This window comes from Pseudomonas sp. W2Oct36, from assembly GCF_041060465.1.
Taxonomy (GTDB): Bacteria; Pseudomonadota; Gammaproteobacteria; order Pseudomonadales; family Pseudomonadaceae; genus Aquipseudomonas; species Aquipseudomonas graminis_B.
In genome coordinates, this window is sequence record NZ_JAUERW010000003.1 from 115,343 (window position 1) to 345,160 (window position 229,818).

General features: G+C 60.7%; 213 protein-coding genes, 1 tRNA gene, 1 other RNA gene and 1 pseudogene (2 of these 216 only partly in view). 100 read left to right on the forward strand and 116 right to left on the reverse strand.

Annotation, left to right across the window (positions count from 1 at the left end; translation table 11 throughout):
* The 9 genes from QWI18_RS05870 to QWI18_RS05910 form a co-directional block, all read left to right on the forward strand.
* Positions 1-184: the final stretch of an ABC transporter ATP-binding protein gene (locus QWI18_RS05870; protein WP_296313878.1), read on the forward strand. It extends 581 nt beyond the left edge of the window; the window shows 184 of its 765 coding nt (coding positions 582-765); its start codon lies beyond the left edge, outside the window; its stop codon occupies positions 182-184.
* 12 nt (positions 185-196) lie between these two features.
* Positions 197-922, forward strand: a complete 726-nt coding sequence (locus QWI18_RS05875; RefSeq protein ID WP_369318399.1) for an urea amidolyase associated protein UAAP1 — start codon at positions 197-199, stop codon at positions 920-922.
* Between the two features lie 11 nt (positions 923-933).
* Positions 934-1,569: an urea amidolyase associated protein UAAP2 gene (locus tag QWI18_RS05880; RefSeq protein WP_369318400.1), complete on the forward strand. Its 636-nt coding sequence runs from the start codon at positions 934-936 to the stop codon at positions 1,567-1,569.
* A 129-nt stretch (positions 1,570-1,698) separates the two neighbouring features.
* Positions 1,699-5,337: an urea carboxylase gene (gene uca, locus QWI18_RS05885; protein ID WP_369318401.1), complete on the forward strand. Its 3,639-nt coding sequence runs from the start codon at positions 1,699-1,701 to the stop codon at positions 5,335-5,337.
* A gap of 183 nt (positions 5,338-5,520) precedes the next feature.
* Complete coding sequence (locus QWI18_RS05890; protein ID WP_369318402.1) at positions 5,521-8,937, forward strand: DUF6543 domain-containing protein; 3,417 nt, start codon at positions 5,521-5,523, stop codon at positions 8,935-8,937.
* Positions 8,938-9,019: 82 nt separating this feature from the next.
* Positions 9,020-9,238 (forward strand): cysteine-rich CWC family protein, encoded by a 219-nt coding sequence (locus tag QWI18_RS05895; protein ID WP_108122281.1) that lies wholly within the window; start codon positions 9,020-9,022, stop codon positions 9,236-9,238.
* Complete coding sequence (locus QWI18_RS05900; protein ID WP_192135249.1) at positions 9,228-9,920, forward strand: pseudouridine synthase; 693 nt, start codon at positions 9,228-9,230, stop codon at positions 9,918-9,920. The genes QWI18_RS05895 and QWI18_RS05900 overlap by 11 nt, the downstream gene beginning before the upstream one ends.
* Before the next feature lie 83 nt (positions 9,921-10,003).
* Positions 10,004-10,888, forward strand: coding sequence for an alpha/beta fold hydrolase (locus tag QWI18_RS05905; RefSeq protein WP_369318403.1), 885 nt, complete (start codon positions 10,004-10,006; stop codon positions 10,886-10,888).
* Between the two features lie 184 nt (positions 10,889-11,072).
* A tRNA-Gly gene (locus tag QWI18_RS05910) sits at positions 11,073-11,146 on the forward strand.
* Between the two features lie 99 nt (positions 11,147-11,245).
* Here QWI18_RS05910 and QWI18_RS05915 read toward each other — a convergent pair.
* Positions 11,246-11,386: a hypothetical protein gene (locus tag QWI18_RS05915; protein WP_167355829.1), complete on the reverse strand. Its 141-nt coding sequence runs from the start codon at positions 11,384-11,386 to the stop codon at positions 11,246-11,248.
* On the opposite strand from QWI18_RS05915, the gene QWI18_RS05920 reads away from it, so the two are divergent.
* Positions 11,381-12,190 carry an EAL domain-containing protein gene (locus QWI18_RS05920; RefSeq protein WP_192135253.1) on the forward strand — a complete coding sequence of 270 codons (810 nt, stop codon included), beginning with the start codon at positions 11,381-11,383 and terminating at the stop codon, positions 12,188-12,190. The two genes, QWI18_RS05915 and QWI18_RS05920, sit on opposite strands and share 6 nt — an antisense overlap.
* A gap of 57 nt (positions 12,191-12,247) precedes the next feature.
* On the opposite strand, the gene QWI18_RS05925 is transcribed toward QWI18_RS05920, so the two are convergent.
* Both QWI18_RS05925 and QWI18_RS05930 read right to left on the reverse strand, forming a co-directional pair.
* On the reverse strand, positions 12,248-13,018 hold the full coding sequence (locus QWI18_RS05925) for an alpha/beta fold hydrolase (RefSeq protein ID WP_369318404.1): 771 nt from the start codon (positions 13,016-13,018) through the stop codon (positions 12,248-12,250).
* 635 nt (positions 13,019-13,653) lie between these two features.
* Complete coding sequence (locus QWI18_RS05930; protein WP_369318405.1) at positions 13,654-14,130, reverse strand: hemerythrin domain-containing protein; 477 nt, start codon at positions 14,128-14,130, stop codon at positions 13,654-13,656.
* Positions 14,131-14,169: 39 nt separating this feature from the next.
* Here QWI18_RS05930 and QWI18_RS05935 point away from each other — a divergent pair, with 39 nt between their 5' ends.
* The gene (locus QWI18_RS05935; protein ID WP_274605157.1) at positions 14,170-14,295 is read left to right on the forward strand and encodes a hypothetical protein; all 126 of its coding nucleotides are present in this window, start codon (positions 14,170-14,172) and stop codon (positions 14,293-14,295) included.
* 92 nt (positions 14,296-14,387) lie between these two features.
* Here QWI18_RS05935 and QWI18_RS05940 read toward each other — a convergent pair whose 3' ends face one another.
* Positions 14,388-14,585: an SPOR domain-containing protein gene (locus QWI18_RS05940; RefSeq protein ID WP_369318406.1), complete on the reverse strand. Its 198-nt coding sequence runs from the start codon at positions 14,583-14,585 to the stop codon at positions 14,388-14,390.
* Positions 14,586-14,798: 213 nt separating this feature from the next.
* Here QWI18_RS05940 and QWI18_RS05945 point away from each other — a divergent pair, with 213 nt between their 5' ends.
* Positions 14,799-15,830: a DUF4917 family protein gene (locus QWI18_RS05945; RefSeq protein WP_369318559.1), complete on the forward strand. Its 1,032-nt coding sequence runs from the start codon at positions 14,799-14,801 to the stop codon at positions 15,828-15,830.
* A 3-nt stretch (positions 15,831-15,833) separates the two neighbouring features.
* Here the strand turns inward: QWI18_RS05945 and QWI18_RS05950 are convergent, their stop codons facing one another.
* From QWI18_RS05950 to QWI18_RS05960, 3 genes are all read right to left on the reverse strand, one after another.
* Complete coding sequence (locus tag QWI18_RS05950) at positions 15,834-16,277, reverse strand: DUF2442 domain-containing protein (protein WP_369318407.1); 444 nt, start codon at positions 16,275-16,277, stop codon at positions 15,834-15,836.
* Positions 16,278-16,280: 3 nt separating this feature from the next.
* On the reverse strand, positions 16,281-16,520 hold the full coding sequence (locus QWI18_RS05955) for a DUF4160 domain-containing protein (RefSeq protein ID WP_369318408.1): 240 nt from the start codon (positions 16,518-16,520) through the stop codon (positions 16,281-16,283).
* Between the two features lie 119 nt (positions 16,521-16,639).
* A complete protein-coding gene (locus tag QWI18_RS05960) occupies positions 16,640-16,870 on the reverse strand; it encodes a hypothetical protein (protein ID WP_369318409.1) in 231 nt (76 codons plus the stop codon).
* Positions 16,871-17,280: 410 nt separating this feature from the next.
* Between QWI18_RS05960 and QWI18_RS05965 the strand changes: the two genes are divergently transcribed.
* Positions 17,281-18,180, forward strand: a complete 900-nt coding sequence (locus QWI18_RS05965; protein WP_369318410.1) for a DMT family transporter — start codon at positions 17,281-17,283, stop codon at positions 18,178-18,180.
* Here the strand turns inward: QWI18_RS05965 and QWI18_RS05970 are convergent.
* The 4 genes from QWI18_RS05970 to QWI18_RS05985 form a co-directional block, all read right to left on the reverse strand.
* Positions 18,177-19,394 (reverse strand): SAM-dependent methyltransferase, encoded by a 1,218-nt coding sequence (locus QWI18_RS05970; RefSeq protein WP_369318411.1) that lies wholly within the window; start codon positions 19,392-19,394, stop codon positions 18,177-18,179. The two genes, QWI18_RS05965 and QWI18_RS05970, sit on opposite strands and share 4 nt — an antisense overlap.
* A gap of 141 nt (positions 19,395-19,535) precedes the next feature.
* A complete protein-coding gene (locus QWI18_RS05975; RefSeq protein WP_369318412.1) occupies positions 19,536-20,153 on the reverse strand; it encodes a TPM domain-containing protein in 618 nt (205 codons plus the stop codon).
* Between the two features lie 27 nt (positions 20,154-20,180).
* Complete coding sequence (locus QWI18_RS05980; protein WP_369318413.1) at positions 20,181-20,957, reverse strand: YgcG family protein; 777 nt, start codon at positions 20,955-20,957, stop codon at positions 20,181-20,183.
* Positions 20,957-21,580, reverse strand: a complete 624-nt coding sequence (locus tag QWI18_RS05985; RefSeq protein ID WP_065992317.1) for a LemA family protein — start codon at positions 21,578-21,580, stop codon at positions 20,957-20,959. Before QWI18_RS05985 ends, QWI18_RS05980 begins: the two co-directional genes overlap by 1 nt.
* Before the next feature lie 281 nt (positions 21,581-21,861).
* On the opposite strand from QWI18_RS05985, the gene bglX reads away from it, so the two are divergent.
* The 7 genes from bglX (at position 21,862) to QWI18_RS06020 (ending at position 32,347) form a co-directional block, all read left to right on the forward strand.
* Positions 21,862-24,159 (forward strand): beta-glucosidase BglX, encoded by a 2,298-nt coding sequence (gene bglX, locus QWI18_RS05990; RefSeq protein ID WP_369318414.1) that lies wholly within the window; start codon positions 21,862-21,864, stop codon positions 24,157-24,159.
* Between the two features lie 43 nt (positions 24,160-24,202).
* The gene (locus QWI18_RS05995; RefSeq protein ID WP_065992315.1) at positions 24,203-25,966 is read left to right on the forward strand and encodes an ATP-binding protein; all 1,764 of its coding nucleotides are present in this window, start codon (positions 24,203-24,205) and stop codon (positions 25,964-25,966) included.
* Positions 25,960-27,306, forward strand: coding sequence for a sigma-54-dependent transcriptional regulator (locus tag QWI18_RS06000; protein WP_369318415.1), 1,347 nt, complete (start codon positions 25,960-25,962; stop codon positions 27,304-27,306). Before QWI18_RS05995 ends, QWI18_RS06000 begins: the two co-directional genes overlap by 7 nt.
* 1,473 nt (positions 27,307-28,779) lie before the next feature.
* Positions 28,780-30,102: an MFS transporter gene (locus tag QWI18_RS06005; protein WP_065992311.1), complete on the forward strand. Its 1,323-nt coding sequence runs from the start codon at positions 28,780-28,782 to the stop codon at positions 30,100-30,102.
* 248 nt (positions 30,103-30,350) lie between these two features.
* Positions 30,351-30,776 carry a hypothetical protein gene (locus QWI18_RS06010; RefSeq protein ID WP_369318416.1) on the forward strand — a complete coding sequence of 142 codons (426 nt, stop codon included), beginning with the start codon at positions 30,351-30,353 and terminating at the stop codon, positions 30,774-30,776.
* A 407-nt stretch (positions 30,777-31,183) separates the two neighbouring features.
* Positions 31,184-31,507: a hypothetical protein gene (locus QWI18_RS06015; protein WP_065992303.1), complete on the forward strand. Its 324-nt coding sequence runs from the start codon at positions 31,184-31,186 to the stop codon at positions 31,505-31,507.
* A gap of 216 nt (positions 31,508-31,723) precedes the next feature.
* Positions 31,724-32,347 (forward strand): flavin reductase family protein, encoded by a 624-nt coding sequence (locus QWI18_RS06020; RefSeq protein ID WP_065992302.1) that lies wholly within the window; start codon positions 31,724-31,726, stop codon positions 32,345-32,347.
* Here QWI18_RS06020 and QWI18_RS06025 read toward each other — a convergent pair whose 3' ends face one another.
* Together QWI18_RS06025 and QWI18_RS06030 are read right to left on the reverse strand one after the other, a co-directional pair.
* Positions 32,348-32,587, reverse strand: a complete 240-nt coding sequence (locus tag QWI18_RS06025) for a hypothetical protein (RefSeq protein ID WP_065992300.1) — start codon at positions 32,585-32,587, stop codon at positions 32,348-32,350.
* 101 nt (positions 32,588-32,688) lie between these two features.
* Positions 32,689-33,042: an antibiotic biosynthesis monooxygenase family protein gene (locus tag QWI18_RS06030; RefSeq protein WP_369318417.1), complete on the reverse strand. Its 354-nt coding sequence runs from the start codon at positions 33,040-33,042 to the stop codon at positions 32,689-32,691.
* Positions 33,043-33,476: 434 nt separating this feature from the next.
* On the opposite strand from QWI18_RS06030, the gene QWI18_RS06035 reads away from it, so the two are divergent.
* Entirely contained in the window at positions 33,477-34,364 is an 888-nt protein-coding gene (locus QWI18_RS06035) for an AraC family transcriptional regulator N-terminal domain-containing protein (RefSeq protein ID WP_369318560.1), read from the forward strand.
* 42 nt (positions 34,365-34,406) lie between these two features.
* Here the strand turns inward: QWI18_RS06035 and QWI18_RS06040 are convergent, their stop codons facing one another.
* Entirely contained in the window at positions 34,407-36,038 is a 1,632-nt protein-coding gene (locus QWI18_RS06040) for a 5-guanidino-2-oxopentanoate decarboxylase (protein WP_369318418.1), read from the reverse strand.
* A 145-nt stretch (positions 36,039-36,183) separates the two neighbouring features.
* Here QWI18_RS06040 and QWI18_RS06045 point away from each other — a divergent pair, with 145 nt between their 5' ends.
* Together QWI18_RS06045 and QWI18_RS06050 are read left to right on the forward strand one after the other, a co-directional pair.
* Entirely contained in the window at positions 36,184-37,071 is an 888-nt protein-coding gene (locus tag QWI18_RS06045; RefSeq protein ID WP_369318419.1) for a LysR substrate-binding domain-containing protein, read from the forward strand.
* Positions 37,072-37,531: 460 nt separating this feature from the next.
* Entirely contained in the window at positions 37,532-39,037 is a 1,506-nt protein-coding gene (locus QWI18_RS06050) for an MDR family MFS transporter (protein WP_296309887.1), read from the forward strand.
* 18 nt (positions 39,038-39,055) lie between these two features.
* On the opposite strand, the gene QWI18_RS06055 is transcribed toward QWI18_RS06050, so the two are convergent.
* The gene (locus QWI18_RS06055; protein WP_369318420.1) at positions 39,056-39,916 is read right to left on the reverse strand and encodes a cache domain-containing protein; all 861 of its coding nucleotides are present in this window, start codon (positions 39,914-39,916) and stop codon (positions 39,056-39,058) included.
* A 229-nt stretch (positions 39,917-40,145) separates the two neighbouring features.
* Positions 40,146-40,805 carry a TetR family transcriptional regulator gene (locus QWI18_RS06060; protein ID WP_369318421.1) on the reverse strand — a complete coding sequence of 220 codons (660 nt, stop codon included), beginning with the start codon at positions 40,803-40,805 and terminating at the stop codon, positions 40,146-40,148.
* A 254-nt stretch (positions 40,806-41,059) separates the two neighbouring features.
* Between QWI18_RS06060 and QWI18_RS06065 the strand changes: the two genes are divergently transcribed.
* Genes QWI18_RS06065 through QWI18_RS06075 form a run of 3 tightly spaced genes read left to right on the forward strand, consistent with a single transcriptional unit; the run spans position 41,060 to position 46,821 of the window.
* Positions 41,060-42,220, forward strand: a complete 1,161-nt coding sequence (locus QWI18_RS06065) for an efflux RND transporter periplasmic adaptor subunit (RefSeq protein WP_192135287.1) — start codon at positions 41,060-41,062, stop codon at positions 42,218-42,220.
* 3 nt (positions 42,221-42,223) lie between these two features.
* Entirely contained in the window at positions 42,224-45,358 is a 3,135-nt protein-coding gene (locus tag QWI18_RS06070) for an efflux RND transporter permease subunit (RefSeq protein WP_369318422.1), read from the forward strand.
* Positions 45,355-46,821, forward strand: coding sequence for an AdeC/AdeK/OprM family multidrug efflux complex outer membrane factor (locus QWI18_RS06075; RefSeq protein ID WP_065992285.1), 1,467 nt, complete (start codon positions 45,355-45,357; stop codon positions 46,819-46,821). The genes QWI18_RS06070 and QWI18_RS06075 overlap by 4 nt, the downstream gene beginning before the upstream one ends.
* 91 nt (positions 46,822-46,912) lie before the next feature.
* On the opposite strand, the gene pcaD is transcribed toward QWI18_RS06075, so the two are convergent.
* The 6 genes from pcaD to pcaR form a co-directional block, all read right to left on the reverse strand.
* On the reverse strand, positions 46,913-47,701 hold the full coding sequence (pcaD, locus tag QWI18_RS06080; protein ID WP_369318423.1) for a 3-oxoadipate enol-lactonase: 789 nt from the start codon (positions 47,699-47,701) through the stop codon (positions 46,913-46,915).
* A gap of 88 nt (positions 47,702-47,789) precedes the next feature.
* The gene (locus QWI18_RS06085) at positions 47,790-49,079 is read right to left on the reverse strand and encodes an MFS family transporter (RefSeq protein ID WP_065992283.1); all 1,290 of its coding nucleotides are present in this window, start codon (positions 49,077-49,079) and stop codon (positions 47,790-47,792) included.
* 169 nt (positions 49,080-49,248) lie between these two features.
* A complete protein-coding gene (gene pcaF, locus QWI18_RS06090; protein ID WP_369318424.1) occupies positions 49,249-50,451 on the reverse strand; it encodes a 3-oxoadipyl-CoA thiolase in 1,203 nt (400 codons plus the stop codon).
* Positions 50,448-51,227 carry a CoA-transferase subunit beta gene (locus QWI18_RS06095; protein ID WP_192132827.1) on the reverse strand — a complete coding sequence of 260 codons (780 nt, stop codon included), beginning with the start codon at positions 51,225-51,227 and terminating at the stop codon, positions 50,448-50,450. The genes pcaF and QWI18_RS06095 overlap by 4 nt, the downstream gene beginning before the upstream one ends.
* Complete coding sequence (locus QWI18_RS06100) at positions 51,224-52,084, reverse strand: CoA transferase subunit A (protein WP_369318425.1); 861 nt, start codon at positions 52,082-52,084, stop codon at positions 51,224-51,226. Before QWI18_RS06100 ends, QWI18_RS06095 begins: the two co-directional genes overlap by 4 nt.
* Positions 52,085-52,252: 168 nt before the next feature.
* A complete protein-coding gene (gene pcaR / locus QWI18_RS06105) occupies positions 52,253-53,095 on the reverse strand; it encodes a pca regulon transcriptional regulator PcaR (RefSeq protein WP_065993181.1) in 843 nt (280 codons plus the stop codon).
* An 819-nt stretch (positions 53,096-53,914) separates the two neighbouring features.
* Between pcaR and QWI18_RS06110 the strand changes: the two genes are divergently transcribed.
* On the forward strand, positions 53,915-54,112 hold the full coding sequence (locus QWI18_RS06110; RefSeq protein WP_037014498.1) for a hypothetical protein: 198 nt from the start codon (positions 53,915-53,917) through the stop codon (positions 54,110-54,112).
* A gap of 244 nt (positions 54,113-54,356) precedes the next feature.
* Positions 54,357-55,829 carry an inorganic phosphate transporter gene (locus QWI18_RS06115; RefSeq protein ID WP_065992277.1) on the forward strand — a complete coding sequence of 491 codons (1,473 nt, stop codon included), beginning with the start codon at positions 54,357-54,359 and terminating at the stop codon, positions 55,827-55,829.
* Positions 55,830-55,933: 104 nt separating this feature from the next.
* Here QWI18_RS06115 and QWI18_RS06120 read toward each other — a convergent pair whose 3' ends face one another.
* Positions 55,934-57,424, reverse strand: a complete 1,491-nt coding sequence (locus tag QWI18_RS06120; RefSeq protein ID WP_369318426.1) for a helicase HerA-like domain-containing protein — start codon at positions 57,422-57,424, stop codon at positions 55,934-55,936.
* 224 nt (positions 57,425-57,648) lie between these two features.
* Here QWI18_RS06120 and QWI18_RS06125 point away from each other — a divergent pair, with 224 nt between their 5' ends.
* Genes QWI18_RS06125 through QWI18_RS06135 form a run of 3 tightly spaced genes read left to right on the forward strand, consistent with a single transcriptional unit; the run spans position 57,649 to position 60,525 of the window.
* Positions 57,649-58,761 carry a glycosyltransferase family 4 protein gene (locus QWI18_RS06125; protein WP_369318427.1) on the forward strand — a complete coding sequence of 371 codons (1,113 nt, stop codon included), beginning with the start codon at positions 57,649-57,651 and terminating at the stop codon, positions 58,759-58,761.
* Entirely contained in the window at positions 58,754-59,533 is a 780-nt protein-coding gene (locus QWI18_RS06130; protein ID WP_369318428.1) for a DUF2334 domain-containing protein, read from the forward strand. The genes QWI18_RS06125 and QWI18_RS06130 overlap by 8 nt, the downstream gene beginning before the upstream one ends.
* On the forward strand, positions 59,530-60,525 hold the full coding sequence (locus QWI18_RS06135) for a lysylphosphatidylglycerol synthase transmembrane domain-containing protein (RefSeq protein ID WP_083233245.1): 996 nt from the start codon (positions 59,530-59,532) through the stop codon (positions 60,523-60,525). Before QWI18_RS06130 ends, QWI18_RS06135 begins: the two co-directional genes overlap by 4 nt.
* Here QWI18_RS06135 and QWI18_RS06140 read toward each other — a convergent pair.
* Both QWI18_RS06140 and purU read right to left on the reverse strand, forming a co-directional pair.
* Positions 60,502-60,690: a hypothetical protein gene (locus tag QWI18_RS06140; RefSeq protein WP_192132823.1), complete on the reverse strand. Its 189-nt coding sequence runs from the start codon at positions 60,688-60,690 to the stop codon at positions 60,502-60,504. The genes QWI18_RS06135 and QWI18_RS06140 overlap by 24 nt on opposite strands.
* Before the next feature lie 104 nt (positions 60,691-60,794).
* Positions 60,795-61,646 carry a formyltetrahydrofolate deformylase gene (gene purU / locus QWI18_RS06145; protein WP_369318429.1) on the reverse strand — a complete coding sequence of 284 codons (852 nt, stop codon included), beginning with the start codon at positions 61,644-61,646 and terminating at the stop codon, positions 60,795-60,797.
* 346 nt (positions 61,647-61,992) lie between these two features.
* Between purU and mvaT the strand changes: the two genes are divergently transcribed.
* Positions 61,993-62,370, forward strand: a complete 378-nt coding sequence (gene mvaT / locus QWI18_RS06150) for a histone-like nucleoid-structuring protein MvaT (protein ID WP_065992265.1) — start codon at positions 61,993-61,995, stop codon at positions 62,368-62,370.
* A gap of 101 nt (positions 62,371-62,471) precedes the next feature.
* On the opposite strand, the gene sbcB is transcribed toward mvaT, so the two are convergent.
* Positions 62,472-63,902, reverse strand: a complete 1,431-nt coding sequence (gene sbcB, locus QWI18_RS06155; RefSeq protein ID WP_369318430.1) for an exodeoxyribonuclease I — start codon at positions 63,900-63,902, stop codon at positions 62,472-62,474.
* 301 nt (positions 63,903-64,203) lie between these two features.
* Here sbcB and QWI18_RS06160 point away from each other — a divergent pair, with 301 nt between their 5' ends.
* From QWI18_RS06160 to QWI18_RS06175, 4 genes are read left to right on the forward strand one after another with little or no spacing between them, the layout of a single operon-like run.
* A complete protein-coding gene (locus QWI18_RS06160) occupies positions 64,204-64,875 on the forward strand; it encodes an RDD family protein (protein WP_296307915.1) in 672 nt (223 codons plus the stop codon).
* Positions 64,872-65,852, forward strand: coding sequence for a stage II sporulation protein M (locus tag QWI18_RS06165; protein ID WP_369318431.1), 981 nt, complete (start codon positions 64,872-64,874; stop codon positions 65,850-65,852). Before QWI18_RS06160 ends, QWI18_RS06165 begins: the two co-directional genes overlap by 4 nt.
* Positions 65,839-67,485, forward strand: a complete 1,647-nt coding sequence (locus tag QWI18_RS06170) for a DUF4129 domain-containing protein (RefSeq protein ID WP_369318432.1) — start codon at positions 65,839-65,841, stop codon at positions 67,483-67,485. The genes QWI18_RS06165 and QWI18_RS06170 overlap by 14 nt, the downstream gene beginning before the upstream one ends.
* Entirely contained in the window at positions 67,482-68,708 is a 1,227-nt protein-coding gene (locus QWI18_RS06175) for a DUF4350 domain-containing protein (RefSeq protein WP_369318433.1), read from the forward strand. Before QWI18_RS06170 ends, QWI18_RS06175 begins: the two co-directional genes overlap by 4 nt.
* A 51-nt stretch (positions 68,709-68,759) precedes the next feature.
* Here the strand turns inward: QWI18_RS06175 and QWI18_RS06180 are convergent, their stop codons facing one another.
* Together QWI18_RS06180 and QWI18_RS06185 are read right to left on the reverse strand one after the other, a co-directional pair.
* Positions 68,760-69,434: a zeta toxin family protein gene (locus tag QWI18_RS06180; protein WP_366927118.1), complete on the reverse strand. Its 675-nt coding sequence runs from the start codon at positions 69,432-69,434 to the stop codon at positions 68,760-68,762.
* Between the two features lie 53 nt (positions 69,435-69,487).
* On the reverse strand, positions 69,488-69,751 hold the full coding sequence (locus tag QWI18_RS06185; protein WP_192132812.1) for a hypothetical protein: 264 nt from the start codon (positions 69,749-69,751) through the stop codon (positions 69,488-69,490).
* A gap of 298 nt (positions 69,752-70,049) precedes the next feature.
* On the opposite strand from QWI18_RS06185, the gene QWI18_RS06190 reads away from it, so the two are divergent.
* Both QWI18_RS06190 and QWI18_RS06195 read left to right on the forward strand, forming a co-directional pair.
* Positions 70,050-71,171: an AAA family ATPase gene (locus tag QWI18_RS06190; protein WP_369318434.1), complete on the forward strand. Its 1,122-nt coding sequence runs from the start codon at positions 70,050-70,052 to the stop codon at positions 71,169-71,171.
* Positions 71,168-72,523: a DUF58 domain-containing protein gene (locus QWI18_RS06195; RefSeq protein ID WP_369318435.1), complete on the forward strand. Its 1,356-nt coding sequence runs from the start codon at positions 71,168-71,170 to the stop codon at positions 72,521-72,523. Before QWI18_RS06190 ends, QWI18_RS06195 begins: the two co-directional genes overlap by 4 nt.
* Before the next feature lie 11 nt (positions 72,524-72,534).
* Here QWI18_RS06195 and QWI18_RS06200 read toward each other — a convergent pair whose 3' ends face one another.
* Both QWI18_RS06200 and QWI18_RS06205 read right to left on the reverse strand, forming a co-directional pair.
* A complete protein-coding gene (locus QWI18_RS06200) occupies positions 72,535-72,894 on the reverse strand; it encodes a PilZ domain-containing protein (protein ID WP_369318436.1) in 360 nt (119 codons plus the stop codon).
* 314 nt (positions 72,895-73,208) lie between these two features.
* A complete protein-coding gene (locus QWI18_RS06205; RefSeq protein WP_369318437.1) occupies positions 73,209-73,583 on the reverse strand; it encodes a tol-pal system YbgF family protein in 375 nt (124 codons plus the stop codon).
* A gap of 179 nt (positions 73,584-73,762) precedes the next feature.
* Here QWI18_RS06205 and pyk point away from each other — a divergent pair, with 179 nt between their 5' ends.
* Both pyk and QWI18_RS06215 read left to right on the forward strand, forming a co-directional pair.
* Positions 73,763-75,214, forward strand: a complete 1,452-nt coding sequence (pyk, locus tag QWI18_RS06210) for a pyruvate kinase (RefSeq protein WP_296312849.1) — start codon at positions 73,763-73,765, stop codon at positions 75,212-75,214.
* A gap of 224 nt (positions 75,215-75,438) precedes the next feature.
* On the forward strand, positions 75,439-76,677 hold the full coding sequence (locus QWI18_RS06215; protein WP_369318438.1) for a hypothetical protein: 1,239 nt from the start codon (positions 75,439-75,441) through the stop codon (positions 76,675-76,677).
* A 36-nt stretch (positions 76,678-76,713) separates the two neighbouring features.
* Here the strand turns inward: QWI18_RS06215 and QWI18_RS06220 are convergent, their stop codons facing one another.
* Both QWI18_RS06220 and QWI18_RS06225 read right to left on the reverse strand, forming a co-directional pair.
* Positions 76,714-77,652 (reverse strand): iron-sulfur-binding ferredoxin reductase, encoded by a 939-nt coding sequence (locus QWI18_RS06220; protein ID WP_369318439.1) that lies wholly within the window; start codon positions 77,650-77,652, stop codon positions 76,714-76,716.
* The gene (locus QWI18_RS06225; RefSeq protein WP_065993172.1) at positions 77,645-78,763 is read right to left on the reverse strand and encodes a GGDEF domain-containing protein; all 1,119 of its coding nucleotides are present in this window, start codon (positions 78,761-78,763) and stop codon (positions 77,645-77,647) included. The genes QWI18_RS06220 and QWI18_RS06225 overlap by 8 nt, the downstream gene beginning before the upstream one ends.
* Positions 78,764-79,164: 401 nt before the next feature.
* Between QWI18_RS06225 and QWI18_RS06230 the strand changes: the two genes are divergently transcribed.
* Positions 79,165-80,688, forward strand: a complete 1,524-nt coding sequence (locus QWI18_RS06230) for a fumarate hydratase (RefSeq protein WP_369318440.1) — start codon at positions 79,165-79,167, stop codon at positions 80,686-80,688.
* Positions 80,689-80,762: 74 nt separating this feature from the next.
* On the opposite strand, the gene QWI18_RS06235 is transcribed toward QWI18_RS06230, so the two are convergent.
* From QWI18_RS06235 to QWI18_RS06245, 3 genes are all read right to left on the reverse strand, one after another.
* Entirely contained in the window at positions 80,763-81,920 is a 1,158-nt protein-coding gene (locus QWI18_RS06235; RefSeq protein WP_065992236.1) for a phosphatidylserine/phosphatidylglycerophosphate/cardiolipin synthase family protein, read from the reverse strand.
* A 149-nt stretch (positions 81,921-82,069) separates the two neighbouring features.
* Positions 82,070-82,408: an amidase gene (locus QWI18_RS06240; RefSeq protein ID WP_369318441.1), complete on the reverse strand. Its 339-nt coding sequence runs from the start codon at positions 82,406-82,408 to the stop codon at positions 82,070-82,072.
* Entirely contained in the window at positions 82,405-83,499 is a 1,095-nt protein-coding gene (locus QWI18_RS06245) for a serine hydrolase domain-containing protein (protein ID WP_369318442.1), read from the reverse strand. Before QWI18_RS06245 ends, QWI18_RS06240 begins: the two co-directional genes overlap by 4 nt.
* Before the next feature lie 194 nt (positions 83,500-83,693).
* On the opposite strand from QWI18_RS06245, the gene olsB reads away from it, so the two are divergent.
* Together olsB and QWI18_RS06255 are read left to right on the forward strand one after the other, a co-directional pair.
* On the forward strand, positions 83,694-84,449 hold the full coding sequence (gene olsB / locus QWI18_RS06250) for an L-ornithine N(alpha)-acyltransferase (RefSeq protein WP_192132797.1): 756 nt from the start codon (positions 83,694-83,696) through the stop codon (positions 84,447-84,449).
* On the forward strand, positions 84,449-85,237 hold the full coding sequence (locus tag QWI18_RS06255) for a lysophospholipid acyltransferase family protein (RefSeq protein ID WP_369318443.1): 789 nt from the start codon (positions 84,449-84,451) through the stop codon (positions 85,235-85,237). The genes olsB and QWI18_RS06255 overlap by 1 nt, the downstream gene beginning before the upstream one ends.
* Here the strand turns inward: QWI18_RS06255 and QWI18_RS06260 are convergent.
* On the reverse strand, positions 85,198-85,794 hold the full coding sequence (locus tag QWI18_RS06260; protein ID WP_369318444.1) for an ACP phosphodiesterase: 597 nt from the start codon (positions 85,792-85,794) through the stop codon (positions 85,198-85,200). The genes QWI18_RS06255 and QWI18_RS06260 overlap by 40 nt on opposite strands.
* Positions 85,795-86,072: 278 nt before the next feature.
* Here QWI18_RS06260 and QWI18_RS06265 point away from each other — a divergent pair, with 278 nt between their 5' ends.
* The 3 genes from QWI18_RS06265 to QWI18_RS06275 are packed head-to-tail and all read left to right on the forward strand — an operon-like array spanning position 86,073 to position 88,686.
* Positions 86,073-86,381: a helix-turn-helix transcriptional regulator gene (locus QWI18_RS06265; RefSeq protein ID WP_065992224.1), complete on the forward strand. Its 309-nt coding sequence runs from the start codon at positions 86,073-86,075 to the stop codon at positions 86,379-86,381.
* 30 nt (positions 86,382-86,411) lie between these two features.
* Positions 86,412-87,578 (forward strand): MFS transporter, encoded by a 1,167-nt coding sequence (locus QWI18_RS06270; protein WP_192132790.1) that lies wholly within the window; start codon positions 86,412-86,414, stop codon positions 87,576-87,578.
* A gap of 58 nt (positions 87,579-87,636) precedes the next feature.
* Entirely contained in the window at positions 87,637-88,686 is a 1,050-nt protein-coding gene (locus QWI18_RS06275; protein ID WP_369318445.1) for an alkene reductase, read from the forward strand.
* Between the two features lie 86 nt (positions 88,687-88,772).
* Here the strand turns inward: QWI18_RS06275 and QWI18_RS06280 are convergent, their stop codons facing one another.
* From QWI18_RS06280 to QWI18_RS06295, 4 genes are all read right to left on the reverse strand, one after another.
* Entirely contained in the window at positions 88,773-89,510 is a 738-nt protein-coding gene (locus QWI18_RS06280) for a hypothetical protein (RefSeq protein ID WP_369318446.1), read from the reverse strand.
* Between the two features lie 286 nt (positions 89,511-89,796).
* Positions 89,797-90,648 (reverse strand): ATPase, encoded by an 852-nt coding sequence (locus QWI18_RS06285; protein WP_369318447.1) that lies wholly within the window; start codon positions 90,646-90,648, stop codon positions 89,797-89,799.
* Positions 90,649-90,715: 67 nt separating this feature from the next.
* Positions 90,716-91,714, reverse strand: coding sequence for an NAD-dependent epimerase/dehydratase family protein (locus tag QWI18_RS06290; protein ID WP_369318448.1), 999 nt, complete (start codon positions 91,712-91,714; stop codon positions 90,716-90,718).
* An 88-nt stretch (positions 91,715-91,802) separates the two neighbouring features.
* Positions 91,803-92,702, reverse strand: a complete 900-nt coding sequence (locus QWI18_RS06295) for a LysR family transcriptional regulator ArgP (RefSeq protein ID WP_369318449.1) — start codon at positions 92,700-92,702, stop codon at positions 91,803-91,805.
* Between the two features lie 106 nt (positions 92,703-92,808).
* Here QWI18_RS06295 and QWI18_RS06300 point away from each other — a divergent pair, with 106 nt between their 5' ends.
* From QWI18_RS06300 to QWI18_RS06340, 9 genes are all read left to right on the forward strand, one after another.
* A complete protein-coding gene (locus QWI18_RS06300) occupies positions 92,809-93,207 on the forward strand; it encodes an ACT domain-containing protein (protein WP_369318450.1) in 399 nt (132 codons plus the stop codon).
* Between the two features lie 36 nt (positions 93,208-93,243).
* Positions 93,244-93,846, forward strand: coding sequence for a LysE/ArgO family amino acid transporter (locus QWI18_RS06305; RefSeq protein WP_192132776.1), 603 nt, complete (start codon positions 93,244-93,246; stop codon positions 93,844-93,846).
* A 202-nt stretch (positions 93,847-94,048) separates the two neighbouring features.
* Positions 94,049-94,645 carry a superoxide dismutase gene (locus QWI18_RS06310; protein ID WP_065992213.1) on the forward strand — a complete coding sequence of 199 codons (597 nt, stop codon included), beginning with the start codon at positions 94,049-94,051 and terminating at the stop codon, positions 94,643-94,645.
* Between the two features lie 312 nt (positions 94,646-94,957).
* A complete protein-coding gene (locus QWI18_RS06315) occupies positions 94,958-97,009 on the forward strand; it encodes a bifunctional diguanylate cyclase/phosphodiesterase (protein WP_065992207.1) in 2,052 nt (683 codons plus the stop codon).
* A gap of 215 nt (positions 97,010-97,224) precedes the next feature.
* Positions 97,225-98,580 carry an imelysin family protein gene (locus QWI18_RS06320; protein ID WP_369318451.1) on the forward strand — a complete coding sequence of 452 codons (1,356 nt, stop codon included), beginning with the start codon at positions 97,225-97,227 and terminating at the stop codon, positions 98,578-98,580.
* Positions 98,581-98,848: 268 nt separating this feature from the next.
* Complete coding sequence (locus tag QWI18_RS06325; protein ID WP_065992198.1) at positions 98,849-99,388, forward strand: AP2/ERF family transcription factor; 540 nt, start codon at positions 98,849-98,851, stop codon at positions 99,386-99,388.
* Positions 99,389-99,527: 139 nt separating this feature from the next.
* On the forward strand, positions 99,528-100,955 hold the full coding sequence (locus QWI18_RS06330) for a di-heme oxidoredictase family protein (RefSeq protein ID WP_369318452.1): 1,428 nt from the start codon (positions 99,528-99,530) through the stop codon (positions 100,953-100,955).
* Between the two features lie 27 nt (positions 100,956-100,982).
* The gene (locus tag QWI18_RS06335; protein WP_192132772.1) at positions 100,983-102,047 is read left to right on the forward strand and encodes an imelysin family protein; all 1,065 of its coding nucleotides are present in this window, start codon (positions 100,983-100,985) and stop codon (positions 102,045-102,047) included.
* Between the two features lies 1 nt (position 102,048).
* A complete protein-coding gene (locus tag QWI18_RS06340; protein WP_369318453.1) occupies positions 102,049-103,146 on the forward strand; it encodes a DUF1513 domain-containing protein in 1,098 nt (365 codons plus the stop codon).
* A 49-nt stretch (positions 103,147-103,195) separates the two neighbouring features.
* Here QWI18_RS06340 and QWI18_RS06345 read toward each other — a convergent pair whose 3' ends face one another.
* Positions 103,196-103,987 carry a hypothetical protein gene (locus tag QWI18_RS06345; RefSeq protein ID WP_369318454.1) on the reverse strand — a complete coding sequence of 264 codons (792 nt, stop codon included), beginning with the start codon at positions 103,985-103,987 and terminating at the stop codon, positions 103,196-103,198.
* A complete protein-coding gene (locus tag QWI18_RS06350; protein WP_369318455.1) occupies positions 103,980-106,019 on the reverse strand; it encodes a lipase family protein in 2,040 nt (679 codons plus the stop codon). Before QWI18_RS06350 ends, QWI18_RS06345 begins: the two co-directional genes overlap by 8 nt.
* Positions 106,020-106,360: 341 nt before the next feature.
* Here QWI18_RS06350 and QWI18_RS06355 point away from each other — a divergent pair, with 341 nt between their 5' ends.
* Positions 106,361-107,527, forward strand: a complete 1,167-nt coding sequence (locus QWI18_RS06355) for an efflux RND transporter periplasmic adaptor subunit (protein WP_192132770.1) — start codon at positions 106,361-106,363, stop codon at positions 107,525-107,527.
* A 14-nt stretch (positions 107,528-107,541) separates the two neighbouring features.
* The gene (locus tag QWI18_RS06360; RefSeq protein WP_369318456.1) at positions 107,542-110,616 is read left to right on the forward strand and encodes a multidrug efflux RND transporter permease subunit; all 3,075 of its coding nucleotides are present in this window, start codon (positions 107,542-107,544) and stop codon (positions 110,614-110,616) included.
* A 75-nt stretch (positions 110,617-110,691) separates the two neighbouring features.
* On the opposite strand, the gene QWI18_RS06365 is transcribed toward QWI18_RS06360, so the two are convergent.
* The 5 genes from QWI18_RS06365 to colR form a co-directional block, all read right to left on the reverse strand.
* A complete protein-coding gene (locus tag QWI18_RS06365; RefSeq protein WP_065992187.1) occupies positions 110,692-110,919 on the reverse strand; it encodes a hypothetical protein in 228 nt (75 codons plus the stop codon).
* Positions 110,916-111,635, reverse strand: coding sequence for a lipopolysaccharide kinase InaA family protein (locus QWI18_RS06370; protein WP_065992185.1), 720 nt, complete (start codon positions 111,633-111,635; stop codon positions 110,916-110,918). The genes QWI18_RS06365 and QWI18_RS06370 overlap by 4 nt, the downstream gene beginning before the upstream one ends.
* Before the next feature lie 7 nt (positions 111,636-111,642).
* A complete protein-coding gene (locus QWI18_RS06375; protein ID WP_192132767.1) occupies positions 111,643-112,311 on the reverse strand; it encodes a class I SAM-dependent methyltransferase in 669 nt (222 codons plus the stop codon).
* A gap of 162 nt (positions 112,312-112,473) precedes the next feature.
* Positions 112,474-113,796, reverse strand: coding sequence for a HAMP domain-containing sensor histidine kinase (locus tag QWI18_RS06380; protein ID WP_065992181.1), 1,323 nt, complete (start codon positions 113,794-113,796; stop codon positions 112,474-112,476).
* Positions 113,786-114,469 carry a two-component system response regulator ColR gene (gene colR / locus QWI18_RS06385; RefSeq protein WP_037014624.1) on the reverse strand — a complete coding sequence of 228 codons (684 nt, stop codon included), beginning with the start codon at positions 114,467-114,469 and terminating at the stop codon, positions 113,786-113,788. The genes QWI18_RS06380 and colR overlap by 11 nt, the downstream gene beginning before the upstream one ends.
* A gap of 235 nt (positions 114,470-114,704) precedes the next feature.
* Between colR and QWI18_RS06390 the strand changes: the two genes are divergently transcribed.
* Positions 114,705-115,445 carry a phosphatase PAP2 family protein gene (locus tag QWI18_RS06390; RefSeq protein WP_369318457.1) on the forward strand — a complete coding sequence of 247 codons (741 nt, stop codon included), beginning with the start codon at positions 114,705-114,707 and terminating at the stop codon, positions 115,443-115,445.
* Between the two features lie 821 nt (positions 115,446-116,266).
* On the opposite strand, the gene groL is transcribed toward QWI18_RS06390, so the two are convergent.
* The 5 genes from groL to QWI18_RS06415 form a co-directional block, all read right to left on the reverse strand.
* Complete coding sequence (gene groL, locus QWI18_RS06395) at positions 116,267-117,910, reverse strand: chaperonin GroEL (protein ID WP_065992179.1); 1,644 nt, start codon at positions 117,908-117,910, stop codon at positions 116,267-116,269.
* A gap of 49 nt (positions 117,911-117,959) precedes the next feature.
* Positions 117,960-118,253: a co-chaperone GroES gene (locus QWI18_RS06400; protein ID WP_065992178.1), complete on the reverse strand. Its 294-nt coding sequence runs from the start codon at positions 118,251-118,253 to the stop codon at positions 117,960-117,962.
* A gap of 253 nt (positions 118,254-118,506) precedes the next feature.
* On the reverse strand, positions 118,507-119,013 hold the full coding sequence (locus QWI18_RS06405; RefSeq protein WP_369318458.1) for an FxsA family protein: 507 nt from the start codon (positions 119,011-119,013) through the stop codon (positions 118,507-118,509).
* A gap of 66 nt (positions 119,014-119,079) precedes the next feature.
* Complete coding sequence (locus QWI18_RS06410; protein WP_296308532.1) at positions 119,080-119,811, reverse strand: HugZ family protein; 732 nt, start codon at positions 119,809-119,811, stop codon at positions 119,080-119,082.
* Between the two features lie 221 nt (positions 119,812-120,032).
* Complete coding sequence (locus QWI18_RS06415) at positions 120,033-121,040, reverse strand: DUF481 domain-containing protein (RefSeq protein ID WP_369318459.1); 1,008 nt, start codon at positions 121,038-121,040, stop codon at positions 120,033-120,035.
* Between the two features lie 160 nt (positions 121,041-121,200).
* On the opposite strand from QWI18_RS06415, the gene QWI18_RS06420 reads away from it, so the two are divergent.
* Both QWI18_RS06420 and QWI18_RS06425 read left to right on the forward strand, forming a co-directional pair.
* Positions 121,201-121,569: an MGMT family protein gene (locus QWI18_RS06420; protein ID WP_083233242.1), complete on the forward strand. Its 369-nt coding sequence runs from the start codon at positions 121,201-121,203 to the stop codon at positions 121,567-121,569.
* 42 nt (positions 121,570-121,611) lie between these two features.
* A complete protein-coding gene (locus QWI18_RS06425; RefSeq protein WP_065992167.1) occupies positions 121,612-123,168 on the forward strand; it encodes an AmpG family muropeptide MFS transporter in 1,557 nt (518 codons plus the stop codon).
* A gap of 265 nt (positions 123,169-123,433) precedes the next feature.
* On the opposite strand, the gene QWI18_RS06430 is transcribed toward QWI18_RS06425, so the two are convergent.
* Complete coding sequence (locus tag QWI18_RS06430) at positions 123,434-124,282, reverse strand: mechanosensitive ion channel family protein (RefSeq protein WP_065993168.1); 849 nt, start codon at positions 124,280-124,282, stop codon at positions 123,434-123,436.
* A gap of 150 nt (positions 124,283-124,432) precedes the next feature.
* Positions 124,433-124,918, reverse strand: coding sequence for a YajQ family cyclic di-GMP-binding protein (locus QWI18_RS06435; RefSeq protein WP_065992166.1), 486 nt, complete (start codon positions 124,916-124,918; stop codon positions 124,433-124,435).
* A 181-nt stretch (positions 124,919-125,099) separates the two neighbouring features.
* On the opposite strand from QWI18_RS06435, the gene QWI18_RS06440 reads away from it, so the two are divergent.
* The 3 genes from QWI18_RS06440 (at position 125,100) to QWI18_RS06450 (ending at position 128,705) form a co-directional block, all read left to right on the forward strand.
* Positions 125,100-126,011 (forward strand): putative 2-dehydropantoate 2-reductase, encoded by a 912-nt coding sequence (locus QWI18_RS06440; RefSeq protein WP_192132848.1) that lies wholly within the window; start codon positions 125,100-125,102, stop codon positions 126,009-126,011.
* A gap of 62 nt (positions 126,012-126,073) precedes the next feature.
* Positions 126,074-128,122, forward strand: coding sequence for an ATP-binding protein (locus QWI18_RS06445; RefSeq protein WP_369318460.1), 2,049 nt, complete (start codon positions 126,074-126,076; stop codon positions 128,120-128,122).
* A gap of 4 nt (positions 128,123-128,126) precedes the next feature.
* The gene (locus QWI18_RS06450; protein ID WP_369318461.1) at positions 128,127-128,705 is read left to right on the forward strand and encodes a cob(I)yrinic acid a,c-diamide adenosyltransferase; all 579 of its coding nucleotides are present in this window, start codon (positions 128,127-128,129) and stop codon (positions 128,703-128,705) included.
* Positions 128,706-128,956: 251 nt separating this feature from the next.
* Here QWI18_RS06450 and QWI18_RS06455 read toward each other — a convergent pair whose 3' ends face one another.
* The 4 genes from QWI18_RS06455 to secA all read right to left on the reverse strand — a co-directional run bounded on the left by QWI18_RS06455 (position 128,957) and on the right by secA (position 134,672).
* On the reverse strand, positions 128,957-129,901 hold the full coding sequence (locus QWI18_RS06455; RefSeq protein ID WP_369318462.1) for a Nudix family hydrolase: 945 nt from the start codon (positions 129,899-129,901) through the stop codon (positions 128,957-128,959).
* A gap of 2 nt (positions 129,902-129,903) precedes the next feature.
* A complete protein-coding gene (locus tag QWI18_RS06460) occupies positions 129,904-130,530 on the reverse strand; it encodes a glutathione S-transferase family protein (RefSeq protein ID WP_369318463.1) in 627 nt (208 codons plus the stop codon).
* A 38-nt stretch (positions 130,531-130,568) separates the two neighbouring features.
* On the reverse strand, positions 130,569-131,786 hold the full coding sequence (gene argJ / locus QWI18_RS06465; RefSeq protein WP_369318464.1) for a bifunctional glutamate N-acetyltransferase/amino-acid acetyltransferase ArgJ: 1,218 nt from the start codon (positions 131,784-131,786) through the stop codon (positions 130,569-130,571).
* Positions 131,787-131,921: 135 nt separating this feature from the next.
* A complete protein-coding gene (secA, locus tag QWI18_RS06470) occupies positions 131,922-134,672 on the reverse strand; it encodes a preprotein translocase subunit SecA (protein ID WP_192132759.1) in 2,751 nt (916 codons plus the stop codon).
* 319 nt (positions 134,673-134,991) lie between these two features.
* Here secA and QWI18_RS06475 point away from each other — a divergent pair, with 319 nt between their 5' ends.
* Positions 134,992-135,459, forward strand: coding sequence for a DUF721 domain-containing protein (locus QWI18_RS06475; RefSeq protein ID WP_192132758.1), 468 nt, complete (start codon positions 134,992-134,994; stop codon positions 135,457-135,459).
* Between the two features lie 521 nt (positions 135,460-135,980).
* Here QWI18_RS06475 and lpxC read toward each other — a convergent pair.
* From lpxC to rsmI, 18 genes are all read right to left on the reverse strand, one after another.
* On the reverse strand, positions 135,981-136,892 hold the full coding sequence (gene lpxC, locus QWI18_RS06480) for a UDP-3-O-acyl-N-acetylglucosamine deacetylase (protein ID WP_065992158.1): 912 nt from the start codon (positions 136,890-136,892) through the stop codon (positions 135,981-135,983).
* Between the two features lie 112 nt (positions 136,893-137,004).
* Complete coding sequence (gene ftsZ, locus QWI18_RS06485; protein ID WP_074884474.1) at positions 137,005-138,195, reverse strand: cell division protein FtsZ; 1,191 nt, start codon at positions 138,193-138,195, stop codon at positions 137,005-137,007.
* Positions 138,196-138,258: 63 nt separating this feature from the next.
* The gene (ftsA, locus tag QWI18_RS06490; protein ID WP_037014678.1) at positions 138,259-139,518 is read right to left on the reverse strand and encodes a cell division protein FtsA; all 1,260 of its coding nucleotides are present in this window, start codon (positions 139,516-139,518) and stop codon (positions 138,259-138,261) included.
* 15 nt (positions 139,519-139,533) lie between these two features.
* Positions 139,534-140,406: a cell division protein FtsQ/DivIB gene (locus QWI18_RS06495; protein WP_192132757.1), complete on the reverse strand. Its 873-nt coding sequence runs from the start codon at positions 140,404-140,406 to the stop codon at positions 139,534-139,536.
* Positions 140,407-140,409: 3 nt separating this feature from the next.
* Positions 140,410-141,369: a D-alanine--D-alanine ligase gene (locus tag QWI18_RS06500; RefSeq protein WP_192132755.1), complete on the reverse strand. Its 960-nt coding sequence runs from the start codon at positions 141,367-141,369 to the stop codon at positions 140,410-140,412.
* Entirely contained in the window at positions 141,366-142,826 is a 1,461-nt protein-coding gene (gene murC / locus QWI18_RS06505) for a UDP-N-acetylmuramate--L-alanine ligase (RefSeq protein ID WP_065992150.1), read from the reverse strand. Before murC ends, QWI18_RS06500 begins: the two co-directional genes overlap by 4 nt.
* Positions 142,819-143,892 (reverse strand): undecaprenyldiphospho-muramoylpentapeptide beta-N-acetylglucosaminyltransferase, encoded by a 1,074-nt coding sequence (gene murG, locus QWI18_RS06510; RefSeq protein WP_065992149.1) that lies wholly within the window; start codon positions 143,890-143,892, stop codon positions 142,819-142,821. Before murG ends, murC begins: the two co-directional genes overlap by 8 nt.
* A complete protein-coding gene (ftsW, locus tag QWI18_RS06515) occupies positions 143,879-145,093 on the reverse strand; it encodes a putative lipid II flippase FtsW (RefSeq protein ID WP_192132846.1) in 1,215 nt (404 codons plus the stop codon). Before ftsW ends, murG begins: the two co-directional genes overlap by 14 nt.
* On the reverse strand, positions 145,093-146,439 hold the full coding sequence (gene murD, locus QWI18_RS06520) for a UDP-N-acetylmuramoyl-L-alanine--D-glutamate ligase (RefSeq protein ID WP_192132753.1): 1,347 nt from the start codon (positions 146,437-146,439) through the stop codon (positions 145,093-145,095). Before murD ends, ftsW begins: the two co-directional genes overlap by 1 nt.
* 5 nt (positions 146,440-146,444) lie before the next feature.
* Positions 146,445-147,527: a phospho-N-acetylmuramoyl-pentapeptide-transferase gene (mraY, locus tag QWI18_RS06525; protein WP_037014691.1), complete on the reverse strand. Its 1,083-nt coding sequence runs from the start codon at positions 147,525-147,527 to the stop codon at positions 146,445-146,447.
* Positions 147,527-148,897 (reverse strand): UDP-N-acetylmuramoyl-tripeptide--D-alanyl-D-alanine ligase, encoded by a 1,371-nt coding sequence (gene murF / locus QWI18_RS06530; RefSeq protein ID WP_065992146.1) that lies wholly within the window; start codon positions 148,895-148,897, stop codon positions 147,527-147,529. The genes mraY and murF overlap by 1 nt, the downstream gene beginning before the upstream one ends.
* A complete protein-coding gene (locus QWI18_RS06535; protein ID WP_369318465.1) occupies positions 148,890-150,353 on the reverse strand; it encodes a UDP-N-acetylmuramoyl-L-alanyl-D-glutamate--2,6-diaminopimelate ligase in 1,464 nt (487 codons plus the stop codon). The genes murF and QWI18_RS06535 overlap by 8 nt, the downstream gene beginning before the upstream one ends.
* A complete protein-coding gene (locus QWI18_RS06540; RefSeq protein WP_065992143.1) occupies positions 150,353-152,101 on the reverse strand; it encodes a penicillin-binding protein 2 in 1,749 nt (582 codons plus the stop codon). The genes QWI18_RS06535 and QWI18_RS06540 overlap by 1 nt, the downstream gene beginning before the upstream one ends.
* Positions 152,098-152,391: a cell division protein FtsL gene (gene ftsL, locus QWI18_RS06545; RefSeq protein ID WP_037014701.1), complete on the reverse strand. Its 294-nt coding sequence runs from the start codon at positions 152,389-152,391 to the stop codon at positions 152,098-152,100. Before ftsL ends, QWI18_RS06540 begins: the two co-directional genes overlap by 4 nt.
* Positions 152,388-153,335, reverse strand: a complete 948-nt coding sequence (gene rsmH, locus QWI18_RS06550; protein WP_296311778.1) for a 16S rRNA (cytosine(1402)-N(4))-methyltransferase RsmH — start codon at positions 153,333-153,335, stop codon at positions 152,388-152,390. The genes ftsL and rsmH overlap by 4 nt, the downstream gene beginning before the upstream one ends.
* The gene (gene mraZ, locus QWI18_RS06555; RefSeq protein ID WP_037017349.1) at positions 153,332-153,787 is read right to left on the reverse strand and encodes a division/cell wall cluster transcriptional repressor MraZ; all 456 of its coding nucleotides are present in this window, start codon (positions 153,785-153,787) and stop codon (positions 153,332-153,334) included. Before mraZ ends, rsmH begins: the two co-directional genes overlap by 4 nt.
* Positions 153,788-154,093: 306 nt before the next feature.
* Positions 154,094-154,451: RNase P RNA component class A (rnpB, locus tag QWI18_RS06560), an RNA gene on the reverse strand.
* Positions 154,452-154,537: 86 nt separating this feature from the next.
* Complete coding sequence (gene rsmI / locus QWI18_RS06565; RefSeq protein ID WP_369318466.1) at positions 154,538-155,410, reverse strand: 16S rRNA (cytidine(1402)-2'-O)-methyltransferase; 873 nt, start codon at positions 155,408-155,410, stop codon at positions 154,538-154,540.
* A 255-nt stretch (positions 155,411-155,665) separates the two neighbouring features.
* Between rsmI and QWI18_RS06570 the strand changes: the two genes are divergently transcribed.
* The 4 genes from QWI18_RS06570 to QWI18_RS06585 all read left to right on the forward strand — a co-directional run bounded on the left by QWI18_RS06570 (position 155,666) and on the right by QWI18_RS06585 (position 159,266).
* The gene (locus QWI18_RS06570) at positions 155,666-157,480 is read left to right on the forward strand and encodes a penicillin-binding protein activator (RefSeq protein WP_065992139.1); all 1,815 of its coding nucleotides are present in this window, start codon (positions 155,666-155,668) and stop codon (positions 157,478-157,480) included.
* Positions 157,477-157,851, forward strand: coding sequence for a YraN family protein (locus QWI18_RS06575; RefSeq protein WP_192132741.1), 375 nt, complete (start codon positions 157,477-157,479; stop codon positions 157,849-157,851). The genes QWI18_RS06570 and QWI18_RS06575 overlap by 4 nt, the downstream gene beginning before the upstream one ends.
* Positions 157,852-158,097: 246 nt before the next feature.
* Positions 158,098-158,691, forward strand: a complete 594-nt coding sequence (locus QWI18_RS06580) for a phosphoheptose isomerase (protein WP_065992135.1) — start codon at positions 158,098-158,100, stop codon at positions 158,689-158,691.
* The gene (locus QWI18_RS06585; RefSeq protein WP_065992133.1) at positions 158,688-159,266 is read left to right on the forward strand and encodes a BON domain-containing protein; all 579 of its coding nucleotides are present in this window, start codon (positions 158,688-158,690) and stop codon (positions 159,264-159,266) included. Before QWI18_RS06580 ends, QWI18_RS06585 begins: the two co-directional genes overlap by 4 nt.
* 79 nt (positions 159,267-159,345) lie before the next feature.
* Here the strand turns inward: QWI18_RS06585 and QWI18_RS06590 are convergent, their stop codons facing one another.
* The 7 genes from QWI18_RS06590 to rplM all read right to left on the reverse strand — a co-directional run bounded on the left by QWI18_RS06590 (position 159,346) and on the right by rplM (position 164,174).
* Positions 159,346-159,759, reverse strand: coding sequence for a ClpXP protease specificity-enhancing factor (locus QWI18_RS06590; RefSeq protein ID WP_296312595.1), 414 nt, complete (start codon positions 159,757-159,759; stop codon positions 159,346-159,348).
* Positions 159,760-159,777: 18 nt separating this feature from the next.
* Positions 159,778-160,395, reverse strand: a complete 618-nt coding sequence (locus QWI18_RS06595) for a glutathione S-transferase N-terminal domain-containing protein (RefSeq protein ID WP_065992129.1) — start codon at positions 160,393-160,395, stop codon at positions 159,778-159,780.
* 226 nt (positions 160,396-160,621) lie between these two features.
* Entirely contained in the window at positions 160,622-161,398 is a 777-nt protein-coding gene (locus QWI18_RS06600; RefSeq protein WP_296312599.1) for a cytochrome c1, read from the reverse strand.
* Positions 161,398-162,609, reverse strand: a complete 1,212-nt coding sequence (locus QWI18_RS06605) for a cytochrome bc complex cytochrome b subunit (protein ID WP_296312602.1) — start codon at positions 162,607-162,609, stop codon at positions 161,398-161,400. The genes QWI18_RS06600 and QWI18_RS06605 overlap by 1 nt, the downstream gene beginning before the upstream one ends.
* Complete coding sequence (gene petA / locus QWI18_RS06610; protein WP_369318561.1) at positions 162,609-163,202, reverse strand: ubiquinol-cytochrome c reductase iron-sulfur subunit; 594 nt, start codon at positions 163,200-163,202, stop codon at positions 162,609-162,611. The genes QWI18_RS06605 and petA overlap by 1 nt, the downstream gene beginning before the upstream one ends.
* Positions 163,203-163,338: 136 nt before the next feature.
* Positions 163,339-163,731, reverse strand: a complete 393-nt coding sequence (gene rpsI, locus QWI18_RS06615) for a 30S ribosomal protein S9 (RefSeq protein WP_065992123.1) — start codon at positions 163,729-163,731, stop codon at positions 163,339-163,341.
* A 14-nt stretch (positions 163,732-163,745) separates the two neighbouring features.
* Positions 163,746-164,174, reverse strand: a complete 429-nt coding sequence (rplM, locus tag QWI18_RS06620; protein WP_019693576.1) for a 50S ribosomal protein L13 — start codon at positions 164,172-164,174, stop codon at positions 163,746-163,748.
* A 240-nt stretch (positions 164,175-164,414) separates the two neighbouring features.
* On the opposite strand from rplM, the gene QWI18_RS06625 reads away from it, so the two are divergent.
* Positions 164,415-165,452: an NADP(H)-dependent aldo-keto reductase gene (locus QWI18_RS06625; RefSeq protein ID WP_369318467.1), complete on the forward strand. Its 1,038-nt coding sequence runs from the start codon at positions 164,415-164,417 to the stop codon at positions 165,450-165,452.
* A 78-nt stretch (positions 165,453-165,530) separates the two neighbouring features.
* Here the strand turns inward: QWI18_RS06625 and QWI18_RS06630 are convergent, their stop codons facing one another.
* Entirely contained in the window at positions 165,531-166,667 is a 1,137-nt protein-coding gene (locus QWI18_RS06630) for an acyl-CoA dehydrogenase family protein (RefSeq protein ID WP_369318468.1), read from the reverse strand.
* A 220-nt stretch (positions 166,668-166,887) separates the two neighbouring features.
* On the opposite strand from QWI18_RS06630, the gene QWI18_RS06635 reads away from it, so the two are divergent.
* Complete coding sequence (locus QWI18_RS06635; RefSeq protein ID WP_172612965.1) at positions 166,888-167,808, forward strand: GlxA family transcriptional regulator; 921 nt, start codon at positions 166,888-166,890, stop codon at positions 167,806-167,808.
* Between the two features lie 84 nt (positions 167,809-167,892).
* On the opposite strand, the gene zapE is transcribed toward QWI18_RS06635, so the two are convergent.
* The 3 genes from zapE to QWI18_RS06650 all read right to left on the reverse strand — a co-directional run bounded on the left by zapE (position 167,893) and on the right by QWI18_RS06650 (position 171,056).
* On the reverse strand, positions 167,893-168,987 hold the full coding sequence (zapE, locus tag QWI18_RS06640; RefSeq protein WP_065992112.1) for a cell division protein ZapE: 1,095 nt from the start codon (positions 168,985-168,987) through the stop codon (positions 167,893-167,895).
* Between the two features lie 61 nt (positions 168,988-169,048).
* Positions 169,049-170,398: a tryptophan--tRNA ligase gene (locus QWI18_RS06645; protein ID WP_296308231.1), complete on the reverse strand. Its 1,350-nt coding sequence runs from the start codon at positions 170,396-170,398 to the stop codon at positions 169,049-169,051.
* 28 nt (positions 170,399-170,426) lie between these two features.
* Positions 170,427-171,056: an alpha/beta hydrolase gene (locus QWI18_RS06650; protein WP_065992108.1), complete on the reverse strand. Its 630-nt coding sequence runs from the start codon at positions 171,054-171,056 to the stop codon at positions 170,427-170,429.
* 145 nt (positions 171,057-171,201) lie between these two features.
* Between QWI18_RS06650 and QWI18_RS06655 the strand changes: the two genes are divergently transcribed.
* Entirely contained in the window at positions 171,202-171,639 is a 438-nt protein-coding gene (locus QWI18_RS06655; protein WP_065992106.1) for a YhcB family protein, read from the forward strand.
* A 138-nt stretch (positions 171,640-171,777) separates the two neighbouring features.
* On the opposite strand, the gene cysN is transcribed toward QWI18_RS06655, so the two are convergent.
* The 3 genes from cysN to QWI18_RS06670 all read right to left on the reverse strand — a co-directional run bounded on the left by cysN (position 171,778) and on the right by QWI18_RS06670 (position 175,630).
* A complete protein-coding gene (gene cysN / locus QWI18_RS06660; protein ID WP_369318469.1) occupies positions 171,778-173,676 on the reverse strand; it encodes a sulfate adenylyltransferase subunit CysN in 1,899 nt (632 codons plus the stop codon).
* Between the two features lie 131 nt (positions 173,677-173,807).
* Positions 173,808-174,725: a sulfate adenylyltransferase subunit CysD gene (gene cysD, locus QWI18_RS06665; RefSeq protein WP_065992104.1), complete on the reverse strand. Its 918-nt coding sequence runs from the start codon at positions 174,723-174,725 to the stop codon at positions 173,808-173,810.
* A gap of 146 nt (positions 174,726-174,871) precedes the next feature.
* On the reverse strand, positions 174,872-175,630 hold the full coding sequence (locus tag QWI18_RS06670) for a Nif3-like dinuclear metal center hexameric protein (RefSeq protein WP_369318470.1): 759 nt from the start codon (positions 175,628-175,630) through the stop codon (positions 174,872-174,874).
* Positions 175,631-175,728: 98 nt separating this feature from the next.
* On the opposite strand from QWI18_RS06670, the gene algW reads away from it, so the two are divergent.
* Positions 175,729-176,895 carry a Do family serine endopeptidase AlgW gene (algW, locus tag QWI18_RS06675; protein ID WP_369318471.1) on the forward strand — a complete coding sequence of 389 codons (1,167 nt, stop codon included), beginning with the start codon at positions 175,729-175,731 and terminating at the stop codon, positions 176,893-176,895.
* A 26-nt stretch (positions 176,896-176,921) separates the two neighbouring features.
* Here the strand turns inward: algW and hisC are convergent, their stop codons facing one another.
* The 10 genes from hisC to QWI18_RS06725 form a co-directional block, all read right to left on the reverse strand.
* The gene (hisC, locus tag QWI18_RS06680; protein ID WP_369318472.1) at positions 176,922-177,980 is read right to left on the reverse strand and encodes a histidinol-phosphate transaminase; all 1,059 of its coding nucleotides are present in this window, start codon (positions 177,978-177,980) and stop codon (positions 176,922-176,924) included.
* 2 nt (positions 177,981-177,982) lie between these two features.
* Positions 177,983-179,311: a histidinol dehydrogenase gene (hisD, locus tag QWI18_RS06685; RefSeq protein WP_369318473.1), complete on the reverse strand. Its 1,329-nt coding sequence runs from the start codon at positions 179,309-179,311 to the stop codon at positions 177,983-177,985.
* A gap of 156 nt (positions 179,312-179,467) precedes the next feature.
* A complete protein-coding gene (hisG, locus tag QWI18_RS06690) occupies positions 179,468-180,103 on the reverse strand; it encodes an ATP phosphoribosyltransferase (RefSeq protein WP_065992096.1) in 636 nt (211 codons plus the stop codon).
* A 164-nt stretch (positions 180,104-180,267) separates the two neighbouring features.
* The gene (gene murA / locus QWI18_RS06695; RefSeq protein ID WP_065993161.1) at positions 180,268-181,533 is read right to left on the reverse strand and encodes a UDP-N-acetylglucosamine 1-carboxyvinyltransferase; all 1,266 of its coding nucleotides are present in this window, start codon (positions 181,531-181,533) and stop codon (positions 180,268-180,270) included.
* Positions 181,534-181,556: 23 nt separating this feature from the next.
* Positions 181,557-181,796: a BolA family protein gene (locus QWI18_RS06700; RefSeq protein WP_369318474.1), complete on the reverse strand. Its 240-nt coding sequence runs from the start codon at positions 181,794-181,796 to the stop codon at positions 181,557-181,559.
* 114 nt (positions 181,797-181,910) lie between these two features.
* Complete coding sequence (locus tag QWI18_RS06705) at positions 181,911-182,216, reverse strand: lipid asymmetry maintenance protein MlaB (RefSeq protein WP_369318475.1); 306 nt, start codon at positions 182,214-182,216, stop codon at positions 181,911-181,913.
* Complete coding sequence (locus tag QWI18_RS06710; protein ID WP_065992093.1) at positions 182,213-182,869, reverse strand: phospholipid-binding protein MlaC; 657 nt, start codon at positions 182,867-182,869, stop codon at positions 182,213-182,215. The genes QWI18_RS06705 and QWI18_RS06710 overlap by 4 nt, the downstream gene beginning before the upstream one ends.
* Before the next feature lie 11 nt (positions 182,870-182,880).
* Entirely contained in the window at positions 182,881-183,348 is a 468-nt protein-coding gene (gene mlaD / locus QWI18_RS06715) for an outer membrane lipid asymmetry maintenance protein MlaD (RefSeq protein ID WP_065992091.1), read from the reverse strand.
* The gene (gene mlaE, locus QWI18_RS06720; RefSeq protein WP_192132717.1) at positions 183,348-184,145 is read right to left on the reverse strand and encodes a lipid asymmetry maintenance ABC transporter permease subunit MlaE; all 798 of its coding nucleotides are present in this window, start codon (positions 184,143-184,145) and stop codon (positions 183,348-183,350) included. The genes mlaD and mlaE overlap by 1 nt, the downstream gene beginning before the upstream one ends.
* The gene (locus QWI18_RS06725) at positions 184,145-184,954 is read right to left on the reverse strand and encodes an ATP-binding cassette domain-containing protein (protein WP_065992087.1); all 810 of its coding nucleotides are present in this window, start codon (positions 184,952-184,954) and stop codon (positions 184,145-184,147) included. Before QWI18_RS06725 ends, mlaE begins: the two co-directional genes overlap by 1 nt.
* A gap of 308 nt (positions 184,955-185,262) precedes the next feature.
* Between QWI18_RS06725 and QWI18_RS06730 the strand changes: the two genes are divergently transcribed.
* From QWI18_RS06730 to QWI18_RS06780, 11 genes are all read left to right on the forward strand, one after another.
* Positions 185,263-186,237 carry a KpsF/GutQ family sugar-phosphate isomerase gene (locus QWI18_RS06730; protein ID WP_296306121.1) on the forward strand — a complete coding sequence of 325 codons (975 nt, stop codon included), beginning with the start codon at positions 185,263-185,265 and terminating at the stop codon, positions 186,235-186,237.
* Positions 186,238-186,771 (forward strand): 3-deoxy-manno-octulosonate-8-phosphatase KdsC, encoded by a 534-nt coding sequence (gene kdsC / locus QWI18_RS06735; RefSeq protein WP_065992081.1) that lies wholly within the window; start codon positions 186,238-186,240, stop codon positions 186,769-186,771. It abuts the gene before it with no gap.
* A gap of 10 nt (positions 186,772-186,781) precedes the next feature.
* Positions 186,782-187,354: an LPS export ABC transporter periplasmic protein LptC gene (gene lptC / locus QWI18_RS06740; RefSeq protein ID WP_037014789.1), complete on the forward strand. Its 573-nt coding sequence runs from the start codon at positions 186,782-186,784 to the stop codon at positions 187,352-187,354.
* Complete coding sequence (gene lptA, locus QWI18_RS06745) at positions 187,341-187,883, forward strand: lipopolysaccharide transport periplasmic protein LptA (protein WP_037014791.1); 543 nt, start codon at positions 187,341-187,343, stop codon at positions 187,881-187,883. Before lptC ends, lptA begins: the two co-directional genes overlap by 14 nt.
* Positions 187,883-188,608, forward strand: coding sequence for an LPS export ABC transporter ATP-binding protein (gene lptB / locus QWI18_RS06750; RefSeq protein ID WP_065992079.1), 726 nt, complete (start codon positions 187,883-187,885; stop codon positions 188,606-188,608). Before lptA ends, lptB begins: the two co-directional genes overlap by 1 nt.
* Before the next feature lie 189 nt (positions 188,609-188,797).
* Positions 188,798-190,291 (forward strand): RNA polymerase factor sigma-54, encoded by a 1,494-nt coding sequence (locus QWI18_RS06755; protein WP_065992077.1) that lies wholly within the window; start codon positions 188,798-188,800, stop codon positions 190,289-190,291.
* Between the two features lie 76 nt (positions 190,292-190,367).
* Complete coding sequence (gene raiA / locus QWI18_RS06760) at positions 190,368-190,676, forward strand: ribosome-associated translation inhibitor RaiA (protein ID WP_037014798.1); 309 nt, start codon at positions 190,368-190,370, stop codon at positions 190,674-190,676.
* A gap of 12 nt (positions 190,677-190,688) precedes the next feature.
* Positions 190,689-191,153: a PTS IIA-like nitrogen regulatory protein PtsN gene (gene ptsN, locus QWI18_RS06765; protein ID WP_065992075.1), complete on the forward strand. Its 465-nt coding sequence runs from the start codon at positions 190,689-190,691 to the stop codon at positions 191,151-191,153.
* A 2-nt stretch (positions 191,154-191,155) separates the two neighbouring features.
* Positions 191,156-192,013, forward strand: a complete 858-nt coding sequence (gene rapZ / locus QWI18_RS06770; RefSeq protein ID WP_065992073.1) for an RNase adapter RapZ — start codon at positions 191,156-191,158, stop codon at positions 192,011-192,013.
* 16 nt (positions 192,014-192,029) lie between these two features.
* Complete coding sequence (locus QWI18_RS06775; protein WP_065992070.1) at positions 192,030-192,302, forward strand: HPr family phosphocarrier protein; 273 nt, start codon at positions 192,030-192,032, stop codon at positions 192,300-192,302.
* 102 nt (positions 192,303-192,404) lie between these two features.
* A complete protein-coding gene (locus QWI18_RS06780; protein WP_369318476.1) occupies positions 192,405-193,877 on the forward strand; it encodes a diguanylate cyclase in 1,473 nt (490 codons plus the stop codon).
* 42 nt (positions 193,878-193,919) lie between these two features.
* Here QWI18_RS06780 and QWI18_RS06785 read toward each other — a convergent pair whose 3' ends face one another.
* A complete protein-coding gene (locus tag QWI18_RS06785; protein WP_369318477.1) occupies positions 193,920-194,393 on the reverse strand; it encodes a PA2169 family four-helix-bundle protein in 474 nt (157 codons plus the stop codon).
* A gap of 232 nt (positions 194,394-194,625) precedes the next feature.
* Here QWI18_RS06785 and QWI18_RS06790 point away from each other — a divergent pair, with 232 nt between their 5' ends.
* Positions 194,626-194,889 carry a DUF3820 family protein gene (locus tag QWI18_RS06790; RefSeq protein WP_369318478.1) on the forward strand — a complete coding sequence of 88 codons (264 nt, stop codon included), beginning with the start codon at positions 194,626-194,628 and terminating at the stop codon, positions 194,887-194,889.
* A gap of 28 nt (positions 194,890-194,917) precedes the next feature.
* The gene (locus tag QWI18_RS06795; RefSeq protein WP_369318479.1) at positions 194,918-196,123 is read left to right on the forward strand and encodes an aminotransferase class V-fold PLP-dependent enzyme; all 1,206 of its coding nucleotides are present in this window, start codon (positions 194,918-194,920) and stop codon (positions 196,121-196,123) included.
* A 345-nt stretch (positions 196,124-196,468) separates the two neighbouring features.
* On the opposite strand, the gene QWI18_RS06800 is transcribed toward QWI18_RS06795, so the two are convergent.
* From QWI18_RS06800 to zwf, 3 genes are read right to left on the reverse strand one after another with little or no spacing between them, the layout of a single operon-like run.
* Positions 196,469-197,143 carry a bifunctional 4-hydroxy-2-oxoglutarate aldolase/2-dehydro-3-deoxy-phosphogluconate aldolase gene (locus QWI18_RS06800; RefSeq protein WP_369318480.1) on the reverse strand — a complete coding sequence of 225 codons (675 nt, stop codon included), beginning with the start codon at positions 197,141-197,143 and terminating at the stop codon, positions 196,469-196,471.
* Positions 197,144-197,160: 17 nt separating this feature from the next.
* The gene (gene pgl, locus QWI18_RS06805) at positions 197,161-197,880 is read right to left on the reverse strand and encodes a 6-phosphogluconolactonase (protein WP_369318481.1); all 720 of its coding nucleotides are present in this window, start codon (positions 197,878-197,880) and stop codon (positions 197,161-197,163) included.
* Positions 197,867-199,336 carry a glucose-6-phosphate dehydrogenase gene (zwf, locus tag QWI18_RS06810; RefSeq protein ID WP_296306117.1) on the reverse strand — a complete coding sequence of 490 codons (1,470 nt, stop codon included), beginning with the start codon at positions 199,334-199,336 and terminating at the stop codon, positions 197,867-197,869. The genes pgl and zwf overlap by 14 nt, the downstream gene beginning before the upstream one ends.
* A gap of 230 nt (positions 199,337-199,566) precedes the next feature.
* Here zwf and QWI18_RS06815 point away from each other — a divergent pair, with 230 nt between their 5' ends.
* Complete coding sequence (locus tag QWI18_RS06815; protein WP_065992054.1) at positions 199,567-200,436, forward strand: MurR/RpiR family transcriptional regulator; 870 nt, start codon at positions 199,567-199,569, stop codon at positions 200,434-200,436.
* Positions 200,437-200,476: 40 nt separating this feature from the next.
* Here the strand turns inward: QWI18_RS06815 and QWI18_RS06820 are convergent, their stop codons facing one another.
* The 10 genes from QWI18_RS06820 to edd all read right to left on the reverse strand — a co-directional run bounded on the left by QWI18_RS06820 (position 200,477) and on the right by edd (position 212,588).
* Positions 200,477-201,352: a D-hexose-6-phosphate mutarotase gene (locus tag QWI18_RS06820; protein ID WP_065992050.1), complete on the reverse strand. Its 876-nt coding sequence runs from the start codon at positions 201,350-201,352 to the stop codon at positions 200,477-200,479.
* Positions 201,353-201,520: 168 nt separating this feature from the next.
* Positions 201,521-202,876 (reverse strand): carbohydrate porin, encoded by a 1,356-nt coding sequence (locus QWI18_RS06825; protein WP_065992048.1) that lies wholly within the window; start codon positions 202,874-202,876, stop codon positions 201,521-201,523.
* A 137-nt stretch (positions 202,877-203,013) separates the two neighbouring features.
* Positions 203,014-204,177 carry an ABC transporter ATP-binding protein gene (locus tag QWI18_RS06830; protein WP_065992046.1) on the reverse strand — a complete coding sequence of 388 codons (1,164 nt, stop codon included), beginning with the start codon at positions 204,175-204,177 and terminating at the stop codon, positions 203,014-203,016.
* 2 nt (positions 204,178-204,179) lie between these two features.
* Complete coding sequence (locus tag QWI18_RS06835; protein ID WP_065992044.1) at positions 204,180-205,025, reverse strand: carbohydrate ABC transporter permease; 846 nt, start codon at positions 205,023-205,025, stop codon at positions 204,180-204,182.
* Positions 205,018-205,926 carry a carbohydrate ABC transporter permease gene (locus QWI18_RS06840; protein ID WP_037014845.1) on the reverse strand — a complete coding sequence of 303 codons (909 nt, stop codon included), beginning with the start codon at positions 205,924-205,926 and terminating at the stop codon, positions 205,018-205,020. Before QWI18_RS06840 ends, QWI18_RS06835 begins: the two co-directional genes overlap by 8 nt.
* Before the next feature lie 128 nt (positions 205,927-206,054).
* On the reverse strand, positions 206,055-207,341 hold the full coding sequence (locus QWI18_RS06845) for an ABC transporter substrate-binding protein (RefSeq protein ID WP_065992042.1): 1,287 nt from the start codon (positions 207,339-207,341) through the stop codon (positions 206,055-206,057).
* A 138-nt stretch (positions 207,342-207,479) separates the two neighbouring features.
* A complete protein-coding gene (locus QWI18_RS06850) occupies positions 207,480-208,940 on the reverse strand; it encodes an ATP-binding protein (protein WP_065993160.1) in 1,461 nt (486 codons plus the stop codon).
* Positions 208,941-208,946: 6 nt separating this feature from the next.
* Positions 208,947-209,684 (reverse strand): response regulator, encoded by a 738-nt coding sequence (locus QWI18_RS06855; protein ID WP_065992040.1) that lies wholly within the window; start codon positions 209,682-209,684, stop codon positions 208,947-208,949.
* A 106-nt stretch (positions 209,685-209,790) separates the two neighbouring features.
* The gene (locus tag QWI18_RS06860; RefSeq protein WP_065992039.1) at positions 209,791-210,765 is read right to left on the reverse strand and encodes a glucokinase; all 975 of its coding nucleotides are present in this window, start codon (positions 210,763-210,765) and stop codon (positions 209,791-209,793) included.
* The gene (gene edd, locus QWI18_RS06865; protein WP_065992037.1) at positions 210,762-212,588 is read right to left on the reverse strand and encodes a phosphogluconate dehydratase; all 1,827 of its coding nucleotides are present in this window, start codon (positions 212,586-212,588) and stop codon (positions 210,762-210,764) included. Before edd ends, QWI18_RS06860 begins: the two co-directional genes overlap by 4 nt.
* A 234-nt stretch (positions 212,589-212,822) precedes the next feature.
* Here edd and gap point away from each other — a divergent pair, with 234 nt between their 5' ends.
* The 14 genes and pseudogenes from gap to QWI18_RS06935 all read left to right on the forward strand — a co-directional run bounded on the left by gap (position 212,823) and on the right by QWI18_RS06935 (position 228,240).
* The gene (gap, locus tag QWI18_RS06870) at positions 212,823-213,824 is read left to right on the forward strand and encodes a type I glyceraldehyde-3-phosphate dehydrogenase (protein ID WP_065992035.1); all 1,002 of its coding nucleotides are present in this window, start codon (positions 212,823-212,825) and stop codon (positions 213,822-213,824) included.
* A gap of 220 nt (positions 213,825-214,044) precedes the next feature.
* Positions 214,045-214,560, forward strand: a complete 516-nt coding sequence (locus QWI18_RS06875) for an RNA polymerase sigma factor (protein ID WP_065992034.1) — start codon at positions 214,045-214,047, stop codon at positions 214,558-214,560.
* A gap of 80 nt (positions 214,561-214,640) precedes the next feature.
* A complete protein-coding gene (locus QWI18_RS06880) occupies positions 214,641-214,883 on the forward strand; it encodes a FecR/PupR family sigma factor regulator (protein ID WP_369318482.1) in 243 nt (80 codons plus the stop codon).
* 320 nt (positions 214,884-215,203) lie between these two features.
* Positions 215,204-217,405, forward strand: a pseudogene (locus tag QWI18_RS06885) (TonB-dependent hemoglobin/transferrin/lactoferrin family receptor); the annotation flags it as partial.
* A 90-nt stretch (positions 217,406-217,495) separates the two neighbouring features.
* A complete protein-coding gene (locus QWI18_RS06890) occupies positions 217,496-218,095 on the forward strand; it encodes a biliverdin-producing heme oxygenase (protein WP_369318483.1) in 600 nt (199 codons plus the stop codon).
* A gap of 93 nt (positions 218,096-218,188) precedes the next feature.
* On the forward strand, positions 218,189-218,593 hold the full coding sequence (locus QWI18_RS06895) for a YbaN family protein (protein WP_296310607.1): 405 nt from the start codon (positions 218,189-218,191) through the stop codon (positions 218,591-218,593).
* Positions 218,594-218,777: 184 nt separating this feature from the next.
* Complete coding sequence (locus QWI18_RS06900) at positions 218,778-219,128, forward strand: DUF5064 family protein (protein ID WP_369318484.1); 351 nt, start codon at positions 218,778-218,780, stop codon at positions 219,126-219,128.
* 85 nt (positions 219,129-219,213) lie between these two features.
* Entirely contained in the window at positions 219,214-220,722 is a 1,509-nt protein-coding gene (locus QWI18_RS06905) for a sigma-54-dependent transcriptional regulator (protein WP_369318485.1), read from the forward strand.
* Positions 220,723-221,119: 397 nt separating this feature from the next.
* Positions 221,120-221,503 (forward strand): glycine cleavage system protein GcvH, encoded by a 384-nt coding sequence (gene gcvH, locus QWI18_RS06910; protein WP_065992021.1) that lies wholly within the window; start codon positions 221,120-221,122, stop codon positions 221,501-221,503.
* A 10-nt stretch (positions 221,504-221,513) separates the two neighbouring features.
* Positions 221,514-224,372 carry an aminomethyl-transferring glycine dehydrogenase gene (gene gcvP / locus QWI18_RS06915; protein WP_369318486.1) on the forward strand — a complete coding sequence of 953 codons (2,859 nt, stop codon included), beginning with the start codon at positions 221,514-221,516 and terminating at the stop codon, positions 224,370-224,372.
* Positions 224,373-224,478: 106 nt separating this feature from the next.
* Positions 224,479-225,855, forward strand: coding sequence for an L-serine ammonia-lyase (locus QWI18_RS06920; RefSeq protein WP_065992017.1), 1,377 nt, complete (start codon positions 224,479-224,481; stop codon positions 225,853-225,855).
* A gap of 70 nt (positions 225,856-225,925) precedes the next feature.
* Entirely contained in the window at positions 225,926-227,047 is a 1,122-nt protein-coding gene (gene gcvT, locus QWI18_RS06925; RefSeq protein WP_369318487.1) for a glycine cleavage system aminomethyltransferase GcvT, read from the forward strand.
* A gap of 395 nt (positions 227,048-227,442) precedes the next feature.
* A complete protein-coding gene (locus QWI18_RS06930) occupies positions 227,443-227,655 on the forward strand; it encodes a cold-shock protein (protein WP_003227496.1) in 213 nt (70 codons plus the stop codon).
* A gap of 96 nt (positions 227,656-227,751) precedes the next feature.
* Positions 227,752-228,240 (forward strand): RDD family protein, encoded by a 489-nt coding sequence (locus tag QWI18_RS06935; RefSeq protein ID WP_369318488.1) that lies wholly within the window; start codon positions 227,752-227,754, stop codon positions 228,238-228,240.
* Between the two features lie 62 nt (positions 228,241-228,302).
* Here QWI18_RS06935 and lptG read toward each other — a convergent pair whose 3' ends face one another.
* Together lptG and lptF are read right to left on the reverse strand one after the other, a co-directional pair.
* Positions 228,303-229,364, reverse strand: a complete 1,062-nt coding sequence (lptG, locus tag QWI18_RS06940; RefSeq protein ID WP_065992013.1) for an LPS export ABC transporter permease LptG — start codon at positions 229,362-229,364, stop codon at positions 228,303-228,305.
* Positions 229,357-229,818, reverse strand: partial view of an LPS export ABC transporter permease LptF gene (lptF, locus tag QWI18_RS06945; protein ID WP_369318489.1) — the final stretch only. It continues 657 nt past the right edge of the window; 462 of the gene's 1,119 nt are visible here — the last part of the coding sequence; its start codon lies beyond the right edge, outside the window — the gene reads right to left on this strand; it ends in the stop codon at positions 229,357-229,359. Before lptF ends, lptG begins: the two co-directional genes overlap by 8 nt.

Here is a 229,818-nt window from a genome sequence, read left to right on the forward strand (position 1 = left end):
GTTCATGGTCACCCACGACCTGTCCGAAGGCTTCAACCTCGGCACCCGCCTGCTGGTGTTCGACAAGGTGCGCATCGACCCCCACGCCCCCGGCGCCTATGGCGCGCGCATCACTTACGACATTCCCCTGAACAGCGATCGTCGCGCCGCCCGGGTGGCGCTCGATTCGCTGAAAACGGCTTGAAGGACATTGCCCATGACTGACTCAACCACACTGTTTCCCGTCTTCGCCGAAGAGCTGCTGCCCGGCGGCGGCCACCTGTCGTTCGTGCTCAAACGCGGCGAACTGCTGCGGCTGACTGACCTGAACGGCAACGCCAACGTCAGCCTGACGATGTTCAACGCCCATGAAAAAACCGAGCGCCTGAACCTGCCCGACAGCCTCAAGTGCCAGCACACCGCCAAGCTCACGGCGGGCCATTGCCTGTATTCGGACATGGGCCGCGTGCTGGCGGCGATCACCGCCGACACCTGCGGCTGGAGCGACAGCATCGGCGGCGTGCTGTGCGCCGAAGAGGTCAGCGAGAAATACGGCCAGGGCCGCTATCAGGAACTGCGCAACGGCTTCTTCCGCAACGGCGCCGACAACCTGCTGGTGGAAATGGGCAAGTGGGGCCTGGGGCTTTCCGACCTGTTGATGACGCTGAACCTGTTCAGCCGGGTCAACGTCGACGATCACGGCGCGCTGGCCTTCGTGCCGAGCAATTCCAGAGCGGGGGACAGCATCGAGTTGTACGCGCCGATGGACACGCTGGTGGTCATGACCGCCCTGCAACACCCGATGGACCCCAACCCCGAATATGCGCCGCAACCCGTCCAGCTGAGCTGGATGAAGGCCGACCCCAGCGTCGCCGAACACTGCCGCACGTCCCGCGAAGAAAACGTGCGTGGCTTCATCAATACCGATCGCCTGTTCGCCTGAGGAGACTTGCCATGAGCACTGCACACTCTCATCACCACACGAACGCCCCCGTTTCCATCACCCACATCCCGGCCGGCGAGCCATCACTGACCGAACTCAAGGCCGGGCAAACCCTGCGCCTGCTCGATCTCGAAGGCAATCAGGCGGTCGACACGCTGTTCTACAGCCTCGCCAACCCCCGCGAACGCTACGACGTGCAACGGACGCTGCGCCGGCAGAACAACGTTTACCTGAGCAAAGGCAGCGTCCTTTATTCGAACCTGGGCAAGCCGATGCTGACCATCGTCGAAGACACCTGCGGACGCCACGATACCCTCGGCGGCGCCTGCGCCCAGGAGAGCAATACCGTGCGTTACGCGCTGGAAAAAAAGCACATGCACAGCTGCCGCGACAGCTACCTGCGGGCCTGCATCCATGACGGTCGGCTGGGCAAGCGCGACATCGGCCCGAACATCAACTTCTTCATGAACGTGCCGGTCACGGAGGACGGCGGGCTGACCTTCGAAGACGGCATTTCCGGCGCCGGCAAGTACGTCGAACTGCGCGCCGAGATGGACGTGATCGTGCTGATTTCCAACTGCCCGCAGCTCAACAACCCGTGCAACGGCTACAACCCGACCCCGGCGGAACTGCTCGTCTGGGACTGATCGCTGACCACAGTTTTAAAGGCCTCAAGGCTTCGGCGCGAGGGACGGCCTTCGTGCAACGCGTACCACAGCGGGACGGCCCGCTACCCAGTGAGGGACTGATCGCTATCAGTCCCCGGGGTCTATGCCATGTTCGACAAACTGCTGATTGCCAACCGCGGCGCCATTGCCTGCCGCATCCTGCGCACCCTCCGCGACCTGCAGGTCGAGGGCGTCGCGGTGTACGCCGAAGCGGACGCTGCCAGCCTGCACATCCTGCAAGCCGACGAAGCCCACAGCCTGGGCGACGGTGGTGCTGCTGGCACGTACCTGGCCGTGGACAAGATTCTGGCCATCGCTCAATCCACCGGCGCCAATGCGATTCACCCGGGTTACGGTTTCCTGTCAGAGAACGCGGCCTTCGCCCAGGCCTGTGAAGACGCCGGCATCGCCTTCGTCGGCCCGACGCCTGAGCAGCTGCGGGTTTTCGGCCTCAAGCATACCGCCCGCGCCCTCGCGAAACAGCACGGCGTGCCGATGCTCGAAGGCACCGAGCTGCTGGACAGCGTTGACGCTGCATTGAGCGCTGCTGAAACCATCGGCTACCCAGTGATGCTGAAAAGCACGGCGGGCGGCGGCGGCATCGGTATGCGGGTGTGCCGCAGCGCCAGTGAACTGAGCGAGTCGTTCGAGGCCGTCAAGCGCCTGGGCCAGAACAACTTCAGCGACGCCGGCGTGTTCATCGAGAAGTACATCCAGCGTGCCCGCCATCTGGAAGTGCAGGTGTTCGGCGACGGTTGTGGCGAGGTGATCGCCCTCGGCGTGCGCGATTGCTCGGTGCAGCGTCGCAATCAGAAAGTCCTCGAAGAAACCCCTGCGCCGAACCTCCCTGCCGGCATGGCCGATGAGCTGTGCGCCGCGGCGATCAAGCTGGCGAAAGCGGTGAACTATCGCAGCGCCGGCACCGTGGAGTTCGTCTTCGACAGCGACGATCAGCGCTTTTATTTTCTGGAAGTGAACACCCGATTGCAGGTCGAGCACGGCGTGACCGAGCAGGTCTGGGGCGTGGACCTGGTGAGCTGGATGATTCAGCTCGCGGCCGGTGATCTGCCGCCGCTCGTTGAATTGCGCGCGGGTCTACAGCCCGTCGGCCACGCGATTCAGGCGCGTTTGTACGCCGAAGACCCGGGCCGGGATTTCCAGCCCAGCCCGGGCTTGCTGACCTCGGTGCACTTCCCCGCCGCCGACGGCCAACACCTGCGCATCGACACGTGGGTCGAGGCCGGGTGCGAGATTCCGCCGTTTTTCGATCCGATGATCGCCAAGGTCATCAGCTGGGCGCCGGACAGAGCGTCCGCCAGCGACGGCCTGGCTCAGGCATTGAGCGAGACGCGGCTGTACGGGATCGAGACCAACCGCGACTACTTGCGGCAGATCATCGCGGACGTGCCGTTCGCCAGCGGCCAGCCGTGGACGCGGTGCCTTGAGGGGCTGACCTATCGCGCCGACACGTTCGAGGTCCTGAGCGGCGGCACCCAGACCAGCGTTCAGGATTACCCGGGGCGCCTGGGTTACTGGGCAGTGGGCGTGTCGCCGTCGGGTCCGATGGACAGCCGATCGTTGCGTCTGGGCAATGCTCTGGTGGGTAACGCTGAAGGGTGCGCCGCGCTGGAAATCACCATGAGCGGTCCGACGCTGCGCTTCAATACCGATGCGGTCATCGCCGTGACGGGCGCGGTCATTCCGCTGACGCTGGATGGCGACGCGCAGCCGATGAATCAATCGTTGCTTGTGCCTGCCGGATCGACTTTAGCGTTCGGGACCATTTCGGGCGCCGGTGCCCGCAGTTATCTGTGCGTGCGGGGCGGGCTGGACGTGCCGTGTTATCTGGGCAGCAAGAGCACGTTCACCCTGGGCCAGTTTGGCGGGCATGGCGGGCGAGCGTTGCGTGCAGGGGACGTGCTACATGTTGCGCCGTTGTCTGACCGCAGCGCAGGCGAACGGCTTGAACCGACGCAAGTCGCCGAGCTGCCGGAGGTGCGAGATATCCGGGTGATCTATGGCCCACACGCGGCTCCCGAATATTTCACCGAGCGCTACATCGAGACCTTCTTCGCCACCGATTGGGAAGTGCATTTCAACTCCAGCCGTACCGGCGTGCGCCTGATCGGGCCGAAACCGGAATGGGTGCGTGCCGACGGCGGCGAAGCGGGTCTGCACCCGTCGAACATTCATGACAATCCGTATGCCATCGGCGCAGTGGATTTCACCGGGGACATGCCGGTGATTCTTGGGCCGGACGGGCCGAGCCTGGGCGGTTTTGTCTGCCCGGTGACGATCATCGAGGCGGATCTGTGGCAGTTGGGGCAGCTCAAGGCCGGGGACAAAGTGCGGTTTTATCCGGTGAGTGTCGACGCGGCCCGCTGGCTGAAACTGAACACTGATCTGTGTGGGAAGGAGCTTGCTCGCGAAGAGGTCGGTACACCCCATGAGTCTATGGCGGCTGGGCCATCGCATTCGTGGGCAAGCGCGCTCCTACAGTCACCCATCGTTCTTGATATAGGTGAAAACGATACCCGCCTGGTCGCCCGCCTTTCCGGCGACACGCATCTGTTGCTGGAGATCGGCGCGCCGGAGCTGGATCTGGTGCTGCGCTTCCGGGGCCATGCGCTGATGCAGGCGCTGGAAAGCAAACAGCTGACCGGGGTGATTGACCTGACGCCAGGCATTCGTTCGCTACAGGTGCATTACCAGCCCGAGCAACTGCCGTTGAATACCCTGCTCGATGTGGTCGCCGGCGAGTGGGACGGGGTCTGCGCCAGCAAGAATCTGGAGGTGCCGTCACGCATCGTTCATCTGCCGTTGTCGTGGGACGACCCGGCCTGTCAGTTGGCCATCGAGAAGTACATGACCACCGTGCGCAAGGACGCGCCGTGGTGCCCGAGCAACCTGGAATTCATCCGCCGCATCAACGACCTGCCAAACCTCGACGAAGTGCACCGCACCGTCTTCGAGGCCAGCTACCTGGTGATGGGGCTGGGCGACGTCTACCTCGGTGCGCCGGTCGCCACGCCACTGGATCCCCGACATCGGCTGGTCACCACCAAATACAACCCGGCGCGGACCTGGACCGCCGAGAACTCCGTCGGCATCGGCGGCGCGTACATGTGCGTCTACGGCATGGAAGGTCCCGGCGGTTATCAGTTCGTGGGCCGCACGTTGCAGATGTGGAACCGTTATCGCGCCGTGGCGGCGTTCGATGGCAAACCGTGGCTGCTGCGGTTTTTCGATCAGATCCGTTTTTATCCGGTCAGCGCCGACGAGCTGCTGACCATCCGCCGCGATTTCCCCCTCGGTCGATACCCGCTGCAGATCGAGCACAGCACGCTCAATCTGACCGAGTACCAAGCCTTTCTGGCCGATGAAGCGCAGAGCATTGCGGCATTCCGCACTCAGCAGCAAAGCGCGTTCAACGCCGAACGCGAGCGCTGGATCGCCAACGGCCAGGCCTCGTTCGAAAGCGACGAAGCGGTGGCCGAATCCACGGAAGAAGCCCCGTTGCAAAACGGGCAGACCAGTATCGACAGCCACATTGCCGGCAATCTCTGGCAAGTGCAGGTCAGCGTCGGTCAGCGCGTCGAAGCGGGCGAAACCCTGGTGATTCTGGAGTCGATGAAGATGGAGATCCCGTTGCTGGCACCCCATGCCGGTGTCGTCAGTGACGTCCGCGTGCAACCCGGCTCGGCGGTCCGCGCTGGGCAACGGGTGGTCGTGCTGGACGTTGGCTGACTGGCACTGTTGCGGCTTGCGGCTTGCGGCTTGCGGCTTGCGGCTTGCGGCTTGCGGCTTGCGGCTGCGGCTTGCGGCTTTCATACAGGCATAAAACGCGGTGGCATACGCAATACATAGTTACCGCCATTGCAACCCGGCATCGCGCCATAGTGGGCACCTTTCCACGTGGCGCGATTTTTCATGAACGACCGCAGCAGCGCTCATTCCGCGAGCGGCCTTGATCTCATTTCCAACGACACCCTGCCCCATGGCGGGGATTTCAGCGTTTCGCCGTTCGTCGAGCCTTTGAGTCCGGTTGAATCCCTGGAGACCGCCGCCGTCGCGCCCGCTGAACCTCACTCGCTCAACCACAAACGTTTGATGCGCCAGGCCGTCAGCCCGGTCGCCGAATTGTTGTACGGATCATTCTGGGTCCTTAAAGCCTGGCAACTCGATCTGGCGTTTCCGCACTCAATCGTCCGCCATCTGGACCAGAGGCTGGAGGAAACGCTGCAGGCCCGATTCGCCACGGCAATCGACATCGATGAGCTGCACGTCAGTTTTGACACTGCGCTGGAGCCAGCCGTGGAGGTCGACGGCCGGGAGCGTTTCGAGCTGCGCCTGACGCTACGCGAGCTGGGCCGGGAGACGCTGAACCCGCTCGCACTTCTCGCCCTTCAACGCTGCGCCGAGGCTGATCGCCCGCTGTCGGCCTCGACGCCCTCGCTGACCGTCTCCGTGTTTTTCGAGCTGCTCATTGAAGCCCGATGGACACTGGAATATGAGCAGATGCAGCGTCAGTTCTGGGAGCAGCACGGCGACACATGGGCGATGCTCGCCAGGCTGGCGTTTCTCGATGGCCTGACCCGCTTGCATTCGCGCAAGCGCATCGATAACGAGGGCCATCTGCTGGCGCTCGATGCACTGGGGCTCAGCCGTTTTCCGCAACAGCTTCAGGACCTGCAGCCGATCAGGCCACCGGCACGCTCGACCGTGCGCGGGTTGGCGCTGAACGGCGAGATCATCCCCGGTATCTTCCATGTACGATCCAACACCACGGGGCATTGCTATGTGCATGTGCTGGACAGCGCGCCCCACTGCCATGAGTACATCAGCGATGACGCGCCCTGGAAGGCGGACAAGGTGCTGGAGGCGATCAACGCCTCGGCCTGGCATCGGCTCAATCTCTCCCTGGACGGCACGCGCACGGCCCTCACGCTGGGGGATCCTTCGGACGACGTGTTCGCTCAACTGCGTGTTGCCCAGCAACGCTTTTGGGCTGCGCGACTGACCGGCGGCGACACGGTTGAATCGCCCGACGCTCTCATCGACGACGACCACGCGGCGCTCATGCCCATCGAGCCAGCGTTGGCCCTGGTCAGCGCCCTCGATCACTGGCACCACCATGAGCCATTGCTGGCGCGAATCCCGACGCCCCTCGGGGTTGCAAATCGGCTCATGGGCCAGTGGCTCAGGCAGATGTCTCCCCGGCTCAAACCGGTCCCGTTGAATCAAACGCACACTTTGATCACAGACCCGCAGCAGGTGTTCATCCGCTACCTGCCCGGCACGTCGAGGACGCCTTGGGGCCACCCGCGAATCGCGGCGGCCAACGTCATCGTTGCGCCAGATGAAACGCCCGTCACGCTGAGTCAGGCACTGCTGAGCCGTTTCAGGGCGCTTCAACCTCAGGGGTACGATGACGAAGGCGGGCGCTGGGTCGTGTATGCCGACCCCAGCGGCAAAGGGACGTGGTCGGCGGAAGCGGAGCTTAATATCAGCGCAACCAGCGTCGAGGCCTACATTCAGGGCATCGATTTTCTCGGGCTCATGCAGCACCAACTCGGCCGGTTCTGGCAGCAGCAACGCGCCGACGTCGAGCGTTCACTCTGGTCGACGTTCATCGGCCAGGCGCTGCTGGCCCTGAAGAACGGCGATCTTCCAAGGGACAGCTTCCACAGGGTCACCGATGCTGTAGAGCAGGCTCAGCAGGTGCATCTGCCGGACACGCCACTTTTCGGGACAGCACTCATACGCTGGAGCGCTGCGGGCTTTTACGTGGGCAACGGCCTGCCACTCGGTGCCGACTGCCCTCCTTGCGTCGGCTTGCTGATGATCAGGGCTCCAGGCCAGGAAGGCGGCGTGCTTTATCAAGCCGGTCAGTCCAGGCCCTTCGTGCCTTTCAGCGGTCGTCAGGCGCTCATCGACCATCTGACTGCCGCCGCCGCCGACCCTGCCTGGCGCGAGACAGTGCTCAGCTACATGCCGCGCCGTCTTCACGTCAGGCTTGGTTATATCCTCGAGCTGTGGGGCGGGGTTCGTGCGCCGGCCGAACCGGTTTCGATCCTGCGTCCCTGGACCGAGCCGCTTTACAGCCCGGACACCCATGCCGCTCGGCAACATCAATGGGACGAGCAGAAACTGTCCGGCTCGCCCATGGGCTTCATCTGTGAGGGCCTGCGTCTTAACAGCCAGTACGACGCCGAGGACCGCATCGTCACCGACCGAGAGCAGGCACTCGGCAGCTGGCTTCAACACCTCAATCGCCTGCAACTGCTGCTGGCACCGATGGCGCTCTTGCTGCCGGCGGCCTCGGTTGCGGCGCTGACAGCCAGCGCGGCAAGTGTCGCGCTCGGCATTCAGGCCGCCAACCTCCCCGGCGACCGTCAGGAAGAGCGGCGCCAGGTGATGTTCGCCATTCTGTCTCTGGGACTGTTACACATGGCGCCGGCCACACCACGGCTGCTCCAGGCGTTCCGCAAACTGGCAGCGCCGACTAAAGCCCTGAGCCGAGGGCTTGGGCGGGGGCTTGGACAGGGGCTTACGCGAGGCCAGTCCGCTCCACCTGCCCATCGTTTCGGGGACTGGCTGCGGCGCTCGACCCATGCACGCAAAACGCTGATCAAGCCGTTTTTCAATGGCACTGCGCTGATGAAGACATGGCGCGTGGCGGGCAGCGCCGAATTCGGTACGTCAGCGGTTCAGGTGTGGAAACTGGGGCGCAAGTTTCTGTTGTGGACCTCGCACCGGAGCCAGGCCCGCACGCTGGTCGTCAGCAGCCATGGCTACTACCTGCCCTGGACACGCACGACAGCAATCCCCAACGGCACGGAGCTCAGAACCTTCGCGCCCCACGGCCATGAACTGGTGGACCCGATACTGCACCGGATTGCCAGCCAGTCCGTACGGCCCTACGCAATGCTGAACAGTACACAGACGCTGCCCGGCCCGGGCGTCGGGCCGTTTCATGACATGCTGGCGCGGGACACGCTGATGGCCGGCACCTTGCTGCCGGGGCGCATCAAGAACTACACCCTGGCGAAATTTCAGAGCGAGCACTATGAGAGTTATCGGGACATCAGCCAGATCGTGCGCAACAGTCATCAGCCGCCGCTGCCCAGTCCACTGCCGAAAACGCCCATGGATGTGCTGACCGTGCGCAACCGGTTCGGCATGACCAACCCGACCCTGCAGGACCTGTTCGGGGCGTTGCATCGGCAAGGAATTCATTACGACAACATCCTGCTGGTGCATTGCCGATGCCCTGCCGTGGGATCATTGCTGGGGCGCTCCCCCTCTTTTGTAGCCCCCCCGGGCCCATCGCCGATTACCCCGTAGGCGCATCGGCCGAGATCACATGCTCATGGCGCAAGACAGGGCGGCGCGCTAGCATTGGCGGCATTCAAAGGCGGCGCCCTACATGGACACTCACATCATCGACACGAGCATCTGTCCGGTTTGCGGCGCCGGTAACCGCTGCACCTTGGCTGATCCGCGCACAGTGGACCAGGCCTGCTGGTGTTTCACCGCCGAGATCGACCCGGCGGTATTGGCAGCCCTGCCCGAAGAGGTCCGTGGACTGGCATGCCTCTGCCCGCGATGTGCCGGCCTTGAAGCGGCGAGCCGCGATGCGTCTTGACCGTTTCCTCAGCAACCTGCCGCGCTTCAGCCGCAAGGACGTGCGCCTGGTGCTGATCGCAGGCCGTGTGCAGGTCGACGGGGTGCCGGTCAAAAACCCGCTGCATGAGGTGCGCGAATTCAGTCAGGTGCGGATCGATGACCAAGTCCTTCAGCTCGGCAAACCCGCCCGCTACTTCATGCTGAACAAGCCCCAGGGTTGCGTCAGCGCGACCGTCGATCCGCAGCACCCCACCGTGCTCGATCTGCTCGATGAACCGGACAAGGACGATCTGCACATCGCCGGCCGCCTGGATTTCAACACGTCCGGGCTAATGCTGATCACCAACGATGGCCAGTGGTCGCGACGCCTGACGCAGCCAACCACCAAATTGGCGAAGGTCTATTACGTCGAGACCGAAGACGAAATCGGCGCGCATTACATCGAGAAATTCGCTGAAGGGTTTTATTTCGCGTTCGAGGACCTGACGACACAGCCCGCCGCGCTGACGATTCTTGCCAGTCATCGCGCCCGGTTGAGCATCGTCGAAGGGCGTTACCATCAGGTCAAGCGCATGTTCGGCCACTTCGACAACAAGGTGACCCGGCTGCACCGCGAAAGCATGGGCCCCTTGATGCTCGACCCCACGCTGAAGCCCGGACAGTACAGAACGCTGAGTGCCGATGAAATCGCGTTGATCTGAAACCTGAGTCCTATTGCCTACCTGTCACGAAACCCGTGCAACGTGTCTGCGCGCACCCCGTTTTTTCGTCAGGAGACATGGAGATGAAAGCAGAAATCGCTGTGCTGGATATACAGGGCCAGTTCCGGGTGTATACGGAGCTGTACCGCGCAGACGCCGCCGAGCAGACCATCATTCTGGTCAATGGCTCGCTTGCCACGACCACCTCCTTCGCTCAGGCCGTGCGCAACCTTCACCCGCAATTCAACGTCGTGCTGTACGACCCGCCCTACGCCGGTAAATCTAAACCCCACAATGCCCATGAACGGCCGCTCACCAAAGAGATTGAAGGCCAGCTGCTTCTGGAGCTGATCGACCATTTCAACGCCGAACTCCTGATGTCGTTCTCATGGGGCGGCGCGGCGGCACTGGTCGCTCTGGCGCACCGGCCCAAGCGAATCGAAAAGGCAGTCATCAGCTCGTTCTCTCCCGTCATCAGCGACCCGCTGCGCGACTATCTCGAGCGCGGCCGGCAATTCTTCGGCACTTACAATCGTCACGGGGTCGGGGAGTTGCTCAACAGCACCCTGGGCAAACACCTGCCCTCGCTGTTCAAACGCTACAACCACAAGCACGTCAGCTCTCTGGATTTGCATGAGTACGCGCAGATGCACCACCACATCGATCATGTGTTGGACCCGAGCAATCATCCTCAGATGAAAGCGGCGAAGCGCATCAATGTGCCGGTGCTGTTCATGAACGGCGCGTGGGACGAATACACCTCGGCTGCCGACGCCCGGCACTTCGCTCACTACATCCGCGATTGCCACTTCAGCACCCTTCAGGATGCCGGGCACTTTCTGGACATGGAGAACAAGGCGGCATGCCTGGCATCGAAAAATGCACTGCATGGGTTTCTGACGCCCGCGCCTGAACCCCGCCGCGTTCATTACAGAACGGGGCAGTTGCAACAGGCGTTTGCGGTGTGATTGGAATGGGAAATGATAGGACAGCAGCCGGGGAAGGAAGGGTTTGCTGCAGAGCCTGATGAGTGCCATTGGACGGCGAATCAGGGGTCGACGAGGTGGCATTTGGTCGGTGCGGCATATAACGCTTCAATTAACACGCAGCATCTGGTACAAAGTCAGCCGCGCCAAAGGCGTCGATTTAAAAGCGGGTATAGTTTAGTGGTAAAACGAAAGCTTCCCAAGCTTTAGTTGAGGGTTCGATTCCCTCTACCCGCTCCATCTCCCCCAGTGTTTCCGGGCCTTTCAGCCCTCCTTCTCTCAGAATCAACCTCGCCTCTTGCCCTCGCCTTCTAAAAGCCCGAGACAGGCCGCCCCCTCTCACGCATCGACTTCGCTACCGCTGATCCCCTGCTGAAAATCCGCAGCAAAGTTTTCACCGACGCTGCCGATACAGAGAAACCAGTCGCTCGAAATCCACAGATCGACCGACCAAATCTCAAGGCAGTGACGATCATGCAACACATTCCCCTGGCAACCTTCGAATCCATTGGCTGCGCTGAATGCCGAAACCTTGAAGGGCTGGGATTCGACTTCACCATGGCTTTTCAGCCTATTTTCAACGTCACCACGGGCGCGCCCTTCGCTTACGAGGCGCTGGTAAGGGGTGTCAACGGCGAGTCCGCCGCGTTTATCCTGGGCCAGGTCAACGACGGCAACCGATACCGTTTCGATCAGGCATGCCGAGTGCGGGCCATCGAGCTCGCTACCCAGTTGGGCCTTCCCGCGATTCCAGACTGCAAGCTGAGTATCAACTTCCTGCCCAAAGCGGTGTATCGGGCGGAAACCTGCATTCGCGCAACCCTTGAAGCGTCTCGGACGTTCGACTTCCCGGTGGATCGGCTTATGTTCGAGGTCACCGAAGGCGAGCGCGTCGAAGACCCGAACCATCTCAAGTCGATTTTTGAAGAGTACGCGCGGCAAGGTTTCACCACCGCTATAGATGACTTCGGATCAGGATATTCCGGCCTCAACATGCTGGCGATGTTTCAGCCACAGGTGCTGAAAATCGACATGGCGCTCACCCGTGATATCGACCGGGACGGTGTACGTCAGGCGATTGTTGAAGGGATTGTGCTGGTTTCGAAGCGTCTGGGTATCACCGTGGTCGCCGAAGGCATCGAGACCTGCGAAGAGCGCGACGCCTTGCTGGGCCTGGGCGTCGAACTGATGCAGGGCTACCTGTTTGCCAAGCCCATGGTGGGGCAATTGCAGCCGATGCCGTCGCATCTGATAAGCGGCTCGGACGTTGTCGAAGTCGCTTGATTCCCAGAGCAATCGTTGACGATCCTGGGGTTAGGGGTCAGTTATGAAGGCGACACATCACTCCGCCGCGTGAGTGGCTGCCTGTTCGATCAACGCGGCCACTTCCTGCGGACGGGACTGGTACACCGAGTGACTGGCGCCTTTGATCTCGATGGTGTGGCTGTTGGCCCGCTTGGCGTACATGCGTTCAAGGTCCGGGTTGATGATCCGGTCCGCCCCGGCCACTGCGTACCAGCTAGGTTTGGTTTTCCACGCAGGCACCCCAGCGGGCGTGGTGAATACCGACGCAGCGGTCGGCTCTTGGGAAATGGCTTCGAACTCAGCCTGAGCCTTGGGCAGGTCAGCCGCGAAATCCGCCGGGTAGAACGCCGGGGCAAGGGACAGGAAACCGTCAGCGGTTTGCTTCACCGCCTTGGTGGCGTTAGGAAATAATTTGCCGTTCTGCGCTTCGGTTTCACCCTGATCCAGCGCGTGAGCGGCGATGTACACCAAGCCTACGACGTGCGCGTCATTGCCGACGTCCGTGATGATCGCGCCGCCATAACTGTGACCGACCAGAATCGTCGGGCCATCCTGCTGGTCAACGATGCGCTTGACCGCCGTCACGTCATCGGCGAACGACGTCAGTGGGTGTTCAGCGATCGAGACGTGGTACCCGTCCTTGCGCAGGATCTCGTAGACCGGCTTCCAGCCCGAGCCGTTCACAAAGGCGCCGTGGACCAACACGATGTTCTTCACCGGGGCAGCCTGCGCCGCACTGGCAACGCCCAGCGCCAGGGCGCCCGCCGTAAAAACGCTTAGCAGCAATGACGCGTTGATTCTGTTCATGGGGTGCTCCCTCAATGTGCATTCATGGTCGGCGGCTTGACCGGGATAGCCAAAGCCTGGCCCCGCCCTTCGTTGTGAATCATTGAATGCGCTGCACGTATCTGCAGTGTGTCGCTGAGGGGGGAGCTTTCAGTCAGCACGTATCGGCAAGGGGTCTGGATACACGGGTATACAAAGCGGGCGCTTTTTTTGTGGGACTGACGTTAGCCGGGAAGAGGCAAGTGGGTTCGTCGTCAGTTCTGCAGCGTGTCGGATGACGCTTTCCCGGCTAAAGCCGGTCCCACAATGGAGTCCGCCGCCTGTCCCACTGAATGCACGCAATTCAAATGTGGGACCGGCTTTAGCCGGGAAGATGCATGTGTGGTCGCTATCAGTTTTGCAGTGCGCCGCCTGCCCCCTTCCTGGCTAAAGCCAGTCCTACAATGGGCTCGCCGCCAGTACCGCTGAACGCACGCAATCAAATGTAGGACCGGCTTCAGCCGGGAACAGGTCGGTTGCCCATCCGCCCCATTGAAAGTGCTGCAGCAGGCTTGAGCGGAACCAGGATGCTGAACAAATCTCCACCCGGCCTATAGGCACAACCAGTCACCCACAAAAAAGCCCGGAAATTCCGGGCTTGTTCGTGCCGTCAACGCTTACGCCGCAAGGCTCGGCGACGACAGTGGCTTTTTGTATTCAGCCTTCATCGCTTCCATCTGCGCACCAAGCTCTTCCAGCTTCTTCTTGCCCAGCAACTTTTCAGCTTGCGGGAACATCTCTTCCTCTTCTTCCTCGATGTGGTGCTCCAGCAGCTCTTTGACCACTTTCACACGACCGGAGAACTCCGGGGTGGCAGGGTCAGTTTGCTTGAGGTCCGGCAGCACAAGGGCATCGACAGTGCGGTGCTCTTCCTTGGCTTCGTAGTACATGATGTCCTGCTCTTTACCGCCCGCCTCTTTGAAAGCCGGATAAAGAATTTCTTCTTCGATCTTGGTGTGGATGGTGATTTCCATTTCCAGCTTGGCCAGCAAGTCCGTGCGCTTTTTAACACCGCGCTCAGTGGACTCACTCAGTTGGGTCAAGATGGCCTTTACGCGTTCATGGTCGGCTTTCAACAGTTCGATGGCGTTCATATAGATTTCCTCTAGATCACGGTAGGCGGGTCGATCTAAGTGCCGACCCTGCTGGTTCGTGATGAGTATTGCATCGAGCGTGCCGAAAAAGCGGAGTATCAAAAAGCGCAACGAATCAGACAGTTAGCAAAAGACGTGAAATACGGAATCGTGCAGCCTGCATGAAACTTCGCGAACGGATAGTGCAGTTCACGAGTTGCCATCCGCCTGATTGAGCTCCGGCAAAGCCAGAGCTCAACTAGCGATAAATAGCGTTATTAGTGCGATTTAGTCGCAGGCGCCAACGCCGTCCGCTCTTGATAAGCCGGCAGGGAAGCCGCGAACGCCATGGCTTCTTCGCGAGTGGAGAACGAGCCTAGTTGGTCGTGATGGGTGCAGACCCGCCAAGGACCGTTGTTCACGTTGATCACATCGTAGCCGTTGAAATGCGTCTTGCTGAGCATTGCGGTATGCATGGCGATCTCCCCTCATTCAAGAGAGTGTTGTGGGTTGTCGGATAAAACCTTACACCCGCCATTCACTCTATAGACGTTACCGAGACCAGCGGTGCCCTGCCAAGAATGCTCGAAGCCGACATGCCGCGTTGACAACGCCGACCTGGGTTTCTATAAGTCCCCTCCGTTCTGGCGTCCGGTCAGTACCTGCTCACCTGAAAGCGAAGCGAGATGATGGAATTCACGGATTTTGATGCCGAACTGGCCGACTGGAACACCCTGCAAGCCGCCGCTCCCTGCTCGGGACTGCTGCTGGGCAACGGCGCCAGTCTTGCCGTATGGAAGAACTTCGCCTATGACTCGCTGTTCGAGCTGGCGCAGACCACGCGCAACAAACCCCTGAGCGCCACCGAGCTGGCGCTGTTCAAATCCATGGAAACGGAAAATTTCGAGCCGGTGCTCAGCGGCTTGAAAGTCGCCATGCGGGTCAATGCGGCGCTGACGATTGGTTCGTCATCGCCACGCAATCGCTATTTCGCGATCAAGGAAGCCCTGATTCACGGCATCCGCTCGGCGCATATTCCGTGGCGGCTGATGGAAGCGGCCACCATCGCCAGGATCAGCGACGCCCTGAGCCGCTACCAGACGGTGTATTCCACCAACTACGACCTGCTGGCGTACTGGGCGGCGATGCATGGCGCGCAGCCATTCGATGATCTGTTCGACGACGATGCGATGTTCAACCTGCACCGCACCGACAGCCACGCCACCCGCGTCTTGTATCTGCACGGCGGCATGCACCTGGTGAAGAATTTCGACGGTACGGCGCGCAAGTTGATGTCCTCGGAAAGCACCCTGTTGGGCAGCTTCGCGATCAATGCGCTGGAGGATGTGCCGCTGTTTGTCTGCGAAGGCCGCAGTGACGACAAGATGAAGATCATCCGCGGTTCGGACTATCTGTCGTTTTGCCACGCCCAACTGGCGCAGCATCAGGGCGCGCTGTGCGTCTTCGGCCACTCGCTGGGCAAGCAGGATCGACACATCCTGAACGCCATTCTCCAGGCCCGCCCCAAATCCATCGCCATCTCGGTGCTGCCGCGCAGTGACGCCTTCATCCAGCACCAGAAACGCCGCTACAGCGAACTGTTTGAAGGGCAGAACATCGAGCTGACATTCTTCAACGCCACCACCCACCCGCTGGGCGATCCGACACTGGCGGTGCCGGTGGCGCGATTGAAGGAAGCGCTGGAGTTGAAGAAGAGCTGAGGGTTAGCGCGGCGAGTGCTCATATTCCCAACCCCGACAGGCCAATGCCACGTGCTTGGGGATAAGTGCAGCACCGCTGCTGTAAACAGTAATGGTTCGACGCGTAAAGCCCAGCTCGATGGCCGCTGCCGAGAGCGAAAGGTTGTTCTTTGCCATCCACTGTTTGAAGTCCCGCGTCGGCATGACTTCACCGGCCAGCTTCAGCGCGAGCCGGTGAAGCGTCGACGCAGACAGCTCGATATCATTCCCCCACGACACGTCGAATCCCCAATCACCCACAGTCACCTGACTGAACAGCGTTTCATCCTTCAGCGGCACCAGCGCTTCAAATTGGTCGATGTAGGCGGATAAATCAACGGTATGACGCTTGCCGTTGTTCCAGTCGAGGATCAACGAGCGGCTGTTCGCGACAGGTTGCGCAGCGACGATGCGTAATTTGCTGGTCATGTCTCAAGTCCTCCGATTCTGCTCATACCAGATACGCCACAAGTCCCGGGTATGATTCCTGGCCCTTTGCAGCGCTTCTTTCAGCGCCTTCCCCTCAGCGCCCCTGCCTAAGACCCTTAAACCGTCAATCTGCGCGAGTGACTCCCCGTCAGGCGTCTGGACATGGAAATGGAAATGGGGCGGGGCATGGTCGTCCGGACAGATTTTGATCTTCCAGTTGCGATTGTTATGTACGGTAGCCATGGCGGGATACTAGAGAAATTTTTCCCCAGGACAAACTCTGCTGACAAAAACAAAAACCGGACCCTGCGAGGTCCGGTCTCCAGTCGCTCACCGCTTCGAATCTTCCCAGCCGCTGCCCTTTACTCGTTACCTTCCGACAACGCCCCCACCACCACTGCCCCACTCTGATTGTGTTTGCTGACGCTGGTGGCGACCGATTCGGTGGTCAGGCGCATGCTGCTGAGGGCGGCGAGTCGGTCGCTGCTCGTCGTGTGCACGACGCTGCCCGACCATTGAGCGGCCACCGTCGCCAGCCATGCGAAAAGGAATACCACGACACCCTGCAACGCCCATTTTCCGATAACCGACACGATGGTTCTCCTGGCTGAATTCGACGGCATCAATTTGACCTTCTAACTGTTGCAGCAACATTGCATTCAACTTCTGCACCAACATTTAGAGCGATTCAGTCCGCAGCCGCAAAATCCTCGAAAACGGCATTTCCGCCCTCGCCCCCTTCCCGGCTAAAGCCCGTCCCACTGGGTGCAGTCTCTTCCCGGCTGAAGCCGGTCCTACAAATACGGCCGTCGCCAATCCCGCTGAATGCGCGCAATTCAAATGTAGGACCGGCTTCAGCCGGGAAGAGGCCGGTTTGAGCGCCGGAGGATTAACGGGTGAAGTGTACGGACGATTCCGCACGCAGCTGTAAAAGGCCGCCACTCCGCTTCTGTGGCTGAATGAGCTCGCGTTTCGCACCCACAAGAACAAGGCAAGACCTTCTATGTCCTCTCGTGAAAACACCGGCATGGTCCTCGGACTGATCGGCGTGGTGATCTTCAGTCTGACGCTGCCCATGACCCGCATCGTGGTGCAGGAAATCCATCCCTTGCTCAACGGGCTGGGCCGCGCCTTGTTTGCGGCGGTGCCGGCGGCGGCGTTGCTGCTCTGGCGCAGAGAAAAATTGCCGACCCGCGCGCAGTTCAAGGCGCTCATGGTCGTGGCGTTGGGAGTGATCGTCGGGTTCCCGGTGCTCTCGGCCTGGGCCATGAAAACCCTGCCGGCCTCCCACGGCGCACTGGTCAATGGCCTGCAACCGCTGCTGGTCGCCATCTACGCCGCATGGCTTTCCCATGAACGACCGTCGAAAGCCTTCTGGGCCTGCGCGGCCATGGGCAGCGTTCTGGTGCTGGGTTACGCGCTGATCAGCGGCGCCGGCAATCTTCAGGCCGGTGATGTGCTGATGGTCGCCGCAGTGGCGATCGGCGGGCTGGGTTATGCCGAAGGTGGCCGTCTGGCCAAGGAGATGGGGGGCTGGCAGGTCATCTGCTGGGCGCTGGTCATTTCGATCCCGGTATTGATCGTGCCCGTCAGCTATCTGGCGTGGCAGCACCAGGGCCCGATTTCTCCCGGCACCTGGTGGGCCTTCGGGTACGTGTCGCTGTTCTCGCAATTCATCGGATTCTTCGCCTGGTACGCCGGGCTGGCCATGGGCGGCATCGCGCGGGTCAGCCAGATTCAGCTGGTGCAGCTGTTCTTCACCATGGCCTTTTCGGCGCTGTTTTTCGGTGAGCACATTGATCCGACGACCTGGATCTTCGCCGCCGGTGTCGTGGTCACACTGGCCATCGGGCGCAAAACGGCGGTGATTGCACCCAAGCCGGTTGCTGCCGCTCGCGTTTAGCCGAGCAGACCGTCGGCCTGGAGCAAGCGCTCCAGGCACTGTTCCTGAATACCGTAGAACACTTTCAGCTCCTGGATCTTTGCCAGCAATTCAGCAGGGTCCGCCGGGGTGGCGCGCTTGACCGCCAGAATCATCTTGTTCTTGTTGGTGTGCTCCAGCGAGATGAACTCGAAGACCTTGGTTTCATAACCGCAGGCCTCCAGCAGCAACGCGCGCAAAGCATCGGTGACCATCTCGGCCTGCTGGCCCATGTGCAAACCGTATTGCAGCATTGGCTTGAGCAGCGTCGGGCTCTGGATCTGCAGGCGGATCTGTTTGTGGCAGCACGGCGAGCACATGATGATCGAGGCGCCCGAGCGGATGCCGGTGTGGATGGCGTAATCGGTGGCGATGTCGCAGGCGTGCAAGGCAATCATCACGTCCAGTTCGCTGGGCGCCACCGAACGCACGTCACCGCATTTGAACACCAGACCCGGATGCTCCAGCTGCGCGGCGGCGTTGTTGCACAGCGTGACCATGTCTTCGCGCAACTCGACGCCGGTGACGTTGCCTTCGGCCTGCAAGGTGTTGCGCAGGTAATCGTGGATGGCGAAGGTCAGATAACCCTTCCCCGAGCCGAAATCTGCGACCGTCACCGGCTTGTCCAGCTTGATCGGCGACGTCGCCAGGGCGTGGGAGAACACCTCGATGAACTTGTTGATCTGCTTCCACTTGCGCGACATGGCCGGGATCAGCTCGTGCTGCTTGTTGGTCACGCCCAGGTCGGTCAGGAACGGCCGGCTGAGTTCCAGGTAGCGTTTCTTTTCGCGGTCATGCTCGGCCGTCGGGGCTTCGCGTTCCTGCTGGGCCTTGTTGCGGAACAGCGTGCTCTTGCCCTTCTTGCTGAACTCCAGCTGCACTTCATCGGTGAGCGACAGCAGATGAGCGTTCTTGAAGGACTCGGGCAGCAGGCTGGCGATCAGCGTCTGCGCTTCGGCGAGGGGGTGATTTTTGGTGATGTCGCGGGTCTTGTAGCGATAGACGAAGGACAGGCAAGGCTGATCCTTGACCGTGACGGGCTTGATGATGACCCGCTGCAACTCCGCTTCACTTCCGACGTACTTGGCCAGCACCAGTTTGATCAGCGAATTTTGCGTCAGGCAGGTGTCCAGCAGACTCAGGAACTGAGCGCGGTGGTCCTGCGCAGGAACGGTGGCGGGTGCGGTAACGGACATCGGAAAGCGCCTCGGGAGCAGAAATGCGAGGCGCTATTTTAGGCGGGTCGTAAGCAGTAGGTGCAATTAAATGACGCGGAGCATCGGAAGACGCATTCCCACGCGGGGCGCGGGAACGATCGTGTCGGCAGCCGTGAGGCCCTACTCCAACACCACCAACCGGTTTGGCAGCTCGTTGCGCGCCTGGGTCACGGGCACCTGCTCGCTCAGCACGTCGCCGCACGAACGAATGCACCCTACGAAACCTTCCAGAATCCGGCCGTCCTTCACCTGCCAGGTAAAGGTCTCGACCATCGCGCGCCAGACTTCGTTGTCCACACGTCGCGCGATACCGTCGTCGACGATGATCTCGACATAACGCTCGGCCTCGCTGACGAAAATCAGCACGCCGGTGCCATTGGCGGTGGCATGAAGATTCTGTTCGAGAAACTGCCGACGGGCGAGATTACCCGCCCGCCAATGCCGCACGCGAATAGGCACCAGCCGCGTGGTGATGCCCGGCAAGCGGCACACCAGCGCTACCACGATGAAGGTGACAACCTGCACCAGCAGCAGGTGATTGGCACTGAGCCAGCCGGTCAGCAGGTTGATCAACCCCGGCACCAATAACGCGACGACCCCGGCCCAGATGAGCGGCACGTAGGTGTAGTCATCAGCGCTGGTCGCCAGCACCGTCACCAGTTCTGCGTCGGTCTGACGCTCGACGGTTTCAATGGCGTGGGCAACCCGCTGCTGTTCGTCTTTATTGAGCAATGTCATGCAAGCAAACCCTTCCTGAGCGAACGACTACCAGCCACCGGAGGCACCGCCCCCGCCAAATCCACCACCGCCACCGCGCATACCGCCGGAGCCCGACCCTCCGGAACCGAAGCCGCCTGAGCCGCCAGAACCGAAGCCGCCAAAGCCACCGCCCCCGGAGCCGATGGACCGGCCCCGCCCGGACCGTGCGCTGATGTAACTGATGACCACGAACAGCACCAGAAACAGCAAGGTCACTTTCCAGTCGACGCCTTGATCCTCACGCGCCGCAGCACTGCCAGTGGCGCCGACTGCCGGCTCGGCGAGGGGATCGCCGCCGAGCACCTGAACCATCGCCTCGGCACCTTTGCTGATGCCACCAACGAAATCGCCCTGCCGGAACGCCGGCGTGATGATCTGATTGATGATCACCGAGGACTGCGCATCCGTCAGACGATCTTCCAGGCCGTAACCCACTTCGATGCGCACCTTGCGCTCGTCGCGGGCGACCACCAACAAGGCGCCGTTGTCTTTGCCCTTCTGCCCGATGCCCCAGTGACGACCCAGCTGATAGCCGTAGTCCTCAATGCTTGAGCCCTGTAAGTCAGGCAACGTGACCACCACCACTTGCTCGGTGGTCAGTTCTTCGTGCGCGCGCAGCATCTGTTCGAGATGCTCTTTGCTCGGGCCGTCGATCATCCCGGCGGCGTCGACAACGCGCCCGGTCAGCGGCGGAAACGTGAGGTCGGCTTGAGCCCATTGGGCAAACATACCCACCGACATCGCCAGTAACGCGACCAGCACTCCCCGGCGCGCGCGTCCCATCAGAACTTCACTTGCGGCGCTTTGTCAGCGTCAGCGGCGGTGGCTTCGAAGTTCGGACGCACCGGCAGATCGCTGTACATCACCGTATGCCACAGACGGCCCGGGAAGGTGCGGATCTCGGTGTTGTAACGCTCGACCGCCGTGATGAAATCGCGACGGGCCACCGCAATGCGGTTTTCCGTGCCTTCAAGCTGAGATTGCAGCGCCAGGAAGTTCTGGTTGGATTTGAGGTCCGGATAGCGCTCCGAAACCACCATCAAGCGGCTCAATGCGCCGGTCAGCTGACCTTGCGCGTCCTGGAACTGCTTGAGTTTGGCCGGATCGTTCAGGGTGCTGGCGTCTACCTGAATCGACGTCGCCTTGGCCCGCGCTTCGATGACTGCGGTCAGGGTGTCCTGCTCTTGTTTGGCGTAGCCCTTCACCGTTTCCACCAGGTTGGGGATCAGGTCGGCGCGGCGTTGATACTGGTTCTGCACCTGTGCCCAGGCGGCCTTGACCTGCTCGTCGTAGGTCGGAATGTTGTTGATCCCGCAGCCGGACAACAGGGTCGTCAGCAGCATCATCAACGCCAGTGACAATTTGTAACGACTGCCCCGGCTGTGGTCATAACGCTCTGTTTGCATGGCGTGCGTGCTCCCTGTACTCATCAATAATTAGTCCTGTCAGTCATGACTTTAGCCAAACCGGACGATCCCCGGCATAATCCCGCCCCATCGCGTTGTCAGGGCTCTGGATTGCCGGGCCACAATCAGATAAAACTCGTTGCGCTACTGATGCTCATATGAGGCAGGAGTTCAGCGACGTTGCCGTCCTGACGACAATAAAAACCAAAGGTTAGACACCTATAACAATGGCTGACCGGTATTACGCGCGAGTTGCCGGCGACGCCTTGAGAAAACCATTCATGAATAAGCTGTGTTTCCTGAGTCTCGTCATCGGCCTGGTCAGTCAGTCCGCCTGGGCCGAAAACGCCACCACCGGCGTCGGCACCGCTTCCACGCTGCAAGCCAAAAATGCATTCATCGCCAACCTGATGAAGCAAATGACCCTAGACGAGAAGATCGGTCAACTGCGCCTGATCAGCATCGGTCCGGAAATGCCCAAGCCGGAAATTCTCAAGGAAATCACCGCAGGCCGCATCGGCGGCACGTTCAACTCCGTCGTGCTGCCGGACAACCGCGCCATGCAGGACGCCGCCGGGCACAGCCGCAACAAGATTCCGATGTTTTTCGCCTACGACGTCGTCCACGGCCAGCGCACGGTGTTCCCGATCAGCCTGGGCCTCGCGTCGACCTGGGACATGAACGCCATCACCCGCACCGGTCGCGTGTCGGCGATCGAAGCGGCGGCCGACGGCGTGGACATGACCTTCGCGCCCATGGTCGACATTACCCGCGACGCACGCTGGGGCCGCAGCTCCGAAGGGTTCGGCGAGGACACCTATCTGGTATCGCGCATCTCCGCCACCATGACCCGTGCGTTTCAGGGCACCAGCATGCAGGCGCCCAACAGCATCATGGCGGTGGTCAAACACTTCGCCCTGTATGGCGCGGTCGAGGGCGGTCGCGACTACAACACCGTCGACATGAGCCCGGTGCGCATGCAGCAGGACTACCTGCCGCCCTATCGCGCGTCGATTGATGCTGGCGCAGGGGGCGTGATGATCGCGCTCAATTCCATCAACGGCGTGCCTTCCACCTCCAACGCCTGGCTGCTGCAGGACGTGCTGCGCAGGGACTGGGGCTTCAAAGGCGTGACCGTCAGCGACCACGGCGCGATCAAGGAATTAATCGACCACGGCGTAGCCAAGGACTTCCGCGAAGCCGCCAAGCTGGCGATCAAGGCCGGCGTCGACCTGAGCATGAACGACAAAGCCTACGGCGAAGAGCTGCCGGGGCTGGTGAAGAGCGGCGAAGTGTCGGAGAGAGAAGTCGACAATGCCGTGCGAGAAGTGCTCGGCGCCAAGTGGGAAATGGGCCTGTTCGCCAACCCGTACCTGCGCATCGGCGCGGCTGTGGATGACCCCGCCGACCGTAACGCCGAAAATCGTTTGCACCGTGCCGAAGCCCGCGACGTCGCGCGCAAGAGCATCGTGCTGCTGAAGAACCAGAACGACACCCTGCCGCTGAAGAAGCAAGGCACCATCGCCGTGATCGGCCCGCTGGCCAAGAGCTCGATGGACATGCTGGGCAGCTGGTCGGCGGCCGGTCTGGCGCGTCAGACCGTCAATGCCTACGACGGCATTGCGGCGGCGGTCGGCGACAAGGCCAAGCTGATTTATGCACTGGGCTCCAACGTCACCGACAATCAGCACGCCATTACCTACCTGAACAAAATGGACGACCAGATCGCCATCGATCCGCGTCCGGAACAGGAAATGATCGACGAAGCCGTCAAGGCCGCGCAGCAGGCTGACGTCGTGGTGGCAGTGGTCGGTGAGTCACGCAACATGTCCCACGAAGCCGCGAGCCGTGTCGACCTGGTGATCCCCGGCCGTCAACGGGAGCTGATCCGCGCGCTCAAAGCCACGGGCAAGCCGCTGGTGCTGGTGTTGATGAACGGCCGGCCGCTGGCGCTGGGCGAAGAAAACGAGCTGGCCGACGCCATGGTGGAGAGCTGGTTCCTCGGCACCGAGGGCGGCAATGCTCTGGCTGACGTGTTGTTCGGCGACTACAACCCGTCCGGCAAACTGCCGATGACCTTCCCCCGCTCCGTGGGTCAGGTGCCGGCCTACTACAATCACCTGAACACCGGTCGTCCCTACCGCCCGAATGATTCGAACTACACCTCGAACTATTTCGAAGAGCCGACCAGCCCGCTGTTCCCGTTCGGTTACGGCCTGAGCTACACCCAGTTCAGCGTCTCGGACATCACCCTGTCGATCAACAAGATGACCCGCAAGGACAAGTTGACCGCCAGCGTCATGGTCAAGAACACCGGCAAGGTCGCGGGTGAAACCGTGGTCCAGCTTTACCTGCGCGACGTCGCCGCGTCGATTAGCCGCCCGGTGAAAGAGCTGAAGAACTTTCAGAAGGTCATGCTGAACCCCGGCGAAGAGAAATCCGTGAGCTTCACCCTGACCGAAGAAGACTTGAAGTTCTTCAATCCGTCGCTGAAGTACGCGGCCGAGGCGGGCGAGTTCAAGCTGATGATCGGCCTGGATTCGGAGAACGTGAAAGAGACGACGTTTAACTTGCTATAAGGCAGGAATCCGGGGCGAATGCGCCAGCCACTGAAAGGAGGTCATGCCCATGCCCCGTTCCGTCCGCCTTGTGCTCTACGTCTTGCTGATCCTCGCCGGTGCCGCCATCGCGGCGACGCTGGCGATGCATCAGGCTCAGCGGCATGCGCTGGAAGGTGACGCTGAACAATCCAGGGATCGTCTGGCGCTCTACGCCAATACGCTGCAAACCCTGATCGAGCGCTACCGGGCACTGCCGGCCGTTCTGGCCCTTGATCCGCAACTGCGGGCGGCGCTGAGCGGACCGGTCAGCGCCGACACCACCCAGGCGCTCAATCTCAAACTGGAGCAGATCAACGGCGCTGCCCAGTCCTCCACCCTCGAACTGCTCGACCGCAACGGCCTTGCCGTAGGCGCGAGCAACTGGCGTCTGCCGAGCAGCTATGTGGGTCACAACTACGGCTTCCGCCCCTACTTCACGCAAACCCGCGCCAACGGCGTCGGGCGCTTTTATGCCGTCGGCGTGACCAGCGGCATCCCGGGTTACTTCCTGTCGAACGCGGTGCGTGACGAGGCCGGGCAGTTCATCGGTGCCATGGTGGTCAAGCTGGAGTTTCCGGACCTGGAACACACCTGGGCGCAAAACGATGACCTGCTGCTGGTCAGTGACGCCAAGGGCATCGTCTTCATTGCCAATCAGCCGGGCTGGCGCTATCGGGCCCTGCGACCGCTGAACGAGCAAGAGCGCGCCGAACTGGCGAGCACGCGTCAGTACGACAAGCAACCGTTGACGCCCTTGCATCAGGAGCCGCTGCTTGCGTTCGGCGAGAACAGCCACCTCAGCCGCGTTGACGCCCCCAACGAGCAGGCGGATTTCTTGTGGCAGTCGATGCCGCTGCCGACCGAGGGCTGGACGCTGCACCTGCTGCGTAAACCGCAGCCCGCCAGCGAAGACGCGCGCAATGCAGGTCTGGCGGCGGCAGGCATCTGGCTGACCCTGGTGTTCCTCGGGCTGTTTTTGTATCAACGCTGGCGCCTTGCCCGGGTGCGCCAGCGCAGTCGCGAAGAGCTTGAGCGTCTGGTGGAAGAGCGCACGCGCGACCTGCACACCGCGCAGGACGGTCTGGTGCAGTCGACCAAGCTGGCGGCGCTCGGCCAGATGTCCGCCGCCCTCGCCCACGAAATCAACCAGCCGCTGACGGCGCAGCGCATGCAGCTCGCGACCCTGCGTTTGTTGCTGGAGCATGGCCGTGTCGACGATGCGTACAAGGCGTTGAGCCTGCTGGATCAGCAGCTGACGCGCATGGCCGCGCTCACCGGCCACCTGAAAACCTTCGCCCGTAAAAGCCCCAGCGGCCTGCGCGAGCGCCTTGATCTGGCCACCGTGGTCGATCAGGCGCTGCTGTTGCTGGATGCGCGTATTCGCGAAGAGCGCGTCAGCTGCGTGCTCGACCTCACGCGTCCGGCCTGGGTGCGCGGTGACGCGATTCGACTGGAACAGGTGCTGATCAATCTGATGCGCAACGCCTTGGACGCGATGGGCGATAAACCGCTCAGGCGTCTGGAAATCCGCATCGATGCACAGGGCGAGCACTGGTGCGTTTCCGTCATCGACAGTGGCGGCGGGATTGCCGAAGAACACGTGGCTAACGTATTCGATCCGTTTTTCACCACCAAACCGGTGGGCGATGGCCTGGGGCTGGGGCTCGCGGTTTCGTTCGCCATCGTGCATGAACTGGGCGGCCGGCTCAGCGCCGAAAACATTAACAACGGCGCGCGGTTTTTCTTCTGTTTGACCCAGGCCCCGGAGGCCGACGCCCCATGCTGAACTCGGTAATCGTGGTGGACGACGAAGCGCCCATCCGGGAAGCGGTGGAGCAATGGCTCTCGCTGTCCGGTTTCGAGGTGCGCCTGTTCAGCCGTTCCGAGGAATGCCTGGCGCAAGTGCCCGAGCACTTTCCCGGCGTGATCCTCAGCGATGTGCGCATGCCCGGCATGGATGGCTTGCAGTTGCTGGCCGAGTTGCAACGGCGGGACCGCGATTTGCCGGTGATCTTGCTGACTGGCCACGGTGACGTGCCCATGGCCGTAGACGCCATGCGCGACGGCGCCTATGACTTTCTCGAGAAGCCGTTCACCCCTGAAACCCTGCTCGGAAGCCTGCGGCGGGCACTGGAGAAACGCGCGCTGGTGCTGGAAAACCGCGCGCTGCATGAACGGGCGGATAACCGCTCGCGGCTCGATGCCACACTGCTGGGGATGTCGCCGACGATGCAGACATTGCGGAGGCAGGTCCTGGACCTCTCGCAACTGCCGGTTAATGTGCTGATTCGCGGCGAGACCGGCAGCGGCAAGGAAATGGTCGCGCGTTGCCTCCATGACTTCGGTCCGCGGGCAGACAAGCCGTTCGTTGCGGTCAACTGCGCGGCGATCCCGGAGCAGTTGTTCGAAGCCGAGCTGTTCGGCCACGAAAGCGGCGCGTTCACCGGCGCCCAGGGCAAGCGGATCGGAAAACTGGAGTACGCCCACGGCGGCACGGTCTTCCTCGACGAAATCGAAAGCATGCCGCTGGCGCAGCAGGTCAAACTGCTGCGGGTGATCCAGGAGCGGCGGATCGAGCGACTGGGTTCGAACCAGAGCATCGACATTGATGTGCGCATCATTGCCGCGACCAAGCCCGATCTGCTGGACGAAGCCAGGGCCGGGCGTTTCCGCGAAGACCTGGCCTATCGGCTGAACATCGCGGAATTGCGCCTTCCGCCCTTGCGCGAGCGGCGAGAAGACATCCCGATGCTGTTCAGCCATTTCTCGCGGAATGCGGCGGAGCGCCTCGGCCGCGACGCGCCGGTATTGAGCGCGGAACAACTGAGCCATCTGCTCAGCCACGACTGGCCAGGGAACGTGCGCGAGCTGGCGAACGCGGCCGAGCGCCAGGTGCTGGGGCTGGACGGTCCCGCTGCGCAAGAGAACCCGATGGGGCAATCGCTGGTGGCGCAGCAGGAAGCGTTCGAAGCGCACTGCATTCGCTCGGCGTTGCGACGGCATAGGGGCGACATCAAAGCGGTCATGCACGAACTGCAACTGCCCCGCCGTACGCTGAATGAAAAAATGCAGCGACACGGACTGGTGCGCGAGGACTTTCTAGCGGGAGACAGTCCTACAGGATGACCGCGGGGGGTCCGTAGGACCGGCTTCAGCCGGGAAGAGGCCAGCGTGAACACCATCAATTTCGCGGCGTGACACCCGACGCCTTCCCGGCTAAAGCCAGTCCCACAAAGCGCACGCGGTGATCCCGTGGGACCGGCTTCAGCCGGGAAGAGGCCAGCAAGGTCACCCACGATTCCGCCGCGCGACACCCGACGCATTCCCGGCTAAAGCCAGTCCCACAAAGCGCACGCGGCGATTCCGTGGGACCGGCTCCAGCCGGGAAGAGGCCCGCGAGATCACCCACGATTCCGCGGCGCGACACCCGACGCATTCCCGGCTAAAGCCAGTCCTACATGAGCACACGGCGATTCCGTGGGACCGGCTTCAGCCGGGAAGAGGCCCGCGAGATCACCCACGATTCCGCCGCGCGACACCCGACGCATTCCTGGCTAAAGCCAGTCCCACAAAGCGCATGCGGTGATCCCGTGGGACCGGCTTCAGCCGGGAAGAGGCCAGCAAAATCACCCTCGATTCCGCGGCGCGACACACGACGCATTCCCGGCTAAAGCCAGTCCCACAAAGCGCACGCGGCGATTCCGTGGGACCGGCTTCAGCCGGGAAGAGACCCGCGAGATCACCCACGATTCGGCCGCGCGACACCCGACGCATTCCCGGCTAAAACCAGTCCCACAAAGCGCATGCGGTGATCCCGTGGGACCGGCTTCAGCCGGGAAGAGGCCCGCGAGATCACCCTCGATTCCGCGGCGCGACACCCGACGCATTCCCGGCTAAAGCCAGTCCTACATGAGCATGCGGCGATCCCGTGGGACCGGCTTCAGCCGGTAAGAGACCCGTTTGATCGCCCACGATTCCGCCGCGCAACACCCGACGCATTCCCGGCTAAAGCCAGTCCCACCAAGCGCACGCGGTGATCCCGTGGGACCGGCTTCAGCCGGGAAGAGGCCAGCAAAATCACCCTCGATTCCGCGGCGCGACACACGACGCATTACCGGCTAAAGCCAGTCCCACAAAGCGCACGCGGCGATTCCGTGGGACCGGCTTCAGCCGGGAAGAGGCCAGCGGGATCACCCTCGATTCCGCGGCGTGACAGCCGACGCATTCCCGGCTAAAGCCAGTCCTACATGAGCATGCGGTGATCCCGTGGGACCGGCTTCAGCCGGGAAGAGGCCAGCAAGATCACCCTCGATTCCGCGGCGCGACACACGACGCATTCCCGGCTAAAGCCAGTCCTACATGAGCATGCGGTGATCCCGTGGGACCGGCTTCAGCCGGGAAGAGACTTCGATCCTGTCAGATCGGGGAATGAGCGGATTTTCGCTCATGGGTTTCAGACATCAAGCGGATTTCCGCTTACCCTGACCGCGACAACCCCTCTACTCCGGGCCTTTCAGCCGTTGGCACAGCTCCTGCTATCACTGTCGTCAGACCGCCTCGATGCGTTCCTTCTAACAACAATGACTTGCAGGAAATCCCATGGCCATCCCCAATTCTGCCTCCCACGGAACGGCTGCCACGCCAGCCGCCGAAAAAACCACCGGAAGTCGCCTGAAATCCATTTTCAGCGGTTCGGTCGGCAACATGGTCGAGTGGTACGACTGGTACGTCTACGCCGCCTTCTCCCTCTACTTCGCCAAAGTCTTCTTCCCCAAGGGCGACACCACCGCCCAATTGCTCAATACCGCCGCGATCTTTGCCGTGGGCTTCCTGATGCGCCCCATCGGCGGCTGGCTTATGGGCCTCTACGCAGACCGCAAAGGCCGCAAGGCCGCGCTGATGGCGTCGGTGCTGCTGATGTGTTTCGGTTCGCTGATCATCGCCCTCACCCCTGGCTATGAAACCATCGGCGTTGGCGCCCCGATCATGCTGGTGTTCGCCCGCCTGCTACAAGGCCTGTCGGTAGGTGGCGAGTACGGCACCTCGGCGACGTACCTCAGCGAGATGGCGACCAAAGAACGCCGGGGCTTTTTCTCCAGCTTCCAGTACGTGACGCTGATCTCCGGCCAGCTCATCGCGCTGGCGGTGCTGATTGTGCTGCAACAGACGCTGACCACTGAACAGCTGCACGCATGGGGCTGGCGCATCCCGTTCGCCATTGGTGCGTTGTGCGCGGTGGTGGCACTGTTCCTGCGTCGCGGGATGGAAGAAACCGAGTCGTTCAACCGCAAGAAGGACAAACCCAAAGAAAGCCTCATGCGCACCCTGATGCGCCATCCCAAGGAGCTGATGACCGTCGTCGGCCTGACCATGGGCGGCACGCTGGCGTTCTACACCTACACCACCTACATGCAGAAGTACCTGGTGAACACGGTGGGCATGAGCATCACCGATTCGACGACGATTTCCGCCGCTACGCTGTTCCTGTTCATGCTGTTGCAACCGGTGATCGGCGCGCTGTCTGACAAGATTGGCCGTCGCCCGATCCTGATTGCCTTTGGAGTGCTGGGCACCTTGTGTACCGTGCCGATCCTCACCACCCTGCACACCATCCAGAGCTGGTGGGGCGCGTTCTTCCTGATCATGGCCGCGCTGATCATCGTCAGCGGCTATACGTCGATCAACGCCGTGGTGAAAGCCGAACTGTTCCCGACCGAGATCCGCGCCCTGGGCGTCGGCCTGCCGTACGCACTGACGGTGTCGATCTTCGGCGGCACAGCCGAATACATCGCGCTGTGGTTCAAGAGCATTGGCATGGAAACCGGCTACTACTGGTACGTCACCGCCTGCATCGCAGTGTCGCTGCTGGTGTATGTGTTCATGAAAGACACCCGCAAGCATTCGCGGATCGAGACTGACTGACCTGAAACGGCGCTGGCTAGCCGCTTCGACCAGCGCTTAAAGGCAGCAAAACGAGGGCAGCTCACGCACATGAGCTGCCCTTTTGCATTCGCAGAAGCCGCTAAGTGCATGAATAACGATCGCTTTTCGCAGTATCAATTTCAGCGATGATCGCTACTAATGCGATTGACTTCTTAATAATGTTGAGGCGAGTAAAGTTCACTCCATACCGAGTTACCCACTCATTAAATCGATCTGGAGCAACTACCATGAAAACTAACAAACTGATCTTCGGCCTCGCTTTCTCCCTTCTTGCCAGCAGCGCATTTGCACTTCCCGTTGTTGATGCCCAGCACGCAGTTAATACTGCGGTCGTTGCAGAAAACGGCTCGTCCCACACTAATATTGGTCGTGTCGCTGCCGACGGTTCGGACCATGTAGGTGCCAACCGCCTCGCTTCTGATGGCGCTGACCGTGTAGGTAACAACCGCCAGGCCGCTGATGGTTCGGATCACGTTGGTGCCAACCGCCTCGCTGCTGACGGCGCTGACCGTGTGGGTAACATCCGCCAGGCCGCTGATGGTTCGGATCACGTTGGTGCCAACCGCCTCGCTGCTGACGGCGCTGATCGTGTCGGTGCCAATCGCCAGGCAGCTGACGGCTCGGACCATGTTGGTGCAAATCGCCTGAGCTGATTCGCCCTGTCGTTCTCCCAGCCCGGCTTTATGCCGGGCTTAATTTTTCCCGCGCGTGGAAACCTGAAACCCTCGGTTTGACTGGTCTCCTGACAGATGTGGGTCGACAGCGAATCGCGTATCCATCTCGTTTTCTTTAGCTGGCATGCCCGATCCCCTCCCCGCTGCGCTCCGACTTACCAAATAAAAGCCACTCGAGTCAACAGGCAAATTCGCCTTCGCCGGTGAAAATTGCTCCATTCCAGCGCAAATGTCTCGCCGACGCTTTAAAACCGGGCGCTCCAGCCCACTATCATTTTTAGCGATGGTCGATAGCAACAGCGTTAACTTCAACTTAATCGGCACGCGCGTAACATTGGCTCCATTCCCAAGTTGAAAACATTATTGAACTTACTGGAGCAACACTCATGAAAACGTCGAATATTATTTTTGGTATTAGTTTGTCCATTCTGGCATCGAGCGCATTCGCTCTGCCTGTTTCCGAACAGCACTCTGCATTTAACGGCACTGTTGTCGCAGAAGGCGGTTCTTCCCACACCAATGCGTCGCACACCGGTTCGTATCGTCAGGCTTCCGATGGTTCCGATCACGTTGGTGCCAATCGCCTCGCCGCCGACGGCGCTGACCGCGTAGGTAACAACCGCCAGGCTGCCGATGGCGCTGACCATATCGGTGCAAACCGTCTGGCCGCTGACGGCGCCGATCGCGTCGGTGCCAATCGCGCCAGCTAAGCGTTATCCGCACCATGCCCACCGCTTCATGTTGACCGCTTCATGTTCCACCTCCTGAACTCCCTTTGTAGCCCGACACTTGTCGGGCTTTTTTTTTGCGCGGGGTTCGGAGGTCGCTGGAATCCTCATCCAATGCCTTGCACTATGTCGGCCTGCATTCCGTGAACGCACTCACCGTGGCCGGCACGCCCGCACCCCCACATTCAGGAACACACCATGTCAGACGATATTCATTTCTACGAACCGTCCAAAGGTCATGGACTGCCCCACGACCCGTTCAACGCTATCGTGGGCCCACGTCCGATCGGCTGGATCTCGTCCCAGGACGCAGAGGGAAAGCTGAACCTGGCGCCCTACAGCTTCTTCAACGCCTTCAACTATGTACCGCCCATCATCGGGTTCTGCAGCATCGGTCGCAAAGACAGCCTGAACAACATCGAACAGACCGGCGAGTTCGTCTGGAACCTCGCCACGCGCAGCCTGGCCGAGCAGATGAACATGAGTTGCGCGGCAGTGCCGGCAGACGTGAGTGAGTTCGAGCTGGCGGGCCTTACCGCAGAACCGTCGCGCATCGTTGCCGTGCCGAGGGTCAAGGAGACGCCGGTTTCGTTCGAATGCAAAGTCACGCAGATCATCCAGCTGCAACGCGCCGACAAGGAAGTGGTGCCGAGCTGGCTGATTCTGGGGGAAGTGGTGGCGGTGCATATCGCCAAGCGGCTGCTGAAGGAAGGTGTGTATGACACCGCAGCCGGCGAGCCCATCCTGCGCGGCGGCGGCCCGGCTGACTATTTCCAGCTGAGCGCAGAGTCGCTGTTCAAGATGTACCGGCCGAACGTCTGATCAATCCTGGGCGAACACCAGCTCGCCCTCTTGGGTGACGTCGGCGAGCCGCTCCAGCTCTTTTACGGCGGCGTCGTCAGCGGCGAGCGCGGTTGGGAATTTCTGTTCGGCGAGGACGCGATGAAAGGTTGGCGCCCCGCCCATGACCCGAGCCTTGACAGCGATCGCGGCACTGTAGCCGTCGTCACCGGGGACCGCTGCCGAAACGGCCTCGTGATGCTGGAATTCTTTGCGTGCCATGGTCCGACGTCCTGCCTGGAAAATGAAGGCAGGATTTTAAACGCAGGCGTTCGAACACCTGAAAGGTTTTCTTCGCAGGCATTATCGGCTACCGAAACCTGTTAGCCCGCCAGGCGAGCACCTATAGGGACATCAACCGTCTGTGCCTGAGCCGTCGATACCGTGGCGAAGGTTTGAAAGTCGAGGCTCGCCACCAGCAACTCGGTCACCAGTTCGGAAAACAGGTTGAGCTCAGGCGCGCCGAACCAGTCGTTCATTGCGGAGGGGTCGGCCCAGGAGCCGGTAATGACCCAGAGGTCGTCGTCGGTCATGGATTTCTGCAGCGCGAAGTGCAGGCAACCCGACGCGGCAGCGGACGGGCTGATCAGGCTGCTCAAGCGGGCGCCCAGCTGCGCACTGTGTCCGGGCCGTGCGCGGACGGAGACCCAATGGCTCACGACTGACGTATTTAGCATGCTCTGCGCTCCTTCTCTTTACGTGCTTGGCTTAAGCAGGCGTGCCGCGATTCGGGATCTGGCATCCGTGGAACAGGCGGCGGCGGGAAGTGAAGGTTAGGGGCAGACGCGCACCCTGCGGTAGCCAATTACTGCGCGGTTATTGCCTGATTCTGCGCTGGCAGGTTCATAGTGACGGCCGCTCTCGTCGCTGGGTCGCGTGATGCCTGTGGACTTTCGAGCAACGATCCCGGGCGAACAGGGCCCGTTCACGGTAACGCAACACATCGGCAACAGAATCAGGCAAGCATTCGGCAGGATTCGCCTAACGCTTGCGCTTGCCCAAAAATAAGCTGTGCTGCATCAACGCCCTGTCAGAGGAACTCCCCATGTCGTTATCCGCTCTTGCGCCGTCCGCTCCGGATGCTCGACCTGTTGCCGAGCTGAGCGCGCAGATGACGCAACAGCGCGCCGAGCTGGCAGAACTGATCCGCCGGCATGCTCCCGTCGACGGCAGTTTCCAGACGGTGATCAAACCGTTGTTCATGGTGCGCCACGATCGCCCGTCGCAATCGGTGCCGGGGCTAGTGCAGCCGGCGCTGTGCATCATGGCTCAGGGCCGCAAGGACGTGACGCTGGGCGGCGAGCTGTACACCTACGACCCGCTCAACTACCTGGTGCTGTCAGTGGCGCTGCCCATCAGCGGCAAGGTGATTTACGCCACCCCGGAAGAGCCGCACCTGGCCTTGCGCCTGGAAATCGATCCGGTGGAAATCAACGCGCTGATCGCCGAAGCAGGTCCGATGGGCGTACCGACGCGTCACAGCGGGCGCGGCATGTACGTCGAGCGGATCGACGCTCAGCTGCTCGACGCTGTCATCCGCCTGATCCGTCTGCTGGACACGCCGAAAGACATTGCCATGCTCGCCCCGCTGATCAATCGGGAGATCCTTTATCGACTCCTGCGTGGGAGCGAAGGGCATCGGCTGTATGAAATCGCCATCTCCAACTGCCAGACCCACCGCGTCACCCAGGCGATCAAGTGGCTCAACGACCATTTCCAGGAGCCGCTGCGCATTGAAGATCTGGCGAGAGAGGTGAACCTGAGCGTCTCGACGCTGCACCACCGTTTCAAATCCGTCACCGCCATGAGCCCGTTGCAATACCAGAAGCAACTGCGTCTGCAGGAGGCCCGACGGTTGATGCTGGCGGACGGCCTCGAAGCCTCGGCCGCTGGCTACCGGGTCGGCTACGAAAGCGCTTCGCAGTTCAGCCGCGAATACAGCCGCCTGTTCGGCGCGCCACCGTTGCGGGATCTGGCGCGCCTGCGCAGCACGGTTTGATCAGGCGGTGAATACGCCGTCTCGGTCCGCCAGATGAAACCGTCAGTCGCAGCTGCTCATCCATTGAGCCTGGTCGATCTCGATCAACGTCGGACCGCTGCGCTGGCTGGCTGAGTGCAGGGCGGCGGTCAATTGCTCAACGCTGCCCACCGCCTCCGCGGCGCACCCCAGCGCTTTGGCCACACCGATGAATTCAGGCGTGTAAATATCGACGCCGATGGGCTCAATGGCGCGGTTGACCATGTACTTCTTGATCTCTTCGTAACCCTGGTTATTCCACAGCAGCACGATAATCGGCGTTCGCGCTTCCACCGCACTCGCCAGTTCGGACAAGGTGAACTGCAAACCGCCATCACCGATCAGGCACACCACTGAATTGGACTCTCCAGCGTCGCGACTGCCCAGCCAGGCGCCCACGGCGGCGGGCAATGCGTAACCCAGGGTTCCGTAACCGGTTGATGAGTTGAACCAGCGGCGAGGCTTGTCGAGGTCCAGGGTCAGGTTGCCGGTGTAGACGGGCTGGGTGGAGTCGCCCACGATCACGGCTTCCGGCAATACTTCAAGCACCGTTTGCAAGAACAGCGTCTGCCCACGGGTGGCATCGTCCCAGCCCGCCTCAAGGCTCGTCCTCAGCGCCGCAACCGGCGCAGCGCCCCAGTCTTGGCTGCGTGGCGCCAGCACTTCGCCGACCAGCGCGTCCACCAAGGCTTCAGCGGCGTGTTGAGCGTCGGAGACCAGCGCAACCGTTGGCGGAAAGTTGCGCACAGTCTGATCGGGGTCGATGTCGATGCGCAGCAACGCGCCCGGAATCTTGAAGTGGCCCTGAAAGGTAATGTCGTAATCCGTCTCGGCCAGTTCAGTACCGATGGCCAGCACCACGTCGGCGTTTTCAATGACCTCACGGGTGGCATGGAGGGACTGCGTCGAACCGATCAGCAGCGGGTGAGCGCCCGGCAGCATTCCTTTGGCGTTAATGGTCAGCGCGACCGGCGCGCCGAGTCGTTCGGCCAGACGCGTCAATGCCGGGGCGGCGTCAATGGCGCCGCCTCCCGCGAGAATCAACGGCCGTTGCGCGGTGGCGAGCAGACTCGCCATGTGCCGGATCGCAGCGGGTGCCGGCCCCGCGCGGGTCACCGATACCGCCTGGCTGTGCAGCAGGGCGTCGGCATTTTCCACCAGCACATCCAGCGGAATCTCGATATGCACCGGACGCGGCCGCGCTGCTTGAAACACCGCAAACGCCCGGGCCAGCACCGACGGCAACTCGGCCGCTGACATCAGCGTATGAGAAAACGCCGCGACGCCCGCGACCAGCGCACTCTGGGACGGCAGTTCATGCAGCTTGCCGCGACCGCCGCCCAACTGACTGCGCGACTGCACGCTGGAGATCACCAGCATCGGGATCGAGTCCCCATAGGCCTGGCCCATCGCGGTGGTGATATTGGTCATGCCGGGGCCGGTAATGATGAAGCACACGCCCGGCTTGCCTCGCGTGCGCGCATATCCATCGGCCATGAACCCTGCGCCCTGTTCATGGCGCGGGGTGATGTGGGTGATCGACGAACCGGCCAGCCCTCGGTACAGCTCAACCGTGTGCACGCCCGGAATCCCGAACACCCGCTCGACCCCGTAGGCTTCCAGCAACCTGACCAGCACTTCCCCGCACGTCGCCATGTCTCTGTCCCTCTGTATGCCTGTCGCAACGCCGCCCGCAATGTGCCAGGCTCGATAGGCGACTATTGAAGCTGCGGGGCCGTATCGACCACAACGCAAAAAATGTCATGCTTAGCCATGTCCTCAGCTCATGGCTCACCCGCCGATGAAACGCCTTCCTCCCCTGCCCGCGCTGCATACGTTCCTGATCACGGCGAAGTGCTGCAATTTCACCCGGGCTGCGGAGGCGCTGCACCTCACCCAGGGCGCCGTCAGCCGGCAGATCGCCGGGCTGGAAGCTCACTTGGGCTATCGCCTGTTCAATCGTCAGGCCCGTGGCTTGAGCCTGACCGCCCAGGGCCGCGAGCTGCTGCCGCACATTGAGCAAGTGTTCAGCCTGATCGAGGCGGCGGTGGATCAAGTCGATGCCAGACCGAGGGCGCTGCAAATCAAGGCACCGACCTGCATCAGCCGCTGGTTGTTGCCGCGCCTGATGCAGTGGCAGAAAGAACGGCCTGACGTGCCGGTGCAACTGACCACGACGAGCGCGCACACGGTGGATTTTAGGCGTGAGGATTTCGATGCCGCCGTGGTGTTCGGCGCGAAACCGGTTGATTCCAGTCACGTGCAGCACCTGTTCGACGAACAACTGACGCCGGTGTGCTCGCCGTCCCTGGCGTCCAGCAATCCCCTCGCCCGCGCCGCCGATCTGGAACGGCACATGCTCCTGCACCCCACCCTCGACGAGCGTGACTGGACGCTGTGGCTGAAGGCCGCCGGAGCGAAGCTGAGCAATGTCGAGCACGGTCAGCACTTCGACACGATGGACCTGGCGATGACGGTCGCCTCACAAGGGACGGGGGTCGCCATTGGCGACTGGTCGCTGATCGGCGAAGACCTGAGCGCGGGGCGCCTGGTCATGCCTTTCGAGCTGAAGGTCCGGACCGGCGCGGCGTATTACTTCGTGCATCCCAAAGGCGCCAGCGTTCCTTCCACACTGCAGGATCTGCTGGACTGGCTGTCGCTGCAGGCGGCTGAGCGGCGCATCGGCTGAGCGGCGCAATGCTGGCTCTTCACCAACGGCCCGGCTGATACAAACATTCAATCCCCATCGCCCGGTCCACTCGCCGATAGCGACCTACACTGACAGTGTCCGCTTTGAAACAGTCGTCCTACCGGATCGAGGCAAATGTCATGAGAACCACAATAAAAAGACAGTGCGTTTATGTCGTCGCCGTTACTGCCGTGTTGAGCCTGTACGCCGCAGGTGCTTACCGAATCGAACAAATGCGGCAGACGCCCCGCGTGGCGGTGGTCTGCACGATGGGGCATTGCATGCCCACTGATGCGACGTTCAGCGCCCTTCGTTGACGGCAACTGCCGGTCGACGTAACGCGGGTCAACGTACTGCGAAAATCCCCACAGCCTGCTATCGATTAGCAAGCTAACGGACTAGACTTGGCGCAAATTCCTGCGGATGTTCAGCGGGTCAATCTGCCAGTCGAGTCCCTTCTGTGACGAGCCTTAATCAACCCCGTCCGGACATCCGCAGCATTCTGTTTGCGCTGATGATGGCCGTGTTTCTCAGCGCGCTGGATCAGACCATCGTCGCGGTTTCAATGCCGGCCATCTCCGCCCAATTCCAGGATTTCGACCTGCTCGCCTGGGTGATCTCGGCCTACATGGTCGCGCTCACCGTGGCCGTGCCGATTTACGGCAAGCTGGGGGATTTATATGGCCGACGCCGCTTGATGCTGTTCGGGCTGGCGACCTTTACCCTCGCCTCGCTGTTCTGCGCCATGGCCCAGAGCATGGAGCAACTGGTGCTGGCGCGGGTGCTGCAAGGCATCGGCGCCGGCGGCATGGTGTCCGTGAGCCAGGCGATCATCGGCGACATCGTTCCGCCCCGGGAGCGCGGTCGCTATCAGGGTTACTTCAGCGGCATGTACGCTGCGGCGAGCGTCGCCGGGCCGGTGCTCGGCGGCTTCATGACCGAGTACCTGTCGTGGCGCTGGGTGTTCATTATCAATCTCCCGCTGGGGCTGGCGGCCTGGTGGGTGGCGCGCAAAACGCTGGTGGGCCTGCCGATCCCCCAACGCAAACCGGTGATCGACTACCTGGGCACGGTGCTCATGATCATCGGCCTGACGTCGTTGCTGCTGGGCATTACCGAAATCGGCCAGGGTCGCAGCTGGCGCGACGAGTCGGTGGTCCTGCAACTGTCGGTGGCGCTGCTCGCACTGCTGATTTTTGTGCTGTATGAGCGGCGCACTCGCGAGCCTCTGCTGCCCATGCATCTGTTCGCCAATCGCAGCGCGGTGCTCTGCTGGTGCACGATTTTCTTCACCAGCTTTCAGGCCATTTCGCTCATCGTGCTGCTGCCGTTGCGCTTTCAGACCGTCACCGGTGCGGGGGCCGACAGCGCGGCGTTGCACCTGATGCCACTGGCCATCGGCATGCCTATCGGCGCGTACTTTGGTGGCCGCCGCACTTCGCTGACGGGCCGCTACAAACCGATCATCCTCACCGGCGCGGCGTTGATGCCGCTGGCAATCCTCGGTATCGCCTTCACGCCGCCGCAGTCGGCCCTTCTGACGAGCCTGTTCATGGTCCTCACCGGCATCGCCAGCGGCATGCAGTTTCCGACCTCGCTGGTGGGCACGCAGAACTCGGTGGAGGTTAAAGACATGGGCGTGGCGACCAGTACGACCAACCTGTTTCGGTCATTGGGCGGTGCAGTCGGTGTCGCAACGATGTCAGCACTGCTGCTGGCGATGCTCGCCGGTTCAGGGATTGCCCAGGTCGGCGGCAGTTCGATCCCGGGCGAAGGTTCGGGCAATGTGCTGATGGACAGTCTGCACGCCGCCAGCGGTCCCGCGCTTGAATTGCTGCGCGGGCAGCTGTCGATGACCTTTCAGCACCTGTTGATCACCAGCGCAGCCGTGTCGCTGCTGGGTTTGTCTGCTGCACTGGCGATGCCCAACAACCTGCTGCGCGGGCGGGACGACAAGGACCGCTAAACGAACCTGTCAGGGCGATCAGCCGCTGTAATAACCCACCGCCACCAGGAATGCACCGACCTTGCGCACGTAGGCGTGCTTGTGTTCGATTTTGCTGGTGACCGGGTTGCGCCAGCGGTATTCGTATTCGCCTTCAGACTGTTTCTTGACGAGCTCGAGCATCGGAATGCCGACCGGCTTGCCTTCAGGGTCCTTGACCTTGCTGAAGTCGGTATTCACCAGCCGCAGGTTGGTGCCATGGGCGACATAGCGTTTGGTGTCGACGTTCACCACGAAGACGTACAGATCATCTTGCAGAAATCCGCCCTTGAGGTCGTTGATGGCGCGAAGGGTGCCGTCCTTATCCTGTTCCAGCGCCTTGGACGCCTTGTCGAGCAACGCCCTCGCCTGCTCCGGCGAAGCGCGCGGCAGGTAGTAACCGACGGCCAGAACCCGATCGCCGATGCGCTGAAAATACACGCGCTTGCGCTCGACTTTACCGTCGCGCCAGTTCTGCCAGCGATACTCGGCCTGCTGAATGCCGGCGCTTTCCGGGGTTTGCAGCACCTGCTTGAAGTTTTTCTGCAGCTCAGGATCGAGCACCGACGATACGTCACGGCCGATCAGCGCCACCGATGGCCCACCACTTGCTAGCATAATCCCCTTGGTATCGGTGACGAAGACATAACGCTCGCCATCGACGAACTCGCCCTGACGGCTGAATTCGGCGAGCGCCTTGTCACCCTGGACGCGGTAACGGGCCACGGCTTTTTCCAGCAGCCCCTTGGCGGCTTCCGCTTCCTGGACTTCGTCGCCCGCTGCCCACCCGTGTCCGATGCTCAGGGCGGCAAGCGCACTAACCAGAAGTGTTCTGCATGCGTTTTTTGATACAACTGCCATCGCCTCGCCCCCACTCTTATTGGTTATGGGGAGAGCGTAGACGCCAGATTGCAATAGGGCAGCATTCGGCACTTCAATGGGCACCCCTGCCTGAATGAGGGCTGAATCACCGTAATCGCTGGGTAAAGCGAGGGTAAACCGCCTGTTCAGCGAAGGTCAGGCGCGGTATAGATACAGGCCAACCGCCACACAGCGCCGTTTTCCCAGGGACCGGCCCGGTGCTGGCAGGTCAGCTGACTGAGAATGCGGAAGACACCGGGTCGCGCAACGCCGGGCTGAAGCGGAGCATGTCGAGAATGCCATCGACCAATCGCTCCGCATCATCCTGCAGCGAGAAGCTTTCCGGCACCAGCAGCCACTGGCCGAGAATGCCGTGTATATAAGCGTGCAGGCAGATCGCCGCGCGTTGCGGATTGATGTCAGCGGGGAGCTGGCCTTGCCGGGAGGCGTTACTGAGTGCCAGTGCGATCCGCTCGTTGGCGTCAAGCCAGACAAACTGCCGTTGTTGCCGCATGTCACACATTTCGTCGGTAAATTCGAATTTATGAAACAGGATTTCATTGATGCGGCGGGTTTTAGGATCGCTGGCAACTTGTTGAAACAAATGAATGAGAAGCTTGCGCGTCCATCCCAGTGGATCAACCTCATCTTCGCTCTCACTCGCTCTTGCCATTTCCTCGAGGGGCTCGTGCAGACTGTCGAGCATCGCCTGGACCAGATCGGCCTTGTTGCTGAAATGCCAATAGATCGCGCCACGGGTCACGCCAGCCAGGGCCGCAATGTCGGCGAGCGTCGTGCGGGAAACCCCTCGATCATAGAAAGCCTGCTCGGCAGCTTCCAGAATCTGCCTGCGGGTTTCCTGAGCCTCTTCTTTCGTGCGTCGGACCATGGCAGTAAAAACCTCTATGAAAATGCGTCAAGCGCTCTGGTCGAGTGGCCTGAACAGCATGTCGGGCGGCCTTTGTAATGCCTTGTCCCGGATCTACAATCGATGCCCTCGGTGCGCTGGAGTGTCACACTCTTGGGTGTTTACAAACAACCGTGAATGTAAGTATATTCATTAGCATCCTACTTATCCAGCAGGAACCCTTTCCCGCCCCTTTCCACTTTTCATGAGTTCAGGCTCCTGACCCGAGGATCTTCATGCAATTCAAGCCAGCTGTTACCGTTCTGGTCACTGCCGTCGCCCTGGCATCGCTGCTCTCCGGATGCAGCAAGAAGGAAGAAGCGGCCGCAGCACCACCGCCCCCTCAGGTCGGCGTCGTTACTCTGAAAACCCAGGCCTACACCCTGACGTCTGAACTGCCGGGCCGGACCACCGCGTTCCGGATCGCCGAAGTACGTCCGCAAGTGAACGGCATCATCCTCAAGCGTCTGTTCACCGAAGGTGGAGACGTCAAAGCCGGTCAGCAGCTCTACCAGATCGATCCGGCGATTTACCAGGCCACCCTGGACAGCGCCAAAGCCACCTACGAATCCTCCAACTCCCTCGCTGGCCGCTACAAGCAGCTGATCAACGAGCAAGCGGTCAGCCGTCAGGAATACGACACGGCGGTCGGTTCGGCCCGCGAAGCGAAGGCGGCGGTGCAGACAGCCGAGATCAACCTGCGTTACACCAAGGTCTACGCGCCGATTTCCGGCCGCATTGGTCGTTCGCTGGTGACGGAAGGTGCGCTGGTCAGCAATGGTCAGGCCGATGCGATGGCCACCATTCAGCAGCTCGACCCGATCTACGTCGACGTGATTCAGTCTTCGGCCGACATGCTCAAGCTGCGTCGCGAGCTGGAAAGCGGCAAGCTGCAGAAAGCCGGCGACAACGCCGCCAAGGTCAAGCTGGTGCTGGAAGACGGCAGCCTCTATTCAACTGAAGGCAAGCTCGAGTTCTCCGAAGTGTCGGTCGACCAGACCACCGGTTCCGTGACGCTGCGCGCCGTGTTCCCGAACCCGGACCACACGCTGCTTCCAGGCATGTTCGTGCACGCACGACTGCAATCGGGCGTGGCTGAAAATGCGATTCTGGTTCCACAGCAAGGCGTCACCCGCGACCTGAAAGGCACCCCGACCGCACTGGTGGTGAATGCCGATAACAAGGTCGAGTCCCGGACCCTGGTCGCCAACCGTACTATCGGCAGCGACTGGCTGGTAGAAAAAGGCTTGAGCGCAGGTGATCGCGTGATCACCGAAGGGCTGCAATACGTCAAGCCAGGTGCTGAAGTGAAAGTGGCCGAAGCCACCAACGTCAATGCAGCTAACCCGGCAACTGCCCCGGCAACTGATAAAGCCGCAGGCAGCAAAGGGGAGTAATTCATGTCGAAATTTTTTATCGACCGGCCAATTTTCGCGTGGGTAATTGCCCTCGTGATCATGCTGGTGGGGACGCTTTCGATCCTCAAGCTACCGATCAACCAATACCCGGCCATTGCCCCACCGGCCATCGCAATCCAGGTGACCTACCCGGGCGCGAACGCGCAAACCGTGCAGGACACCGTGGTTCAGGTGATCGAGCAGCAGCTCAACGGTATCGACAACCTGCGTTATGTGTCCTCGGAAAGTAACTCCGACGGCAGCATGACCATCACCGCGACGTTCAACCAGGGGACCAACCCCGACATCGCTCAGGTTCAGGTGCAGAACAAGCTCAACCTGGCCACCCCGCTACTGCCCCAAGAGGTGCAGCAACAGGGTATCCGCGTGACCAAGGCGGTGAAGAACTTCCTGATGGTCGTCGGTCTGGTGTCCGAAGACGGCAGCATGGGCAAGGAAGACTTGTCCAACTACATCGTGTCGAACATGCAGGACCCGATTTCCCGTACCTCCGGTGTGGGTGACTTCCAGGTTTTCGGTGCCCAGTACGCCATGCGTATCTGGCTCGATCCGGCCAAGCTGAACAACTTTCAGCTGACGCCGGTCGACGTCAAGACGGCCATCACTGCCCAAAACGTTCAGGTGTCTTCCGGCCAGATCGGCGGTTTGCCTGCGCTCAAGGGCCAGCAGCTGAACGCCACGATCATCGGTAAAACCCGTCTGCAGACGGCCGAGCAGTTCGGCAACATTCTGTTGAAGGTCAATCAGGACGGTTCGCAGGTTCGTCTCAAAGACGTCGCCAAAGTCGGTCTGGGCGGCGAAAACTACAGCATTGACGCACAGTTCAACGGCAAGGCGGCCTCAGGTCTGGCGATCAAGCTGGCGACCGGTGCCAACGCGCTGGACACCGCCAAGGCGATCCGCGCCACGATTGCCCAGCTGGAGCCGTTCTTTCCGCCTGGCATGAAAGTGGTTTACCCGTACGACACCACGCCAGTGGTTCAGGAATCCATCACCGGTGTGGTTCACACCCTGGGTGAAGCGATCATCCTGGTGTTCCTGGTGATGTACCTGTTCCTGCAGAACTTCCGCGCCACCATCATCACCACGATGACCGTGCCGGTGGTATTGCTGGGTACGTTCGGGATCCTCGCGGCGGCTGGCTTCACCATCAACACGCTGACCATGTTCGGGGTGATTCTCGCCATCGGCTTGCTGGTGGACGATGCCATCGTTGTGGTGGAAAACGTCGAGCGGGTGATGGCGGAGGACAAACTTTCGCCGCGGGACGCCACGATCAAATCCATGGAGCAGATCCAGGGCGCACTGGTCGGTATCGCACTGGTGTTGTGTGCGGTTCTGTTGCCAATGGCGTTCTTCGGCGGCTCCACGGGTGTGATCTACCGGCAGTTCTCTATCACCATCGTTTCGGCGATGGCGCTTTCGGTACTGGTCGCGCTGATCTTCACCCCGGCGTTGTGCTCCACCCTGCTCAAGCCGATCGACCACGAGAAACACGGGCAGCCGAAACGTGGATTCTTTGGCTGGTTCAACCGTACCTTCGACCGCAGCGTAGTGAGCTACGAGCGTGGCGTCGGCAACATGCTCAAGCACAAGGTTCCGGCCTTTATCGTGTATGCGCTGATTGTCTGCGGCACCATCTGGATGTTCACCCGCATTCCGAGCGCGTTCCTGCCGGAAGAAGACCAGGGCGTTATTTTCGCCCAGGTGCAGACGCCACCGGGCTCCTCGGCTGAACGTACGCAGACCGTCATCGACAACATGCGTAAGTACCTGCTGGAAGAAGAATCGGGCGCGGTCAATTCGGTGTTCACCGTTAACGGCTTCAACTTTGCCGGTCGCGGTCAGAGCTCCGGTCTGGCGTTTATCATGCTGAAACCGTGGGGCGATCGTAATGCCTCCAACAGCGTGTTCGAGCTGGCCAAACGGGCGCAGCAGCACTTCTTCGGTTTCCGCGATGCAATGACCTTCGCGGTCGTACCGCCTGCGGTACTGGAACTGGGTAACGCCACCGGTTTCGACGTGTATTTGCAGGATCAGGGCGGCGTGGGTCACGCCAAGCTGATGGAAGCGCGTAACCAACTGCTGGGCATGGCGGCACAGAGCAAGATTCTGGCGGGCGTGCGTCCGAACGGTCTGAACGATGAGCCGCAGTATCAACTGGTCATCGATGACGAGCGCGCGCAGGCACTGGGTCTGAGCCTGTCGGACATCAACACCACGCTGTCCATCGCGATGGGTGGCAGCTACATCAACGACTTCATCGACCGCGGTCGGGTCAAGAAGGTGTACGTGCAGGGCGATGCCAGTGCGCGGATGAAGCCGGAAGACTTGAAGAAGTGGTACGTGCGCAATACCGCCGGCGAGATGGTGCCTTTTGCCTCGTTCGCCAGCGGAGAGTGGGTATTCGGTTCGCCGAAGCTGTCACGTTACAACGGTGTGCCGGCCGAGGAAGTGCTGGGTACTCCGGCGCCGGGTTACAGCACCGGTGAAGCGATGGCCGAGATCGAGCAACTGGCGAAGAAATTGCCGGCCGGCGTTGGTCTCTCGTGGACGGGTCTGTCCTATGAAGAGCGTCTGTCCGGTTCCCAGGCTCCGGCGCTGTACGCACTGTCCATTCTGATCGTGTTCCTGTGTCTGGCGGCGCTGTATGAAAGCTGGTCGATTCCGATCGCCGTGCTGCTGGTGATCCCGCTTGGGGTGATCGGTGCGCTGGTTGCAACGAGCCTGCGCGGCCTGTCCAACGACGTGTTCTTCCAGGTAGGGCTCTTGGTGACGGTAGGTCTGGCAGCGAAAAACGCCATTCTGATCGTCGAGTTCGCCAAGGAACTGCATGAGCAGGGCAAGGGCATCGTGGACGCAACCATCGAAGCCTGCCGGATGCGTCTGCGGCCGATCGTGATGACGTCCATGGCGTTCATCCTCGGTGTAGTCCCGCTGGCGATTTCCTCGGGTGCCGGTGCCGGTAGCCAGCATTCGATCGGTACGGGCGTAATCGGCGGTATGATCACCGCGGTTATTCTGGCGATCTTCTGGGTACCGTTGTTCTTCGTTTCGATATCCTCGCTGTTCAAAGGCAAACAGAAACACACTCCACACGATGAGGCTGGCCAATGAGCAAGTCCCTGATTTCGCTGGCGGTCACCGCGTTCATTCTCGGCGGCTGCTCGTTGATCCCCGATTACAAGCAGCCCGCCGCACCGGTGCCGGCTCAGTTCCCGCAAGGTCCGGCGTATTCGCCGGCCCAGGCGGCGAATCAGGCGGCGGCCGAGCAAGGCTGGCGTCAGTTTTTCCATGACCCGGCGCTGCAGCAGCTGATTCAGACGTCGCTGCAGAACAACCGTGACCTGCGCGTCGCCGCGCTGAACATCGACGCCTACCGCGCGCAGTACCGCATTCAACGTGCGGACCTGTTCCCGGCCGTCGCAGCCTCGGGCAGCGGCACGCGTCAGCGCGTTCCGGGTGACCTGTCGCAAACGGGCGAATCCAATATCACCAGTCAGTATTCGGTGGGTCTGGGTATCAGTTCCTATGAGCTGGATCTGTTCGGCCGGGTGCGCAGCCTGAGTGAGCAGGCGCTGCAGACCTACTTCGCCGGTGAAGAAGGCCGTCGCAGCACGCAGATCAGCCTGGTCGCCAACGTTGCCAATGCCTACCTGACGTGGGAAGCGGACAAAGAGCTGTTGAAGCTGACCCAGGACACCTTGGGCGCCTTCGAGGAAAGCCTGCGTCTCACTTCCCGCAGCAGCGAAGTGGGCGTGGCCTCGGCGCTGGATCTGGCGCAGTCGCGCACCTCCGTCGAAAGCGCCCGCGTCAAGCTGGCTCAGTATCAGCGGCTGGTCGCCCAGGACGAAAACAACCTGGTGCTGTTGTTGGGCACCAGTCTGCCAGCCAACCTGCCCGCCTCGAAACCATTGAGCGCTGACATGCTCAACGAGATGCCAGCGGGTCTGCCGTCGGAATTGCTGCAGCGTCGTCCGGACATTCTGCAGGCCGAATACAGCCTGAAAGCCGCCAACGCCAACATCGGCGCCGCACGTGCCGCGTTCTTCCCGAGCATCAGCCTCACGGCCAGCGCCGGTACGGCGAGCGGCGATCTGAGCGGCCTGTTCAAGGGCGGTTCGGGGACGTGGTTGTTCGAGCCGACGATCAATCTGCCGATCTTCAACGCAGGCAGTCTGCGCGCAAGCCTCGACTACTCGAAGATCCAGAAAGACATCGGCGTCGCCAACTACGAGAAGGCGATTCAGACGGCGTTCCAGGAAGTCTCCGACGGTCTGGCCGCGCGCAAGACCTACACCGATCAGCTCAAGGCGCAGACGGACTTCGTCAACGCCAACCAGGACTACTACCGTCTGGCCGAGCGTCGCTACCGCATCGGGATCGACAGCAACCTGACATTCCTCGACGCTCAGCGTCAGTTGTTCAACGCGCAACAGTCGTTGATCACCGATCGCCTGTCCCAGCTCAGCAGCGAGGTCAATTTGTACCGCGCCCTGGGCGGCGGCTGGTACGAACAGACCCCGACCGGCGAGCGTCAGCCAACGGCGGGCGATGTGCCGTCCACCCGCTTGTTCTGATCCAGCGCGTATGAAAAAACCCACCGATTGGTGGGTTTTTTTTGGCTGTCACCACGGCTTTTTCAAGCCGTAAGCGAGCAGCCCGCAGACGTCACGCCAGCAAAAATTCCGTCACGCGCAGGGCGAAGACTTCACCCAACTCGACGCTGGACAGGTGCGCGGCGTAATAGTCGGAGAGCTCGCTGCCGTGGATGTGGTTCTGCAGAAAATGCCCGTCCGCCACCGTCGTGACGGCGTCATGGCTGCCGCAGATGATCAGCGTGGGCACGGTGATCGAACCGACTTCCTTGCGCAGATCGGCATCCCGGACGGCAGCGCAGCAGGCGGCGTAACCCAATGGGGAAGTTGCCGCCAGTACGTCGGTGATGGGCGTAACTTTGTCGGGGTGCTGACTGGCAAAGGCGGGGGTAAACCAACGCCCAATGGCGCCAGCGCCCATTTCCGTCATTGCCCGCTCACCTCCCTTCTCCACCTGCGCGATGCGCGGTGCCCAGGTTTCCGTGTCGCCGATCTTCGCGGCGGTGTTGCACAGAATCAGCTTGTGCAGCCGGTCGTTGGCATGGATGCCCAGCCACTGACCGATCAGGCCGCCCATGGACAATCCGCAAAAATGCGCGCGTTCGATTTTCAATGCATCGAGCAGCGCCAGCACGTCGCGTCCCAGTTGCGAGAGGGTGTAAGGCCCCTGGGTGACCAGGGACTGGCCGTGGCCGCGTGTGTCGTAACGCACGACGCGGAATGACTTGCTCAGCGCCGGGATCTGCGCGTCCCACATATGCAGGTCGGTGCCCAGTGAGTTGGACAGCACCAGCACCGGCGCATCCACCGGGCCGTCAATTTCATAATGCAGCTCACCGTCTTCGAGTTGTACGAACGCCATGGCAGTCGCTCCGTGAAACACGTGGAATGAGTGTGATCAATAGGGACAGCACGCGCCCGGCAAGGACGCGCGCCTCAAGATCCGGGGATCAGTGATCTTCGTGCAAGTAAGCCGGCTTCTTCGGCAGTCGCAGGCTGAACAGAAAAGCAATCGCCATCATCGCGGTGACGTACCAGTAGAAGGTGTTTTCCATGCCCATGTTCTTCAGGCCCAGGGCCACGTATTCAGCCGAGCCACCGAAGATCGCGTTAGCCACGGCGTAGGCCAGACCAACGCCCAGCGCACGAACCTGAACGGGGAACATCTCGGCTTTCACCAGGCCGCTGATGGAGGTGTAGAAACTGACGATGGCCAGCGCCAGGGTGATCAGCACGAACGCGATGATCGGGCTGGTGGTGGTTTTCAGGGTCAGCAGCAGCGGCACCGTGCACAGCGTGCCCAGCCCGCCGAACCACAGCATCGAAGCGCGACGGCCGATCTTGTCAGCGAGCATGCCGAACACCGGCTGCATGCACATGTACAGGAACAGTGCGCCGGTCATGATGTAGCTCGCGACCTTGGCGTCCATGTGCACGGTGTTGACCAGGTATTTCTGCATATACGTGGTGAAGGTGTAGAAAATCAGCGAGCCGCCGGCGGTGTAGCCGAGCACGGTGATGAACGCCGCTTTGTGATCGCGAAACAACGCAGACACGCTTCCCGCGTCTTTGTTCTGACGGACTTCGGCGGTGGTGGTCTCTTTCAGCGACCGGCGCAGCACCAGCGAAATCACCGCCGCCACCGCACCGACCACGAACGGAATCCGCCAGCCGTAGGCTTTCAGCTCATCGGCACTGAGAAACTGCTGCAGGATGACCACGGTCAGCACGGCCAACAGCTGGCCGCCAATCAGCGTCACGTACTGAAACGAAGCGAAAAACCCGCGCTGCCCCCGCAACGCGACTTCGCTCATGTACGTGGCGGTGGTGCCGTACTCACCACCCACCGACAGGCCTTGAAACAGGCGCGCCATCAACAGCAGAAACGGCGCCCAGGCACCGATCGATGCATAGGTGGGAAGACAGGCAATGACCAGCGAGCCCGCACACATCATCAGCACGGAAATCATCATCGAGTTCTTGCGGCCGTGCTTGTCGGCCACGCGACCGAACAGCCAGCCGCCGATAGGCCGCATCAGGAAGCCAGCAGCAAAAACACCCGCTGTATTGAGCAATTGAACGGTCGGGTCATCGGAAGGAAAGAACGCAGGCGCGAAATAGATGGCGCAGAAGGCGTAGACGTAGAAGTCGAACCATTCGACGAGATTGCCCGATGAAGCCCCGACGATGGCGAAGATCCGCTTGCGCCGCTCTTCGCCGGTGTAGTGAGTCGTTGTCATTATTATCTCCCCAGGTGTTAGTAAGGTCAGCCAGTCTAAGACATAACCTGCAACATTTAGACTTAAGCAGTAACGTTTCGACATCACAAGGACAACCACCCGAGTCAGCAAGTTGCTCCTTTCGTGGAAGCAACCGATGACTCGGGTGGCTGAGTTGCGGGACTGCCGTTTAGCGCGCTATCGCGAGGGCCAGCCCCTGCCCCACACCGACGCACATTGTTGCCAGCGCTTTGCTGCCGCCGGTTTTCTCCAATTGATGCAAGGCCGTCAGCACCAGACGCGCGCCGCTCATGCCCAGCGGATGCCCCAGCGAGATCGAGCCACCGTTGGGATTGACCTTCGGCGAGTCGTCGGCGATACCCAGCTCACGCATGACCGCCAAGCCTTGGCTGGCGAAGGCCTCGTTGAGTTCGATGACGTCGAAATCACTGACCGCCATCCCCAGCCGTCCAAGCAGTTTGCGCACCGCCGGCACCGGGCCGATGCCCATGACGCGTGGCTCCACGCCGGCACTGGCCATGCCCAACACGCGGGCGCGGGGCGTCAGGACGTGTTTCTTCACGGCTTCGGCGGACGCCAGAATCATCGCCGCCGCGCCGTCGTTCAGCCCCGCTGCGTTGCCGGCCGTGACCGTTTTGCCGGGGCCGTTGACCGGCTTGAGCTTGCTGAGTGCCTCAAGGCTGGTGTCGGCACGGGGGTGCTCGTCGGTGTCGACGACGGTCTCGCCTTTCTTGTGGGCGACCCACACGGGCACGATTTCTTCGGCGAAGAAGCCCGCAGCCTGAGCCGCCGCCGTGCGTTGCTGGCTGCGCAGGGCGAACGCATCCTGATCCTCCCGGGAGATGCCGAAATCCTCAGCGACGTTGTCGCCGGTCTGCGGCATGGTCTCAACGCCGTACCGGTCCTTCATCTGCGGATTGACGAAACGCCAGCCCAGGGTGGTGTCTTCCAGCTTTTGGGTGCGGCCGAATGCCGTGTCGGCCTTGCCCATCACGAACGGCGCGCGTGACATGGACTCGACGCCGCCGGCGATGGCCAGCTCCATTTCACCGCAGGCGATAGCGCGGAACGCAGAACCCACCGCGTCCAGGCCCGAAGCGCACAGGCGATTGACGGTCACGCCCGGCACGCTCGCCGGCAACCCCGCCAACAGCGCCGCCATACGGGCGACGTTACGGTTGTCCTCACCGGCCTGATTGGCGCAGCCAAGGAACACTTCGTCCAGCTCATCCCAGTTGACCGATGGGTTGCGCGCCATCAGGGCCTTGATCGGCAACGCTGCCAGATCATCCGCCCGAACGCTCGCCAGGGCGCCACCAAAACGGCCAATGGGGGTACGAATCGCGTCACAGATAAAGACGTCACGCATCATGCTTCTCCCGGCGTTTGACCATGGGCGGCAGCGGTCCGCGCTTCCAGATCACGCAGCGCGTTCAGTTCGTACTCACTTGGCGCATCGGAATTCGCGACGGTGTCGGCAAAACGCACGTCCCAACCGGTGGCGGCGATCACCTGCTCGCGGGTCACGCCCGGGTGCAGCGTGGTCACGACGAATTCGTGGGTGCCCGCTTCCGGCTCCATGATGCACAGGTCAGTGATGATGCCAACCGGCCCGGCCCCCGGCAGGCCGAGGCGTTTGCGCGAGTCGCCACCTTCGCCGTGGCCGACCGAAGTCAGGAAGTCCAGCTTATTGACGAAGGTCCGCGGCGACTGTTTGAGGATGATCAGCACTTCTTTGACCGACCCGGCGATCTCCGGCGCGCCCCCCGCCCCCGGCAGGCGCACTTTCGGGTGGTGGTAGTCGCCGACCACCGTTGTGTTGATATTGCCGAACCGGTCGACCTGAGCCGCGCCGAGAAACCCGACATCGACCCGACCGCCCTGCAGCCAGTAACGGAAGATTTCGCTGGTGGACACCACGGTGTCAGCGGTTTCCGCCAGTTCGCCGTCACCGATGGACAGCGGCAGCACATCAGGCTTGGCACCGATGGGCCCTGATTCATAAATCAGCACCACGTCAGGCGATGACGTCAGGCGCGCCAGATTGGCCGCTTTGGAGGGCAGACCAATGCCGACAAAGCACACGGCGCCATTTTTCAACCGACGTGCGGCGGCGACGGTCATCATTTCGCTGGTGGAATAGGTCATTGGGTAGCCTCCGCCACGTGGGCCAGCTTGTGCTTGAACTCACCGAAGTCGCGGGTGCCATGGATGTATTCGTCAATCCAGGCGGTAAACGCCTCACGGTCGCGGGCGATGGCGTCCCACGCCTGATAGAAACGGTTGTCGCGTTCGTAGTAGCCGTGGGCGTAGGAAGGATGAGCGCCGCCGGGCACAAGGCAGACAGCGCTGAGCGCCCAGGTTGGCAGCACGCAAGCGTTCATCGGTGCTTTGAGGTCATCGACGATTTCCTCGACCGTGACGATGCAGCGCCTGGCCGCCAACGCTGCCTCTTTCTGCACGCCAAGGATGCCCCACAGCAGCACGTTACCTTTGCGATCGGCTTTTTGAGCATGGATAACGGTGACGTCAGGACGTGCCGCCGGCACCGCCGCCAGCACTTCGCCGGTGAATGGGCAGGTGACTGACTTGATCAGCGGGTTGACCTTCGGCAAGTCGGAGCCGGCATACGCACGCAGCACCGCGAAAGGCAGGCCCGACGCCCCCGCCACGTAGGCGTTGGCAAGGTCGGCATGGCTGTGTTCTTCAATCTCCAGGGGTTGCGGCCATTGCCGTTCGACCGCATCGCGAAGCCGATGCAACGAGCCGACGCCCGGATTGCCGCCCCACGAGAAAATCAGCCGTTTCGCACAGCCTGCGCCGATCAATTGGTCATAGATCAAGTCGGGGGTCATGCGCACCAGGGTGAGGTCTTTCTTCTTCTGGCGAATGAGCTCATGTCCGGCCGCGGTAGGAATCAGGTGGGTGAAGCCTTCCAGCGCAACGGTGTCGCCATCGTTGACGAATTGCGTCACCGCTTCGTGAAGGGAAAGAATTGCAGCCATGAGGTGCTCCAGGTTCACACTTGGTTACCGTGTCTCGACAGAGGCGGCGTTGCAAATGAGGTTATGCCTGGGGCCGGAGCGGAACAATCCGATAATCGACTAAGTGTTCGATCACCGAACGGAGAGTGGTGATTGCGATCCGGCTGGGTGTGTCCGGCCCTTTAAGCATCAGGTAAAGAGCTGCGTGCTGAGGTCACGGCTGGCATCCAGCATGATGGGCAAGAACTTCTGCTCCAGCTCGTTACGCGTTACCCGACCGGCGCTGGTGCTGACATTCAGCGCCGCGAGCACCTGACCCGAGGCGTCGTAGACCGGCACCGCGATGGAACGCAAACCCTGCTCGAGTTCCTGGTCGACAATACACCAGCCCTGTTGCCGCACTTGCTGCAGGCATTCGAGCAAGGCTTCGGGAGTGCGCAAGGTGCGGCTGGTTTTGGGTTGCAGGTCGACATGGTCGAGGTATTCCTGCAACGACACATCGTCCAGCGCCGCCAGCAGGATTCTGCCCATGGACGTGCAGTACGCCGGCAAACGCCCACCCACTGCCAGGTCCACGGAGATCAATCGCTGAGTCGTGGCGGAGCGGGCTATATAAAGAATGTCGTCGCCTTCCAGTGTGGCCATGTTGCAGGCCTCGTGCAGCTGATCACTCATGCGATCCAGATACGGCTGCGACGAGACCGCCAGGGGAGTCGAGGACAAATAGGCATGGCCGAGGGTCAGCACTTTCGGCAGCAGCGAGTACGTGCGGCCGTCAGTGGTGGCGTAACCCAGCTTGATCAGTGTGTGCAGGCAGCGACGAACTGCTGCTCTGGGGATTTCCGTGCGGTGGCTGATCTGCGCGATGGTCAGGTGCCGCTTGCGCTCTTGAAATGCATGGATGACGGCCAACCCTCGCGCCAGAGAGGTCATGAAGTCAGGATCACCGGTGAGCGCCTGAATCCTTTTAGCGGGGGACGCAACAATCGGCGGCGCAAGTGACGTGAAAGAATTACGCAATTGATCGTTCATGCTGGCACCGTTCGTCGTGGCCGCAAAAGCCTTGTAGAACGCCACTCTCGCCTGTTTTGGAACCCACGGCAAGCCAGCTTTGTGCGATTATCGAACGAGTGGGCGATAATCGCAATTGACCGGCCGTACGGTTGCTTATACCTTTCACCTGCCATATGAGGCTTCTTTGGATTACTGGTCAGGTACCCACTGAGAAGTCCCAGGCACGGCCTTGCTAACCCAAGGCCGTTTTTGTCTCTGCCTTTCGCATTTATCTGTAAGCGTATAAATACACATCGGCTGTTCGCGGTTTCATAACCCGTGAATTTACGTCGCCAGAAAACTGCCTGTAGCGTTAAACAATTGACTCGCCAAGTTACGTCATAAATCGGACTGGGCAACTTAGGAACCTTCGTACATCAAAAAGGTATAAATCCTCAGTTGTCCGACTGCGACAGTCTCGACAGTTGACTCGCCTGCGCATCTTCGCGATAGTGGCCGTCATTGAGGCCCAATACCGCTACCGCGCTGTTTAATCCACCGCCTTATCCGGCATGGATCCAAACTCACGCAGGCATTGCTCGACTCGATCGCAATGTTCAGCGACGGCAGGCCAATACCTTGGTCATTTGCCATCCTGCAGGCAATCAATAAAGAATGTTGCTACGACAGTTTTTTCATTCTGGTGCACGTAGCCGCCCTTGCTTGAAGTGTTAATCATCCTGCGCAGCGCCCCTGCCCGATGAGTATTCCTGATCCGATACATTGCGATCGTCAGGTGCGACACTTCCAGACTCGGCGTCATCACCGGGATTACATTCGACTCGATCAGGTATTAACGTGACCAAAGATGAACTGCGCGCAGAACTAGAGCGCCAGGAACAACGTTACAAAGAAGTGTACGGCGGCGAAGTGACAACATACGCCGCCCAGCCCGAGCCAGAGCGCAAGCCCTGGCGCAAACGGGCCAGCCTGCTTGACCAGGCGTTCAAGCAAGAGCTGCAGAAGATGGAAGAAGAACTCAAGGAAGAGCCTTGAGTCGCCCGCTTGCCGGTCGCTGACTCAAACAGCCGACGGCAAGCGTTTCAAGTGCCTTAACGCCAGGTTTTACAGACTCGTCTATGGTTCAGGGATGCTTCGCACGCTCCTTCACGACAGGAAGTCAACGGGCTGGCAGGACAGAAATTTCGTCGCAGGCTGCTACCAATGAGCAGCGCGCCTATCGCGCAGTTTTTTTTCTGTCATAATCCCGCCCCCTTAAGACCGGGTCAGAAAACCTTCCATGATCGATTTATTCAGCGGACTGGATGCTTGGGTGATTGTGAGCTTGTTGCTCGCCCTGGCGTTTGTCCTCACCTTCGAGTTCATCAACGGCTTTCATGACACCGCCAACGCGGTGGCGACAGTCATTTACACCAAGGCCATGCCGCCTCATCTGGCGGTATTTTTCTCGGGTGTGTTCAATTTTCTCGGGGTGCTCCTGGGTGGCGTCGGCGTGGCGTATGCCATCGTCCATCTGCTGCCGGTCGAGTTGTTGATCAACGTCAACACCGGTCACGGTCTGGCCATGGTGTTTTCGCTGCTGGCGGCGGCCATTACCTGGAACCTCGGCACCTGGTATTTTGGTATCCCGGCATCCAGCTCCCACACGCTGATCGGGTCGATTCTGGGTGTAGGCCTGGCCAATGCGCTGATCAATAACATTCCGCTGGGCGAAGGCGTTAACTGGCAAAAAGCGATCGATATCGGCGCTTCGCTGGTGTTCTCGCCATTGGCCGGCTTCATCGTGGCAGGTCTGGTACTGCTGGGGCTCAAGGCCTGGCGTCCCCTGTCCAAAATGCACAAGACCCCGGAACAGCGCCGCAAGCTCGACGACAAAAAGCATCCTCCTTTCTGGAATCGCCTGGTTCTGGTGATTTCGGCGATGGCGGTGAGCTTTGTTCACGGCTCCAACGATGGTCAGAAAGGCATCGGCCTGATCATGCTGGTGCTGATCGGTATCGTCCCGGCGCAGTTCGTGCTCGACCTGAGCACCACGACCTACCAGATCGAACGCACCCGAGACGCGACCCAGCACCTGAGCCAGTTTTACCAGCGCAATAACGCGACGCTGGGCGAGTACCTGGCATTGGGCAAATCGGCGGCCGGCGACCTGCCCGAGCGTTTCAGCTGCAACCCTGAGCAAACCGAGCCGACCATTGATGCGCTGTTGAGCAACCTCAAGGGCGTCAACGACTACCACAGCCTCGCACCAGAGCGTCGCATTGAAGTGCGTCGCTACTTGCTGTGCCTGGACGACACGGCACGCAAAGTCGGCAAGCTGCCGGCCCTGGATGCCCGTGAAAAATCGGATCTGGAGAAACTGCGCAAGGACCTGACCGCGACCACTGAATACGCGCCGTTCTGGGTCATCTTCGCCGTTGCATTGGCGCTGGGCATCGGCACCATGGTCGGCTGGAAACGCGTCGTGTTGACCATCGGAGAGAAGATCGGCAAGCAAGGCATGACCTACGCTCAGGGCATGTCTGCACAGATCACCACCGCGAGCGCCATCGCGCTGGCCAACGTATTCAGCCTGCCGGTTTCAACGACTCACATCCTGTCGTCCGGCGTCGCCGGGACCATGGTGGCGAACAAAAGCGGCCTGCAGGGCGGGACAGTTCGCAACATTCTGCTGGCATGGGTTTTGACACTGCCCGCCACTGTCGCGCTGTCGGCAGGCTTGTTCTGGCTGGCGTCCAAAGCGCTGGCCTGACCTGACTGCACCGGCCGTTCTGAAAAAGCCCATTCATTGAATGGGCTTTTTTGTGGGCGCTGGATCAAATGCGCATTCATCGGAATGAGCCGGCGCGCGAAGGCCTAGCGGCGTTTTTTACTACCCCCGAGCAAAGATCCCATCAATCCCCGCACCAGTTCGCGACCGATCTGGGTGGCGGCCTGGCGCATCGCACTTTTGACCGCCTGCCCCGCCAGCCCGCCCAGAAATCCACCGGCCATGTCGGCAAAGCCGCCTTCTGACTTCTCCTCAGCGGCAGGTTTGTGTGCGGGATCTACCGATGCACCTTTGCGCGCCAGCAGCATTTCATACGCCGATTCGCGATCCACGGGTTTGTCGTAGCGACCGGCCAGTGGCGACCGGGCGATCAGCGCGGCGCGTTCGGCCTGGGTCAACGGCCCAATGCGAGATTGCGGCGGCGCGACCAGCACACGCTGGACGATCTCGGGCGTGCCCTTTTCCTGCAGCGTGCCCACCAGCGCCTCGCCGATGCCCAACTCCGTCAGCACCGAGAGCGCATCAAACTCGGGATTGGGGCGAAAACCGTCCGCAACGGCTTTCAGCGATCGTTGCTCCTTGCTGGTGAACGCGCGCAGGCCGTGCTGAATGCGCAAACCGAGCTGCGCCAGAATGGAGTCCGGCAGATCCCCCGGCGACTGAGTGACGAAATACACGCCAACGCCTTTCGAGCGAATCAGCCGCACCACTTGTTCCAGCCGCTCCTGCAGCGCTTTCGGCGTATCCGCAAACAGCAAATGCGCCTCGTCGAAGAACAGCGCCAGCAAGGGTTTATCGGCATCGCCGCGCTCGGGCAACTGCTCGAACAGCTCCGCCAGCAGCCACAGCAGGAAGGTGGCATAGACCTTCGGCGACTCGTGCACCAGCCGGCTGGCATCAAGCAGATGAATTTGCCCGCGGCCGTCGCTTGCGGGCTGCAGAAGGTCTTCCAGCTGCAGCGCCGGCTCGCCAAACAGCGCCTCCGCGCCCTGCTGCTCAAGGACCGCCAGTCGACGTAACAGCGCCTGACTCGAGCCTGTGGTCATCAAGGCGCTGTCATCGCCGAGCACGTCGGGGTTGTCACGCAGATGGTTGAGCAGCGCTTTGAGGTCCTTGATGTCCAGCAACAACAGACCTTCCCGATCCGCCACCTTGAATGCGGCGTAGAGCGCCGACTGCTGGCTGTCCGTCAATTCCAGCAAACTTCCCAGCAGCAGCGGCCCCATTTCCGACAGGGTCGTGCGCAACGGATGGCCCGTTTTACCGTGCACATCCCACAGCGTCACCGGATAACCCTGAGGTTTATGGTGCAACCAGGGCATGCCGGCGATGCGCTCGGCGATCTTGCCTTGGGGCTCACCCGCAGCACCGAGCCCGCAGAGATCACCCTTGATGTCCGCCGCGAACACCGCCACGCCAGCATCGCTGAACACCTCCGCCAGACGCTGCAAGGTGACGGTTTTCCCGGTACCGGTCGCGCCGGCCACCAATCCGTGACGATTGGCCAGACGCATCGCCTGCCCGACCGGCTGGCCCGTCAGGTCAGCGCCAATAAAAATCTGTTGTGAGTCAGGCATTCGTTCACCCAAGCGTCGCATTTGATATTCCCGAGGGACTGGGGCGACAGCCCGACTGGACCGGCGCCGCTGATCAGCCCTCAGGCCACCTCCCTACTCTAGCGCAAGCGGCGTAACGCTCGTCCATTGGCCTAGGCTCAGGCATGGGTGCGACGTTCTGCAACCGAACATCTGTATGTGTGGACGGTCAACCAGAAGGACCGATCAATGGACGGAGGCATCCTGTGCATATCGCTGACATGACCATGTTCTACGCCCCTGCCAGCGGTGGCGTGCGCACGTATCTGGACGCCAAACACCGTCGCCTCGCGCTTTACCCGGGCGTGCGCCACAGCCTGCTGATTCCCGGGCCGCAAAGCAGTCATGAGGACGGCGTGTACCGGGTGCCGGCGCCGCCCGTGCCTTTTGGCAACGGCTATCGGTTCCCGCTGCGCGTCGGTCCCTGGCGAGCTGCCCTGCGAAGCCTGCGGCCGGACCTCATTGAAGTCGGCGATCCTTACCTGACGGCCTGGGCGGCACTGGATGCCCGGCGCCAACTGGACGTGCCGGTGATTGGCTTCTACCACTCCGATTTGCCGCTGCTGGTGAGCAACCGCATCGGCACCTGGCTGGGCGCCAACGTCGAGAATTACGTGAGCAAGCTCTACGGCAACTTTGACCGGGTGCTGGCGCCGAGCGCCGCGATGGCGGAGAAGCTGACCCGCCTGGGTGTGAAGAACGTTCATGTGCAGCCGTTGGGGGTTGATCTGCAGACGTTTCATCCCTCTCGCCGAGATTCGGGCCTCAAGGCCGAACTGGGCCTGACAGAAGAAACACACCTGCTTATCTTCGCCGGCCGTGGGTCGAAAGAGAAAAACCTGACCGTTCTCCTCGATTGCATGAAGGCGCTGGGCGCCGGATATCACCTGTTGCTGGTGGGCTCCCATATGCCAACCAGCGTGCCGACAAACGTGACGGTTGTGGATAAATTCCGCCCTGCCGCCGAGGTCTCGCGTCTGCTGGCAAGCGCTGATGCGCTAGTGCATGCCGGGGATCAGGAGACCTTCGGCCTGGTGGTGATCGAAGCCATGGCCAGCGGGATCCCGGTGGTCGCGGTGGATGCCGGTGCGTTCGGCGAAATCATCCCAGAGCACTGCGGCCTGCTGTGCGAACCCAATCACCCGCTGGCCATGGCGGTCGCCGTGCGTCAGTTGTTTGCCGAGAATGCGGCACGCCGAGGCGCGAATGCGCGGCGTCATGTCGAGGGGCACTACGCGTGGGACACCGTCGTCGCCGGCTTGCTCGGCCATTACCACGCAGTGCTCGGCGCCCACCAGCCGGGGTATGCCCATGGCTGATCACTTGGCGAACACGCCACGCAGCGTCATGCTGGTCCTTCACGACGTGGCACCCCAGACCTGGCCGGATTATCGCCCGTTTGTGGAAGCCGTCGATGCGCTGGGAAACGTGCCCATTACCTGGCTGGTGGTGCCGGACTTCCACAAGCACGACCCGATCGATGCCAACCCGGATTTCCAGCGGTTGATGCACGACCGTCTTGCACGGGGCGATGAACTGGCGCTGCACGGGTATTACCATTGCGACGACAGCCCTGCCCCGCGCACGCCGCAGGACTTTTTCATGCGCCGCATTTACACCTGGGAAGGCGAGTTCTACACCCTCAACGAGCAGCAGGCGATGGAGCGACTCGAAGCCGGCATGGAAGTGTTCCGGCGCAAAGACTGGCCGCTTCACGGGTTCGTTGCACCGGCCTGGCTGATGAGCGAAGGCACGCGCGATGCCCTGCGAAAATTGCCGTTGGACTACACAAGTGATGCCCAACACTTGTATCGTCTGCCGGACTTTTCCGAGATCGATGCACCCGGCATCGTCTGGAGCGCTCGCAGCGCCTGGCGCCGGGGCGTATCAAAAATCGTCAGCAACCACCGTGAGGCTCAATTGCACAACGCCGCAACTATTCGTCTGGGTCTGCACCCTGTGGACATGCGCCACGACTTCTCCCGTCTTTATTGGCTGCAAGCCCTGGAGCGCCTGCTGAACGACGGCCGCACGCCGACGAGCAAATTTGCCTGGTTACAGGGCCTGAATGCCGCCAGGTCTGCGGCGTGAGGCGACTTGGCTGGCTTGCAGCAGCACTGATACTCGCCCTGCTGATTCCGTTTTTCATGGGCGGGGCGGACATGTTTCATCGCCTGCGCAACTTCCCGGTAATGCTCCTGATCGGCATGTTCGGCATGGTATTGGTGGGCTGGTGCATGAACACCATGCGCCTGCGCCTGTTACTCGGCGACGCCGCCACTGGGCTCGGCATGCGCAAGAGCCTTGCCGTGGTCATGGCGACCGAGTTTGCCTACTGCGCGACACCCGGTGGCAGCGGCGCGCCTCTGACGCTGGTGGCACTGCTCTCGCGCAGTGGCATCGGCCCGGCGAAGAGCACAGCGGCTTTCGCCACTGACCAGTTGATGGATCTGGTGTTTTTCCTGCTCGCACTGATCGGCATCCTTATTTACGCGGTGTTCCACCAGCTCAGCGAAAACCTTGAATGGATGCTCATTGCCAGCGCCCTGCTGATCGGCGCCGGGCTTTGCGCCTGCGCCGGTTTCGCGCGGTATCACCGACGCATCATTCTGTTCAACGGTCGGGTGCTCAAACGTCTGAAACGCAAGAACACCACGCGTATTCGCTGGGCGCGCAAGCTGTTGCATTTTCGCGACGCGCTGGCGGAAACCTGGAAGATGCCCCATCGCATACTGCTGCAAGTGTTTGCGCTGACCTGCGTGCACTGGAGTCTGCGTTACAGCGTGCTGTACCTGGCGTTGCAAGGGTTGGGCGTGAATATCGACTGGGCGTGGACGTTTCTGGTGCAGATGCTCTCGCTGAGCGCCGGGCAGTTCAGCCTCTCGCCGGGCGGTGCGGGAGCTGCGGAGTTGACGTCGGCGGCCTTGTTGGCGCCGATGATGGGCAAGTCGACGGCAGCGGCGGCGATCCTTATCTGGCGGATCGTCACCTATTACTTCTATCTGGTCGCAGGCGGTCCGGTGTTTCTGTTGATGGTCGGGCGCCCACTTTTAAACAAGCTACTGCGGATCAAGACTGTCTGATTCGTTTTGCTGTTTGGCAGACGTCAGTTCTTTCCATAACGCTTGCGCCCCCTCGAAGTCCGTGCCGTCTTCCGGCGACATTGCGTCGACGTCGTAACGGCTCAGGCACCCCTCGCCAAGGGTCGGCGGGGCTTTGGATGTGGCTTTGTCGAGGGGGTCGCTCATGTTGTTCCGCCTGTCTCGCCGCAGAAGCCTGAGTGTTCGCACACCATCATGGTGAAGTGAGCCGCTGAAACTTCAGCGGGCTCCCCAAACCGCTTAGACACTGCTCAATCAAAGACCACTGTCTTGTTGTCATGCACCAGCACGCGGTCTTCCAAGTGCGCGCGCAGCCCGCGAGCGAGCACCATTTTCTCCACGTCGCGACCGAAACGCACCATGTTCTCGATGCTGTCGCGATGGCTTACGCGCACCACGTCCTGCTCGATAATCGGACCGGCGTCCAGTTCTTCAGTCACATAGTGGCAAGTAGCACCGATCAGTTTCACGCCGCGCAGCGACGCTTGGTGATACGGCTTGGCGCCGACAAACGAAGGCAGGAAGCTGTGGTGAATATTGATGACCTGATGCGCGTATTCCCGGCACAGTTGCGGCGGCAGAATCTGCATGTAACGCGCCAGCACAACAACGTCGGCTTCGTGTTGTTTGACCAGACGCGAGACTTCGGCGAACGCCGGCTCTTTGTCTTTCGGATCAACCGGCACATGGTAATAAGGAATGTTGTGCCACTCGACCATGCTCCGCAGGTCCTGGTGGTTGGAAATCACGCAGGCGATTTCGCAGTGCAATTCATCGCTGTGCCAGCGGTGCAACAGGTCGGCCAGGCAGTGGGATTCCCGGCTTGCCATGAGCACGACGCGTTTTTTCTGCGCGGAATCGGTAATCCGCCAGTCCATCGAAAACTCTTCGGCGATAGGCGCAAAGGCTTGGCGGAAACCTTCGAGGTCGAAAGGCAGGGAATCGGCGCGGATTTCATGCCGCATGAAAAACCAGCCGCTGAGACTGTCAGAGTGATGACTCGCTTCGGTAATCCAGCCGTTGTGCGAGGCCAGAAAGTTACTGACCTTGGCAACGATACCGACACGGTCCGGGCAAGCAATCACCAGACGAAAAGTGCGCATGTGAAAAACTCCAGAACTTCGCAAAGGCCGCCATTCTAGCGATTACCTGAGGACTGTGCAGTACCCGTATGCCGCTCATTTCAGGCGGCAAAAAAGCGCACCCTGCGGGGGTTAATGCATAAGTGCCAGACCGGTTCATCGGCGACGGAAATTCGACGCCAGATACTTCGCTGGAACTGCACCATGAGGGGCGTTCTATAACGCAACATGTGTATCTAAATCGAGCGTATGTCTGCGGCTATTTCAAAATGCTACGGATAAAACTTTTCTTAAATGTTTACTTGCGCAAACACTCTGATTATTATGCGCCCATCGCATCTTGCCCATCACAACATAGGTAACCCCCATGTCATTGATCAACGAATACCGCGCAACAGAAGAAGCCATCAAAGAATTGCAAGCCCGCCTGCAAAACCTGCAACAAGACGACAAACTGCAGAAAGAACTTGAGTTCGAAGGCAAACTGCGCACGTTGATGGGCGAATATCAGAAATCCCTGCGCGACATCATCGCGCTGTTGGATCCAGAGTCCAAAATGAAGGCGCCACGTGGCGCTGCTGTAAAGCCGGTTGGCACCAAGCGCGCTCGCAAGGTCAAGCAATACAAGAACCCGCACAACGGTGAAATCATCGAAACCAAAGGCGGCAACCACAAGACGTTGAAAGAGTGGAAAGCCAAGTGGGGCGGCGACGAGGTTGAAGGCTGGGCAACTCTGCTGGGTTAATTCCCGGGTGTAGAGTCAGTCGTCGCACTGAAACGTCCGACCCCAAAAAAACGCCAGCTGATGCTGGCGTTTTTTATTGCCTGCCATTAATCCAGCCTGGCTTAAAGCGCCAGACGCTGTTTCAACATCAGAGAGTATTCCTGCCATTGAGCGAGCACCTTGAGTTGCTCGGGCGTGGCCTTCAGTGAGAGCTCGATCAGCGCACGGCTGAATGCCTTGAGCGTATTCGGCGCGCCGGCCTGAGGGTCGCTCAGGCGCAACTGACAAAACGCCAGCCAGCGCTGTTGCTCTGCAACGCTCAGGGTTTCAGCAAAGTTGCGGGCGCGATAGCGGAATAACAACTCGGGCAGTCGGTGATCATCGAACGGCCAGACATCGGTAGCCAGTTGCTGCGGCTCGGCAGTTCGCACCTGCTCGCAGAGACGACGGTCCCGGTCATTGATGAAGCCATCGTATAACTGCTGTTCCGGATCTTCACTGGCAGCGAAGTTGTCGTTGGCGTACACGCTTTTCAACTTGTCCTGCCAGATCGTCTGCCCTTCATTCAATGCGGCGACGCGCGTTTTATAAACACTCATGTCCAATTGCAGACGCTGACGGTCCTCCTCACGAAGCACGCTCAGCGGGGCAATGACCGGGCATTTATTTACATGCAGCAATTTGAGCGGGACCGGCAACTGGCCTTCGAGCAGATCTTCGCGACGGGTATATAGACGCTGACGCAAGGTCTCGCCGTCTTCGTCCAGCAGCGGGCTGTGGTCATGGAACAGGTCACAGACAATCAATGCATTTCGGTTGACCGGATGCCAGGCCAGCGGGAGTACAACGCTCACATAACTTCGCGCCGCGGAAAACCGACCCGATATATGCACAAGCGGCTGCATCAACCGAATCTGATCCTGCACCTTGTGCTTGAAGCGCAACTCAAAAAGATAATCGTAAAGTTTGGGTTGTTTATCGCGAACCAGGCGCGCCAGTGCGATGGTCGCGCGGACGTCGGAGAGCGCGTCGTGGGCCTGACCATGGTCGATCCCGTTGGCCGCCGTCAGCCGCTCGAGTTTCAGCGTGACCCGGCCCTCTTCTTCCGGCCAGACAATGCCTTCGGGGCGTAATGCGTAAGCCGTGCGGACCACGTCGATCAGGTCCCAGCGGCTGTTACCGCTCTGCCACTCGCGGGCGTAAGGATCGAAGAAGTTTCGGTAAAGGCTGTAGCGGGTCATCTCATCGTCAAATCGCAACGTGTTGTATCCCGCGCTGCAGGTGCCAGGGAGTGACATCTCTGCGTGCAATCGCGTCATGAAATCCGCTTCACACAGGCCCTTTTCCGCAAGCCGGTCAGGCGTAATGCCCGTCACCAGACACGCGGCCGGATGGGGCAGGATGTCATCGCCGGGCTGGCAATAGAGGTTGATCGGTTCGCCGATCTCGTTGAGCTGATCGTCCGTACGAATGCCCGCCACTTGCAGCGGCCGGTCGTTGCGTGGATTGATCCCGGTGGTTTCGTAGTCGTACCAGAAGATGCTGGAAGTCACGGGCTGATCCTGAGCAAAAGACCGGGCGAGTTTATCAGATGCCTTTGGGCGTCTGACGCCAGCGGATGCACACCACCGCTTGGGATACTGCGACACAGTTTGTGCGAAAGTGTCGGCTGTCTGTGGGCAGCAAGTTGTAACAGGACCCTTCCCACACTGTGTCCAGAATCATCCGGTTGCTTAGCCGCTCCGGCGTGGCTAGCATCAAACCTCTTTCACCGGCGTACCTTTCTTTATGTCCCTTTCCCATGCAGAGCCAGGAATTGCTGCGCCGCTTGTCCTGCTGGACACCCGTGTTCGCATGGAAACGCCCGAGGGCATAGACCTCATCCTGCGCCCCGCCGGTTTACTGCCCCGCTCCGTTGCGTTCGGCATCGACCTGATGATTCGCGGCGTATTGCTGGGTGTCCTGTTTTTTGTGCTGGGAACACTGGGCGACTTCGGCACCGGACTGTTCATGCTCGCGCTGTTTCTCGGAACCTGGGGCTATATGGTGCTCTTCGAGGTGCTGCACCAGGGGCGCACGCCGGGGAAACAGATCATGGGGCTGCGGGTCATTCATGATGACGGCACGCCGATTGGCTGGTCGGCCTCAGTGCTGCGCAACCTGCTGCGTTTCGTCGACATGCTGCCCTTCGGCTACTGCGTTGGCGGGTTCACCTGTTTGCAGCACCCGTTGTTCAAACGCCTGGGGGATCTGGCGGCCGGCACGCTGGTCATCTATCGGGATTTACCCCCGCAGCGGTCGTCACTGGCAGAGGCCACTGCGGTGAGCCCACCGCTGCCCCTCTTGCTGGAGGAGCAGCGCGCCATACAAGCCTTTGCCGAGCGTCACGACACACTTTCTCCGGCGAGGGCTCAGGAGCTCGCCGCCATCGTCACGCAGCCGTTGCAGCTGGCTACCTCGCCAGATCCGCACTATCCGGTCCAGCAACTACACGGCATCGCCCGCAGCCTGGCCGGTTCGTCATGAAGCAGAGCCTGTTCGAACAACGCCATGCAGACGACTGGCAGCGTTTTGCAACGCGTCTTGAGGCGCTGGAAGGGAGTCGACGTAAAAGCGAATCCGGTGCTGGCTTCAGCCGCGAATACCGTCAGATCTGCCAACACCTTGCGCTGGCGATTGACCGTGGGTACGCCAGTTATCTGGTCGAGCAACTGCAACAGCTTGCGATGCGCGGCCACCAACAGTTGTATCGCCACCGAAGCCAGTTCACTGCGCAGTTGCTGAGCTTCGTGCTGGCGGACTTTCCGCGGCTGGTGCGTGCTGAATGGCGATGGGTTGCCCTCGCCGGCCTGCTGTTTTTTGGCAGCCTGACGCTCATGGCGCTGCTGGTCTACGGCTATCCGGATCTGGTCTACAGCGTCGTCAGCCCGGCCGATGTCGCCGAGATGCACGCGATGTACGAGCCCGCCGCGCGGCGCATCGGGCAGACGGCCGAGCGCGCATCGAGCACTGACTGGCTGATGTTCGGTTACTACGTCATGCACAACGTCGGCATTGCTTTCCAGACCTTCGCCAGCGGCCTGCTCTTCGGCGTCGGCAGTCTGTTTTTTCTGTTCTTCAACGGGCTGATGATTGGCGCGGTTGCAGGCCATCTCACCGACGCGGGCATGGGGGCAACTTTCTGGCCGTTCGTGGTCGGACACAGCGCCTTCGAGCTGACCGGCATCATGCTGGCGGGTGCGGCGGGGCTCAAACTCGGATGGGCGCTGGTGGCGCCTGGTCAACTGCGCCGGAGCGAGGCGCTCCAAGGCGCTGCCCGGACCAGCGTACGACTGATCGGCGGGGTCATGATGTTCCTGCTCATCGCCGCATTCATTGAAGCGTACTGGTCGTCGATGAGCTGGCCACCAGCGATGGCCAAATATGGGGTGGGCGCTTCTTTGTGGCTGCTCGTGGGCGCCTACCTGACGCTTGCCGGACGCACGCCCCATGCGCCTGACTGACGCCAGCGTTGTCATACGCCCACGTACGCCCTGGGAGGCCATCGACCTGGGCGTTCTTCTGGCGCAGCGGCATCGCGCGTTGCTGATGACCAGTTGGGCCATCGTCACCTTGCCGGTCTTCGCACTGATTACCCTGCTGCTGTGGGATTACCCGTCGGTGGCAGTGCTCGTGTTCTGGTGGCTGAAGCCGGCCTACGAACGGCTCCCGCTGCTGATTCTGTCCCAAGCGCTCTTCGGCTCGGCACCTTCGCTCAGGCTGGCGCTGAAAAGCTTCCCGTCCGCACTCAAACCGCAGTTGATAGCGAGCCTGACGTGGCGCCGTCTGAGCCTCAGCCGCAGCTTTTATCAGCCGGTGCAGCAACTCGAAGGACTCGACGGGTTGCCGCGTGCGCAGCGGATTGCCGTGCTTGGACAGAAGGATTCCCGGGCGGCGCGTCTGCTGACCGCGCTGGGCAGCACCGTTGAAATGATCTTCTGGATCGGCCTGATGGTGCTGTTCTACGCCATGATTCCGCCACAGATTGAGGCGGACTGGTCGTGGCGCAGCTTGCTGGACATCGAGGGTGAGTGGAACTGGCTGGAGCATCTGACCAACGGGTTTTATGCCTTGGTCCTTATCGTCTGGGGGCCGGTGTATGTGTCGTGCGGGTTCGCGCTGTACCTCAATCGCCGAACCGCATTGGAGGCGTGGGACATCGAACTGGGTTTCCGCAAGCTGCGTCAGCGTGTTATGGGCAGCGCACTGGCGTTGCTACTGGGCGGGTGCCTTGCACTGACGTTGCTGCCGTCTTCCGCCCTGGCAGAGTCGGCGCTAAACCCGTCGATGACAGACCCGTCAATGGCGGACGAAATCCCCGGCGAATCGGGCAATAGCTGCCCGTTGCCGCCGCTGGACAACCCGCAGACGGACGAGAACGTGGCCTCGCCGGATTCCCCTCGCCTGCGTAATCAGTTGCTGACCAGCCAGGCGTCACAGGACGCCATCCATTCAGTGCTTGAGCAACCGCCGTTTAAAAATCCCAAACCAGTGTCCGGCTGGCGCATCGCCCAGCCAAAACAGGATGCCAGCCATGATGCCAGGTCAGCCGAGACACTGACCTGGCTGGCGCGGCTGGTCGTCGGCCTGCTCAACGTGGGCAAAACCTTATCAACGCTATTCGGGGCACTGTTATGGACGCTCGTCGGCCTGACGGTCGCGTGGGTGATCTGGCGCTATCGGGCCTGGGTCGCCACCTTCGTTGGTAAACGCACGCCCAAGGCAATTGCACCACAAGACCTCCCTCAGCAACTCTTTGGCCTGCAGGTTCGGGCTGAAAGCCTGCCGACGGATGTCGCCGGTGCAGCGGAGAGGCTGTGGCAGCAGTCACCACGCGAGGCGTTGAGCCTGCTTTACCGCGCACTGCTGAGCCGCCTGTTGACGGATTACCAGCTGCCGCTGAGAAGCGCAGACACCGAGGTCCAGATACTGGCGCGGATCGCCGAGCTCAAGCAGCCCTCCCTCGATGACTTCAGCCATGAGCTGACGCACCACTGGCAGAATCTCGCGTACGGGCACCAGATGCCGCCGGATCAGGCACGGCAGACGTTGTGTGCAGACTGGCGGAAGTTGTTCGCGCAAGGGCCAGGGGCATGAGCCGGCGCTGGATCATCGGACTGGTCGCCACGCTGATGCTGGCAAGCATTGCCATCGCCAGTGTGCCCGTACTGAAGCGGCTCGAGCGTTACCAGGAAACCGTCGATCAGGGCCCTTCTCCCGAGGCGCTGGCCAACCCTTACCTCGCCGCTCAGACGTTCCTGCGTCAGCGGAACATTCTGGTGAAGACGGTCGAAACGCTCGCCACTCTCCCGGATATCCAGGACCAGCCGCAGACGCTCATGCTGCTGGATTTCCGCGACAAGATGACGCCGTCCGAGGTCCAGCGCTTGCTGGCCTGGACCCGTTCGGGAGGCCGGCTTCTGTTTGTTGCGGAACAACTGTGGGACCCGACCAAGGGGAGCAGCGGCGACCTGTTGCTGGATCAATTGCAGATTCATCAATTTCTCACCCTGGATCTGCAAGAGCAGGACCGCGAACGTCAGCGCGAACAGCTCAAGCCGGTCATCCCGCTGAGCACTCCGGACATTCAAGGCCCCGAAACGCCGTGGCCCGAGTTGACCCGGCTATTCCTGCAAAATGAAAGCGATCCGGCCTACATGAGCTTCGACCCGGCCTTCCACCTGGATGACCCCGAGGATCATGCGCAGTCATGGGCCAACAGCGCTGACGCCACGCACCTGCTGCAAATGGTGTACGGCTCCGGATTGATCACCGTCGTCACCGACGCCGACCTCTGGAAAACCCACGCCATCGGCGAATACGATAATGCCTGGCTGCTCTGGTACCTGAGCCAGGACAGCACCGTTACGATGGTGCTGCGCACGGAACACGACAACCTGTTCGGTCTGCTCTGGAAATACTTCCCACAAGCCCTCCTCACGCTGACGCTGTGCCTCATCGCAACGCTGTGGCATGCAGCCATGCGCCATGGCCCGATGCTGCCAGTCCTGTCACGTGGCCGCCGTCAGCTCAGCGAGCACCTGCGGGCAAGCGCCGACTTCATGCTCCGCCGCGAAGGCCAGCACGCCGCGTTGCGCGCCTTGCAGCAAGACATCCTGCGCCGCGCCCGGCAACGGCATCCCGGTTTTGAAACCCTGGCCGTCACCGAACAATGGCAAACGCTGGCGCGCATGACGCGTCAGTCCACCAGCAGCATCGGCCAGGCATTGCGTCCGCGGCCGGAGCAGCGCCTGTCCAGCAGCGAATTCACCCGTCAGGTTGCATACCTGCAAACCATCAGGAATGCCTTGAACGGGTAGAAGGCGAACCCACAGTCTCATGACGCTGCACTGGCTACTGGAGATGCCGAATCAGTCTTCGACTGCACCAACAACTTTGTTGACGTAATTCTCGACGAACCAATCAGGCAAATCCTCGAACCGAAATTCGAAATCAATGCCGTTGGTGACCTCGGCAAGCAAAACGGCCTCAGCTTCCGAGTTATCGAAAATGTAAGCACGATCGGTCGCCTCGACTGCAGCAGGAAGCAAATCAAGCGAGCCCTTGTAGCGCTTGCGGATTTTGTCTTCAGGTACGTTGTGACCACCTTCTGCAACTCGGTTGGCGACTCTCTGGATGTTGATGTCCACAGAATCAGTGGAAACGTAATAGAGGTAGGTACGGTAGCCCTTGCGCTGTGCCAGCTCCAGAAACTCGACTTTGTCAGGGCTGGACATCACCGTTTCAAAGGTGAAATTTTCGCCGAGTTCAAGCAGCTGATGTCGAATGAAATCTGCAATCGCCGACGCGAAGTAGGAATCCATGGGTACAAACGTGAAGTCAACGCGATCGCCATTCAGACCGATTAACTTTGCCTGGCCCTGTCTGTTGAATCTGACGAGCAGCGCGTGCTCATCGATAAATGAATGCAATGCCTGGGGGGTGGTGCGAATTGTGTAGCTGGAAAGGTCCAGAAAACCGGTTTCTTTGACTTCGTGTTCGATGTCATCCGCGTTGACGTAGATACCGAAGGTTCGCCGGGACAAATCCCTTCATCGTGGATTTACCGCTGCCATTGGGCCCTGCCCAGCAGCGTGCCCTAGGCACTGGTTTTCAGCCGGCGAACCTTAAGCACTTTGCCGAGCTGGACTTTGGTACGAGGCTTGGCTTCGGCGATCACCCGCATCGAGCCGTCAGCTTTGGCTTCAACCATATTCGTACCCTGGATGCGATAGACAGTCAGGCCTGATGACAACGCTCGGTAATACGCCGAAACGGTCGCGCTTGCAGCCAATACGGGGATTTTGTCCTCAAGATTCAACATGTCTTCTTCGGACAATGTGTTTAATTCGACCTGAGCCATGGCGTTCTCCGGCATTCAGTTTCATTTGGTAAGGAGGTTCGTCGTGATTCTAGCCCAAGTGGGGCCGCCAATCTCGACCCGGTTGTTTAACAGGACCCGAGCGAATCGCTTGAGGGTTCTGGACATCGACTCAAGATCGGACAAACATGGCTCCGGCTCTGTTCGACCAAGCTTCGACACGGCATCGCTGTCGACCTTTGAGTCTCCATATATTCACAAGATGCGGCGAGCCATGCAGCTCGCTCAAGACGCCCCGACATAATCCCCCGCAAATTCAAATGAGGTAAGCGCTCGATTTATGGACGATAAAACGGACCTCAACGTTAGCAAAACGCCTGAGCATGGGAGCGATCAACCGACCGAGCCAGGCCACGCCGCCAATCACCTCCCCACTCCAGAACACGGGGCCGTGGACCACAAGCACATCGAGCCAGCCACCCCCTCGGGCAGCAATCCGGCGCAGCAGCGCCAGCGCGCGATTCATCTGGCGCAGGCGGTGCGGCACGAGTTGCAAAAAGCGGTGATCGGCCAGGACGCCGTGATCGATGATGTACTGACTGCACTGATCGGCGGCGGCCATGTGTTGCTTGAAGGCGTTCCCGGGCTGGGCAAGACGTTGCTGGTACGGGCGCTGGCCCGGTGTTTCGGCGGCGAGTTCGCGCGCATTCAGTTCACCCCTGACCTGATGCCCAGCGACGTCACCGGCCATGCCGTTTATGACATGCAGAGCGAGCAGTTCAAGCTGCGCAAAGGGCCGCTGTTCACCCATCTGCTGCTGGCAGACGAGATCAACCGCGCACCGGCGAAGACTCAGGCCGCGCTGCTTGAGGCGATGCAGGAACGTCAGGTCACGCTGGAAGGCCGCGCCCTGCCGGTGCCGCAACCGTTCATGGTGCTCGCGACGCAGAACCCGATCGAGCAGGAAGGTACTTATCCGCTGCCTGAAGCCGAACTCGACCGCTTCATGCTCAAAGTGCGTATGGATTATCCCCAAGCTGATCAGGAGCTGGAGATGGTCCGCCAGGTGACCCGTTCGACGCGCTCCGACATGCTCGACATCCAGCCCCTGCGCACCTTGATGCAGGCGAAAGATGTGCTGGCGCTGCAACGCATCGCCGGCGATCTGCCGGTGGATGAACAGGTCCTCGATTACGCCGTACGGCTGGCCCGCGCCACCCGTACGTGGCCGGGCCTGACACTCGGCGCGGGGCCGCGAGCATCCATTGCTTTGATTCGGGGAGCCCGCGCGCGTGCACTGTTGCGTGGCGGCGAGTTCGTCGTACCCGACGATGTCAAAGGTTGTGCGCTGGCGGTGCTGAGGCACAGGGTCAGGCTGGCCCCGGAGCTGGACATCGAAGGGTTGTCGGTGGATCACGTGCTCAAGCAATTGCTGGATCAGGTGGCGGCGCCGCGCCGATGAAACAACTGCTCAAGCCTTCGACCCGCATGCTCTGGTGGCTGGCCGTTCTGCTCGGCGTGTCGGTGCTACTCGGCATTTTGCAGGCATTGGGTCGAGGCCCCGTTGCACGGCTGGATGGCTTTTTCTGGACCCTGCTGTGGGGAATGGCTGCCGTGGCAGGACTGGATGCAGCATGGCTGTGGCGCTTGCCCTCCCCTCGGGTCAAGCGGCATTTGACCGGCAGCCTTGGGATGGGACGCTGGAGCGAGGTGCGGGTCGAGCTGGAACACGATTCGCCCCGCGCGCTGCATATGACCCTCTTTGATCACGGCCCCTCCGAGCCGGACGCCCGCTACGAAACCGACAATCTGCCCCAGGTCGTCGTGCTGCGGCCCCAGCGCACGGCCCAGCTGACCTATCGGCTGCGGCCGGCCAGCCGGGGGGATTTCACTTTCGAACGGACCGAAATCCTCATGCGCAGCCCGTTGCGCCTGTGGTCATCCCGGCGGTATGTGCCCAGCCATGACGCCGTCCGGGTGTACCCTGATTACGCCCGGCTGCAGAACGGGCAGTTGCTGGGCGTCGAGAACTGGCTCAGGCAGATCGGCATCCGCCAGCAACCGCGTCGGGGACTGGGCCTGGAGTTTCATCAGCTGCGCGAATTTCGTGAAGGCGACAGCCTGCGCCAGATCGACTGGAAAGCCACGGCCCGGCATCGCGCGCCCATTGCCCGGGAATATCAGGATGAGCGCGATCAGCAAATCCTGTTCATGCTCGACTGTGGCCGACGCATGCGCAGCCAGGACGGCGAGTTGACGCATTTCGACCATGGGCTGAACGCCTGCCTGCTGTTGAGCTATGTGGCCTTGCGTCAGGGCGACGCGGTCGGTCTTTCAACCTTCGCGGGCGATCAGGACCGGCATTTGCCACCCGTCAAAGGCGCGGGGCAGCTGAACGTGCTGTTGAATCACCTCTACAACGTCAACGCGACCCAGCGCCCCGCCGATTATGCGGTGGCGATGCGAGCCCTCCTCGCGCGGCAGAAGCGACGGGCGTTGGTGGTGTTGATCACCAACCTGCGGGACGAGGATGACGAGCAATTACTCGAAGCGGTCAAACAGCTGAGTCGCCATCACCGGGTGCTGATTGCCAGTCTGCGCGAGGCCGTGCTCGACGATCTTCGTCAAGCGCCGGTGCACACCTGGCAACAGACCGTGGACTATTGCGGAACGGTCGACCTGCTCAACGCACGCAGCGGGCTGCATGAGCGTTTGATCGCCCATGGCATCCCTGTGCTGGATGTGCGCCCCAGTGAGCTGGGGCCAGAGTTGGTAAGCCGATACATGAGCTGGAAAAAAGCCGGCGCGCTGTAGGGCGCCGGCCTTCAGGCGGACGCTTCGAGCGGATAGAAGCTGAAATAGCGCTGCAAGGCCTGAATGAGGACAAAGTATTCCGCCGGCGCCGCTTGCACACGGAAGCCGGAATCGAATATGCGCGGGGTTTCGTCTTCCTGACACCACAGGCAACTGGCGTCGATATCGATGTGGTAGAGGCCGTTCTTGCCGTCAGGCACTTTCAGGCGCAGCTGAAAATCGGCCCCCACCAGAATGGGCAGATCGCTGATCAGCATCAGGCCCTGCTCTGACACGTTCCCCAGACAACCCAAGGGTTTATCGGTGTACCGGTTAAACACTTGCAGGTAGTAAGGCAGTTGGTGACGCTCTATTCGTCGTTCATTAAGCATGCGGACACTCGCCCTGAGATGACCATTGAGCATGGCCGCGCTAGTGCTTTGGGATTCGGTTGCACGGAACTGCCAGACCCGTAAAGCCAGAACCCATCAATGGATAAGCCCATCACGGCATCTGACTCACTCGGTACTGGCAAAAGTCACTGACTCCCATAGCCGATCGGCGTCAAACACCCCTATCGAGCTCGCTTTCGGATCAGTGGCACTGCCACCTTCGTCAAAACACTTAGGTCCCTACCCATCGCAGCCTAGCTCAGGTTTTCCCGATATCCACTCGAAAACGCTACCGTACATCCACTCGGGTGTAACTAACGTGAAGCAGGGCGCGGTGTGGCGGGCGGCGCCAGGTTGTCATGGCCGAGCTGGTGCAGGGTGTCCAGACGGGCCTCGGCGCGGAACGCGTATTCGCTTTCCGGGAACTGGGTGATGATGTACTGGTAGGTCTGTACCGCATCCATGTAGAACTTCTGGCGCTCCAGGCACTGACCCCGCAACATCGACACTTCGGGCTGCACGTAGCGACGCGAACGGCTCTCCCGGTCCACTTTCGACAGGTTGTACATCACCGCGTCACAGTCGCCCTGGGCGTAGGCGCGGTTGGCATTGTTCAAATGGCTGTTCATTGCCCAGCGGGTGCAACCACCCAAGGCAAGCAGCGCCACTAATATCATCACGATTCGCATGAGAGTCTCCTGTGCTCAGCCCTTGTATCGGCGTATTCCTGGATTTCTTCAAGGCCGATTTGAGCCCCGCCGGCCTGCCGATTGCCCAGCGATCAGGGGGTCAGGTAGTGCAAAGGAACAATGACTACAGAGCAATACAGTAGTAGCCTCTCGCTGCGCTTCATTTAAGGAGTTTGTGCATGACCGTTCGCCGCACCAAAATCGTAGCCACACTGGGCCCTGCCAGTAATTCGCCAGAAGTCATCGAGAAGCTGATTCTTGCTGGCCTGGACGTCGCCCGCCTTAACTTCTCCCACGGCACGCCCGACGAGCACAAGGCTCGCGCGAAGCTGATCCGCGACATCGCCGCCAAGAACGGTCGGTTCGTCGCGTTGCTGGGTGACCTTCAAGGCCCGAAAATCCGCATCGCCAAATTCGTCAACAAGAAGATCGAGCTGAAGGTAGGTGACAAGTTCATCTTCTCCACCAGCCATCCTCTGACCGAAGGCAACCAGGACATCGTCGGTATCGATTACCCCGATCTGGTCAAGGACTGCGGCGTCGGCGACGAGCTGCTGCTGGACGATGGGCGCGTGGTCATGCGCGTCGACACGCAAACCGCCGATGCACTGCATTGCACCGTGACCATCGGCGGCCCGCTGTCGGATCACAAAGGCATCAACCGTCGCGGCGGCGGCCTCACGGCACCGGCGCTGACCGAGAAAGACAAGCAGGACATCAAACTCGCTGCCGAAATGGACCTGGATTACCTGGCCGTTTCGTTCCCGCGTGACGCGGCCGACATGGAATACGCGCGCAAGCTGCGTGACGAATCCGGCGGCACGGCCTGGCTGGTGGCGAAGATCGAACGCGCCGAAGCCGTTGCCGACGACGACACCCTCGATGCCCTGATCCGCGCCAGTGACGCGGTCATGGTTGCCCGTGGCGACCTGGGCGTGGAAATCGGCGACGCCGAGCTGGTGGGCGTCCAGAAGAAAATCATCCTGCACGCGCGTCGCCACAACAAGGCGGTGATCGTTGCCACGCAGATGATGGAATCGATGATTTCCAGCCCCATGCCAACCCGCGCTGAAGTGTCCGACGTGGCCAACGCCGTGCTCGACTACACCGACGCCGTGATGCTGTCCGCTGAAAGTGCCGCGGGCTCATACCCTGTGGAAGCCGTTGAAGCGATGGCGCGTATCTGCGTCGGCGCTGAACGTCATCCGACCGGCAAGACCTCCAGCCACCGCGTCGGTCACTCGTTCACCCGTTGTGACGAAAGCATCGCGCTGGCCGCCATGTACACCGCCAACCACTTCCCTGGCGTGAAAGCGATCATTGCGCTGACTGAAAGCGGCTATACCCCGCTGATCATGTCGCGCATTCGCTCCTCGGTGCCGATCTACGCGTTCTCCCCGCACCGCGGCACCCAGGCGCGCGCGGCGATGTTCCGTGGCGTCTACACCATTCCGTTCGACCCGGCCGCACTGCCGCCTGGTCAGGTCAGCCAGTCGGCTGTGGACGAACTGGTCAAGCGCGGTCTGGTTGAGCAAGGCGACTGGGTCATCCTGACCAAGGGCGACAGCTATCACACCATCGGCGGCACTAACGGCATGAAGATCCTTCACGTCGGCGACCCAATGGTTTAAGCGACACCGCAACACGAAAAAGCCCCGCCTCGTGAGAGTGCGGGGCTTTTTTATGTCCGCACGGCGCCCAACATGCTGACTGCCGTGTGGAACAGACCGACCCGGTACTAGCCAAAGCAGTATCCAGTTCAGGCACGCATTCCCACTGTCATTTATGTCAGTAGCTCCGGTAAAAACGCAGGTCTACAGTTAACAGTTCAGATGACCATCGGAAGGGAAATCACATGAACAAGGAAACTATCGTCAGTGGAAAACCGGACCTGACCTTCGGTACCGGTGGGCTCGCACACTTACCTCCGACCATGAGGTATGCAGGTAATGTGATGTGGAAGCCTGGCGCGGATGCTCTGGTGGTCGGCGCCTCCGAGCAAGACGGGCATTTTCTCGTCACGCGCTTGCTGAAAGACGGCAACGTTGATGTCACGTTCGGAAATAACGGCATCATTCAGGGCCAAATACTACTTGAGCAGATATCGATGGGTGTGAGTGCCTTCGACGTCGAATCCAGTAAGACAGTCATTGTGGTGAACACCTCGACCCCCGGCGGTGGGTATATCCCCTGTGCAACCCGATACGAAGAGGGCGGCATCCTCGACCTAAATTATGGACAAGGTGGCATCCTGCAGCTTGCTTATCCCGGGACCCTCGGCAGTGACCACCTGCCGGCTCATGACCGCCTGCCGAATGTCGAGAGCCAGCGGCAGTCACTCGCGACGACAATGCCAACCGGATCAACGGGACTAACGCCCTCCGGCAAGCTCATAGTGGGTTGGTGGTACGTCAACGAAAGAAAGACCGTTATTTACCAGGTTGATGACACTGGCAAACTGGACACTTCCTTCAATGGAGTGGGTTACGTGACTTACCCAGAGGCGCTGGGCTCTAGCTCACTGAGTGCGTTATTAATCCTGGCATCGGGGAAACTCCTCGCCGTCGGCGAGCATAGAAGTGAATCCGGCGCCTTCTATCCATTTTTGGTTCGGTACAACGCGACTGGCACGCTGGATAATGAGTTTGGAAAGGACGGAAGCGGCGTCGTAGAACTTCAATCGGACCAATATGCCGGTTATATCCTGAACGGCTGTATTGAAACCGAAGTGGGGAATCTGATCATTTTTGGTCGGGATGCCGCAGGCAATGCCCGGCTTATAGGTCTTGTGGGTGACGGCAGCATTGATCCGTCGTTTAGACCCGACAAAGTCCCCGATGTATTCGAGTGGCTTAGCGCAGCATACGACGGAGACAAACTCGTCGCTGCGGGCCATACGTCTGACCCGCGCTACGTCATCATCGCGCGCTACAACACAGATGGCTCTATTGATCCTGCATTCGGGTCCGATTCAGGCTGGGTACGCCTCGACTACCCCGGCATACCCGAGTCTCCGACGCCGTACGACGTAAAAGCCGTGGATGAAAAGATACTTATAGCCGGCGGCAGCTTCGTCACGCGTATTCTTGCCTGAGGGTGTGTGGGGAGCCAGAAAACGATTGGCGGACTGTCAGCCCTTCTCCACAAATACGTCCGCCAGCAACTGACTGCGCGGCAGTCCTGCGATGAAGAGCCGCTTCGAAAACGCCTCGACGCTGGCGGGCGACCCGCAGACCAGCGCAATGGTCTGACGAGACGTCACGCGCAACCCACTCAGCTCGGCCGCAAAGTTTTCCTGATTGATCAGCTCCACGCGCAGGTTCGGATGCTGGATCGCCAGCTCGCCCAGAGGCCCTGCCAAGTAATGCTCCCGAGGTTCGCGCGCCAGATGCATCAGGCGAATTTCACCCTGATGGTGCTGCCGCAACGCCTCGTGCAGCACACCCCACAACGGTGCCAATCCGGTCCCCGCCGCCAGCAGCCATAACGGCCGATCCTGCCAGTCAGGGTCGTAATGCAACGCGCCGCCTTGAAGTTCGCCGAGACGGACAGGATTGCCCGGTTGCAGCCTACGGGCGACATCAACGAAAGCGCCCGGGCGCTGGCAGTCGATGTGAAACTCCAGAAAGGGATCGTTCCCCGGCACACTCGCCAACGAGTATGGCCGTGCTACGCCGCTCTCGGTCCACAGCACCAGATGCTGTCCGGCACGATAGCGCAACGGACGTTCGGGGTTCAGTCGCAAGCGCAGCACCGATGCCCTGAGCCAGTCAGCCCCGACGACGGTTGCCGGCAAGCCATCGCGCAAGGGATCGAAGATCTCAACGGTCAGATCGCTCGTCACCCGGCACTGGCACGACAACCGCCAGCCCTGGGCGCGCTTATCGGCCTCCAGCGCATCGGGCGCGGCGTCCAGCGGATCGCCACTGACGCAACGCACCATGCACGTGTGGCAACTGCCGGCGCGGCAACTGTAGGGGACGGACAACCCGGCGTCGTTAAGCGCGTCGAGCAAATTCGCCGCAGGCGCCACCGACCATTGCCGGTCCCCCACACGCAACTCAGGCATCGGCGTAATCCCAGGCGCCGTGGCAACGGTTGCGGCCCTCGTGCTTGGCGCGATACAGCGACTGGTCGGCGCGTTGCAGTGCGCGGTCCATGTGGTCGCCACGCTCAATGACGGCCATGCCGATGGACAGGCTCAGGTCCAGTTCAGGAAACTCCGGCAGCGTGACCCGGGTAAACGCCAGCCGGATACGTTCGCAGCAATCGACCAGCTGCGCACGGGTGCAGCGAGGGATAAGCAACACGAATTCTTCACCGCCATAACGCGCGAGGATGTCGTCGGAGCGAAGGCACTGGGCAGCGGTTTTGCCGAACACCTGCAGCACCCGATCCCCCGCCGCGTGACCATGGATATCATTGACCCGCTTGAAGTGATCCAGGTCGATGAGCGCCAGCCCGGCGGTGTAATTGCCGTCCATGAGCTCAAGTTCGCGGGTCGCTATGCGCAGGAAGTGACGGCGGTTGTAGAGGTTGGTGAGTTCGTCGGTGGACGCCAGCTCTTCGAGCTGGAGCATCATGCCGCGCAGGGTTTCCTGGTGCGCCTGCAAGGTGATGCGGCGCTGGTGCATGCGATTGCGCGAGTTCTGCACGAAGCGCGCGAACAGGCACAGCCAGGAGAAAACGATGAACAGCGCGCAGGTCTGAATCACCGCCAGCCCCGGATCGGCGAGGCGTCCGCGGCTGGCGTCCCACAGGTTGACGCCGGCGAACCCCAGCAAGGCAAACAGGGCGCAGCGCGCGAAAATACTGGGGCGCAGATGAAACAATCCGAACATCAGCACCAGCACGTAAACGAGCAGAAAGGTGCCGCGGGAGGCTTCCGTATGGCTAATCAGAAACGTCTGCCAGCCCAGCCCCAGCAACACCTGAAACTCGGTCAGGCTGGGGTCTTTGAAGCGTCGGTTGTAGCCACCGAAAAACACCAGGCTCAACGCGGCCTGACAGAAGAGCACCAGCACACTGGTGCACCAGATCCCGAAGAAGGTGGCGTGATAGTAGCCGGTAAAATACGCCATCCATACGAGCATCAGCCCCAGCACGTAGGTGCCGGTAGCGAGCGCGAAACGTTTCAGCAGCAAGCGCTGGATAGTTTGGGCATTCACTCGTTGACTCATCATGGGTATTAAGGGTCCGTCCCGTACCGGCAAGATGACCTGTGATACTTTTCAGGCACCAGATCGAAGCAATCCTGCGCCGTGCGCGGTAATGCAGGCAGCTTGCCACTGTAGTGCTTGCGCAAAAAAATGACTATTCAAATTCCTGTGTTCCAGACGGCCGTAGCAATCTGTTTCACCGGTGTTTCGGTCTATACGTTGTACGATGTTCGACCATTGATTGGCGCTCGGCAGATGTACCTTATTTGACCTCGGGTTATACTGCCGCGCCTTTTTTACCCCGGCCTGCCGAGGTGTTGCCCGGCTGTCTGACGCCTGATCAAGATGCTTTCATCCGGCCCAAGCGGTCCCGTCGCCACCCGCAATTCGAATGTTCCCGCCAAATCAGAGGAGCGCGCCCAATGACCGTGATCAAGCAAGATGACCTGATCCAGAGTGTCGCTGACGCCTTGCAGTTCATTTCTTACTACCACCCCGTTGATTTCATCCAGGCCATGCACGAGGCCTACCTGCGAGAAGAGTCGCCCGCCGCACGCGACTCCATGGCCCAGATTCTGATCAATTCGCGCATGTGCGCCACCGGTCACCGGCCAATCTGCCAGGACACCGGCATTGTGACCGTGTTCGTCCGCGTCGGCATGGACGTGCGCTGGGATGGCGCGACCATGGGCCTGGACGACATGATCAACGAAGGCGTGCGTCGCGCCTACAACCTGCCGGAAAATGTCCTGCGCGCCTCGATCCTCGCCGATCCGGCCGGCGCCCGCAAGAACACCAAGGACAACACACCTGCGGTCATTCACTACTCCATCGTTCCGGGTAATACCGTGGAAGTGGACGTGGCGGCCAAGGGCGGCGGTTCGGAAAACAAATCGAAGATGGCGATGCTCAACCCGTCCGACTCCATCGTCGACTGGGTGCTGAAAACCGTGCCGACCATGGGCGCTGGCTGGTGCCCACCCGGCATGCTCGGCATCGGCATCGGCGGTACGGCCGAGAAAGCGGCGGTCATGGCCAAGGAAGTCTTGATGGAATCCATCGACATCCACGAGCTCAAGGCGCGCGGCCCGTCGAACCGTCTGGAAGAAATGCGTCTGGAGCTGTTCGAGAAGGTCAACCAGCTGGGCATCGGCGCCCAGGGCCTCGGCGGTCTGACCACCGTGCTCGACGTCAAGATAATGGATTACCCGACCCACGCAGCGTCCTTGCCGGTCTGCATGATCCCCAACTGCGCCGCCACCCGCCACGCCCACTTCGTCCTCGACGGCTCCGGCCCGACTTCGCTGGAAGCGCCACCGCTGGACGCCTACCCGGAGATCGTCTGGGAAGCCGGCCCGTCGGCGCGCCGTGTCAACCTCGACACGCTGACGCCGGAAGACGTGCAGAGCTGGAAGCCGGGCGAAACCGTCCTGCTCAACGGCAAAATGCTCACCGGTCGCGATGCTGCGCACAAGCGCATGGTCGAGATGCTGAACAAGGGCGAAACCCTGCCGGTAGACCTGAAGGGCCGCTTCATCTATTACGTCGGCCCGGTTGATCCGGTCGGTGACGAAGTGGTGGGGCCTGCCGGGCCGACCACCGCGACGCGGATGGACAAGTTCACCCGCCAGATCCTTGAGCAGACCGGCCTGTTGGGCATGATCGGCAAATCCGAGCGCGGCCCGACCGCCATCGAGGCGATCAAGGACAACAAAGCGGTTTACCTGATGGCCGTTGGCGGCGCCGCTTATCTGGTCGCTCAGGCGATCAAGAAGTCGCAAGTGCTGGCGTTCCCGGAGCTGGGCATGGAAGCGATCTACGAGTTCGAAGTCAAGGACATGCCCGTCACGGTTGCCGTCGACAGCAAGGGCGAGTCGGTTCACATCACCGGCCCCGCCATCTGGCAGAAGAAGATCAGTGAAAGCCTGGCGGTGGAAGTGCAGTAAGCGTTTCAATCGCTAAAACGAAAAAGCCCGACCTGCGTGTCGGGCTTTTTTGTGGGCGATGGTTGCGGAGGCGTTTACCCCCGCCGATCCAGCACGTTCACCACCAGCCGATCCAGCCATCCCCATACGCGCTCCTGAACCCGTCGCCACAGCGGTCTGGATTTCCAGCCGTCCAGGGTGATTTCACTGCTCACGGCAAAATCCTGGGTGAAGCTGGCGGCCACGGCACGGGTCAGCGCGGGGTCGATCGCTTCGAGGTTGGCTTCCAGGTTGAAGCGCAGGTTCCAGTGATCGAAGTTGCATGAGCCGACGCTGACCCAGTCGTCGATCAGCACCATTTTCAAGTGCAGGAAGCACGGCTGGTATTCGAAGATTTGCACCCCGGCCTTGAGCAAGCGCGGGTAATAACGGTGGCCAGCGTAGCGAACCGAAGGGTGATCGGTGCGCGGACCGGTGAGCAGCAGGCGCACATCGACGCCCCGAGAGGCCGCTCGGCGCAAGGCACGGCGAACTTTCCAGGTCGGCAGAAAATACGGGGTGGCCAGCCAGATGCGCGTCTTGCTGGTGTTCAGTGCACGCACCAGTGACTGCACGATATCCCGGTGCTGACGGGAATCGGCATAGGCCACACGACCCAGCCCATTCCCGCTGACGGGTGCCTTGGGCAGACGCGGCAGACCGAAGTTTTCCGCAGGCCGCCATGCTCGCCGCCGAGGGTTGGCGTGGAACTGGCGGTCGAACAACGCCTGCCAGTCGATCACCAGCGGCCCGCGAATCTCGACCATCACCTCATGCCACTCGCTGCTGTTCAGGTCCGGGCGCCAGAACTCGTCGGTGACACCCGTCCCGCCCACCACCGCCAGCTCTTTGTCGACCAGCAGCAGTTTGCGGTGGTCGCGGTAGAGGTTTCGAAAGCCACGCCGCCAATGGACGGGATTATAGAAACGCAGAATCACGCCAGCGTCGGTCAGGCGCTTGCGCAGACTGATCGTGAACGCCGCGGCGCCGAAACCATCGAACAGACACCTCACGATGACCCCGCGATTCGCCGCACCGACCAGCGCCTGCACGATCGCCTCGGCGCAGGCCCCGGCTTCCACCAGATACAGTTCAAGCTCGATTTGCTGCTGCGCGCCTTCAATCGCAGCGATCATGCGCGGAAAAAACGCCGGGCCGTCGATCAGCAGGTTGAACTGGTTTTCTTCACGCCAAGGAAAAATCGCGCCTCTCATGGGCGGCTCGCCGTGGCGGTCGAAGCGCAGGCATCCAGGGTGTTTGCCGCACAGGCAAGAGAGGAAGGAAAGCGAAGGGACATGCGGACTCCAGAGGGTGCGATGCGCAACCCTATCCGGCTGTCTGACCGCACGCAAACTTCAACGTTCTACGGCACCGGCGGCGACAAACGGCAGCCCTGGCGCGGGCCCTCCCACTGCGCTGCGCTCTCGCGGCCCAGCCCTGTCGCAGTGATGCGCTTGTTCAGCGCGTCTTCGTCGAGGGTGCTCGGCAGCCACTGCTTCACGTAGCGGCGGCAATAGTCTGCAGGGTTATCCATGACGAAGCGGCACGAGCAGTATTCCTTGGCGGTGTAGGCGCTGATGATGCTGGGGAATACCTGCAGCTGAACGCGCCAGTTCCAGATCAGGCCGGCAATGATCAGCAGCACCAATAGGCCGAGACTGCTGAACGGGCGGCGTCGGATAAATGCTTTGCGAGCGATCATTTGCCACCCTCCCCGGCCAAAGCGTTCAGCGCCAGCTTGAGCAACTGATTGTGGTCATAGCTGCCGTCGCGATCGTCGGCGTAGCGAACGATCACCAGTCCTGCGCTGGGGATCAGGTACAGCGCCTGCCCCCAATGGCCGAGTGCGGCGAAGGTGTCGGGAGGTGCGTCGGGCCACGGACCGAGGTTGCCGTCGGCGGTCTTGTTCAGCCACCAGTGACCGCCGGGGGCTTCATCGGCCGGGGTCGGGGTAAGGGATTTGAACGGCGTCAGGTTGAAATCAACCCAGGCCTCGGGCAGCAACTGGCGGTCTTGCCAGCGCCCGCCGCGTTCCATCAGCAGGCCGATGCGTGCAAGGTCACGGGCCGTCATGTACGCGTAGGACGACCCGACAAAAGTGCCGGTGGCGTCGCGCTCCCATGTGGCGCTGGTGATGCCCAGCGGGTCGAACAAGGCTGTCCAGGGGTAATCGGCGTAGGCGCGTTCACCCACCATGCCTTTCAGCGCAGCGGCGAGGACGGTGCTGTCGCCGCTGGAATAGCGGTATGAAGTGCCCGGCGCACTGGCGGTGCCGTGCTCAGCGATGTATCGCGCCATATCGCCCCGCCCTCGGGTATAGAGCATCGCGACGACCGACGAGTTGAGCGGCGCGTATTCATAATCTTCCTGCCAGTCGAGCCCCGAAGCCCAGTGCAGCAGGTCCTGAAGTTTGATATCGGGATGCGCGCTGAATGGCGGGTAGAACCTGGCGACGGGGTCTTCAAGCTTGAAACGGCCTTCACCAAACGCGACGCCCAGCACGCTCGCCAGAATGCTTTTGCTGATCGACCAGGTCAGGTGCGGGGTGTCTGCACGGGTCACGCCGCCATAGCGTTCATACACCACTTCGCCGTCGTGAATGATCAGCAGCGCGTCTGTGCGCACGCCCTTGCGTTCGACCTCGTCGCGGGTCGGGAAGGCGTAAGCATCGAGGGCAGTAATGGCAGCGTTTTGACTGAGCAGGCGCTCGGGCCAATCCGGCGTCGGCCAGGTTTCGGCTGCGGCTGAACAGCTGATGAGGAACAGTGCAAGGGTGAACAGCAGACGGGTCATGGAGGGGACTCGGGCTCGGATGCAGGCAACCTAGCAGGCAATGATGACAGCCCATTGAACGCAAACCCCTGTCACGCAACCATCACCAAAGCTTAATGGTCGTGACACGGCCCCTCCCTAGCCTGAATTCGTACAGCAATGCTCGAACAATCAGTCGACCCGCCTGGACGAAGGCGGGATTACGGAGACGCCGCATGACTCAGATCGCCAGCATTCGAGACACCCGAACCGAACGTCGCCTGCAGGCTGAACGCCTGGTCGGTGAGAAGGCCCTGCAGGAAGCACAGGCGTTGCGCTTCAGTGTGTTCAGTGGCGAATTCAACGCCAGGCTCAAGGGCGCCGAGCTGGGCCTGGATATCGATGATTACGACGTTCACTGCATGCACATCGGCGTGCGCGATCTGAGCAGCGGTCGTCTGGTCGCCACCACCCGCTTGCTGGACCACAAGGCCGCCAGCACCCTGGGCAAATTCTACAGCGAAGAAGAATTCAGCCTGCACGGCCTGCGGCATTTGCAGGGCCCAATCCTGGAGTTGGGCCGGACCTGCGTTGATCCGTCCTACCGCAACGGCGGCACCATCGCCGTGTTGTGGAGCGAACTGGCCGAGATCCTCAACGAAGGCGGCTACAGCTACCTGATGGGCTGCGCGAGCATTCCGATGCAGGACGGCGGCATTCAGGCCCACGCGATCATGCAACGCCTGCGCGAACGTTATCTGTGCAACGAACACCTGCGCGCCGAACCGAAGAATCCCCTGCCGACGCTGGACCTGCCCAACAACGTGATCTGCGAGATGCCGCCCCTGCTCAAGGCTTACATGCGCCTGGGCGCGAAGATCTGTGGCGAGCCGTGCTGGGACGAAGATTTCCAGGTCGCCGACGTCTTCATCCTGCTCAAGCGCGACGAGCTGTGCCCACGCTATGCTCGCCACTTCAAGGCAGCGGTGTGATGAGCACCTGGCGCAGTCATGCGCGCGTGGTGCGGGTGCTCTGGGTGATTGCGCTGGGCTTGAGCATCGCCGGCACCTTTGCCCTGATGGAACGCCTGCGCATCGGCAATTCCATGGCCCGTCGCCAGCGCTGGACCGCCTGGTTCATGGCGCGCCTGAGTGCCGCGCTGCCGTTTCGTGTGACCGTCAGCGGCAAGTTGCCGAGCGAGCCGATGTTGTGGGTGAGCAATCACGTGTCGTGGACTGACATCCCGCTGCTGGGCATGCTGGCGCCGCTGTCGTTCCTGTCCAAGGCCGAAGTGCGCACCTGGCCGGTGGCGGGCTGGCTGGCCTTGAAAGCCGGCACATTGTTCATTCGCCGGGGCTCGGGCGACAGCAAGCTGATTCAGAAGCAGATGGGCCAGCACTTGCTGGGCAGGCATTCGCTGGTGATCTTCCCCGAGGGTACCACCACCGACGGTCGCAGCTTGCGTACCTTCCACGGCCGCCTGCTGTCCAGCGCCATTGAAACCGGCGTGCCGGTACAGCCTGTTGCCATTCAATACGTGCGGGACGGCCAGCCGGATCAGATTGCGCCGTTCATTGGCGACGACGACCTGCTCTCGCACTTGCGTCGTCTGTTTGCCAATGAGGTGAGCGAGGTGCATATCCAGTTGCTCTCGCCAATCGCTTCCCAGGGGAAAGAACGCGCAGCGCTGGCGTTCGAAGCGCAGCAGGCGGTACAGGTCGCGCTGTTCGGTGAGGCGGTTCAACCGGTGATGGTACGTTCCGCCGCCAAGGCCGCCTGAGCAAACGCCTGAAGTTCAGGATAAAACGCGCTGAAATCGTCACTCAGTGGTCGGTACAGCGCGTGCAACTCTTGGTTGACCCCGGCCAGGCCTTCCGGCCGTGTCAGGCGACGCGAGATGCCAGCCAGCGCATCACCCACCACCGAAAATTCACGGTACGAACCCAGCCAGTCCTGCGCCGCCATGCGCGGCGCAATCAACGCGAGACGCTCTGGCAACGCGGGCTCATCGGCCAGCACGCGGTAAACCTTTCCGGTGAAGGTATCCAGCGGCTCGTCGGAATACAGGTGCCAGTCCCGCGCCAGGCAATGGTCGAAGAACACATCCAGCGCGATCCCTGCATAGCGACGACGGCCATCGGGAAAACGCCCCAGTGCCTGCTTGATAAGCGGGTGCGAATCAGTGAATGCATCGATTCGCCGGTGCAGACGAATCGCGCTTTCGATGTCTGCCGAGAAGCGCCCCGGCAGCAGGCCTTTTACGAAGTCGCCGTACAGGCTGCCCAGCAATTGGGCCGGCGTCTGCCCGCCGAGGTGCAGGTGTGCGAGGTAATTCATGGTTGTTGCCTATTGCTGCGAGCCTTTTTTCTGCGCCTGAGTCCGCCGAATGTGCGGGGACTCATGCGCAATGACGCTCGTACAGTCGCCACATTCCCTGCGCCTGTAAAGCGGGAATGCCCGTCAACGCTCTACCAACAGATCAGCCCAGCGCCATATCGTTATAACCCGATATAACGAACCAGCCCGTCCTAAGCACTTATTCATATTTGTATATCGCGATTTATAGATATAAGGTTCGCCCCATCGCGATACAGCGCACCTGCACTGAGCACGACATGCCTACTGACATCGATATCGACGAAATCATCAAAGCCCTCGCCCACCCGGTTCGCCGGCAGATTCTGGACTGGCTCAAAGACCCGGTTACGACTTTCCCCGATCAGCGTCACACCATTGATGGCGGTGTGTGTGCGGGGCAGATCGACCAGCGCGCCGGTCTGTCGCAGTCGACCGTTTCTGCCCATCTGGCCACATTGCAAAGGGCCGGTCTGATCACCAACCAGAAACACGGCCAGTGGCATTTTTTCAAGCGCAACGAAGACGTCATTCAGGCGTTCTTGCAGCAACTGACGCAGCGGCTCTGAGCCCTTCGCCCCACATCCAGGAGACGCAACGTGCCCCTTTCACTACTCATTCTGGCCCTGAGCGCCTTTGCCATCGGGACGACCGAATTCGTCATCATGGGCTTGCTTCCCGACGTCGCCAGCGATCTGGGCGTCAGCATTCCCGGTGCCGGCTGGCTGGTGACCGGCTACGCCCTAGGCGTTGCAATCGGCGCGCCGTTCATGGCGATGGCCACCGCCAAGCTCCCGCGCAAAGGCGCGTTGGTCACGTTGATGGGCGTCTTCATCATCGGCAATCTGCTCTGCGCGCTGGCGGCGGACTACAACATTCTGATGTTCGCCCGCGTGGTCACCGCGCTGTGCCATGGCGCGTTCTTCGGCATCGGGTCGGTGGTAGCGGCAAATCTGGTCCCGGCCAATCGTCGCGCTTCGGCCGTCGCGCTGATGTTCACCGGCCTGACCCTGGCCAACGTCCTCGGCGTCCCGTTGGGCACTGCACTGGGACAACAGGCCGGCTGGCGCTCGACCTTCTTCGCGGTGACGGTGATTGGCGTCATCGCCTTCATCGGCCTGATTCGCTTCCTGCCGAGCAAGCGCGATGAAGAGAAACTCGACATGCGCGCCGAGCTGGCCGCGCTCAAAGGCGTGGGCATCTGGCTGTCGCTGAGCATGACCGCGCTGTTCGCCGCCTCTGTGTTCGCCCTCTTCACCTACGTTGCGCCACTGTTGGGCGAAGTCACCGGCGTCTCGCCGCTGGGCGTGACCTGGACGCTGATGCTCATCGGCCTCGGCCTGACGCTGGGCAATATCATCGGCGGCAAACTCGCCGACCGCCGACTGGCCGCCACGCTAATCGGCGTGTTCATCGCCATGGCAGTGATCTCCACGGTGCTGAGCTGGACCAGCACGGCGCTGATCCCGGCTGAAATCACCCTGTTCCTCTGGGCCACCGCTGCGTTCGCCGCCGTGCCTGCCTTGCAGATCAACGTGGTGACCTTCGGCAAGGCCGCGCCCAATCTGGTGTCCACCCTGAACATCGGCGCCTTCAACGTGGGCAATGCGCTGGGCGCCTGGGTCGGCGGCAGCGTCATCGCCCATGGCTTCGGCCTGACCACCGTGCCTCTGGCTGCTGGCGTTCTGGCGGTGCTGGCGCTACTGGTTACGTTGATCAATTTCCGTCAGCGCAACGATGTCGAAATGGCCCCTTTGACCAACTGATTCCCCGAATTTGAAACCTGCGGATCCACCTTTTACCGACTGCACTAAGGATTTCACGATGACCACGATTTTTGACCCAATCAAGATGGGTGACCTGGAACTGACCAATCGCATCATCATGGCACCGCTGACCCGCTGCCGCGCCGACGAAGGCCGCGTGCCCAACGCGATGATGGCCGAGTATTACGTTCAGCGCGCCTCGGCTGGCCTGATCATCAGCGAAGCCACTTCGGTCATGCCCATGGGCGTTGGCTACCCCGACACCCCCGGCATCTGGTCCAACGATCAAGTTCGCGGCTGGGCCAACATCACCAAAGCCGTCCACGCCGCCGGTGGCAAGATCGTGCTGCAACTGTGGCACGTGGGTCGCGTTTCCCACCCGACTTACCTGAACGGCGAAACCCCGGTTGCGCCGAGCGCCATCCAGCCAAAAGGCCACGTGAGCCTGGTGCGTCCGCTGTCTGATTACGTCACCCCTCGCGCACTGGAACTGGCTGAAATCGAAGAGATCGTCGACGCCTACCGCGTCGGTGCCGAGAACGCCAAGGCCGCCGGCTTTGACGGCGTAGAAATCCACGGCGCCAACGGTTACCTGCTCGACCAGTTCCTGCAAACCAGCACCAACACCCGCACCGATGCCTACGGCGGCTCGCTGGAAAACCGCGCACGCCTGCTGCTGGAAGTGACCGACGCCGCCGTTGACGTCTGGGGCGCCGGCCATGTCGGCGTGCACCTGGCACCCCGCGCTGACGCGCACGACATGGGCGACGCCAACCTGGCAGAGACCTTCACCTACGTCGCCCGCGAATTGGGCAAACGCGGCATCGCGTTCATCTGCGCCCGCGAACGTGAACTCGACGACAGCCTGGGCCCACGCCTGAAAGAAGCGTTCGGCGGCGTGTTCATCGCCAACGAGAAATTCACCAAAGAAAGCGCCAACGCCTGGCTGGCGAGCGGCAAGGCGGATGCAGTGGCGTTTGGCGTGCCCTTCATCGCCAACCCGGACCTGCCGGCACGTCTGGCCAAGGATGCCCCGCTCAACGAACCTCATCCCGAAACCTTCTACGCCAAAGGCGCCGAAGGCTATGTGGATTACCCGACGCTGTAAGCTGCACCGTTCAAAAGTAATACATCGATAATAAAAAAGCCTCGACTCGAAAGAGCCGGGGCTTTTTTTACAGCAAACTTTTCAACTTACAGCTCTGGATAATCAGTAGCCAACACATTGCCTTCCGAATCCGTAACAGTGCCATCCGGGAATCGCCAGGTCCCGTCCGGATAACCAATAGTGCCGTCAGGATACAGATAACTGCCGTCGGTGTATTGATAGGTGCCGTTCGGAAACTTGATCGTCCCGTCTGCGTAAATAATGGTTCCGTCCAGATACTGGACGTTGCCATCCCCATCCGTAATGTAGTCGCCCCCGGCATCCGCCACGCGACCGTCCGGCAATTGTTTGTCTCCGCTCGGCAGTAAATACGTCCCCAATGGATACAGCAACGAGACGACACCGGTAATCGTATCAACGATCGACAGCACTTCAGCCAGACGAGGCGGGATCAGCGGCTTGGGCGGCAGCACCAACGACGCGGGTGGCTTGACCGGCCGCGTAGTGACTGGCTTGGGGGGACGCGGTTTAACCGCCAACTGCGGTGGTTTCACTGGCTTTATCGCAGGCGGTCGGATGACCGGCGGTTTAATTGAGGGCGGGGTTGTCACAGGTGGCTTGGTAACCGGTGGCTTTGTAACGGGTGGTTTGATAACCGGAGGCTTTGTAACCGGTGGCTTGGCGACCGGCGGCTTCGTCACGGGAGGTCTGGTGCCGGGTTTGATTCTGGGCGGCTTCGCAGCATTTCGGGCAAGGCCTGCACCGCTGACGATGCTTTTACCGATCGAGCGGCTTTGGCCGTGTTTAGTGTTGAATCCATTCATCTTAGTCATCCTTAACGGTTGTAACGAAACACCTCGCTGGAGTTGTATCGTTCTTCAAAAGAGCTTCGTCACTGAAGCTCCTCACTGAGTGTGCGATAACCAACAGCGTTATCGCGAGTCACTGGTTAGACCGTAATTCAAAAAAAGATAAACGCAACTCAAAACCCATATCAAATATCAAAATCGGAAATAGCCTACAGGACAGAGTTAAACATTCACGCCTCAACTTCACTCTGCGTCACCTCCCCCGACAACATCACAAATGGCGACGTCATCGGGGGCTGCTTCAAGGCCGAGCATTAATCTGTTGCGACAATGTCTGAATCTGACTCTGCAACGTGTTGATCGTCCGCGTCATCTGACCACGAAACGCATCAAACTCCGCCGTGCTGGCACCCGAAGAAGCAGCTACCGGACGATTCTCCAACTCACTCTTCACCACCACCATATCCTGCTCAAGCTGCTCGATCGCCTGACTGCCATTCGCCTTCTTCAGACTCGCCACGTCCGCGCTCAAGCCCTTCAACTGCGACTCCAGCCGCTCCTGCTCAGACTGCGCCGACTTGCCATCCGGCATCGCTGCCTTCAACGCTGCCAGCTCCGTGGTCACGGCCTTCACCTGATCCTGCAACTGCTGATTGACCGCCTGCTGCTGCGCACTCTGCGTACTGATCTGCTCCAGCCGCTTGTCCAGCCCGCCCTGCAAACCTGCCACGCCCTGCTGCTGCTTGCTCTGATCAGCCAACTGATCCTGCAACTGCTTGATCTGCGCCTTCAGCGCCTCGCTGCTGCTCGCCATCGACTCGGTGGCCACCACCTTGCCGGAAATATCCTGCAAGCGCCCCGCCGCCTCCTCACTGATCCGCGCGAAGCTTTCCTGCGTCGCCACCAACTGCTGCTCCATCAAAGAGACCTGCTGAAAACTCCACCAGCCCAGGCCGCAAAACGCGATAAACAGCACACAGATCAACGCCCACAACGCACCGGTACCGGGCGCCTTCACCTTCACCACCGGCGTGTCACGGGAATACACCGTCGTGCGCTCGCGGGCGCCCGGTGGCGGCAGAAAGTCATCGTCATCGTCTTTGGCGCTGAGGCTCGGGACGTCATCGACGTCGTCATAGGGATCTTTGCGCATGGATTTACCTTTGAAAAAACCGCTGAATCTGAATGGCTCGCAGTATAACCACGGATGTTGAAGCCTTTTACAACGCGCCGCCGTGCTGGGCTTTCCACCAGCCGCAGAACTCGTCGAGGGCGGTCCACACGCTGACGTCGGGCTGGTAATCCAGATAATGCCTGGCGCGATTGATATCAAGCGTGAAATCCCGGCTCATCACCTGTATCCCGATGCGCGACAGCGTCGGTTCAGGTTGCCCCGGCCAGATCAGGCACGCCGCCTCGTTCATGGCCGCCGCGGTGTACGCCAGGCCGTAAGACCGATAACGCCTGACCGGTGGCAATTCCATCTGGCGCATGACGTAATTGACCACGTCCCAGAGCGGCACCGGCGCGCCATTACTGATGTTGTAGGCCTTGCCCAGCGCCGAACCCGCCGCCAGCAAGCTGCTGAGCAGCGCTTCATTGAGGTTCTGGATGCTGGTGAAATCCACCTTGTTCAAGCCATTGCCGATGATCGACAGCCGCTTCTTCTGCTGCATCTGCAGCAGTCGCGGGAAAATGCTCGTGTCACCTGCGCCCGTCACAAAACGAGGACGCAGGGCGATGACTTCCAGACCGAACTCTTCAGCACCAAATACTTTTTGCTCGGCCAGGTATTTGGTCGCGGCGTAGTGATTGCCGAAGCGCTTGGGCACTTGCTCCTCACGGATATCGAGGTGCGATCGGCCATCGAAATAGATCGAGGGCGAGGACAGATGCACCAACCGCCGGACTCTCTGTTTCAGGCAGGCTTCAACGACGTTTACGGTGACTTGAACGTTGCCCTGATGGAAGTCCTGGCGTCGTCCCCATGTGCCCACCGCACCCGCGCAATGGACCACGGCTTCGACGTCGTCACACAGCGCATGAACGAGTTCCGGATCGGAAAGATCGCCCTGGATGAACTCGGCCCCGCGCCGCACCAGATGCTCGACACCCTCCGCACGACGGCCGTTGACCCGGACGCTCAAGCCTTGCTCCAGCGCGAAACGCGCGAAGCGTCCGCCAATGAAGCCGCCTGCGCCGGTGACCAGAATTTTCATTGCCTGCTCCGTTTAATCATCTTTTGCCTGTGATCGCCGCGGCCGTTCTGCGACCGATCCTACAATCTGCTGCGTCGACTACTGACGTTCACTCAGGCTGCAACGGCACCAGCCATTGCCCCGCTTTTTTCGCCAGATGGTCCGTCAGCTCCGTCAGCAAGCGACCGCCATTGCGCCAATGATGCCAGTACAACGGCACATCAATGCAGTGATCGGCCAGCAACTCGACCAGTTGACCGCTCGCCAATTGCCCGCGGACCTGCAATTCCGGCACCAGTCCCCAGCCCATTCCGGCTTCGACCATGCGCATGAAGCCTTCGGACGAGGGACACAAATGATGCTCGAAACCGCCTTCAACGCCCAGCGAAGCGAGGTAGCGGTGCTGCAGGAAATCATCCGGGCCGAACACCAGCGCGGGCGATCGGGCGACCGCTTGCGGCGTCACGCCCTGCGGGAAATGCCGATCGATGAAGTCAGGGCTGGCCAGCGCCCGGTAGCGCATGGCGCCGAGCAACACACTTCGCGCCCCCGCCACCGGCCGTTCACTGCCGCACAGACACGCGGCCACTTCACCGGCGCGCATGCGTTTGAGGCCGACATCCTGATCCTCAACCACGAGATCAGTGAGCAATCGATGCTCGGCACAGAAGTCGCCGACCGCGAGGGCCCACCAGGTCGCCAGGCTGTCGGCGTTCAGTGCGATGCGCAGGCGCTCGGGCATGCCGCCTTCGTCCAGCGCGGGCACAACGCTTTGCAGATCCCGCTCCAGCAAACGCACCTGCTGGACATGGTTGAGCAAGCGCCGGCCGATGTCTGTCGGAGTGGGCGGCGTCGCCCGGACCAGTACTGGCTGGCCGACCCGCGCTTCCAGCAGCTTGATGCGCTGGGACACCGCCGACTGCGAAAGGCCAAGCACCTGCGCAGCACGCTCGAAGCCGGCTTGCTCGATCACCGCTGCCAGCGCGGAAAGCAACTTGTAGTCGAACATCAGTTTCTCTAATGGGTGATGAGCTTTATTGGTTTTTCTTATACTCGCTCTCGACTGACAATCGCCACCACTGACTGATGCCCACCTCAACAAACGGCGAATATCAATGACTGGCGAAACCTCCCTCAGCGCGTTGCTGCGCAGCATGGACCCCGAACTGAACGAAGGTGATTACGTGTTCTGCACCGTGGCTGACAGCAGCCACGTGCAAGGTGTCGAGGTGATCGGCAGCTTCAGGGAGCGTGAAGGCCTGACCGTCATACTTGAACGCAGCCAGGCGCAGCACCTGGGCCTGGCCAGCAATTACGTCATGGCCTGGATTACCCTGACCGTACATTCCTCACTCGCGGCCGTCGGGCTGACCGCCGCGTTCGCCAGCGCACTGGGGCAGGCGGGCATCAGTTGCAACGTGGTCGCGGGCTTTTACCACGACCATCTTTTCGTGGGTAAGGACGACGCGCTGGAGGCCATGAGCACCTTGCGCGCACTGGCGACGAGCGCCTGATCCCGTCCATCCCTGAACTGATCGAGGCCCGACATCATGTGGCAAAGCTACCTCAATGGCCTGTTGGTTTCCCTCGGGCTGATCATGGCCATCGGCACCCAGAACGCTTACGTGCTGGCGCAAAGTCTGCGTCGCGAACACCACCTGTCCGTGGCCTTGCTGTGCATCGTGTGCGACGCCCTGTTGGTGGCCGCCGGCGTGTTCGGGCTGGCCAATGTGCTGGCCCACAACCCGACGCTTCTGGCGGTGGCGCGCTGGGGCGGAGTGGTGTTTCTGCTGTGGTACGGCGCCATGGCTTTGCGCCGCGCGTTGTCGCCGCAGAGCCTCGCCAACGGCGACACCCACGGCCAGCGCTCTCGCCGCGCGGTATTGCTGACCGCCCTGGCGGTGACCTTGCTGAACCCGCACGTTTATCTCGATACGGTCCTGCTGATCGGCTCCCTCGGCGCGCAGCAAGCAGTGCCCGGCGCTTATGTGGCCGGGGCAGCCAGCGCTTCGGTGTTGTGGTTTTCAACGCTGGCGATCGGCGCCGCCTGGCTGGCGCCCTGGCTCGCGCGCCCGGCCACATGGCGCCTGCTGGACCTGATGGTCGCGGTGATGATGTTCAGCGTGGCGGTGCAATTGGTCAGGACGGCGTGAAAACCCAAGCCTGCCACTGCGCTTTCAGCGCAATGCTCTGGAACCTCTATCCCACACTGTTGTTGCGTGGTTAAGGTCCGGGGCCGGTGCTATGATCCAGCCCCTGCGCTGCAAAGAGTACAAACTCGCCAGCGTAAGTTCTGTCTGGCCGCCCGTGATCGGCCTTGCGCAAACCGCAACTGACCTGATTAGGAGAATTACCATGGCTTTTGAATTGCCTCCGCTGCCGTACGCACATGATGCTCTGGCACCGCACATCTCCAAGGAAACTCTGGAATACCACCACGACAAGCACCACAACACCTACGTCGTGAACCTGAACAACCTGGTGCCAGGCACCGAGTTCGAAGGCAAGACTCTGGAAGAAATCGTCAAGACGTCCTCGGGCGGTATCTTCAACAACGCCGCTCAAGTCTGGAACCACACGTTCTACTGGAACTGCCTGGCGCCAAACGCCGGCGGCCAACCGACCGGCGCTCTGGCTGATGCAATCAACGCTGCGTTCGGTTCCTTCGACAAGTTCAAGGAAGAATTCAGCAAGACCTCCATCGGCACCTTCGGCTCCGGCTGGGGCTGGCTGGTGAAGAAAGCTGACGGTTCCCTGGCACTGGCCAGCACCATCGGCGCCGGCAACCCGATCACCAGCGGCGACACCCCGCTGCTGACCTGCGACGTCTGGGAGCACGCTTACTACATCGACTACCGTAACCTGCGTCCAAAGTACGTCGAGGCGTTCTGGAACCTGGTCAACTGGAAGTTCGTTGCCGAGCAGTTCGAAGGCAAAAGCTTCACCGCCTGATGAATGCTTGAATGCTCGAATAAAAAAAAGCCCGGCACGTCCGGGTTTTTTTTTCGCCTTCTGTTTGTCGTTTATGTATTGTCTGGAAGCGATAGCCGACTAATATCAAATTTCGTGCTGATTCAAACGGCTGGGCTCAAGTTCTTCCCGCGGACGACCGACACAGTACGGTTAGCCTGAGTGGTCTGCCTGTTAAGTGTTTTCCCGATTGATGGGGTCAGGCGCAAGCCAGACGCGTCTGATCCGAATGCCTGCATTGCCCGTGCGTGCACACAGTCAGACCGCTATCAGCATGGATGAAGGAATGGCCATTTGAAGCTGGAACTCAAACACAGCTTGTCGGTGAAGCTGCTTCGCGTTGTGCTGCTTTCAGCGCTGATCGTGGGGGTCGTGCTCAGTTGCGCACAGATCGTCTACGACGCATACAAAACCCGCCAGGCCGTTGCTTCGGACGCAGCGCGTATCCTCGACATGTTTCGCGACCCGTCGACACAGGCCGTCTACAGCCTGGACCGGGAAATGGGCATGCAGGTCATCGAAGGGTTGTTTCAGGACGAAGCGGTGCGACTGGCGTCCATTGGTCATCCCAACGAGACGGTGCTCGCCGAGAAATCCCGCGCCCTCGAAGTCACCCCTACCCGCTGGCTGACCGATCTGATCCTTGGCCAGGAACGCAGCTTTACTACGCAACTGGTCGGCCGCAGCCCGTACAGCGAATACTACGGCGACCTGCGCATCACACTGGACACTGCCACCTACGGCGAAACCTTCCTCACCAACTCGATGATCATCTTCATCTCCGGCGTGTTGCGCGCGCTGGCGTTGGGTCTGGTGTTGTACCTGGTGTACCACTGGCTGCTGACCAAACCGCTGTCGAGAATCATCGAGCACCTGACCACCATCAACCCCGACCGCCCCAGCGAACACCAACTGCCCCTGCTCAAAGGCCACGAAAAAAACGAGCTGGGGATCTGGGTCAACACCGCCAACCAACTGCTGGCGTCCATCGAGCGCAACACCACCCTGCGCCACGAGGCTGAATCCAGCCTGTTGCGGATGTCCCAATACGACTTCCTCACCGGGCTGCCCAACCGGCTGCAACTGCAGAAGCAACTGGACAAAATCCTCGTCGACGCCGGCAAGGTGCAGCATCGGGTTGCGGTGTTATGCGTCGGGCTGGATGACTTCAAAGGCATCAACGAACAATTCAGCTATCAGGCCGGCGATCAGTTGCTGCTGGCCCTCGCCGATCGATTGCGCGGCCACAGCGGACGTCTCGGCGCCCTCGCCCGCCTGGGCGGCGACCAGTTCGCGCTGGTCCAGGCCGATATCGAACAGCCTTATGAAGCCGCCGAGTTGGCGCAGAACATCCTCGACGATCTGGAGGCGCCCTTCGCTGTTGATCAGCAAGAGATTCGCTTGCGCGCCACCATCGGCATCACGCTGTTCCCCGAAGATGGCGACAGCACCGAGAAGCTGCTGCAGAAAGCCGAGCAGACCATGACACTGGCCAAGACCCGCTCGCGCAATCGCTACCAGTTTTATATCGCCAGCGTCGACAGCGAGATGCGCCGTCGACGTGAGCTGGAGAAGGACCTGCGCGAAGCCATGGCCCGCGAGCAGTTTCACCTGGTCTATCAGCCGCAGATCAGCTACCGCGACCACAGTGTGGTCGGCGTCGAAGCACTGATCCGCTGGATTCACCCGGAACACGGCTTCGTGCCCCCTGACCTGTTCATCCCGTTGGCCGAGCAGAACGGCACCATTATCGCCATCGGCGAGTGGGTGCTGGATCAGGCCTGCAAACAGCTGCGCGAATGGCACGATCAGGGCTTCAGCGACCTGCGCATGGCGGTGAACCTGTCCACCGTGCAGCTGCACCACGCCGAATTGCCGCGGGTGGTGAACAACCTGCTGCAGATCTACCGCTTGCCGCCCCGCAGTCTGGAGCTTGAAGTCACCGAAACCGGCCTGATGGAAGACATCACCACCGCCGCCCAGCACCTGTTGAGCCTGCGCCGCTCCGGGGCGTTGATCGCCATTGATGACTTCGGCACCGGTTATTCATCGCTGAGTTATCTAAAAAGCCTGCCGCTGGACAAGATCAAGATCGACAAGAGCTTCGTGCAGGACCTGCTTGACGACGATGACGACGCAACCATCGTGCGCGCCATCATCCAGCTCGGCAAAAGCCTGGGCATGCAGGTGATTGCCGAGGGCGTGGAAACCGCCGAGCAAGAGGCGTACATCATTTCCGAGGGTTGCCACGAAGGTCAGGGCTATTTTTACAGCAAGCCACTGCCGGCGCGGGAACTGCTGGTTTACCTCAAGCAAGCCCAGCGCACTCACAGCGAGGCGCTGTAGCACGCCTGCCTTGCGACGAGGAGGCAGCAGTTGCGCGGATTCCCCCTCGCCATTGCAACGCGGCACCTTATCCCTTCCTTGAAACAGCTTGAAATATCTCCCTCAGACAGCCTGGGCAAATGGCCTTTACACCGAATGCAAATCTTTCGCATTATGGCGCAGCATTTTTTGGCGTTCGCCACCGTTTACACCTCTTCTCGATGCAGGATTCCGTCATGATTCGTATGCCCCTGGCAACCGCAAGTCTGCTGGCTGTCGCTATTGCTCTGGCCGGTTGTGATCAAGGCAAGGACAAACCCGCCGCTGCAGCGCCTGCCCCGGCACCTGCCGCAGCCGCCGCCCCAGCCACAGCGCCGACCCCCGCCGCTGCACCGACCCAGTCCAGCGAAGCCGCCACCAAAGCAGTGGTCGCCAACTACGCCAACATGGTATTTGCCGTCTTCAGCGACGCCGAATCCACTGCCAAAACCCTCAGCACGGCAGTCGACGCTTTCCTCGCCACCCCCAATGACCAGACCCTGAAAGCAGCGCGTGCAGCGTGGGTCGCGGCGCGGGTGCCTTACATGCAAAGCGAAGTGTTCCGCTTCGGCAACACCATCATCGACGACTGGGAAGGTCAGGTGAACGCATGGCCGCTGGACGAAGGCTTGATCGACTACGTCGCCAAGGATTACCAGCACGCACTGGGCAACCCGGGCGCGACTGCCAACATCATCGCCAACACGTCCGTGCAAGTGGGTGAGGACAAAGTCGACGTCAGCGAAATCACCCCTGAAAAACTCGCCAGCCTGAACGAGCTCGGCGGTTCGGAAGCCAACGTGGCGACCGGTTACCACGCCATCGAATTCCTGCTCTGGGGCCAGGACCTGCACGGCACCGGCCCGGGCGCCGGCGAGCGTCCGGCCAGCGACTACATCGAAGGTCAGGGCGCCACCGGCGGCCACAACGACCGCCGTCGCGCCTACCTGAAAGCCGTCACCGACCTGCTGGTGAGCGACCTCGAAGAAATGGTCAATAACTGGAAACCGGGCGTCGCCGACAACTACCGCGCCACTCTGGAAGCAGAATCCGCCGAAAGCGGGCTGCGCAAAATGCTCTTCGGCATGGGCAGCCTGTCGCTGGGTGAACTGGCAGGCGAACGCATGAAAGTCGCGCTGGAGGCCAATTCCAGCGAGGACGAGCACGATTGCTTCAGCGACAACACCCACAACTCGCACTTCTACAACGGTCTGGGCATCCGCAACGTTTACCTTGGCGAATACACCCGCGTCGACGGCAGCAAAGTGACTGGCCCAAGCCTGTCTTCGCTGGTGGCCAAGGCCGACGCTGCGACCGACCAGACCGTTCGTGCCGACCTCGACGCGACTCAGGCAAAGCTGCAGGTCATCGTCGACCACGCCAACAAGGGCGAGCATTTCGACCAGCTCATCGCGGCCGGCAATACAGCAGGCAACGAAGTGGTGCGCAACGCCATTGCTGCGTTGGTCAAACAGACCGGGGCCATTGAGCAAGCGGCCGGCAAGCTGGGCATCACCGACCTGAACCCGGACAACGCCGACCACGAGTTCTGATCCCCATCACGTCCGCTTCAAACCCTGTGGGGCCACGCCTTCTGGAGTGAAGCCGGTCCAGCTGCAAACAAATGCCGACCCGACCACGGGCCGGCATTTTTTTCGTCAATCGAAGCTCCAAACCTCACCAAAACCGGCCTTATCCGGGGACCGGTCTGTAAGCTTTGTAGGGCATTTCCTGTTCGCTCCTTGTCGGATTGAACACGCCTCCCCCGCCGCCGATCATGCGCACTTCCTTGACCCCACCCTATCCAGGAGGAGACAGAAAGTGCCCAAGAGAAACAATAAAAGGCGCCGCGTCAGTAAGCTCAAAGCCAACGATTACGGTATCCACCTGCTGGTCGGCGTCAAGGGCCCGCGTGCCTGGAAGGTGACGATCTACCGCGATGGCAGGACCTTCAACCGGCTCTTCTCATTCTCCCGCTACGGGGGCCGTGACCCGGCACGCCAAGCCGCCGACGCGTGCCGTGACCAGTTGCTGCTGGCGCACCTGCCCAAGCTCAGCCGCGACATCCGTCAACGCATCATCGCCACCAACACCAGCGGCTATCCGGGGGTGCATTACCGCTGCTACACCGGCATTGCCTATTGGGTGGCGCGGACCACGCTACGCAACGGCAGCAGTGTCACCAAGTCGTTCAGGGTCGAGCATTACGGCTACGAGCGGGCCAAGGAGCTGGCGATCCGCGAACGCGAACGGCAGCTCGACGGCATTGGCGATTATCGGTCATTCAAGGTGGTCGAGGGCGAACGGCGCCTGATGCAGCTGCTCGTGGAAAACCCGGCCCTGGAGATCGCCGGAGCGTGAGCTTTACCGACCCGTTGCCTGCGGATGATTTGGTAACAACACGTTACGAGAGGTCCTTCAAACGCTAATCCCTCTTATTCATAAAACACGGGGCTGGTAAGCTTGCTCGCCCCGATTTCCACCCCTTTGCAGGACCTGTATGACTGCGCGGTTACGTCCTTCGTTTCTTCTGCTGATGGCGCTGGCCGTCAGTGGGTGCGATGACGCCCCGCGTTTCACCGCAGCCGAGCCAGGGGAGTCGCGGTCCGGCGGCGCCACCACCGTCAACAAGCGCGACCGCAACGCGTTTTCCCTGCCCTCGGCCAACCTGTCGGCTGCCCGGCGACTGGACTTCAGCGTCGGCAACAGTTTCTTCCGCAACCCCTGGGTGATCGCCCCCTCGACCACCACCGCCCGTGACGGTCTGGGCCCGCTGTTCAACACCAACGCCTGCCAGAACTGCCACATCAAGGACGGTCGCGGCCACCCGCCCGAGCCCGGCGCCGACAACGCTGTCTCCATGCTGGTGCGCCTGTCGATTCCCGATGAGCCGGCATTCGCCGAACGCATCAAGCAACTGGGCCTGACGCCTGAGCCGGTGTACGGCAAACAACTCCAGGACATGGCCATCCCAGGCGTGACGCCTGAAGGCAAGGTTCGGGTCGACTACGATTCGATGACCCTGCATTTTCGCGATGGCACCCCGGTGCATCTGCGCCGCCCTACCCTGCAGATCACCCAACCCGGTTACGGCCCGATGCACCCGCAGACGCGAGCGTCCGCGCGTATTGCGCCGCCGATGATCGGGCTGGGACTTCTGGAAGCCATTCCTCAGGCCGCGATTCTGGCCAACGCCAACCCGGATGATGAACAGGGCACCGGCATCACCGGTAAACCCAACTGGGTCTGGGACGATGCGCAGCAGAAATCCGTCCTCGGACGTTTCGGCTGGAAAGCCTCGCAGCCGAGCATCAAACAGCAGAATGCCCACGCACTGGCGGGTGACATGGGCCTGACGTCCACCTTGATGCCGGTCGACGACTGCACGCCGTCACAGACCGCGTGCATTGCCGCGCCCAACGGCAATGGCCCGAACGGCGAGCCGGAGGTCAGCGACAACATCCTGCGGCTGATCACTTTCTACACCCGTAATCTGGGCGTTCCGGCCCGGCGAGACGTGGCCAACCCGCAGGTACTGGCGGGCAAGAATCTGTTTTTCAAAGCAGGTTGCCAGCAGTGCCATACGCCCCAATTCACTACCTCCGCCGATGCCGCCGAACCCGAACTGGCGAATCAGGTCATCCGCCCTTACACCGATCTGCTGCTGCATGACATGGGCGAAGGCCTGGCCGACAATCTCAGCGAATTTCAGGCCAGCGGCCAACAGTGGCGCACCCCGCCGTTGTGGGGCATCGGCCTGACGCAAGCCGTCAGCGGCCACACGCAGTTTCTGCACGACGGGCGCGCCCGCAACCTGATGGAGGCCGTGCTCTGGCACGGCGGCGAGGCGCTGCCGGCGCAACGTCAGGTGCTGGCCTTCGACGCGGAACAGCGCGCGGCGCTGCTGGCGTTCTTGAATTCTCTCTAACGTATTTCTGAAGATAAGGAGTCGGGCATGTTCCGCCCCAAGTTGTTGCTCACCAGCCTTGCCGCACTGGCACTGGGCGCGTGCGCGCCGTCGGACCCGCAAGCCGTGACGTCTGCCGCCATTGCCAGTCAGGTCATCCTGCCGACCTACAGCCGTTGGGTCGATGCCGACCGGCAACTGGCGATCAGTGCGCTGTCCTACTGTCAGGGCAAATCCGACCTGGACACCGCCCGCGCCGATTTCCTCTACGCACAAAAAGCCTGGGCCGAGCTGCAACCGCTGCTGATCGGACCGCTGGCCGAAGGTAATCGCGCCTGGCAGATTCAGTTCTGGCCGGACAAAAAGAACCTCGTCGGTCGTCAGGTGGAGCAACTGGTCACCGCACAGCCGCAGATCAGCGCCGATGCCCTGGGCAAATCCAGTGTGGTGGTTCAGGGCCTGTCGGCCTATGAATACATCCTCTTCGACGCCGACATCGACATGGCCAATGCCGAGCAGAAAGCCCGCTACTGCCCGCTGCTGGTGGCCATCGGCGAGCGTCAGAAAGCGTTGGCCGAAGACATCCTCAGCAGTTGGAACAGCAACGACGGCATGCTCGCTCAGTTAAGCAAGTTTCCCAATCAGCGTTACGCCGATTCCCACGAAGCCATTGCCGAGTTGCTGCGCGTGCAAGTGACTGCGCTGGACTCGCTGAAGAAAAAGCTCGGCACCCCGCTGGGCCGTGGCACCAAAGGCGTACCGCAACCGTTTCAGGCCGAAGCCTGGCGCAGCAAAGCCTCGCTCAGCAGCTTGCAGGCGAGCCTGGCCAGTGCGCAGACCGTCTGGGCCGGCGTCGACAACAAGGGGTTGCGCGGGCTATTGCCGAAGGAGCAAAAGCCGTTGGCCGACAAGATTGACGCCGCCTACGCTGAGAGCAATCGACAGCTGGCCGCGCTGAAACCGCCACTCGGGGATCTGTTGGCCAGCGAAGAAGGCCGCCAGCAGCTCAACGCTTTCTACGACAGCCTCAACGTGGTCCATCGCCTACACGAAGGCGAACTGGCCAAAGCGCTGGGCATTCAACTGGGCTTCAACGCCAATGATGGTGACTGATATGTTGCGACGTCAGGCTCTGGGTCTGGGCAGCCTGCTGCTCAGCGCCGTTACATTCGGCGGCTGGACGCTGTTCGCGAAAAAAGGCGAAAGCCCGCTGCTGTTGTCCGCGCGGGACGACGGCAACGGCCAGCACTTTGCGGTGGGTTATCGCGTCGACGGCACGCAAGTCTTCGCCACCGCCGTCGCCCAGCGCTGTCACGACATCATCAATCATCCGAGCTTGCCGATCGCGCTGTTCGTCGCGCGCCGGCCGGGGACCGAGAGTTACCTGATCGACCTGCGCGACGGTCGTCTGCTGCAAACCATCACCTCGCAACCCCACCGCCACTTCTACGGCCACGCGGTCATCCACAAGGACGGCGAATGGCTGTACGCCACCGAAAACGACACCACGGAACCGGGCCGAGGGCTGTTGGGCGTGTATCGATTCGTGGATGAGCGGCTGCAACGCACCGGGGAAATTTCTACCCACGGCGTAGGCCCTCACCAGGTGTCATGGATGCCGGATGGCGAGACCCTCGCAGTTGCCAACGGCGGCATTCGCACCGAGGCCGAGAGCCGCGTCGAAATGAACCTCGACGCCATGGAGCCGAGCCTGGTATTGATGCAACGCGACGGCACGCTGCTGAGCAAAGAGACCTTGGCGCAGCAGATGAACAGCGTGCGCCATATGGCGATCGCCAGCGACGGCACCGTCGTCGCGGGGCAGCAGTTCATGGGGCCTTCCCACGAATCCGCCGAGCTGCTCGCCATCAAGCGGCCGGGCCAGCCGTTTCAAGCATTTCCAGTGGCAGAGCAGCAGTTGCAGGCGATGGCGCATTACACGGCCAGCCTCGCCATTCACAACGACCTGCGGCTGGTGGCGCTGACCGCGCCAAGGGGCAACCGCTTCTTCATCTGGGACCTGGACAGCGGCGCGCTGAAGCTCGACGCACCACTCCCTGATTGCGCGGGGGTGGGCGCCGTGGCAGACGGCTTCGTCGTGACCTCGGGCCAGGGCCGCTGCCGTTTCTATGACTGCCGCGAGACGGTGCTGGTCGCCAAGCCGCTGGAGCTGCCAGCGGGGTTGTGGGACAACCATCTGCATTTGGTTTGATCGGGGATCTGCGGCGGCCAGGCGGCGGCTGTGCAATGAGAAACCTCATTCATTTGCCGTCGCCCCCCAGGCGAACCTTCTGCATCTTTTCAAAGTCAGGCACCGCTCGCCCGTCGAACTGCTTCGTTCCATCGGGATAAACGAAAGTGATGTAATCACCCCTTTTGTGTTTTGTGGGCTCCGCCGATCGCACCACATAGTCTCTATGCAGTACGGGCTCGAAATAAATGTTTCGAGCTTGACGTGCTTCGTAGGTAAATGTACCTCCTTCCTCATCGGCAAGCATGGCCCACTTCTGATGCCCCCGAATGTAACTTTCGTGTATCCATGGATAGTAATCTTTCACAACATTCAGATCAGGCCCCTCTGCCGTCCAGGAAGAGCCTGTTTGAAGTTGAGGATTATTGTGATCGAACACCACAATGATGTTCCCACCTGCTCCCTCTATTACGTCCTTCCCCAAGACATTGGGCACAGGGTACGAAACGCCGAATCTTACGTTGCTTAAATGCCACTCGCATGGACCACCACCGTCAACAAATAACTGTGCGGTAAAAGTGTCGTCATTTCCTGCACGCTTGAGCTCTATCTCATACCCGTTATATCCATCGAGCGGTTCGGGACGCCCGTTACTGTCGCGCGCGATGCGTTTACAGATTGAGGACCGGTACATGACATGCATTGAGTCAGTTATCAGGCCCTTAGGCACCTTGACCGTAATAGTCACCTTCTCTCCGTCAGGCGCTGGAGAAAAGCTGAGGTCTTTCGCGCAACCACCCACGGAACCGATTATCAGAAGACAGCCCACAGTAGTTCTTGAACATGAAGCAAAACTAAACATTCCATGCACCTGATGTACTGACACTCGCATCAAGACGCAACAAAGCTTCGGGGCCGCCTTCTGCTTGCCGTGTCACTTCCAGTGCAGCACAGACTTCTTCATGCATCACAAGAAACAGACGATTGCGTTCTAGCTCATCTTCTGGAGCAGTGCTGCCGTGATTAACCATCTGATCCTTGAAGCGCTTGATCCTGGACTGTGCGGCGAGAGGAGGCTCACGATCAGGTTTAATGGCGGCAAGCAAGCGGCGGGTGATATGCGCCATATACTCGCCCATCATGTGGTTACCGATGCCCAGCAGCCCTCCCGGCTTGACATTTTTATAGGATGGGAACAATCGCGCACGCGCATCTGGTTTCAGGCTGCCCATAAAACGGCGTTGCGATTGCTCACTTTTTTTATTTTCTATCTTGTTGAGGCTTGGCACCAGGTACAGGTTAGGCCGCTCGCGCAGGCGGGTTTTTATGGTGTTGTAATAGGGTGCCCCAAGACCATCCTTGCTACCTTGCGCCGCATAGTCAGAGCCGCGACTCTGCATGTGCTGCTCTACGCGATAGAGCATGGCGATCTCCCCGTGATGGGCGTATGGATCACCGAATTCGATAAGATTGTTGGCGAGGGCTTGACCCATTGACCAGGCGAAACCCAACGTCGTGCCTAAGGGGCCATACAAGTCATAGAGGTAGTTGTCGAGGTCAGCTTCAGGCGGCACGCTGGGAATCGTGTCGGTATCATTCACGTGACGATAGTGATCCACTTCCGCTAACCCCTTTATCGCAGCGAGGGTAAACGTGCGAGGCATGCCGTAGGTGTACAGAAGTGGGCTGCTTTCCTTCAGTGTGGCTGCATGTATTAGCCCTAGAGCGCCACCCAAACTATGGCCGCAAATGAATAAGTCCCTACCGGCACTTCTGGCAGGAAGTAATTTATCGAAGTGCTCACTGAATAGATTCTGAGCAACTGCAAAGGCTCTTCGAAACCCTAAATGAACTCGGCCCTCAAGTCCCAAGTCTGTGCACGGTTCCTTTGGAACACAGGCTTCTTTTAGCCCAGGCTGGACAGGTCGAAAGGTAAGGTCGGTGGCAAGGTCAGGGGCGTGAATGCGATCAAAATCAGTCCCTCGCCAAGCCACCAGCATGTGGGTAGCGTTGCGGACGTAGAAGAGTTGAGTATCGCCCTGAGGAATGGCTACTTTGGTACTGTTCAACACTTCGCAAGGCTCATATCGGTCATCAAAAGGGACGTCGGTGACGACACAGGGCCAGTTCTTCCCCCCATCCCAAACCCGCGGCGTTCGTGACATGTCCAGACACTGCCGCGCAAAAAACTCTGCAGGGGCGCCGTGCCGCGTTTTGTCCTCATTGCTGTACGACAGAATGCTCATCAGCCCCAGGTTGTAGGCATTTGCCAAGCTGTACCTTTTCTGCCGATGCAGCACCAGTGACCAGGCCCGAAACGGACAGACCTCTAATACATGCCGTCGGTCGAGCGCTTCGTAAGGCGCGGTGAAACCCGAGAAGCTTGCATCTGGAAAATGGTAAGCAGGCAATGGCTTGCGCTTCGACAATTCAGGCCTGACAAGCGGCAGCCCATCGCACAACTGCCCGATTCGCAGGTAGTGGTAATCATGGCCTTGCTCATCCGCTGTCTTTTCAACAGGCGAAAAACCTGAACGCTGCTCGCCATACAGCGGCGTGCTCTCACCGAACCCGGGCCTGTCGGGCTCTGGGCGCACAGCTCGCAAACGCCTTTGTTGCAGCACCTGAGCCAACGGCGTTGCCGGCATCAGCAAGGTCATGTCAAGTGGGTAAAGATCCTCAAGCCGAATAACACCTTCGGCATCGGTGATACCTGTGTATTCGGGAACGCATCCATCCCGCACCGCCTGATTGAAGGCCCGCCACGGCAGATTGGCCAATGGCTTGCCGAGTTCGTCCACCAGTTGAAATTCAACCCAGTGTTTTTTCTGCGGGCCGGCGGTCACGGCCTTGTAGGTGCAAAATATATCGGTTTGATGCTGTCTGTCGCTCACGACGGATCCTTCCTCGTTGAAAGTATGAAGTTGCTTCGGGTAGTCGTGCATCGCGACAGGCGGCACGTCCGCTGCGCGTCGAAGCGGGCGAAGATGCGTGATTTGAAAGTGCGACTCCATAGGGAAAACACGAAGGGGACGCGTCCTAACGAAGATCCGGAATCGCCCTACACGAATCCAGATTCAGGGCACCACATTTATCAACGGTGCTGCCGGAGCGGGCAGGCGAGCTCCTACAGTTCGTGGGAAGCGCTCTCAAAATCAATCACCGCCACTGGCAACTAAACCCCGACACGACTAACGTGCTCGCCTGATTCGTCGGTTTTCCAAGGAAGTGGAATATGTTGCGTCGCCGCATGTTGATCATGTTGGGCATTGTCCTGATCGTGGTGCTGGCCTTGGGCGGGTATAAGGCGTTTTCGGTCTATCAGCAGATCCAGCAATTCACGGCGCCGAAGCCGCCGATCAACGTCGCGGTAGCGGTTGTCGCCGAGCGCCCGTGGCAGAATCGGCTGCCAGCCATCGGCACGCTCAAGGCCTTCCAGGGCGTGGACCTGTCGCTGGAAATCGCGGGCACGGTCAAGGCCGTGCAGTTCGAATCCGGCCAGAAGGTCAAGGTCGGTCAGCCGCTCCTGCAACTCGACAGCGATGTGGAAAAGGCCCTGCTTGGGACCGCCGAAGCGGACCTCGGTCTGGCACAGGTGGAGTACGGCCGCGGCAGTAAACTGGTGGGCGAATCCGCCATTTCCCGTGGCGACTTCGACAAGCTTGCGGCCACCCAGAAAAAGGCCGCCGCCACCGTCGCACAACTGAACGCCTCCCTGGCGAAGAAGCGTATTCTTGCCCCCTTCAGCGGCACCATCGGCATTCGACAGGTTGACGTGGGCGACTACCTGGCCAGCGGCACGGTGATCGCCACCCTTCAAGACCTGACCAGCCTGTACGCGGACTTTTTCGTGCCGGAGCAAATGCTCCCGAAACTGGCCCTTGGCCAAGAAGTACAGGTGAGCGTCGCGGCCTACCCCGAACGCGTCTTCACTGCGCGCATCAGCGCCATTAACCCCAAGGTCGAAGACACCACCCGCAATGTGCTGATTCGCGCCACGCTGCCCAACCCCGACAGCCAACTATTGCCTGGCATGTTCACCAGCCTGCAAGTGCTGCTCGGGCAGGACACGCCGCAACTGGTACTGCCGGAAAGCACGATCACCTACACGCTGTACGGCAACTCGGTCTACGTCGTCGTGCCGAAAAAGACCGCCGACGGCCAGCCGGAAAACAACAGCAAGGGCGAGCCTCAGCTCATGGTCGAGCGGCGCTTTGTCGAAACCGGCGAGCGTCGGGCCGGGCTGGTGATTATCAGCAAAGGATTGAAAGCCGGAGAGCACGTGGTCACCGGCGGTCAGCTCAAACTGGATAACGGCGCTGCCGTCGCCATCGTGGCCGACCCGGCAACACCGTCTGACGCCACCCCGGCGGCGCAGAACAGCCAGCCCAAAGCTGACTGATCAAGGAATCGATCATGGCCTTTACAGACCCGTTCATCCGTCGCCCGGTGCTAGCCAGCGTGATCAGCCTGTTGATCGTGCTGCTGGGTTTTCAGGCGTTCAGCAAGCTGACCATCCGCCAGTACCCGCAGATGGAGAACGCGCTGATCACCGTGACCACGGCCTACCCCGGCGCCAACGCCGAAACCATTCAGGGCTATATTACTCAGCCGCTGCAGCAGAGTCTGGCGAGCGCCGAAGGCATCGACTACATGACCTCGGTCAGCCGGCAGAACTTCTCGGTCATTTCCATCTATGCACGCATCGGCTCCAACAGCGACCGCCTCTACACCGAGCTGCTGGCCAAGGCCAACGAGGTCAAGAACAAGCTGCCCCAGGACGCGGAAGATCCGGTGCTGAGCAAGGAAGCCGCCGACGCCTCGGCGCTGATGTACATCAGCTTTTACAGCGCCGAACTGAGCAATCCGCAGATCACCGATTACCTGTCCCGGGTCATTCAGCCCAAGCTGGCGACGCTGCCGGGCATGGCCGAAGCCGAGATTCTGGGCAATCAGGTCTTCGCCATGCGCCTGTGGCTCGACCCGGTGAAGCTCGCCGGTTTCGGCCTCACCGCCAGCGATGTCACCGAAGCGGTGCGCAAGTACAACTTCCTGTCCGCGGCGGGCGAGGTGAAGGGCGAGTACGTGGTCACCAGCGTCAACGCCAGCACCGACCTGAAATCCCCCGAGACCTTTGCGGCCATCCCGCTCAAGACCGTGGGCGACAGCCGCGTGCTACTGGGCGATGTGGCGCGGGTGGAGATGGGCGCGGAAAACTACGACACGGTCAGTTCGTTCGACGGCACACCGTCGGTGTACATCGGCATCAAGGGCACGCCCAGCTCGAACCCGCTGGATGTGATCAAGGAAGTGCGGCGCATCCTCCCGGAGCTGGAAGCCCAGTTACCGCCGAGCCTCAAAGCGTCCATCGCCTACGACGCGACGCTGTTCATTCAAGCCTCGATTCATGAAGTCGTGAAGACCCTGATCGAAGCGGTACTCATCGTCATCGTCGTGGTGTTCCTGTTTTTAGGCGCCCTGCGTTCAGTGCTGATCCCGGTGATCACCATCCCGCTGTCGATGATCGGTGTGCTGTTCTTCATGCAGTTGATGGGCTATTCGATCAATTTGCTGACGCTGTTGGCGATGGTGCTGGCCATCGGGCTGGTGGTGGACGACGCCATCGTGGTGGTGGAGAACATTCACCGGCACATCGAGGAAGGCAAGACGCCGTTCGATGCAGCCATCGAGGGCGCTCGCGAGATCGCCATGCCGGTGGTGTCGATGACCATCACCCTGGCCGCAGTGTATGCGCCCATCGGTTTTCTGGAGGGACTGACCGGTGCGCTGTTCAAGGAATTCGCCCTGACGCTGGCCGGCGCGGTGGTGATTTCCGGGATCGTTGCGCTGACCCTGTCGCCGATGATGTGCGCCGTGCTCCTGCGCCGGGAAGAGAATCCCGGCGGCCTGGCGCACAAGCTCGATCACGCCTTCGAGAGCCTGAAAGGCCGTTACCAGCGCGTCCTCCATGGCACGCTGAATACGCGTCCGGTGGTGATCGTGTTTGCGGTGCTAGTGCTGTGCCTGATTCCGGTGTTTCTCAAGCTCAGCCAATCGCAACTGGCGCCGGACGAGGACCAGGGCATCATCTTCATGATGGCGACGGCACCGCAGCCGACCAACCTCGATTACATGAACACCTACACCGATCAGTTCATCAGCATTTTCAAAGCGTTCCCGGAGTACTACTCCTCGTTCCAGATCAACGGTTTCAATGGCGTGCAAACCGGCGTCGGCGGGTTCCTGCTCAAGCCGTGGGATGAGCGCAGCCGCACGCAAATGGAGCTGCTGCCAGAAGTGCAGGCCAAGCTCAACGGCATCACCGGGCTGCAGGTTTTCGGCTTCAACCTGCCGTCGTTGCCCGGCACCGGTGAAGGGTTGCCGTTTCAATTCGTGATCAATACACCGGGCGACTATGCCGCGCTGCTGGAGGTGACGGATCGCATCAAGAAACGCGCCGCCGATTCGGGCAAATTCGCGTTTCTGGACGTTGACCTGGCGTTCGACAAGCCGGAAGTGGTGGTCGACATCGACCGCGCCAAGGCCGCCCAGATGGGCGTGTCGATGCAGGACCTGGGCGGCACTCTGGCGACGCTGCTCGGCGAGGCGGAAATCAACCGTTTCACCATCGACGGGCGCAGCTACAAGGTCATCGCCCAGGTCGAGCGCGCCTACCGCGACAACCCGGCGTGGCTTTCGAATTACTACGTCAAGAACGCTGACGGCAAGATGCTGCCGTTGTCGACGCTGATTAGCGTCAGCGACCGGGCAAGGCCCCGACAGCTCAATCAGTTCCAGCAGCTCAACTCGGCGATCATCTCCGGCTTCCCCCTGGTGAGTCAGGCGGAGGCGATTGAGTTGGTGAGACAGATCGCGATCGAAGAATCGCCACCGGGTTTTGCCTACGACTACGCTGGCGCCTCCCGTCAGTACGTGCAGGAAGGCAATGCGCTGTGGGTCACGTTCGGCCTGGCTCTGGCGATCATCTTTCTGGTGCTGGCCGCGCAGTTCGAGAGCTTCCGCGATCCGCTGGTGATTCTGGTGACGGTGCCGCTGTCGATCTGCGGCGCATTGATCCCGCTGTTCCTCGGCATCTCGTCGCTGAACATCTACACCCAGGTGGGTCTGGTCACGTTGATCGGGCTGATCAGCAAGCACGGCATTCTGATCGTCGAATTCGCCAACCAGCTACGCCGGGACAAAGGCCTGACCGCCCGCGAAGCGGTGGAGGAAGCGGCGGCGATACGCTTGCGTCCCGTCTTGATGACCACCGCAGCGATGGTGTTCGGCATGGTGCCGCTGATTCTCGCGACGGGTGCGGGCGCGGTCAGCCGGTTCGATATCGGGCTGGTGATTGCCACGGGCATGTCGGTGGGGACGTTGTTCACGCTCTTTGTGCTGCCGTGCGTGTATACGCTGCTGGCGCGGCGGGATGATGCGCAGCCCGACGGCAATAGCCATGGGGTTGCCGACACGACTGCTGGCCGCTGACGCAAAAACCTCGCCACACGCCCACAAAAAAGGCCCCGAACTTCGGGGCCTTTTGGTCAGCGCAACGGAAAGGAATCAGCCTTGCGGTCCGCTCCCTTGGGCCAGGCCGAACATCAACAGCAGCAGATCGTGATCAGGCCGGGCCGTGTCAGACACCTTGGCCACCCGAGGCAGCGGGCAATGGCCTTCGCCATGCACTGCACTCAGAATCTTCGGCCCGGGCTGATCCCAGGCAGCCAGCGCGATGGAAGTCACCCCCAACGCCCCGACCAAAAACAAACCTCGCGCCATTTCTAACTTCATCGCTGTAAACCTTTGATGGGCCTGCCAAACGCGGTCTCGTAAAAGTAGACCAGCTTTGTCCAGTCCGCCGCCTGAAACGACGAATGGCGGCGCAGTTGTTTCATGTCGTGCTGTGCGGCAGCGTAGGACGTCAGGCGCTGGCGGCATTTCTCCAGATCGAGCAACGCCACTTCAGCCCTGGCATTGGCGCCCTCGCCCACGACACGAACGAAAACGTGCTTGATGTAAATGCAGCTGTGCTGCCAGCGCCCCTTGTGCATACGGGCCAGGTTGCTGGCGATTTCCTGGAGCATCTGTTCGTAGACGGCTTCGCCATACTGCTCACGACCGCCGGCGCGCAGCCAGTTTTCGAATTCGTCAAAACCGTCCAGCGAGGCGGTGACGAGCAGCGCGCGCCACTCGTTGTTCTCATCGCGCTCTGCGCCGCAGAACACCATGCGCGGCACGTTGACGTCGAGCTGACGAAGGCCCTCGAGGGCATCGCGTTCGCGCAACACCGTCGGACGGCCAAAAGGGTGCAACCAACTGCGGTAGATATGGCCTGTCTGGCGCTTCACATACAGCAGCCGACCGTTTTCCGAGACGACGCGCTGCACGCCACTTTCACCGCCACGGCGCACATTGGGTTCTTCGACCCACTCGCCCCGCGTGTTCCAGAAATAGGCGAAGCGGTCCTTGGCAGGAACGGCTAACTCTGTTGCGAAATCCACGGCCATCCTGTTGTTACCTCTTACGTAATAGATACACACGCCACATGGCGTACATCGGCAGGAAATCCAGGCGCTCCTGAATCCGAAACCCTGCCTGTTCAAATTCGGCCTCTACGGTGGCCACCGGCAGCACGAAGCGATTCTGATAATCATGTTGCGGTCGCGACGCTTCGGCGCGTCGTCGCTTCCAGGCCTTGAAATTGCCATCCACCCACAACGACACAATCACGCTGTCGCGGGTCACCCGGTGAAACTCCTTCAACAGCACGGCGCGGTCTTCGGCCTTGCCGATGTGATGCATCAGGCGCATGCAGAAGATGCTGTCGACGGCGTTGTCGGGCATCTCGATAGCAAAGGCCGAGGTCTGCAGCGGTTGCACGCGCTTGACGACCTCCGCGGGTTGCGACTCGCAGGCGATCTTGACCATCGCCGCCGAGTTGTCCGCACCGATGATCACCCGGTTGGGCTTCTCTGCCAGCACTGGCCAGAAACGACCGGCGCCACAGGGCAGGTCCAGCACCAGACCCGGCTCGCCTGCCAGCGCCAATGCGCGGCGGGCGAGCTGTTTGTCACGTCGGTCCGACAAGCGTCTCGCCAGTCCATCGTTGTGTTTACGTAAATACTTTTTCGCGTGTTCGTCGTCGTACTTGCGCGAAAAATCAAGCTCGATCCGCTTGCTCATGGCCGCTTCTCCTTTGAATGAGAGGGCCAAACTAAGCAGCGGGGCGTTATGTTCAGGTCACATGAATGTGAAAAAAACGTCTGAAAAAGTGAAGATATGTTACGAGATTATTCAAGGACTTAGGGCCAGCATACGGCCATATTCCGCGGAGTTTTAGCACCTTTACACAGGCTGTACATTTGTCGACGGCAACCGAACGGGGTCTTTGGCAGGGCGCGAACCCATGTCCACGCTGAATCGACAGCCGTTGGGCTCCATGGTGTCCAGGCTCACCGACCACCCCTGGTTTTCGCAGATACGCTGCACCAACGACAGTCCCAGGCCCAGACCTTCGCCCCTTTGCTCGGTGCCGCGCACGAATGGCTGAAACATTGCCTCACGTTTTTCCTCGGGGATGCCTACACCGGAATCCTCCACCATGAAGCCGCCTTCACGCAGCGTCAGGCGGATAAAGCCGGTTTCGGTGTAGTGCAACGCATTGCGCAGCAAGTTGCCCATCACGGCATACAGAAAGGTGGCGTTGTAGGCGGCTTCGGAAGGTTGGCCAGGCAGGTATTCCAAGGTCAGCCCTTTGCGCTCGATCGGCTCGCGCCACAGGCTGATCAACTGCTGGGCGGCGCCTTGCAGGGTCAGTTGCGGATTCAGGGCGAGGTCGTCGCGCTGGGTGCGTGCCAGCATCAGGAAGGTCTGCACCAGATCGCGCATTTCCTCGCACGCCCGCGCCACGCGTTCGACCTGGGCCCGCGCGCGCTGGTCCAGCGCCGGGTTTTCCAGCAACAGCTCACAGGAACTGGCCAGCACCATCAACGGCGTGCGCAGTTCATGGCTGACGTCGCTGGTGAACATCCGCTCGCGGGTCAAGGCATCACGCAGGCGGCCCAGTGTGGCGTCGAAGGCGACCGCCAACTCGCCCACTTCGTCAGCGGCGTAATCAGGGGCCAGGGGCGGCGCGAGGCCGAGCAACTGATCGCGATGGCGCACCTGCCGGGCCAGCCGCACCACCGGCGCCATCACCCGCCGCGCCAGTATCCAGCCGAGGAAAATCGCCAGCGCCAACGCCAGCACAAAGCCCACCAGCACCACGGCGAACAGCACGCGCTCACGTTCTTCGAAATCGCTTTGATCCTGGAGCAGCACGTAGTGGCGACCGTCGACGATCTCGACCATCGCGTGGTAGGACAACGGCCCGCGAAAGACTTCGTGAAAGCCCGACTCCAAATGACGAAGATCCTTCGGCAGCTCGAAATCCCCCGGACCGCCGCTGAAGTAAAACAGCTGATCCGGCTCGGGGCGATGGTTCCAGTCATTGACGCTGTCCATCAGCAACAGCCGCGTCAGGTCGCCGCCCAGTCCCGCCGAAATCAGCTTTTCTTCGACCAGGTGCACCGTCGCGACAATGCCCATCGCGAAGCAACCGGCAACCAACGCACTCATCAAGGCGAAGGCGATGATGATCCGCTGGGCGAGGCTCTGCTTAAACTCCATCACGCCCCTCGGCGAGGCGGTATCCGACACCGTGGACGGTCTGCAACAGCGGCTTGGCGAACGGCTTGTCGATGACCTGACGCAATTGGTGAACATGGCTGCGCAGGCTATCGCTGTCCGGGCAATCGTCGCCCCACAAGGCTTCTTCCAAGACTTCACGGCGCAGCACGTGAGGGCTCTTCTGCATCAACACCGCGAGCAACTTCAGGCCAACCGGGTTGAGTTTAAGCAGACGCCCTTCACGGGTCACTTCAAGGGTGTCGAGGTCGTAGATCAGATCGGCGACCTGCAGGGTACGCCGACCGCCGCCCTGGGCACGCCGTAGCACGGCCTCGATGCGCGCCGCCAGTTCCGACAGCGCGAACGGCTTGAGCAGGTAGTCGTCGGCGCCGGAGCGGAACCCCTGCAGCCTGTCGTCGAGCTGGTCGCGGGCGGTGAGCATGATCACCGGGGTGTCGCGGCGCGCGTCTTCACGCAGGCGCTTGCACAGGGTGTAACCGTCGATGCCGGGCAGCATGATGTCGAGCACGATCAGGTCATAGTGCTCGGTCGCTGCCAGGTGCAGACCAGACAGACCGTCTTGCGCGCAATCGACGGTATAGCCCTTCAATCCGAGGTAATCGGCGAGGTTTGCCAGAATGTCCCGGTTGTCTTCAACCAGCAGAATTCTCATGGCGCGTGTCTCCCTATGCGGTGTGGCGAGACCCGGGACACGGCTCGAGATGCCGCTCAACAAGGTCAGAGTTGGCGGCAGCTTACGGCGATGCGCGCTCAAGGGCCAGCACTGCGGTGCATAACGTTTTTTTCACCCGCGGTTCACGGCGCCGCGACAGCGTTCTGCTCAGACTTCGCACCGCTCGGGCTCCATACACCCCCGCTCTCCCCTCGCCCACCACACGGGATTTGCCATGTCACACGCACTCGAACGGCCCGCCTCACGCCCGATCAACGGCTGGGTTTATCTGGGCATACCGGCCGTGACCGCCATCGTTCTGATCTTGCTGGAATTGACCTCGCTGGACATGGACATCGCCAAACTGGCCTATGACCCGGTGGCGGGCGAGTTCATCGGTCGGCACAGCTTCTTTCTCGAAGACGTCCTGCATGACCGCGCCAAACAGGCCGTCATCGCCATCGGCGTGTTGTCCTTCGTGAGCTTCATTGCCTCGTTCTTCGTCAACGTGCTGAAGCCCTGGAAACGTGAACTGGGCTGCATGGTCTTGTCGATGGCGTTATCCACCAGCTTCGTCACGCCGGTGAAAGTCGTGACATCGGTGCAGTGCCCGTGGAGCCTGAAAGAATTCGGCGGCCAGGAAACCTACAGCGAACTCCTCAGCCCCCGCCCCCAAACCGACAAACCCGGCCGCTGCTGGCCCGGCGGTCACGCAGCCACTGGCTTCACCTTATTCGCCCTGTTCTTCGTCTTCCGCGACCGCAAACCCCGCCTGGCCAAAGCCGGCCTGATCTTCGCGGCGGGACTGGGCACCGTCTTCTCCATCGGCCGAATGCTACAAGGCGCGCACTTCTTCTCCCACAACATATGGACGGCGGTGTTCTGCTGGCTGCTTTGTTTGGGGGCGTATTACGTCGTGCTGTACCGACCGGCGAAAAAGGATGTAGTGGTGGGTGGAGAAGCAGTTTCGGGATGATGACTAGACGGGGACAGATTAATTTACGGTGAAGCGCTGTAAATAAATCAGTCCCCTTCAACCCGGTAAATAAATCAGTCCCCTACAACCGGTATGCATGCCCACGCAGAGCGTGGGCATGATCAAGCGTTAGACCCAAAATTGAGGGTGCCCAAACGGGCCTCTTCCCGGCTAACGCCGGTCCTACTAGGAGACCGCGTGCATCCCGTGGGATTGGCTCTCCCTGTACAGGCTGTGTGAAAACCCTCCGCCAAAAATGAACTGCGCGCTCTCACGCGAATTTTGCAAATGTTCGCGTGGTATGCAGACCCAGATTTCGCGTAGGAACGCATTTTTCAGTACGTTTTTTGAGCAGTGCATTCAGGCCCGGGGGTTTTCACACAGCCTGTGTAGGACCGGCTTTAGCCGGGAAGCCCTTGATGTGCATCTGCTCTTGATCCGCTTTTGATCTTCGTACACAAAAAATCCAGTCACCGCCAATCGCGACTTGGGTGCAGGCTGAACGCAGATCTCGCGCAGTGGGCCGAGCCGCATGGATGCGGCGAGAGCGCCGTCAGGGCATGGATGCCCGTTCGGCGCGGGCCCACGGAGCGAGACCGGAGTGAAGGAACCCGACGAAGTCGCGCCCAACCAGGAGCAAGCACCCTTGGTTACTTGGGGTGCTTTTCCAAGTAACTCGCCGGAGGCGAAATGTCTGCCCCTAGGCAGACGCTCTTGATCCTGAGGCTTTTCGAAGGTCACTCGCGGAGGGAGTCATTTAGCGCCGCCCATAAAAAAACCCCGCCTAAGCGGGGTTTTTTCTACATCGGGGTACGGCTGGCTTACATCATGCCGCCCATACCACCCATGCCGCCCATATCAGGCATACCGCCACCGGCTGCCTTCTCATCAGCCACATCAGCAATCATCGCCTCAGTAGTGATCATCAGACTGGCGATCGACGAAGCAGCCTGCAGAGCAGAACGCGTCACCTTGGCCGGATCGAGAATACCCATCTCGATCATGTCGCCGTACTCGCCGCTCGCAGCGTTGTAACCGTAGTTACCCGTACCCTGCTTGACCTTGTCGACCACAACGCTAGGCTCGTCGCCCGAGTTCGCCACGATCTGACGCAGAGGCGCTTCAACCGCACGACGCAACAGAGCGATACCCACGTTCTGATCAGCGTTGTCGCCACGCAGTTCGGAAATCGCCTGCAGCGAACGAACCAACGCAACACCACCGCCAGGCACCACGCCTTCTTCAACGGCCGCACGGGTTGCGTGCAGGGCGTCTTCAACGCGGGCTTTCTTCTCTTTCATTTCAACTTCGGAACCCGCACCGACCTTGATCACTGCAACGCCGCCCGACAGCTTGGCCAGACGCTCTTGCAGCTTCTCTTTGTCGTAGTCCGACGACGTGTCGCCGATCTGCTGACGGATCTGCGCGATACGACCGTCGATGTCGGCACGAACGCCAGCACCGTCGATGATCGTGGTGTTTTCTTTGTTCAAGATAACGCGCTTGGCATTACCCAGGTGTTCCAGGGTAGCGGTTTCCAGGCTCAGGCCGATCTCTTCCGAGATAACGGTACCGCCAGTCAGAACAGCGATGTCCTGCAGCATGGCCTTGCGACGGTCGCCGAAGCCAGGGGCCTTGACCGCTGCAACCTTCACGATGCCGCGCATGTTGTTCACGACCAGAGTCGCCAGCGCTTCGCCCTCAACGTCTTCAGCCACGATCAGCAGAGGACGGCCAGCTTTCGCAACGGCTTCCAAAACTGGCAGCATTTCGCGGATGTTGGAGATCTTCTTGTCAACCAGCAGCAGCAGCGGGCTTTCCAGCTCGGCAACCATGGTGTCCGGCTTGTTGATGAAGTACGGGGACAGGTAGCCGCGGTCAAACTGCATGCCTTCAACGACAGACAGCTCGTTTTCCAGACCCGAACCTTCTTCAACGGTGATAACGCCGTCTTTGGTCACTTTTTCCATGGCTTCGGCAATGATGTCGCCGATGGAATTGTCCGAGTTGGCCGAGATGGTGCCGACCTGGGCAATTGCCTTGGTGTCGGTGCAAGGCTTGGACAGCTTCTTCAGCTCGGCAACAATGGCGATGGTCGCCTTGTCGATGCCGCGCTTCAGGTCCATCGGGTTCATGCCGGCAGCGACGGCTTTCAGGCCTTCGTTAACGATGGCTTGAGCCAGAACAGTGGCGGTGGTGGTGCCGTCGCCAGCGTCATCGTTCGCACGGGAAGCAACGTCTTTGACCAGCTGCGCGCCCATGTTTTCGAAACGGTCTTTCAGCTCGATTTCTTTGGCTACGGACACACCGTCTTTGGTGATCAGCGGAGCGCCGAAGCTTTTTTCGATGATGACGTTACGGCCTTTAGGGCCCAGAGTTGCTTTTACTGCGTCGGCCAGGACGTTGACACCAGCCAGCATTTTTTTACGGCCAGCATCGCCGAATTTAACTTCTTTAGCAGCCATGATCGTTATTCCTTAAATACTTTGTAGTAACGGGAAATGGGGTATCAACTCAGCCTTCGACGACCGCGAGAATTTCGTTCTCGCTCATCACCAGCAGGTCTTCGCCGTCTACTTTCACAGTGTTGCTGCCGGAGTAAGGGCCGAACACCACTTTGTCACCCACTTTCACGGCCAGCGCGCGTACTTCACCGTTGTCCAGGATGCGACCGTTGCCGACGGCGATGATCTCGCCACGGTTAGGTTTTTCAGCAGCCGAACCAGGCAGCACGATACCGCCAGCAGTTTTTGTTTCTTCTTCGCTGCGACGGATTACGACGCGGTCATGCAGAGGACGAAGCTTCATTGTCGATCTCCTAATTATGGTTTTTAAACGCCCGGTGCGAACACCGGCGGGTTAAAACATCCGGGCTTGCCGGTTACGGTTCGCGAGCGAACCGCAGAATACGGTCTGACGAAACGCGCCAGAAACCTTGCGGTGACCCATACATAAGGGCGAGCAAGCCGAATTCAAGGCTGACCCCAGAATTTTTTTGAAGGAAGTGTGGTCGCAAAAACGAGCACGGCACCCGCAGGTGCCGTGTCGTGGTGGACGTGAATCACTTTTTGTCCAATGGCTCGAATTCGCCTTCGATCACTTCGCCCTCAATGACCTCAGGGCGGCGTGCTTCAGGACGGGCAGCGCCGGGGTGCATGGGACCCGCCGAATTCGCCGCATGCATGTTCTCGGCAAACGCACGCTGGCGCGCGGCCTGGGCCTCGGCGCGGTTGCGCACCTTGCCGACGATCAGGCGACGGGTAAACGGCATCAGAAACAGCAGGCCCAGCACGTCACTGATGAAGCCAGGCAGCACGAGCAAACCACCGCCGATGGTCATCATCAAACCGTCGAGCATCTGCTGGGCGGGCAGTTCGCCACGGGCGAGACTCTGGCGGGCACTCAGCGCGGTGGCCACACCGGCGATCCGCACCACGAACACACCGAGCATTGACCCGGCAACGATCAGCAGGAAGGTCGGCAGGAAGCCGATCGACATCCCGACTTTCACCAGCACGAACAGCTCGAGCACCGGAAAAAGCAATAAAAGCAGAAGAAAAACGCGCATCAAAGTGAGTTCCTAAACGGAAGAAGGCTTCCAGTAGACCTTACGTGAAGTCGCAAAGTCGTTAATTCAAGCCTCGGCCTGTTCAAGTGTGGGCCATTTTTCAGCGTGAGCCAGTTGAATCAAGGCCTGGCGGACGTGTGTCGGCGTATTACAGGGTTCAGCGAAGGCCAGCCAGTGCAGACTTTGTCCCACGCGCAAATGCATGCCCTCGCTGTCGATGCCGACCAGCATGGCGGGCTCGGTCTTGGGCAAACCGGCCAGTTCGACGTAGTGTGCGATGGCCTTGGCGTGGTCGGCGTTCATGTGCTCGACCATGCTCACCTCCGCAGCCCCGGCAAATGGATTGGCCAGCGCTGCGTCGTCCAGCCAGTGAATCGCGCCAAAGCCGCCGATAAAGCGATAACGCACCGGCTTCAGCACCCAGAAATCGAAATCGTGGGCGCTGTGGTAACTCTGGGATTCCGGAAAATAGCGGTAGTAGCGCTGAGCGGCCGCTTCCGTCTGTGCCTGGTCGCTGATCTTCTCGGCCTCGGCCATCAGCGTGACGCGCCCCACCGCTTGCACATCTTCGGCGCCCCGTTCGCCCACCAGTAAAGAGCACTTGGCGTCGAGCTGCAGGTTGTGGGTGTGTTGCGCGATGCGGCTGATGAGGATCAGCGGACGGCCTTGGTCATCCAGGCAATAAGGCACCACCGAGCCAAACGGGTAACCGGGCATCGACTTGGAATGGGTCGACAACACGCCACGGTATTCCTTGAGCAGCAAGGCTCGTGCTTGCCGGTTGGCGCTGGCGCTCATGTGGGGCTCCTGGACAGTAAAACGAAGGCATCGGGGATGCGAAGCGGGAGACGGCGACGCATGCCACACGATAATCGTAATCGTGGGAAGGTGCCAGATTGGGAGGGAGTGACGATTTGGCGGAAGGTTCGCGTAAAGAAAACGCGGGGAAAACTCAAGCCCGCCGGCGCGCGCAGATCAGAAGTTGACCTGCGCACGCTCAGGCATTGATAGCGCTGCTATTACCAGGAAACACCGAAACCGGCGGTGTAGCGGGTCTTGTCCAGGTCGCCGTTGTCGGAGCCGCTGATGATGTCCTTCTCAGCCTTGAGGTTGAGCGAGGCCCATTCGGTGACTTTGTAACGCAGGCCCACTTCCGTCTCGAGGCTGTAGTCAGCTACGCCGCTGATGGGCTTGCCGACTTCACCGTTGGTGAAGAATTCGACCTTCTTGCCGATCAGGTAACGGTTGTAGTCCCAGGTGCCGGACACGGAATAGAAGTTGTCCTTCTCACCGTTGGAATATTCGAAATCGGTGCGGTTAAGCAGCGCGCCGATTTTGAATGCGCCCAGCTCGTCGTCCCAGAACTGGTAACCCGGACCGGTACCGACGGTGCGCTGACGGGCCAGGTCTTCAATGGTGTCACGCTTGTAGGTGATGCGGCCGTCCCAGAACCACTTGTCCGTGAAGAACCGGTCCACCGAGTACTCGGCGTCCCAGTTATTGGTGGTGGTCAGGCTGTCCTGGGACTCGCGGTTGTACTCGCCCTTGGCGTTGTGGCGCCATTGGCCGTGGGTCGCTGAGGTCTTGAAGGCGATGTTGTAATCGTCGGTGTCGTTCTCGGCGCGCTGGAAGTCGAGCGCAGCGTCGACATTGCCCTTCCACACCAGATCAGTGACCACCGGCTTGGGTTTGATGATCTGCTGAATGCTCGCCAGCTCAACTGTCTTCGGTGCATCGCCATTGGCCAGCGTGACCTTGCCATCGTCAGCCGGTTGCAAAGACTTGGAAACGTCGCCGATGGTGCCGTCCTGCTTCACCAGAAGGTGCTGGTCACTTTCCAGCGTCTTGATTTCCTTCCAGTCCAGCGGGACGTCGCCTGCGTATTTGGTATTGATCAGCAGCTTGCCGCCGTCGAAGAACTTGATGGTCCCGGTCATTTTGTCGCCGTTTTTCAACCAGACGGTGTCAGCGAGCAATGGGGTAGAAGCAGTGGCAACAGCAACGCACAACAGGGTTCTGGACAACATAAGCAACGACAAGGCTCTGGTTCGCGGAAAATCGGGCATTATCCGAATGGACAACGTCTTGGCAATCGGCGGACCGCCGACACAGGTATGACTGACCGTCGAAGGCTTCTATAGTTCCTTGTCGAAAATTCCCGTTCATCCCTTTCACAGGAACGAATGCGTGATCGAACAAACACCGGCGCACGACGACCCTACCGGTCTCTCGCCTGCAGAGGCACGGCGCACGGCGCTCTACCTCACGTTGCATCAAGTGCCGGAAGGCAAAGTGGTCAGTTACGGTCAGTTGGCGGAGCTGGCCGGTTTGGGACGAGCGGCACGCTTCGTCGGCAGGGCGTTGAGTCAGTTGCCGGACGGCAGCAGCCTGCCCTGGCACCGCGTGATCGCCGCCGGCGGGCGCATCAGCCTGGCGCCCGGAACGGTGTCGGGAGAGGAGCAACGCGCACGGCTGCGGGCCGAAGGCGTGACCATCCGTAACAATCGTGTGGATATGCAGCGTCATGGCTGGCGCCCGACAGAGCACAACGGTTAGAGTGCGCGCTTTGTTTACGCAACCTGAGGCAGATTCCAGCCCATGCCCCGCAAAACCTGGCGCGCCGCGCTCGCCGCATATGCCAGCCCCTCTACGTTTGTGCTCCTGTTGCTCGGCTTTGCCGCGGGCATGCCCTACATGTTGGTGTTCTCGACGCTGTCGGTCTGGCTCCGTGAAGCCGGCGTCGCGCGTGAAACCATTGGCTATGCCAGCCTGATCGGCCTGGCCTATGCCTTTAAGTGGGTCTGGTCGCCGTTGCTCGATCAATGGAGCCTGCCTTTGTTGGGCCGGCTCGGCCGACGTCGTTCGTGGCTGGTGCTTTCGCAGTCGCTGGTCACCCTGGGCCTGATCGGGATGGGGTTCTGTGATCCGCAGCAGCACCTCTCGTGGCTGATCGCGATTGCGGTGCTGGTCGCGTTTTCTTCCGCGACCCAAGACATCGCCATCGACGCCTACCGCCTCGAAATCGCCAGCGACAGCCAGCAAGCGACTCTTGCCGCCAGCTACATGGCCGGCTACCGCGTCGCCGCCCTCCTCGCCACCGCCGGCGCGCTGTACTTCGCCGAAGGCTTCGGTTCGACCGGCTTCGCCTACAAACACTCGGCCTGGGCCGGCACCTACGTACTGTTCGGCCTGCTCATGGTGCCGGCACTGATCACCAGCCTGATCATGCGTGAGCCATCGGTGCCGATCCGCACCCAGCTGTCGGCGGTGCGTTACGGCTTTGCTCATCAACTGGCCTCGGTGTTCGTGCTGATCATTCTGCTGGTTTCGGTGCCGGCGATGTTCACCCAGCTGTACAACACCGATTTCGCCAGCGTGCTGTTCCAGGGCACCACCTGGAAAGACCTGCTGATGGAAGACCGCGCCTTTCTGCGCGCGATTCTCTACACGCTGCTGACCGTGGCCTGCCTGTCGTCCATGGGCCGACGCGGCCTGGCGCCGGTGCTGACGCCGATCAACGACTTCATCCTGCGTTATCGCTGGCAGGCGTTTCTGCTGCTGGGGCTGATCGCCACGTATCGCATGTCCGACACGGTCATGGGCGTGATGGCGAACGTGTTCTACATCGACCAGGGCTTCACCAAGGATCAGATTGCCAGCGTCAGCAAGATTTTCGGGCTGGTGATGACCCTGGCCGGTGCGGCATTTGGCGGCCTGGCGATCGTGCGTTTCGGCATTCTGCCGATCCTCTTCATCGGCGGCGTGACCTCGGCAGCGACCAACCTGCTGTTCCTGATGCTGGCCGACATGGGCCCGAACCTGAAGATGCTGATCGTCACGATCTCGCTGGATAACTTCAGCTCGGGCCTCGCGACATCAGCGTTCGTGGCCTATCTGTCGAGCCTGACCAACCTCAAGTTTTCGGCCACTCAGTACGCGCTGCTCAGCTCGATCATGCTGCTGTTGCCGCGTCTGATCGGCGGCTATTCCGGGGTCATGGTGGAGAAGCTGGGGTATCACAACTTCTTCCTGGCGACCGCGCTGATGGGCGTGCCGACGCTGTTCATGATCGCCCTGCACTGGGCGCAGGAAGCACGCCGGGAAGCGCGGGAAGAAGCCGAAGAGCCGGCCAAGCCTGTGGACTCGGTGCTCTAGGCAGCGCTTATCGTCCGGACCATGTGCGATCGCGCAGGATACTCCGTAAATGTGGGAGTGAGCTTGCTCACGAAGACTCTAGCCCGACCGCTAAAGATGCTTCGGATGCTCCGGCCCCTTCGCGAGCAAGCTCGCTCCCACAAGTTGTCGTCCGCGTTCACGATCCGCAGTGTCGCCATGTTTGACGTGCACGCTCCCGTGGCCCACTCAACAAAAAGCCCCGCACTCTCACGAGTCGGGGCTTTTTGGTTTTTGCGATCGAGCGTTAGGCCTTCGTAGGCTGCTCGTCCTGCACCACACGAATCACCCGCTGCGGGAACGGGATGTCGATGTTGGCCGCGCGCAGGCGGTCGCGGATTTCAGCGTTGAAGCGGTTCGACACGTCACCGAAGTCACCGGTCTTGGTCCACACACGCAGGGATACGGTAATCGAGCTGTCGCCCAGTGCCGCGACCACCGCCTGTGGCGCCGGGTCCTGCAGGATGCGCGGGTCATCCGCCATGTCCATCAACACTTGCAGCGCCTGCTTGAGGTCGGCGTCGTAGTCGATGCCCACATCGAAGGTGATCTTGCGCGTCGGCTGACGGTTGGTGTTGGTGATGATGCCGTTGGACAGATTGCCGTTGGGCAGGATCACCGTCTTGTTGTCGCCGGTACGCAGCACAGTGTGGAAGATCTGAATCCCGTCCACGGTGCCGGATACACCCTGCGCTTCGATCCAGTCGCCAATGCGGAACGGACGGAACAGCAGAATCAACACGCCGCCGGCAAAGTTTGCCAGGCTGCCCTGCAACGCCAGGCCGATGGCCAGACCGGCCGCACCGATCGCGGCGACGAATGAGGTGGTTTCAACCCCGATCATCGAAGCCACGCTGACGATCAGCAGGATCTTCAGAATGATGTTGGTGATGCTGCTGATGAAACCCTGCAACGCCAGATCGACGTGGCGCAGCGCCAACAGTGCACCCACCCGGGAAGTCAGTCTATTGATCAGCCACCAGCCGACCAGCAGGACGACCACTGCCAGCAGCACCTTGCTGCCGTATTGCATGACCATCGGGATCCAGGCCTGAGACGCTTTCACCAGATGGTCTACCTGGCCGTTTAAATCCAAGTCCATCTATTTCTCCTCTGAGTCGCGCATGGAAGGCTGAAGCAACGGCGCCGAGTGGGCCCATTGTTTCAGCGAGACCTGCATTCGGACGCACAGGAACCCCTCGGGTTCCTGAGTCAACATGAAATCGCAGGGCAAATCGCGGGGTAATCAGTCGCGGAAGTTGTTGAATTGCAGCGGCATGCCGAACTCGTGGCCACGCAGCGCAGCGATCGCCTCTTGCAGGTCATCACGCTTCTTGCCGGTGACGCGCACTTGCTCGCCCTGAATCGCGGCCTGAACCTTGAGCTTGGCCTCCTTGATGTGAGCGACGATCTTCTTCGCCAGCTCCTTGTCGATGCCTTCCTTGAGCGTGGCTTCCTGCTTCATGACCTTGCCGGACGCGAAGGGATCTTTCAGTTCCAGGCATTGCACATCGATCTTGCGCTTGACCAGGGCCAGCTTGAGGATCTCGATCATGGCTTCAAGCTGAAAACCTTCTTCGGCCGTCATCTTGATCAGCAGGTCTTTTTCCGTGAACTCGAAGCTGCCCTTGCCTTTGAGGTCGTAGCGGCGGTCCAGCTCCTTGATAGCGTTGTCGACGGCATTCGTGACTTCGTGTTTATCCAGTTCGGACACTACGTCGAACGAGGGCATGTAGATTCTCCAATTGATACGGCGCGGCTCAACATGTGGATGGAGCACGCCTGACTTGACGGTATGAAAGCCCGGTCATTATAACGAGACTTTTCCCACGTTCATGTGAGCCTGCGATGTTGATTTCGTTTTCGCCGCGCACCGAGATCTTCGTCGTCGGGGGTCATTTCTTTTGAATTCCGTGTGCTGGCACGTTCTGGGCGCGGGCAGTCTGGGGAGTCTCTGGGCCACGCGACTGGCCCGGGCGGGTCTGCCGGTGCGGTTAATCTTGCGCGACGAGGCCCGACTGGCGGCCTACGACGCGCACGCCGGTCTGGCGCTTGACGAGAATGGCCAGCGTCAGACGTTTGCCATTGCGGCGCAGACGGTCAGCGCGGATGAACCGATCCGGCGTCTGTTGGTGGCGTGCAAGGCCTACGACGCTGAACGCGCCGTTGCAGCCGTCGCCCATCGCCTGACCGGTGCGGCTGATGTCTTGCTCCTGCAAAACGGTCTCGGCAGCCAGGACACCGTGGCCGCCATGATTCCTGAGGCACGCTGCATTTTTGTCTCCAGCACCGAAGGCGCCTACCGTGATGAAGACTGGAGCGTGGTATTTGCCGGACAGGGCTCCAACTGGCTGGGCGACACACCGCACGGCGCGGCGCCGGCCTGGCTGGAAGACCTCAAGCAGGCAGGCATCCCCCATCAATGGACCGCTGACATTGCCGAACGCCTCTGGCGCAAGCTCGCGCTCAATTGCGCGATCAACCCGCTCACCGTGTTGCATCAATGCCGCAACGGCGAGCTGCTGGCCCATGCAGAAGAAGTGACGGCGCTGTGTGCCGAGCTCGCCCGCGTGCTGCAACGCTGCGGTCAGCCCGGCGCGGCTGACGGTTTGCTGGAGCAAGTGCAACAGGTGATTGCCGCCACCGCCGGGAATTATTCCTCGATGTATCAGGATGTCGCCAATGCCCGTCGCACCGAGATCCGCTACCTGCTCGGGCATGTCTGCGCGACGGCGGACGCCCTCGATTGCCCGGCGCCGATGCTGAACCAGTTACGCCTGCGTCTGATCGAACACCTCAACGCCCGGGGCCTGCCCAGCGACTGACGGGTTTGCTCACGGGCGGAACAGCGCTAACCTGCCCGCTCCTCATTCCGGTGACCTGCCCCATGCCATTGCGCCAGCGCCTCGAAAACCTGCCGGTCGGTCAAAAGCTTCTGGCCGCCTTGCTGGTTTTGCTCACCACCGTGCTGGTGGTCGCCAACCTGACCTTCATCAGCGCCGCCTATTACATCTCCCAGGAAGCGATGGCGCCCCAGGCCTTGCAAACAATCGGTCGGCTGATCAGCAATCCCGGGCTTTCCGAGCAAGCCTTGTCCTCGACCTCTAACGCCCAGGCGCTGCTCAAGGAACTGAAAAACTACGGCCCATTACGGGCGGCAGCGGTGTACGACGGCAGCGGTACGCGTCTGGCGCAGATGCAGCAAGGCGACAAGCTGCGCATGCCCGACCACTACCGGGATCTGGAGAGCTGGCGCGTCACCGAGTTTCGCAACACTCAGGTCATCCCCATTCCCAAAGCGGGGCAAGCGCAGGGGCATCTGTTGCTGGTCGCCAGCAGTGAATTGCCGACGGCGTTCTACACCGGCACGCTGACCGCCAGCCTCGGCATCCTGATCTTCAGCATCCTGCTCTGGGCCGGGGTTGCCCGGCAGATTCGGCGCTTTATCACCGAACCGATCTACCAGCTGGAAGACCTGTCGCGGCGGGTCACCCGCGAGGAGAACTACGCGCTGCGGGCGACGCCCGGCAACAAAGACGAAATCGGTTCGCTGGCCGAGGCATTCAACACCATGCTCTCGCGCATGGAAGCCCGTGAGCAGCAGCTCAGACGCGCCCGCGATGAATCCCAGGACGCCTACGATCAGGCGCAGGGGCTGGCGGAAGAAACCCGTCACACCAACCGCAAGCTTGAGCTGGAAGTTCAGGTGCGCAGCAAGATCGAGAAGAAGCTCACCGGCTTTCAGAACTACCTCAACAGCATCATCGACTCCATGCCGTCGGCGCTGATCGCCCTGGACGAGCAGCTGTATGTCACCCAGTGGAATCAGGAGGCCGGCGCCCTGTCCGGTACGCCGCTGGATGAGGCGCTCAACCAGCCGATTTACTCGGCCTTCCCGCCAATGCGGGCGTTTTTGCCGCAGATCAAACAGACCGTCGAACGACACACCGTCACCAAGATCGAGCGCGTCACCTGGGTCAAGGGCGAAGAGTCCCGCCATTACGCCCTCACCTTCTACCCCCTGACCGGCGATGCCGGGCGTGGCGCGGTGATCCGCATCGATGACATCACCCAGCGCCTGTCGCTGGAGGAAATGATGGTGCAGTCAGAGAAAATGCTTTCGGTGGGTGGTCTGGCCGCTGGCATGGCCCACGAGATCAACAACCCCCTCGGGGCGATCATGCACAACGTGCAGAACATCCGCCGTCGGCTGTCGCCCGATCTGCCGAAGAACCTGGAGCAGGCCGAGCAGGAAGGTATCCAGCTGGCTGCGGTGAACCAGTACCTGATCGCGCGCGAAGTGCCGCAGTTGCTCGACGGCATTCAGTCGGCCGGGGCGCGGGCGGCGAAGATCGTCAGCCATATGCTCAGCTTCAGCCGACGCAGCAACCGTCAGTTGGCGCCTTGTGATCTCCCGGCATTGATTGATCAGGCCGTAGAGATCGCCAGCAACGACTTCGACCTGACCATCGGTTTTGACTTCAAGGGCCAGAACATCATTCGCCAGTTCGACCCTGCTCTGGGCCCGGTGCCTGCGACGGCGAACGAACTGGAGCAAGTGCTGCTCAACCTGTTGAAAAATGCCGCTCAGGCCATTCACCAGCGCGAGAACGCCAGCGAGCCGGGGCGCATCATCCTGCGTACGCGCCTGAACCTGCCGTGGGCGGAGATTCAGGTCGAGGACAACGGCATCGGCATGCCGGAAAGCGTGCGCAAGCGCACCTTTGAGCCGTTTTTCACCACCAAAGAAATCGGCCAGGGCACGGGCCTCGGGCTGTCGGTGTCGTATTTCATCATCACCAACAACCACAAGGGCCAGATGGAAGTGCATTCCACCCTCGGCCAGGGCACCTGTTTCACCTTGCGCCTGCCGCTGGTGGACAATTCGATAGATATGCCTGCACCACAGGTCATTGGTCAGAACGACCGGGAGTAGAGCCATGGGATTTCGCTTGTCGAAAATTTACACGCGCACGGGTGACACCGGCGAAACGGGCCTGGGCGATGGTCGCCGAGTGCCGAAGGATCATCCGCGGGTCGAGGCCATCGGGGAAGTCGATTCACTGAACAGTCAGGTGAGCGTATTGCTAGCCGGCCTTACGGCAGCAGTCGCGACTCATCCGGCGCTGCAGGAGGTCATCGACGTATTGGCGCCCTGTCAGCATCGGTTGTTCGACCTGGGTGGCGAGCTGGCGATGCCGGAATACAAGGCGCTGAATGCGGCGGAGATCGAGCGCCTGGAAACGGCCATCGATCACTGGAATGAAGAGCTGGGGCCGCTGGAGAATTTCATCCTGCCGGGGGGCTCTACGCTGATCGCCCAGGCCCACGTTTGCCGGAGCCTGGCGCGCACGGCGGAGCGGCGTTGTCAGCACCTCAACGCGGTCGAGCCACTGGCCGGCGTCAGGCTGGCGTACATCAATCGGCTGTCGGATCTGCTGTTTGTTGCGGCGCGGATCATTGCCCGACGTGAGGGCGTGGCAGAGATTTTGTGGGAGCCTGCGAAGAAACCGCAGTGATTTGGGAGACAGTGCTGCGGTGCTGAGGGGCTACTGTCCTGACGTGCTGCTGTCCTGATACACCGCAACTCAGCTGGCAAGCGCAAATCCTGTAGGAGTGAGCTTGCTCGCGAAGACTGCATTTCAACCATTAGAGATCTAATGGATTTACAAACCTCTTCGCGAGCAAGCTCACTCCCACAATGATCCCATTCGCCGCTGAATCTGCGGTGTAGCAACCTTAGATCTCGCGGCTCGGACTTCGACAGCTGTCAGCTTTGCGGCCAGAACGCGCGAATGCCGGCCACACCCTGCGCACCACTCTCCCAAGCGTGCTGACGGTCCGTCGGCCCTACCCCGCCCAGCAGATAAACCGGCTTGCTGAAGCCCTCGATCAACTCGCGGGCCTTTTCCCATCCCAGCGGCTGGGCATCTGGATGGCTTTGGGTCGGCAGCACGGGCGAGAGCGTGACGAAATCCACGCCCATCTGCTCGGCCAGACTCAACTCTTCGGCGTCGTGACACGAGGCCGCCAGCCAACGGTCTTCGGGAAACGGACGGCCCTTGCTGGCGTATTTGCGCAGCTGTTCGCTGGTCAGGTGCCAGCCCGCTGCCGGAAAGTCACCAAGCCATTCGCGCGGTCCTTTGAGCATCAACTGCGCCTTGCCCGCGCATAGCCCGACCGCGTCCACCGCCACGTCACGGTATTTCGGGTCGTACATGTTCGGCGCACGCAGCTGAACCAGCTTGATGCCGCCGGCCACTGCCGTGCGTATACCGCGCAACAGCTCCGGCGTGTCCAGATCGTCCGGGGTGATGAGGTACTCACCCGGCAAACGCGCAGCGGCCACGATCGGCCGATTCGCTGCCGGGAATTCATACTCGGCCAGCTCCCGCTGCGATACCCAGGCCAGCGGTTGCCCTTCAACACCGTCGGGCTCGCCGGTGAACGACGAGACTTCCCAGACATCCAGCAACACCTGCTTGTCCGGGTAGTCGTGCTTGATCTTGATCAGCGGACGCGCTGCAGTCACGACGATGCCCAGCTCTTCGTGCAGCTCGCGGGACAGCGCTGCTTCGACCGACTCATCAGGTTCGACCTTGCCGCCGGGAAACTCCCACAAGCCGCCTTGATGCTGTTTGTCGGCGCGTCGTGCGATGAGGATCTTGCCGTCGGTGCCACGGATCACCGCCGCGGCCACATGGATGCGTTTCACGTTCAACCTTCCTCCAGACCCGCCTGCTGCCAGCGCTTGAACTCAGGCCACTGATAAATCGTTTCGACGTAGGCTGCCGCGTCTGAGGGCAACTCGACGTGATAGGTACGAAAGCGCACGGCGACCGGTGCGAAGAACGCATCGACGATGCCCGGCGTGCCGAACAGGAAACCTTCACTCACACCCGACACCGCGCGGCATTCACACCACAGCGCAACCATGCGGTCGATGTCTGCCTGAGCTTCGACCGAAATGACTTCCAGCGCCTCGTCCTGGCGCAAATCCATCGGCAAACGCGAGCGCAGTCCGACAAAGCCGCTGTGCATTTGCGCGCATGCCGACCGGGCCTGAGCACGGGCGGCGACGTCCGCCGGCCACAAACCTGCGTTCGGGAAGCGCTCTGCCAGGTACTCACAGATCGCCAATGAGTCGACGATGGTGCCGTGCTCGCACTTCAGCGCAGGGACTTTACCGGTCGGCGAGTGCTCAAGAATCAGGCGCGTGGTGTCGGCCTGATTCAGGCGAATCACCTGATCGGTGAACGCCTCGCCGGTCAGCGCAAGCGCCAGCCAGGGGCGCAACGACCAGGAGGAATAACGTTTGTCGCCGATGATCAGATGCAGGCTCATGTCTTGGCTCCATTGAAACCGGTGGACTCGCTCGTGACTCAGGTGCGGTATTCCGCGTTGATTTTCACGTATTCGTGCGACAGGTCGGTGGTCCAGATGGTCTCACTGCAATCGCCACGGCCCAGCTCGATGCGGATGGTGATTTCTTCCTGTGCCATCACCAGCGAGCCTTGCTCTTCAGTATAGGTGCTGGCGCGGGCGCCCTTGCTGGCGATGCAGACGTCACCCAGAAACACGTCGATCTTGCTCACGTCGAGGTTCGGCACGCCTGCGCGACCCACGGCCGCCAGGATGCGTCCCCAGTTCGGGTCCGACGCGAACAGCGCGGTTTTGATCAATGGCGAGTGGGCCACGGTGTAACCGACGTCCAGGCATTCCTGATGATTGCCGCCGCCGTTGACTTCGACGGTCACGAACTTCGTCGCGCCCTCGCCGTCACGGACGATGGCCTGGGCGACATCCATGCAGACCTCGAAGACGGCTTTTTTCAGCGCTTCGAACAGTGGGCCCTTGGCCTCGGTCACCGCGGGCAGGTCGGCCTGGCCGGTGGCGATCAGCATGCAGCAGTCGTTGGTCGACGTGTCGCCATCGATGGTGATGCGGTTGAACGACTTGTTGGCGCCGTCGCGAATCAGGTCCTGCAGCACGTCCGGCGCCACATTGGCGTCGGTGGCGATATAACCAAGCATGGTCGCCATGTTCGGACGAATCATGCCCGCGCCTTTGCTGATGCCGGTCACAGTGACGGTCACGCCATCCAGCACGAACTGACGGCTCGCACCCTTCGGCAGCGTGTCGGTGGTCATGATGCCGGTGGCCGCCGCAGCCCAGTTGTCGACGGACAAATCATCCAGCGCCGCCTGCAGCGCGCCTTCGATCTTCTCGACGGGCAATGGCTCGCCGATAACGCCAGTGGAAAACGGCAGCACGGCGCTGGCATCGACCCCGGTGATCTCGGCCAGCTTCGCGCAGGTGCGCTCGGCAGCGGCCAGGCCCGGTTCGCCAGTGCCGGCGTTGGCGTTGCCGGTGTTGGTCAGCAAATAGCGCACCGCGCCTTGCACGCGCTGCCTGGCGAGGATCACCGGTGCCGCGCAAAAGGCGTTCAGCGTGAACACGCCTGCGACGCTGGAGCCTTCGGCGCAGCGCATGACGACGACATCTTTGCGCCCCGGGCGCTTGATGCCGGCGGAAGCGATGCCGAGTTCAAAACCGGGAACCGGGTGCAGCGTCGGCAAAGGACCAAGACCAACAGCCATGAAGTGCGCTCCTTGAAAGACAGTCACGCCATGCGGCCTCGCCGACACGGCTCGATTGATTGAAAAACGCCGCGACGGCTAAGCCGGTCGCGGCGTGATGTTACAGGTCAGCTACAGCTCGTCGCGATGGGCGAATCAGCTGATCTGGCCGTGGCAGTGCTTGAATTTCTTGCCCGAACCACACCAGCACAATTCGTTGCGACCCAGCTTCTGGTCGTTGCGAACCGGTGACAGTGCAGCGGCAGCCGCTACCGCGACGTCCTCACCCTCTTCGGCGAGCAGGTCCGGCTGATCCAGACCCGGTGCTTCGGCGTGCTGGAACTGCATGCGCTGGGCCAGCTCCTCGGCTTCGCGGCGCAGGCGCGCCTCTTCCTCGGCCGGATCTTCGCGGCGAACCTGAACGTGGGACAGCACACGAATGGCGTCGCGCTTGATCGAATCGAGCAGCTCCTGGAACAGGGCAAACGACTCGCGCTTGTATTCCTGCTTCGGGTTCTTCTGAGCGTAACCGCGCAGGTGGATACCGTGACGCAGGTGATCCATGGTCGACAGGTGGTCTTTCCACAGGTCGTCCAGCACGCGCAGGAGAATCTGCTTCTCGAACGTGCGCAGCGCCTCGGCACTGGCCTGGTCTTCTTTCTCGTTGTAGGCGGCCAGAATGGCTTCCATCAACTTCGGACGCAGGGTGTCTTCGTTGAGGTGATCGTCTTCGTCGAGCCACTGCTGAACCGGCAGCTTCACGCCGAAATCGCTGCTCAGCGCGGCTTCCAGACCCGCGACATTCCACTGCTCGGGCAACGACTGCGGCGGGATGTGCGCGGTGATGGTGGCGTCGAGGACTTCTTCACGGAACTCGGCAATGGTGTCACCAATGTTGGTCGCAGCCAGCAGGCTGTTACGCATGTGGTAGATCACTTTGCGCTGTTCGTTGGAGACGTCGTCGAACTCGAGCAACTGCTTACGGATGTCGAAGTTGCGGCCTTCGACCTTGCGCTGCGCTTTCTCGATCGCGTTGGTCACCATGCGGTGCTCGATCGCTTCGCCGGACTGCATGCCCAGCGCTTTCATGAAGTTCTTCACCCGGTCAGAGGCGAAGATGCGCATCAGGCTGTCTTCCAGCGACAGGTAGAAGCGGCTCGAACCGGTGTCACCCTGACGACCCGCACGGCCACGCAGCTGATTGTCGATACGACGGGATTCGTGACGCTCCGAAGCGATCACGTGCAGACCACCCGCTTCAATCACCTGCTGATGGCGCTTCTGCCAGTCGGCCTTGATCTGCGCGATTTGCTCAGGGGTCGGGTCTTCCAGGCTGGCCACTTCAACTTCCCAGTTACCGCCCAGCAGAATGTCGGTACCGCGACCGGCCATGTTGGTGGCGATGGTCAGCGCGCCCGGACGACCGGCCTGGGCAATGATTTCAGCTTCTTTTTCGTGGAACTTGGCGTTCAGAACCTTGTGCTCGATGCCTTCCTGCACCAGCAGGCGGGACATGTGCTCGGAGGTTTCGATCGTCGCCGTACCCACCAGCACCGGGCGTTGCTCGGCCAGACAGGCCTTGATGTCGGTGATGATCGCCGCGTATTTCTCTTCGGCGGTCAGGTACACGAGGTCGTTGAAATCTTTACGCGCCAACGGCTTGTTCGGCGGAATGACCATCACGGCCAGGGCGTAGATCTGGTGGAATTCGAACGCTTCGGTGTCCGCGGTACCGGTCATGCCGGACAGCTTGTTGTAGAGACGGAAGTAGTTCTGGAAGGTGGTCGAGGCCAGGGTCTGGCTCTCGGCCTGGATATTCAGGCCTTCCTTCGCTTCGATGGCCTGGTGCAGGCCTTCGGACAGACGACGACCCGGCATGGTACGGCCGGTGTGTTCGTCGACCAGAAGAATCTGGCCGTCCTGAACGATGTACTCGACGTTGCGATGGAACAGCTTGTGGGCACGCAGACCGGCATAAACGTGGGTCAGCAGACCGAGGTTGTGCGCGGAATAGAGGCTCTCGCCTTCAGCCAGCAAGCCGACTTCCGTGAGCATCTCTTCGATGAACTGGTGACCGGACTCGTTCAGCTCGACCTGACGGGACTTCTCGTCGATGGAGAAGTGGCCCTGCTGGGTGACCTGGCCTTCCACTTCCTCGATGTGCTGCTCGAGCTTGGGGATCAGCTTGTTGATTTCGGTGTAGAGCTTGGAGCTGTCTTCGGCCTGACCGGAGATGATCAGCGGTGTACGGGCTTCATCGATAAGGATCGAGTCGACTTCGTCGATCACGGCGAAATTCAGTTCACGCTGGAATTTGTCTTCCAGGCTGAACGCCATGTTGTCGCGCAGGTAATCGAAACCGAATTCGTTGTTGGTGCCGTAGGTGATGTCGGAGGCGTAGGCGGCGCGCTTCTCTTCCGGCGGCTGGAAAGGTGTTACCACGCCTACGGTCAGACCGAGGAATTCATACAGTGGGCGCATCCAGTTGGCGTCACGACGGGCCAGGTAGTCGTTCACCGTGACCACGTGCACGCCTTTGCCGGACAGTGCGTTGAGGTAGACCGCGAGGGTCGCGACGAGGGTCTTGCCCTCACCGGTACGCATCTCGGCGATCATGCCTTCGTGCAGTGTCATGCCGCCGATCAGCTGTACGTCGAAGTGACGCATGCCCATGATGCGTTTACCCGCCTCGCGGCAGACCGCGAAGGCTTCGGGCAAGAGCTGGTCGAGGGTCTCACCTTTGGCTATGCGGGCCTTCAACTCGTCGGTCTTGGCGCGCAGCTGTTCGTCCGAGAGGGCGAGCATTTGCTCTTCGAAGCTGTTGACGACCTGGACCGTCTTGAGCATGCGCTTCACTTCGCGCTCGTTCTTGCTTCCGAAAAGTTTTTTTAACAAAGGTGCAAACATATCGAAAGGATCTTCCACACATAGGGATGGAGGGCGGCCCCGTGAGTCGCCCGAGCAGCCCTCATGGCCGCATGCGAACGAGCATTCTACCCGGAAATGGTGGTGAGGAAAGTGGCGTTATTCCACGATGCTGGCACAGCAATGTTACGGGGCAGAAGTACAATAGGGTCATTTCCCGTGACTTCAACCCATGCGGGTGAGAAGTTTTATTAATGTTTTTTCATGATCGCGCCGTGCATTTGCACCCGGAACGCCTGACCTAAAGGTGCTTCCACCGATTCTGCTAAGATCACGCCCTGGCAACACAAGGCACCCCACCATGGCATTTCGTCCCCTACCGGCGCGCGCACCGGCTGTTCTCCTGCGCGAAGCCCGGCCGCTCAAAGCCATCTTCAACCACGCCCAACGCCTCGCGCACTTGCAGCGGCTGCTGGAAAGCCAGCTACAACCCGCTGCCCGCGAGCACTGTCATGTCGCGTCATGGCGCGAAGGCACCCTGCTACTCATCGTCACCGACGGCCACTGGGCCACCCGACTGCGCTATCAACAGAAGCGCTTGCAACGGCAACTGGTAGCGTTCAAGGAATTCGCCAACCTCACCCGGCTGCAACTGAAGGTACAGCCCGCGAGAACCCACCGGACCGAGATGGGGCATACACGCGATCTGTCGATTGCAGCGGCCGAAACCATCTCCGCAACGGCCGAAGGCATCACCGACCCGAAACTGCGTGCTGCCCTGGAGCGGCTGGCAGCGCATGCGACCCCGAAAGAGGCTGGGGAATCGTAAACTCGGAGAATGCCGGCGCTCGCACTGGCCTCTTCCCGGCTAAAGCCGGTCCTACATGAACACCGCGTGCGGTCAGTAGGGCCGACTCCACCTGTAGGACCGGCTTCAGCCGGGAAGCTTCTGATCTGCTTTAACGCTTTTGATCTTCATACGCATAAAGCCCAGACACCGCCAAACGCGACTTGGGTGCAGGCTGAACGCAGGTCTCGCGCAGTGGGCCGAGCCGCATGGATGCGGCGAGAGCGCCGTCAGGGCATGGATGCCCGTTCGGCGCGGGCCCACGGAGCGAGACCGGAGTGAAGGAACCCTGACGAAGGAAGGGCCCAACCGAGAGCAAGCACCCTTGGTTACTTGGGGTGCTTTTCCAAGTAACTCGCCGAAGGCGAAATGTCTGCCGTTAGGCAGAACCGCGATCGCATGCGCGGCACATGGCCCCTGGAATAGGGCGCGTTACCGAGCACCCATAAAAAAGGCCACCCGAAGGTGGCCTGAAAACAACAAAACTAGGAAGAAGAGACTGTTTACACCGCCGCAACGGGGCGCATGTAAGAGATCGGTGCGGTGCTGGCATCTTCGAAGGTCACAACTTCCCAAGCGTCTTCCTGAGCGATCAACGCACGAAGCAAACGATTGTTCAGACCGTGTCCCGACTTGAAGCCCTGATACTCGCCGATCAGACTGTTGCCCAACAGATACAGGTCACCGATGGCATCCAGAATCTTGTGCTTCACGAACTCGTCTTCATAACGAAGACCGTCCTCGTTCAACACGCCGTCCTTGTCCACGACGATCGCGTTTTCAACGCTGCCGCCCAGAGCAAGGTTATGTTTACGCAGATACTCGATGTCTTTCATGAAACCGAATGTCCGCGCACGGCTCACTTCTTTAACGAACGAAGTGCTGGAAAAATCCACACAAGCCGTTTGCGTACGGTTCTTCAGATAAGGGTGATCGAAATCGATCTCGAACCCTACCTTGAACCCTTCAAACGGTAAGAACTTGGCGGACTTGCCGTCTTCTTCTACGCACACTTCTTTAAGTATGCGGATGAATTTCTTCGGTGCGTCCTGTTCTTCCAGGCCAGCCGATTGAATCAGGAATACGAAGGGACCTGCGCTGCCATCCATGATTGGAACTTCGGAGGCAGAAAGTTCAACGTAGGCGTTATCGATGCCAAGACCGGCCATGGCCGACAGCAAGTGCTCGACCGTATCGACCTTCACGTCGCCATTGAACAGCGTCGTGGAAAGCGTGGTGTCACCCACATTCAACGCGTGAGCGTTGATCTGGACCACCGGCTCAAGGTCGGTACGGAAAAACACAATGCCAGCGTTCACAGGTGCTGGTTTGAGGGTCAGGTAAACCTTCTCCCCCGAGTGCAGGCCGATACCTGTGGCACGGATAATATTTTTCAGGGTGCGTTGTTTAATCATGGCATTGGCCGCTTCAGCGCGTATCGCGAATTAGTATCAACAAAGGCTGGCGATGATAGCAGACCCCGCCTTTGCTGAACACCAATCACCCTTATACCCCTGATAGAACCCATTAATCAGCCTGACGACGCAGGAACGCTGGAATATCCAGATAATCCAGATCGTCTTGCGGGTTCATCTTCGCGGCGGCTGTTGCGCCCGCGTGTGCCTGATTGCGCATCACGGTTGGACGGTCCAGATCGCGGTAGTTGACCGAAGGCAGCTCCTGGCGTGCGGCGTGTTGCTGCGCAGGTGCGGCTTGAGCGGTCTGCATGGTGTTGTCGATGACCTTCACAGGCTTCTCGATTTTTGCACCCAGGCCAGTGGCAACCACAGTCACGTGCAGCTCGTCGCGCATGTCCGGATCGATAACGGTACCGACCTTGACCATGGCGTGCTCGGAGGCGAACGCTTCAATGATGCTACCCACGTCGGAGTACTCACCCAGAGACAGGTCAGGACCGGCGGTGATGTTGACCAGAATGCCGCGAGCGCCTTGCAGGTTCACGTCTTCCAGCAACGGGTTGCGAATCGCCGCTTCGGTGGCTTCACGCGCACGGTTCGGACCGCTGGCGCAGCCAGTGCCCATCATCGCCATGCCCATTTCGGACATCACGGTGCGGACGTCGGCGAAGTCGACGTTGATCATGCCCGGACGCTTGATGATGTCGGAGATACCGCGAACGGCACCGGCCAGTACATCGTCAGCCTTGGCGAAAGCCGACAGCAGGCTGGCGTCTTTACCGAGGATGGTCAGCAGCTTCTCGTTGGGAATAGTGATCAACGAGTCGACGCTTTCGGACAGCGCGCGGATGCCTTCATCGGCGATCTGCATGCGCTTGCGGCCTTCGAACGGGAACGGACGAGTGACGACCGCAACAGTAAGAATGCCCATTTCCTTGGCCACTTCAGCAATGATCGGCGCAGCACCGGTACCGGTACCGCCGCCCATGCCAGTGGTGATGAAGACCATGTTGGTGCCTTGCAGCACTTCAGCGATGCGCTCGCGGTCTTCCAGTGCAGCCTGACGGCCGACTTCAGGATTCGCACCTGCGCCCAAGCCTTTGGTCACGCCGGTACCCAATTGCAGAATGGTACGTGCGCCAATGTTTTTCAGGGCCTGAGCATCGGTGTTGGCGCAGATGAACTCGACGCCTTCGATGTTGCTTTTGACCATGTGATTGACTGCGTTGCCGCCGCCACCACCAACGCCGATAACTTTAATTACCGGGCTTTGTGGGATGTTGTCTACGAGCTCGAACATGTTCCCTCTCCTTCAGTTCTCTAGTTTTATGTCGCCTGTTGCCTGCCTACCACTTTTTGAATCTTAGAAATTCCCCTGAACCCAGCGTTTCAGACGCTCTAACACTGGGGCCTTCGGTTCATCGCTATAACTGCTACCGGAGCCGGAAAGGCCGGACAGCGAGATGCCGTCAGACTGCTTTTGCAGTCCGTACAGCAACAGGCCGACGCCGGTGGAGTAAATCGGGTTGCGGACAACGTCCGCGAGCCCTTTGACACTGTGCGGCACGCCAAGGCGGACCGGCATGTGGAAGATCTCTTCGGCCAGTTCGACCGCGCCTTCCATTTTCGAGGTACCACCGGTCAGCACGATGCCGGCCGGGATCAAGTCTTCGTAGCCGCTGCGACGCAGTTCGGCCTGAATCAGGGTGAACAGCTCGTCATAGCGTGGCTCGACCACTTCGGCGAGGGCCTGACGGGACAGTTCACGGGGCGGACGGTCGCCGACGCTTGGCACTTTGATGGTTTCACCGGCGCCGGCCAGTTTGGCCAGGGCGCAGGCGTAACGGATCTTGATCTCTTCGGCGTACTGGGTCGGTGTACGCAGCGCCATGGCGATGTCGTTGGTGACCTGGTCGCCGGCAATCGGGATAACGGCGGTGTGACGGATCGCGCCTTCGGTGAAGATCGCGATATCGGTGGTGCCGCCGCCGATGTCCACCAGGCACACGCCCAGCTCTTTCTCGTCGTCGGTCAGCACCGAGTAGGCCGAGGCCAGTTGCTCGAGGATGATGTCGTCGACTTCAAGGCCACAGCGGCGCACGCATTTTTCGATGTTCTGCGCAGCATTCACCGCGCAGGTCACCACGTGAACCTTGGCTTCAAGACGCACGCCCGACATGCCCAGTGGCTCGCGAACGCCTTCCTGGTTATCGATGACGTAGTCCTGCGGCAGCGTGTGCAGCACGCGCTGGTCAGCCGGGATCGCCACGGCCTGGGCAGCGTCGAGCACGCGTTCAAGGTCGGCCGAGCTGACTTCGCGGTCGCGAATTGCCACGATGCCATGGGAGTTCAGGCTGCGGATGTGATTGCCCGCAACGCCGACGAACGCCGAGTGAATCCGGCAACCGGCCATCAGCTGCGCTTCTTCTACTGCGCGCTGGATCGATTGCACGGTGGACTCGATATTCACCACCACGCCCTTCTTCAGGCCGCGGGACGGGTGAGTGCCAATACCGACGATTTCCAGCGTGCCATCAGCCGCGACTTCGCCTACCAGCGCCACCACTTTGGAGGTGCCGATATCCAATCCGACGATCATTTTGCCGCTTTGCACGTTTGCCATGGGTCCTGCCTCTTATCAATTCTTCGCGACGGCGGGTTTGTCCGTCGTTGGCGCTGCTGCCTGTTCGCGCCAACCAACGGCCAGGCCGTTGTTGTAACGAAGGTCGACTCGCGCAATGTTCGTGATCTGGTCTTTCAGTGTCTTGTCGTAGATGGCGATAAAGCGGCGCATCTTCTCAAGCAGATTGCCTCGTCCCAGCAGCAGCTCCAGGCCTGGGCCTGCACTGCCTGCGCCGGTGGTCAGAAACCAGCTGCCTCGCTCACGCAGTTCCAGGCGAGCGATGGAGAACCCCAGCGGGCGCAACATCTGGCTCAGTACCTGGTACTGCTGCATCACCTGCTGTTGAGCCCGCTGTGGCCCGAACAACTGCGGAAGGTGTTCGTAATTGGCCAGTTCACGCGGGGTGAATGCCTGGCCCTGGTTGTTCAGCAGGGATTGATCGCCCCAGCGCGCAACCGGTAATTGTTCTTCCAGACGGATCACCACCTGATCCGGCCAGACGCGGCGGACCTCGGCGTGGGCGATCCACGGCATTTGCTCAAGCTCGGTGCGCATGCCGGCCAAATCGATGTTGAAGAAGCTGGTCGCCACGAACGGCGCGATCCGCTGCTGCACGGCTTGCTGACTGATGTAGCTCAAGTCGCCCTGCACGTTGATTCGCGAGATCGGCCGGTCGGCGTAAGGCAGCAGACGCTGGGCGGCTTCGTACGTACCAAAACCGAATACCACCAAGAGCACCGGCCACATCAGGCTGCGCAGGAAACCGAAGTTCGGTCGCGACATGCGCGACGACATGGGCTCCTTGGCCACCATGCGGCTGGCACCCCGCGGCACCGGCTTGTTGCGGCCGGTAGCGGATTGCTGATGACGAACCGTTGCGCCGTGCATGATTTACCCTCGCACCTGGACGCTGTCGGCCAGAATCGCTAACACCAACTGTTGGAAATCGAGCCCGGCCGCGCGCGCAGCCATGGGCACAAGGCTGTGGTCGGTCATGCCGGGAACGGTGTTCACTTCCAGCAGCCAGAATTTGCCATCGGCGTCCTGCATGACGTCGGTGCGCGCCCAGCCGGCAATGCCGACCGCTTCACACGCCCGCGCCGTGAGTGCCTTGAGTTCATCTTCTTTGGCTGCATCGAGGCCGCAAGGCATCCGGTACTGGGTATCGGAAGCCAGGTATTTGGCGTCGTAATCGTAAAAACTGTGGGGAGTACCCAGACCGATGGGAGGCAATACCTGCCCACGCAGAGAAGCGATGGTGAACTCCGGACCTTCAATCCATTGCTCGACCAACACTTGCGAATCGTAGGTACGGGCGGCGTTCCAGGCGGCGATCAATTCGTCGACGCCGGTCACCTTGGCCATACCGATACTGGAACCTTCATGGGCGGGTTTGACGATCAAAGGAAAGCCCAGTTCCGTTGCTGCAGAAATACAATCTGCCTCGCTGCTCAGCACGGCATGGCGGGGCGTCGGCAACCCGAGACTCTGCCAGACCTGCTTGGTGCGCAGCTTGTCCATCGCCAGCGCGGACGCGAGTACGCCGCTGCCGGTGTAGGGGATTTCCAGGCACTCCAGCAGACCCTGCATGGTGCCGTCTTCGCCACCGCGACCGTGCAGCACGATGAACGCGCGGTCGATCTTTTCGCTGACCAGCCGTTGCAGGAAATCCTCGCCCACGTCGATACCGAACGCGTCGACGCCTGCGCTTTGCAGGGCTTCAAGCACCGCATTGCCGGATTTCAGGGAAACCTCCCGCTCCTCGCTCTTGCCGCCGAACAGCACGGCGACGCGGCCGAAGCGTTTCGGCTCCAGCGTCGAGAACAGGGCAGACTGCAGGGCGGCTGTCATTTCAGCTTACCTTCGGTTGAGGCCACGATGGCGCCGGTAAACAGCGGGCTTTTCAGCAATTGCGGTGCGAGCCCGGCGATGTCGCCAGCGCCCTGGCACAGCAGAATGTCGCCGGCGCGCAGCAGCGGTTTGACCAGCGGAGCCAGTTCGACACCACGCTCGATGTAGATCGGATCAAGCTGACCGCGCTGGCGAATACTGTGGGCCATCTGACGGCTGTCGGCGCCCGGGATCGGTTCTTCGCCGGCGGGATAGACTTCCATCAGCAGCAGCACGTTGGCGTCGTTGAGGACCTGCACGAAATCGTCGTACAGATCGCGGGTGCGGCTGTACCGGTGCGGTTGGTAAACCATGACCAGACGGCGATCGGGCCAGCCGCCGCGCACAGCTTTGATGACGGCAGCAACTTCGGTCGGGTGGTGGCCGTAATCGTCGACCAGCATCACACTGCCGCCTTCGACCGGCAGCTCACCGTAGACCTGAAAACGTCGACCCACGCCCTGGAAGCCCGAAAGCCCCTGCACGATGGCCTCATCGGTAATGCCTTCGTCGGTGGCGATAGCAATGGTCGCCAGCGAATTGAGCACGTTGTGATTGCCCGGCATGTTCACCGACACATCAAGGGGCTCACGGTCGCGACGCAGCACGGTGAAGTACGTTTGCATGCCTTCCTGACGCACGTTAATCGCGCGTACGTCGGCCGCTTCGTTGAAACCATAAGTCATGGTCGGACGCTTGACCGACGGCAGAATGTCGCGCACCACCGGATCATCGATGCACACCACTGCCAGCCCGTAGAACGGCAGGTTGTGCAGGAACTCAACGAAGGTTTTCTTTAACTTGTTGAAGTCACCTTCGTAGGTCGCCATGTGATCGGCGTCGATATTCGTGACCACAGCCACCATGGGCTGAAGGTGCAGGAAACTCGCGTCGCTCTCGTCGGCTTCGGCGATCAGGTAACGGCTCGTACCCAACTGTGCGTTGGTGCCGGCGGCATTCAGGCGACCGCCAATGACGAACGTCGGATCAAGGCCCCCGGCTGCGAATACCGAAGCGATCAGGCTGGTGGTCGTGGTTTTGCCGTGTGTACCGGCGACAGCGATGCCGTGGCGATAGCGCATCAACTCGGCCAGCATTTCAGCCCGTGGCACGACTGGAATACGACGCTCAAGGGCGGTCGCCACTTCCGGGTTGGACGTGTTCACAGCGCTGGAGACGACCAGCACATCAGCGGGTGCAGCGTTTTCTGCCCGGTGGCCGATGAAAATCTGCGCACCGAAGGATTCCAGACGCTCGGTCACTGCCGAGGTCTTGAGGTCCGAACCCGACACGTCGTAACCCAGGTTCAGCAACACTTCAGCGATACCGCACATCCCCACGCCGCCGATGCCCACGAAGTGGATACGACGGATGCGGCGCATTTCCGGCTGGGGCATGGCGCGTTGATTCTCAACCATGGGCCACCTCCAGGCAGATATCGACGACGGTGTTGGTGGCGTCAGGCTTGGCCAGTTGGCGAGCCGTGACGGCCATGCGGTTCAATTGTTCGGGTTGCATCAAAACCTCTTTCAGGCGAGCGGCCATCTCGGCGGCGCCAGTTGTCGCTTGCGGCATGACGAAGGCAGCGCCCTCGCGAGCCAGATATTCGGCATTGCGCGACTGGTGATCGTCGATCGCGTGGGGCAAAGGCACCAGCAATGACGGCAGTCCGGCAGCAGCCAGTTCACTGACGGTCAACGCACCTGCGCGACAGACCACCAGATCCGCCCAGCCATAGGCTTGGGCCATGTCTTTGATGAACGGGGCGACCTGCGCCTCGACACCGGCGGCGCGGTAACGCTCGGCGGTCACTTCATCGTGATGCTTGCCGGCCTGATGAAACACTTCAGGGCGGATGTCGGCAGGCACTTGCGCCAGAGCTTCCGGCAGCAATTTGTTCAGCGGCTCGGCGCCCAGGCTTCCGCCCAGCACCAGCAAACGAGGCCGGCGACCGATCAGCGTCTGGCGCGGCGTCTCGAAAAACAGCTCGGCGCGCACCGGGTTACCGGTGGTACGGCGCTTGGCCGATGCGGCGAAGGTCTGCGGGAACGCTTCACAGACCCGCGCGGCGAAGGACGCCAGGCTGCGATTGGCCGTGCCCGCCACCGCGTTCTGCTCATGAATGATCAGCGGCACGCCAGCCAGCTTCGCCGCCAGACCGCCTGGGCCTGTCACGTAGCCACCGAAGCCGACGACGCAGACCGGCTTCAACTCACCCACCACCTTGCGCGCCTGCAACAACGCTTTGATCAACATGAACGGCGCCTTCAGCAGCGACAGCCGACCCTTGCCACGCAAACCCGTGACGTTGATCAGGTGCAGCTTCAAGCCTGCTGCGGGCACCAGCTCGTTCTCGATGCCGCGCGGCGTTCCCAGCCAATGCACGGTGTAACCGCGGGCCTGGAACTCACGGGCGCACGCCAGCGCCGGGAAAACGTGTCCGCCGGTGCCGCCTGCCATGATCAACACGTTACCGGCGGCCATGGGTCGGCTCCTCGGCAAAGTCGCTCTCCTGGAACTCGGCTTCTTCACTGCCCATGTTGTTGCGCGATTCCCATTCGATGCGCAGCAACAGCCCCAGACTCGCGCAGCAGATGATCAACGAACTGCCGCCGTAGCTGAGGAATGGCAGGGTCAGACCCTTGGTCGGCAGCAAACCGACGTTCACGCCGATGTTGATCAGGAACTGACCAATCCACAGGAAGGCCAGGCCGTAGGCGGTGTACGCGGCGAAGAACTGCTTGGCGCGCTCGGCCCACATGCCGATGTACATGGCGCGGATACTGACGAACACGAACAGCCCGACCGTAGCCAGTGAACCCACGACGCCCAGCTCTTCGGCCAGTACCGAGAACACGAAGTCGGTGTGGGCTTCCGGCAGGTAGAACTGCTTCTGAACACTGTTGCCAAGGCCGACGCCGAACCATTCGCCGCGACCGAAGGCGATCAACGCCTGGGTCAGCTGGTAGCCGGAACCGAATTGATCGGACCACGGGTCGGTGAAGGTAATCAGACGCGCCATCCGGTACGGCTGGGCCTGAACCAGAACGAACACTGCGGCAACCGCCAGGGCCACCATCAAACTGAAACGGAACAGGCCAACGCCGCCGAGGAACAGCATCGCTGCCGCCGCGCCCATCATCACGACCGTGGCGCCAAAGTCCGGCTCCATCAGCAGCAGGCCAGCCATCGGCAGCAAGACGATGAACGGCTTGAAGAAGCCCATCCAGCTCTCACGCACTTCCTGCTGGCGACGAATCAGGTAACCGGCCAGGAAAATCACCACGAATACCTTGGCGATTTCCGACGGCTGCACGTTGAACATGCCGAAGCCGATCCAACGCATCGAACCGTTCACCTCACGCCCGATGCCGGGCACGATCACCGCGATCAGCAGGCCGAATGCACCGATCAGCATCAGCCAGCCGAGACGCTGCCAAGTGGCGACGGGGACCATCATGGTCGCGACGCAAGCGACGAGGCCGAGCACCAGATAGATCAGGTGACGGGTCATCATGTACAGCGCGTTGCCCGACTGAACGGCGGCCACTTCCGACGACGCGGAAGTGATCATCACCAGGCCCAGGCCCAGCAACGCGAGGCAACCGGCGAGCATCGGGAAATCGACGTCAACGCCACGGCCGCTGATGATCGGCGACGGGTACGGCTTGATCACGCCAAAAATCATGACAAGTCCCCCACGGCCCGGGCGAACAGTTGTCCGCGCTCTTCGAAATTCTTGAACATGTCCAGGCTTGCGCAAGCAGGCGACAGCAATACGGCGTCCCCTTCCTGCGCGATATCAGCAGCACGTTGCACGGCTTCTTCCAATGTAGTGACGCGTACCAGAGGCACCGATTCGCCGAAGGTCGCGGCGAGCAAATCCGCATCGCGGCCCAGCAGGACAACGGCGCGGCAATGGGCGGCAACCGGGGCTTTCAACGGAGTGAAATCCGCGCCCTTGCCGTCGCCGCCGGCAATCAGCACCAGCTTGCCGTCGATGTCGGCGCCCAAGCCTTCGATCGCTGCCAGTGCAGCACCGACGTTGGTCGCTTTGGAGTCGTCGTAGTAATTCACGCCGTTGAGCTCACGCAGCCACTGGCAGCGATGAACCAGACCGGCAAATGTCTTGAGGCTGGCAAGCATGGCGTCAAACGGCAGACCCACCGCATGACCCAGCGCCAGTGCGGCCAGGGCGTTGGCCTGATTGTGGCCGCCACGGATTTTCAGCTCGCGGACCGGCATCAGGTTGTCGAACTGGAAGGCCAGATACTTCTCGCCGTTCTCTTCGCGCAAGCCGAAACCGTTTCTGTCGGGCTGGTTCAAACCAAAGGTCCAGCACGGCACGCCTTCGCCGATCAACGGGCGGGTCAGCGCGTCCTGACGATTGACCACCACCTGCCGCGCGCCACGGAAAATCCGGTGCTTGGCCAAGTGATAAGCCGGCAGCCCGGCGTAGCGATCCATGTGGTCTTCGCTAATGTTCAGCACGGTCGCCACTTCGGCGCCGAGTTGATCGGTGGTTTCCAACTGGAAGCTCGACAGTTCCATCACATACAGCTCGACGTCGTCGCTGAGCAGGTCCAGCGCCGGCGTGCCGAGATTGCCGCCGACCGCGACACGCTTGCCCGCTGCCGCAGCCATCTCGCCCACCAGCGTGGTGACCGTGCTTTTCGCGTTCGATCCGCTGATGGCCACGATAGGCGCCTTGGCGTTGCGGGCAAACAGCTCGATATCGCCGGACAACTTCACGCCGCGCATGGCCGCTTGCTGCAGCGCCGGGGTCGCCAACGCCAGGCCAGGGCTGACATACAGCTCGTCGGCGCGGCACAGGAATTCAACGTCCAGCTCACCACAGCGCACGTCGACCTGCGGGTAGTCACGGCGCAAGGTCGCGAGTTCTGGCGGATGCTCCCGCGTATCGGCGACAGCAAACGACACACCCCGGTTCGCCAGGAAGCGAACCAGGGACATGCCGCTCTTGCCGAGGCCGACAACGATGCGGAAGTGGTCAGAAGCGATCAGTGACACTCGTTCTACCTCAGTTTCAACGTGGCAAGGCCGACCAACACCAGAATCACGGTGATGATCCAGAAACGGACGATCACGCGCGGCTCGGGCCAGCCCTTGAGTTCAAAGTGGTGATGGATGGGCGCCATGCGGAAAACGCGGCGGCCGGTCAATTTAAACGATGCGACCTGAATGACGACTGACAGGGTCTCCATTACGAAGACGCCGCCCATGATGAACAGGACGATTTCCTGACGGACGATCACCGCGATGGTGCCCAGTGCCGCGCCCAATGCCAGTGCACCGACGTCGCCCATGAACACTTGAGCCGGATAGGTGTTGAACCAGAGGAAGCCCAGGCCCGCACCGATCAGCGCGCCACAGAACACAATCAGCTCGCCCGCGCCCGGCACATAAGGGATCAGCAGGTATTCCGCGAACTTCACGTTACCCGACAGGTAGCAGAAGATCCCCAGCGCGCCGCCGACCATCACGGTTGGCATGATCGCCAGGCCGTCCAGGCCATCGGTCAGGTTCACGGCGTTGCTGGAGCCGACGATCACGAAGTAGGTCAGCACGACGAAGCCGATGCCCAGCGGGATGCTGAAGTCTTTGAGCATCGGAATCAGCAGCGTGGTTTCAACAGGCGATTGCGCCGTCATATAAAGGAAGATCGCCGCGCCCAGGCCGAACACCGACTGCCAGAAGTATTTCCAGCGGCTCGGAAGACCGCGCGAGTTCTTTTCGATCACCTTGCGGTAGTCGTCGACCCAGCCGATGGCGCCAAACAGCAAAGTGACGATCAGCACGACCCACACGTAGCGGTTGCTCAGGTCGGCCCACAACAAAGTCGCGATGCCGATTGCAGACAGAATCAGCGCGCCACCCATGGTCGGCGTGCCGGACTTGGAGAGGTGCGATTGGGGTCCGTCGTTGCGCACGGATTGACCGATCTGCTTGCTCTGCAGGGCGCGGATCATCCACGGGCCCAGGCACAGGGAAAGTGACAATGCAGTGAGCACGCCAAGGATCCCGCGCAGGGTCAGGTACTGAAAGACCGCAAAGCCTTTGTAGAACTGTTGCAGATACTCGGCCAGCAGCAGCAGCATTAATGTTTCTCCAGGCGTGTTCCGCATAAGGCCGCCACGACGTTTTCCATCGCAGCGCTGCGTGAACCTTTAATCAAAATGGTGGTGTTTTTATCGTGCTCGGCGCCGAGCGCTTCGATCAGCTCGGCCTGAGTTTCAAAATGGCGGGCATCCTGCCCGAAAGCCCTGACCGCATGGGCCATCAACGGACCGACGGCATACAGCGCGTCGACCTTGCCGGCTGCGTATGCGCCGACGTCGCGATGGCCCTGCTCCGCCCAGGCGCCCAGCTCGCCGATATCGCCCAGCACCAGCACCTTGCGACCCGGGAACCCGGTGAGAATGTCGGTCGCGGCCGCCACGGACGTGGGGTTGGCGTTGTAGGTGTCATCAATGACGCGCATGCCGTTCGGCGCCAGTTGCGCCACAGTGCGACCCTTGACCGGCTGCACGTCGTTGAGCCCAGCCACGATGCCCGCGAGCGACACGCCCAGCGCATGGGCAGCAGCAGCGGCGGCCAATGCGTTGGCAACGTTGTGCGTGCCCAACAGATTCAATTGCACCGGCGCGGAGCCGGCCGGGGTGTTCAGCGTGAACGCCGGGCAACCGCGCGCGTCGATGCCCAGGTCGGTGGCGTGGAAGTCGGCGCGGCTGTTGCTGAGCGCGAAGCTCAAGACTTTGCGTGCACCGGCGCGGGCCACCCAGATATCGAATGCCTTGTCGTCGAGGTTCAATACCGCGATACCGCGAGCGTCCAGGCCTTCGATGATCTCGCCCTTGGCTTCGACGATCTTTTCCGGACCGCCGAACTCGCCCACGTGGGCAGTCCCGGCGTTGGTCAGGACACAGACGTGGGGCTTGGTCAGGCTGACGGTGAAAGCGATCTCGCCCACACGGGACGCGCCCAGTTCAATCACAGCGGCATCGAATTCCGGCGCCAGCTCAAGCAGCGTCAACGGGACGCCCAGTTCATTGTTCAGGTTGCCGCGCGTCGCCAGCACGGGACCGCGCGTGCGCAGAATGCTCGCGAGCATTTCTTTCACAGTGGTCTTGCCGCTGGAACCGGTGATCGCAGCGACCGGCTTGTCCATAAACGCATTGCGGTTCAGCGCGCCCAGTTGCGCCAGGGCTTTGCGGGTGTCGGTGACGATCAACTGCGGCAACGAACTGCCCGGGATCTCGCGCTCAACCAATGCGCCGACTGCGCCTTTGGCGGCGACTTGATCAAGGTAGTCGTGACCGTCAAACCGCGGGCCGGTCAGCGCCACGAACAACTGGCCGGGCGTGATCCCGCGGCTGTCGATGCTGACACCGGAGAAACTGCAATCATGGCCCACACGACGCGCGTCGAGCGGCACAAGCAATTCGCTGAACGAGAGCGGCTTAAGCATGTGCGGCCTCCCAGGCGTCGAGCGCTTTGGTGGCTTCTTCGAGATCGGAAAACGGCTGACGCTGTCCGTTGATTTCCTGGTAATCCTCGTGGCCCTTGCCGGCCAGCACGATCACATCGGCAGCGGACGCCTGGGCGATGATCTGCGCGATGGCCTGACCGCGCCCGGCAACGAAATCGACTGCGTTCGCCGAGACGAACCCAGCACGGATGTCATCGAAAATACGAGCAGGGTCTTCGCTGCGCGGGTTGTCGTCGGTGACCAGCACTTTGTCGGCCAGACGCTCGACCACCTCGGCCATCAGCGGACGCTTGCCACGATCGCGATCGCCGCCGCAGCCGAACAGGCAGGTCAGTTGACCTTTTGCGTGGGGGCGCAAAGCGCCAAGCACTTTTTCCAGCGCATCAGGGGTGTGGGCGTAATCGACCACCACCAGTGGACGCGAGCCACCGCCCAGACGCTGCATCCGGCCGGCAGGGCCTTCCAGCGTTGGCAGCACCTTCAAGATGTCGTCCAGCGGATAATCGAGACCCATCAACGCGCCGACTGCGGCCAGCACATTGCTCAGGTTGAAACGGCCCAGCAAGCTGCTGCGCAAGACATGACTGCCCTGGGGCGTCAGCAAGGTCGCGCGTACGCCGTCGTCATCGAAATGCGCATCGCGGCAGAACAGATAAGCGCTGCTGTCTTCCTGGCTGTAAGTGATCAGACGCGACGCATGGGGCGCAGCCGCAAGCTCGCGCCCAAAGGCGTCGTCGAGATTGACCACACGGCAACGCAGGTCATTCCAGGCGAACAGCTTGGCCTTGGCGGCCGCGTAGGCTTCCATGGTGCCGTGGTAATCGAGATGGTCACGGGACAGATTGGTCATCACCGCCACGTCGAACGCCAGCGCGGTCACCCGGCCCTGATCCAGCCCATGGGACGAGACTTCCATGGCAACCGCTTTGGCCCCGGCCCTTTTCAGGTCATAGAGGGTCGATTGCACGGAGATCGGATCCGGCGTGGTGTGAATGCCGCTTTTCAGCTCGCTATAGAAGCCGGTGCCCAGCGTGCCGATGATGCCGCAGTGCTGCCCTAGCGTGTCCAGCGCCTGCGCCACCAGTTGAGTCACGCTGGTTTTGCCGTTGGTGCCGGTCACGCCGATCAGGTTCAGGTTGCGGCTCGGGTCGCCATAAAAGCGCCCGGCGAGGTCGGACAACTGTGCCGCCAGACCCTTGACCGGCATCATCGGGATGTCGGTGATCGGCAGCACTTTGGCGCCTTCGGCTTCATAAGCGATGGCCGCCGCGCCGTGTGCAATGGCGTCGGTGATGTGCTCACGGCCATCGACCTTGAGGCCCGGAATCGCCAGAAACAGATCGCCCGGACGCACCTTGCGGCTGTCCAGGGTCAGTTCGCGAATCAGCAGGTCGCGATTGCACTGGGCAAACAGCTTGCTCAAATTCAAAGACATCAGCCACGCCCTCCCTTGACTGGAGCGACGGCGGGCACAGCGTTGGCTTGTTGCTCGGGCGGAACCGGCGCGAGGTTGTCCGGACGCACGTTCATCAAGCGCAACGTGCCCGACATCACCTTGCTGAATACGGGCGCGGAAACCAGACCGCCGAAGTAACCGCCCTTGCTCGGCTCATCGATGACCACAACGACCGCGTAACGCGGGTTGCTCATCGGGCCGAAGCCGGCGAACAGCGAACGGTAGGAGTTTTCGGCGTAACCCTTGGTGCCCACGGACGTCTTCCGCGCGGTACCGGACTTGCCTGCCACGTGATACGACGGAACGCGCGCACGGTAAACGCCGCGCGGGTCTTCGATCACTTGCTGCAACATGCCCTGCACGGTCTTGGCCGTCGCTTCCGGAATGGCCTGAACCGACTCGGCTGGATTATCAGTTTTGAGAATGGTCAGCGGCACAATCTTGCCGTTGTTGGCCAGTGCCGCGTAGGCGTGCACCAACTGCAGCGCCGTCACCGACAGGCCATAACCGTACGAAAGCGTTGCGGTTTCAGCCTTGCGCCACTCGCGGTAGTTCGGCAAGTTGCCGACGCGCTCGCCCGGGAAGCCGAGGCCGGTGTATTGGCCCAGGCCCACGCGCTGCATGGCATGGAAAATCGCTTCGCCACCCACGTCGAACGCCACCTTGCTCATGCCGACGTTACTGGAGTTGATCAGGATGCCGGTCAGGTCGAGGATCGGGCCTTCGGTTTTGGTCACGTCACGGATCGTGTATTTACCGATCTGCAACGTACCCGGATACACCTCGACCTTGTCGCTCGGTTTCCAGCGGCCACTTTCCAGCGCAGCGGTCATGGAGATCGGCTTCATGGTCGAACCGGGCTCGAACACGTCGATGATCGCGCGGTTACGCATCGCGGCCGGCACCATGGTGCGACGGTTGTTCGGGTTGTAGGTCGGCTGATTGACCATCGCCAGTACTTCGCCGGTTTTCACGTCCATGATCACCAGGCTGCCGGCCTTGGCGTCGTTTTCCTGAATGGCGTTACGCAGCTCGCGGGTTGCCAGGTATTGCAGGCGCAGATCAATAGACAAAGCCAAGGTCTTGCCGGCCTTGGCGTTTTTCTTCACTTGCAGGTCTTTGATCATCCTGCCGCGCCGGTCCTTGATGACCTGCCGCTTGCCGGGGACACCCGCCAGCCAGTCTTCATAGGCCAGCTCTACGCCTTCACGGCCGTGATCATCGAGGTCGGTAAAGCCGACCATGTGCGCGGTGACATCGCCCGCCGGGTAGAAACGGCGGAATTCTTCCTTGCCGTAAACGCCCGGGACTTTCAGATCGAGTACCGACTGACCCTGCTCCGGGGTCAGGCCACGGACCAGATAGATGAATTCTTTGCTCGCCTGCTCATTGAGGCGATCCGTCAGCGCCTTGGGGTCCTGCCCCAGTGCCTGCGCAAGCTGGACCCACTTGGTCTTGTCGGCCTGCATTTCGGACGGGTTGGCCCAGATGGTGGTGACCGGCGTACTGACAGCAAGGGGCTCACCGTTGCGGTCAGTGATCAAACCACGGTGGGCAGGAATCGAAACGGTACGCAGGCTGCGCGCATCACCCTGTTCGATAAGGAAGCGGTGGTCGATGACTTGCAGGTCGACGATGCGGTAGCAGATCGCGATGACCATGACCGACAGCAGGCCGACCACGACACGGAACCGCCACGGGTAGAGCGCCCCTTCGAGTTTCATCATGGCGACACCATCCGGATATCGGCGGCGTTCGGAATGCGCATTTTCAGCTGATCGGTGGCCAGGGCCTCGATACGGCTGTGGGCAGTCCAGGTGCTTTGCTCAAGAATCAGACGACCCCACTCGGCCTGCGCCTTGTCGCGCACGCTGAGTTCACCGTACAGGGAGTTGAGCAGCTGACGGTTCCAGTGCGCGCTGTACGCCACACCGATGGCCGACACCAGCACAGCGATAAACAGCATCAGCATGAAGAAGCTGCCGCCCGGCAGGGGCTTGAAGAAACCGCGGCTCATCGGAGTTTCTCCGCGACGCGCATGACGGCGCTGCGCGAACGCGGATTGGCGCGGGTTTCATCGTCGGACGCGAACTGCGCCTTGCCGACCAGCTTGATACGTGGCTCGAACGCCTGATGACGGATCGGCAGGTTGCGCGGCAGGTTGTCGGCTTCGCCCTTGACCAGCTTGCGCATGAACAATTTGACGATGCGGTCTTCCAGGGAGTGGAAGCTGATCACCACCAGACGGCCGCCCACTTCCAGAGCTTCCAGCGCAGCATCAAGCCCTGCTTCCAGATCGCCCAGTTCGTTGTTGACGTGGATGCGCAGGCCCTGGAACGCGCGGGTCGCAGGGTTCTTGCCCTTTTCCCACGCCGGGTTGGCGACTTTCAGCACTTCGGCCAGATCGCCAGTGCGCTCGAACGGTTGCGTCTCGCGACGGGCCACGACGGCACCTGCCATGCGGCGGGAAAAACGTTCTTCGCCGTATTCTTTGAAAACGCGGGCGATTTCTTCGGCGGGCGCCGTATTGACGAACTCGGCTGCGCTGACGCCGCGGGACGGGTCCATGCGCATGTCGAGGGGGCCATCGTTCATGAAGCTGAAGCCGCGCTCAGGGTCGTCCAGTTGTGGCGACGACACACCGAGATCCAGAAGGATGCCGCTGACCTTGCCCGCCAACCCGCGTGCTTGAGCTTCGGCGCCCAGCTCGGCAAAGCTGCGCTGCACAATGACAAAGCGGCCGTCTTCGGCCGCCAGCGTTTGCCCGGTGGCAATCGCCTGGGGATCTTTATCGAATCCGAGAAGCCGACCCTCCGGCCCCAGGTTCTGCAATATGAGGCGGCTATGTCCGCCGCGCCCAAAGGTGCCATCCAGATAGCAGCCATCGGCGCGCACCGCGAGAGCCTCGACGGCTTCTTCGAGCAGTACGGTGATGTGGGTAAAGCCGCTATTCGTAGTCACAGAATCAAATCACGCAGTTCATCAGGCATAGCGCCCGGTTTTTGAATGGCCGCAAGGTCCGCATCAGCAAGTGCGTTCCAGGCGTCCTCATCCCACAGTTGAAACTTGTTTAGCTGGCCTACCAGCATCACTCGCTTATCGAGCTTGGCGTATTCACGCAAACGTGGCGGCACCAGGAAACGCCCGCTGCCGTCCAGCTCCAGATCCACCGCGTTCCCGATCAACAGCCGCTGCAGACGACGGTTTTCTTCACGGAAGGTGGCGAGCTCACGCAGCTTGGCCTCGATCAGCTCCCACTCGGGAAGCGGATAGATGCACAAGCACGGGTCGACGGTATCAATGGTGACGATCAGTTGCCCTGCGCTACGCGAATCCAACTCGTCACGGTACCGGCTCGGCATAGCGAGACGGCCCTTTGCGTCGAGATTGATTGCGTTTGCACCACGGAACACGGCGCGATCTCCAAATATTATCTTTTCGAGCCTAAAAAACCCACTTCACGCCACTTTCCGCCACTCGCGCACACTATAGGAATGCGCCCACCACACCGTCAAGGCGACTTCACGAGGAAAACCCTTATAGGACGGATATTTAGGAGCACTTACGAAGGAGATGTGGCGGATTTCGGATCGGTCCTACGGATATTTCCTAGGACGAACAAACGGATGGCGTTCGAAGTTAAAGTGATTTGTGAGGTTTAAGATTTTTTTGGTATTACCGGAGGGGATAAATCGTACAAACGAGGGGGAGAAAAGGAGGTGGAGAGTCGATCTGTAAGCCGGGTTCTGTCGAGGACAGTCATTCCTCTACGATGGCCATCACTGGACATCTTTAGCAACCTACCCGGTTCCAGCGCGGGCCACGCCTTGGAACCCTATTTGGTCTTGCTCCGAGTGGGGTTTACCTAGCCACGAACTGTTGCCAGCCGTGCGGTGCGCTCTTACCGCACCTTTTCACCCTTACCGGCACCGAAGTGCTTAGGCGGTTATTTTCTGTGGCACTTTCCGTAGGCTCGCGCCCCCCAGGCGTTACCTGGCACTCCGCCCTATGGAGCCCGGACTTTCCTCCCCCCTTCATTGCAGAACAATGAAAGGCAGCGACTGTCCAATCGACTCTCCGCCGCCAAGGTTAATGGGAGGACGGCTCAAGAACAAGCTTTAATCGGCTCTCGCGCCATTTGCAGCGCTGCCCGCGACATCCCGTCACACGCTTTTCTGTTTATCCAGCGCCACCTGATAAAGCAGGTTTTTGCGTACGCCGGTGATCTCTGCTGCCAGCGCAGCTGCACGCTTGAGCGGCATTTCCGCCAGTAGCAGATCCAGCACCCGCCGCGCTTCGGCGCCAATCACATCCTCGCCTTCGGGTTCGCTCCAACCTGCCACCAGCACAACGCACTCGCCCCGTTGCTGATTACTGTCGCCCTCAACGAAGGCACGCAGTTCGGACAGCGGCAGTCCTTTGAGGGTTTCGAACGTTTTCGTCAACTCTCGCCCGAGCAAGGCGGGACGGTCCGGACCGAAGATTTCCTCCATGTCCTGAAGGCATTCGAGAATGCGATGGGGCGCTTCATAGAAGATCAGCGTGCGCGGTTCTTCTTTGACGAGTTCCAGCCGCGCTTTGCGACCCACTGACTTGGCGGGCAAGAAGCCTTCGAAGATAAAGCGGTCTGACGGCAACCCTGCCGCAGACAACGCCGCGATCAAGGCACAGGCGCCCGGGACCGGGATCACTTGAATACCGGCTGCCCGGGCCTGACGCACCAGATGGTAGCCAGGGTCGGAAATAAGCGGCGTGCCGGCATCGGAAATCAGCGCGACGTTATCGCCCGCCAGCAGACGCGTAATAAAGCGGCTGCCCTCCTCGCGCTCGTTGTGCTCATGACAGGCCGCCAACGGCGTCGGAATGCCAAAGTGCTGCATCAGCCGTAACGAGTGCCGGGTATCTTCTGCGGCAATCAGCGAAACATCGCGCAGCACCTTTAAGGCACGGGCGCTCATGTCATCCAGGTTGCCGATCGGCGTGGCCACCACATAAAGCGCGCCTGTAGTGGAATTCGAAACACCCGGAGCAGTCAAAGCGCACACCTCATGTTGTGTAAAAGCCTGCATTGTACAGGCTGCGGCGCACAAAACAGGACGCCGCACCCCGTGAGACCTGAAAACGCAGTTCGAGTGCCAGCATCAGGGCAGCGACCCCGCGAAAGACGTTTCAGCTTGGCTGACACGCCCGGAGACGACCCATATCGCCGCTTTAACGCCTTCAACGTCGCGCCCCGGCCAGTGCTTGGGTACACTTCCACGCTAATTTGCTCGAGTATCAGGAACATACACATGATCGCTTGCCTGCGGCTGTTCTCTGCCCTCTGCCTGGCTGCCCTTCTGGCTGCCTGTGCCGGTTCGCCCTCCTCCAGCCTTGGCGAATTGCCACGCACCCCCGATGCCAGCATCGAACAACTGCTCGAACAAGCCGCTGCGGCGAAGTCGCCGGATCAGGCAGCGTTGCTGAAACTGACGGCGGCCGATCTGGCAGCGCGCCAGAACAACCCGAGCCGCGCCGCGAGCATCCTTGAGCAGGTGCAGATGGACCAGCTCAAAACCGACAAACAAATCTACGCCAACACTCTGTCTGCCGAACTGGCACTGGGTCGCAGCCAGCCGAAAGCCGCGCTGACCGCCCTCAACCACCCGAGCATGCAGCATCTGGGCGAAATGCCGGTTGACCTGCAAACCCGTGCTCACACCGTTCGCGCCCGGGCTTTTGAGGCAGATGGTCAGACCCTCGCCGCCGCGAGTGAGCGCGTGTTCATGGGCCCGCTGCTGCAAGGCGACGCACTGAACGCGAACAACGACGCCATCTGGACGCTGGTTGCCGCGCTGCCACCCGAGCAGCTGCAAAGCTCGGCCAACGATGACATGGGCGGCTGGCTGAGCCTGGCCCGCGCGGTCAAAGGTGCCGGCACGCTGGAGCAGCAACAGGCGGCCATCGACAACTGGAAAGCGCAGAACCCTCAGCACCCGGCGGCACGTCAGTTGCCGACTGCCCTCGCGCAATTGCGTGACCTGAAGAGCCAGCCTTTGACCAAAATTGCGTTGCTGCTGCCGCAAGACGGTCCGCTCGCTTCGGTATCCCGCGCGCTGCGTGACGGCTTCATGGCCGCGAACTATCAAGCTCAACAGGCCGGCGAGAAGCCACCTGCGATCGAAGTGTTCGACAGTTCGCGCGTGACGTCGATGGACGCCTTCTACGCACAAGCCAAAGCGGCCGGCGTGCAACTGGTGGTCGGTCCGCTGGAGAAGCCATTGGTTAAACAGCTGAGCGCTCGCCCTCAGTTGCCGATCACCACGCTGGCGCTGAACTACAGCGATTCCGGTACCCAGGGCCCTGCCGAGCTGTACCAGTTCGGTCTGGCGGCTGAAGACGAAGCTCGTGAAGTGGCGCGCCGCGCCTGGGCCGATGGCAAGCGCAGTGCGGTGGCCATGGTGCCAAAGGGCGAATGGGGTGATCGCGTGCTGGAGGCCTTCCGTCAAAGCTGGCAAGCCAAGGGCGGCACCCTGTTGGGTGCTGAACGCATTGATCAGCCGGTCGCACTCGCTCAACAGGTTGCCGATCTGTTCCAGCTGCGCAGCAGCGAAGGCCGTGCCCAGCGCGTCCAAAGCGCCACTGGCACGCAGATGGCTGCCCAGCCCTCCCGTCGCCAGGACGTAGACTTCATGTTCCTCGCCGCGACGCCTCAACAGGCGCAGCAGATCAAGCCGACCATGGTCTTCCAGTACGCTGGTGATGTTCCGGTCTACGCCACTTCGCACCTGTTCACCAACAGCGGCGACCCGGCGATGTACAACGACCTGAACGGCGTGCGCTTCTGCGAAACCCCGTGGTTGCTGAACGCTAACGACCCGCTGCGCCAGCAAGTGACCGCTCAATGGCCACAAGCCTCCGGCAGCCTTGGCCGTCTCTACGCCATGGGCATCGACGCGTATCGTTTGGCGCCACGACTGACTCAGCTGAAAACCCTTCCTGACAGCCGCATCGATGGCCTGTCCGGCAGCCTGGCGATCGGTCAGGGCCAACGCATCGAGCGCCAGCTGCCGTGGGCAGAATTCGTAGACGGCAAGGTCCAGCGCCTGCCGGACACCGCGCCTTGACCTCAGGCACCACCCGTCAAACAGCAGGGCGCGAGGCCGAAGCCTACGCCTTGCGTCACCTGCAACAGCATGGATTGCAGCTGATTACCCGCAACTGGTCATGCAAACGCGGCGAGCTTGATCTGGTCATGCTCGACGGCGATACAGTAGTATTCGTCGAAGTTCGGTATCGTCGCCACGCCGGTTGGGGTGGCGCACTGGAAAGCGTCGATTTTCGCAAGCAGGAAAAGCTCAAGCTGGCGGCTCAATCCTTTCTGCAAAGCGAGGTGCGCTGGGCCGATTCGCCGTGTCGCTTTGACGTTGTCGCGATCAATGGCGACCCCGGCACGTCGCCTCCGCTTAACTGGCTGACGAACGCTTTCGATTGCTGAAAACGCGATGATTCCGTCGGATTGCAGCGTAAGATCGGCCGCCTTCCCTTTCGTAGGACCGGCTTTAGCTTTGTAGGACCGGCTTTAGCCGGGAAGCTTCTGGTATTGCGCTTTATCCCTTACCACCCAACGAACCACACTGGCTCTTTTTGCTCTTTGCTTTGCGGGCTGCACAGTTTTGTGCCGGGACGCCGATGACTTATCGGATGCCGCCCCGACCAGCCGCCCCTATTAAGGTTTTCATAGATGGACATGCAATCCCGAATTCGCCAGCTTTTTCAGGCCAGCATCGACACCAAGCAACAGGCGATGGATGTTGTTGCACCCCACATCGAGCAAGCCAGCCAAGTGATGGTCAACGCCCTGCTCAACGAGGGCAAGATGCTCGCCTGCGGCAACGGCGGTTCGGCGGGTGATGCTCAGCACTTTTCCTCGGAGCTGCTCAACCGTTTCGAGCGCGAGCGACCGAGCCTGCCCGCTATCGCGCTGACCACCGACACCTCCACCATCACCTCGATTGCCAACGACTACAGCTACAACGAAATCTTCTCCAAACAGATTCGTGCGCTGGGTCAGCCGGGCGATGTGCTGCTGGCGATTTCCACCAGCGGCAATTCGGCGAACATTATTCAGGCCATCCAGGCCGCACATGATCGTGAAATGATTGTCGTAGCCTTGACCGGTCGCGATGGCGGCGACGTCGCGTCGCTGCTGTTGCCGGAGGACGTTGAAATCCGCGTCCCGGCAAAAGTCACCGCACGTATTCAGGAAGTCCACCTGCTGGCGATCCACTGCCTTTGCGACTTGATCGACAGCCAACTGTTCGGGAGTGAAGAATGATATCCAAACGTCTTAGCCTGCTGGCCCTGACGCTCTGCCTGGGCATCAGCGGATGCAGCTCGGTGATCAACGCCAGCCGTGAAGCGCCGATCGATGACGATCGCGGTACACGCACCTTCGGCAGCAAGATCGACGACTCGCTGATCGAGACCAAGGTCTCGGTGAACATCGCCAAGGCCAACCCTGATCTGGACAACGCCTCGCACATCGTCGTGACCAGCTTCAACGGCATCGTCCTGCTGGCCGGCCAGACACCGCGCGCCGACCTCAAGCAACTGGCCGAGCAAACCGCCAGCCAGGTGCAGAAGGTCAAGAAGGTCAACAACGAGCTACAGGTGACCGGCCCGTCCTCGATGCTGGCGCGCAGCAATGACGCCTGGCTGACCAGCAAGATCAAAACCGAAATGCTCACCGACAGCGCCATCCCTGGATCGCGCATTAAGGTCGTGACTGAAAACGGCATCGTCTACCTGCTGGGCCTGCTGACCCAGGCAGAAGCCACCCGCGCCACCAACCTGGTGCAAGGCGTCGGCGGCGTACAGAAGATCGTGAAGCTGTTTGAGTACATCGACTGACGGTGTGGCAAGCGCCAATCAGCACTTACAAAAAAAGGCGATCCCTCGGGATCGCCTTTTTCGTTACTGCGGACGCAACTTACTTGACCACTTTCAGACTCGGCCGGCCCGTAGGGCGTGGCGGCTCGTCGTCCGGTGGCGGCATGTCGTCTTCGACATCCAGATCTTCGTCTTCGTCCACAGCAGGCTCCAGATCGAAGACCATGCCCTGGCCGTTCTCGCGGGCATAAATGCCCATGATGGCGGAAATCGGCACGTACAGGCTGTGGGGAACGCCACCGAAGCGGCCTTCAAAACTCACCGCGTCGTTGTCCATGTGCAGATGGCGCACGGCGCTCGGTGAAATGTTCAGGACGATCTGCCCGTCATTGGCAAAGCCTTGCGGGACTTGCACCGCTGGATACTCGGCGTTGACGAGTACGTGCGGTGTGCAATCGTTATCTACGATCCACTCATACAGCGCGCGGATCAGATAAGGGCGACTGGAGTTCATCAAACGGCTCCTAAGGCCTTAGCGCATGTCGCGTTCGGCACCAGACAGACTTGCCTGAAATGCCTCACGCGCAAATTGGCGCTCCATATAGTCAAGCAGCGGCTTGGCGGGCCGCGGCAATTCGATACCCAGAATCGGCAGGCGCCAGAGTATGGGCAATAGACAGCAGTCGACCAGACTTTGCTCGTCGCTCAGGAAAAAAGGCTTGTCCGCGAACAACGGCGACACACCGGTCAGACTTTCGCGCAGTTCCTTGCGCGCCTGAACACGTGCGGCTTCTTTGCTGCGCGGGTCCAGAATCAGATCCACCAGACCGCACCAGTCGCGCTGAATCCGGTGGATCAGCAAGCGGCTGTTGGCACGCGCCACCGGATAGACCGGGAGCAGCGGCGGATGGGGATAACGTTCGTCCAGGTATTCCATCACCACCGTCGACTCGTACAACGCCAGGTCGCGATCGACCAGGGTTGGCACGCTGCCGTACGGATTCACCTCGATCAATTTGGGCGGATGACGGCCCTCGACGACTTCAATGATCTCGGCGCTGACACCTTTCTCGGCGAGCACAATGCGCACGCGATGGGAATAGTGGTCGGCGGGGTCGGAGTAACAGGCCAACCGATTGGTCACGCCCATGGCGGTCCTCCTCGCTTGTAGATATTCAAAAAGCAGAAATACGGATGCGCCGCGAGGGCGCTTTCGGCGACGTCCACGATGATCGGGTGTTCAACGCGGGCGACAAGATAGCTCATTTACTCAAGGTAGATTCTGCAATCTTCAGCCCGCCACTATACCTGCTCTTCCCTCATTACCTGAAACAGCTCAGCCGCAAGCGGCGCAGACCCGCGAATCAGACGTCCGCTCAGTGGATGTCTTTCCAGAATTCGCGCTTGAGCAGGTAGGCCAGGATGAACAACACGGCGAGGTAAAGCAGCACGAAGGTGCCGATGCGCTGGTGCTGGAGCTTGTCTGGGTTGGCTGAGTAAGCGAGGAAAGTGACGAGGTTCTTGATCTTCTCGTTGAACTGTTCTTCGGTCAGCGTGCCGGTGTTGGGCATGATCATCAGTTGATCGCAGGCTTGATCGGTCAACGGCGAGCCAGCAGGCCCATCGCTTTTTTTGTCGCCTTCGCCACGCGGTACCTGCTGGCAGCCGAGCCTCTGACGCCCCTGAAGCCCTTCCAGCACGTTGGGCATGGCCACGTCGGGGAGAACGCTGTTGTTCACGCCCCAGGGCCGCGTCGGGTCCTCGTAGAATGATCGCAGGTAGCCGTAGAGCCAGTCAGTTCCGCGTACCCGCGCCACAAGGGTCAGATCGGGCGGCGCTGCACCGAACCAGGTTTTCGCATCCGCCGGCTGCATGCCGATGGTCATGTGATCGCCGATCTTCGCTCCGGCAGGCGCCAGCTTTTCCAGCATCAGCTCGTGGGAAATGCCCAAATCGTCCGCGACGCGTTCATAGCGCTGGAAACTGGCGCTGTGGCAACCCATGCAGTAATTGACGAACGTCTGCGCGCCATCCTGCAGGGCCCCCTTGTCGGACACGTCGATATCGACGCTTTCCAGTTCCGCGCCATGCTCACCGGCAAACGACAACGCCGGCAACAGGGCAATGAGCAAGACCAGGCACAGCGTTTTCATCAACCGGTCACCCTGTCCGGCACCGGCTTCGTCCGCTCCATCCGCGTGTAGAACGGCATCAGGATGAAGTACGCGAAATACAGGAAGGTGCAGGCCTGCGACAGCACTGCCCGCCCAGGGCTCGGCGGCAATACGCCCAGTACTCCGAGCGTCCCGAAGGACACGCAAAACAGCAGCAGCCAGAGGCGGCTCAGCCAGCCCTTGTAGCGCATCGATTTGACCGGACTGCGGTCAAGCCACGGCAGCACGAACAGCAAGGCGATGGCTGCGCCCATGGCCATGACGCCGAGGAGCTTGTCCGGGATGGCGCGCAAGATGGCGTAGAACGGCGTGAAGTACCAGACCGGCGCAATGTGCTCCGGGGTCTTGAGTGGGTTCGCTAGCTCGAAGTTGGCCTTCTCGAGAAAGTAGCCGCCCATCTCCGGGAAGAAAAATACCACCGAGCAGAAGATCAACAAAAACACCACGACGCCGAGCAGATCCTTGACCGTGTAGTACGGGTGGAAAGGAATGCCGTCCAGGGGGTTGCCGTTCTCGTCCTTGTACTTTTTGATGTCGATGCCATCGGGGTTGTTCGAGCCCACTTCACGCAGCGCCAGAATATGCAGCACCACAAGCCCGACGATCACGATCGGCAAAGCCACGACGTGCAGCGCGAAGAAGCGATTGAGTGTGATGCCTGAAACGAGGTAATCGCCACGAATCCACTGAGCGAGGTCGCCCCCGATGAGGGGAATCGCGCCGAACAGCGAAATGATCACCTGAGCGCCCCAGTACGACATCTGCCCCCACGGCAGCAGGTAGCCGGTAAACGCTTCCGCCATCAGCGCCAGATAAATCAGCATGCCGAAAACCCAGACCAACTCCCGCGGCTTCTGATATGAGCCGTACAGCAGCCCGCGAAACATGTGCAAGTAGATGACGATGAAGAACGCCGATGCGCCAGTCGAGTGCAGCAGTCGCAGGATTGAGCCGTATGCGACGTCACGCATGATGTACTCGATCGAGGCGAAGGCCCCCTCAGCTGTGGGCGTGTAACTCATCGTCAGCCAGATGCCCGTGAGGATCTGGTTGACCAGCACCAGCAACGCCAGCGAGCCGAAGAAATAGAAGAAGTTGAGGTTCTTGGGTACGTAATACTTGCTGAGGTGGTTCTCCCACATCGACGTCGCGGGAAAGCGCGCATTAATCCAGTCCATGAGCCTGCTCATCACGCTTTCTCCTGATCCACACCAATGACGATGATTGAGTCCGACTCGTAGGAATGCGGGGGCACTGGCAGATTCAGCGGTGCAGGCTGCGCCTTGTAGACGCGTCCGGCAAGGTCGTACCTGGAGCCGTGACAAGGGCAGAAATAACCGCCGACCCAATCTTTGCCCAGGTCGACCGGGGCGACTTCGGGCCGAAACGTAGGCGAGCAGCCGAGATGGGTACAGATGCCGATCAACAGCAGGATGTCAGGCCGGATTGAACGGACAACCGGATCGACATAGGCAGGCTGGATGGAATCCTGTGAATCAGGGTCGGACAGCTCGCCGATAAGCTTGCTCAGACTGGACAGGATCTCAGGCGTGCGACGGACAATGAACACCGGCTGACCGCGCCATTGAGCGATCATCTGCTGGCCCGGCTCGATCTTGCTGATGTTGACTTTGACAGGCGCTCCCGCCGCCCTGGCTTTGGCACTGGGGAACCATGAACCCACAAATGGCACGGCGGCGCCGACCGCTCCAGCTGCGCCTACCACAGACGTGGCTGTCACGAGGAAGCGACGCCGGGCCGTGTTAACACCGTCACTGCCCATTGCGCCCTCTCCCGTCAGCATCCGAGATCTCCTTGATCAGGCCCTCGAAATCAATAAACGACAGCCATAAAAGACAGCCATAAAAAAACGCCCAGCTTCGTATAGAAACTGAGCGTTCTTTTTGAACGGAAGCGAATTAACGCTTCGAGTACTGCGGACGCTTACGCGCTTTACGCAGACCGACTTTCTTACGTTCAACTTCGCGAGCATCGCGAGTGACAAAGCCTGCTTTGCGCAGAGCGCCGCGCAGGGTTTCGTCGTATTGCATCAGAGCGCGGGTGATACCGTGGCGGATTGCGCCAGCTTGACCACTCACACCACCGCCGATGACAGTGACGTAGATGTCGAATTTCTCGACAGTCTGAGTCAGTTCCAGCGGCTGACGAACTACCATGCGGGCAGTTTCGCGACCGAAGAACGAGTCCAGGGAACGGTTGTTGATGGAGATGTTACCGGTACCCGGACGCAGGAAAACGCGAGCGGTTGCGGTCTTGCGACGGCCAGTGCCGTAATTTTGAGTCGCCGACATAATGAACTATTCCGTTAAAACTTCAGTTCTTGGGGCTGCTGAGCAGTATGAGGGTGTGCAGCGCCCGCATAGACTTTCAGCTTACGATACATGTCGCGACCCAGCGGGTTCTTAGGCAGCATGCCTTTGACCGCGGTCTCGATCACGCGCTCAGGAGCTTTGGCGATCAGCTTTTCAAAGTTGATCGACTTGATCCCGCCCGGGAAACCGGAGTGAGAGTAGTAGATCTTGTCGGTGGTCTTGGCACCGGTCACACGGATCTGCTCGGCATTGATCACGACGATGTAGTCGCCAGTGTCAACGTGCGGAGTGTATTCCGGCTTGTGCTTGCCACGCAGACGGCTCGCGATTTCAGTGGCCAGACGACCCAGGGTCTGACCAGCAGCGTCGACGACGAACCAGTCGCGCTTTACTGTTTCCGGTTTAGCGGTAAAAGTTTTCATTCTTTATAGCCTCAAAGGCCGCCCTGAAAAATAGACGGCGGAGCATACTCATTAGTACGGTCTTTGACAAGTCAAAGGCCGCCGGGCACGAACGCTATAGGGGGCTCGGGTCAGCGCGTTCGATCGCAGCGGTTTCTTTTGTCGCCGGGCATCACTCCAGCGACAAAGAGGAGCGGAATTATGCAGATTGCGAAAAAAATTTCAACCTGCTTTTATGGCTCTTTTAAACAGGAGAGCCAAATGGACTACCGCCAACTGGGCAGAACCGACCTCAATGTCAGCGCAATCTGCCTCGGCACCATGACCTGGGGCGAGCAGAACAGCCAGTCCGATGCCTTCGCGCAGATCGAACGGGCCAAGGCCGACGGCATCAATTTCATCGACACCGCCGAGATGTATCCGGTCCCGCCGAAGAAAGAAACCTACGCTAGCACCGAGACCATCCTCGGCAACTGGTTCAAGCAGAGCGGCGACCGCGCTGACTGGATCCTCGCCAGCAAGATCGCCGGTCCCGGCAACGGCATCGACTACATCCGTGGCGGTCAGCTGAAATTCAACCGCGATCACATCGTCGCGGCGCTGGATGCCAGCCTCAAACGCCTGCAGACCGATTACCTCGATCTGTATCAACTGCACTGGCCTGAGCGCAGCACCAACTTCTTCGGCAAGCTGGGTTACAACCACAGCGAGGAGCACTTCACCCCGCTGCTGGAAGTGCTCGAAGCGCTGGACGAGCAGGTCAAGGCCGGCAAGATCCGCCATGTCGGGCTGTCGAACGAAACGCCGTGGGGCACCATGAAGTTTCTCGCTGAGTCGGATGCTCATGGTCTGACGCGTCCGGTGTCGATTCAGAACCCCTACAACCTGCTCAACCGCAGCTTCGAGGTGGGTCTGGCGGAAGTGGCGATTCGCGAGCAATGCGGCCTGCTGGCCTACTCGCCCATGGCGTTTGGCATGTTGTCCGGCAAATACGCCGACGGCGCCCGCCCTGCCAAAGGCCGCCTGAGCCTGTACAGCCGCTTCACGCGCTACTTCAATCCGCAATCGGAAGCGGCCTGCGCGCGCTACGTTGCGCTGGCGCGTGAGCACGGTCTTGATCCCGCGCAAATGGCACTGGCGTTCGTGACCAGCCGCAGCTTCGTGACCAGCAACATCATCGGTGCAACGACGCTGGAGCAGCTGGAAAGCAACCTGGCCAGCGCGGAACTGGTGCTGTCGGATGAAGTGCTGGCGGGCATTGAAGCGATTCACAAGGATCAGCCGAATCCTGCGCCTTGATCGGTGATTGCGTGATCGCTGAATGACTGTGGAACCGCAGAGGGTCTTTGCAAGGCCCCTCTGGGGTTCCGCACAGGATTACAGAGACCGGGCAATGATCTCTTTCATGATTTCGTTGGTCCCGGCATAAATCCGCTGCACCCGCGCATCGGCCCACGCCCGGGCGATCGGGTATTCCCACATGAAGCCGTAGCCGCCATGCAGCTGCACGCATTCGTCCAGCACCTTGCATTGCAGGTCAGTTGACCAGTATTTCGCCATGGCCGCCGTGGGCACATCCAGCTTCCCTTCCAGGTGCAACTCCAGGCACCGATCAATGAACGTACGACCAATCTGAACTTCAGTGGCGATTTCGGCCAGTTTGAAGCGGGTGTTCTGAAAATCGATGATGGCCTTGCCAAACGCCTTGCGCTCCCGCGTGTAGTCGAGCGTCCATTGCAAGGCCGCTTCGGCGGAGGCAATGGCGCCGATGGCGACCGTCAGGCGCTCCTGCGGGAGCTCCTGCATCAAATACGCGAAACCCATCCCGGCCTGACCCAGCAGGTTCTCCTTGGGCACTCTCACGTCCTGGAAGAACAGTTCCGACGTGTCCTGCGCCTTCATGCCGACCTTTTCCAATCGCTTGCCCTTCGCAAAACCGAGCGTGCCCGCCTCCACGACAAACAGGCTGGTGCCCTTCGCGCCTGCACCGGGATCAGTCTTCGCGACGACAATCACCAGATCAGCGAGAAACCCGTTGGTGATGAAGGTTTTCGAACCATTGATGATGTACTCGTCGCCATCCAGCACTGCGGTGGTCTTGACCCCTTGCAGGTCGGACCCCGCGCCCGGCTCGGTCATCGCGATGGCGGTCACCAGCTCCCCCGACACCAGCTTGGGCAAATATTGGAGCTTCAGCGCCTCACTTCCGTAGTGGAGGATGTACGGCGCGACGATATCCGAATGCAGAGAGAACCCGATACCGGTCAGGCCGAGGCGAGAGATTTCCTCGATCACCACCGTGGTGTAGAGGAAGTCCGCGCCCATGCCGCCGTACTCTTCCGGCAGGTGCGAACACAACATGCCCTGCTCCCCCGCCCGGTTCCACAGCGTACGGTCGATGTGGCCCTGCTTCTCCCACTGGGCATGAAACGGCACCGCGTGCTGTTCGAAGAACTTGCGGACGCTGTTACGGAACAGTTCGTGTTCTGAGCTGAAGAGTGTTCTGGCGAGCATGGCTGCACCTGGCGCGAAGGATTGTCGGACAAAACTTCAGCAGAGCGTAGGCGCAGCCGGTTGACGGCGACACTGGACACATCCGACAAAAAATAAGACGATCACGCCGTTGCTTGACCACTTTCCCATATAAGAACAAAAGACTATGTCTATCCAACCCAACACGCCATTGCGGCGTGTCAGCATTCTTGCGATTGATGGCATTTTTGCGTCCACGCTCATGCAAGCCAAAGACTTCTTTCACCTCGCCAGCCTGCGCTACGGCAAGCAGTTGGGACAGGGCTTCAAGCCGGCCTTCGAAACCCGACTGGTCAGCCCGGACGGAAAGGAAGTTCGCAGTTTCAGCGACGTCGTGATCCCCGTAGACGGTGTGCTTGAACACAGCGACATCATCATCCTTCCCGCTTTCGTCGAAGACTTTGACACCCTGCGCGAGCGCTATCCGCAAATCCTGCCGTGGCTGCGCGAGCAACATGCGCGCGGCGCTGTGCTCTGCGGTGAGGCCAGCGGTGTGTTCTGGCTTGGGGATGCGGGGCTGCTCGACGGCAAGGAGGCGACCACCTACTGGCGGTTTTTCAACGAGTTCGCCGAGCGTTTTCCGAACGTGCTGCTGAATCAGGAAAAACACCTCACCGACGCCGATAACCTGTATTGCGCAGGCGGCACGATCTCAGCGTGTGATCTTTATATCTACCTGATCGAGCGCTTCTGCGGCGCCCATGTTGCGCAGACCGTCGCCCGCGACATTCTCTACGAAGTGCAACGCAGCTACGCACCGGGACGGATTGGGTTTGGCGGGCAAAAGCTGCACCAGGACGTGATCATCCTGCAGATCCAGCACTGGCTCGAAGAACACTTCGCCGACAAATTCCGTTTCGAGGATGTAGCCCGCGAGCACGGCATGAGCATCCGCAACTTCATGCGCCGCTTCCAGACCGCAACGGGCGACAAGCCGCTGCATTACCTGCAACGACTGCGCATCGAAACCGCAAAGGGCTTGCTGTCAGGCTCACGCAAGAGCATCAAGACCATCAGCTACGAAGTGGGCTACGACGACGCCAGCTTCTTCGCGCGGCTATTCCGTCAACACACCGACCTGTCGCCGAATCAGTACCGCCAGCAGTTCCAGCAGGCGGCCTGACAGCAGCTTCAAGCGGCAAGCTTTAAGCTGCAAGTGAGCGATATCTCCTCTTGCAGCTTTCCGCTTGAAGCTTGCAGCTCCCGCCTAGGGCTTATGCGCCCGCGACAGAAATTCGTGGGACTGCATTTCCAGCAAGCGGCTGAGCGTGCGCTGGAATTCGAAGTTCAGGCGACCGCCGGTGTACAGGTCTTTCAATTCGACTTCCGCCGAGATGATCAACTTGACGTTGCGGTCGTAGAACTCGTCGACCATGTTGATGAACCGACGCGCGATGTCGTCCGTGGTCACGCTCATCTGCTCCACGCCGCTGAGCAGCACCGCATGGAAGATCTTGCCGAGTTCGATGTAGTCGTTCTGGCTACGCGGGCCATCGCACAGCTCACGGAAGTCGAACCACGCCACGTCGTCGCAGGTACGGATCGCCTTGATCTGCCGATTCTCGATGATCAGCACATCGTTCTCGATGGCCTTGGTGCATTCCGGGGTCAACGCACGGAAGCTCTTGCGCAGGCTCTCCTCTGCCGCTTCGTTCAGCGGGAAGTGGAACAGCTCCGCTTGCTCAAGATGGCGCAGGCGATAGTCGACGCCACTGTCGACGTTGACGATCTCGGTGTTCTGCTTGATCAGCGCAATCGCCGGCAGGAAGCGCGCACGCTGCAGACCGTCCTTGTACAGGCCGTCGGGAACGATGTTCGACGTCGCGACCAGGGTCACGCCGTTCTTGAACAGCTCTTCCATCAGCGTCCCGAGGATCATCGCGTCGGTAATGTCCGATACGAAGAATTCGTCGAAACAGATCACCCGCGCTTCCTCGGAAAACTGCTTGGCGATCAGGGTCAGCGGGTTCTTCTCGCCCTTGAGGTTTTTCATTTCCTCGTGCACACGCTTCATGAAGCGGTGGAAGTGCGTGCGCGTCTTGTCTTCAAACGGAAGCGCTTCGAAGAAGGTGTCGACCAGGTAGGTCTTGCCCCGGCCCACACCGCCCCAGAAATACAGCCCCTTCACAATCGGGGCTTCTTTCTTGCCGAACAGCTTGCCCAGCAATCCCGGCTTGCGGTCATGGGCGGCGACCAGATCGTCGTACAGACGCTGCAGATGGCGCACAGCATTCTCTTGCGCGGCGTCGTGGAAAAAGTCCGGACGCTTCAGGTCAGCTTGGTATCGTTCTAGAGGGGTCATAGTCGCTTGCAAGGGAGCAAAAACGGGCCGTCACTGTAGCGACGGCCCATTGGAATGGCAATTAATCCTGTTGTGGCGCGAGCGCCAGTTTCAGGCTCTCGATCGCGGCGTCACGGGCGGCGGCATCGGCGAACGCCGGGCTGTCGGCGACACAGGTGTCACTCAGCCACAAGGTGAAGGCATCGCCTTCGGGCCGAATGTCCAGCTCACCGCCCTGCTGCAGCTGTTTGGTCACGGCGCCGGCCGCCTTGCCGTCTGCGAAGTGGCGCGACAGCAGCAGTTGCTCGCCATCGGCCGCCAGCAACCGGAAACGGAAACTGCCGTCGTCTTCACGGAAACTGACGAAGCGCGGGCCTTTGCCGGCCTTCTTCTTGGTCGCCGTGACGGTTTGCGCCGCGGTGCGGAATGAACGCAGGCCGACCGCTTCACGCAGCTCGCCCAGAAACGGCGTGGCCACACGACGGGCCTTCTCGGCGCCCGCTTGCAGGATGTCTTCCAGGTCGGCGGGGCGCTCGATCAGGCGATGGTAATGCTCGCGGGCTTCGCCCAACTCCGCGTCCAGCAACTGGAACAGGCGTTGCTTGGCGTCCCCCCAACCCAACCCCTGCAACAGGTCGGTGCGGAACTCGTCGCCTTGCTCTTTACTGGCGAATGCCTGGTACAGCGTGAACAGGTGCGACGTGTCCGGATCCTTGGCTTCGCCTGGCAGACGCGAGTCAGTGACGATGCGCGAGATCGCGTCCTTCATGTCTTTGGCGCTGGTGAACAGCGGGACGGTGTTGTCGTAGCTCTTCGACATCTTGCGACCGTCCAGGCCAGGCAGCGTCGCGACGCTTTCTTCGATCAGCGCTTCCGGCATTACAAAGAACTCTTTGCCGTTACCGAACAGGTGATTGAAGCGCTGACCGATGTCGCGCGCCATCTCGACGTGCTGGATCTGATCGCGGCCGACAGGCACTTGATGGGCGTTGAACATCAGGATGTCAGCGGCCATCAGCACGGGATAGCTGAACAGGCCCATGGTAATACCGGCGTCCGGGTCTTCGCCGGCTTCGACGTTCTTGTCCACCGACGCCTTGTAGGCATGGGCGCGATTGAGCAGGCCCTTGCCGGCCACGCAGGTCAGCAGCCAGGTCAGTTCGGGAATTTCCGGAATGTCGGACTGGCGATAGAACGTCACGCGCTCGACGTCCAGCCCTGCCGCGAGCCAGGTCGCTGCGATTTCCAGACGCGAGCGCTGAATGCGCAGCGGGTCATCGCATTTGATCAGCGCGTGGTAGTCAGCCAGAAAGTAGAAAGAGTCGGCATCGCTTTGGCGGCTGGCAACGATGGCCGGGCGGATGGCGCCGGCGTAGTTGCCCAGGTGCGGTGTGCCGGTGGTGGTGATACCGGTCAGGATACGAGTGGTCATGGCTAGTCGCTTATTTTGGGTGCTGCGATCAATTCGAAAGGCGCGGCAGAATCAGATCCTTGAGATCGGTCAGCTTGCCGTGAAAAAAGTGCCCGCATTCTGCCACTTTCAGCAGCTCATGGGGGCGCTGAAGCGTGTCAGACCACGCGTACACACGTTGTGGGTCAACGACTTCATCGGTGTCCGGCTGAATAAGCGTCAGCAGACCCTTCTGCGGCAATGCTTCCACACTGGCGATGCGCATCACGGCTGGTGCGACCATGAACAGATGCTTCAGGGTTTCGCCCTTGGCCTCAAGACGCCCGCCCAGGGTAGCCGCCACGAAACCGCCGAAGGAAAACCCGAGCAAGGTCATGGGCAGGTCGGGATGTTTGTCGCGCAGCCAGTTCGCCGCCGCCTGTGCGTCGTCGACTTCGCCCTCCCCCATGTCCGAGCTGCCGGCGCTCGCGCCAACGCCACGATAGTTGAAGCGCAGGGTGATAAGACCGGCATCGCGCGCGGTGCGCTGCAGGGTCGAAATTACTTTATTGAGCATGGTGCCGCCCTGAACCGGGTTAGGATGGCATATCAGCGCGATGCCTCTGGCCTCGTCCAGATCGAGGTACAACGCTTCAAGTTGGCCCGCCGGGCCGTCGATGAATACAGGGGTCTCACGCATGAGCAAGAATGAACTCCGTGACCTTCAATTGGGTCGACTCGTCTAGCTGATTGTCTGTGGCTGGCAGGCTGGCGACACGTCGCCGCTATACAGCGCAGGTTCGAGCCGTTAACGTAAAGCAAAGCCGTTTATAGAGGAAGGACTCGTGGATTACTCGCTCTTAGTTTGGTTGCTGCCGACCATCGCCCTGGTGGTTGGTGTGATCATCGGTTTCTTCGTGGCGCGCGCGCTGCCCAATGCCGTGCCTAACGGGACTCAGCGCCAGCTGGATGACGTTCAGGAGCGTTTCGATACGTATCAAAACGAGGTGATCACTCACTTCAACAGCACCGCCAATCTGGTGCAGAAGCTGTCGCAAAGCTACCACGATGTTCAGGAGCATCTGGCCGAAGGCGCCAACCGCCTGGCCACCGACGACATCACCCGTCAACGCCTGCTGGCCGCGCTGCACCCGGACGCGCTCCATCCACACCGCGATCGCCTGACGCCACCGCGCACCGCGGCTGAACCGCCGAAGGACTACGCGCCCAAGTCGCCTGACTCCCCCGGCATGCTGGATGAGCATTACGGCTTGAAAAAATAACGCGACTCGAAACACCAAAAGCCCGCCGTTGCTAACCAACGGCGGGCTTTTTTGTGGGCAGTCGGTTGGCGGCGACGGGTAATGGAGGGAAACAAAAAACCCGCCATCATCGGCGGGTTTTTGTACAGCGAACAGCGTTTAGATCGCGCCGCGAGCTCGCAGCAGATCCAGCACTTGCTTGACGCTTTCTTCGACATTCAGCGACTGCGTGTCGATGACCAGGTCGGCGTGCAGCGGGACGTCATACGGGAAGGATTCACCCGGGATGTTGTCCTTGTCGGCAGCGTAGAGCCCTTGCGGGTCACGCTCGCGGCAGACTTGAGGCGACGCCTGTACGTACACGGTGATCAGTCGATCATCGCCGATCAGGGCCTTGGCATTCTGCCGACCGCCGGTGTCCGGCGCGACGAACGCCGCGAGGGTCAGCAGGCCGGCTTCGTTGAACTGACGCGCAACGTGGGCGGCACGACGCCAGTTCTCGGTGCGGCCGGCGCGATCCTGCGGCAAGCCCTTGTTGAGGTCGTGACGCAGGTTCTGGCCATCAAGGACGAACACCGCACGGCCCATGTCGAAAAGCTTGCGCTCCACGGCATATGCCAGCGTGCTCTTGCCTGCACCCGACAAACCGCTGAACAGCACGGTGGCCGGCTTCTGGCCGAAGCGCTGAGCGCGCTCTTCTGTCGAAACATGGGCCAGCGCGCCGTGATGACTCCCGCCGCCCGCAACCACCGGCTTGGCGATGATCATGCCGGCCGCCACGGTGCCGTTGGTCAAACGGTCGATGACGATGAACGCGCCCGTGGTGCGGTTGCTGTCGTAGCCGTCGAGGGCAATCGGTGCGTCCAGTGCGATCTTCACGCGGCCGATTTCATTCAGCTGCAGCGAACTGGCCGGGCCTTCTTCCAGCGTGTTCACGTCAACACGATGGGTGATGCTGGCAATCGAACCCGGCACGTAGGACGTGGCGCGTTTGATGTCGTATTTCTTGCCCGGCAGCATCGGCTCTTCGGCCATCCACACCAGCATGGCGTCGAAGGCGTCGGCCACCTGTGGGACATTGTCGGCATGCACCAGAAGGTCGCCACGGGAGATGTCGATTTCGTCTTCCATGGTCAGCGTCACCGCCTGACCCGGGCCCGCATGCTCCAGCTCACCTTCGAAGGTGACGATGGATTTCACGCGGCTGCTCTTGCCGGACGGCAGCACAACCACTTCGTCGCCCTTGTGCACGATGCCGCTCGCCAGGGTGCCGGCGAAACCGCGGAAGTTCAGGTTCGGACGGTTGACGTATTGCACCGGAAAACGCAGGTCAGTGAAATTGCGGTCGTTGGCGATCTCGACGGTTTCAAGAATCTCCATCAGCGACTTGCCGGTGTACCACGGCGAACGCTCGCTCCGGTTGACTACGTTGTCGCCCTTGAGGGCCGACATCGGCACGAATTCCATGGTGGTCGGCTTCAGCGCAATGCGGTCGGCGAACGCCAGGTAATCGGCCTTGATCTGCTCGAAGATGGTCTCGTCGAAGCCATTGAGGTCCATCTTGTTGATGGCGACCACAATGTGCTTGATGCCCAGCAACGAGGCGATGTAGCTGTGGCGCTTGGTCTGGGTCTGCACGCCGTAGCGGGCGTCCACCAGAATGATCGCCAGGTCACAGGTGGACGCACCGGTGGCCATGTTGCGGGTGTACTGCTCATGGCCGGGGGTGTCGGCGATGATGAACTTGCGCTTGGCGGTGGAGAAGTAGCGGTAGGCGACATCGATGGTGATGCCCTGCTCGCGCTCGGCCTGCAGCCCGTCGACCAGCAGCGCCAGATCGACCTCATCGCCGGTGGTGCCGGATTTCTTCGAATCGCGGGTGATGGCTTCCAGGTGATCTTCGTAGATCATCTTGGAATCGTGCAGCAGACGCCCGATCAACGTGCTCTTGCCGTCGTCGACGTTGCCACAGGTCAGGAAACGCAGCATTTCCTTGCGTTCATGCTGGCCCAGATAGGCGAGGATGTCCTCGCTGATCAATTCAGATTGATGGCTCATTGGGTTCAAGCTCCAAGCTGTAAGCTTCAAGCGGCAAGCTCGTCGGCATACAGCTAGTCAAAATTCTTCCGGTTCAAGTGAGCTTCAGCGTTTCGGCTTGAAGCTTCCAACTTGCTGCTTGCAGCTTGCAGCTAGAAGTAGCCTTGGCGTTTCTTTTCTTCCATCGAGCCTGCGCCATCGTGGTCGATGACCCGGCCCTGGCGCTCGGAAGTTCGCGTCAGGAGCATTTCCTGAATGATGTCGGTGAGGCTGGTGGCCTCGGACTCGACAGCGCCCGTCAACGGGTAGTCGCCCAGTGTGCGGAAGCGGACCTTCTTCTTGACGATGCGCTTCTTGTCCTCGTCGGACAGGTGATTACGCAGGCGGTCGTCGTCGATCATGATCCAGGTGCCGTTCATCTCGATGACTTCGCGCTCGGCGGCGAAATACAGCGGGACGATCGGAATGCCTTCGAGGTAGATGTACTGCCAGATGTCCAGCTCGGTCCAGTTGGAAAGCGGGAACACGCGGATCGACTCGCCTTTGTTGACGTTGCCGTTGTACACGTTCCACAACTCGGGACGCTGGTTTTTCGGGTCCCAGCGGTGCTTGGTGTCGCGGAAGGAATACACGCGCTCTTTGGCGCGGGATTTCTCTTCGTCACGGCGGGCACCGCCGAACGCGGCATCAAAGCCGTGCTTGTCCAGAGCCTGCTTGAGGCCTTGGGTTTTCATGATATCGGTGTGCTTCGAGCTGCCGTGGGTCAGCGGGTTGATACCCTGCGCGACGCCGTCCGGGTTCACGTGCACGATCAGATCCAGGCCCATCTCCTCGACCATCTTGTCGCGGAAGCGGTACATCTCCTGGAATTTCCAGCGTGTGTCGACGTGCATCACCGGGAACGGCAGCTTGCCCGGAAAGAAGGCCTTGCGCGCCAGATGCAGCATCACGGCAGAGTCTTTACCGACGGAGTACAGCATCACCGGGTTATCGAACTCGGCAGCGACCTCGCGGATAATGTGGATGCTTTCCGCCTCCAGCTGTTTCAGATGCGTCAGTTTGTCGACCATGGTTACTCACGGATAACGTACGTGTGTGGAGAGCCTGCGGGCTCTATCGAGCGATGCACTTTATCATGGCGCCTGCTTCTATTCAGCGGCGGGGATAGATCGAAACGATCTATACATATAGCTCAGGCTTTGGACCTCAGGACGCGTTAGATCGGGTTCGGACAATCGATAAACAGATGTTCAAGGGCAAAGCGCCGCGCCAGATAATCGCCCAGGGCCTGCACACCATACCGCTCGGTGGCGTGATGGCCGGCGGCGATGAAGCTGATACCGTTTTCCCGGGCGCTGTGAAAAGTCTGCTCGGACGCCTCCCCGCTCAAATACAGGTCCACGCCGGCCAGAACGGCCTGATCGATGTAGCCCTGCCCGCCTCCGGTGCACCAGCCGACCCGGCGGATTATCCCTTCACCCTCGATCAGCAGCGGCTCGCGCCCCAATGCAGTCTGCACGCGGTGGGCGAAATCCCGTGGCGTGATCGCCTCGCTGAGTGAGCCGACCAGCCCGACGATGCGCGGATTGTCCGGGTCCAGCGGGCCTTCGACGGTGATCTCCAGTTGCTGGGCCAACTGAACGTTGTTGCCCACGTCGGCGTGAAGGTCGAGGGGCAAGTGATAGGACAGCAGGCTGATGTCGTGCTTGAGCAGCGTTTTCAGCCGACGCTGTTTCATGCCGGTGATGCAGGGATTCTCGCCTTTCCAGAAATAGCCGTGATGCACCAGCACCAGATCGGCATTGGCCTCCACCGCCGCGTCCAGCAGCGCCTGACTCGCGGTGACGCCGGAGACGATTCGCCTGACCTGCGGCCGACCCTCGACCTGCAGGCCGTTCGGGCAATAATCCTGAATCCGCGCGCTACCGAGATAGCGGTCCGCTTCTTCCACCAGGGTGCTCAGGGCAACGGCCATAAAACTCTCCTAAATATGCAGTCCAGACCGTGTCGGTCCTCGTATAATGCCGGCCATTATGGCGCAGCTAGGCGCTTCTACCTTCAGGACTCCGCTCAATGTTCAAAGCGCTGCGTTTTCTCGGCTGGCCCTTGCTCGCTGGTGTGCTTATCGCTTTATTGATAATCCAGCGCTATCCCCAGTGGGTCGGGCTTCCAAGCCAGGACGTGAACCTGCAACAAGCGCCCCGGCAGACCTTTGTGCAACAGGGCCCGGTATCGTACGCGGACGCCGTCAGCAACGCCGCCCCCGCCGTGGCGAATCTGTACACGACCAAGATGGTCAACAACAGCAATAAACCCAACCATCCGCTGTTCGACGACCCGCAGTTTCGTCGTTTCTTCGGCGACAACCTGCCTAAACAAAAGCGCATGCAGTCGAGCCTGGGATCGGCCGTAATCATGAGTCCGGAAGGCTATCTGCTAACCAACAACCACGTCACCTCCGGTGCAGACCAGATTGTCGTGGCGCTCAAGGACGGCCGCGAGACGATCGCCAAAGTCGTCGGCAGCGATCCGGAAACCGACCTTGCGGTCCTGAAGATCGACCTCAAGAACCTGCCGTCCATTACCCTCGGCCGTTCCGACGCCATCCGCATCGGCGACGTTGCATTGGCCATCGGCAACCCGTTCGGCGTCGGCCAGACCGTGACCATGGGCATCATCAGTGCCACCGGACGCAATCAGCTGGGCCTCAACACCTACGAAGATTTCATTCAGACCGACGCCGCGATCAACCCCGGCAACTCGGGCGGCGCACTGGTGGACGCCAATGGCAACCTGACCGGGATCAACACGGCGATCTTCTCCAAGTCCGGTGGCTCCCAAGGCATCGGTTTTGCGATTCCGACCAAGCTGGCTCTGGAGGTGATGAAGTCGATCATTGAGCACGGTCAGGTGATTCGCGGCTGGTTGGGTATTGAGGTACAGCCGCTGACGGAGGAACTGTCGGAATCCTTTGGCCTTAAGGACCGCCCAGGGATCGTGGTCGCCGGGATTTTCCGCGATGGACCGGCGCAGAAGGCCGGATTGCAGCTGGGTGATGTGATTTTGAGCATCAACGGCGAGCCAGCGGGCGACGGGCGTCGCTCCATGAATCAGGTGGCGCGCACCAAGCCGAGCGACAAGATCGCCATTGAGGTTATGCGCAACGGCAAGGAACTGAAGCTGAGCGCCGAGGTGGGCGTGCGTCCACCGCAGACAACGGCGCCTGCGGCGGAGGATTGATCGGTTGCGATGAAGCAGCCGTCAACTCAGCTCGAGAGGTCCCCCAAGGCATCCACCAGCGCCTGATTCTGTTCAGGCGTGCCGATGGTGATGCGCAGGAATTGCGCGATGCGCGCCTGTTTGAAGTGGCGCACGATCACGCCCTGCTCCCGCACCTTTGCCGCCAGACCCGCTGCGTCATGCTGAGGGTGACGGGCAAAGATGAAATTCGCGGCCGATGGCAGCACCTCAAAACCCTTGCCTTCCAGCTGCTCGACGAGCGCTTCACGGCTGGCGATCACGCGCTGGCAGGTGCTCTCGAAATACGCGCGATCCTCGAAGGCCGCTGCTGCGCCGACAATGGCCATACGGTCCAGGGGATACGAGTTGAAGCTGTTCTTGACCCGTTCCAGCGCCTCGATGAGGTCCGGATGCCCCACTGCGAGGCCCACCCGCAGCCCAGCGAGGGAGCGCGATTTGGACAGTGTCTGAGTGACCAGCAGGTTCGGATAGCGATCCACCAGGCTGATCGCGGTGTCGCCGCCGAAGTCGACGTACGCCTCGTCGACGATCACCACTGAATCCGGGCTGTTCTTGAGGATCTGCTCGACGGCATCGAGGGCCAACAGGCAGCCGGTGGGTGCGTTCGGGTTCGGGAAAATGATGCCGCCATTGGAACGCGCGTAATCTTCGGCACGAATCTGAAACTGTTCGTCAAGCGGCACGGCTTCGTAGTCGACGCCATACAGGCCGCAGTACACCGGATAGAAGCTGTAGCTGATGTCCGGGAACAGCAACGGTTTGGCCTGTCGGAAGAACGCGTTATAGGCGTGGGCGAGCACCTCGTCCGAACCGTTGCCGAGGAACACCCGACTGGCGTCGACGCCGTAATAACGCGCCACCGCGTGCTTCAGCAGATCGCTGTTGGGATCGGGATACAGACGCAGTTCATCACTGACCGCCGCACGCATGGCATCGATCGCCTTGGGCGACGGGCCATAGGGGTTTTCGTTGGTGTTGAGCTTCACCAGTTTGGTCAGCTTGGGCTGCTCGCCCGGCACATAAGGCACCAGGTCGTTGACGAAGGGACTCCAGAATTTGCTCATGCTCAGTTGCCCTCTTGTTCGGTGTCGACGATGCGATACTCGGCGCTGCGGGCGTGGGCGGTCAACGACTCGCCGCGTGCCAGCACCGAAGCCGTTTTGCCCAGTTCGGACGCGCCCTGCTCCGAGCAGAAAATGATCGATGAGCGTTTCTGAAAATCGTACACGCCCAGCGGCGACGAGAACCGTGCGGTGCCCGAAGTGGGCAACACGTGGTTGGGACCGGCGCAGTAGTCGCCCAGCGCTTCGGAGGTGTGGCGGCCCATGAAGATCGCGCCGGCGTGGCGGATCTGCGGCAGCCAGGCCTGTGGATCAGCCACCGACAATTCAAGGTGCTCCGGCGCAATCCGGTTGGCGACTTCAATGGCCTGAGTCATGTCGGCCACTTTGATCAAGGCGCCGCGGCCATTGATCGAGGTTTGAATGATTTCCGCCCGCTCCATCGTCGGCATCAGTTTGGCGATGCTGGCCGCGACGCGGTCAAGGAAGTCCGCATCCGGGCTGACCAGAATCGCCTGGGCGTCCTCGTCGTGCTCGGCCTGGGAGAACAGGTCCATGGCGATCCAGTCCGGATCGGTCTGACCGTCGCACACCACCAGAATCTCCGAAGGCCCGGCGATCATGTCGATGCCCACCTGACCGAAAACATGACGCTTGGCGGTGGCCACATAGATGTTGCCCGGGCCGACGACCTTGTCCACCTGCGGCACGCTTTCAGTGCCATAGGCCAGCGCCGCAACCGCCTGCGCGCCACCGATGGTGAACACGCGATCAACGCCGGCGATGCAGGCCGCCGCCAGTACCAGCTCGTTGAGTTCACCGCGGGGGGTCGGCACGACCATGACCACTTCGCCCACGCCAGCAACTTTGGCCGGAATGGCGTTCATCAACACTGAAGACGGGTAAGAGGCTTTACCGCCCGGCACGTACAGGCCGGCGCGGTCCAGCGGGGTGACCTTCTGGCCCAGCACGGTGCCGTCGGCCTCGGTGTAGCTCCAGGAATCCTGCTTCTGCCGCTCGTGGTAACTGCGCACGCGGTCGGCCGCTTTTTCAAGGGCCTGGCGCTGGGCGGGCGTGATGCGGGTCAGTGCCAGCTCAAGACGCTCGCGCGGCAGAATCAGGTCCGCCATCGACGCCACGTCCAGCCCGTCGAAACGACGGGTGTATTCCACCAACGCCGCATCGCCGCGCTCGCGCACGTTCTTGATGATGTCCAGCACACGCTCATTGACCGAGTCGTCAGACACACTTTCCCAGCTCAGCAGATGATCCAGATGACGGGCGAAGTCCGGATCGGCAGCGTTGAGTCGGCGAATAGCGTTGGGAGTGGTCATAGCGTGGGCCTCAATGATGGCGATTTCTCAGGTGGCGATGTCAGTTGCAAGGACAGGCAGATGCCTAAGCTAGCAAGCCATCCGCGCGGGCACCTGAGAAATTTGGCTATGACACGGATAGCTGGGCGTGATCCTGTTGAGGGTCACGCGATTCAGTCAACCGCGGTGTCGCGACTCCACGGCTGTGCGCAGGGTGTCGATCAACGACTGGATACGGGCGTGCTGCATTTTCATGGATGCCTTGTTCACCACCAGACGGGAGCTGATGTGGGCAATCATGTCCTGGGGTTCGAGGCCGTTGGCACGCAGCGTGTTGCCGGTGTCGACGACGTCGATGATCTTGTCGGCCAGGCCCACGAGCGGCGCGAGTTCCATGGAGCCGTACAGCTTGATGATATCGACCTGACGGCCCTGTTCGGCATAATAGCGCTTGGCAACATTGACGAACTTGGTCGCCACACGCAGCCGACCCTTGGGTTCGACGGCGCCGACTGCACCTGCAGTCATCAGCTTGCACTGGGCGATTTGCAGGTCGAGGGGCTCATAAAGCCCCTGACCGCCGTATTCCATCAACACGTCCTTGCCCGCGACGCCGAGATCCGCAGCGCCATGCTCGACATAGGTCGGCACGTCGGTGGCGCGCACGATCAGCAAGCGCACGTCGGCCTGGGTCGTGGGGATGATCAGCTTGCGGCTCTTGTCCGGATTCTCGGTCGGCACGATGCCCGCCGCAGCGAGCAGCGGCAAGGTGTCGTCGAGGATACGGCCCTTGGACAGTGCGATGGTCAACATGGGAAACGTCAGTCCTTATCAGCAGCGCGTGCCGGGTCGCAACTGGCGCCCGACAACCTCCGGCTCAAAAAGCCGAAGTGAAACGAATCAGAAAGTCTTGGCCCTTGGGCCAGACACGTCGCCCGAGTCGATCAAATCGACCCGGGCAAACGCGCAGCAGCTGACTAGCCCGGAACGCGACGGATCTTCGCGCCCAGCATCTGCAGTTTTTCTTCGATGCACTCGTAACCACGGTCGATGTGGTAGATGCGGTCGATCAGCGTGTCGCCCTCGGCAACCAGCGCCGAAATGACCAGGCTCGCCGAGGCACGCAGGTCGGTTGCCATCACGGGCGCGCCCTTGAGCTTGGTGCAACCGGTGACGATTGCGGTGTTGCCTTCGACCTGAATCTGCGCGCCCATGCGGTGCATTTCATACACGTGCATGAAGCGGTTTTCGAAGATGGTCTCGATGACCGTCCCGGTACCCTCGGCGATGGCATTCAGCGAGATGAACTGCGCCTGCATGTCGGTCGGAAACGCCGGGTACGGCGCAGTGCGCACGTTGACCGCTTTCGGACGTTTGCCGTGCATGTTCAGCTCGATCCAGTTGCTGCCCGTGGTGATCTCGGCACCGGCTTCACGCAGCTTCTCGAGAACCGCTTCGAGAATCGTCGGATCGGTGTCCTTGAGCTTCACACGGCCGCCGGTTGCCGCCGCCGCCACCAGATAGGTGCCGGTTTCGATACGGTCGGGCATCACGCGATAGGTCGCCGAACCGAGACGTTTAACGCCATCGATGGTGATGGTGTCGGTGCCGGCGCCAGAGACTTTACCGCCCATGGCGTTGATGAAGTTCGCCAGGTCGACGACTTCAGGTTCACGCGCGGCGTTTTGCAGGACGCTGCGGCCGTTGGCCAGGGCAGCGGCCATCATGATGTTCTCGGTACCTGTGACGCTGACGGTGTCGAAGAAGAAGTGCGCGCCACGCAGGCCGCCTTCCGGCGCCTTGGCCTTGATGTAACCGCCTTCGACGTCGATGATCGCGCCCATGGCTTCAAGACCACGGATGTGCAGATCGACAGGACGCGAACCGATGGCGCAACCGCCAGGCAGTGCCACTTCGGCTTCACCGAATCGGGCAACCATCGGACCCAGCACGAGGATCGACGCACGCATGGTTTTCACCAGTTCGTACGGAGCGACCAGGGTCTTGATGGTGCGCGGATCGATTTCGACGCTGAGCTTCTCGTCGATGATCGGCTCGATCCCCATGCGACCGAACAGCTCGATCATGGTGGTGATGTCGTGCAGGTGCGGCAGGTTGGCGACGGTCACAGGACCATCAGCCAGCAGCGTGGCTGCGAGAATCGGCAGAGCGGAGTTTTTCGCCCCGGAGATGCGGATTTCGCCATCAAGACGAATGCCGCCAGTAATAATCAGTTTATCCATTGGAATCTCGACGCCGTTTTGGCTCAGGTGCGCTCGGCCCATGCAGCGCGGCTGAAAAATTTCATGGTGACCGCGTGGATGCTGCCATCGGCGATCCATGGGTTCAAATGCGTGTAGACCTGCTGCTGGCGCTTGACCGGGCTCAGTGCGGCCAGTTCGTCGCTGATCACGTTCAGCTGGAAATTACAGCCTTCGCCTTCAACTTCGACCTGGATATCTGGCAACTTAGCTTCCAGGAAGCTTTTAACTTCTACGGCCTGCATGCTTAACCTCTATCGGCGCCCTACGCGCGCGGGTCGGCCATCATACAAAAAAGCCCTCTCGTTGCGAACCCTACTTTGCAAGGGGCGGACGAGGGGCTTGATCGATGAAAGCAATTAATGGTGCTGAAACAGCTCGGTGAGCTCAGAGACTTTGGCGATTTCCTGCATGTCTTCTGGCAACGCCCGGACGGTGAGTAACTTGCCCGCCGCCTGAGCATCGCGCATGAATGCGAGGAGCAGTGAGAGGCCGACACTGCTGGATTTTTCCACGCCGGAGCAGTCCAGCGTCAAAGCCGCTTCGGTGCTGGCCTTAATGAGCGCCGCGCCCTGCTCGCGCAAGGCGGGCCCGGTCCGATAGTCGACCACGCCGGAGAGCATCAGCTCTCCGCCGCCAGCGGCAGTAACGGACGCTTGACTCATTTGACGACCTTGTCGCTGGAGGCTTCCGAGGTCTCTTTGGCCTTGGCGACTTCGCCAGCCCAACCGTCGATGGTTTTGTCCAGGTTGTTACCGTTGCGCTGCATGGCGTCAGCGAACTGATCGCGGAACAGCTTGCCGATGTTGATGCCGTTGATGATCACGTTACGCACTTTCCACTCACCGCCGATTTTGACGAGGGTGTAGGAAACAGGGTAAACCGCGCCGTTGTTGCCCTTGACCGACATGTCGACGGAAGTGCGATCAGCACCTTCCTGCTTGGCAGGAGAAACAGTGATGCCCTGGTTGTTGTACTCAAGCAGTGCGTTGCCATAGAACTGGATCAGGCTGCGCTTGAAGTTTTCCTGGAACCGCTGCATCTGCGCCGGGGTGGCGTTGCGCGAATACTTCACGGTCATGATGCTTTTGGAAATGCCATCGGCGTCGATGACCGGGCCGACGATGCCATTGAGTGCATCGTAGAACGCTTGTGGATTGGACTTGTAGGTTTCCTTGTTGGCGGACAGGTCAGCCAGCAATTGCTTGGTGGTGCGATCAACCAGGTCGTGGGCGGAAGCATCGGACGCCGCTGCATTAGCAAACAATGGCAGGGCGGCCAGCAGCACCAGAAGGCCACGGCGCAGAATCGAGATCATGAAAAAACTCCTCATTTGGCGTCTTTGCCCACTGAATTGAGCAGGAATTTACCGATCAGGTCTTCGAGTACCAACGAGGACTGGGTGTCATGGATGGTGCCGCCGTCTTTCAACAGCTGGTCATCACCACCGACACTGATGCCGATGTATTTTTCACCCAGCAGGCCCGCGGTCAGAATGGAAGCGGTGGAATCCGAAGGCAGGTTATTGACCCGCTTGTTCACTTCCATCGTCACACGACCGGTGAAGGTATCGTGATCCAGATCGATTGCAGTGACCTTGCCAATGTTCACACCGGCCATGGTCACTTTCGCTCTGACAGTCAAACCGGCGATATTGTCGAAATTTGCGTAAAGTTTATAAGTGTCGGTGTTGGCGCTGGCACTCAGACCGCTGACGCGCAGGGCGAGCAGGAGCAAAGCCAGGATACCGGCCAGCAGAAACAGGCCTACACCGGTTTCGAGGGTGCGGTTTTGCATCAGAAGTCTCCAAACATCAAGGCGGTCATAATAAAGTCCAGGCCCAGTACGGCCAATGACGCGTAGACCACGGTCTTGGTCGTGGCGCGACTGATCCCTTCGGACGTCGGCTCGCAGTCATAGCCCTGAAACACGGCAATCCAGGTGACGACAAAAGCGAACACGACGCTCTTGATGACACCGTTGAGTACATCATCGGTAAACGAAACGCTGTTCTGCATGTTGGCCCAGAAGGAGCCTTCGTAAACGCCCAGCCAGTCGACCGCCACCCACGAACCACCCCAGATGCCAACCACGCTGAAGATCAGCGCCAGCACCGGCAGCGAGATGAAGCCTGCCCAGAGACGCGGCGCGACGATGTATTTGAGCGGGTCAACGCCAATCATCTCGAGGCTGGAAAGCTGCTCGGTGGATTTCATGTTGCCGATTTCAGCGGTGAGCGCAGAGCCTGCACGACCGGCGAACAATAGAGCGGTAACGACCGGGCCGAGTTCACGCAGCAACGTCAGGGCAACCATCTGCCCCACAGCCTGCTCGGAGCCGTACTTGGCGAGAATGCTGAAGCCTTGCAGCGCCAGCACCATGCCGATGAACACGCCGGACACGACAATAATGGCCAGAGACATGACGCCTACCGAGTGCAGCTGACGCAGCAGCAGTTGAAAGCCGCCGCCGATTCCGCCACGCCCGAGCAACGCATGAACCAGAAAAATCCCTGAACGACCCAGCACTGCAACTATATCGATCGCCGAACGCCCCATCAGGCGTACGCGATCCATTAAAGACTTTCTGCGCATCAGCGCTTCCCCAAAAGATCGTCGCGATAATCCGGTGCCGGATAATGGAAAGGCACCGGCCCGTCGGGATCGCCCGTCATGAACTGACGTATACGAGGGTTATCCGACTCCATCAGTTCCTGCGGTGTGCCCTGCCCCAGCACCTGACCGTCACCGACGACATAGAGATAGTCGGCGATGCTCGCGGTCTCGGCGAGATCGTGAGACACCACGATACTGGTGATACCCAGCGCGTCATTCAGTAGCCTGATCAGCCGTACCAGCACGCCCATGGCGATAGGGTCCTGGCCCACGAAGGGTTCGTCGTACATGAGGATCTGGGGATCCAGCGCGATGGCACGCGCCAGCGCAACACGACGCTTCATGCCACCCGACAGCTCGTCGGGCATCAGATCAACGGCCCCACGAAGCCCGACCGCCTGCAGCTTCAGCAGGACGATGTCGCGGATCATGTCTTCAGGCAGTTTGGTGTGGACCCGCAGCGGAAACGCCACGTTTTCGAAAACGTCGAGATCGGTGAACAGTGCGCCGCTCTGAAAGAGCACGCCCATCTGCTTGCGCGCGTCGAAAAGATCGCTGCGCGATAGCTTGGGCAAATTCTGGCCATTGACCCAGACTTCGCCAGCGCTGGGACGCAGTTGTGCTCCCATCAATCGCAGCAGGGTGGTTTTACCACTGCCGGACGGCCCCATGATGCCGGTGACTTTGCCCCGGGGGATGCTGATGTCCACATTATTGAAGATGCTGCGCGCACCGCGCTTGAAGGAAACGCCCTTCAGCTCGACCGCGTAGGCGTTATCGGCACTCATCTAAACTCCTTGCGATGCAACCTGTCTCTCAGATGCCGCGTTCTTGACGAACGACACACTTTTGGAGGGGCCGAACAAGCGGCGGACTATACCACCGCTCTCGCACGCCGCCCAAGCTTCAACGTGTCAAGTCGCAAACAAAGAAGGGTATTAAGGACGGTGTGGAATTTTCGTACCCATCGCCAGCCTTTATCACGCAGTTGCTGAAGGACGTGTCCTTTCATTAAACAAACAGCAACGATGAAGCGTGAGGCTTTTGAACATTGCCGCTATAATCCCCGGCTTTTGACCAAGCGACCCCTTCCGATATGTCCAATGCGCGCAATCTGATTGAATCGGCACAGAGCACCATCCGCCTTGAAATAGAAGCCGTGGAAGGTCTGCTTGCGCATATCAATGCCGATTTCATCAGCGCATGCGACATGATCCTGGGCAGTCAGGGCCGCGTGGTCGTGGTCGGCATGGGCAAGTCGGGCCATATCGGCAAGAAGATCGCCGCGACCCTCGCCAGCACCGGCACTCCCTCGTTTTTCGTGCACCCGGCCGAGGCCAGCCACGGCGACATGGGCATGATCACCAGCGCCGACATCATTCTGGCCCTGTCCAACTCGGGCACGACGGCCGAGATCGTCACGTTGCTGCCGCTGATCAAGCGTCTGGGCATCAAGATGATCAGCCTTACTGGCAACCCGGACTCAACGCTGGCCAAAGCCGCCGACGTCAACCTTAATGCGCGGGTCGAAAAAGAAGCCTGCCCGCTGAATCTGGCGCCCACCTCCTCCACCACGGCGGCGCTGGTCATGGGCGACGCCCTGGCCGTTGCACTGCTGGACGCCAGAGGCTTCACCGCCGAAGACTTCGCCTTCTCCCACCCGGGCGGTGCGCTGGGTCGTCGGCTGCTGTTGAAGGTCGAGCATGTGATGCACACTGGCGCCAACCTGCCGCAGGTTGCGCGGGGCACGCCGCTTCGCGATTCGCTGATGGAAATGACCCGCAAGGGGCTGGGCATGACCGCCATCCTCGAGAGCGACGGACGCCTTGCCGGTATCTTCACGGACGGTGACTTGCGTCGCACACTGGATCGCCCGATCGACATACGCCTGGCCACCATTGATGAAGTGATGACCGTCCATGGCAAGACTGTACGGCCGGAAATGCTCGCGGCCGAAGCTTTGAAAATCATGGAAGACAACAAGATCGGCGCACTTATTGTGGTCGACGAGAACGACCGCCCGGTTGGCGCGTTCAACCTTCAAGACCTGCTTCGCGCAGGCGTCATGTAAATGAGCGCCGATATGAATGACCTGATGCAACGCGGCAAGAACATCAAACTGGCGATCTTCGACGTCGATGGCGTACTCACCGATGGGCGCCTGTATTTCCTCGAAGACGGCAGCGAGTTCAAGACGTTCAACACCCTCGACGGCCAGGGCATCAAGATGCTCATCAACTCGGGCGTGACCACTGCCATCATCAGCGGGCGCAAGACCCCGGTGGTTGAGCGGCGAGCGAAGAACCTCGGCATCGCGCACCTTTATCAGGGCCGCGAAGACAAACTCGTGGTCCTCGACGAGCTTTTGCAGCAACTGAATCTAAGCTACGAGCAGGTCGCGTATCTGGGTGACGATCTGCCTGATCTGCCGGTCATTCGCCGGGTCGGCCTGGGCATGGCCGTTGCCAATGCTGCCAGCTTTGTCCGCGAGCATGCCGATGGCATTACCCAGGCACGTGGCGGCGAAGGCGCTGCCCGCGAATTCTGCGAGTTGATCTTGAAGGCTCAGGGCAACCTCGAAGCGGCTCATGCCGCCTACCTATAGAAGTGCATTTATGCTGAGCAAAAAGTTTCGTACGTTTCTGCTGTTCGGTGTGCTGGCATTGCTGCTGGCAGCGGTCGGCTACTGGAACATCAGTCCGGAAAGCTTCCTCGATCAACCCAAGGCTGCCGTGGATGAAAGCGCTGTCGATTACTACGCGACCAACGCCCACAGCATTCAGTACCTGCCCGACGGAACCATGCAGTACGACATGACCGCCGACAAGGTCGAGCACTTGAAAGCCACCGACGTCACCCTGATGACCACGCCGGTGCTGCAGATGTATCGAGGTTCGACCTTCCCGTGGCACGTACAGAGCGTTCGCGCCGAAGTGTCGCCGGGGGGTGATCACGTCGAGCTGATCGACTCGGTGCGCATCAACCGCACCGATGAAAAGAACCGCACCACCATCATCACCAGCAGCCGCATGACTGTATTCCCGCAGAAGCAATATGCGGAGACTGCCCAACCCGTTAGAATCGACGGCCTTGGCGGTGTAACGACCGGCACGGGTATGAAAGCGTATCTGAAAGAAAGCAGGATGAACCTGCTATCCAACGTAAGAGGACAGTATGAGGCTCGTTAAAACCCTTCCTTTTTTGCTCGGCCTGGGCGCAGCACTGGGAAGCGCGAGCGCCTGGTCTCTGCCGACGGATCGCGATCAACCCATCCACATCCAGTCGGATGACGCGCAACTGGACGACAAGCAAGGCATCGCCACTTACAAGGGCAATGTCATCATCACCCAGGGCACGATGAAGATCACCGGCAACACCGTGACCATCACCCGGACACCGCAAGGCGACGTGGACGTGTTCACGTCCGTGGGCAACCTGGCCTATTACGAGCAGAAGCCATCGGTGGACAAACCGATCGTTCAGGCCTGGGGCGTCACCATCCAGTACTTCGCGGCCCAGAACCGCATCGTGCTGATCGACAAGGCCAAAGTAGTCAACGACGGCAACACGTCCGAAGGCGAGAAAATCGTCTATGACACCGTCAAGCAGGTCGTGAACGCCGGCCGTGCCAACGGCACCAAGGTCACCGCACCACGCCCTCGCATCGACATGGTCATCCAGCCGAAAAAGAAAACCGACCAGCAGAAGGCCCAGTAATGGCAACGCTGAAAGCCCAACATCTGGCCAAGGCCTATAAAAGCCGCCAGGTCGTACGTGACGTCAGCCTGTCCATCGAGAGCGGTCAGATTGTCGGCCTGCTCGGCCCCAACGGCGCCGGCAAGACCACCTGCTTCTACATGATCGTCGGCCTGGTTCAGGCCGATCAGGGTCGCGTTCTTATCGACGACCAGGACGTCAGCCACCAGCCGATGCACGGCCGCGCTCGCGCCGGTATTGGCTACCTGCCACAGGAAGCGTCGATCTTCCGCAAGCTCTCCGTCTCGGACAACATCATGGCGATTCTGGAGACCCGCAAGGAGCTCGATCGCACTGCCCGTCGCAAGGAGCTGGAAAGCCTGCTGCAGGAATTCCACATCACCCACATTCGCGACAACCTGGGCATGAGCCTGTCGGGCGGTGAACGTCGCCGCGTGGAAATCGCACGCGCCCTCGCCACTTCGCCGAAATTCATTCTGCTCGACGAACCTTTTGCCGGTGTTGACCCTATTTCCGTAGGCGACATCAAGCAGATCATTCACCACCTCAAGGCCAAAGGGATCGGCGTGCTGATCACCGACCACAACGTGCGTGAAACGCTGGATATCTGCGAAACCGCCTACATCGTCAACGATGGGCAGCTAATTGCCGAAGGCGACGCCGAATCCATCCTTGCCAACCAATTGGTCAAGGAAGTGTATCTGGGTCACGAGTTCCGCCTGTAACCGCAGTGATGACACGAGGTTGTGCGGTACGCCGCAACGCGCGCTATTGCCGACCTCGTTTTTTAATTGTCATCACACTCTAGGCAAACCCTCCAGCTTCAGGCATATAATTTGCTTAAGTTGGCGCCCTCGGCGCCCTGGTAGTAAATGGCGCGCAGTGCGCCGGCGAATAAGGTGTTAAGCCCTGCCATGAAACCTTCGCTAGTCTTGAGAATGGGCCAGCAGCTGACGATGACGCCTCAGCTGCAACAGGCAATCCGCTTGCTTCAGTTGTCGACGCTGGATCTCCAACAGGAGATTCAGGAGGCGCTGGAGTCGAACCCGATGCTGGAACGGCAGGAGGAAGGCGACGATTTCGACAACGCCGACCCCTTGGCGGATAACGTAGAGCAAAAGCCCAACGCTGATGTTCAGGAGCCCACCTACCAGGAATCGGCGCCTACCGTCGACAATCTGGATGAGGGCGACTGGAACGAGCGCATCCCCAACGAGTTGCCTGTCGACACCGCGTGGGAAGACGTCTATCAGACCAGCGCCAGCAGCCTGCCCAGCAATGACGATGACGAGTGGGATTTCACCACCCGCACCTCCGTTGGCGAAAGCCTGCAAAGCCACCTGCTCTGGCAGCTCAACCTCGCGCCGATGTCGGACACCGATCGCCTGATCGCCGTGACGCTGATCGACTGCATCAACAACCAGGGCTACCTCGACGAAACACTGGAAGAATTGCTCGACGCTTTCGATCCTGAGCTCGATATCGAGCTGGACGAAATCGAAGCCGTTCTGCACCGCATCCAGCAGTTCGAGCCTGCGGGCATCGGCGCTCGCAACCTGAGCGAATGCCTGCTGCTGCAGCTCCGTCAGTTGCCGGCTAAAACCAGGTGGCTGGCGGAAGCGCAGAAGCTGGTCAGCGACTACATCGATCTGTTGGGCAGCCGCGACTACGCGCAACTGATGCGCCGCATGAAGCTCAAGGAAGACGACCTGCGGCAGGTCATTGAACTGGTCCAGAGCCTCAACCCGCGCCCCGGCTCGCAGATCGAGTCCAGTGAAGCCGAATACGTTGTGCCTGACGTCATCGTGCGCAAGGACAACGAGCGCTGGCTGGTGGAGCTGAACCAGGAATCCGTGCCGCGCCTGCGGGTCAATCCGCAGTACGCGGGGTTCGTGCGTCGTGCCGATACCAGCGCCGACAATACGTTCATGCGCAATCAGCTGCAGGAAGCGCGCTGGTTCATCAAGAGCCTGCAAAGCCGTAACGAGACGCTGATGAAGGTGGCGACGCAAATCGTTGAACACCAGCGCGGCTTCCTTGAGTACGGCGACGAGGCCATGAAGCCGCTGGTTCTGCATGACATCGCTGAGGCGGTCGGCATGCACGAATCGACGATTTCCCGGGTCACCACGCAGAAATTCATGCACACCCCACGCGGGATCTACGAACTCAAATATTTCTTTTCCAGCCACGTCAGCACCTCGGAAGGCGGCGAATGCTCGTCCACGGCGATTCGCGCGATCATCAAAAAACTGGTCGCTGCGGAAAATCAGAAAAAGCCGTTGAGTGACAGCAAGATCGCTGGTTTACTGGAAGCACAAGGCATTCAAGTGGCCCGTCGCACAGTCGCCAAGTACCGTGAATCCCTTGGGATCTCGCCGTCCAGCGAACGCAAGCGACTGATGTAAAGGTCACATGTCAAAGTGTTCCAGTGGCAGGCATTACGCCTGCCTCTTAATGCACTGGCAACGAAGGAGAAGCTGTATGCAAGTCAACATCAGTGGACACCAGCTGGAAGTGACCGAACCTCTGCGTACCTACATCGGCGAGAAACTCGCCCGACTGGAACGCCATTTTGACAAGATCACGAATGTGCAGGTCACGATGGAGGTCGAGAAGCTCAAGCAGAAGATCGAAGCCACCTTGCACGTTCCTGGCGCTGAAGTGGTTGCCAACGCCGAACACGACGACATGTATGCAGCCATTGACCTGCTTGCCGACAAGCTTGACCGCCAACTCAAAAAACATAAGGAAAAACAGCAAAGTCTGCTGCAAGGCGCGACTGCTCGCTGACACTCCCCACTCATGATCCGACTTGAAAATATTCTGACCCCTGGCCGTTCACTTGTGAACGTGCCAGGCGGCAGCAAAAAAGCCGTACTCCAAAACATCGCCAGCATGATCGGCAAGCAAGTGCCCGATCTTGATGAACAGGTGGTGTTTGAAAGCCTTATTGCCCGTGAAAAACTCGGCTCCACCGGTTTCGGTAATGGTATCGCCATTCCCCACTGCCGCCTGAAGGGCTGTACAACGCCTGTCAGCGCCGTGCTGCATCTCGAGAAACCCATCGATTTCGACGCCATCGACGGCGCGCCGGTTGACCTGCTGTTTGTGCTGCTGGTCCCGGAAGCGGCCACCGATGCTCACTTGGAACTGCTGCGCCAGATCGCCAGCATGCTCGACCGTGACGATGTGCGTAAGCGCCTGCGCGCCGCCAAAACCGACGAAGAGCTTTACAGCGTCGTGCTCGACGTCCAGAACGGTCACTGATCATGCGCATGATCATCGTCAGCGGCCGCTCCGGCTCCGGCAAGAGCACGGCCCTCGACGTCCTTGAAGACAGCGGTTTCTACTGCGTCGACAATTTGCCCGCCGGCCTGCTCCCGGAGCTGGCCGAGCGCGCACTGATCAACACCGAATTGGCCGAGCCTTTACTGGCGGTCTCGATTGACGCGCGCAACCTGCCCAGTCACCTGACCCGATTCCCACGCATGCTCGCCGAGGTACGCGCCCGCCACATCCAGTGCGACGTGCTGTTCCTCGATGCAGATGAACCTACCCTGCTCAAGCGTTTTTCCGAGACCCGTCGCCGTCATCCGTTGAGCACGGCAACGCGCTCGCTGGCCGAAGCCATTCGTGACGAGAAGACCCTGCTCGGCCCGATCATCGATCTGGCTGATCTGACGGTCGACACTACGCACCTGAATCTCTATCAGCTGCGCGACATTCTCAAATTGCGCCTGCTGAACAAACCCGAACCGGGCACTGCCTTCCTCATCGAATCCTTCGGCTTCAAGCGCGGCATGCCCGTGGACGCCGACCTGGTTTTCGACGTGCGCTGCCTGCCCAACCCGTACTGGAAACCCGAACTGCGCGAGCAGTCGGGCCTCGACAAGCCGGTTGCCGAGTACCTCGCAGCACAACCCGACGTCGAAGAAATGTTCCAGGACATCTTCTCGTATCTCAATAAGTGGTTGCCGCGCTTTGCCGCCAGCAATCGCGCCTACGTCACTATTGCCATTGGCTGCACCGGCGGACACCACCGCTCCGTCTACCTGACCGAACGTCTGGGTCAGGTCCTGCAGCAATCGCTCAAGAATGTTCAGGTCCGCCACCGCGACCTAAGCTGAAAGGACCTCCATCGCGATGCCCGCTCTAGAAATCACCATCATCAACAAGCTGGGTCTGCACGCCCGGGCCGCCGCCAAGTTCGTGGGTGTTGCCGGCAAGTACCCGTGTCAGATCAGGGTCGGCCGCACCCCGGAAACCATGGTCGATGGCAAAAGCATCATGGCCGTCATGATGCTGGCTGCCGGTAAGGGCACCCTGATCCACCTGGCCACCGAAGGTGAAGAAGCCGATGCGGCGCTGGCGGGGCTGGTGGAACTGATCAACAACAAGTTTGACGAAGGCGAATAAGCCTACCGCCGCACGACGCCTCCATTTCCCCGTCAGAGATGATCGATGCCACTGACAGCCAAGCCTCCATTCTCACGAGGGATCAGATCCGGTTCCGAGAAGATGCTGATGCTGGGCAGCGCCGTGGCGGTGGCCGCCATACTCGCCATCGTGACCTGGTTGCTGTTTCGGGAGCTGGGGACGGCCAACGAAGCCGCTGTGCGCTCGGCAAACAATGTGGTGCAGTTGATCGACGCTGACGTGCAGCGCAATGCCGAGCTGTATGACACCTCCCTATTGGGCCTGATCGCGGCCTGGCGACGGCCCGATGTCATGACGATCTCTCCGGAATTGCGTCAGCTGGTGCTCTTCGACCGGGCCACGGCGGCGCCCTTCAAGGGCGATGTGGTGCTGCTGGATGACACCGGGCGCATCGTCGCCGACTCCACCTCGCTGACGCCTCGGCTGGACAACTTCTCAGACCGGCCAGGCTTTCAGAAACACCGGGGCAGCGGCTCACTGGCGCTGGTGGTCGACGGGCCCTTCCTTTCGCGCTGGGGCTTCAAGGACCTGTGCATCAGTTTCAGTCGCCGTCTCCCCTCCGCCAACGGCCAGTTCGTCGGCATTGCCAGTGCATCAATGCGCCTGTCGTACTTCGATCAACTGTTTCGCACGCTGGACATCGGTCCCACCAGCACCGTCAACCTGCTCAGCGCGGATGGCGTGATGCTCGCCCGGCAACCCGACGACAACAACCGGACCTTCATCGGCCAGAACTTCAGCATGCGGCCCAACTTCAAACGCATTCTGAGGGAGGTCAACGGCAGCTTTGCGGCGATATCCGAACTCGACGGTGCTGAGCGGCTTTACACCTTCTCACGGGTGGGTGACTTGCCATTGATCGTCGTGGTCGCTCAATCCCGGGACGACGTCTACGCGCTGTGGAAACGCAACGCGCTGCTGGTGGCAAGCGCGACCGGTTTGCTGTGCCTCGGGATCCTCTCGCTGTCCTGGCTGTTGGGCCGCCAACTGCGCCTGCGCCAGAACGCCGAGCGTGAACTGGCCGGGCTGGCGTCCACAGATGGGCTGACCGGCCTGGCCAACCGGCGCAGGCTGGATCAGGTGCTCAAGCAGGAATGGGCGCGGGGCATGCGTTCGGAAAGGCCTTTGGCACTCCTGATGATTGATGTGGATCACTTCAAGGCCTTCAACGATCGACACGGGCATCATGGCGGCGACGTCGCATTACGCAGCGTTGCCCAGACCCTGACCGCCAGCATCCGCAGGCCGGGTGACCTCGCCGCGCGCTATGGCGGTGAGGAGTTCATGGTGGTGCTCCCGGAAACCGACAAGGCAGGTGCCTGTGTGATCGCGGAAAAGCTGCGTCTGGCGATAGAAGCACTTCCGCCTTTCGCCGAGGACACAGTGCCCATCACCGTCAGCATCGGCGTGGCCACGCACCTGCCGGCGACCCACGATCTGCCCGAGCCGCTGTTTCACGCCGCGGACAGGGCCCTGTACCGGGCCAAGAAACAAGGCAGGAACCGCGTGGAATTCGAACCCTATGTAGCGCCCTCTGCCGAATCGCAGGCATAAAAAAACGCCAGACTGGCTGGCGTTTTTCGACGTTACCGCGAATTACTTGTTGGCAGCACGAACGGTGTCACGCAGGGCTTTAACCTTGTCGTGGTTCGCTTGCACACCCTGCAGCTGACGCTGGATCAGGGTAGTGACGTTAACTGGCAAGTTCTTCTCGGTAGCTTCCTGGGCAGCCTTTTTGTAAGCCTTCAGCGCGTGGTCTTCACCGCTTTCGACTTCGTTCAGGACCGCTTCGTCGTTCTTGCCGCTCAACGCGCTTTTCAGGTTGACCCACAGGCGGTGTGCGCCGCCAGCGATGCTGGAGGAATCTTCTGGATCGCCGCCCAGTGCACGTACTTCAGCTTGAAGCTCGGCAACCGACGTCTTGCAGCCAGAAGAACGGGAGAGCAGGTAGGCCTTGATTTCCGGGTTCTTGGCGTCTTCAGCAGCAGTGTGAAAACCTTTCTCACCGTCAATGCTGGTCTCGATCAAGTCATTCAGGGTAGAGATGGCTTCTTTGTTGATATCCGACATTTTGCGGTTCCTTTTTGGCAGGTTTATCAAAGGTCTGGTTAACGAAACACTCGATAGAAGGAATACTGCACTGTGCGTGCCAGCTTTTGCCGATAATAAATAGTGTTATTTTTCAATAGCTTATGAATATCAAGGGACAGTTCATCCGCGCTTTCTGCATGATCTGTGTGTTTGCGTAGTTGCAGAATGCACGTATCGTCTGAGTTCACTTGAACGGATAAGCGGCTTTTGGATGAACCCGGAAAGACTCAAACTGTTGGTGACTCGCGAAATACCGTTCGGCAAGTATCAGGGGAGACTGCTGGCGGACCTGCCGGGCGATTACCTGAACTGGTTTGCTCGAAAGGGTTTCCCGGCAGGCGAGTTGGGCAGCCTGCTGGCACTGATGCACGAGATTGATCACAACGGCCTGTCGGCGCTGCTGGATCCTCTGCGCACCCGCCCTCGCGAACCGCTGCGGCCGGGCCCGTCGAAAACACCCATACGCTTCAACTAAACATCCATTGATAAAAGCGAGCCGCCGGATGAACAGCACTGCATGCGCAATAACGGAATGGGCGGATGAACAGGCTCGGGACGAAGCGTTCTGGCAGCAGGTCGCGGCGCAGTACGACGTCGAACCGGGGCCGGTGAATTTCGAATACGGCTATTTCGGCCGCATGACCCGCGCAGCACTCAAGGATTACGAGCAGAACCTGGCGTACGTCAATCGCAGCAACTCGGTCTACGTGCGGCAGAAGTTCGATACCGAAGACAGCGAGATCATCCGCGCCGACCTCGCCGATCTGCTGAACGTGCCGGCCCGCGAAGTGGCCCTCACCCGCTCCGCGTCGGAGTCGGTGCAAGCGCTGATTCGCAACTACAACGGCCTTGTGGCAGGCGACCAGGTCCTGGTCAGCGACCTGGATTACAACAGCGTCCAGACCGGCATGCGCTGGCTGGCGAAGAACCGTGGCGTTGAGGTGATCGAAGTCACTCACCAGCATCCCGCGAGCCACGAAGGGCTGCTGCAGACCTACCGCGAGGCGTTTGCTGCACACCCACGGCTCAAACTGGTGGCGCTGACGTACGTCACCCACCGAACCGGGCTGGTGATGCCGGTGAAGGCCATCGCCGAGCTGGCCAAGGCCCACGGCATCGAAGTCATTCTGGATGGCGCCCATGCCCTGGGCCTGCTGGATTTCGAGCTTGCTGACCTTGGCGTGTCGTTCGCCGGCTTCAACCTGCAGAAATGGATAGGCGCGCCGCTGAGCCTGGGCTTTATTTACGTGAAGCAGGAACGCCTGAGCGCCATCGACCCCGACATGGCAGACGAGCGCTACGGTGCGGACGACATCCTCGGCCGCGTGCCCTACGGGACGCCGAACATCCCCGCCCTGATGACCCTGCCCAAAGTGTTCGCCGAGCATCGCGCCATGGGGGGCGCACCGGCCAAGGGTGCACGTTTGGCGTATCTGCGAGACTTGTGGGTCACTCAGGCGCGCAGTATCGAAGGCATCGAGGTGCTGACGCCGGACGACCCGCGACTGTATTGCGGGATCACGTCATTTCGGTTCATCCGTCACGCAGATCAGGAACTCATGGTCAAGCGCCTGCTCGATGAACACAGCATTTTTGCAGTAACGCGGGAAGGCTCGGCCTGCGGGACGTGCATTCGCATCACGCCGGGATTCACCACGTCGGCAAAGGACGTTGAACAGCTGGTCGCGGCACTTCGCGCATTGGCGTGAGCCCTGCTCTATAGGCTGCACCGGGATCAACGCCCCTGACGGGATCGTGGAAAAAAGACGGCGCCTTCATGACGAAGGCGCCGTAAATCCATCGAGAAACGAACTACAAAGGAGCGGCAAAGATAAGCGCTCCCGCCGCTGCCTGTGCGGTACATATGTATTGCGTGTAAACGACGCAAAAAAAAACGGCGTTCCCGACCAAGGAACACCGTAAAAAAGCCATGCAACAACGACTTCTGCAGCAACGCCCCGCGGGACGCTATAAACGGATCATGCTCAGCAGTAGACCAGCCCCCAGTTGAACGGGGGCTGTCCAAACGTGCGCCTGAACCGGCGAATCCAGACTCAGTCGAACAACGCGATGGCTTCGGCAGTGGCGTCGGTAATCCGCTGCCAGTCGCCGTTCTTCACCCACGCGTTATCGATCATCCAGGTGCCGCCGACGCACATCACGTTGGGCAGCGCCATGTAGTTTTTCAGGTTGGCCGCACTGACACCGCCGGTGGGGCAGAAACGCACTTCCGGGAATGGACCGCCCAGTGCCTTGATTGCACCGAAACCGCCACTGATTTCCGCCGGAAACAGCTTGAAGCGACGATAACCCAGCGCGTAACCGATCATGATTTCCGACGCGCTGCTGATGCCTGGCAGCAGCGGCAATTCGCTCAGTGCGGCAGCTTCCAGCAGATCCTGAGTGCTGCCCGGGGTGACGATGAACTGTGAACCCGCCTCCTCCGCCGCCTTGAGCATGTGGCGGTCGAGAATGGTGCCGGCGCCAACGCTCAGCTCAGGCCGCGCATCACGCAGCATGCGGATGGCTTTGAGGCCGAACTCCGAGCGCAGGGTGATTTCCAGCGCGTTCAGGCCTCCTGCGGCCAGGGCATCGGCCAGCGGCAGGACATCCTGTTCGCGGGCGATGGTAATGACCGGCAGAATCTTTGCTTTCGCGCAGAGTGCGTCGATCTGGGCAATCTTGCTCGCCATGCTATTCAACGGCTGTTTCACTTGGGTATTTTCCATGGCGGCTGATCCTTTGCTTATGGGCACCAGTAGATCTCTAGAGACGGGTTAAGGAACGCGCGTACCGGCATTTCGGCAAGGTCATCGCCTGCCAGTGCCGCGCGCAATGTGTCGAGTTTGGCCTGACCGGAGACGGACAGGATGGTGGTCGCTGCGCACGCCAGCACCGGACGCGTCAGGGTTAGGCGCTGATGAGGAACGGTCGGTGCGAGCATGGGCAGGCAACGACGGTCGCTGTTGAGATCCAGCGCTTCCTTCAGATGCGGGCTGTCGGGGAACAGCGACGCGGTATGCCCGTCGTCACCCATGCCCAGAATCAGCACGTCGATCTTCGGCAGCGCCTTGAGCGCCTCGTCCGTTGCGGCTGCGGCCTCATCCACTGTGGTGGTCGCACGGTACAAGCTGAAGAACCCCGCCTCGGCCGCCGGGCCCTGAAGCAGAAAACGCTTGAGCAGGCCTTCGTTACTGTCGGCGTGCTCGGTCGGCACCCAGCGCTCGTCAGCCAGACTCACGCAGACTTTCGACCACTCGAGCGGCTTCTGCGCCAGCGCCTTGAAGAACGCCACCGGGCTTTTGCCGCCAGACACCACCAACGTGGCCGTGCCGTGAGGATTGCTGGAAATTGCCGCCGTCAGACGCTCGGCCACCTGATCGGCCAGCGCGTTCGCCAGCACTTCAGGGTTATCGAATTCGTGGGCCTTTAGACCGGCCGGAAATTCAAGTTCACATATCGCCATACCAGGACCTCCCGTCACGCGTAATAAGAGCAATGGAGCTCATCGGCCCCCAGGAACCGGCCGGGTAAGGCTTGGGCGCATCGCCCGCCTTTTTCCAGCCAGCGATCAACTGGTCGCACCATTGCCAGGCGTATTCGATTTCGTCTTTGCGCACAAACAGGTTCTGATTGCCACGCATGACCTCCAGCAACAACCGCTCGTAGGCGTCCGGCACACGGGCGCTGCGGTAGGCGTCGGAGAAGCTCAGTTGCAAAGGGTTGCTGCGTAGCTGCATGCCTTTGTCCAGGCCCTGATCCTTGGTCATCACTTGCAGCGAGATGCCTTCATCGGGCTGCAGGCGGATGATCAGGCGGTTGCTGATCTGCAAGCGCTGCTCGGGCGCAAAGATGTAATGCGGCGGCTCTTTGAAGTGGATCACGATCTGCGACAGCTTCTGCGGCATGCGCTTGCCGGTCCGCAAATAGAACGGCACGCCCGACCAACGCCAGTTACGGATGTCGGCACGAATGGCGACGAACGTCTCAGTGTCGCTCTGGGTGTTGGAGTTTTCTTCCTCCAGATAACCCGGCACCGGCTTGCCGTCGCTGTAACCGGCGATGTATTGACCGCGCACCACCTGGGTGGCCAGACGCTCCGGCGTGAACGGCGCCAGTGCCTTGAGCACTTTCACCTTCTCGTCACGGATGCTGTCGGCCGACAGGTCGCTGGGCGGGTCCATCGCGATCAGGCACAGCAGCTGCAGCAGGTGATTCTGGATCATGTCGCGCAGTTGACCGGCCTGGTCGAAATAGCCCCAACGCCCTTCGATGCCGACCTTCTCTGCCACGGTGATTTCCACATGGGAGATGTGGTTCTGGTTCCACTGCGTCTCGAACAGGCTGTTGGCAAAACGCAGGGCAATGAGGTTCTGCACCGTGTCCTTGCCCAGGTAATGGTCGATCCGGTAGATGCGGGTTTCAGGCAGGAACCTGGCAACGGCGTCATTGACGCGACGGGACGACGCGAGGTCATGGCCGATGGGTTTTTCCAGCACCGCCCGGGTGCGATCGGTAAGGCCGACCAGCGCGAGGTTTTCGCAGATGGCGCCGTAGACCGACGCCGGCGTCGCGAAGTAGGCAATCATGGTCGGCGCGTCGCCCACCGCTTCGGCGAGCGCGACGTAATCTTCGCCCTTGAGGAAGTCCACGTGCAGGTAACTCAGGCGGGCCTGAAAACGCTCCACGTGCTCAGTCTCAAGCTGCGCCTCGGGGACGAAGCGACGCAGGCTTTTATCAATGTAGGCCAAGTGCTCCTCAGGAGTTCCCGGCTCACGGGCCAACGCAATAATTCGGGTCTCGGCATGCAGCAGTCCAGCTCGATCAAGCTGGTACAACGCAGGAAACAGTTTGCGTACCGCCAGGTCACCCAAGGCGCCAAACAACGCAAAAGTGCACGGTTCAACCGTAATCGAGAGCATAATGTTGGTTCTTTTATCAAGTTAAGCTACAAATACCTTTTTTAAAGGCGTTACTCAAGGCCGAATGTAGTAATAACCACAACATTCCCACTAGAACCACATTAGAGTGGTGATCACCACAGGCCCTCAGTACGATAGGCCACCTTTGCGACAGGCTAAAGGCCCAATTCCCACTCTTCAAATAAAGGCCTGTTCACCCGCCTGTCGACGTTTCATCAGAAGGACAAACAATGGACCGCGTACGCAATCTTCTGGAGCAGATCCAGAGTCGTCTGGAAGAGCTGAACAAGGCCGAGCGCAAGGTCGCCGAGGCGATTCTGAGCAATCCGCAGCAGGCCACCCGGTTCAGCATCGCTGCGCTGGCCCAGGCCGCCAAGGTCAGTGAGCCGACGGTCAACCGCTTCTGCCGCTCATTCGATGTCAGCGGCTATCCAGAGCTGAAACTGCAACTGGCCCAGAGCCTGGCCAGCGGCGCCGCCTACGTCAGCCGCGCGGTGGAAGCCGATGACAACCCGGAGGCCTACACCCGCAAGATTTTCGGCAGTGCCATCGCGTCCCTCGACAGCGTGTGCCAGGTGCTTGACCCCAACCTGATCAGCAAAGCGGTGGACTTGTTGATTCAGGCGCGGCAGATTCACTTCTTCGGCCTCGGGGCTTCGGCGCCGGTGGCACTGGACGCGCAGCATAAATTCTTCCGTTTCAATCTCGCCGTCACGGCCCACGCCGACGTGCTGGTGCAGCGCATGCTGGCCTCGGTGGCCCACACCGGCGAGCTGTTCGTGATCATTTCCTACACCGGACGCACCCGCGAGCTGGTGGAAGTGGCGCGCATCGCCCGTGAAAATGGCGCGTCGGTGCTGGGACTGACCGCTGCCGACTCGCCACTGGCAAAAGCCAGCACGCTGAGCCTGAACATTCCGCTGCCGGAAGATACCGACATCTATATGCCGATGACCTCGCGGATCGTCCAACTGACAGTGCTGGATGTGCTGGCGACCGGCATGACCCTGCGTCGGGGCGTCGATTTCCAGCCGCACCTGCGCAAGATCAAGGAAAGCCTGAACGCGAGCCGTTATCCGGCGGACGATGAATTGAACTGATCGACGGACGGAACCCTGTCAAGACAGGCGTCGGGACAGGTCAGTGAACCAGACTGGCCTGCAGACTCAAACTGGCGTGCTGCCCAGGGGCCAGGCTCAGGCAATCATCCACACCTGACGCCGCCTCGACCCGCAAAAAACCCATGGCTTCATCGCCACCCACGCCCAGCAACGGTCGGTTGCCCGGGTGCCAGACCACCGTGCTGTCGCTGTCGCCGGTGTCGATGTTCAAACGCCGCTGCCAGGCGTCGTCCTGCAGCTCAAGCATGCCGGCGTGCTCGAACACCCGCTGACAACTGCCCTGTACCCGCAGCTCGCCCCGCTGCTCGCAGGCGCTGCGGCTGAGTTCGTCATAGCCGTGCGCACCATCGAGCCCACGCAACGCGACGTCCGCCACATCGCTGATGCGCCAGTAGGCGTGCAAGCCATGGCCGAAGTGACAAGGCTCGCTGTCGTCGTGCCGCGTTTCAAGGCGCAGGTCCATCGCCTGGCCGAGCTCGGCGTAGAGATCCGCCTGCCAGTCCCACAGCTTGAGTTGCCAGCGCAATGTCACGCCCGCCTCGTGCTCGTGGCTTTCGACCAGCTTCCAGTCAAGCAGCCGACCCCAGCCATTGGCCGGCCAGCCGCTCTCGCCGGGATGACGCCCGACCCAGGGCCAACTGACCGGCACGCCGCCGCGGATCGCGCCGACCAGAGGCCAGTGCGCGGCGCACCACAGCCAGGGTCTCTGCCCGGCAGGTTCGAAATGCAACAGCTGAGCGCCCTGCCGGCTGAACACGGCCTGGCACTGCGCATGATTGATCACCAGCACATCACGCTGTTGGTAGCGTTCCCACTGAAAGGTCGGTTGCGGTCGCACCGAGGTGAAGAAACGCTGGAGAGGATGCTCGGTTGAGCCGGGATCCCTGAAGGGCATCGTTGTAGCGCTCCAGATAGCGGTCACTCGTCACGCGAGAAAAAATGCTCCGAATGCGGAGCCATTGCTGCGGAATAAATAGCGGAAAAAAAACGGGCAGCCAGGCTGCCCGTAAAGCACACACGACCCTTGATCGTTTGTGGAGCGCGGAGGAGCGTCCGCTTTAAGTTAGAACTTCGATTGAATCTTGATGCCGGCAACCAGTGCGTTCTGGACGTCGTCCACACCGCCCGGGCTCTTCACGTACTGCAGGTTGGGACGCACGGTCAGCCAGTCGGTGACGTGCACGCCGTAGTAGATTTCCGAGTTGTATTCGGTCTTCTGGATCGGCAGGTAGCCTGGGTTGTCGTAGTCTTCGATACCGTTGACGGCGTTGACCAGACGACGGTTGTCCTGGGCATCATCGTTCACGTGGATACGCGCGACGCCGATACCGATGTCATCCTTCGGACGTGCATCGAACGGGCCTTTGTAGACGAAGCCGACCTGCTGGTAGTTGTCGACGAAGTTGGTGGCTTTGTCATGCACCGTCGCGTTGGCGAAAATGCTCAGACCACGGGATGCGTCGCCGTTGTGAGCGGTCAGCTGTTGCTGAGCCACGACCCACCAGCCGTGCTTGTCTTTGTGGGACTTGAAGTCACCGCCAGCGATTGCCTGAGGCTGACCGTTTTCGTTCTCGTAGAGATCGTCAGCGCTCGGGTTGCTCACGTAGTAGCCCAGACGGTATTCGCCGGGCAGCGAGTTGACGTTTGGCGACCACACCACTTCAACCGGTACGACGGTGCCTTTCGAGCCGCTGCCGCTGAGTTTGAAGCTGTTGCCGGTTTCGAGGTACGAAGGGTTCTGCTCGTAGACGCCGATCTGGGCGAACAACTCAGGCGTGATGTTGTACTTCACGCGTGCAGCCCACTGGCTGACAGGCCAGTTGTACCAGGTGTTGACGTAGTTACCGACCTGCGAGCCGCAGAACGAAAGGTTCTGGAAGTCGCAAGGGAAGCTGTTGAAGTCTTCGCCTTCGCCGAAACGGCCGACCTTGATGTCGAGCTTGCCGTCGAAGTACTTCTGCTTGACCCACATCTGGGTCAGACGCCAGGTCTGGCCACGGCCCCAGACTTCCTGGGAGGAACTGAGCGTGCCGGCACGCGGATCGCCGATACGGTCGTTGGAGATGTTGTTGCCACTACGCTCGGTGATCGCGAGCTTGAACTCTGCGTCGTGCCAGCCGAGGATTTTTTGCAGGTCCATCTGAACGCCAAACGCAAACTGGTCGCTGTAGCGGCCGGTCCGGTCGTCGTTATAACCACCGTTGAGGTTGGAGGCGGCTTCGCCCACGTACTCGATCGGGAAGTCGTAACCCTTGTCGTACAGCTCTTGACGCAGACCACCCCAGTCACCGGTCATGTGCTCGCTGGCTTTGAAGGGCTCCATTGCAAACGCCGTTCCGGAAACCGTCAACGCGCTCAGGACAGACAACCCACCGATCAGCTGAAACTGGTTAAGCGACTTGTTACGTACCTTTTTCATCCCTTGGATCCTCGTTTTATTGTTATTAGCTTTTGAACAGCGTTGTAACCACGTACATCGTGTGCATGACGGGTTTTGTACGGCAGACATCCACCCGTCACAGGTGCTCGTTTGTGCAGTGCTCCTGCACGTCGGGATCAGTTGCGGTTGAGCCGCGTGACATTCCCCATGTTCTCCACCGACTGACTCGGTGCCAGCACGCCCAGGCGCTCGCCGGTTTTCGCGTCGAACAGCAGAACCTTCGCCGGATCGAACTGCAGCGTCAAGGTCTCGCCCACAGCAGGTGCAATATCCGGCGCCAGACGGCAGCAGACCTTGCTCTCGTTGAGGGTAACGAATACCAGCGTATCCGGGCCAGTGGGCTCGGTCACCTGGACTTCAGCGCGAATCGTCGGCAGAAGACCTGCAGCATCACCGGACGCTAGCACGATCTGCTCGGGACGCAGGCCCAGAATCACCTCACGGTCCTCGAGACCGGCGTCGTTCATGCTCATCGGCAGCTCGCAGCGCGCCTGACCGCTGTCGAGCAGTGCGACGAGGCGACCGTCCTTGCGCTGCAGGCGCAACGGGATGAAGTTCATTGGCGGCGAGCCGATGAAGCTCGCCACGAACAGGTTGGCCGGATCGTTGTAGATCTGCTTCGGCGTGCCGAACTGCTGAATGATGCCGTCCTTCATGACCGCCACTTTGTCGCCCAGAGTCATTGCTTCGATCTGGTCGTGGGTCACGTAAACCGTAGTGGTCTTGAGCCGCTGGTGCATCAGCTTCATTTCGGTCCGCATCTCGACGCGCAGTTTGGCGTCGAGGTTGGAGAGCGGCTCATCGAACAGGTAGATCTTGGGACGACGGGCCAGCGCCCGGCCCATGGCCACACGTTGTTGCTGACCACCGGACAGTTGCCCCGGCTTGCGGTTGAGCAGGTGTTCGATCTGCAGCAGCTTGGCAACCCGCGCCACCTCGGCATCGATGTCAGCCTGAGGCATCTTGCGAATCTTCAGCCCGAATTCGATGTTCTCGCGCACGCTCATGGTCGGGTACAGCGCGTAGGACTGGAACACCATCGCGATGTCGCGATCCTTCGGGCTCATGCCGCTGACGTCCTGATCACCGATCATGATCGCGCCGCCGGTAATGTTTTCCAGCCCGGCGATGCAGTTCATCAGGGTCGACTTACCGCAGCCCGAAGGGCCGACCAGAATCAGGAACTCGCCTTCTTTGATAGAGAGTTCGATGTTCTTCAGGGTGTCCGGCAGACCGGCCCCGTAAGTCTTGTTTACATTGCGTAGTTCAAGCGTTGCCATGATTACCCCTTGACTGCGCCGGCCGTCAGCCCGCGCACGAAATACTTGCCTGCGACCACGTAGACCAGCAGGGTCGGCAGACCGGCGATCATCGCCGCCGCCATATCAACGTTGTATTCCTTGGCGCCCGTACTGGTATTGACCAGGTTGTTCAGCGCGACCGTGATCGGCTGCGAATCACCACTGGAGAACACCACACCGAACAGGAAGTCGTTCCAGATCTGAGTGAATTGCCAGATCAGGCAGACCATGATGATCGGCGTCGACATCGGCAGAATGATCCGACGGAAGATGGTGAAGAAGCCGGCACCGTCAAGACGTGCAGCCTTCACCAGTGCTTCTGGGATGCTGACGTAGTAATTGCGGAAGAACAGTGTGGTGAACGCCAGACCGTAGACAACGTGAATGAACACCAGCCCCGTCGTGGTATTGGCCAGGCCCATCTTGCCAAGGGTGAAAGACGCAGGCAGCAGGACGGTCTGGAACGGCAGGAAGCAGCCGAACAGCAGCAGGCCGAAGAACAACTGCGAACCGCGGAAGCGCCACATCGACAGCACGTAGCCGTTCAGCGCACCAATGGTGGTGGAAATCAGCACCGCGGGAACGGTGATCAGGAACGAGTTCCAGAAATAACCTTTTACCGTCGCCCAGGCTTTGATCCAGCCGATTGCGGTGACTTCGGTCGGCCAGCTGAGCAGGTTGCCGCTACCGATATCCTCCGGCGATTTGAAGCTGGTCAAGAGCATGACCACCAGCGGCACCAGATAAAGCAATACGGCAATAATCAGCACCGCATAAATCGCGACGCGGCTCAGGCTGAGGGCGGGCTTATTGGCGAGACTAGTCATTGCGCTTGGCCCTCAGCTCGGAATACAGATAAGGCACAAGGATGGCGAGAATCGCGCCCAGCATCAGAATCGCGCTGGCCGAACCCATGCCCATCTGGCCACGGCTGAAGGTGAACGAGTACATGAACATTGCCGGCAGGTCGGATGAATAGCCCGGGCCACCGGCCGTCATGGCAGCGACCAGGTCGAAGCTCTTGATGGCGATGTGCGCCAGAATCATGACCGCACTGAAGAACACCGGACGCAGGCTTGGCAGCACAACCTTCCAGTAGATTTTCGGCATGCTCGCACCGTCGATCTGCGCGGCGCGGATGATCGACTGGTCGACGCCGCGAAGGCCCGCCAGGAACATCGCCATGATGAAGCCCGACGCCTGCCATACGGCAGCGATGACCAGGCAGTACACAACACGGTCCGGATCGATCAGCCAGTCCAGGCGAAAGCCTTCCCAGCCCCAGTCACGCAACAGTTTGTCCAGGCCCATGCCTGGGTTGAGCAGCCATTTCCAGGCCGTACCGGTGACGATCATCGAGAGCGCCATCGGGTACAGATAAATGGTGCGGATAAAGCCTTCGCGGCGGATGCGCTGGTCCAGAAAGACCGCCAGCAGCACGCCCACCACCATGCTGATGCCGATGAACATGCCACCGAACACCGCGAGGTTTTTGCTCGCTACCCACCAGCGGTCGTTGTCGAACAACCGCGCGTATTGCGCCAGACCCACGAATTTGTAGGTCGGCAGAAAAGTCGAGTTGGTGAACGACAGAACGAACGTCCACAGGATATAGCCGTAGAAGCCCACCAATACGATGAACATGCTGGGCGCCAGCACCAGTTTGGGTAGCCAGCGCTGCAGTGCATCAAACGGCGAGGCTTTGCTGAACACAGCAACAGAACTCATGGTGAAAATCCAATAAAAAGTGAAAGCGGCCGCAAGTCGCAAGCCTCAAGCTGCAAGCCTCAAGCTGCAAGTCAGAAGCCAATCATCGATCAGCTTGAGAGTTGCAGCCTGCCGCTAGTCGCTGGCCTTTATTTGGCAGACTTGATCGCAGCACCCAGCTTCTTCGCCGCGTCGGCCGGATCGGCTTTCGGGTCGTTGATGAAGTTGGTCACGACGTCAAAGAAGGCACCCTGAACGGCCAGCGTAGTGGCCATGTTGTGCGCCATGCTTGGCTGCAGGCCGCCGGTTTTGGCGTCAGCCAGGAAGTCCTTGGCAGCGGTCTGGGCGCACGAGTCGAAACCGTACTTGCCCATGTCAGCCAGCATGTCGTTGCGAACAGGGATCGAGCCTTTGTTGATGCTGAAGACTTTCTGGAAGTTTTCACCCAACACGACCTTGGCGATGTCCTGCTGACCGGCAGCAGTGCCCGCGTCTTTCTGCTTGAACACAGCCAGGGAGTCGATGTTGTAGGTGAACGCCTTGTCGGTGCCCGGGAACGCTACGCACTCGTAGTCCTTGCCGGCGACTTTCTTGGCGGCGGTCCATTCACTCTTGGCCCAGTCACCCATGATCTGCATGCCGGCCTTGCCGTTGATGACTTTGGCGGCTTCCAGGTTCCAGTCCTGGCCTTTGCCGTCGGCATCCATGTAGGTCGCGACTTTCTTCAGCTCAGTCAGCGACTTGACCATTTCAGGGCCCGTCAGCGCAGCGTTGTCGAGATCGACCAGTGCCTTCTTGTAACCATCGGCGCCCATGACAGACAGAACGACGGCTTCAAAAACAGTGCTGTCCTGCCAAGGCTGGCCACCGTGGGCCAGAGGGATGAAGCCTGCCGCTTTGAGCTTGTCGCCCGCTGCGTAGAATTCTTCGAGGGTGGTAGGGGCTTTTTCGATACCGGCTTTCTTGAAGACTTCCGGGTTGATCCACAGCCAGTTGACGCGGTGGATGTTCACCGGCACGGCCACGTAATCACCGTCGTACTTCACGGTATCGGAGACTTTCTTGTCCAGCAGGCTGTCCCATTTCTCCTCTTTGGAGACGGTTTTCAGCACGTCAGTATCAAGCAGGCCAGTGGAGGCCCATTCCTGAATGTCCGGGCCTTTGATCTGGGCAACGCCAGGCGGGTTGCCAGCAACGGCGCGGCTCTTGAGCACGGTCATAGCGGTTGCACCACCGCCGCCTGCGACAGCGCCGTCTTTCCAGGTGAAACCGTCTTTTTCAACTTGCGCGCGGAGCACATCAACAGCAGCTTTTTCGCCACCGGACGTCCACCAGTGCACCACTTCAACCGTGCCTTTGGCATCAGCCGCCATGGCGCTCAGAGGGAACAAGGAGGCGAGGGAAATAAGTGCAGCGAGACGGGAAATCGAATTCATATCTGACCTTTCTTGTTGTTATGCATGTGCAAGTCGTGGCGCTTGCGCTGCGTGGATTCTAACCAAGGGCCCGGAGCGGACGGTAACGAAGGGATGCGCGAATGTCACAAGGCTGTGACATTCAACAAAGGGACTGGATTACTCAACGCCACGCGGCAGATAGAGCGTCACCCGCAGGCCGCCCTCGCGCATGTTCTGTAACGTCACTTCGCCGCCGTGACTATGGGCGATATTGCGGGCGATGCCGAGCCCCAAGCCGTAGCCCTGTTGGTGTTTGCCGGCCAGCCGGAAGTGCGGTTCAAAGACCTGTTCCATTCGCTGCTCCGGCACACCCGGCCCCTCGTCTTCGACATGCAGGATGAACGCGTCAGCGTCGTCTTCAACGGACAGGTGCGCACGGTCGCCGTATTTGATGGCGTTATCGATGAGGTTGCCCATGCAGCGGCGCAGTGCCAGGGGCTTGCCGTAGTACATCGACATCGCCTTGCCCTGCAACGTGACCCGGCCCGCGCCGTCAGGGGCAAGATAGGGCTCGATCAGGCAATCCAGCGCGTGGTTGAGGTCGACCGGCTCGATGTTCTCGTGAATGTCGGTGTCCTTCACGCACTGCAATGCGCCTTTGACCAGCAGCTCCAGTTCATCCAGATCCCGGGTGAATTTGGCCTGCATCTGCTCGTCTTCGAGCAGCTCGACGCGCAGTCTCAAGCGAGTGATCGGGGTGCGCAGGTCGTGGGAAATTGCACTGAATAATTGGCCGCGCTCGGTCAGGTAACGGCTGATGCGATCGCGCATGGTATTGAACGCGCGGGTCACTTCCACCACTTCACTGCCGCCGCCCTCCACCACCGGTTCGACGTCGGCCCCCAACGACAGATCCCGCGCAGCATGGGCCAGACGCTTGAGCGGGCCGCTCTGCCAGTGCACCAGCAGGCCGATGAAGACCAGCAGAAAGAGACTGGTCAGCGCGATGAACCAGACTTGCTGCGAGGGCAGACCTTCCGACTCGAGCATGGTGTAGGGCTCGGGCAGCAGCGAGGCGATGTACAGCCATTCGCCGGGCGACAGTTCGATCTGCGTGACCAGTACGGGCGGGTTCACCGGTTCGAGGGTCAGCGCGTAATGGGCCCACGATCGTGGCAGCTCATCGAGCCTCAAGCCGCTGTTGAAAATACGCAGGTCTTCGGGACGCACAAAGCGCACGAGGATGTCCGGGTCGGCGCCGAGGTTCTGCCGCAGCACCTGACCGACCACATCGATCACTGCCGTCTTGCGCGCGGTGGGCTCAAGCACCTGCATTTCCAGAGGGCGATCGTTGAGGGAAACGAAGAAACGCGTGCCGCCCATGCTGCGCAACTGATCGAGCACCAGCGGCCGAAACGCGACAGGCAACGAGCGAAAGTAGCTGACGCTTGCCGCCATGGAGAAACCCAGACTGCGGGCACTGGTGACCAGCCCCTCCATCTGCGTGGCGCGCAGTTGCGAGAGCCAGATCAGGCTGGACAGGGTTTGCGCCAGCAACACGGCGAGCAAGGTCAGCAACAGCATGCGCCCAAGCAGCGAGCGCGGCACCGGCAGGCGGCGCTTCTTGTCGGTCACCATCAAGGACTAGTAGCCGTTGCCGGCTTGCGGCAGCACATTGGCTGCCAGCAGGTAACCGCTGCCTCGTACGGTGCGGATCAATCGCGGTGCCTTGCCGGTGTCGCGCAAGCGCTGACGCAGACGACTCACCGCCATGTCGACGATGCGCTCCAGCGGCATCAGCTCACGGCCACGGGTGGCGTTGCCGATGGTGTCGCGATCAAGAATTTGTTGGGGGTTGTCGAGAAACAGCTTGAGCAGCGCGAAATCGGCGCCCGACAAAATCACCTCTTCGCCGTCGTTGTGGAACAGCCGGTGACTGACCATGTCCAGCCGCCATTCATCGAACACCAGCACTTCACCTCCGCTGCGCTCCTGGCCGAACTGGGCACGACGCAACAGGGCCTTGATCCGGGCCTGAAGTTCACGGGGGCTGAAGGGTTTGGCCATGTAGTCATCGGCGCCGAGTTCCAGACCGATGACGCGGTCGGCTTCGTCGGAGCTGGCGGTGAGCATGATGATGGGAATATGCGGCTGACGCGGATGTTGCCTGACCCAGCGACACAGGCTGAAGCCGTCTTCGTCGGGAAGCATGACGTCAAGGATCAGCAGGTCGCTGGCCTCTGCGTTAAATGCCTGTCGAAACTCGGCCCCATCGCCAACCGTGCGCACCTGAAAACCGGAACGGCTCAGGTAGGCTTGCAGCAACTCGCAAATCTCCTGGTCATCGTCGACCACCAGAATCGATTTACTGACAGCGTTCACATGGTCGTCCTTGTGAGCAATGGTTGGGTATGGCTGCTTCAAGCTTCAAGCTTCAAGCTTCGAACTCAAAGCGGCCAGCGTGACGTGCGCGGTCTTTGCTTGCCGCTTATAGCTTGCCGCTAGCGCTCGCCGCATATTGATCCAGCGCCACGCCTGCGCCCATCAGGCCGGGATATTCGGCCGTGACCAGCCAGACCGGCACGTCCTTGAAATAATCCTTCATCAAGCCCTTCTCGGCGAACGCCTTGTTGAAGCCGCTCTGCATGAAGAAGTCGACGAACCGCGGGATTACGCCCCCGGCAATATACACGCCGCCGCGTCCGCCGACAGTCAGTACGTTGTTGCCGGCCACGCGACCGAGGAACACGCAGAACTGCTCCAGCACTGCGCTGGCGACCGGATCGCCCTTGAGCGCCGCCGCGGTAATGGCCGCAGGCGACTTGAGTTCAGGCTCGATTTCGTCCAGTCCGCAGCTGACTTGATACAGCAGCAACAGCCCGGCGCCACTCAGAATCGTCTCGGCACTGACGTGCTCATGGGTCGCCATCAACCGCATCCACAGCAGGGCTTCGCGGGGCGTGCCGATCGGCAGATCAACGTGACCGCCCTCGCCCGGCACCGCAGTCCAACGCGCTTCGCCACTGCGGATCAGGGTGCCGACGCCGAGTCCGGTGCCAGGCCCGATAACCACCCGCGCGCCGCGAGGATCGCCCTTGCCATGACGCACGGTCAGGTACTCGTCGTCCTTCAGGCGGGTCATGCCCAGGGCCATGGCAGTGAAGTCGTTGACCAGGATCAGGTGGTCGATCTTCAGCTCGGCGCAGAACGCCTGCCGATTGATCTTCCAATGACTATTGGTGAAGTGGAAATCGTCGCCGGTCACCGGCCCGGCCACGGCCAGGCAAAGGGAGGTGACATCACCGCGCTGCAATTCCAGGTCCTGCAGATAGACCAGCAAGGCCTTTTCAGGACTGGCGTAATCGACCGTCGCGAACACCCGGATCGAATGCAACTGCTCGTCTTCCCAAATGGCAAACCGCGCATTTGTGCCGCCGATATCACCCACCATCGCCAATGTCACTTGAGCGTCTCCAGATTCGAAGTAAAGGCGCTGGCGCCCTTCTCTGCCGAGCTGAAGGCCATGCGCATGAAACCAAACAGTTCGCGCCCGCTGCCCACGTTATGGGACAAGCGACCGACTGCCGGCTCTCTGGCGGCCAATTCTGCCGGTTCGACCAGAACTTGCAACGTTCCTTTCACGCCATCGACACGAATGAGATCCCCATCACGCACCAACGCCAGCGGGCCGCCGTCAGAAGCTTCCGGGCAAACGTGAATCGCCGCCGGGATTTTCCCGGACGCGCCGGACATGCGCCCGTCCGTAATCAGCGCCACTTTGAAGCCACGGTCCTGCAGCACGCCCAGAAACGGCGTCATCTTGTGCAGTTCAGGCATACCGTTGGAACGCGGCCCCTGGAAGCGCATGACCGCGACAAAATCGCACTCCAGTTCGCCGGCCTTGAAGGCGTCGGCGAGGTCCTGCTGGTCTTCGAATACTTTGGCGGGGGCCTCGACGATCTGGTGCTCCAGGGCAACGGCGGAGACTTTCATCACGCCACGGCCAATATTGCCTTCCATGACCCGCAGACCGCCCTCGGCCGAAAACGGACGCGCGATCGGGCGCAGGACGTTTTCGTCCAGGCTTTCGACCGGGCCATCGCGCCACACCAGCTTGCCTTCTTCCAGGAAGGGCTCCTGGATGTAGCGACGCAGGCCACGGCCCATGACCGTGTTGACGTCTTCGTGCATCAGGCCCGCGTCGAGCAGCTCGCGGATCAGGAACGACATCCCGCCGGCGGCCTGGAAGTGGTTGATGTCGGCTTTGCCGTTCGGGTAGACGTGGGACAGGGTCGGCACGACTTCCGACAGATCGGCCATGTCCTGCCAGGTCAGCTGAATGCCCGCGCACTGGGCAATGGCCGGCATGTGCAGCGTGTGGTTGGTAGAACCGCCCGTCGCGTGCAGGGCAACAATCGAGTTGACCAGCGAACGTTCGTCCACAATCTCTCCGAGTGGGATGAAGTCGCCGCTTTGTTTGGTCAGACGCGTGACCTGGAACGCCGCCTCGCGTGTCAGGGCATCGCGTAGCGGTGTGTAAGGATTGACGAAAGAGGCGCCCGGAAGATGCAGACCCATGACTTCCATAATCAACTGGTTGGTGTTCGCCGTGCCGTAGAACGTGCAGGTACCCGGGCCGTGGTAGGACTTCATCTCCGAGTCCAGCAGCTCTTCGCGGGTCGCCTTGCCTTCGGCGTAGCGCTGACGCACGTCGGCTTTTTCCTTGTTGGAGATGCCCGAGACCATCGGCCCGCCCGGCACAAAAATCGTCGGCAGATGACCGAAACGCAGCGAGCCCATCAGCAAGCCCGGAACGATCTTGTCGCAGATGCCCAGCATCAGCGCGCCGTCGAACATGTTGTGGGACAACGCCACCGCCGTTGCCATCGCAATGACTTCTCGGCTGGCGATACTCAGTTCCATGCCCGGCTCGCCCTGGGTGACGCCATCACACATGGCCGGAACGCCACCGGCAAACTGCCCCACCGAGCCGATTTCACGCAGCGCTTTTTTAATTTGTTCGGGGAAGTGTTCGTACGGCTGATGCGCCGAGAGCATGTCGTTGTAGGAGGAGACAATGGCGATGTTGGCCGCATTCATCATGCGCAGGCTGTTCTTGTCTTCGGGACCACATGCCGCAACGCCGTGGGCGAAGTTGGCGCATTGCAGCTTGCCGCGCATCGGCCCGTCGCTCGCCGCACCCCGGATCAATTGCAGGTAGCGTTGACGGGTTTCACGGCTGCGAGCAATCAGCCGTTCGGTTACCTCAAGGACGCGGGGATGCATGTCATGGACTCCAGGCTAGCGGATGGGGTCACCCGTTCAGGCGCTTTCACCAGGCTGCGATCAAATCCGGGCTCGGTCGGGAGCGGCGGCAAACACTTGATTTTCAGCCAGTTGTGACGGCCAGACGGGTTTCTATTTGTAGATAAAACAAAATACTGCCACTAAAAGGGGTTGTTTTCTATTTTTATGAGAATAATCTTGTAATTCCAACAACAAATTCTTGAGGACGGGTGTATGACTCTCCGCATCGCAATTAATGGCTTTGGCCGAATCGGCCGCAACGTCCTACGCGCACTTTATACCCAAGGCTACCGTCAGGACCTGCAAGTCGTCGCCATCAATGACCTGGGCGACAGCGAGATCAACGCCCACCTTCTGAAATTCGACACCGTGCACGGGCCGTTCGACGGCACCGTTGAGCACGATCAGGAAAGCCTGACCGTCAATGGTGACCGAATTGCGGTCAGCGCCATCCGCAACCCGGCCGAGCTGCCGTGGAAATCCCTGAATATCGACGTGGTGTTCGAATGCACCGGTCTGTTCACCGACCGCACCAAGGCCGCCGCGCATATCACCGCCGGCGCCAAAAAAGTCATTATCTCGGCTCCGGCCAAAGGCGCCGATGCGACGATCGTCTACGGCGTCAACCATGACGTGCTGCGCCAGTCCCATCAGGTCATTTCCAACGCCTCCTGCACCACCAACTGCCTGGCGCCGGTCGCCCAGGTGCTGAACCGTGAGCTGGGCATCGAGAGCGGTCTGATGACCACCATCCATGCCTACACCAACGACCAGAACCTGATCGACGTCTACCACACCGACCCGTACCGCGCGCGTTCGGCGACGCAGTCGATGATCCCGAGCAAGACGGGCGCTGCCGAAGCGGTCGGTCTGGTGCTGCCGGAGCTGGCGGGCAAGCTCACCGGCATGGCCGTGCGTGTGCCGGTGATCAACGTGTCGCTGGTCGACCTGACCATTCAGCTCAAGCGCGATGCGACGGCCGAAGAGGTCAACGCGATCATGAAAGAAGCGGCGCAGCATTCGAAAATCCTCGGTTACAACACCCTGCCGCTGGTTTCCCACGACTTCAATCACAACCCGCTGTCGTCCATCTTCGACGCGAACCACACCAAAGTCAGCGGCCGCCTGCTGAAGGTGCTGGCGTGGTACGACAACGAATGGGGCTTCTCCAACCGCATGCTGGATAACTGCCTGGCGTTGATGAACGCCGAGTAAGTAACGGGATCCCCCTATGTAGGAGCGAGCTTGCTCGCGAAGTCGGAATCCAATCCGCTGGAGAGCCAGCGGATTTACCAAGGTCTTCGCGATCAACTCCCTCCCTCAGTAATGACTTCCGTCCCCGGACAACGCCCTTACAAACTGTGCAAATCCCTGCCTTGACCTGACCTCTAGATGATAAGCATTATCATCTGCTGAATTCTGGTCGGGTGCCCCTGTGACTCAGTCGCATTTCAACACTGTCTTCCTCGCCCGGCGAACCATGCTGCTGCGAACGCTTCAGCGTATGGTCCGCAGCCACAGCACCGCCGAAGACCTGCTTCAGGAAACCTACCTGCGTGTCACCCGCGCGCTCTCCGAGCGAGCCATCGAGCACCTCGAACCCTTCCTCTTCCAGACCGCGCGCAATCTGGCACTGGATCATCTGCGCGCCAGACGCATTCATGCGCGGACCATCGTCGATGATGCGCCGATCAGCGATATCCATGATGTCGTCGCCCCCGACGCCGCGCTGGAGGATGCCGCCCACGCCAACCGGTTGCTTGAAAGCCTCAGCGCGAGCCTGGAAACCCTGACGCCGCGGCAGCAGAAAATCTTCACCCTCAGCCGGCTCCACGGCGCGAGCTATCTGGAGATCGCCAAACAGCTGGGGGTGTCCACCAGCACCGTGCAAAAAGAACTGAAGCTGATCATGACGGTCTGCCTGAGTGTGGCCGCGCGTCTGGATCACTGAGCTTCGCCCGTCAGAATCGTCAGCTGGTGCTACAGAGTGACGCTACACTGCCGCCCAAACCGTGGACCCGAGGACGCTGCTTGACGGACGCCCAATCACCCCGCCGCGCTCAAGCCGATGCGGCACGCGCCGAGACGATGGATCAAGCCCTGACCTGGCTGATCGAACTGGACATTGCCGATGCCGAAACGCATAGGCGCTTTCTGGAATGGCTCGACGCCGATCCTTCCCACCACGAAATATTCGCCAGCGCCGAGGCCGTGTGGCACTCGCAACCGGTGTTCGATGCCGCAGCACTGCTGGCCGCGCGGAAAAAAACATAGCGCCGGGTGATGTGCTGGCAAAGCAGCCCGCAGTTGCTCAATACCTGATGCTCTGGCACTCACCCTAATTATTTTTACGCGATAGCCGCTGCCCGTACGTCTAGTCATAGCCAATGCAACTGATTCCTATTTGAATCATCTCGCAACAACTATGACGACCCGCACGACAGGGAGCGCTATCCATGCTGTCCAGTTTCAACCCCGCACCGCCCGCCTCGCCCAGAGCCACACACGACGTCGGGCTTTCGCTGCTGACCATCGCCATTTTCGCCGCAAGCCTGCACAGCCCCACCATCGCTGCCGCCGAGCAGGGTCATGCCCTGGAACTGGAGCAGATTACGGTCAGTGCCACGCGTCAGGCGCAGTCGGTGGATTCGGTGCCCGGAACGGTGACGGTGCAGGACCGCACGGCACTGGATCGGCGCACCGTCAACAGCATTCGCGATCTGGTACGCGACGAGCCCGGTGTCTCCGTGGGCGGAGCCGGCCAGCGGGCGGGCACCAGCGGCTATAACATTCGCGGTATCGACGGCGACCGCATCCTGACCCAGGTGGATGGCGTGGAAGTGCCGGACAATTTCTTCCAGGGCCCTTTCGCCAACACCCACCGCAATTACGTTGATCCGGAGATCATCAAGCGCGTCGAAATCCTGCGCGGACCTGCGTCGGCGTTGTATGGGAGCAGCGCCATTGGCGGCGCCGTGAGCTATTACACCCTCAATCCCGAGGACATCATCAAGCCGGGCAAGGATGTCGGCGCCCGCCTGAAGACCGGCTACAGTTCGGCGGACAACAGTTGGCTGAATTCGTCTACGGTTGCCGGCCGCGCGGGGGATGTCGACGGTTTGCTGCACGTCAGTCAGCGCAACGGCCACGAGACCGAGTCCTACGGTGAGCATGGCGGCACGGGGCTTTCACGCACGAAGGCGAACCCGGAAGACGCCCGCGCCACCAATGTGCTCGCCAAGCTGGGCTGGAACTACGGCGACAATGATCGTCTGGCGTTCACTTACGAGAAGTACAAGGACGACACCCATACCAATCAGAAAAGTGTGGTGGGCGGGCCTTTCATACCGGGCGTCGGTGCGTCAGGAATGTACCGAAGCCGCGAGGGCAACGACGTCATCACCCGAGAGCGCTTCGGACTGGAAAACACGTTCGCGCTGGACAGCGTGCTGGCCGACAACGCCAAGTGGAGCTTGAACTACCAGATTGCCAAGACCGATCAGAATACCTTCGAGCGTTACGTGCCCGGCAGTCGTGACGTCTGGCGCACCCGCGACACCCATTACAAGGAACGCCAATGGATCCTCGACACACAGCTGGATAAGGCGTTCGACATCGGCGACACCCAGCACCTGCTGACCTACGGCACGACCCTCAAGCAACAGAAGATAACAGGGCTTCGGACAGGATCAGCCACCTGTGCGTCGGTCGTCGGAACCTGCCGCACCCTCGGTGCAGTCAGTGCCAGCGCGAACGACATCGTGGCACCCACGAACGACTTCCCGAACCCGACGATCACCACCTACGCGCTGTTCGCCCAGGATCAGATCAAATGGGGCGACTGGACCTTCATGCCCGGCGTCCGCTACGACTACACCACGCTCGAACCAGACGCCACAGATTCATTCCTCAAAAGCGTCAACCTGAAAAGCAAGAGCGGGTTCGACGACAGCACGAAAAAATGGCATCGCCTGTTACCCAAGCTGGGGCTGACGTATGCGTTCAACGACACCTACACATGGTACGGCCAGTACGCCGAGGGTTTCCGCACACCAAGCGCCAAGGCGTTGTATGGCCGGTTCGAGAACACCCGGGGCAATTACGTCGTGGAGCCCAATCCCGACTTGAAACCGGAGACGAGCAAGAGCTACGAAACCGGCCTGCGAGGTCACTTCGACGAAGGCACGTTTGATGTTGCTGCGTTCTACAACACATACCGCGACTTCATTAATGAGGACGCGGTGATTCCAGCCAACTCCACCACCACGACCTTCCAGTCCAACAACATCAAGCACGCCACGATCAAGGGCGTCGAGCTCAAGGGTCGTCTGAACCTGGACAGCTTCGGCGCACCCGAAGGCCTCTACACCCGAGGCTCGCTGGCCTATCTATACGGCCGCAACAATGACAACGGCCAGCCCATCAACAGCATCAACCCGCTGACCGGCGTATTCGGGCTGGGTTATGACCAGAACACCTACGGCGGCTTGCTGAACTGGACCCTGGTCAAGCCCAAAACGCGGGTCGACACCCGCAGCTACTACGCGCCGGATGGCGCCACCCGCTTCAAGACGCCGGGCTTCGGTCTCGTTGATCTGACGGGTTATTACAAAGTCACCAATGACGTCACGGTCAGCGGCGGCCTGTACAACGTCGCGGACAAAAAATACTGGCTGTGGGACGACGTGCGCGGCTACGACAACGTCGGCGACGCAGGCGCCACCGCCCCCGCCAACCTCGACCGCCTGACTCAGCCAGGACGCAATTTCGCCGTCAACGTGGTGTGGGACATCTGAACGATTCCCGTTGCAGGAGCGTGATTTTTTACGCGCCTGCGACGTTCGTTCGTTTTGTTATCAAGCGCCTCACTTAACAAGGAAGACCCCATGACCGATAACTCGATTCGTCGTTCGCAACGACTGAACCAGATCACCCATGCCCCCCATGAACAACTGGACAAGGCGGTGAAAGCCAACGCGCCGTTCGAAACACTGGCCAGTTACAGCCGATTCCTCAGCGCGCAGTACCTTTTTCAGGAAGAGCTGAAAACGCTGTACACGCACCCACAGTTGATCGCGCTGATTGCCGACCTGCCCGATCGATGCCGCGCCGAACAGGCCAAGGCTGATTTGCTTGATCTTCAGGCTTGCATCCCCGGCCCTATCGCCGGCGCCGTCGAGGAGCCCAGCCTTGCCGAGGCACTGGGCTGGCTGTTCGTCTCGGAGGGTTCGAAGCTGGGTGCTGCGTTTCTGATCAAACGCGCCGTGGCCCTGGACCTCAGCGAGACCTTCGGCGCCCGCCATCTGGGAGAACCGTCGGGCGGTCGCGCCGAAGGCTGGAAGCGCTTTATCCGGGTCATTGACGATCTGCCGTTCAACGCTGAGCAGGAGCGCGCGATAGACCGCGGAGCAGTGGCGGCCTTCGAGCGTTTCAATGTGCTGCTGCAACACGCGTACGCTTCAGCGTCTGAAGCGGAACCCGCCTGACGCCGGGCCTTTTGCGCCCGGCACTGATAAGCTGAGCGCCTTTGCGGGACCTGAAAATCCCGCAACACCTGCTCACTCTGCATTACCGAGACCATGACCAGTACACCACCCGGCAGCAAACTGTCCCGCATCCTGTTTGGCATTCTCGCCTACGTGAGCCTGACGATCGGCATCATCGCGATTTTCATTCCGGGCCTGCCCACCACCGAATTCATTTTGCTGGCGGCATGGGCGGCGACGCGTAGCTCGCCGCGCCTGAGCGCGTGGCTCGAGAATCATCGGGTGTTCGGACCGATGCTGAGCAACTGGCGAAACGGCAAGATGATCGCGCGCAGGGCCAAGATCAGCGCCACGGTCACCATGCTGATTTGCGCGGTGATGATGCTGGTAGTACTGAAACATAATTGGTGGATCTATTTCGCGGTGGCCGGCATGGTGCTGGTCAATCTGTGGATCTGGTCACGGCCTGAGCCTTCGCGGGTTCAGCCGGAAAAGTGAGGTGTAGGACCGGCTTCAGCCGGGAAGAGGCCGGTTTGAACACCCTCTATTCTGAGGTGTGACGTCTGACGCCTCCCCGGCTAAAGCCAGTTCCACACACAGCGCGCAGCACATGAGCCTGAACCCGAGGCGGCCCCATGGGTCTGTCCCTCTAGGTCCAATCACTTTCTCAGGAGCCACCGCCATGTTCGAGCCAGGTCATCTGCACATCGTCCACCCCGCTCTGCAACCACACGACGTCGGCTACGACCTTCATATCCGCTACGAGGTCAGCCAGACTGATTCGGGGCCGGGCATGCAATTCAGGCTGGAAGGTGACATCAGTGGCCAGAGTGTCAACGAAACCTTTGAGCTGCCGAAGGACAAGGCGTACAACTTCGCCAGCGAAGCTTCCCGCAGACTTGAGAAGCATGGGCTGCCGAGAACCACCGACCTGCACGCGATGCAAGGTGAGTACGATCAGATGTTCGAAGACATCCGTCACAAGCTCGACATGAAATCCGGCGACTCGGTTAAGCCAGAGCATCTGGAATAGCCCGCTCGCTTCCACGGTCTCGGGATGGGCAATGAGATTACTGGCATAATCGCCCCCCTCATTCCCGCGAACCCTTTCCCTCCCCATGCGCATTCACGTCACGTTCATTGACCGCGTCGGCATCACCCAGGAAGTGCTGGCCATCCTCGGCGCGCGCAACCTGAACCTCGATGCCGTGGAAATGGTACCGCCCAACGTCTATATCGATGCTCCGACGCTGAGCCATGACGTGCTTGAAGAACTCAAGGACCGGCTGTTCCGCGTGCGCGGTGTGGAAGCGATCACGGTGGTCGACATCCTTCCCGGCCAGCGCCGTCATCTGCAACTTGACGCCTTGCTGGCAGCGATGACCGATCCGGTGCTTGCCCTCGACAGCGCCGGCCATGTGCTGCTGGCAAACCCCGCACTGGTTGCGTTGTATGGCCGGGAGCCGGCGGGCGAATCGATTGGCGAGCTGTTTTCCGATGCGGGTCTGCAATCGGCGCTGCTGGAAAACGGCTTTCGTCTGCCGCTGCGGGAAGTCACGCTCAACGGCGAAGCGCTGCTGCTCGACGCTACCCCCATCACCGAAGCGGGCGCGCTGCTGACCCTGTATCTGCCCAGCCGGATTGGCGAACGCCTGTCGGCATTGCACCACGATCACGCTGAAGGTTTCGACGCGCTGTTGGGGGATTCCGCGCCGATCCGCACCCTCAAGGCGAGGGCGCAACGGGTCGCTGCACTGGATGCGCCGCTGCTGATACAGGGTGAGACCGGCACGGGCAAGGAACTGGTGGCGCGGGCCTGTCATGCAGTGAGCGCGCGCAACGGGGCGCCTTTTCTTGCGCTGAACTGCGCGGCGTTGCCGGAGAACCTCGCTGAGAGTGAACTGTTCGGCTATGCCCCCGGCGCCTTTACCGGTGCCCAGCGCGGCGGCAAACCCGGCCTGATGGAGCTCGCCAACAAAGGCACGGTGTTCCTCGACGAGATTGGCGAGATGTCGCCGTACCTGCAGGCCAAACTGCTGCGCTTCCTCAATGACGGCAGCTTTCGGCGGGTCGGCGGCGACAAGGAAGTGCAGGTCAACGTGCGTATCCTCAGCGCAACCCACCGTGACCTGGAGAAAATGGTCGCCGAGGGCACCTTCCGCGAAGACCTGTTCTATCGCCTGAATGTGCTCAATCTGGACGTACCACCATTGCGTGAACGGGGTCAGGACATCCTGATGCTGGCACGCTATTTCATGGAGCAGGCCTGCACGCAGATTCAGCGACCGGTCTGCCGACTTGCGCCAACCACGTACCCAGCCCTGCTTGGCAATCGCTGGCCGGGCAACGTGCGCCAGTTGCAGAACGTGATCTTCCGCGCTGCCGCCATCTGTGACAGCTCGCTGGTCGACATCGGCGACCTGGACATCGCCGGTACGTCGGTGGCGAGGGGCCGTGATGGCGAAGTCGAAAGCCTCGAAGGGGCGGTCGAGGATTTCGAAAAGTCGCTGCTGGAAAAGCTCTACAGCCAGTATCCCTCGACGCGCCAATTGGCCGCGCGGCTGCAGACGTCACACACCGCAATCGCCCATCGGCTGCGCAAGTACGGGATCCCGGGCAAAAGCTAAAGAGCCCAAAGAAGTTGGGAGTGAGCTTGCTAAGGAAAGCAGTATCCTGACCGCTTAAAACTCAGCGAATGTACTGCCTCTTCTCGAACAAGCTCGCTCCCACAAATCCGCGTACGTCCATAACATCCCGGGCATCATTGCCGTAACGATACCGCAACACTGTATTGAAAACATTCCATAGCTTAGACGCAGCGTCCTATAACGCCGCTGCGGCGGAATCCCGCTCTTGCCTCAAAGCTCCGTATCGATTTCGTTCCAGCATGTGTCGAATTCCAAGCCACTTGAACCGCCACCGCCCAACGTTTACGCGCCCTTCTCGACCTTGGCCGCAAACTTGCTATGCACTCCTCCCATCACGCCCGGGCATAACGGGCGATTTACCATCTGGGGAGATTCCATGAGCGAGTTGCGTTTTACCGAAGACCACGAGTGGCTGCGCGCCGAAACTGACGGCAGCGTCACGGTCGGTATCACCGCCTTTGCGCAGGACGCACTGGGTGACGTGGTTTTCGTGCAACTGCCGGAGCTGCAGTCCTACGACAAAGGCGCCGAAGCGGCTACCGTCGAATCGGTCAAGGCCGCCAGCGGCGTGTACATGCCCCTCGATGGCGAAGTCGTCGAAACCAATCCCGCGCTGGACGCCAACCCTGAACTGGTCAACGAAGACCCGCTCGGCCAAGGCTGGTTCTTTCGCTTTATTCCTTCCAATCCCGATGCTGTCGGCCAACTGCTGACCCAAGACGCCTATGATCGTCTGATCAAAGCCAACGCCGAAGCCTGAGGAGCGCGCAATGACTGACCGTATTGAATTGAGCACCGCCAACGAGTTCATCGCCCGCCACATCGGCCCGCGTGCCGCTGATGAAAAAGCCATGCTCACCACCCTGGGCTATGACTCCCTCGACGCGCTGACCGCCAGCGTCATCCCTGAATCCATCAAGGGCACCAGCGTTCTCGGCTTGTCCGCCGGGCAAAGCGAAGCCGACGCGCTGGCCGACATCAAAGCCATCGCCGGCAAGAATCAGCTGTTCAAAACTTACATCGGCCAGGGTTACTACAACACCCATACCCCGGCGCCGATCCTGCGCAACCTGCTGGAAAACCCGGCCTGGTACACCGCTTACACACCGTATCAGCCGGAGATTTCCCAAGGCCGTCTGGAGTCACTGCTGAACTTCCAGACCCTGATCAGCGACCTGACCGGCCTGCCGATCGCCAACGCCTCGCTGCTCGACGAAGCCACTGCCGCTGCCGAGGCCATGACCTTCTGCAAACGCCTGAGCAAGAACAAGAGCAGCAACAAGTTCTTCGCCTCCGCCCATTGCCACCCGCAAACCCTCGACGTGCTGCAAACCCGCGCCGAGCCGCTGGGCATTGAAGTGGTCGTTGCGGACGAAGCTCAACTGACCGACGTCAGCGAGTTCTTCGGCGCGCTGCTGCAATACCCTGCCAGCAACGGCGACGTCTTCGACTACCGCGAACTGGTCGAGCGCTTCCACACCGCCAACGCCCTGGTCGCCGTGGCCGCCGACCTGCTGGCCCTGACCCTGCTCACCCCACCGGGCGAGTTTGGCGCTGACGTGGCCATCGGCAGCGCGCAACGCTTCGGCGTGCCGCTGGGTTTCGGGGGTCCGCACGCGGCCTACTTCTCCACCCGCGACGCCTACAAGCGCGACATGCCCGGCCGACTGGTGGGTGTGTCCATCGACCGCTTCGGCAAGACCGCCCTGCGTCTGGCCATGCAAACCCGCGAGCAACACATCCGTCGCGAGAAGGCCACCAGCAACATCTGCACCGCGCAGGTGCTGCTCGCCAACATCGCCAGCATGTACGCCGTCTACCACGGCCCGCGCGGCCTGACCCGCATCGCCATCCGTGTGCATCACCTGACCGCGATTTTTGCCGAGGGCTTGAATCAGCTGGGCTTGAAGGCCGAGCAGTCGTTCTTCTTCGACAGCATCACCCTGAACACCGGCGCCAAAACGGCCGACCTGCACGCCAAGGCCCGCGCACACGAAATCAACCTGCGTGAAGTAGACGCCGAGCGCCTGGGCGTTTCCTTGGACGAAACCACGAAGCAAGCCGACGTCGAAGTGCTGTGGTCTCTCTTCGCTGCCGAAGGCCAGGCCCTGCCTGACTTCGCCGCGCTGGCGGACAGCGTGGAAGCGCGCCTGCCTGCCGAGCTGAAGCGCCAGTCGGCGATCCTCAGCCATCCGGTGTTCAACCGCTACCACTCCGAAACCGAGCTGATGCGCTACCTGCGTCGCCTGGCGGACAAGGACCTGGCACTGGACCGCACGATGATCCCGCTGGGCTCGTGCACCATGAAACTCAACGCCGCCAGCGAAATGATTCCGGTGACCTGGGCCGAGTTCGGCAACCTGCACCCGTTCGCCCCGGCCGAGCAGAGCGCCGGTTATCAGCAACTGACCGACGAACTGGAAGCGATGCTCTGCGCCGCCACCGGTTATGACGCGATCTCCCTGCAGCCAAACGCTGGCTCACAGGGCGAGTACGCCGGTCTGCTGGCGATCCGTGCTTACCACCAGAGCCGTGGCGACGAGCGTCGCGACATCTGCCTGATCCCATCATCGGCCCACGGCACCAACCCGGCGACCGCCAACATGGCCGGGATGCGCGTGGTCGTCACCGCCTGCGACGCCCGCGGCAACGTCGACATCGAAGACCTGCGCGCCAAGGCCATCGAGCACCGCGAGCACCTCGCCGCCCTGATGATCACCTACCCGTCGACCCACGGCGTGTTCGAAGAAGGCATCCGCGAAATCTGCGGCATCGTGCATGACAACGGCGGCCAGGTGTACATCGACGGCGCGAACATGAACGCCATGGTCGGGCTGTGCGCACCGGGCAAGTTTGGCGGTGACGTGTCCCACCTCAATCTGCACAAAACCTTCTGCATCCCCCACGGCGGCGGCGGCCCGGGCGTTGGCCCGATCGGCGTGAAATCCCACTTGGCGGCGTTCATGCCGGGTCACGCCCGAATGGACCGCAAGCAAGGCGCGGTCTGCGCGGCGCCGTTCGGCAGCGCGAGCATCTTGCCGATCACCTGGATGTACATCCGCATGATGGGCGGTGAAGGCCTCAAGCGCGCCTCGCAACTGGCGATCCTGAATGCCAACTACATTTCCCGTCGCCTGGAAGAGCACTACCCCGTGCTGTACACCGGCAGCAACGGCCTGGTCGCCCATGAATGCATTCTCGACCTGCGCCCGCTGAAGGAAACCAGCGGCATCAGCGTGGATGACGTCGCCAAACGCCTGATCGACTTCGGTTTCCACGCCCCGACCATGTCTTTCCCGGTCGCGGGCACGTTGATGATCGAGCCGACCGAGAGCGAGTCGAAGGAAGAGCTGGATCGATTCTGCGACGCGATGATCAAGATCCGCGAAGAAATCCGCGCGGTCGAAAGCGGCGTGCTGGACAAGGACGACAACCCGCTGAAAAACGCGCCCCACACCGCCGCTGAACTGGTGGGCGAATGGAGCCATCCGTACAGCCGCGAGCAGGCCGTGTACCCGGTGGCGTCGTTGATCGAAGGCAAATACTGGCCACCGGTGGGCCGTGTCGACAACGTGTTCGGCGACCGCAACCTGGTCTGCGCCTGCCCGTCGATCGAAGACTACGCTTAACCAAGCCACGAGCTTCAAGCCGCAAGCTACAAGTGAAAGCCGATCAGCTTTTACCTGCGGCTTGTAGCTTGCTGCTTGTTACTGCTTCACTTCCCGGAACCCCATCATGTCGCTGAGCGTATTTGACCTGTTCAAGATCGGCATTGGTCCCTCCAGCTCCCACACGGTGGGCCCGATGCGGGCGGCGGCGCGGTTTGCCGAAGGCTTGCAGCGCGATGGCCTGCTGGAAACCATCATCTGCGTCAAAGTCGAGCTTTACGGCTCGCTCGGTGCCACCGGCAAAGGCCATGGCAGCGACAAGGCCGTATTACTGGGCCTTGAAGGTGAGCATCCCGACACCGTCGATACCGAAACCGTCGCGGCTCGCCTGCAGCAGATCCGCAGCACTGAACGCCTGAAACTGCTCGGCCGGCACAGCATCGAATTCATCGAAAAGCATCACCTGGCGATGATTCGCAAACCCTTGGCCTTCCACCCCAACGGCATGATTTTCCGTGCCTTCGATGCCTCCGGCCTACAGGTGCGCAGCCGCGAGTACTACTCCGTCGGCGGAGGGTTCGTGGTCGATGAGCAAGCCGCTGGCGCAGACCGCATCGTGGAAGACCAGACGCAGCTGCTATATCCCTTCAAAACCGCACGGGATCTGATGGCGCACTGCACCGCGAGCGGCCTTTCGATCAGCCAGGTCATGCTGGCCAACGAAGCCGCGTGGCGCCCCGAGGCCGAAACCCGTCAGGGCCTGCTGCACATCTGGCAGGTCATGCAGGACTGCGTCGAAGCGGGTTGCCGCAACGAAGGCATCTTGCCGGGCGGCCTGAAGGTCAAGCGGCGTGCGGCAGCACTGCATCGTCAACTGTGCAAAAACCCGGAAGCCGCGCTGCGTGATGCCTTGTCGGTGCTCGACTGGGTCAATCTGTACGCGCTGGCGGTCAACGAAGAAAACGCCAACGGCGGCCGTGTGGTCACCGCGCCCACCAACGGCGCGGCCGGCATTATCCCGGCGGTGCTGCATTACTACATGCGCTTCATCACCGGGGCCAACGAAGACGGCGTCGTGCGTTTCCTGCTCACGGCGGCGGCGATCGGCATTCTCTACAAAGAGAACGCGTCGATCTCCGGCGCCGAAGTCGGCTGTCAGGGCGAAGTCGGCGTGGCCTGCTCCATGGCCGCCGGCGCACTGTGCGAAGTATTGGGCGGCAACGTTCAACAAGTGGAAAACGCCGCTGAAATCGGCATGGAGCACAATCTCGGCCTGACCTGCGACCCCATCGGCGGCCTGGTTCAAGTGCCGTGCATCGAGCGCAATGCAATGGGTTCGGTGAAGGCCATCAACGCAGTGCGCATGGCCTTGCGCGGCGACGGCCAGCATTTTGTCTCGCTGGATAAAGTGATCCGCACCATGCGCCAGACCGGCGCCGACATGAAAAGCAAATACAAGGAAACAGCCCGTGGCGGGCTGGCCGTGAACATCATCGAGTGCTGACATCAGCCCCCATTCATAGGGCTCCCTACCCTGCGCGGGGACCCCGAAACCGCTTTCAAGGAGTGACCCCATGACCACCGAATTGCTGAAGACCCCGCTCAACGCCCTGCACCGTGAACTCGGCGCGAAAATGGTGGAGTTCGCCGGCTACGACATGCCCGTTCAGTACCCCGCCGGCGTCATGAAGGAACACCTGCACACCCGCGTTCAGGCCGGCCTGTTCGACGTTTCGCACATGGGTCAGATCCTCTTGAGCGGCGCGAACGCAGCGAAGGCGCTGGAAACCCTGGTGCCGGTGGACATCATCGACCTGCCGGTCGGCATGCAGCGCTACGCCATGTTCACCAACGAAAACGGCGGCATTCTCGACGACTTGATGGTCGCCAATCTGGGTAACGATCAGCTCATGCTGGTGGTGAACGCTGCCTGCAAGAACCAAGACCTGGCGCACCTGCAGCAGCACATTGGCAGCCAGTGCGATATCACACCGCTGTTCGACGAACGTGCATTGCTCGCGCTGCAAGGTCCGCAGGCCGTTACCGCACTGGCGCGGCTGGCCCCGGAAGTCGCGAAAATGACCTTCATGCAGTACACCTCGACCAAGATCGACGGCATTGACTGCTACGTCAGCCGCTCGGGCTACACCGGTGAAGACGGTTACGAGATTTCGGTACCGGCGGACCACGCAGAATCCCTGGCGCGTCGTCTGCTCGCGGAGCCGGAAGTGGCGCCGATTGGCCTGGGCGCGCGGGACTCGCTGCGACTGGAGGCCGGCCTTTGCCTCTACGGCCACGACATGAATACCGAAACCACGCCGATCGAAGCCAGCCTGCTGTGGGCGATGTCCAAGGTGCGTCGCGCCGACGGTGCGCGTGCCGGCGGTTTCCCCGGTGCCGACTCGATCTTCGCCCAGCACCAAAGCGGTGCGGCGCACAAACGTGTAGGCCTGTTGCCACAAGAGCGTACGCCGGTGCGTGAAGGCGCTGAAATCGTCGACGCCGAGGGGACGACCATCGGGACGGTCTGCAGCGGCGGCTTTGGCCCGACCCTGAGCGCGCCGTTGGCAATGGGTTATGTCGACGCCCGTTTCACCGCGCTGGAAACACCTGTCTGGGCAATCGTCCGCGGCAAGAAAGTCCCCATGCAGGTGACGAAAATGCCTTTCGTTCCGGCACGTTACTTCCGCGGCTAAGTAACATCGTCAAAAAATGCGGCACCGCAACAGTGCATTAAACTGTGCGGATGCCGCAGTCCGGCGCCAGCGTTAAGTGCATTAAAACTGTCAAAATATTGAACTTCGACAACCCTCTAAACATTAAAAACTATCGATCTTGCGAACGTGGTTAATGTTTTTAAAAAACCCGAAAACCCCTATGAATACTGGCCCAAACGGGGCTTGTTTTTTCGCCGAGAGTTAGCGTAGAGTTTCTCGACTGTGTTTGCATGGGTCGCTGGGATCGTGACCCGGGCAGTAGCGCCAAAAGCAATGCTACATCCCGTTCTACGTTTCTTCTTCCTGCAACCAGCCCCAGTACTCTTTCGTGTGAAAGAGACTGTCATTAATTTAATGCTTCAAGGAATAAGAAAATGTCTACACGTCAGAGCGGCACCGTTAAGTGGTTTAACGATGAAAAGGGTTTCGGTTTTATCACCCCTGAAAGCGGTCCGGATCTGTTCGTCCACTTCCGCGCTATTCAAGGCAACGGCTTCAAAAGCCTGAAAGAAGGCCAGAAAGTGACGTTCGTCGCGGTGCAGGGCCAAAAAGGCATGCAGGCTGACGAAGTACAAGCCGAGGCCTGATCAGCCGACGCAAAGAGCCCCTGATGGCCAACATCAGGGGCTTTTTTGTGCCTGCGATTCCGTAAACTGCCCGCCTCCGATTAAACGAGCGCCGCCATGATCCGACACGTTTTACGCCCCCAGGGCGAATTTCCTCCGGTGGGATTGGGCCGGCGCATGGCTGCGATCAGCTACGACGCACTGCTGTGTGTGGCACTCATGATAGTCACCGCCTTTCTCTACAAACTGGTCTGGATGGGGATTGTCGGCGAAACCAGACTGCGCCAGCTCTCCGAGTCGGGCGCGCTCGACGCCGACCCGTTGCTGTCCTCGATTCTGCTGATCACGCTGTTCGGTTTCTTTGCCCATTTCTGGACACGCGCGGGCCAAACCCTCGGCATGCAGGTCTGGGGAATACGCGTGCAGAACGCCGACGGAACGGCCATCGGCCTGTGGCAGGCGCTGCTGCGCTTCATCGTCGCCATCGCATCGTGGCTGTGCGTCGGGCTAGGCTTCTTCTGGAGCCTGTTCGACAAACAGAAACGCTGCTGGCATGACCTGTATTCCGAGACGCAATTGGTGCGATTGCCCAGAATCAGAAAATGAACCTCGGTAAGCCGCCCACAAAAAAGCCGACCCTGGGGTCGGCTTTTCATACTCAGCAGGTATCAGCCCGCGCGACGCAGCAACCAGATGCCCGCCAGGGCGCACACACCCGCCGGCACCAGCACGGCGAAGAGTGGCGAGAAACCGAATACGAGGCTCGACGGGCCCAGCAGATCCTGAGCGATGCGGAAGGTGAAGCCCACCAGCACGCCCGTGAACACACGCTGCCCCAGCGTCACCGAGCGCAACGGCCCGAAGATGAAGGAGATCGCCATCAGCACCAGCGCCACCGTCACAAGCGGCTGAAGAATCTTGGTGTAGAACGCCAGCCAGTAACGACCGTTGTTCAGCCCCTGATCGGCGAGATAACGCGCATAGCCGTAAAGCCCGGTCATCGACAGCGATTCAGGCGGCAGCACCACCGTGCTCAGCAGCTGCGGGCTCAACGCAACGTTCCAGCGTTCTTCAGGGGCGGTGACCACTTCGGTGCGACCGTCGTGGAAGACCGTCGTGGTGACGTCTTTCAGCAGCCAGTAATCGGTCTTGAAGTTGGCCTGCTTGGCGAAGCTCGACGTCAGCATGTGGCGCTGGTCGTCGAAATGGTAACGGGTGACGCCATACAAAAGGCCATTCGGCTGCACCGTGTTGATGTGGATGAACTCCTCACCCTGACGGTGCCACAGGCCGTGCCTGGCGCTCTGCGCGTCGCCGGTGCCTTGAGCCAGCGAACGTGCGGCCTGGGCCGAGGCTTCAGTCACCGGCGCGACGTATTCGCCGATCAACAACCCGGCCACCATCAACACCAGCATGGGCTTCATGACCGCCCAGACGATACGGCCGATGGACACACCGGCGGCCCGCATGATGGTCAGTTCGCTGCTGCTGGCCAGTGCGCCGAGACCGATCAGGCAACCGATCAGCGCGGCCATCGGCAGCATGTCGTAGAGCCGGCGCGGCGCGGTCATCAACACGAAACTGCCAGCGTCCCAGAAGGTGTAGGTGTCGCTGATGTCAGCCATCTCGTCGATGAAGGCAAACAGCGAGGCCAGCCCGAGGATGATCCCCAGTACCGCAAGGATCGCCATGAACACGCTTTTGCCGATGTAGCGATCGAGCTTAACCATGAGTCACCCCCGACACGCTGCGCCGACTCGCAAGCTTCAGGCGCAGAGGCTCCCAGTAGAGCAAGGCCAGTCCGATGGAGAGGAACAGTGCATGCACCCACCACAGGCCGAGCCCCATCGGGATCTTGCCCTTCTCCAGCGCACCGCGCGCAGCAATCAGGATGGTGAGATAAGCCATATAAAGAAGAATCGCCGGAAGAAGCTTGAGGAAGCGGCCCTGACGCGGGTTGACCCGGGCCAGCGGCACCGCCATCAGCGTCACGATGAACACCAGAATCGGCAGCGAAACCCGCCATTGCAGCTCGGCACGGTTGCGCAGGCTGTCTTCGCCGGTCAGCAGTTCGCTGGTGGAGATGGCGTCGCGGTCGGTGACCTCATCGCTGATGTCCGGCTTGGGCAGCAAGGCGCCGTAGGTGTCGTATTTGATGGCGCGGTAATCGGCCTGACCGGGGTT

Coding starts and splice junctions, on each gene's coding strand:
- QWI18_RS06710 (WP_065992093.1), bottom strand. CDS start 182,869: ATGATCTCGATTCTGCGCCGTGGCCTTCTGGTGCTGCTGGCCGCCCTG.
- QWI18_RS06310 (WP_065992213.1), top strand. CDS start 94,049: ATGGCTTTTGAATTGCCTCCGCTGCCGTACGCACATGATGCTCTGGCA.
- QWI18_RS06390 (WP_369318457.1), top strand. CDS start 114,705: ATGTCACACGCACTCGAACGGCCCGCCTCACGCCCGATCAACGGCTGG.
- mraY (WP_037014691.1), bottom strand. CDS start 147,527: ATGCTGCTGCTGCTGGCCGAGTATCTGCAACAGTTCTACAAAGGCTTT.
- QWI18_RS06025 (WP_065992300.1), bottom strand. CDS start 32,587: ATGGCACGCAAAGAATTCCAGCATCACGAGGCCGTTTCGGCAGCGGTC.
- QWI18_RS06405 (WP_369318458.1), bottom strand. CDS start 119,013: ATGCGCGTTTTTCTTCTGCTTTTATTGCTTTTTCCGGTGCTCGAGCTG.
- QWI18_RS05955 (WP_369318408.1), bottom strand. CDS start 16,520: ATGGCTACCGTACATAACAATCGCAACTGGAAGATCAAAATCTGTCCG.
- QWI18_RS06825 (WP_065992048.1), bottom strand. CDS start 202,876: ATGAAAAAGGTACGTAACAAGTCGCTTAACCAGTTTCAGCTGATCGGT.
- QWI18_RS06285 (WP_369318447.1), bottom strand. CDS start 90,648: ATGCGCAAAGATCCCTATGACGACGTCGATGACGTCCCGAGCCTCAGC.
- QWI18_RS05905 (WP_369318403.1), top strand. CDS start 10,004: ATGAAAGCAGAAATCGCTGTGCTGGATATACAGGGCCAGTTCCGGGTG.
- zapE (WP_065992112.1), bottom strand. CDS start 168,987: ATGACCCCTCTAGAACGATACCAAGCTGACCTGAAGCGTCCGGACTTT.
- QWI18_RS06190 (WP_369318434.1), top strand. CDS start 70,050: ATGGACGATAAAACGGACCTCAACGTTAGCAAAACGCCTGAGCATGGG.
- ptsN (WP_065992075.1), top strand. CDS start 190,689: ATGATCCGACTTGAAAATATTCTGACCCCTGGCCGTTCACTTGTGAAC.
- QWI18_RS06075 (WP_065992285.1), top strand. CDS start 45,355: ATGAGCAAGTCCCTGATTTCGCTGGCGGTCACCGCGTTCATTCTCGGC.
- purU (WP_369318429.1), bottom strand. CDS start 61,646: ATGCGCACTTTTCGTCTGGTGATTGCTTGCCCGGACCGTGTCGGTATC.
- QWI18_RS06930 (WP_003227496.1), top strand. CDS start 227,443: ATGTCTACACGTCAGAGCGGCACCGTTAAGTGGTTTAACGATGAAAAG.
- bglX (WP_369318414.1), top strand. CDS start 21,862: ATGAATAAGCTGTGTTTCCTGAGTCTCGTCATCGGCCTGGTCAGTCAG.
- hisC (WP_369318472.1), bottom strand. CDS start 177,980: ATGAGCAAATTCTGGAGTCCCTTCGTCAACGACCTGGTGCCTTATGTG.
- gcvH (WP_065992021.1), top strand. CDS start 221,120: ATGAGCGAGTTGCGTTTTACCGAAGACCACGAGTGGCTGCGCGCCGAA.
- QWI18_RS06260 (WP_369318444.1), bottom strand. CDS start 85,794: ATGAATTACCTCGCACACCTGCACCTCGGCGGGCAGACGCCGGCCCAA.
- argJ (WP_369318464.1), bottom strand. CDS start 131,786: ATGGCTGTTGGTCTTGGTCCTTTGCCGACGCTGCACCCGGTTCCCGGT.
- QWI18_RS06380 (WP_065992181.1), bottom strand. CDS start 113,796: ATGGAGTTTAAGCAGAGCCTCGCCCAGCGGATCATCATCGCCTTCGCC.
- QWI18_RS06000 (WP_369318415.1), top strand. CDS start 25,960: ATGCTGAACTCGGTAATCGTGGTGGACGACGAAGCGCCCATCCGGGAA.
- murC (WP_065992150.1), bottom strand. CDS start 142,826: ATGGTTGAGAATCAACGCGCCATGCCCCAGCCGGAAATGCGCCGCATC.
- QWI18_RS06045 (WP_369318419.1), top strand. CDS start 36,184: ATGAAACGCCTTCCTCCCCTGCCCGCGCTGCATACGTTCCTGATCACG.
- lpxC (WP_065992158.1), bottom strand. CDS start 136,892: ATGATTAAACAACGCACCCTGAAAAATATTATCCGTGCCACAGGTATC.
- QWI18_RS06500 (WP_192132755.1), bottom strand. CDS start 141,369: ATGACAGCCGCCCTGCAGTCTGCCCTGTTCTCGACGCTGGAGCCGAAA.
- ftsZ (WP_074884474.1), bottom strand. CDS start 138,195: ATGTTCGAGCTCGTAGACAACATCCCACAAAGCCCGGTAATTAAAGTT.
- QWI18_RS06725 (WP_065992087.1), bottom strand. CDS start 184,954: ATGAGTGCCGATAACGCCTACGCGGTCGAGCTGAAGGGCGTTTCCTTC.
- QWI18_RS06055 (WP_369318420.1), bottom strand. CDS start 39,916: ATGGCAGTTGTATCAAAAAACGCATGCAGAACACTTCTGGTTAGTGCG.
- QWI18_RS06700 (WP_369318474.1), bottom strand. CDS start 181,796: ATGCAGGCCGTAGAAGTTAAAAGCTTCCTGGAAGCTAAGTTGCCAGAT.
- QWI18_RS06650 (WP_065992108.1), bottom strand. CDS start 171,056: ATGCGTGAGACCCCTGTATTCATCGACGGCCCGGCGGGCCAACTTGAA.
- QWI18_RS06410 (WP_296308532.1), bottom strand. CDS start 119,811: ATGAGCGCCAGCGCCAACCGGCAAGCACGAGCCTTGCTGCTCAAGGAA.
- QWI18_RS06115 (WP_065992277.1), top strand. CDS start 54,357: ATGATCGATTTATTCAGCGGACTGGATGCTTGGGTGATTGTGAGCTTG.
- hisD (WP_369318473.1), bottom strand. CDS start 179,311: ATGACCACTCCCAACGCTATTCGCCGACTCAACGCTGCCGATCCGGAC.
- QWI18_RS06330 (WP_369318452.1), top strand. CDS start 99,528: ATGACTGCGCGGTTACGTCCTTCGTTTCTTCTGCTGATGGCGCTGGCC.
- QWI18_RS06890 (WP_369318483.1), top strand. CDS start 217,496: ATGACCGATAACTCGATTCGTCGTTCGCAACGACTGAACCAGATCACC.
- QWI18_RS06185 (WP_192132812.1), bottom strand. CDS start 69,751: ATGGCTCAGGTCGAATTAAACACATTGTCCGAAGAAGACATGTTGAAT.
- QWI18_RS06585 (WP_065992133.1), top strand. CDS start 158,688: ATGATATCCAAACGTCTTAGCCTGCTGGCCCTGACGCTCTGCCTGGGC.
- QWI18_RS06305 (WP_192132776.1), top strand. CDS start 93,244: ATGTGGCAAAGCTACCTCAATGGCCTGTTGGTTTCCCTCGGGCTGATC.
- groL (WP_065992179.1), bottom strand. CDS start 117,910: ATGGCTGCTAAAGAAGTTAAATTCGGCGATGCTGGCCGTAAAAAAATG.
- kdsC (WP_065992081.1), top strand. CDS start 186,238: ATGAGCGCCGATATGAATGACCTGATGCAACGCGGCAAGAACATCAAA.
- QWI18_RS06275 (WP_369318445.1), top strand. CDS start 87,637: ATGACCACGATTTTTGACCCAATCAAGATGGGTGACCTGGAACTGACC.
- cysN (WP_369318469.1), bottom strand. CDS start 173,676: ATGAGCCATCAATCTGAATTGATCAGCGAGGACATCCTCGCCTATCTG.
- zwf (WP_296306117.1), bottom strand. CDS start 199,336: ATGCTCTCGATTACGGTTGAACCGTGCACTTTTGCGTTGTTTGGCGCC.
- QWI18_RS06670 (WP_369318470.1), bottom strand. CDS start 175,630: ATGGCCGTTGCCCTGAGCACCCTGGTGGAAGAAGCGGACCGCTATCTC.
- QWI18_RS06920 (WP_065992017.1), top strand. CDS start 224,479: ATGTCGCTGAGCGTATTTGACCTGTTCAAGATCGGCATTGGTCCCTCC.
- QWI18_RS06335 (WP_192132772.1), top strand. CDS start 100,983: ATGTTCCGCCCCAAGTTGTTGCTCACCAGCCTTGCCGCACTGGCACTG.
- pcaF (WP_369318424.1), bottom strand. CDS start 50,451: ATGATGCGTGACGTCTTTATCTGTGACGCGATTCGTACCCCCATTGGC.
- QWI18_RS06290 (WP_369318448.1), bottom strand. CDS start 91,714: ATGAAAATTCTGGTCACCGGCGCAGGCGGCTTCATTGGCGGACGCTTC.
- QWI18_RS06160 (WP_296307915.1), top strand. CDS start 64,204: ATGGAAACGCCCGAGGGCATAGACCTCATCCTGCGCCCCGCCGGTTTA.
- QWI18_RS05930 (WP_369318405.1), bottom strand. CDS start 14,130: ATGAACGCCATCGAACTGTTGAAAGCCGACCATGAACGCGTAAAGGCC.
- QWI18_RS06355 (WP_192132770.1), top strand. CDS start 106,361: ATGTTGCGTCGCCGCATGTTGATCATGTTGGGCATTGTCCTGATCGTG.
- QWI18_RS06460 (WP_369318463.1), bottom strand. CDS start 130,530: ATGAGCCTGCATCTGATCATCGGCGACAAACGTTATTCCTCCTGGTCG.
- QWI18_RS06345 (WP_369318454.1), bottom strand. CDS start 103,987: ATGTTTAGTTTTGCTTCATGTTCAAGAACTACTGTGGGCTGTCTTCTG.
- QWI18_RS06755 (WP_065992077.1), top strand. CDS start 188,798: ATGAAACCTTCGCTAGTCTTGAGAATGGGCCAGCAGCTGACGATGACG.
- pyk (WP_296312849.1), top strand. CDS start 73,763: ATGACCGTTCGCCGCACCAAAATCGTAGCCACACTGGGCCCTGCCAGT.
- QWI18_RS05940 (WP_369318406.1), bottom strand. CDS start 14,585: ATGCATACCGCAATGCTCAGCAAGACGCATTTCAACGGCTACGATGTG.
- QWI18_RS06820 (WP_065992050.1), bottom strand. CDS start 201,352: ATGCCCTTCAGGGATCCCGGCTCAACCGAGCATCCTCTCCAGCGTTTC.
- rpsI (WP_065992123.1), bottom strand. CDS start 163,731: ATGTCGGCGACTCAAAATTACGGCACTGGCCGTCGCAAGACCGCAACC.
- QWI18_RS06240 (WP_369318441.1), bottom strand. CDS start 82,408: ATGATCGCTCGCAAAGCATTTATCCGACGCCGCCCGTTCAGCAGTCTC.
- QWI18_RS06895 (WP_296310607.1), top strand. CDS start 218,189: ATGACCAGTACACCACCCGGCAGCAAACTGTCCCGCATCCTGTTTGGC.
- QWI18_RS06570 (WP_065992139.1), top strand. CDS start 155,666: ATGATCGCTTGCCTGCGGCTGTTCTCTGCCCTCTGCCTGGCTGCCCTT.
- murA (WP_065993161.1), bottom strand. CDS start 181,533: ATGGATAAACTGATTATTACTGGCGGCATTCGTCTTGATGGCGAAATC.
- mlaD (WP_065992091.1), bottom strand. CDS start 183,348: ATGCAAAACCGCACCCTCGAAACCGGTGTAGGCCTGTTTCTGCTGGCC.
- lptB (WP_065992079.1), top strand. CDS start 187,883: ATGGCAACGCTGAAAGCCCAACATCTGGCCAAGGCCTATAAAAGCCGC.
- secA (WP_192132759.1), bottom strand. CDS start 134,672: ATGTTTGCACCTTTGTTAAAAAAACTTTTCGGAAGCAAGAACGAGCGC.
- QWI18_RS06415 (WP_369318459.1), bottom strand. CDS start 121,040: ATGTTGTCCAGAACCCTGTTGTGCGTTGCTGTTGCCACTGCTTCTACC.
- mlaE (WP_192132717.1), bottom strand. CDS start 184,145: ATGCGCAGAAAGTCTTTAATGGATCGCGTACGCCTGATGGGGCGTTCG.
- QWI18_RS06495 (WP_192132757.1), bottom strand. CDS start 140,406: ATGCACGGCGCAACGGTTCGTCATCAGCAATCCGCTACCGGCCGCAAC.
- edd (WP_065992037.1), bottom strand. CDS start 212,588: ATGCATCCCCGCGTCCTTGAGGTAACCGAACGGCTGATTGCTCGCAGC.
- lptC (WP_037014789.1), top strand. CDS start 186,782: ATGCTGAGCAAAAAGTTTCGTACGTTTCTGCTGTTCGGTGTGCTGGCA.
- colR (WP_037014624.1), bottom strand. CDS start 114,469: ATGAGAATTCTGCTGGTTGAAGACAACCGGGACATTCTGGCAAACCTC.
- QWI18_RS06030 (WP_369318417.1), bottom strand. CDS start 33,042: ATGCTAAATACGTCAGTCGTGAGCCATTGGGTCTCCGTCCGCGCACGG.
- QWI18_RS06070 (WP_369318422.1), top strand. CDS start 42,224: ATGTCGAAATTTTTTATCGACCGGCCAATTTTCGCGTGGGTAATTGCC.
- olsB (WP_192132797.1), top strand. CDS start 83,694: ATGACTCAGATCGCCAGCATTCGAGACACCCGAACCGAACGTCGCCTG.
- QWI18_RS05895 (WP_108122281.1), top strand. CDS start 9,020: ATGGACACTCACATCATCGACACGAGCATCTGTCCGGTTTGCGGCGCC.
- QWI18_RS05900 (WP_192135249.1), top strand. CDS start 9,228: ATGCGTCTTGACCGTTTCCTCAGCAACCTGCCGCGCTTCAGCCGCAAG.
- QWI18_RS06730 (WP_296306121.1), top strand. CDS start 185,263: ATGTCCAATGCGCGCAATCTGATTGAATCGGCACAGAGCACCATCCGC.
- QWI18_RS06340 (WP_369318453.1), top strand. CDS start 102,049: ATGTTGCGACGTCAGGCTCTGGGTCTGGGCAGCCTGCTGCTCAGCGCC.
- QWI18_RS06200 (WP_369318436.1), bottom strand. CDS start 72,894: ATGCTTAATGAACGACGAATAGAGCGTCACCAACTGCCTTACTACCTG.
- QWI18_RS06320 (WP_369318451.1), top strand. CDS start 97,225: ATGATTCGTATGCCCCTGGCAACCGCAAGTCTGCTGGCTGTCGCTATT.
- QWI18_RS05920 (WP_192135253.1), top strand. CDS start 11,381: ATGCAACACATTCCCCTGGCAACCTTCGAATCCATTGGCTGCGCTGAA.
- QWI18_RS06800 (WP_369318480.1), bottom strand. CDS start 197,143: ATGGAAAATACCCAAGTGAAACAGCCGTTGAATAGCATGGCGAGCAAG.
- gcvP (WP_369318486.1), top strand. CDS start 221,514: ATGACTGACCGTATTGAATTGAGCACCGCCAACGAGTTCATCGCCCGC.
- QWI18_RS06225 (WP_065993172.1), bottom strand. CDS start 78,763: ATGAGTCAACGAGTGAATGCCCAAACTATCCAGCGCTTGCTGCTGAAA.
- QWI18_RS06595 (WP_065992129.1), bottom strand. CDS start 160,395: ATGGGCGTGACCAATCGGTTGGCCTGTTACTCCGACCCCGCCGACCAC.
- QWI18_RS06475 (WP_192132758.1), top strand. CDS start 134,992: ATGGCATTTCGTCCCCTACCGGCGCGCGCACCGGCTGTTCTCCTGCGC.
- QWI18_RS06295 (WP_369318449.1), bottom strand. CDS start 92,702: ATGTTCGACTACAAGTTGCTTTCCGCGCTGGCAGCGGTGATCGAGCAA.
- QWI18_RS06705 (WP_369318475.1), bottom strand. CDS start 182,216: ATGAGTCAAGCGTCCGTTACTGCCGCTGGCGGCGGAGAGCTGATGCTC.
- QWI18_RS06035 (WP_369318560.1), top strand. CDS start 33,477: ATGACGCAACAGCGCGCCGAGCTGGCAGAACTGATCCGCCGGCATGCT.
- QWI18_RS06085 (WP_065992283.1), bottom strand. CDS start 49,079: ATGACAACGACTCACTACACCGGCGAAGAGCGGCGCAAGCGGATCTTC.
- QWI18_RS06120 (WP_369318426.1), bottom strand. CDS start 57,424: ATGCCTGACTCACAACAGATTTTTATTGGCGCTGACCTGACGGGCCAG.
- QWI18_RS06060 (WP_369318421.1), bottom strand. CDS start 40,805: ATGGTCCGACGCACGAAAGAAGAGGCTCAGGAAACCCGCAGGCAGATT.
- QWI18_RS06775 (WP_065992070.1), top strand. CDS start 192,030: ATGCCCGCTCTAGAAATCACCATCATCAACAAGCTGGGTCTGCACGCC.
- QWI18_RS05875 (WP_369318399.1), top strand. CDS start 197: ATGACTGACTCAACCACACTGTTTCCCGTCTTCGCCGAAGAGCTGCTG.
- ftsA (WP_037014678.1), bottom strand. CDS start 139,518: ATGGCAAACGTGCAAAGCGGCAAAATGATCGTCGGATTGGATATCGGC.
- QWI18_RS06780 (WP_369318476.1), top strand. CDS start 192,405: ATGCTGATGCTGGGCAGCGCCGTGGCGGTGGCCGCCATACTCGCCATC.
- QWI18_RS06230 (WP_369318440.1), top strand. CDS start 79,165: ATGACCGTGATCAAGCAAGATGACCTGATCCAGAGTGTCGCTGACGCC.
- QWI18_RS06165 (WP_369318431.1), top strand. CDS start 64,872: ATGAAGCAGAGCCTGTTCGAACAACGCCATGCAGACGACTGGCAGCGT.
- QWI18_RS06040 (WP_369318418.1), bottom strand. CDS start 36,038: ATGGCGACGTGCGGGGAAGTGCTGGTCAGGTTGCTGGAAGCCTACGGG.
- QWI18_RS06425 (WP_065992167.1), top strand. CDS start 121,612: ATGCCCCGCAAAACCTGGCGCGCCGCGCTCGCCGCATATGCCAGCCCC.
- QWI18_RS06830 (WP_065992046.1), bottom strand. CDS start 204,177: ATGGCAACGCTTGAACTACGCAATGTAAACAAGACTTACGGGGCCGGT.
- algW (WP_369318471.1), top strand. CDS start 175,729: ATGTTCAAAGCGCTGCGTTTTCTCGGCTGGCCCTTGCTCGCTGGTGTG.
- QWI18_RS05945 (WP_369318559.1), top strand. CDS start 14,799: ATGGAATTCACGGATTTTGATGCCGAACTGGCCGACTGGAACACCCTG.
- petA (WP_369318561.1), bottom strand. CDS start 163,202: ATGGGCAGTGACGGTGTTAACACGGCCCGGCGTCGCTTCCTCGTGACA.
- QWI18_RS06360 (WP_369318456.1), top strand. CDS start 107,542: ATGGCCTTTACAGACCCGTTCATCCGTCGCCCGGTGCTAGCCAGCGTG.
- QWI18_RS05925 (WP_369318404.1), bottom strand. CDS start 13,018: ATGAACAGAATCAACGCGTCATTGCTGCTAAGCGTTTTTACGGCGGGC.
- QWI18_RS06375 (WP_192132767.1), bottom strand. CDS start 112,311: ATGAGCAAGCGGATCGAGCTTGATTTTTCGCGCAAGTACGACGACGAA.
- QWI18_RS06635 (WP_172612965.1), top strand. CDS start 166,888: ATGCAAGCCAAAGACTTCTTTCACCTCGCCAGCCTGCGCTACGGCAAG.
- QWI18_RS06540 (WP_065992143.1), bottom strand. CDS start 152,101: ATGATGAAACTCGAAGGGGCGCTCTACCCGTGGCGGTTCCGTGTCGTG.
- QWI18_RS06175 (WP_369318433.1), top strand. CDS start 67,482: ATGAGCCGGCGCTGGATCATCGGACTGGTCGCCACGCTGATGCTGGCA.
- mvaT (WP_065992265.1), top strand. CDS start 61,993: ATGTCATTGATCAACGAATACCGCGCAACAGAAGAAGCCATCAAAGAA.
- rplM (WP_019693576.1), bottom strand. CDS start 164,174: ATGAAAACTTTTACCGCTAAACCGGAAACAGTAAAGCGCGACTGGTTC.
- QWI18_RS06400 (WP_065992178.1), bottom strand. CDS start 118,253: ATGAAGCTTCGTCCTCTGCATGACCGCGTCGTAATCCGTCGCAGCGAA.
- QWI18_RS05950 (WP_369318407.1), bottom strand. CDS start 16,277: ATGACCAGCAAATTACGCATCGTCGCTGCGCAACCTGTCGCGAACAGC.
- QWI18_RS06195 (WP_369318435.1), top strand. CDS start 71,168: ATGAAACAACTGCTCAAGCCTTCGACCCGCATGCTCTGGTGGCTGGCC.
- QWI18_RS06625 (WP_369318467.1), top strand. CDS start 164,415: ATGGACTACCGCCAACTGGGCAGAACCGACCTCAATGTCAGCGCAATC.
- QWI18_RS06140 (WP_192132823.1), bottom strand. CDS start 60,690: ATGAGCGACCCCCTCGACAAAGCCACATCCAAAGCCCCGCCGACCCTT.
- gap (WP_065992035.1), top strand. CDS start 212,823: ATGACTCTCCGCATCGCAATTAATGGCTTTGGCCGAATCGGCCGCAAC.
- uca (WP_369318401.1), top strand. CDS start 1,699: ATGTTCGACAAACTGCTGATTGCCAACCGCGGCGCCATTGCCTGCCGC.
- QWI18_RS05965 (WP_369318410.1), top strand. CDS start 17,281: ATGTCCTCTCGTGAAAACACCGGCATGGTCCTCGGACTGATCGGCGTG.
- QWI18_RS06015 (WP_065992303.1), top strand. CDS start 31,184: ATGAAAACGTCGAATATTATTTTTGGTATTAGTTTGTCCATTCTGGCA.
- QWI18_RS06835 (WP_065992044.1), bottom strand. CDS start 205,025: ATGACTAGTCTCGCCAATAAGCCCGCCCTCAGCCTGAGCCGCGTCGCG.
- QWI18_RS06815 (WP_065992054.1), top strand. CDS start 199,567: ATGGACCGCGTACGCAATCTTCTGGAGCAGATCCAGAGTCGTCTGGAA.
- QWI18_RS05995 (WP_065992315.1), top strand. CDS start 24,203: ATGCCCATGCCCCGTTCCGTCCGCCTTGTGCTCTACGTCTTGCTGATC.
- QWI18_RS06905 (WP_369318485.1), top strand. CDS start 219,214: ATGCGCATTCACGTCACGTTCATTGACCGCGTCGGCATCACCCAGGAA.
- QWI18_RS06265 (WP_065992224.1), top strand. CDS start 86,073: ATGCCTACTGACATCGATATCGACGAAATCATCAAAGCCCTCGCCCAC.
- QWI18_RS06840 (WP_037014845.1), bottom strand. CDS start 205,926: ATGAGTTCTGTTGCTGTGTTCAGCAAAGCCTCGCCGTTTGATGCACTG.
- QWI18_RS05980 (WP_369318413.1), bottom strand. CDS start 20,957: ATGGGACGCGCGCGCCGGGGAGTGCTGGTCGCGTTACTGGCGATGTCG.
- murG (WP_065992149.1), bottom strand. CDS start 143,892: ATGGCCGCCGGTAACGTGTTGATCATGGCAGGCGGCACCGGCGGACAC.
- QWI18_RS06630 (WP_369318468.1), bottom strand. CDS start 166,667: ATGCTCGCCAGAACACTCTTCAGCTCAGAACACGAACTGTTCCGTAAC.
- QWI18_RS06005 (WP_065992311.1), top strand. CDS start 28,780: ATGGCCATCCCCAATTCTGCCTCCCACGGAACGGCTGCCACGCCAGCC.
- QWI18_RS05970 (WP_369318411.1), bottom strand. CDS start 19,394: ATGTCCGTTACCGCACCCGCCACCGTTCCTGCGCAGGACCACCGCGCT.
- QWI18_RS06435 (WP_065992166.1), bottom strand. CDS start 124,918: ATGCCCTCGTTCGACGTAGTGTCCGAACTGGATAAACACGAAGTCACG.
- QWI18_RS06100 (WP_369318425.1), bottom strand. CDS start 52,084: ATGGCTGCAATTCTTTCCCTTCACGAAGCGGTGACGCAATTCGTCAAC.
- QWI18_RS06010 (WP_369318416.1), top strand. CDS start 30,351: ATGAAAACTAACAAACTGATCTTCGGCCTCGCTTTCTCCCTTCTTGCC.
- QWI18_RS06850 (WP_065993160.1), bottom strand. CDS start 208,940: ATGGTGACCGACAAGAAGCGCCGCCTGCCGGTGCCGCGCTCGCTGCTT.
- QWI18_RS06445 (WP_369318460.1), top strand. CDS start 126,074: ATGCCATTGCGCCAGCGCCTCGAAAACCTGCCGGTCGGTCAAAAGCTT.
- QWI18_RS06170 (WP_369318432.1), top strand. CDS start 65,839: ATGCGCCTGACTGACGCCAGCGTTGTCATACGCCCACGTACGCCCTGG.
- murF (WP_065992146.1), bottom strand. CDS start 148,897: ATGCTTAAGCCGCTCTCGTTCAGCGAATTGCTTGTGCCGCTCGACGCG.
- QWI18_RS06245 (WP_369318442.1), bottom strand. CDS start 83,499: ATGACCCGTCTGCTGTTCACCCTTGCACTGTTCCTCATCAGCTGTTCA.
- gcvT (WP_369318487.1), top strand. CDS start 225,926: ATGACCACCGAATTGCTGAAGACCCCGCTCAACGCCCTGCACCGTGAA.
- QWI18_RS06790 (WP_369318478.1), top strand. CDS start 194,626: ATGAACCCGGAAAGACTCAAACTGTTGGTGACTCGCGAAATACCGTTC.
- QWI18_RS06590 (WP_296312595.1), bottom strand. CDS start 159,759: ATGAACTCCAGTCGCCCTTATCTGATCCGCGCGCTGTATGAGTGGATC.
- lptG (WP_065992013.1), bottom strand. CDS start 229,364: ATGGTTAAGCTCGATCGCTACATCGGCAAAAGCGTGTTCATGGCGATC.
- QWI18_RS05985 (WP_065992317.1), bottom strand. CDS start 21,580: ATGCAAACAGAGCGTTATGACCACAGCCGGGGCAGTCGTTACAAATTG.
- QWI18_RS06065 (WP_192135287.1), top strand. CDS start 41,060: ATGCAATTCAAGCCAGCTGTTACCGTTCTGGTCACTGCCGTCGCCCTG.
- QWI18_RS05890 (WP_369318402.1), top strand. CDS start 5,521: ATGAACGACCGCAGCAGCGCTCATTCCGCGAGCGGCCTTGATCTCATT.
- hisG (WP_065992096.1), bottom strand. CDS start 180,103: ATGTTGACCATCGCACTGTCCAAGGGCCGTATCCTCGACGACACCTTG.
- rapZ (WP_065992073.1), top strand. CDS start 191,156: ATGCGCATGATCATCGTCAGCGGCCGCTCCGGCTCCGGCAAGAGCACG.
- raiA (WP_037014798.1), top strand. CDS start 190,368: ATGCAAGTCAACATCAGTGGACACCAGCTGGAAGTGACCGAACCTCTG.
- QWI18_RS06785 (WP_369318477.1), bottom strand. CDS start 194,393: ATGTCGGATATCAACAAAGAAGCCATCTCTACCCTGAATGACTTGATC.
- QWI18_RS05975 (WP_369318412.1), bottom strand. CDS start 20,153: ATGACATTGCTCAATAAAGACGAACAGCAGCGGGTTGCCCACGCCATT.
- pcaD (WP_369318423.1), bottom strand. CDS start 47,701: ATGGCGTTCGTACAACTCGAAGACGGTGAGCTGCATTATGAAATTGAC.
- QWI18_RS06020 (WP_065992302.1), top strand. CDS start 31,724: ATGTCAGACGATATTCATTTCTACGAACCGTCCAAAGGTCATGGACTG.
- QWI18_RS06900 (WP_369318484.1), top strand. CDS start 218,778: ATGTTCGAGCCAGGTCATCTGCACATCGTCCACCCCGCTCTGCAACCA.
- QWI18_RS06605 (WP_296312602.1), bottom strand. CDS start 162,609: ATGAGCAGGCTCATGGACTGGATTAATGCGCGCTTTCCCGCGACGTCG.
- QWI18_RS06580 (WP_065992135.1), top strand. CDS start 158,098: ATGGACATGCAATCCCGAATTCGCCAGCTTTTTCAGGCCAGCATCGAC.
- QWI18_RS06935 (WP_369318488.1), top strand. CDS start 227,752: ATGATCCGACACGTTTTACGCCCCCAGGGCGAATTTCCTCCGGTGGGA.
- QWI18_RS06845 (WP_065992042.1), bottom strand. CDS start 207,341: ATGAATTCGATTTCCCGTCTCGCTGCACTTATTTCCCTCGCCTCCTTG.
- QWI18_RS06795 (WP_369318479.1), top strand. CDS start 194,918: ATGAACAGCACTGCATGCGCAATAACGGAATGGGCGGATGAACAGGCT.
- QWI18_RS06215 (WP_369318438.1), top strand. CDS start 75,439: ATGAACAAGGAAACTATCGTCAGTGGAAAACCGGACCTGACCTTCGGT.
- pgl (WP_369318481.1), bottom strand. CDS start 197,880: ATGGCGATATGTGAACTTGAATTTCCGGCCGGTCTAAAGGCCCACGAA.
- QWI18_RS06255 (WP_369318443.1), top strand. CDS start 84,449: ATGAGCACCTGGCGCAGTCATGCGCGCGTGGTGCGGGTGCTCTGGGTG.
- QWI18_RS06235 (WP_065992236.1), bottom strand. CDS start 81,920: ATGAGAGGCGCGATTTTTCCTTGGCGTGAAGAAAACCAGTTCAACCTG.
- QWI18_RS05880 (WP_369318400.1), top strand. CDS start 934: ATGAGCACTGCACACTCTCATCACCACACGAACGCCCCCGTTTCCATC.
- QWI18_RS06280 (WP_369318446.1), bottom strand. CDS start 89,510: ATGAATGGATTCAACACTAAACACGGCCAAAGCCGCTCGATCGGTAAA.
- QWI18_RS06645 (WP_296308231.1), bottom strand. CDS start 170,398: ATGACCACTCGTATCCTGACCGGTATCACCACCACCGGCACACCGCAC.
- QWI18_RS06220 (WP_369318439.1), bottom strand. CDS start 77,652: ATGCCTGAGTTGCGTGTGGGGGACCGGCAATGGTCGGTGGCGCCTGCG.
- QWI18_RS06450 (WP_369318461.1), top strand. CDS start 128,127: ATGGGATTTCGCTTGTCGAAAATTTACACGCGCACGGGTGACACCGGC.
- QWI18_RS06600 (WP_296312599.1), bottom strand. CDS start 161,398: ATGAAAACGCTGTGCCTGGTCTTGCTCATTGCCCTGTTGCCGGCGTTG.
- pcaR (WP_065993181.1), bottom strand. CDS start 53,095: ATGAACGATCAATTGCGTAATTCTTTCACGTCACTTGCGCCGCCGATT.
- QWI18_RS06130 (WP_369318428.1), top strand. CDS start 58,754: ATGGCTGATCACTTGGCGAACACGCCACGCAGCGTCATGCTGGTCCTT.
- lptA (WP_037014791.1), top strand. CDS start 187,341: ATGAGGCTCGTTAAAACCCTTCCTTTTTTGCTCGGCCTGGGCGCAGCA.
- QWI18_RS06095 (WP_192132827.1), bottom strand. CDS start 51,227: ATGACCTATTCCACCAGCGAAATGATGACCGTCGCCGCCGCACGTCGG.
- ftsL (WP_037014701.1), bottom strand. CDS start 152,391: ATGAGCCGCGGTTTCTTCAAGCCCCTGCCGGGCGGCAGCTTCTTCATG.
- QWI18_RS06370 (WP_065992185.1), bottom strand. CDS start 111,635: ATGGCCGTGGATTTCGCAACAGAGTTAGCCGTTCCTGCCAAGGACCGC.
- QWI18_RS06365 (WP_065992187.1), bottom strand. CDS start 110,919: ATGAAGTTAGAAATGGCGCGAGGTTTGTTTTTGGTCGGGGCGTTGGGG.
- QWI18_RS06205 (WP_369318437.1), bottom strand. CDS start 73,583: ATGCGAATCGTGATGATATTAGTGGCGCTGCTTGCCTTGGGTGGTTGC.
- cysD (WP_065992104.1), bottom strand. CDS start 174,725: ATGGTCGACAAACTGACGCATCTGAAACAGCTGGAGGCGGAAAGCATC.
- QWI18_RS06535 (WP_369318465.1), bottom strand. CDS start 150,353: ATGTCTTTGAATTTGAGCAAGCTGTTTGCCCAGTGCAATCGCGACCTG.
- QWI18_RS06300 (WP_369318450.1), top strand. CDS start 92,809: ATGACTGGCGAAACCTCCCTCAGCGCGTTGCTGCGCAGCATGGACCCC.